The organism is Gilliamella sp. WF3-4, assembly GCF_001690275.1.
GTDB classification, from domain to species: domain Bacteria; phylum Pseudomonadota; class Gammaproteobacteria; order Enterobacterales; family Orbaceae; genus Gilliamella; species Gilliamella apicola_C.
In genome coordinates this window covers 57672-288357 of record NZ_LZGW01000045.1, presented here as the reverse complement: position 1 = coordinate 288357, position 230686 = coordinate 57672, and the positions used below count along the sequence as shown (strand labels likewise).

At 35.1% G+C, this 230686-nt stretch carries 202 protein-coding genes, 5 tRNA genes, 1 other RNA gene, 5 pseudogenes and 1 riboswitch (2 of these 214 only partly in view); of the genes and pseudogenes, 111 read left to right on the top strand and 102 right to left on the bottom strand.

The window, feature by feature from the left end:
• The 4 genes in view from A9G47_RS10530 to A9G47_RS10515 are tightly spaced (each overlapping or abutting the next) and all read left to right on the top strand, a layout consistent with a single transcriptional unit that may run on beyond the window.
• On the top strand, nucleotides 1–175 hold the 3' portion of the coding sequence (locus A9G47_RS10530) for an RnfH family protein (protein ID WP_065567609.1). Its footprint begins 128 nt before the window's first position; only the last 175 of its 303 coding nucleotides appear in the window; its start codon lies beyond the left edge, outside the window; the stop codon is at nucleotides 173–175.
• Nucleotides 168–602 (top strand): zinc uptake transcriptional repressor Zur, encoded by a 435-nt coding sequence (zur, locus tag A9G47_RS10525; protein ID WP_065567610.1) that lies wholly within the window; start codon nucleotides 168–170, stop codon nucleotides 600–602. Before A9G47_RS10530 ends, zur begins: the two co-directional genes overlap by 8 nt.
• Nucleotides 590–946 carry an EamA family transporter gene (locus A9G47_RS10520; protein WP_065567611.1) on the top strand — a complete coding sequence of 119 codons (357 nt, stop codon included), beginning with the start codon at nucleotides 590–592 and terminating at the stop codon, nucleotides 944–946. The genes zur and A9G47_RS10520 overlap by 13 nt, the downstream gene beginning before the upstream one ends.
• The gene (locus A9G47_RS10515; protein ID WP_065567612.1) at nucleotides 946–1329 is read left to right on the top strand and encodes a DMT family transporter; all 384 of its coding nucleotides are present in this window, start codon (nucleotides 946–948) and stop codon (nucleotides 1327–1329) included. The genes A9G47_RS10520 and A9G47_RS10515 overlap by 1 nt, the downstream gene beginning before the upstream one ends.
• 163 nt (nucleotides 1330–1492) lie before the next feature.
• On the opposite strand, the gene A9G47_RS10510 is transcribed toward A9G47_RS10515, so the two are convergent.
• From A9G47_RS10510 to A9G47_RS10495, 4 genes are all read right to left on the bottom strand, one after another.
• Nucleotides 1493–1708: a DUF4177 domain-containing protein gene (locus A9G47_RS10510; RefSeq protein WP_065567776.1), complete on the bottom strand. Its 216-nt coding sequence runs from the start codon at nucleotides 1706–1708 to the stop codon at nucleotides 1493–1495.
• Nucleotides 1709–2047: 339 nt separating this feature from the next.
• On the bottom strand, nucleotides 2048–2452 hold the full coding sequence (mutT, locus tag A9G47_RS10505; protein ID WP_065567613.1) for an 8-oxo-dGTP diphosphatase MutT: 405 nt from the start codon (nucleotides 2450–2452) through the stop codon (nucleotides 2048–2050).
• A gap of 116 nt (nucleotides 2453–2568) precedes the next feature.
• A complete protein-coding gene (gene secA / locus A9G47_RS10500) occupies nucleotides 2569–5289 on the bottom strand; it encodes a preprotein translocase subunit SecA (protein WP_065567614.1) in 2721 nt (906 codons plus the stop codon).
• Nucleotides 5290–5375: 86 nt separating this feature from the next.
• Nucleotides 5376–5720 carry a hypothetical protein gene (locus tag A9G47_RS10495; protein WP_065642838.1) on the bottom strand — a complete coding sequence of 115 codons (345 nt, stop codon included), beginning with the start codon at nucleotides 5718–5720 and terminating at the stop codon, nucleotides 5376–5378.
• A gap of 231 nt (nucleotides 5721–5951) precedes the next feature.
• Here A9G47_RS10495 and A9G47_RS10490 point away from each other — a divergent pair, with 231 nt between their 5' ends.
• Both A9G47_RS10490 and folA read left to right on the top strand, forming a co-directional pair.
• On the top strand, nucleotides 5952–7016 hold the full coding sequence (locus A9G47_RS10490; protein ID WP_065567616.1) for an MJ1255/VC2487 family glycosyltransferase: 1065 nt from the start codon (nucleotides 5952–5954) through the stop codon (nucleotides 7014–7016).
• 10 nt (nucleotides 7017–7026) lie between these two features.
• Nucleotides 7027–7527, top strand: coding sequence for a type 3 dihydrofolate reductase (gene folA / locus A9G47_RS10485; RefSeq protein WP_065567617.1), 501 nt, complete (start codon nucleotides 7027–7029; stop codon nucleotides 7525–7527).
• Nucleotides 7528–7587: 60 nt separating this feature from the next.
• On the opposite strand, the gene relA is transcribed toward folA, so the two are convergent.
• The 9 genes from relA to trmB form a co-directional block, all read right to left on the bottom strand.
• A complete protein-coding gene (gene relA, locus A9G47_RS10480; protein ID WP_065642837.1) occupies nucleotides 7588–9846 on the bottom strand; it encodes a GTP diphosphokinase in 2259 nt (752 codons plus the stop codon).
• Nucleotides 9847–9849: 3 nt separating this feature from the next.
• A complete protein-coding gene (gene rlmD, locus A9G47_RS10475; protein WP_065642836.1) occupies nucleotides 9850–11187 on the bottom strand; it encodes a 23S rRNA (uracil(1939)-C(5))-methyltransferase RlmD in 1338 nt (445 codons plus the stop codon).
• 15 nt (nucleotides 11188–11202) lie between these two features.
• Nucleotides 11203–11691 carry a pantetheine-phosphate adenylyltransferase gene (gene coaD, locus A9G47_RS10470; RefSeq protein WP_065567620.1) on the bottom strand — a complete coding sequence of 163 codons (489 nt, stop codon included), beginning with the start codon at nucleotides 11689–11691 and terminating at the stop codon, nucleotides 11203–11205.
• A gap of 653 nt (nucleotides 11692–12344) precedes the next feature.
• On the bottom strand, nucleotides 12345–12479 hold the full coding sequence (locus A9G47_RS15025; protein WP_081297805.1) for an aldose epimerase family protein: 135 nt from the start codon (nucleotides 12477–12479) through the stop codon (nucleotides 12345–12347).
• Nucleotides 12480–13689: 1210 nt separating this feature from the next.
• Nucleotides 13690–14706, bottom strand: a complete 1017-nt coding sequence (galE, locus tag A9G47_RS10460) for a UDP-glucose 4-epimerase GalE (RefSeq protein ID WP_065567622.1) — start codon at nucleotides 14704–14706, stop codon at nucleotides 13690–13692.
• Nucleotides 14707–14747: 41 nt separating this feature from the next.
• Nucleotides 14748–14936: an MFS transporter gene (locus tag A9G47_RS15020; RefSeq protein WP_442903031.1), complete on the bottom strand. Its 189-nt coding sequence runs from the start codon at nucleotides 14934–14936 to the stop codon at nucleotides 14748–14750.
• Between the two features lie 549 nt (nucleotides 14937–15485).
• On the bottom strand, nucleotides 15486–16649 hold the full coding sequence (locus A9G47_RS10455) for a histidine-type phosphatase (RefSeq protein WP_176700697.1): 1164 nt from the start codon (nucleotides 16647–16649) through the stop codon (nucleotides 15486–15488).
• The gene (nfsA, locus tag A9G47_RS10450; RefSeq protein WP_065642833.1) at nucleotides 16646–17371 is read right to left on the bottom strand and encodes an oxygen-insensitive NADPH nitroreductase; all 726 of its coding nucleotides are present in this window, start codon (nucleotides 17369–17371) and stop codon (nucleotides 16646–16648) included. The genes A9G47_RS10455 and nfsA overlap by 4 nt, the downstream gene beginning before the upstream one ends.
• Before the next feature lie 18 nt (nucleotides 17372–17389).
• Nucleotides 17390–18094: a tRNA (guanosine(46)-N7)-methyltransferase TrmB gene (gene trmB, locus A9G47_RS10445; RefSeq protein ID WP_065642832.1), complete on the bottom strand. Its 705-nt coding sequence runs from the start codon at nucleotides 18092–18094 to the stop codon at nucleotides 17390–17392.
• A 240-nt stretch (nucleotides 18095–18334) separates the two neighbouring features.
• Between trmB and A9G47_RS10440 the strand changes: the two genes are divergently transcribed.
• Together A9G47_RS10440 and pth are read left to right on the top strand one after the other, a co-directional pair.
• On the top strand, nucleotides 18335–19282 hold the full coding sequence (locus A9G47_RS10440) for a ribose-phosphate pyrophosphokinase (protein ID WP_065567626.1): 948 nt from the start codon (nucleotides 18335–18337) through the stop codon (nucleotides 19280–19282).
• A 72-nt stretch (nucleotides 19283–19354) separates the two neighbouring features.
• Nucleotides 19355–19945 carry an aminoacyl-tRNA hydrolase gene (pth, locus tag A9G47_RS10435; protein WP_065642859.1) on the top strand — a complete coding sequence of 197 codons (591 nt, stop codon included), beginning with the start codon at nucleotides 19355–19357 and terminating at the stop codon, nucleotides 19943–19945.
• An 89-nt stretch (nucleotides 19946–20034) separates the two neighbouring features.
• Here pth and A9G47_RS10430 read toward each other — a convergent pair whose 3' ends face one another.
• Both A9G47_RS10430 and uxuA read right to left on the bottom strand, forming a co-directional pair.
• The gene (locus A9G47_RS10430) at nucleotides 20035–20466 is read right to left on the bottom strand and encodes a DUF3597 domain-containing protein (protein WP_065567627.1); all 432 of its coding nucleotides are present in this window, start codon (nucleotides 20464–20466) and stop codon (nucleotides 20035–20037) included.
• A gap of 310 nt (nucleotides 20467–20776) precedes the next feature.
• Nucleotides 20777–21958, bottom strand: coding sequence for a mannonate dehydratase (uxuA, locus tag A9G47_RS10425; protein ID WP_065567628.1), 1182 nt, complete (start codon nucleotides 21956–21958; stop codon nucleotides 20777–20779).
• 578 nt (nucleotides 21959–22536) lie between these two features.
• Here uxuA and A9G47_RS15015 point away from each other — a divergent pair.
• Both A9G47_RS15015 and A9G47_RS15010 read left to right on the top strand, forming a co-directional pair.
• Nucleotides 22537–22710 (top strand): annotated as a pseudogene (locus A9G47_RS15015) (fructuronate reductase); the annotation flags it as partial.
• Between the two features lie 10 nt (nucleotides 22711–22720).
• Nucleotides 22721–22876, top strand: a pseudogene (locus A9G47_RS15010) (MFS transporter); the annotation flags it as partial.
• Between the two features lie 183 nt (nucleotides 22877–23059).
• Here A9G47_RS15010 and A9G47_RS10415 read toward each other — a convergent pair.
• A complete protein-coding gene (locus tag A9G47_RS10415) occupies nucleotides 23060–23821 on the bottom strand; it encodes an FCD domain-containing protein (protein WP_065567630.1) in 762 nt (253 codons plus the stop codon).
• A 481-nt stretch (nucleotides 23822–24302) separates the two neighbouring features.
• Here A9G47_RS10415 and gntP point away from each other — a divergent pair, with 481 nt between their 5' ends.
• From gntP to rpmE, 6 genes are all read left to right on the top strand, one after another.
• Nucleotides 24303–25646, top strand: a complete 1344-nt coding sequence (gene gntP, locus A9G47_RS10410; RefSeq protein ID WP_065642831.1) for a gluconate permease GntP — start codon at nucleotides 24303–24305, stop codon at nucleotides 25644–25646.
• A 272-nt stretch (nucleotides 25647–25918) separates the two neighbouring features.
• Nucleotides 25919–26380 carry a DUF721 domain-containing protein gene (locus A9G47_RS10405; RefSeq protein WP_065642830.1) on the top strand — a complete coding sequence of 154 codons (462 nt, stop codon included), beginning with the start codon at nucleotides 25919–25921 and terminating at the stop codon, nucleotides 26378–26380.
• 62 nt (nucleotides 26381–26442) lie between these two features.
• The gene (locus A9G47_RS10400) at nucleotides 26443–26847 is read left to right on the top strand and encodes a YhcB family protein (RefSeq protein ID WP_065567633.1); all 405 of its coding nucleotides are present in this window, start codon (nucleotides 26443–26445) and stop codon (nucleotides 26845–26847) included.
• 79 nt (nucleotides 26848–26926) lie between these two features.
• Entirely contained in the window at nucleotides 26927–28300 is a 1374-nt protein-coding gene (locus tag A9G47_RS10395) for a Do family serine endopeptidase (RefSeq protein WP_065642829.1), read from the top strand.
• Nucleotides 28301–28410: 110 nt separating this feature from the next.
• On the top strand, nucleotides 28411–29463 hold the full coding sequence (gene degS / locus A9G47_RS10390) for an outer membrane-stress sensor serine endopeptidase DegS (RefSeq protein ID WP_065567635.1): 1053 nt from the start codon (nucleotides 28411–28413) through the stop codon (nucleotides 29461–29463).
• 140 nt (nucleotides 29464–29603) lie between these two features.
• Nucleotides 29604–29819, top strand: coding sequence for a 50S ribosomal protein L31 (rpmE, locus tag A9G47_RS10385; RefSeq protein WP_065567636.1), 216 nt, complete (start codon nucleotides 29604–29606; stop codon nucleotides 29817–29819).
• Nucleotides 29820–29913: 94 nt separating this feature from the next.
• Here the strand turns inward: rpmE and metJ are convergent, their stop codons facing one another.
• Nucleotides 29914–30231: a met regulon transcriptional regulator MetJ gene (gene metJ / locus A9G47_RS10380; protein ID WP_065582397.1), complete on the bottom strand. Its 318-nt coding sequence runs from the start codon at nucleotides 30229–30231 to the stop codon at nucleotides 29914–29916.
• Nucleotides 30232–30408: 177 nt separating this feature from the next.
• Here metJ and metB point away from each other — a divergent pair, with 177 nt between their 5' ends.
• Nucleotides 30409–31575 (top strand): cystathionine gamma-synthase, encoded by a 1167-nt coding sequence (gene metB, locus A9G47_RS10375; protein WP_065642828.1) that lies wholly within the window; start codon nucleotides 30409–30411, stop codon nucleotides 31573–31575.
• 61 nt (nucleotides 31576–31636) lie between these two features.
• Here metB and citX read toward each other — a convergent pair whose 3' ends face one another.
• From citX to A9G47_RS10340, 7 genes and pseudogenes are all read right to left on the bottom strand, one after another.
• Nucleotides 31637–32203: a citrate lyase holo-[acyl-carrier protein] synthase gene (gene citX / locus A9G47_RS10370; protein WP_065642827.1), complete on the bottom strand. Its 567-nt coding sequence runs from the start codon at nucleotides 32201–32203 to the stop codon at nucleotides 31637–31639.
• Nucleotides 32204–32299: 96 nt separating this feature from the next.
• Complete coding sequence (citF, locus tag A9G47_RS10365; protein ID WP_065567639.1) at nucleotides 32300–33829, bottom strand: citrate lyase subunit alpha; 1530 nt, start codon at nucleotides 33827–33829, stop codon at nucleotides 32300–32302.
• Nucleotides 33830–33841: 12 nt separating this feature from the next.
• On the bottom strand, nucleotides 33842–34729 hold the full coding sequence (gene citE / locus A9G47_RS10360; RefSeq protein WP_065567640.1) for a citrate (pro-3S)-lyase subunit beta: 888 nt from the start codon (nucleotides 34727–34729) through the stop codon (nucleotides 33842–33844).
• Nucleotides 34726–35016, bottom strand: a complete 291-nt coding sequence (citD, locus tag A9G47_RS10355) for a citrate lyase acyl carrier protein (RefSeq protein ID WP_065567641.1) — start codon at nucleotides 35014–35016, stop codon at nucleotides 34726–34728. The genes citE and citD overlap by 4 nt, the downstream gene beginning before the upstream one ends.
• Nucleotides 35017–35037: 21 nt before the next feature.
• The gene (gene citC, locus A9G47_RS10350) at nucleotides 35038–36072 is read right to left on the bottom strand and encodes a [citrate (pro-3S)-lyase] ligase (protein WP_065567642.1); all 1035 of its coding nucleotides are present in this window, start codon (nucleotides 36070–36072) and stop codon (nucleotides 35038–35040) included.
• A gap of 4 nt (nucleotides 36073–36076) precedes the next feature.
• Nucleotides 36077–36922, bottom strand: coding sequence for a fumarylacetoacetate hydrolase family protein (locus A9G47_RS10345; protein ID WP_065642826.1), 846 nt, complete (start codon nucleotides 36920–36922; stop codon nucleotides 36077–36079).
• Nucleotides 36923–37017: 95 nt separating this feature from the next.
• Nucleotides 37018–38310 (bottom strand): annotated as a pseudogene (locus A9G47_RS10340) (2-hydroxycarboxylate transporter family protein); the annotation flags it as partial.
• Nucleotides 38311–38585: 275 nt separating this feature from the next.
• On the opposite strand from A9G47_RS10340, the gene A9G47_RS10335 reads away from it, so the two are divergent.
• The 9 genes from A9G47_RS10335 to A9G47_RS10295 all read left to right on the top strand — a co-directional run bounded on the left by A9G47_RS10335 (nucleotide 38586) and on the right by A9G47_RS10295 (nucleotide 47638).
• Nucleotides 38586–40175 carry an ATP-binding protein gene (locus A9G47_RS10335; protein ID WP_065642825.1) on the top strand — a complete coding sequence of 530 codons (1590 nt, stop codon included), beginning with the start codon at nucleotides 38586–38588 and terminating at the stop codon, nucleotides 40173–40175.
• Between the two features lie 14 nt (nucleotides 40176–40189).
• Entirely contained in the window at nucleotides 40190–40891 is a 702-nt protein-coding gene (locus A9G47_RS10330; RefSeq protein ID WP_065567645.1) for a response regulator, read from the top strand.
• Nucleotides 40892–41056: 165 nt separating this feature from the next.
• Nucleotides 41057–42028, top strand: a complete 972-nt coding sequence (locus tag A9G47_RS10325) for a glutathione S-transferase family protein (protein WP_065642824.1) — start codon at nucleotides 41057–41059, stop codon at nucleotides 42026–42028.
• A gap of 19 nt (nucleotides 42029–42047) precedes the next feature.
• A complete protein-coding gene (locus A9G47_RS10320) occupies nucleotides 42048–42788 on the top strand; it encodes an amino acid ABC transporter permease (protein ID WP_065642823.1) in 741 nt (246 codons plus the stop codon).
• Nucleotides 42785–43543, top strand: coding sequence for an amino acid ABC transporter ATP-binding protein (locus A9G47_RS10315; RefSeq protein ID WP_065642822.1), 759 nt, complete (start codon nucleotides 42785–42787; stop codon nucleotides 43541–43543). Before A9G47_RS10320 ends, A9G47_RS10315 begins: the two co-directional genes overlap by 4 nt.
• Before the next feature lie 14 nt (nucleotides 43544–43557).
• Complete coding sequence (locus A9G47_RS10310; RefSeq protein ID WP_065567649.1) at nucleotides 43558–43983, top strand: GNAT family N-acetyltransferase; 426 nt, start codon at nucleotides 43558–43560, stop codon at nucleotides 43981–43983.
• Nucleotides 43984–44049: 66 nt separating this feature from the next.
• On the top strand, nucleotides 44050–44886 hold the full coding sequence (locus A9G47_RS10305; RefSeq protein ID WP_065642821.1) for a transporter substrate-binding domain-containing protein: 837 nt from the start codon (nucleotides 44050–44052) through the stop codon (nucleotides 44884–44886).
• A gap of 749 nt (nucleotides 44887–45635) precedes the next feature.
• The gene (locus tag A9G47_RS10300) at nucleotides 45636–46499 is read left to right on the top strand and encodes an RNA ligase family protein (RefSeq protein WP_176700696.1); all 864 of its coding nucleotides are present in this window, start codon (nucleotides 45636–45638) and stop codon (nucleotides 46497–46499) included.
• The gene (locus A9G47_RS10295) at nucleotides 46496–47638 is read left to right on the top strand and encodes an AAA family ATPase (protein ID WP_065642820.1); all 1143 of its coding nucleotides are present in this window, start codon (nucleotides 46496–46498) and stop codon (nucleotides 47636–47638) included. The genes A9G47_RS10300 and A9G47_RS10295 overlap by 4 nt, the downstream gene beginning before the upstream one ends.
• A 161-nt stretch (nucleotides 47639–47799) precedes the next feature.
• Here the strand turns inward: A9G47_RS10295 and citG are convergent, their stop codons facing one another.
• The 15 genes from citG to pepN form a co-directional block, all read right to left on the bottom strand.
• Nucleotides 47800–48693, bottom strand: a complete 894-nt coding sequence (gene citG / locus A9G47_RS10290) for a triphosphoribosyl-dephospho-CoA synthase CitG (RefSeq protein WP_065567652.1) — start codon at nucleotides 48691–48693, stop codon at nucleotides 47800–47802.
• Between the two features lie 220 nt (nucleotides 48694–48913).
• Nucleotides 48914–51889, bottom strand: a complete 2976-nt coding sequence (locus A9G47_RS15005) for a DNA translocase FtsK 4TM domain-containing protein (RefSeq protein ID WP_065642819.1) — start codon at nucleotides 51887–51889, stop codon at nucleotides 48914–48916.
• Nucleotides 51890–51993: 104 nt separating this feature from the next.
• Entirely contained in the window at nucleotides 51994–52518 is a 525-nt protein-coding gene (locus tag A9G47_RS10280) for a gamma carbonic anhydrase family protein (protein WP_065579575.1), read from the bottom strand.
• Nucleotides 52499–53764 (bottom strand): Bcr/CflA family multidrug efflux MFS transporter, encoded by a 1266-nt coding sequence (locus A9G47_RS10275; protein WP_065642818.1) that lies wholly within the window; start codon nucleotides 53762–53764, stop codon nucleotides 52499–52501. The genes A9G47_RS10280 and A9G47_RS10275 overlap by 20 nt, the downstream gene beginning before the upstream one ends.
• A gap of 138 nt (nucleotides 53765–53902) precedes the next feature.
• Nucleotides 53903–54592 (bottom strand): 16S rRNA pseudouridine(516) synthase RsuA, encoded by a 690-nt coding sequence (gene rsuA / locus A9G47_RS10270; protein ID WP_065567656.1) that lies wholly within the window; start codon nucleotides 54590–54592, stop codon nucleotides 53903–53905.
• 19 nt (nucleotides 54593–54611) lie between these two features.
• Nucleotides 54612–55343, bottom strand: coding sequence for a class I SAM-dependent methyltransferase (locus tag A9G47_RS10265; RefSeq protein WP_218057462.1), 732 nt, complete (start codon nucleotides 55341–55343; stop codon nucleotides 54612–54614).
• Nucleotides 55330–57357, bottom strand: coding sequence for an oligopeptidase A (gene prlC / locus A9G47_RS10260; protein WP_065642816.1), 2028 nt, complete (start codon nucleotides 57355–57357; stop codon nucleotides 55330–55332). The genes A9G47_RS10265 and prlC overlap by 14 nt, the downstream gene beginning before the upstream one ends.
• A 96-nt stretch (nucleotides 57358–57453) precedes the next feature.
• Nucleotides 57454–57711, bottom strand: coding sequence for a BolA family protein (locus tag A9G47_RS10255; protein WP_065567659.1), 258 nt, complete (start codon nucleotides 57709–57711; stop codon nucleotides 57454–57456).
• Between the two features lie 91 nt (nucleotides 57712–57802).
• Nucleotides 57803–58075 carry an STAS domain-containing protein gene (locus tag A9G47_RS10250; protein WP_065642815.1) on the bottom strand — a complete coding sequence of 91 codons (273 nt, stop codon included), beginning with the start codon at nucleotides 58073–58075 and terminating at the stop codon, nucleotides 57803–57805.
• 6 nt (nucleotides 58076–58081) lie between these two features.
• Complete coding sequence (mlaC, locus tag A9G47_RS10245; protein WP_065642814.1) at nucleotides 58082–58723, bottom strand: phospholipid-binding protein MlaC; 642 nt, start codon at nucleotides 58721–58723, stop codon at nucleotides 58082–58084.
• Between the two features lie 9 nt (nucleotides 58724–58732).
• Entirely contained in the window at nucleotides 58733–59323 is a 591-nt protein-coding gene (gene mlaD / locus A9G47_RS10240) for an outer membrane lipid asymmetry maintenance protein MlaD (RefSeq protein WP_065567662.1), read from the bottom strand.
• 11 nt (nucleotides 59324–59334) lie between these two features.
• The gene (gene mlaE / locus A9G47_RS10235; RefSeq protein ID WP_218057461.1) at nucleotides 59335–60114 is read right to left on the bottom strand and encodes a lipid asymmetry maintenance ABC transporter permease subunit MlaE; all 780 of its coding nucleotides are present in this window, start codon (nucleotides 60112–60114) and stop codon (nucleotides 59335–59337) included.
• On the bottom strand, nucleotides 60114–60929 hold the full coding sequence (mlaF, locus tag A9G47_RS10230) for a phospholipid ABC transporter ATP-binding protein MlaF (protein WP_218057063.1): 816 nt from the start codon (nucleotides 60927–60929) through the stop codon (nucleotides 60114–60116). The genes mlaE and mlaF overlap by 1 nt, the downstream gene beginning before the upstream one ends.
• 155 nt (nucleotides 60930–61084) lie before the next feature.
• A complete protein-coding gene (locus A9G47_RS10225; RefSeq protein WP_065642812.1) occupies nucleotides 61085–61414 on the bottom strand; it encodes a rhodanese-like domain-containing protein in 330 nt (109 codons plus the stop codon).
• A 125-nt stretch (nucleotides 61415–61539) separates the two neighbouring features.
• A complete protein-coding gene (pepN, locus tag A9G47_RS10220) occupies nucleotides 61540–64173 on the bottom strand; it encodes an aminopeptidase N (protein ID WP_065642811.1) in 2634 nt (877 codons plus the stop codon).
• 157 nt (nucleotides 64174–64330) lie between these two features.
• On the opposite strand from pepN, the gene pncB reads away from it, so the two are divergent.
• The 5 genes from pncB (at nucleotide 64331) to A9G47_RS10195 (ending at nucleotide 70616) form a co-directional block, all read left to right on the top strand.
• On the top strand, nucleotides 64331–65524 hold the full coding sequence (pncB, locus tag A9G47_RS10215; RefSeq protein WP_065642810.1) for a nicotinate phosphoribosyltransferase: 1194 nt from the start codon (nucleotides 64331–64333) through the stop codon (nucleotides 65522–65524).
• Nucleotides 65525–65691: 167 nt separating this feature from the next.
• Nucleotides 65692–67095, top strand: a complete 1404-nt coding sequence (gene asnS / locus A9G47_RS10210; RefSeq protein ID WP_065589084.1) for an asparagine--tRNA ligase — start codon at nucleotides 65692–65694, stop codon at nucleotides 67093–67095.
• 284 nt (nucleotides 67096–67379) lie between these two features.
• Nucleotides 67380–68582 (top strand): porin, encoded by a 1203-nt coding sequence (locus A9G47_RS10205; RefSeq protein ID WP_065642809.1) that lies wholly within the window; start codon nucleotides 67380–67382, stop codon nucleotides 68580–68582.
• Between the two features lie 296 nt (nucleotides 68583–68878).
• Nucleotides 68879–70024 (top strand): porin, encoded by a 1146-nt coding sequence (locus A9G47_RS10200; RefSeq protein ID WP_065567669.1) that lies wholly within the window; start codon nucleotides 68879–68881, stop codon nucleotides 70022–70024.
• A 133-nt stretch (nucleotides 70025–70157) separates the two neighbouring features.
• The gene (locus A9G47_RS10195) at nucleotides 70158–70616 is read left to right on the top strand and encodes a methylglyoxal synthase (RefSeq protein WP_065567670.1); all 459 of its coding nucleotides are present in this window, start codon (nucleotides 70158–70160) and stop codon (nucleotides 70614–70616) included.
• A gap of 204 nt (nucleotides 70617–70820) precedes the next feature.
• Here A9G47_RS10195 and A9G47_RS10190 read toward each other — a convergent pair whose 3' ends face one another.
• The gene (locus tag A9G47_RS10190; RefSeq protein ID WP_065567671.1) at nucleotides 70821–71600 is read right to left on the bottom strand and encodes a class II glutamine amidotransferase; all 780 of its coding nucleotides are present in this window, start codon (nucleotides 71598–71600) and stop codon (nucleotides 70821–70823) included.
• A 1-nt stretch (nucleotide 71601) separates the two neighbouring features.
• Nucleotides 71602–72180, bottom strand: a complete 579-nt coding sequence (gene lpcA / locus A9G47_RS10185) for a D-sedoheptulose 7-phosphate isomerase (protein ID WP_065567672.1) — start codon at nucleotides 72178–72180, stop codon at nucleotides 71602–71604.
• 410 nt (nucleotides 72181–72590) lie between these two features.
• Here lpcA and ribH point away from each other — a divergent pair, with 410 nt between their 5' ends.
• The 11 genes and pseudogenes from ribH (at nucleotide 72591) to gorA (ending at nucleotide 82525) form a co-directional block, all read left to right on the top strand.
• Nucleotides 72591–73061: a 6,7-dimethyl-8-ribityllumazine synthase gene (ribH, locus tag A9G47_RS10180; RefSeq protein ID WP_065567673.1), complete on the top strand. Its 471-nt coding sequence runs from the start codon at nucleotides 72591–72593 to the stop codon at nucleotides 73059–73061.
• 4 nt (nucleotides 73062–73065) lie between these two features.
• Complete coding sequence (gene nusB, locus A9G47_RS10175; RefSeq protein ID WP_065567674.1) at nucleotides 73066–73485, top strand: transcription antitermination factor NusB; 420 nt, start codon at nucleotides 73066–73068, stop codon at nucleotides 73483–73485.
• A gap of 21 nt (nucleotides 73486–73506) precedes the next feature.
• Nucleotides 73507–74556, top strand: coding sequence for a TrmH family RNA methyltransferase (locus A9G47_RS10170; RefSeq protein ID WP_065642808.1), 1050 nt, complete (start codon nucleotides 73507–73509; stop codon nucleotides 74554–74556).
• Nucleotides 74557–74697: 141 nt separating this feature from the next.
• Nucleotides 74698–75633, top strand: a complete 936-nt coding sequence (nadR, locus tag A9G47_RS10165; RefSeq protein ID WP_065642807.1) for a multifunctional transcriptional regulator/nicotinamide-nucleotide adenylyltransferase/ribosylnicotinamide kinase NadR — start codon at nucleotides 74698–74700, stop codon at nucleotides 75631–75633.
• A gap of 61 nt (nucleotides 75634–75694) precedes the next feature.
• Nucleotides 75695–76471, top strand: coding sequence for a bifunctional demethylmenaquinone methyltransferase/2-methoxy-6-polyprenyl-1,4-benzoquinol methylase UbiE (ubiE, locus tag A9G47_RS10160; RefSeq protein ID WP_065567677.1), 777 nt, complete (start codon nucleotides 75695–75697; stop codon nucleotides 76469–76471).
• A gap of 14 nt (nucleotides 76472–76485) precedes the next feature.
• A pseudogene (ubiB, locus tag A9G47_RS10155) lies at nucleotides 76486–77997 on the top strand (ubiquinone biosynthesis regulatory protein kinase UbiB); the annotation flags it as partial.
• A 100-nt stretch (nucleotides 77998–78097) separates the two neighbouring features.
• A complete protein-coding gene (tatA, locus tag A9G47_RS10150; RefSeq protein ID WP_065579593.1) occupies nucleotides 78098–78316 on the top strand; it encodes a twin-arginine translocase TatA/TatE family subunit in 219 nt (72 codons plus the stop codon).
• A gap of 3 nt (nucleotides 78317–78319) precedes the next feature.
• A pseudogene (tatB, locus tag A9G47_RS10145) lies at nucleotides 78320–78601 on the top strand (Sec-independent protein translocase protein TatB); the annotation flags it as partial.
• Between the two features lie 56 nt (nucleotides 78602–78657).
• Entirely contained in the window at nucleotides 78658–79425 is a 768-nt protein-coding gene (gene tatC / locus A9G47_RS10140; protein WP_065642805.1) for a twin-arginine translocase subunit TatC, read from the top strand.
• A 49-nt stretch (nucleotides 79426–79474) separates the two neighbouring features.
• Entirely contained in the window at nucleotides 79475–80899 is a 1425-nt protein-coding gene (gene hldE, locus A9G47_RS10135; RefSeq protein WP_065642804.1) for a bifunctional D-glycero-beta-D-manno-heptose-7-phosphate kinase/D-glycero-beta-D-manno-heptose 1-phosphate adenylyltransferase HldE, read from the top strand.
• A gap of 273 nt (nucleotides 80900–81172) precedes the next feature.
• Nucleotides 81173–82525 carry a glutathione-disulfide reductase gene (gene gorA, locus A9G47_RS10130; RefSeq protein ID WP_065642803.1) on the top strand — a complete coding sequence of 451 codons (1353 nt, stop codon included), beginning with the start codon at nucleotides 81173–81175 and terminating at the stop codon, nucleotides 82523–82525.
• A gap of 79 nt (nucleotides 82526–82604) precedes the next feature.
• On the opposite strand, the gene A9G47_RS10125 is transcribed toward gorA, so the two are convergent.
• On the bottom strand, nucleotides 82605–83954 hold the full coding sequence (locus A9G47_RS10125; protein WP_065567684.1) for an MFS transporter: 1350 nt from the start codon (nucleotides 83952–83954) through the stop codon (nucleotides 82605–82607).
• A 233-nt stretch (nucleotides 83955–84187) separates the two neighbouring features.
• Between A9G47_RS10125 and A9G47_RS10120 the strand changes: the two genes are divergently transcribed.
• The 4 genes from A9G47_RS10120 to glyA all read left to right on the top strand — a co-directional run bounded on the left by A9G47_RS10120 (nucleotide 84188) and on the right by glyA (nucleotide 88459).
• Nucleotides 84188–84757 (top strand): DNA-3-methyladenine glycosylase I, encoded by a 570-nt coding sequence (locus tag A9G47_RS10120; RefSeq protein ID WP_065567685.1) that lies wholly within the window; start codon nucleotides 84188–84190, stop codon nucleotides 84755–84757.
• Between the two features lie 4 nt (nucleotides 84758–84761).
• Nucleotides 84762–85346: a YdcF family protein gene (locus A9G47_RS10115; RefSeq protein WP_176700695.1), complete on the top strand. Its 585-nt coding sequence runs from the start codon at nucleotides 84762–84764 to the stop codon at nucleotides 85344–85346.
• Nucleotides 85347–85512: 166 nt separating this feature from the next.
• On the top strand, nucleotides 85513–86874 hold the full coding sequence (gene mnmE, locus A9G47_RS10110; RefSeq protein ID WP_065567686.1) for a tRNA uridine-5-carboxymethylaminomethyl(34) synthesis GTPase MnmE: 1362 nt from the start codon (nucleotides 85513–85515) through the stop codon (nucleotides 86872–86874).
• Nucleotides 86875–87202: 328 nt separating this feature from the next.
• Nucleotides 87203–88459: a serine hydroxymethyltransferase gene (glyA, locus tag A9G47_RS10105; protein WP_065588920.1), complete on the top strand. Its 1257-nt coding sequence runs from the start codon at nucleotides 87203–87205 to the stop codon at nucleotides 88457–88459.
• 66 nt (nucleotides 88460–88525) lie between these two features.
• Here the strand turns inward: glyA and A9G47_RS10100 are convergent, their stop codons facing one another.
• Nucleotides 88526–90694: a MerC domain-containing protein gene (locus A9G47_RS10100; RefSeq protein ID WP_065642802.1), complete on the bottom strand. Its 2169-nt coding sequence runs from the start codon at nucleotides 90692–90694 to the stop codon at nucleotides 88526–88528.
• A 199-nt stretch (nucleotides 90695–90893) separates the two neighbouring features.
• Between A9G47_RS10100 and A9G47_RS10095 the strand changes: the two genes are divergently transcribed.
• Nucleotides 90894–92822: an ABC transporter ATP-binding protein gene (locus A9G47_RS10095; RefSeq protein WP_065642801.1), complete on the top strand. Its 1929-nt coding sequence runs from the start codon at nucleotides 90894–90896 to the stop codon at nucleotides 92820–92822.
• Between the two features lie 67 nt (nucleotides 92823–92889).
• Here the strand turns inward: A9G47_RS10095 and A9G47_RS10090 are convergent, their stop codons facing one another.
• Nucleotides 92890–94071: a sugar transporter gene (locus tag A9G47_RS10090; protein WP_065642800.1), complete on the bottom strand. Its 1182-nt coding sequence runs from the start codon at nucleotides 94069–94071 to the stop codon at nucleotides 92890–92892.
• A 430-nt stretch (nucleotides 94072–94501) separates the two neighbouring features.
• Nucleotides 94502–95575, bottom strand: a complete 1074-nt coding sequence (apbC, locus tag A9G47_RS10085; RefSeq protein WP_065642799.1) for an iron-sulfur cluster carrier protein ApbC — start codon at nucleotides 95573–95575, stop codon at nucleotides 94502–94504.
• A 289-nt stretch (nucleotides 95576–95864) separates the two neighbouring features.
• Between apbC and metG the strand changes: the two genes are divergently transcribed.
• A complete protein-coding gene (gene metG / locus A9G47_RS10080) occupies nucleotides 95865–97892 on the top strand; it encodes a methionine--tRNA ligase (protein WP_065642798.1) in 2028 nt (675 codons plus the stop codon).
• Nucleotides 97893–98032: 140 nt separating this feature from the next.
• On the opposite strand, the gene A9G47_RS10075 is transcribed toward metG, so the two are convergent.
• Both A9G47_RS10075 and A9G47_RS10070 read right to left on the bottom strand, forming a co-directional pair.
• Complete coding sequence (locus tag A9G47_RS10075; RefSeq protein WP_065580444.1) at nucleotides 98033–98608, bottom strand: hypothetical protein; 576 nt, start codon at nucleotides 98606–98608, stop codon at nucleotides 98033–98035.
• 103 nt (nucleotides 98609–98711) lie between these two features.
• Nucleotides 98712–99869 carry an MFS transporter gene (locus A9G47_RS10070; RefSeq protein WP_065642797.1) on the bottom strand — a complete coding sequence of 386 codons (1158 nt, stop codon included), beginning with the start codon at nucleotides 99867–99869 and terminating at the stop codon, nucleotides 98712–98714.
• Nucleotides 99870–100016: 147 nt separating this feature from the next.
• On the opposite strand from A9G47_RS10070, the gene A9G47_RS10065 reads away from it, so the two are divergent.
• Nucleotides 100017–100319: a MerR family transcriptional regulator gene (locus tag A9G47_RS10065; RefSeq protein WP_065567695.1), complete on the top strand. Its 303-nt coding sequence runs from the start codon at nucleotides 100017–100019 to the stop codon at nucleotides 100317–100319.
• A 172-nt stretch (nucleotides 100320–100491) separates the two neighbouring features.
• Nucleotides 100492–100983: a hypothetical protein gene (locus tag A9G47_RS10060; protein WP_065642796.1), complete on the top strand. Its 492-nt coding sequence runs from the start codon at nucleotides 100492–100494 to the stop codon at nucleotides 100981–100983.
• Between the two features lie 508 nt (nucleotides 100984–101491).
• Here A9G47_RS10060 and tolC read toward each other — a convergent pair.
• Complete coding sequence (tolC, locus tag A9G47_RS10055; RefSeq protein ID WP_065642795.1) at nucleotides 101492–102838, bottom strand: outer membrane channel protein TolC; 1347 nt, start codon at nucleotides 102836–102838, stop codon at nucleotides 101492–101494.
• A 138-nt stretch (nucleotides 102839–102976) separates the two neighbouring features.
• Here tolC and nudF point away from each other — a divergent pair, with 138 nt between their 5' ends.
• Complete coding sequence (gene nudF, locus A9G47_RS10050) at nucleotides 102977–103606, top strand: ADP-ribose diphosphatase (protein ID WP_065642794.1); 630 nt, start codon at nucleotides 102977–102979, stop codon at nucleotides 103604–103606.
• Between the two features lie 166 nt (nucleotides 103607–103772).
• Complete coding sequence (cpdA, locus tag A9G47_RS10045) at nucleotides 103773–104603, top strand: 3',5'-cyclic-AMP phosphodiesterase (protein WP_065588205.1); 831 nt, start codon at nucleotides 103773–103775, stop codon at nucleotides 104601–104603.
• A gap of 54 nt (nucleotides 104604–104657) precedes the next feature.
• Here the strand turns inward: cpdA and cls are convergent, their stop codons facing one another.
• The 5 genes from cls to fldA form a co-directional block, all read right to left on the bottom strand.
• Nucleotides 104658–106121: a cardiolipin synthase gene (cls, locus tag A9G47_RS10040; protein WP_065642793.1), complete on the bottom strand. Its 1464-nt coding sequence runs from the start codon at nucleotides 106119–106121 to the stop codon at nucleotides 104658–104660.
• Nucleotides 106122–106126: 5 nt separating this feature from the next.
• On the bottom strand, nucleotides 106127–106582 hold the full coding sequence (gene yciA / locus A9G47_RS10035; RefSeq protein WP_065567701.1) for an acyl-CoA thioester hydrolase YciA: 456 nt from the start codon (nucleotides 106580–106582) through the stop codon (nucleotides 106127–106129).
• Between the two features lie 26 nt (nucleotides 106583–106608).
• The gene (locus A9G47_RS10030) at nucleotides 106609–107151 is read right to left on the bottom strand and encodes an inner membrane-spanning protein YciB (RefSeq protein ID WP_065580438.1); all 543 of its coding nucleotides are present in this window, start codon (nucleotides 107149–107151) and stop codon (nucleotides 106609–106611) included.
• Between the two features lie 67 nt (nucleotides 107152–107218).
• Complete coding sequence (fur, locus tag A9G47_RS10025; protein WP_065567703.1) at nucleotides 107219–107677, bottom strand: ferric iron uptake transcriptional regulator; 459 nt, start codon at nucleotides 107675–107677, stop codon at nucleotides 107219–107221.
• Between the two features lie 78 nt (nucleotides 107678–107755).
• Nucleotides 107756–108268 (bottom strand): flavodoxin FldA, encoded by a 513-nt coding sequence (gene fldA, locus A9G47_RS10020; RefSeq protein ID WP_065642792.1) that lies wholly within the window; start codon nucleotides 108266–108268, stop codon nucleotides 107756–107758.
• 178 nt (nucleotides 108269–108446) lie between these two features.
• Between fldA and sucC the strand changes: the two genes are divergently transcribed.
• The 11 genes from sucC to hslU all read left to right on the top strand — a co-directional run bounded on the left by sucC (nucleotide 108447) and on the right by hslU (nucleotide 118346).
• Nucleotides 108447–109616 (top strand): ADP-forming succinate--CoA ligase subunit beta, encoded by a 1170-nt coding sequence (sucC, locus tag A9G47_RS10015; RefSeq protein ID WP_065567705.1) that lies wholly within the window; start codon nucleotides 108447–108449, stop codon nucleotides 109614–109616.
• Nucleotides 109617–109644: 28 nt separating this feature from the next.
• A complete protein-coding gene (gene sucD, locus A9G47_RS10010) occupies nucleotides 109645–110517 on the top strand; it encodes a succinate--CoA ligase subunit alpha (RefSeq protein WP_065642791.1) in 873 nt (290 codons plus the stop codon).
• Nucleotides 110518–110615: 98 nt separating this feature from the next.
• On the top strand, nucleotides 110616–112187 hold the full coding sequence (locus A9G47_RS10005) for a cytochrome ubiquinol oxidase subunit I (protein WP_065642790.1): 1572 nt from the start codon (nucleotides 110616–110618) through the stop codon (nucleotides 112185–112187).
• A gap of 19 nt (nucleotides 112188–112206) precedes the next feature.
• Nucleotides 112207–113343: a cytochrome d ubiquinol oxidase subunit II gene (gene cydB / locus A9G47_RS10000; protein ID WP_065588199.1), complete on the top strand. Its 1137-nt coding sequence runs from the start codon at nucleotides 112207–112209 to the stop codon at nucleotides 113341–113343.
• Between the two features lie 9 nt (nucleotides 113344–113352).
• Nucleotides 113353–113463, top strand: a complete 111-nt coding sequence (locus A9G47_RS14000; protein WP_141671992.1) for a cytochrome bd oxidase small subunit, CydX/CbdX family — start codon at nucleotides 113353–113355, stop codon at nucleotides 113461–113463.
• Nucleotides 113464–113655: 192 nt separating this feature from the next.
• A complete protein-coding gene (gene ybgC, locus A9G47_RS09995; RefSeq protein WP_065567709.1) occupies nucleotides 113656–114051 on the top strand; it encodes a tol-pal system-associated acyl-CoA thioesterase in 396 nt (131 codons plus the stop codon).
• Nucleotides 114052–114732, top strand: a complete 681-nt coding sequence (gene tolQ / locus A9G47_RS09990; protein ID WP_065567710.1) for a protein TolQ — start codon at nucleotides 114052–114054, stop codon at nucleotides 114730–114732.
• A 2-nt stretch (nucleotides 114733–114734) separates the two neighbouring features.
• Nucleotides 114735–115154 carry a colicin uptake protein TolR gene (gene tolR, locus A9G47_RS09985; protein ID WP_065567711.1) on the top strand — a complete coding sequence of 140 codons (420 nt, stop codon included), beginning with the start codon at nucleotides 114735–114737 and terminating at the stop codon, nucleotides 115152–115154.
• Nucleotides 115155–115182: 28 nt separating this feature from the next.
• Nucleotides 115183–116313 (top strand): cell envelope integrity protein TolA, encoded by a 1131-nt coding sequence (gene tolA, locus A9G47_RS09980; protein WP_176700694.1) that lies wholly within the window; start codon nucleotides 115183–115185, stop codon nucleotides 116311–116313.
• Nucleotides 116314–116463: 150 nt separating this feature from the next.
• Nucleotides 116464–116991 carry an ATP-dependent protease subunit HslV gene (gene hslV / locus A9G47_RS09975; protein ID WP_025316169.1) on the top strand — a complete coding sequence of 176 codons (528 nt, stop codon included), beginning with the start codon at nucleotides 116464–116466 and terminating at the stop codon, nucleotides 116989–116991.
• 26 nt (nucleotides 116992–117017) lie between these two features.
• Nucleotides 117018–118346, top strand: coding sequence for an HslU--HslV peptidase ATPase subunit (gene hslU, locus A9G47_RS09970; RefSeq protein ID WP_065567713.1), 1329 nt, complete (start codon nucleotides 117018–117020; stop codon nucleotides 118344–118346).
• A 56-nt stretch (nucleotides 118347–118402) separates the two neighbouring features.
• Here hslU and asmA read toward each other — a convergent pair whose 3' ends face one another.
• From asmA to mltA, 3 genes are all read right to left on the bottom strand, one after another.
• Entirely contained in the window at nucleotides 118403–120289 is a 1887-nt protein-coding gene (asmA, locus tag A9G47_RS09965; RefSeq protein WP_065642788.1) for an outer membrane assembly protein AsmA, read from the bottom strand.
• A 32-nt stretch (nucleotides 120290–120321) separates the two neighbouring features.
• The gene (gene dcd / locus A9G47_RS09960) at nucleotides 120322–120903 is read right to left on the bottom strand and encodes a dCTP deaminase (RefSeq protein WP_065567715.1); all 582 of its coding nucleotides are present in this window, start codon (nucleotides 120901–120903) and stop codon (nucleotides 120322–120324) included.
• A gap of 70 nt (nucleotides 120904–120973) precedes the next feature.
• Nucleotides 120974–122074: a murein transglycosylase A gene (gene mltA, locus A9G47_RS09955; protein WP_081297862.1), complete on the bottom strand. Its 1101-nt coding sequence runs from the start codon at nucleotides 122072–122074 to the stop codon at nucleotides 120974–120976.
• A 196-nt stretch (nucleotides 122075–122270) separates the two neighbouring features.
• Between mltA and cycA the strand changes: the two genes are divergently transcribed.
• On the top strand, nucleotides 122271–123641 hold the full coding sequence (cycA, locus tag A9G47_RS09950) for a D-serine/D-alanine/glycine transporter (RefSeq protein WP_065567716.1): 1371 nt from the start codon (nucleotides 122271–122273) through the stop codon (nucleotides 123639–123641).
• 46 nt (nucleotides 123642–123687) lie between these two features.
• Here cycA and A9G47_RS09945 read toward each other — a convergent pair whose 3' ends face one another.
• Nucleotides 123688–124713: a TerC/Alx family metal homeostasis membrane protein gene (locus A9G47_RS09945; RefSeq protein WP_065567717.1), complete on the bottom strand. Its 1026-nt coding sequence runs from the start codon at nucleotides 124711–124713 to the stop codon at nucleotides 123688–123690.
• A 181-nt stretch (nucleotides 124714–124894) separates the two neighbouring features.
• On the opposite strand from A9G47_RS09945, the gene dacB reads away from it, so the two are divergent.
• A complete protein-coding gene (dacB, locus tag A9G47_RS09940) occupies nucleotides 124895–126331 on the top strand; it encodes a serine-type D-Ala-D-Ala carboxypeptidase (protein WP_065567718.1) in 1437 nt (478 codons plus the stop codon).
• A 58-nt stretch (nucleotides 126332–126389) separates the two neighbouring features.
• On the opposite strand, the gene A9G47_RS09935 is transcribed toward dacB, so the two are convergent.
• Both A9G47_RS09935 and A9G47_RS09930 read right to left on the bottom strand, forming a co-directional pair.
• Nucleotides 126390–128225, bottom strand: coding sequence for an ABC transporter ATP-binding protein (locus A9G47_RS09935; protein WP_065579740.1), 1836 nt, complete (start codon nucleotides 128223–128225; stop codon nucleotides 126390–126392).
• A 254-nt stretch (nucleotides 128226–128479) separates the two neighbouring features.
• The gene (locus A9G47_RS09930; RefSeq protein WP_065579741.1) at nucleotides 128480–129172 is read right to left on the bottom strand and encodes a LexA family transcriptional regulator; all 693 of its coding nucleotides are present in this window, start codon (nucleotides 129170–129172) and stop codon (nucleotides 128480–128482) included.
• A gap of 616 nt (nucleotides 129173–129788) precedes the next feature.
• Between A9G47_RS09930 and A9G47_RS13630 the strand changes: the two genes are divergently transcribed.
• Nucleotides 129789–129965, top strand: coding sequence for a Sec-independent protein translocase subunit TatA (locus tag A9G47_RS13630; RefSeq protein WP_081295562.1), 177 nt, complete (start codon nucleotides 129789–129791; stop codon nucleotides 129963–129965).
• A 14-nt stretch (nucleotides 129966–129979) separates the two neighbouring features.
• The gene (locus tag A9G47_RS09925; RefSeq protein WP_065642787.1) at nucleotides 129980–131164 is read left to right on the top strand and encodes an FAD-dependent monooxygenase; all 1185 of its coding nucleotides are present in this window, start codon (nucleotides 129980–129982) and stop codon (nucleotides 131162–131164) included.
• Nucleotides 131165–131781: 617 nt separating this feature from the next.
• Here the strand turns inward: A9G47_RS09925 and A9G47_RS09920 are convergent.
• The 4 genes from A9G47_RS09920 to raiA all read right to left on the bottom strand — a co-directional run bounded on the left by A9G47_RS09920 (nucleotide 131782) and on the right by raiA (nucleotide 135661).
• Nucleotides 131782–132966 carry an MFS transporter gene (locus A9G47_RS09920; RefSeq protein WP_065579743.1) on the bottom strand — a complete coding sequence of 395 codons (1185 nt, stop codon included), beginning with the start codon at nucleotides 132964–132966 and terminating at the stop codon, nucleotides 131782–131784.
• A 68-nt stretch (nucleotides 132967–133034) separates the two neighbouring features.
• Entirely contained in the window at nucleotides 133035–134078 is a 1044-nt protein-coding gene (gene mutY, locus A9G47_RS09915; RefSeq protein WP_065567723.1) for an A/G-specific adenine glycosylase, read from the bottom strand.
• A 5-nt stretch (nucleotides 134079–134083) separates the two neighbouring features.
• Nucleotides 134084–135235 carry a bifunctional chorismate mutase/prephenate dehydratase gene (gene pheA / locus A9G47_RS09910; protein WP_065642786.1) on the bottom strand — a complete coding sequence of 384 codons (1152 nt, stop codon included), beginning with the start codon at nucleotides 135233–135235 and terminating at the stop codon, nucleotides 134084–134086.
• A gap of 96 nt (nucleotides 135236–135331) precedes the next feature.
• The gene (raiA, locus tag A9G47_RS09905; protein WP_065567725.1) at nucleotides 135332–135661 is read right to left on the bottom strand and encodes a ribosome-associated translation inhibitor RaiA; all 330 of its coding nucleotides are present in this window, start codon (nucleotides 135659–135661) and stop codon (nucleotides 135332–135334) included.
• 405 nt (nucleotides 135662–136066) lie between these two features.
• Between raiA and trmJ the strand changes: the two genes are divergently transcribed.
• Nucleotides 136067–136753 carry a tRNA (cytosine(32)/uridine(32)-2'-O)-methyltransferase TrmJ gene (trmJ, locus tag A9G47_RS09900; protein WP_065567783.1) on the top strand — a complete coding sequence of 229 codons (687 nt, stop codon included), beginning with the start codon at nucleotides 136067–136069 and terminating at the stop codon, nucleotides 136751–136753.
• A gap of 76 nt (nucleotides 136754–136829) precedes the next feature.
• On the opposite strand, the gene cysS is transcribed toward trmJ, so the two are convergent.
• The 5 genes from cysS to mog all read right to left on the bottom strand — a co-directional run bounded on the left by cysS (nucleotide 136830) and on the right by mog (nucleotide 142401).
• On the bottom strand, nucleotides 136830–138221 hold the full coding sequence (gene cysS / locus A9G47_RS09895) for a cysteine--tRNA ligase (RefSeq protein WP_065642785.1): 1392 nt from the start codon (nucleotides 138219–138221) through the stop codon (nucleotides 136830–136832).
• A 619-nt stretch (nucleotides 138222–138840) separates the two neighbouring features.
• Nucleotides 138841–139086 carry a GlsB/YeaQ/YmgE family stress response membrane protein gene (locus tag A9G47_RS09890; RefSeq protein WP_065567727.1) on the bottom strand — a complete coding sequence of 82 codons (246 nt, stop codon included), beginning with the start codon at nucleotides 139084–139086 and terminating at the stop codon, nucleotides 138841–138843.
• A gap of 357 nt (nucleotides 139087–139443) precedes the next feature.
• Nucleotides 139444–140808, bottom strand: a complete 1365-nt coding sequence (gene lysC / locus A9G47_RS09885; protein WP_065642784.1) for a lysine-sensitive aspartokinase 3 — start codon at nucleotides 140806–140808, stop codon at nucleotides 139444–139446.
• Nucleotides 140809–140882: 74 nt separating this feature from the next.
• Nucleotides 140883–141056, bottom strand: a riboswitch (Lysine riboswitch).
• 109 nt (nucleotides 141057–141165) lie between these two features.
• Nucleotides 141166–141624 carry a transcriptional regulator ArgR gene (argR, locus tag A9G47_RS09880; protein WP_065579746.1) on the bottom strand — a complete coding sequence of 153 codons (459 nt, stop codon included), beginning with the start codon at nucleotides 141622–141624 and terminating at the stop codon, nucleotides 141166–141168.
• Between the two features lie 198 nt (nucleotides 141625–141822).
• Nucleotides 141823–142401: a molybdopterin adenylyltransferase gene (gene mog, locus A9G47_RS09875; RefSeq protein ID WP_065587914.1), complete on the bottom strand. Its 579-nt coding sequence runs from the start codon at nucleotides 142399–142401 to the stop codon at nucleotides 141823–141825.
• Between the two features lie 221 nt (nucleotides 142402–142622).
• On the opposite strand from mog, the gene A9G47_RS09870 reads away from it, so the two are divergent.
• Together A9G47_RS09870 and A9G47_RS09865 are read left to right on the top strand one after the other, a co-directional pair.
• Nucleotides 142623–143567, top strand: a complete 945-nt coding sequence (locus tag A9G47_RS09870) for an ABC transporter ATP-binding protein (RefSeq protein WP_065567731.1) — start codon at nucleotides 142623–142625, stop codon at nucleotides 143565–143567.
• Nucleotides 143560–144330, top strand: coding sequence for an ABC transporter permease (locus tag A9G47_RS09865; RefSeq protein WP_065567732.1), 771 nt, complete (start codon nucleotides 143560–143562; stop codon nucleotides 144328–144330). Before A9G47_RS09870 ends, A9G47_RS09865 begins: the two co-directional genes overlap by 8 nt.
• 69 nt (nucleotides 144331–144399) lie before the next feature.
• Here the strand turns inward: A9G47_RS09865 and A9G47_RS09860 are convergent, their stop codons facing one another.
• The 3 genes from A9G47_RS09860 to accB form a co-directional block, all read right to left on the bottom strand.
• On the bottom strand, nucleotides 144400–145044 hold the full coding sequence (locus A9G47_RS09860) for a bifunctional 4-hydroxy-2-oxoglutarate aldolase/2-dehydro-3-deoxy-phosphogluconate aldolase (protein ID WP_065581628.1): 645 nt from the start codon (nucleotides 145042–145044) through the stop codon (nucleotides 144400–144402).
• Nucleotides 145045–145112: 68 nt separating this feature from the next.
• Nucleotides 145113–146459 carry an acetyl-CoA carboxylase biotin carboxylase subunit gene (gene accC / locus A9G47_RS09855; RefSeq protein ID WP_065642783.1) on the bottom strand — a complete coding sequence of 449 codons (1347 nt, stop codon included), beginning with the start codon at nucleotides 146457–146459 and terminating at the stop codon, nucleotides 145113–145115.
• Nucleotides 146460–146498: 39 nt separating this feature from the next.
• A complete protein-coding gene (accB, locus tag A9G47_RS09850) occupies nucleotides 146499–146954 on the bottom strand; it encodes an acetyl-CoA carboxylase biotin carboxyl carrier protein (RefSeq protein WP_065567735.1) in 456 nt (151 codons plus the stop codon).
• A 371-nt stretch (nucleotides 146955–147325) separates the two neighbouring features.
• On the opposite strand from accB, the gene A9G47_RS09845 reads away from it, so the two are divergent.
• The 6 genes from A9G47_RS09845 (at nucleotide 147326) to A9G47_RS09820 (ending at nucleotide 153620) form a co-directional block, all read left to right on the top strand.
• A complete protein-coding gene (locus A9G47_RS09845; protein ID WP_065567736.1) occupies nucleotides 147326–148372 on the top strand; it encodes a rod shape-determining protein in 1047 nt (348 codons plus the stop codon).
• Between the two features lie 131 nt (nucleotides 148373–148503).
• Nucleotides 148504–149346, top strand: coding sequence for a rod shape-determining protein MreC (gene mreC / locus A9G47_RS09840; protein ID WP_065579749.1), 843 nt, complete (start codon nucleotides 148504–148506; stop codon nucleotides 149344–149346).
• Entirely contained in the window at nucleotides 149333–149818 is a 486-nt protein-coding gene (gene mreD, locus A9G47_RS09835; RefSeq protein WP_065567738.1) for a rod shape-determining protein MreD, read from the top strand. The genes mreC and mreD overlap by 14 nt, the downstream gene beginning before the upstream one ends.
• An 11-nt stretch (nucleotides 149819–149829) precedes the next feature.
• On the top strand, nucleotides 149830–151305 hold the full coding sequence (gene rng, locus A9G47_RS09830; RefSeq protein ID WP_065567739.1) for a ribonuclease G: 1476 nt from the start codon (nucleotides 149830–149832) through the stop codon (nucleotides 151303–151305).
• Between the two features lie 140 nt (nucleotides 151306–151445).
• On the top strand, nucleotides 151446–152903 hold the full coding sequence (gene tldD / locus A9G47_RS09825) for a metalloprotease TldD (RefSeq protein WP_065642782.1): 1458 nt from the start codon (nucleotides 151446–151448) through the stop codon (nucleotides 152901–152903).
• A 30-nt stretch (nucleotides 152904–152933) separates the two neighbouring features.
• A complete protein-coding gene (locus A9G47_RS09820; protein ID WP_065642781.1) occupies nucleotides 152934–153620 on the top strand; it encodes a DedA family protein in 687 nt (228 codons plus the stop codon).
• Between the two features lie 23 nt (nucleotides 153621–153643).
• On the opposite strand, the gene rnpB is transcribed toward A9G47_RS09820, so the two are convergent.
• Together rnpB and A9G47_RS09810 are read right to left on the bottom strand one after the other, a co-directional pair.
• Nucleotides 153644–154031: RNase P RNA component class A (gene rnpB, locus A9G47_RS09815), an RNA gene on the bottom strand.
• 212 nt (nucleotides 154032–154243) lie between these two features.
• The gene (locus tag A9G47_RS09810) at nucleotides 154244–155170 is read right to left on the bottom strand and encodes a TIGR01212 family radical SAM protein (RefSeq protein ID WP_065567742.1); all 927 of its coding nucleotides are present in this window, start codon (nucleotides 155168–155170) and stop codon (nucleotides 154244–154246) included.
• A 379-nt stretch (nucleotides 155171–155549) separates the two neighbouring features.
• On the opposite strand from A9G47_RS09810, the gene A9G47_RS09805 reads away from it, so the two are divergent.
• The 3 genes from A9G47_RS09805 to A9G47_RS09795 are packed head-to-tail and all read left to right on the top strand — an operon-like array spanning nucleotide 155550 to nucleotide 159111.
• On the top strand, nucleotides 155550–156674 hold the full coding sequence (locus A9G47_RS09805; protein ID WP_065642780.1) for a glycosyltransferase family 4 protein: 1125 nt from the start codon (nucleotides 155550–155552) through the stop codon (nucleotides 156672–156674).
• Complete coding sequence (rfaP, locus tag A9G47_RS09800; RefSeq protein WP_176700700.1) at nucleotides 156667–157470, top strand: lipopolysaccharide core heptose(I) kinase RfaP; 804 nt, start codon at nucleotides 156667–156669, stop codon at nucleotides 157468–157470. The genes A9G47_RS09805 and rfaP overlap by 8 nt, the downstream gene beginning before the upstream one ends.
• A gap of 12 nt (nucleotides 157471–157482) precedes the next feature.
• Nucleotides 157483–159111 carry a DUF2813 domain-containing protein gene (locus A9G47_RS09795; RefSeq protein ID WP_065642778.1) on the top strand — a complete coding sequence of 543 codons (1629 nt, stop codon included), beginning with the start codon at nucleotides 157483–157485 and terminating at the stop codon, nucleotides 159109–159111.
• Between the two features lie 76 nt (nucleotides 159112–159187).
• On the opposite strand, the gene ettA is transcribed toward A9G47_RS09795, so the two are convergent.
• The 3 genes from ettA to nfsB form a co-directional block, all read right to left on the bottom strand.
• Nucleotides 159188–160855, bottom strand: a complete 1668-nt coding sequence (gene ettA, locus A9G47_RS09790; RefSeq protein ID WP_065567746.1) for an energy-dependent translational throttle protein EttA — start codon at nucleotides 160853–160855, stop codon at nucleotides 159188–159190.
• Between the two features lie 1143 nt (nucleotides 160856–161998).
• On the bottom strand, nucleotides 161999–163570 hold the full coding sequence (locus A9G47_RS09780) for a hypothetical protein (protein ID WP_065642777.1): 1572 nt from the start codon (nucleotides 163568–163570) through the stop codon (nucleotides 161999–162001).
• Nucleotides 163571–163910: 340 nt separating this feature from the next.
• Entirely contained in the window at nucleotides 163911–164555 is a 645-nt protein-coding gene (nfsB, locus tag A9G47_RS09775; protein WP_065642776.1) for an oxygen-insensitive NAD(P)H nitroreductase, read from the bottom strand.
• 413 nt (nucleotides 164556–164968) lie between these two features.
• On the opposite strand from nfsB, the gene leuA reads away from it, so the two are divergent.
• The 5 genes from leuA (at nucleotide 164969) to A9G47_RS09750 (ending at nucleotide 170657) form a co-directional block, all read left to right on the top strand.
• Nucleotides 164969–166516, top strand: a complete 1548-nt coding sequence (gene leuA, locus A9G47_RS09770) for a 2-isopropylmalate synthase (RefSeq protein ID WP_065567750.1) — start codon at nucleotides 164969–164971, stop codon at nucleotides 166514–166516.
• A gap of 67 nt (nucleotides 166517–166583) precedes the next feature.
• Entirely contained in the window at nucleotides 166584–167663 is a 1080-nt protein-coding gene (leuB, locus tag A9G47_RS09765) for a 3-isopropylmalate dehydrogenase (RefSeq protein WP_065567751.1), read from the top strand.
• A gap of 161 nt (nucleotides 167664–167824) precedes the next feature.
• Nucleotides 167825–169225, top strand: a complete 1401-nt coding sequence (gene leuC, locus A9G47_RS09760) for a 3-isopropylmalate dehydratase large subunit (protein WP_065567752.1) — start codon at nucleotides 167825–167827, stop codon at nucleotides 169223–169225.
• Between the two features lie 13 nt (nucleotides 169226–169238).
• Nucleotides 169239–169841 (top strand): 3-isopropylmalate dehydratase small subunit, encoded by a 603-nt coding sequence (leuD, locus tag A9G47_RS09755; protein WP_065567753.1) that lies wholly within the window; start codon nucleotides 169239–169241, stop codon nucleotides 169839–169841.
• A gap of 51 nt (nucleotides 169842–169892) precedes the next feature.
• On the top strand, nucleotides 169893–170657 hold the full coding sequence (locus tag A9G47_RS09750; RefSeq protein WP_065580905.1) for a class I SAM-dependent methyltransferase: 765 nt from the start codon (nucleotides 169893–169895) through the stop codon (nucleotides 170655–170657).
• A 30-nt stretch (nucleotides 170658–170687) separates the two neighbouring features.
• On the opposite strand, the gene A9G47_RS09745 is transcribed toward A9G47_RS09750, so the two are convergent.
• The 5 genes from A9G47_RS09745 to yccX form a co-directional block, all read right to left on the bottom strand.
• A complete protein-coding gene (locus A9G47_RS09745; RefSeq protein ID WP_065642775.1) occupies nucleotides 170688–172106 on the bottom strand; it encodes an RNA polymerase factor sigma-54 in 1419 nt (472 codons plus the stop codon).
• Nucleotides 172103–172828, bottom strand: coding sequence for an LPS export ABC transporter ATP-binding protein (gene lptB, locus A9G47_RS09740; RefSeq protein WP_065567756.1), 726 nt, complete (start codon nucleotides 172826–172828; stop codon nucleotides 172103–172105). The genes A9G47_RS09745 and lptB overlap by 4 nt, the downstream gene beginning before the upstream one ends.
• Nucleotide 172829: 1 nt before the next feature.
• Nucleotides 172830–173372: a lipopolysaccharide transport periplasmic protein LptA gene (lptA, locus tag A9G47_RS09735; RefSeq protein WP_081297864.1), complete on the bottom strand. Its 543-nt coding sequence runs from the start codon at nucleotides 173370–173372 to the stop codon at nucleotides 172830–172832.
• 3 nt (nucleotides 173373–173375) lie between these two features.
• On the bottom strand, nucleotides 173376–173939 hold the full coding sequence (gene lptC / locus A9G47_RS09730) for an LPS export ABC transporter periplasmic protein LptC (protein WP_065642774.1): 564 nt from the start codon (nucleotides 173937–173939) through the stop codon (nucleotides 173376–173378).
• Nucleotides 173940–174020: 81 nt separating this feature from the next.
• On the bottom strand, nucleotides 174021–174299 hold the full coding sequence (gene yccX / locus A9G47_RS09725) for an acylphosphatase (protein WP_141673640.1): 279 nt from the start codon (nucleotides 174297–174299) through the stop codon (nucleotides 174021–174023).
• Nucleotides 174300–174678: 379 nt separating this feature from the next.
• On the opposite strand from yccX, the gene A9G47_RS09720 reads away from it, so the two are divergent.
• Both A9G47_RS09720 and A9G47_RS09715 read left to right on the top strand, forming a co-directional pair.
• Nucleotides 174679–174921 carry a hypothetical protein gene (locus A9G47_RS09720; protein ID WP_065567758.1) on the top strand — a complete coding sequence of 81 codons (243 nt, stop codon included), beginning with the start codon at nucleotides 174679–174681 and terminating at the stop codon, nucleotides 174919–174921.
• 252 nt (nucleotides 174922–175173) lie between these two features.
• A complete protein-coding gene (locus A9G47_RS09715) occupies nucleotides 175174–175680 on the top strand; it encodes a CHAP domain-containing protein (RefSeq protein WP_218057016.1) in 507 nt (168 codons plus the stop codon).
• 91 nt (nucleotides 175681–175771) lie between these two features.
• Here the strand turns inward: A9G47_RS09715 and A9G47_RS09710 are convergent, their stop codons facing one another.
• The 5 genes from A9G47_RS09710 to manD all read right to left on the bottom strand — a co-directional run bounded on the left by A9G47_RS09710 (nucleotide 175772) and on the right by manD (nucleotide 181813).
• Nucleotides 175772–176455 carry a GntR family transcriptional regulator gene (locus tag A9G47_RS09710; protein ID WP_065567760.1) on the bottom strand — a complete coding sequence of 228 codons (684 nt, stop codon included), beginning with the start codon at nucleotides 176453–176455 and terminating at the stop codon, nucleotides 175772–175774.
• Nucleotides 176456–176648: 193 nt separating this feature from the next.
• The gene (locus A9G47_RS09705) at nucleotides 176649–178130 is read right to left on the bottom strand and encodes a mannitol dehydrogenase family protein (protein ID WP_065642773.1); all 1482 of its coding nucleotides are present in this window, start codon (nucleotides 178128–178130) and stop codon (nucleotides 176649–176651) included.
• Between the two features lie 26 nt (nucleotides 178131–178156).
• Nucleotides 178157–179503: an MFS transporter gene (locus tag A9G47_RS09700; protein ID WP_065580902.1), complete on the bottom strand. Its 1347-nt coding sequence runs from the start codon at nucleotides 179501–179503 to the stop codon at nucleotides 178157–178159.
• A 62-nt stretch (nucleotides 179504–179565) separates the two neighbouring features.
• Entirely contained in the window at nucleotides 179566–180582 is a 1017-nt protein-coding gene (locus A9G47_RS09695) for a Zn-dependent oxidoreductase (protein ID WP_065580901.1), read from the bottom strand.
• Nucleotides 180583–180598: 16 nt separating this feature from the next.
• Nucleotides 180599–181813: a D-mannonate dehydratase ManD gene (gene manD / locus A9G47_RS09690; RefSeq protein ID WP_065642772.1), complete on the bottom strand. Its 1215-nt coding sequence runs from the start codon at nucleotides 181811–181813 to the stop codon at nucleotides 180599–180601.
• A gap of 292 nt (nucleotides 181814–182105) precedes the next feature.
• Between manD and A9G47_RS09685 the strand changes: the two genes are divergently transcribed.
• Nucleotides 182106–182675, top strand: a complete 570-nt coding sequence (locus tag A9G47_RS09685; protein WP_065567786.1) for an anthranilate synthase component II — start codon at nucleotides 182106–182108, stop codon at nucleotides 182673–182675.
• 8 nt (nucleotides 182676–182683) lie between these two features.
• A complete protein-coding gene (gene pabB, locus A9G47_RS09680; protein WP_065642771.1) occupies nucleotides 182684–184438 on the top strand; it encodes an aminodeoxychorismate synthase component I in 1755 nt (584 codons plus the stop codon).
• A 43-nt stretch (nucleotides 184439–184481) separates the two neighbouring features.
• On the opposite strand, the gene A9G47_RS09675 is transcribed toward pabB, so the two are convergent.
• The 3 genes from A9G47_RS09675 to A9G47_RS09665 are packed head-to-tail and all read right to left on the bottom strand — an operon-like array spanning nucleotide 184482 to nucleotide 187964.
• Nucleotides 184482–185066 (bottom strand): PqiC family protein, encoded by a 585-nt coding sequence (locus A9G47_RS09675; RefSeq protein ID WP_065567766.1) that lies wholly within the window; start codon nucleotides 185064–185066, stop codon nucleotides 184482–184484.
• Nucleotides 185066–186703: an intermembrane transport protein PqiB gene (pqiB, locus tag A9G47_RS09670; protein ID WP_065567767.1), complete on the bottom strand. Its 1638-nt coding sequence runs from the start codon at nucleotides 186701–186703 to the stop codon at nucleotides 185066–185068. The genes A9G47_RS09675 and pqiB overlap by 1 nt, the downstream gene beginning before the upstream one ends.
• Before the next feature lie 10 nt (nucleotides 186704–186713).
• The gene (locus tag A9G47_RS09665) at nucleotides 186714–187964 is read right to left on the bottom strand and encodes a PqiA/YebS family transporter subunit (protein WP_081303627.1); all 1251 of its coding nucleotides are present in this window, start codon (nucleotides 187962–187964) and stop codon (nucleotides 186714–186716) included.
• Nucleotides 187965–188471: 507 nt separating this feature from the next.
• On the opposite strand from A9G47_RS09665, the gene recA reads away from it, so the two are divergent.
• The 10 genes from recA (at nucleotide 188472) to rarD (ending at nucleotide 196102) form a co-directional block, all read left to right on the top strand.
• Nucleotides 188472–189518 carry a recombinase RecA gene (gene recA, locus A9G47_RS09660; RefSeq protein WP_065567769.1) on the top strand — a complete coding sequence of 349 codons (1047 nt, stop codon included), beginning with the start codon at nucleotides 188472–188474 and terminating at the stop codon, nucleotides 189516–189518.
• Entirely contained in the window at nucleotides 189518–190018 is a 501-nt protein-coding gene (locus A9G47_RS09655) for a regulatory protein RecX (RefSeq protein WP_065642769.1), read from the top strand. Before recA ends, A9G47_RS09655 begins: the two co-directional genes overlap by 1 nt.
• Before the next feature lie 203 nt (nucleotides 190019–190221).
• Nucleotides 190222–192855, top strand: coding sequence for an alanine--tRNA ligase (alaS, locus tag A9G47_RS09650; protein WP_065642768.1), 2634 nt, complete (start codon nucleotides 190222–190224; stop codon nucleotides 192853–192855).
• 135 nt (nucleotides 192856–192990) lie between these two features.
• Complete coding sequence (csrA, locus tag A9G47_RS09645; protein WP_065567772.1) at nucleotides 192991–193191, top strand: carbon storage regulator CsrA; 201 nt, start codon at nucleotides 192991–192993, stop codon at nucleotides 193189–193191.
• A 124-nt stretch (nucleotides 193192–193315) separates the two neighbouring features.
• Nucleotides 193316–193408: transfer RNA gene (locus A9G47_RS09640), tRNA-Ser, on the top strand.
• Nucleotides 193409–193424: 16 nt separating this feature from the next.
• Nucleotides 193425–193501 (top strand) — tRNA-Arg (locus A9G47_RS09635).
• Nucleotides 193502–193519: 18 nt separating this feature from the next.
• A tRNA-Arg gene (locus A9G47_RS09630) sits at nucleotides 193520–193596 on the top strand.
• 19 nt (nucleotides 193597–193615) lie between these two features.
• Nucleotides 193616–193692, top strand: a tRNA-Arg gene (locus A9G47_RS09625).
• Between the two features lie 152 nt (nucleotides 193693–193844).
• Nucleotides 193845–195137 carry a serine--tRNA ligase gene (gene serS, locus A9G47_RS09620; RefSeq protein WP_065567773.1) on the top strand — a complete coding sequence of 431 codons (1293 nt, stop codon included), beginning with the start codon at nucleotides 193845–193847 and terminating at the stop codon, nucleotides 195135–195137.
• A gap of 68 nt (nucleotides 195138–195205) precedes the next feature.
• The gene (rarD, locus tag A9G47_RS09615; protein ID WP_065567774.1) at nucleotides 195206–196102 is read left to right on the top strand and encodes an EamA family transporter RarD; all 897 of its coding nucleotides are present in this window, start codon (nucleotides 195206–195208) and stop codon (nucleotides 196100–196102) included.
• Between the two features lie 44 nt (nucleotides 196103–196146).
• Here the strand turns inward: rarD and pflA are convergent, their stop codons facing one another.
• The 7 genes from pflA to thiI form a co-directional block, all read right to left on the bottom strand.
• Nucleotides 196147–196926 (bottom strand): pyruvate formate lyase 1-activating protein, encoded by a 780-nt coding sequence (gene pflA / locus A9G47_RS09610; protein WP_218057015.1) that lies wholly within the window; start codon nucleotides 196924–196926, stop codon nucleotides 196147–196149.
• Between the two features lie 248 nt (nucleotides 196927–197174).
• On the bottom strand, nucleotides 197175–199457 hold the full coding sequence (gene pflB / locus A9G47_RS09605; protein ID WP_065642767.1) for a formate C-acetyltransferase: 2283 nt from the start codon (nucleotides 199455–199457) through the stop codon (nucleotides 197175–197177).
• Between the two features lie 68 nt (nucleotides 199458–199525).
• A complete protein-coding gene (focA, locus tag A9G47_RS09600; protein ID WP_081303626.1) occupies nucleotides 199526–200374 on the bottom strand; it encodes a formate transporter FocA in 849 nt (282 codons plus the stop codon).
• Nucleotides 200375–201440: 1066 nt separating this feature from the next.
• On the bottom strand, nucleotides 201441–201926 hold the full coding sequence (trmL, locus tag A9G47_RS09595) for a tRNA (uridine(34)/cytosine(34)/5-carboxymethylaminomethyluridine(34)-2'-O)-methyltransferase TrmL (RefSeq protein ID WP_065567844.1): 486 nt from the start codon (nucleotides 201924–201926) through the stop codon (nucleotides 201441–201443).
• Nucleotides 201927–201941: 15 nt separating this feature from the next.
• A complete protein-coding gene (gene cpxA, locus A9G47_RS09590; protein WP_065642766.1) occupies nucleotides 201942–203324 on the bottom strand; it encodes an envelope stress sensor histidine kinase CpxA in 1383 nt (460 codons plus the stop codon).
• 28 nt (nucleotides 203325–203352) lie between these two features.
• On the bottom strand, nucleotides 203353–204075 hold the full coding sequence (locus tag A9G47_RS09585) for a response regulator (RefSeq protein ID WP_065567842.1): 723 nt from the start codon (nucleotides 204073–204075) through the stop codon (nucleotides 203353–203355).
• Between the two features lie 119 nt (nucleotides 204076–204194).
• Nucleotides 204195–205643, bottom strand: coding sequence for a tRNA uracil 4-sulfurtransferase ThiI (gene thiI / locus A9G47_RS09580; RefSeq protein WP_065567841.1), 1449 nt, complete (start codon nucleotides 205641–205643; stop codon nucleotides 204195–204197).
• 141 nt (nucleotides 205644–205784) lie between these two features.
• Here thiI and A9G47_RS09575 point away from each other — a divergent pair, with 141 nt between their 5' ends.
• The 5 genes from A9G47_RS09575 to A9G47_RS09560 all read left to right on the top strand — a co-directional run bounded on the left by A9G47_RS09575 (nucleotide 205785) and on the right by A9G47_RS09560 (nucleotide 208357).
• The gene (locus A9G47_RS09575) at nucleotides 205785–206003 is read left to right on the top strand and encodes a hypothetical protein (protein ID WP_065653462.1); all 219 of its coding nucleotides are present in this window, start codon (nucleotides 205785–205787) and stop codon (nucleotides 206001–206003) included.
• Nucleotides 206004–206188: 185 nt separating this feature from the next.
• Nucleotides 206189–206563: a preprotein translocase subunit SecG gene (gene secG / locus A9G47_RS09570; RefSeq protein WP_065642765.1), complete on the top strand. Its 375-nt coding sequence runs from the start codon at nucleotides 206189–206191 to the stop codon at nucleotides 206561–206563.
• A gap of 7 nt (nucleotides 206564–206570) precedes the next feature.
• Nucleotides 206571–206656, top strand: a tRNA-Leu gene (locus A9G47_RS09565).
• A gap of 220 nt (nucleotides 206657–206876) precedes the next feature.
• The gene (locus A9G47_RS15000) at nucleotides 206877–207047 is read left to right on the top strand and encodes an integrase arm-type DNA-binding domain-containing protein (protein WP_442903247.1); all 171 of its coding nucleotides are present in this window, start codon (nucleotides 206877–206879) and stop codon (nucleotides 207045–207047) included.
• A 671-nt stretch (nucleotides 207048–207718) separates the two neighbouring features.
• Nucleotides 207719–208357 carry a LemA family protein gene (locus tag A9G47_RS09560; protein ID WP_065642764.1) on the top strand — a complete coding sequence of 213 codons (639 nt, stop codon included), beginning with the start codon at nucleotides 207719–207721 and terminating at the stop codon, nucleotides 208355–208357.
• 131 nt (nucleotides 208358–208488) lie between these two features.
• Here A9G47_RS09560 and mukB read toward each other — a convergent pair whose 3' ends face one another.
• From mukB to mukF, 3 genes are all read right to left on the bottom strand, one after another.
• Nucleotides 208489–212907, bottom strand: a complete 4419-nt coding sequence (gene mukB, locus A9G47_RS09555) for a chromosome partition protein MukB (protein ID WP_065642763.1) — start codon at nucleotides 212905–212907, stop codon at nucleotides 208489–208491.
• Between the two features lie 2 nt (nucleotides 212908–212909).
• Nucleotides 212910–213596 (bottom strand): chromosome partition protein MukE, encoded by a 687-nt coding sequence (gene mukE, locus A9G47_RS09550; RefSeq protein ID WP_065566904.1) that lies wholly within the window; start codon nucleotides 213594–213596, stop codon nucleotides 212910–212912.
• An 88-nt stretch (nucleotides 213597–213684) separates the two neighbouring features.
• Nucleotides 213685–215007 carry a chromosome partition protein MukF gene (gene mukF, locus A9G47_RS09545; RefSeq protein ID WP_065566845.1) on the bottom strand — a complete coding sequence of 441 codons (1323 nt, stop codon included), beginning with the start codon at nucleotides 215005–215007 and terminating at the stop codon, nucleotides 213685–213687.
• A gap of 316 nt (nucleotides 215008–215323) precedes the next feature.
• On the opposite strand from mukF, the gene pntA reads away from it, so the two are divergent.
• Together pntA and pntB are read left to right on the top strand one after the other, a co-directional pair.
• Nucleotides 215324–216856 (top strand): Re/Si-specific NAD(P)(+) transhydrogenase subunit alpha, encoded by a 1533-nt coding sequence (gene pntA, locus A9G47_RS09540; RefSeq protein WP_065580163.1) that lies wholly within the window; start codon nucleotides 215324–215326, stop codon nucleotides 216854–216856.
• A gap of 15 nt (nucleotides 216857–216871) precedes the next feature.
• On the top strand, nucleotides 216872–218263 hold the full coding sequence (pntB, locus tag A9G47_RS09535; RefSeq protein WP_065580162.1) for a Re/Si-specific NAD(P)(+) transhydrogenase subunit beta: 1392 nt from the start codon (nucleotides 216872–216874) through the stop codon (nucleotides 218261–218263).
• A 240-nt stretch (nucleotides 218264–218503) separates the two neighbouring features.
• On the opposite strand, the gene fabR is transcribed toward pntB, so the two are convergent.
• Entirely contained in the window at nucleotides 218504–219148 is a 645-nt protein-coding gene (gene fabR / locus A9G47_RS09530; protein ID WP_065566848.1) for an HTH-type transcriptional repressor FabR, read from the bottom strand.
• Nucleotides 219149–219186: 38 nt separating this feature from the next.
• A complete protein-coding gene (gene oxyR / locus A9G47_RS09525; RefSeq protein ID WP_065566849.1) occupies nucleotides 219187–220113 on the bottom strand; it encodes a DNA-binding transcriptional regulator OxyR in 927 nt (308 codons plus the stop codon).
• A gap of 491 nt (nucleotides 220114–220604) precedes the next feature.
• Here oxyR and pcnB point away from each other — a divergent pair, with 491 nt between their 5' ends.
• The 6 genes from pcnB (at nucleotide 220605) to sppA (ending at nucleotide 229178) form a co-directional block, all read left to right on the top strand.
• Nucleotides 220605–221879, top strand: coding sequence for a polynucleotide adenylyltransferase PcnB (pcnB, locus tag A9G47_RS09520; RefSeq protein ID WP_065566850.1), 1275 nt, complete (start codon nucleotides 220605–220607; stop codon nucleotides 221877–221879).
• A gap of 75 nt (nucleotides 221880–221954) precedes the next feature.
• Complete coding sequence (lptD, locus tag A9G47_RS09515) at nucleotides 221955–224318, top strand: LPS assembly protein LptD (RefSeq protein ID WP_065580161.1); 2364 nt, start codon at nucleotides 221955–221957, stop codon at nucleotides 224316–224318.
• Between the two features lie 82 nt (nucleotides 224319–224400).
• On the top strand, nucleotides 224401–225714 hold the full coding sequence (gene surA / locus A9G47_RS09510; protein ID WP_065580160.1) for a peptidylprolyl isomerase SurA: 1314 nt from the start codon (nucleotides 224401–224403) through the stop codon (nucleotides 225712–225714).
• The gene (rsmA, locus tag A9G47_RS09505) at nucleotides 225707–226504 is read left to right on the top strand and encodes a 16S rRNA (adenine(1518)-N(6)/adenine(1519)-N(6))-dimethyltransferase RsmA (protein ID WP_065580159.1); all 798 of its coding nucleotides are present in this window, start codon (nucleotides 225707–225709) and stop codon (nucleotides 226502–226504) included. Before surA ends, rsmA begins: the two co-directional genes overlap by 8 nt.
• A 4-nt stretch (nucleotides 226505–226508) precedes the next feature.
• Entirely contained in the window at nucleotides 226509–227327 is an 819-nt protein-coding gene (apaH, locus tag A9G47_RS09500) for a bis(5'-nucleosyl)-tetraphosphatase (symmetrical) ApaH (protein ID WP_065566854.1), read from the top strand.
• Nucleotides 227328–227354: 27 nt separating this feature from the next.
• A complete protein-coding gene (gene sppA / locus A9G47_RS09495) occupies nucleotides 227355–229178 on the top strand; it encodes a signal peptide peptidase SppA (protein WP_065642762.1) in 1824 nt (607 codons plus the stop codon).
• Nucleotides 229179–229217: 39 nt separating this feature from the next.
• On the opposite strand, the gene A9G47_RS09490 is transcribed toward sppA, so the two are convergent.
• Nucleotides 229218–230686: the 3' portion of a DUF3413 domain-containing protein gene (locus tag A9G47_RS09490; RefSeq protein ID WP_065642761.1), read on the bottom strand. 376 nt of this gene lie beyond the right edge of the window; 1469 of the gene's 1845 nt are visible here — the last part of the coding sequence; its start codon lies off the right edge, out of view; the stop codon is at nucleotides 229218–229220.

Here is a 230686-nt window from a genome sequence, read left to right as displayed (position 1 = left end):
ATTAGATGAAAATTTAGTTGGCATCTACGGAAAACGTTGCGATGTTAATGAACTGGTTAAAAATGGGGATCGGATTGAAATCTACCGAACATTAATCAATGATCCAAAAGAAATAAGACGAAGAAAAGCCGCTCAAAAAAGCAATGACGAAAGGCAAAGGAAACCGAATGCATAACCTGCTAATTGAAAAGATCGAAACTTTATGCAAAAATCGAGGTACGAAACTGACGACACAACGTCGAACTGTTTTAGATATAATGCTGACAGCAAATAAAGCAATGAGTGCCTACGATCTTTTAGATCTGCTCAAAGTCAGTGAACCACAGGCTAAACCACCGACAATTTATCGTGCACTTGAATTTTTACTTGAACAAGGTTTTATTCATAAAGTGGAGTCCACCAATAGCTATATTATTTGTCCACATTTCCAAGATCCCGAACATATTTCAATTTTATTTATTTGCGATAAATGCCAACAGATCATCGAAAAACATTCACAAGATATCGAATATCAATTCAAAAATTTAGCACAGCAATCTGATTTTTTAATCAAACATAGTGTGCTAGAAATACATGGGTTTTGTCAACAGTGTCAATCTTGATCATTACTCTTTGGTTAATTAATATTGCCTGCGATACTGTCGGGCAAATTGCATTTAAATATGCAGCGATTAATTCCAAAGATACGCAAGGCCTGCGTTATTGGCAAAAACTTTTTGGTAATTATTGGTTATGGCTAGGTTTTGCTGCTTACTTTATTGGCTGTATTTTTTGGCTAGCTTTTTTAAGCTCAGTGCCATTATCTCAAGGAATATTACTGGGATCATTTAATATGATTACTGTTATGCTAGCTGGTCGGATTTTATTTAAGGAACATCTGACGAGCTTTCGTCTTATTGGTATCCTTTTTATTACGATAGGCGTAGTTTTGGTTGGACTTACGTAATGAAAAAATTTTATATTATTGGGTTTATCTTACTATTGTTTTTTGATACGTTTGGTCAAACAAGCTTTAAGTTAACCGCATTATCGGCGATGCCCCTTGAAATGAGCATTGATTGGTTTATCCGTATTTTTACTCATAGGTGGGTTTATTTGGTAATTATTGGGTATACTGGAGCATTTGTCACATGGATGATATTATTAAAAAAAGCACCTGTAGGCCCCGCTTTTGCCGTTTCTCATTTACAGTTAGTTACGGTAATGTTGGTTTCGGCTATTGCATTTGATGAGCCAATTGCATTTATACGTATGCTTGGTGGGCTATTCATTATTATTGGTATTGTTTTTTTAGCTCTGGCAGAACAAAAATTAAATCGTAATACTTAAAATTTTTTATACTGAAGCGTAGTACTTTCTTAAGCTTTTTGACAATAGGTAATATAGTAATTGATTAGGCTTAACTAAGCATATTTAGTGGGAGATACAATATAATTAATAGATATATTGTGTCTCCCAATCTGGTATCAGCTTATCCCCTATAGAGGTAAGCTTAGTTGCGTTCACGTTCCATTACAATTAAATAGGCTTCCCTTTTCCAAAATAAAAATAAACGACGCATATCTTTTTCCATCGTCACTACACGCCAGCCATCTTTAGCATTTTGATTTAAAAATTCGGAAAATTTAACCTCGTTAGCATTCGCTGAGCCTAAAAGTAATGAAGACAATGCGCCTTCTTGGAAAACAACTACCTTATATTCTTTCATAACAATTAAAACCTTAATATTATTTTTAACAATGTAATTTTTAATGATAAGTAACATTAAAAATTCTCGGCATTATATATTATGTAAATTTTGTTTCCTAGCACATAATTAATCTTCCATAAAAATATATGATTAGTATGTTTTTGTTCAGTTTGTTGCTTAAGACTTTCGGTTTATGGTTAAAAGTTTAATTTGATAGTAATGTGCACAGTATAACTCTCTTGTTATGTAGTTCTATATGGCATATTAATTTATAATGAAAAATTAAAAATACCCTCACATTAAAACATAAGATTGCATAATGAGAAAGGCAATTAAAACTAAATCATTATAAATGGGCTAAATTTGTTTATCCAAATTTTTAAGCATTTCGATAATTGGTCGATTAGCATCAGGGAACTCATCAGCATTTAAATCTTGCTGATCTACCCAACGGCTGGGTTGCCCTTCTTTTGCAAAAGGAACACCATCCCATTCTTCTACTAAATAAGCATAGATAGTAATATCGCGATCATCATAACTGTGTTCGACTGTTTTTAAGAATTGGGCTTGGTGGATATGAATGTCAACTTCTTCAGCAATTTCACGTTGTAGGGTTTGATAGGGTATTTCTCCTGCTTCTATTTTCCCTCCAGGAAACTCCCAAAATCCCGCTAGATGGGAATCTTCACCGCGTTGGGTAATAAAAATTTGACAATTTTGTGAACGAATAATACCTACAGCAATTTCAGTATGTTTTTTCATAATTGTGTTTGTCTATAATTTAGGTTAGGGAAAGCTTAACCTTTCCCTTTTAGTTCTTGTCGATCTTAATCGACGATTTAAGCATCAATTTTGCTCAATCATACTAAATTATTATCTTATTGAACAGATCCATGGCAGTGTTTATATTTTTTACCTGAACCACAAGGGCATGGATCATTGCGCCCAACTTTAGCTTGTGTACGCATTATCGGTTGAGCTACTGATTGGCTTTCATTTTCACCACTCATGCTCACTACTGACTCATGATTAGCTTGTTGCTTAGCCATTAGTTTTTCCATTTCAGCTAGACGTTGGCGTTCTGCTTCATCAACTTCTTCTTGTGAACGAATTTGCACACGGCTCAAAATACCAATAACATCATATTTTAACGATTCTAACATGCTAGCAAACATATTAAATGATTCGCGTTTATATTCTTGCTTTGGATCTTTTTGCGCGTAGCCACGTAAATGAATACCTTGACGCAAATAATCCATGGCGGCTAAATGTTCTTTCCAAAGAGTATCAAGTGTTTGTAACATAACACTTTTCTCAAACTGCCTAAATGCGTCAGCACCAGCAATATTTTCTTTCTCTAAGTACCTGTCTTTTGCCATTTGTAAGATGCGTTCACGCAATGTTTCTTCATGTAAATTTTGCTCTTCATCTAGCCATTTTGCCACTGGTAGATCCAAATCAAAATCTGTTTTTAGCGCTACTTCAAGCCCTGAAATGTCCCACATTTCTTCAATTGATTGCGGTGGAATATATTGGTCAATTAGGGTATTGAATACATCTCCTCGGATTGAATCAATAGTATCTTTGATATCGGTATTATCAAGTAAGTCGTTTCGTTCACGATAAATTACTTTACGTTGTTCATTGGCGACATCATCATACTCAAGAAGTTGTTTACGGATATCAAAATTGCGGTTTTCAACTTTCTTTTGCGCATTGGCTATTGCTTTTGTTACCCATGGGTGTTCAATAGCTTCATCTGTCATACCTAGTTTACGCATCATGTTACCCACACGCTCAGATGCAAAAATTCTCATTAATGGATCTTCAAGTGATAGGTAAAAACGAGAAGCACCTGGATCGCCTTGACGGCCAGCACGACCACGTAGTTGGTTGTCAATACGGCGCGATTCGTGACGCTCTGTACCCAAAATATATAATCCACCTAGTGCTAAAATTTCTTCATGTTTTGTTTGCCACGCTTGTTTTGCCTTTTCGATATCTTCAGGTGTTGGGTTTTCAATTTTTGCTATATCATTTTGCCAGTTACCGCCAAGCATAATATCGGTACCTCGCCCCGCCATGTTAGTTGCAATAGTAACTGCTCCTTTACTCCCAGCATTAGCAATGATTTCGGCTTCTTGAGCATGGAACTTAGCATTTAGCACATTGTGTTTAATTCCTGCTTTTTTAAATGCTTGTGAGACTAGTTCAGATTTTTCGATTGAAGCTGTTCCAACTAAAACAGGTTGTCCTGTTTTTACACATTTTTGTACATCAGCTACAATTGCATTGATCTTTTCTATTTCAGTTATGTAAACAAGATCAGGGTGATCTTTTCTTTGCATAGGACGATTAGTTGGGATAACAATTGTATCTAAACCGTAAATCTGATTAAATTCAAATGCTTCAGTGTCCGCTGTGCCTGTCATACCAGCTAATTTTTCATATAATCGGAAATAGTTTTGGAATGTAATTGAAGCAAGTGTTTGGTTCTCATTTTGGATTTTAACATGTTCTTTCGCTTCAACTGCTTGATGCAATCCATCAGACCAACGACGTCCCTCCATTGTTCGACCTGTGTGTTCGTCAACAATGATGATTTCGTTATCTTTAACAATATAATCAACATCGCGGTGAAATAGATGATGGGCACGTAGAGCAGCATTAACATGATGCATTAAAACAATATTATTTGGTGCATAAAGTGATTCATTACTCTTCATAATGCCTTGTTTAATCAATAACTCTTCGACTTTTATTAATCCTCGTTCAGTTAAGTTAACTTGGCGTGATTTTTCATCAATTGAAAAGTCTCCATCGCCTTGAAACTGATCAGAGTCTTCCTTTTCTTGACGAATTAAATAAGGGATAATCTTATCAATACTGATATATCTATCGGAACTATCTTCAGCTTGTCCTGAAATAATTAGCGGTGTTCTTGCTTCGTCAATTAATATTGAGTCAACTTCATCAACTAAAGCATAATAAAGTGGTCGTTGTACACGAGCATCTTTGCTAAACACCATATTGTCACGTAAATAATCAAACCCATATTCATTATTCGTGCCGTAAGTGATATCTGCATTGTAAGCTTCTCGCTTTATTTGTGGCGGCATATTGGGTAGGTTAATACCAACAGTTAAGCCTAAAAATTCGAATAAAGGGCGATTATTTTCTGCATCGCGTTGCGCTAAGTAATCATTAACCGTAATGATGTGCACACCTTTGCCAGTTAACGCATTTAAATAGGCTGGTAATGTCGCTGTTAAGGTTTTACCTTCACCAGTACGCATTTCTGCAATGCATCGTTCATTTAATACCATACCACCAATTAACTGAACATCGAAATGGCGCATGCCAAATACGCGCTTACTTGCTTCACGAACTACAGCAAAAGCTTCTTCTAAAATATTATCTAATTTGGTCCCTGCTGCAACTTTTTGTTTAAACTCTGCCGTTTTTGCTTTTAGTTCTGCATCTGACAATGCTTCCATTGCTGGTTCAAGTGCATTAATTTTTTCAACTCGCTGGCGCATACTTTTTAATACACGATCATTACGGCTACCGAATACTTTTGTTAATAATTTTAATAACATAACTTCTCTCTTATTCTTTTTATACAAATAATAAAGGCTTATAGCCTTATAATAGGGCAAATTCATTTAATTGAGTGATAAACTCTTTATATGGCAACGTGAGGACCAGCTCTTATTCCATTATTTGGTGATAATCTAATGGTTGTATTTAGACAAAGAGCATCATTATTTTGTAAAAGAATTTGCTTATCAAAATACTGTTTTTGTGATGAGACGAATGTTTGAGGTTTAATTTTTAATTGGGGTTGATGCTCTTGTACTATTGCAGTAATAGCAATAATATCAACCTGAGAAATCAGCTGTTGAGCAGGCAATGCATTTTCTTGGTGAAACCCAAATCCAGTAGCAATCACACCTAATAATAAGTGCGATAAAGCGGTTTTGATAATTAAGCGTTTGCTAATTTTTTGCCAATAATTAATTACAGTCATAACAATGATATATTAGCATTTTTTGCCAAAATGAAAAACAATTATTAGTATTTGTCAAAATCTATATATAAGCTCAACAAAAGATATAAAATGATAGCTTAGCCACAATCAATGCAGAATTATGATAACTATTAATGCTATAATTTTATTTAATCATGCAAAATAATTTTCATAATAATAAGCTGTTCTGCTATTATATTTATATAGTTAAAATTGACGAATAATAAAGATATGAAAATTCTCTTTGGTGTTCAAGGAACAGGTAATGGTCATGTTAGTCGTTGTAGAACACTAGCTAAAGCATTGAAAAAAGCTGGTGCTGATGTTGATTATATTTTCAGTGGACGTGATCCTAAAGATTATTTTGATATGGAAGTTTTTGGGAATTATAGAACTTTCCGTGGAGTAACTTTTGCAACACAGAATGGAAAAATTAATTTTCGTAAAACCGTGCAACGAATCCGAGCTTTCAGGCTTATAAAAGATGTGTATGAGCTTGATTTATCAAAGTATGACTGTATTATCAGCGATTTTGAACCAGTGAGCGCTTGGGCTGCACATCATCAGGATCGTGACTGTTTAGGAATAAGCAATCAGGCCGTATGCGAATATCTTAAGCCTAAAGAATATGGGCTAGTTGCAAATGTGATTATGAAGTATTATGCTCCGGTAACTGAACCTATTGGCCTACATTGGTTTCATTTTGGGCATAAGTTACTACCACCAATGATAGACTCATTCCAAGCTATACCATCAGAAGATGGCAAGATCGTAGTCTACTTGCCTTTTGAAAGCATAGATGAAGTGATTAATATGTTAAAACCATTTAATAATTATCAATTTATCTGTTTCCATCCAGAGATAAAACAAGTTACTAGCTATGGCAATGTATCTTTGAAACCACTAGGTAGAGATAGTTTTACAAATGAGCTGATTAGTTGTTCAGGAATTATTTCAAATACAGGATTTGCGTTGATTTCCGAAGCATTAGCGCTTGGTAAAAAAATTCTTACTAAGCCAGTTTCAGGACAATTTGAACAAATCTATAATGCTCAATGTTTACAATCACTTGATATGGCAACAGTTATGGAAAACTTAAACGGTATTAAGCTAAAGTATTGGCTTGATTTACCCTCGCCAAAGCCGATAATTTATCCTGATGTGGCTACAGCGCTAGCTAATTGGATTGTTGCTGGGCAAAAGGAGCCGTTACGTTCTTTGAGTGAGCGACTTTGGAGCCAGACGGTGTTTCCTGAGAATGTAAATAAACATATTAAATCTTTGGGTTATGTATAAAAAGGAAAAAATGATTTTAAGTATTATTGTTGCGATGGCACATAATCGTGTTATTGGCTTAAATAATCAGATGCCTTGGCATTTGCCTGCAGATCTGGCATGGTTTAAAAAAAACACACTTAATAAACCTGTTATTATGGGACGGAAAACCTTTGAGTCTATAGGTCGACCTTTGCCCAATCGACACAATATTATTATTAGTCGCCAAACTGAAAAATTGGTTATTAACCATGAGCATATTAGCTGGACGAAGTCGATTGATGAAGCATTATTAGTGGCTAAAAGCCAAGTGGCAGATGAGGCGTTTATTATCGGTGGTGGCAATATTTATCACCAAGTGCTATCTATGGTGGATCGGCTCTATTTAACACATATCAATGCTAATGTACAAGGCGATACTTTTTTCCCAGATTACAGATTTGATTCATGGCGACAAGCTTATTGTGAGAATCATCAAGCCGACGATAAAAACGCTTACGATTACCAATTTGAAATTTTAGAAAGAATATAATTATCAATATGTTGCCACAGATCAGATTGTGGCAATTTTGCTAATTAACCGCCAGCCGTTTTACCCATGAAAACGTTTGGCTTCAATAACATCAGATAGCTGTTTTATTTTATTGAGTATTCGACTTAACGATTCTTGATGAGAAATTTCCATGTCTACATCAATAGTCGCTAATTGTTGTTTTATATCTGAGCGGCTAATTAAACCAAGAACGTTTGCCTTTTCATTAGCTAAAATAGTGGTAATATCTCTCAACAAACCACTCCTATCGTTAGCAATAATTTGTACCGCTATTGTGTAGCTTGAATTGATAGTATTATTCCAAGTCGCTTGAGTGATACGATCTGGTGCATGATTTTTTAGTTCTTGTAATTGCTCGCAATCAGCCCGATGAATTGAGATCCCTCGTCCTTGAGTAACAAAGCCTGTAATTGGATCGTTAGGAATGGGGCGACAACAGTTTGCAATGGTATACATTAGGTTACCCACACCTTCAATAATAATTGCACCGCCTTTTTTATTACTAGCTTTATTCGTATTTTTTGTTTGTGCATTAAATTTTTGGGCAATCTGTTTTAATGCTGCTTCGTCTTCTTCTTTCGCTGTTGGTTTGTTAAATTGTGCATTGATGAAATTGACTAATTGATTTATTTTTACATCACCACTACCAATACCTGCTAATACCTCTTCAAAAGAGTGAGCATTATATTTATTGATTAAGATTTTTTCGACACTTTTTAAACTAATATTTAGCGGTTCAAGTTCATTTGCTAGTATTTGTTCACCAGCAACAATATTTTTATCACGATCTTGTTTTTTAAACCATGCTTGAATTTTGGCTCTTGCTTGGCTACTGTTAACAAATCCTGTATTAGAATTTAGCCAATCACGGCTTGGGTTAGGTTGTTTTTGAGTGATAACTTCAACTTGATCGCCCATTTTTAAATTATAGGTAAAAGGCACAATTCGACCACCAACTTTGGCACCGATACAACGATGACCAACATCACTATGTATATGATAAGCAAAATCAAGTGGTGTGGATCGTGCTGGCAAGTCGACAACATCGCCTTTCGGTGTAAAAACATAAACCCGGTCATCAAAAATCTGACTACGAACGGCTTCTTGAATTTCGCCACGTTCAGACATTTCTTGTTGCCATGTTAATAATTTTCTTAACCAAGAAATTCTCTGGTCATAAGCTGTCATTTTGTCGGTACTACCTTCTTTATACTTCCAATGAGCAGCAACGCCTAGTTCTGCATCGTTGTGCATTTGTTCAGTACGGATTTGAATTTCAATGGCCCTATCTTGTGGGCCATAAACGACAGTATGAATTGATTGATAACCATTTGGTTTGGGATTAGCAACATAATCATCAAATTCTTTAGCGATATGTTTGTAATGGCTGTGGACGATGCCCAAGGCATTATAACAATCTTCAATTCGATCGCAGATAATACGCACAGCTCGGATATCATATAGATCTTCGAATTCAAGATGTTTACGTTCCATTTTCCGCCATATACTATAAATATGTTTAGGACGACCATAAACCTCTGCGCGAATATGATCTTTGTTCATCAGTTTTTGTAGATGTTTAACAAATTGATGGATATATAATTCACGATCTAATCGCTTTTCTTGCAATTTTTTAGCAATAAGCCGATACTCGTCTGGGAATAAATAGCGGAAACAGAAATCTTCTAACTCCCATTTTAATTGCCCTATTCCTAAGCGATTGGCTAATGGTGCATAAATATTAAAACACTCTTTAGCTACCAAAACTTGTTCTTCTTGGGGAGATTTGATTAAATTACGTAAATAGGTAATACGCTCAGCCAATTTGATGACTACACTTCGGAAATCATTAACCATCGCCAATAGCATGCGACGAATACTATCAATTTGTTCTGTTGTGGCACTACCGTTGCGGATTGCACGCAATTGACGAATTTCTTTCATTTTAACAATGTTAGAGATGATGTGAGAAATTTCACGATCAAAATCTTCAGGGATATCCTCACGGCGAATAATTTTGGCATCAACAAAAGGAAGCAATAAAGCAGCACATAAACTATTGATGTCCATATTTAGAGTCGATAGGATCTCAACCATTTCGATAGCATTTTGGAAACAGAAAAATTGCTCAGAGGCTCCAGCGCTGTTTTCAAAACAAAAATCCCAAACTTCTCTAAACTTTTTATAAGATGCTGGGTTAGCTAATAATAGTTCTTGTTTTGCCCATTGCTCAACTTCAAATTGAGCAAGCGAATAATGTTCTTCTCGATGTTGGTGCGCGCCTCTGATAGTTACCATAAATTATGTTCCTGATTTTATTAACAACAACATTGATTCAATATGTTTGGTTTGTGGAAACATATCTAAAATAGCAACTTGAGCAATTTTGTATCCTGCATCTATAAGTTGTTTGCTATCGCGAGCTAGAGTAGCAGGGTTACATGATATATAAACAATTTTAGATGGAGCTAATTTTGCAATTTCTATTACTGCATTTAATGCCCCCGCTCTTGCTGGATCTAATAATACCTTGTTAAATTGTGATTGGCTCCATATCGAAAATTGTTGAGTATCGTCTAAGTTGCTAGCTAAAAAATTGGTTTCAGCACAAATCCTATTACTATTTAATATAGTGTTAAATTTTGCTTTTTCAACCAGTGCATCAATACCTTCAATACCTGTTACTGTTTTACTTAATGTTGCTATAGGTAATGAAAAATTACCCATACCACAAAAGAGATCTAAGACTTGGTCAGTTGGTTGTAATGTTAACCAATCAAGAGCTTGATTGATCATTTTTTTATTTATTTTACAATTTACTTGGATAAAATCTAGAGGGCTAAAAGTTAATTTTAAATGATTAATTAAATAAAAATGCTCTGTATTACCTGTAATATGTACTAAATCTTTACCATGAAAATAAAGTGAAAGGTTGTGATTTTCTGCGAACTCTTTCAATAAGTTAGCATCATAATCAAGTAAAGGCATAGTATGCCTTAAAACAATAATAATACCACTGTCGACTGAAATTAATTCAATATGACCAAGTGCTTTTTTCTGTTTAAAATTGCTAAATATACTTTGCAATGGTATTAGCAGTGTATCTAATTCATTAACTAATATGGGACAACGTTTAATATTGATTATTTTGTTTGACTCAGCTTGGCGAAACCCAATAACTAATTCGCCTTTAACTATATTAATTGAAAGCCTTGCTCGCCGCCGATAATGGTAAGGCTGATCGGCAATAATTATGGGAGAATTTTGAGTAATATTTGCTAAAGATTGTCCCGTTTCTTTTTGTAGCAGGTTAATTAATGCATTATATTTTGCTTGTTGTTGCAAATGAGGTGCAATATGTTGCAATTCACAACCACCACATTGCTGATAATATTGACATTGTGGTTTAACGCGATTTTGGCTTTGGTTATGATATCTAATGACTTTGGCTTTAGCATAATTTTTTTTGTCTTCAGTTAGTTCAATATCAACGGTTTCATCAGGCAAAGCTGATTTCACAAAAACTGTTTTACCTTTATAACTAGCAACCCCTTGCCCAAAAGCATCTAAGGATGCAATTGTTACTGTCAATTTTTGTTTAATAAGTTTTTTTTTCTGTTGGGTATAAAAATTAGCCATAGACGTTTTTTTAATTTATATTAAGCGTTTGAGTAATTCTGTTTTGACATGCTTTGGCACTAAATTTGTGATATTACCACCATGATAGGCGACATCTTTTACGATTGTTGATGAAATAAACCCCATCGCAATTGATGGCATTAAAAAAATGGTGTCTAAATCGGATTTTAACGCACGATTCATTTCAGCAAGTTGCCTTTCGTATTCAAAATCGTGTGTTGTTCGGACTCCACGAACAATGACTGTAGCATTATGAGTTTGAGCAAAATTTGCCATTAAATTATCAAATCCTATCACTTCGACATTAAGCAAATGCTCGACCGAAGTTGATGCTAAATTTACCCGTTCTTCTAGAGTAAACAGTGTTTGTTTATTAGGATTTTCAGCAATAGCAACGATTAATCGAGGAAATAGTAGCGAGGCTCGTGTCACAAGGTCAATATGACCATTGGTGATAGGGTCAAAAGTGCCCGGAAAAATAGCTGTTAAGGCTTTGCTTGTCATATTTTATATTTATCCATTGGGTATGATAACCGTATCATACCCAATTTTGATTAGGATTGTTAGTTTAAACATACAAATTCTTTTATTCAATTTACAGATACGGGGGAATACTTACAGAAAAAAGCTAGTTTCTATCAATATATGTCCATAAATGAGTCAAATGATTTAATTTATACAAATTAAGTCGTTAGGTGATCATGAATTTGTTAAGTCTGTAAAAGCCTACTTGGTTGTGACCATTCAATATGACGAGAACTATCAGGTAAAAACAGTGCTTCTAGTGCTACACCTGCAAAATTCCCATATTTACCATTGTATCAGTTTGGCTTATTCTGAAAAAACAACCTGTATATATTTGTAATGAAGGTTGAGTTGTTATTACATTCATTATTACTTTTTGCGCAAGTAAAATAAGTTGAGTTGAGTTGAGTTGAGTAGTCAGTGTTTTATCTAATAAGTAAATATGCCCATAACCGCCATTTATTTACCGCTCAACGCTTTCATCTTTCATGTAGTTTGCCTAAATAAAAGTTCGGGTTATTACAAACCCATATCGTACTTGATGGTTTTCACCAAATAATTATTGTGAATGACGTTAGCACCACAGGTAGAGCATAATTGACATTTGCTTTTAAACTGTGATTAAGGATATTCTAACTTGTTTCTCCATTAAGATTAAAATAAGCATAATTAGTTAAATTAACTGATGTGGCTTTTGTTGAGATTGCGTGGAACGCAATAATAACTTTGTTATAATCGGCAAGTATATAAGTGACTTTTACACTCAGCTAGCCAGCCACCCTACTCTTTATCAGGAGAAATTAATCAAAATGTTACCTGTTGCTCGAATTGGGCTTAAATTTGCTATCGTTTTTTGTCAAAACCTAATTTTCCACCATATAACAGATTGGCACATTGGTTAGTGTTAATTAGATAATGTTTATTGTTAATATCAATTGTAACACCTAAATAGGCATCTTATTGTTGGTATTGTTCTAGTGATTGGCATTCAAGTAAGGCTTCGCAATTTTGCCCGTTAACAGGTAATATACAAGAGAATCATGTCGCCTCCTCAGTTTGGAAATTTGATATGCATTGCTTGCCTATTTAAAAGTGTAATAATTTGTTTTATAAGAATATCGCACTACTCTATTCACTTTATTTACAGTTGTAAAAACCTTCTTTAATACCAATTTGTTAGCTTAATTATTGCTAATAACCGCTCTAACCGCATTGACTTTATCTTTTGGCACTAATACCACAACATATCCGCCAAAGCTACCACTAACCATCCGTACACCATCTAGTTTACCAATTACGCCGTGAATTATTTCAATAATCATCACGTGTTAAGTTGTGGCTATTGATCATAAGTATTGATAATAATTTATAATTACCACTAAAGCTTGCGTCACTTTTAGCGTGCGTTCGTTTTCAGTGATTACATAATGAGACCATTTGAATACAATGGGAGCAAGCAAGTTTTAAATATATTGTGATTCGGTTAATGAAGCATCTCTTAGTTATTTTACTTTAAGGGCTTTGACTGCTACCTCACATAGTTTACATCGAACATTATATTCATTGTTAATTAAACTTCTTTTGATATTTGAATTAATGATAATCACAGAAAAATCTCTAGGAATAGAAACAAGTTTAGCTTTTAATGATCGGCAATCGATCAGTAATGCATGTTGACTTTGTTCAAGTGCAGATATTAATTTAACTATTATGCCACAATTGGTTTTCGGCATCTTGACCAATTAATGCTAACTTGGTGCCATCTAAGGTACAAAAAACAAGTTGAATAATAACTAGGATTCTATTCTTGAGTAAATGTTTCTTGTTGCATTGACCAAGGGCGTTTCACTCTATGTGGCGAAACGCGCACCTATTGGTTGATTAATAAATTATAGCGACAAAGGGTGAGCAATCGGATTAAAATTAGCTATTTTTACTTCTATTTTAATTTTGCTTATTTTATCGATGCCATACAACTTAATCAGGATAGCCTTGAGGGTTATTTGATTGCCAATTCCACGAGTCTTTTACCATGTCATCTAGTGTTAATTTGGTTTTCCAACCTAATTTATGTTCTGCTTTTTTGACATCAGCCCAAAATGCGGGTAAATCGCCAGATCGCCTTGGCGCAAAGTGCCAGTTAAGCGCTTTTCCTGATACTTTTTCAAAAGCTTTGATCACTTGTAATACGCTGTAACCAATACCAGAACCCAAATTATAAATATGAACACCAGCTTTGTTGTGATCGGCTTTTAGTGCAGCAATGTGTCCATCAGCTAAATCAACGACATGTATAAAATCACGAATACAAGTCCCATCTGTTGTTGGGTAATCATTACCAAAAACAGCTAATGATTCTCGCTTACCTACAGCAACCTGAGTAATATATGGCATAAGATTATTAGGAATGCCTAGAGGATCTTCGCCCATCAATCCACTTGAATGGGCCCCAACAGGATTAAAGTACCGTAGTATAGTCAGTGACCAATCAGATTCGGCAACAGCTAAATCCATGATACATTGTTCTACCATTAATTTACTTTTGCCATATGGGCTGGTTGGTAGCCCTTGTGGCAAGGTTTCAACATAAGGTACAGGAGCGAGTTCGCCATAGACGGTGGCCGACGAGCTAAACACTAGCTGCTTAACACCTGCCTTTCGCATTGCTTTCATTAGAGTGATACTGCCGTAAACGTTATTTTCATAATATTCGAGAGGTTTGTGTACTGATTCACCAACTGCTTTTAGCCCAGCAAAATGAATCACTGCTTTGATATCATGTTCTGTAAAGATCTTAGCTAATAATTTTTCATCACACACATCACCTTGATAAAAATCGACCGATTGACCTGTGATTTTTTGTATTCTATCTAATACTGATACTTTACTGTTGAACAAATTATCAATAATAATTGGTGTATAACCGGATTTAATAAGTTGGACACACGTATGGCTTCCTATATATCCGCATCCACCAGTAACTAATATTTTCATAATATACCCTAATCTAATGTAATTATTACAGAGAGTATCTGTCAGAGCTCAGATTGTTCGCTGTTTTTCTGCTTCCATAGATCCCATGGACCACGGACTGATAGTGTGAAAGAAGATATTCGCGTAAAACTAAATGCGATAAAACCAAAAACTAGGTATGATCTTTCAAATCCTATTTTAACATACATAAAACCTATATAAACATAACATATAGTTGTTTTGCAAAACAAAACCTACTAGCAATTGCACCTAAGGTTACATTAAATTGAAGCAACGATCCTAAAACAAAGATAAAAATGAGGCAAACAACACAGAAAGCTGTATGACAATCCAAAGAAGATGTTTTGTTAACCCTGATTTACACAAAATTAGGCTAATTAAAAGTCAAAAAAAAGGGCAAATAATGGAATGAACGAGGAAAAAGTGATCGGGATAACACTTGGTAAAATCGATTGTATTTCATTACTAATTTTATTTTGTATTTTATATAACTTTACCCATCTAGATTTATGTTTAGAATTTAGAAAAATAAGATTAAAATAATTGGTTGGAATTGCTAGATGGCAATTGGTTTTGAAATAAATTACATTATTGTACTAATTTAGCTTACTTGAATATTATACCTACCTAATATTCAAGTAAGCCCAATAATGAATATTTATACTTAAATATAATTCTACCTGAAACGTTTTGATAATTAACCTGTTGCTAAATAGAATTAGCCTAACTTTTATAATTATTAGCTATTTATGGTGTCAGTCGGATAATTAAATCGTGTATTATTCCGTTCTAAAAGGTTTCATTCGTTTTTCAAAGTCTAACCAATCGTAATAACCATCACTATTAACAGAAGCATTGTTCAAATGTAGCTGATAATGTTGTGGTGGATTATTGGCATCAAGCGCTTGCCCGCTATGTAGTTGTTCAAAGCTTTGATAAATATATTCGGCTTTAAAAAAGTATTTATCTGTAGGTAGGTGACGAAAACGCTGTAAAGTGACCTTGCCACCAATAGGCGTTGTTTCAAATTGATTTGGTAGTTGATAGTCTTTAAAGTCTAATGCACCAAATAATGCGGCAATAGTGCTATCATGGCCAACAAGTAGGTTTACTTTATTATCTCGTTGCATTAGATCATTTATCATATTGATAATGAGCGTAGCAGAATGTTTAGCAAGCGTTTTAGATTGGAAAACTAAACGAATATATTGATTACGAATAGCGATAATTTGTTGCCACTGTTCTTGGCTAGTTAGCCTTCCCCATGCAATTTGTTCTTTGGGAAAGGCTGAATAGTATTGTAATAAAAACGCATCAACGGCCGAAGTTCCTATTGCAAGAGGCCCAAGTAGCGCTGGTTCTTCATGTTTTTTGAAATAGAGTTGTGATGGGATTTTAGCTAAATTACATTGATATTCGGCATATAATTTTGAATGTTTATAATCTAAAATATCGGAAAGGATTTGATAAGCAGGTGCTAGATTTTCAAAAATGTTGGTGTCTTTGTTGGCTTCTTTAATATCATGCAATACTGCATATTTAAATTCTGGTGAATCATCTTGCAAACTAGGATCGAAAATCGGATCCATATTTTCAATAGGATATTTGTGATGAATAGGAATATCATACCCAGCAAAAGCGCCAATTGTCAGAAATTGAGCGGTTGCAACTGTTCTTTGCAAACTGTTAGCATACACAAATAATTTGGTATCGGTTGTTGATAATTTTATATTGTGTTTTTCAAGCCAAGTTGATAGATAGTGACCAAAATAGGCTTCTAACACGCCACCTCGTGTTGTTAAATAACCATATGGATGGTTCCATTTTGGCCATTTAAAAGGCGTTGCTTTTTCTAAAAACTGTAAAGTATTGTGTAATGGAGTACGAATACCGTGGCGACTAATTATAACGACTTTATCTAGCTGATAATGATTATTTTTCATTTGATGATCCATCCTTGTTTATGCAAATAATTTAAAACAAAATCGCGTTGCCCGTTGTTTATTGTATTCACAATTTTATTGCTCCAACCGCCAGCTTTTTGATTAGTACTACGAGTTTTATAGTAATCATCCATTTGAGCATCATATTTTGCCAAAATTTCCTTATCAATAGGGCGATAATGGTTCTCAAAAAAGACCAGATCTTGTGGTAATCTTGGTTTTATTTCTGGATTATCATCTGGATAGCCAAGGCAAAGTCCAAAAAGTGGAAGGACGTATTTGGGTAAGTCAAGTAATTGAGTAACTTTATCAAGGCTGTTGCGCAATCCGCCAATGTATACCGCACCTAATCCTAAGGATTCAGCAGCAATCACTGCATTTTGTGCCATAATAGCAGTATCAATACAGCCCAATAATAGCTGTTCAGCTTTTCCTAGGCTTATTTGTGGATCAATTTGATAATGGCGATTAAAATCGGCACAAAACACCCAAAACTCAGGGGCTTGGTTAACATATTTTTGACCGCCAGCATAATAAGCTAGTTCTTCACGCTTATTGGGGTCAGTAATACGAATAATTGTCGAGCATTGAATAAAATTAGAGCTAGAAGCCAACTGAGCTGACCTAACAATTGACGTTATTTGCTCTTGAGTTAAATCAATTGATTTATAAGCACGAATAGAGCGATGCTGACAAAGTAGGTTGATCGTTTCATTTTGCATAGTGGCTCCTTTACATAATTATTTGTTTACAAATTGGAGATCCCAAACGCCGTGACCTAAATTTTGGCCTCGTTTTTCGAATTTAGTAATCGGTCTATCATCAGGCCTCGGAATGTAGTTGCTGCTTGGTGATAAGTTTTCAAAACCTTCTGCCTGATTTAAAACATCTAACATATGTTCTGCATAATTTTGCCAATCCGTTGCTAAGTGCAAAATACCGCCCAATTTTAATTTTTGGCGAATTAATTGTACAAATTTAGGCTGAATAATACGACGTTTATTATGTCTTGCTTTATGCCATGGATCAGGGAAAAAGATTTGTACTTTATCTAGTGAATGATTAGGGATCATATTTTCTAACACTTCAACAGCATCATGGCACATCACTTTTAAGTTTGATAATTGGTTTTCTTCAATAGCCATTAAACAAGCGCCTACCCCAGGTTTGTGCACTTCGATGCCTAAAAAATTTTTATTAGGTGCATTTTTGGCCATTTCAATTAATGAAGCCCCCATACCAAATCCAATTTCCAAAACGGCTGGTTTGCCAGTAGCAAAATAAATGGGTGAATTTGCATCATACTCAATCCCAAAAACAGGCCATAAATTGTTTAGTGCTTGTTCTTGCCCTTTCGTTAGACGACCTTGTCGTAAAACAAAACTACGAATGGTTCTTTTAGATTTGATATTTTCGTTATCTGAGTTTAATTGTTCGTTCATCACAGTATCTACTTAGGTTATGAAATTTATTAAAGCTAATTGATAGCTTGCTTGCTAGTTTACTCGATTTTTTCCTCACAGCAAAAGTATCTTACAGTTGAATTTTTTAATGAATGATTTATAAAAACTTATTAAATATTTTTATATTGTGGTTGAGCATGATAGATAAATGATTATATAATTATAGCCCCGATTTAACCGATTACAATTAAGTAATCATCAATACATGCTTGAGGATTTCTCGTGCCTGATATGAAGCTTTTTGCTGGTAATGCCACACCCGAACTAGCAAAGCGTATAGCTAATCGCCTTTATACTTCACTTGGTGACATTGTGGTAAGCCGTTTTAGTGATGGTGAAGTTAATGTCCAAATCAATGAAAATGTCCGTGGTGAAGATGTTTTTATTATTCAATCAACTTGTGCTCCTACCAATGACAATTTAATGGAATTACTGGTCATGATCGACGCTATGCGACGTGCATCAGCGGGTCGCATTACTGCTGTTATTCCTTATTTTGGTTATGCAAGACAAGATCGCCGAGTTCGTTCGGCTCGTGTACCTATTACCGCTAAAGTCGTTGCTGATTTTTTATCCACTGTTGGTGTTGATAGGGTTTTAACCGTTGATCTTCATGCAGAACAAATTCAGGGTTTTTTTGATGTACCTGTCGATAACGTATTTGGTAGCCCTGTTATTTTAGAAGATATGTTGCAGCGTGAGTTTGAGCGTCCAATCGTAGTTTCACCTGATATTGGCGGTGTTGTTCGAGCTCGAGCTATTGCAAAACTCCTTAATGATACTGATATGGCAATTATTGATAAGCGTCGTCAGCGTGCAAATGAAGCTGAAGTGATGAATATCATTGGTGATGTTGCGGATAGAGACTGTATCTTAGTGGATGATATGATTGATACAGCAGGAACACTTTGTAAAGCAGCCGATGCTTTAAAAGCGCGGGGTGCCAAAAGAGTGTTTGCCTATGCAACACACCCAATTTTTTCAGGAAAAGCAGTAAGTAACATTAAAAACAGTGCTATTGATGAAATTGTTGTTTGTGACACAATTCCACTAACAGCTGAAGTAAAAGCACTGAAAAATGTTCGCCAGTTAACACTATCAGGTATGCTTGCTGAAGCAATTCGTCGGATCAGTAACGAAGAATCAATTTCAGCTATGTTCCATCAATAATCTATTTTACCATTAATTAAAATGCCCCATTTGGGGCTTTTTTCACAAGAAAACCAACAAATAATAAACATTATGACAACGATAAAACTGATTGTAGGGCTAGCCAATCCAGGAAATGAATATACTGCAACAAGACATAATGCTGGTGCGTGGTTTATTGAACAATTGGTTCAGCGTTATAATCAATCATTAAAAAACGAGCCAAAATTTTTTGGCTACACATCACGAGTCAATATTTCTAACCATGATGTGCGTTTGTTAGTACCAACTACATTCATGAACCTAAGTGGTAAAGCGGTGCAAGCTATGGCAAAATTTTACCAAATAACCCCAGAAGAAATATTAGTTGTACATGATGAACTAGATCTGAATCCTGGTATTGCTAAACTTAAATTTGGTGGTAGTCATGGTGGGCATAATGGGCTGAAAGATATCGCTAGTAAATTGGGTAATAATTTAAATTTCTATCGATTAAGAATTGGTATTGGTCACCCAGGCGATAAGAATAAAGTTGTCGGTTACGTTCTTACCCCCCCATCTAAACCAGAGCAGGCGTTAATTGATCAAGCTATTGATGAATCAGTGCGCTGTACTGATATTATATTATCTCAGGGGATTGATGCTGCAATGAACCAATTACACGCTTTTAAGGCAATTTGTTGATTTAGCGCGAAAGGGTACAATAGCTAATTGGCTATTATAAAAAATCCACCCAATATTGGGTGGATTGCTATTATTTTAAGATAGGAAAATCAAGAAAATAAATGAGTAATATTGCCGCCTTTCTCTGCAATTTTCTTCATAACTTCTTTAATTAACCAAGTATTCATTGCCGCTGTATCATCAGTGCTACCGGTATAATTCAGCTCTTGCGCCAATTTTTTACGCGCATCTAAACTACTATCTATGCCTAACAATTTCAACAAGTCAACAATAGATGTTTTCCAGTTAAGCGCTTCAGGATGTTTTTTAGCTAAATTATCAAGAATAGACGTAACATCAACATTTGATGCTGATGTGCTCTGCTCTGTCTTTTCCTTAACCTGTTCAGTACCTTTTGATACTGTATCTTTAACCGAGCCAGTAATATCTCCGACTTTATCTTTTACTGCCTCAACAGCATGATCTACTGTTGCTTGAGCACTAGGAAACACTTTAGAAAAAATATTATTTAAGATACCCATATTACACCTCTTAATTTTAAACTGCTTATAAAAAACTGCTTAATGATATAGATGTAGAAAATATCATAATTAATATAACGCTTAAAGGGATAGAATGTCAAAATAGTTATGCTTTAATAGCATTTTATGTATTACGATACTATTTTTATCGGAATGCTAATCTATTATTGTTAAATGCTCTTATAATATTTTATGATTTAATTGAAGATTATCAATAACTCTTATTCATTTTTCAAATCAATTATTATTTTTATATAAAATAAAAAATGCCCTTAAAAGGGCATCGAAATTGTTAGGATTTACGCATTTATTAATTAAAAAAAGTTCGTAGTATTGCATACTCAACACCTCGAATTTCAGCTAAACCACGTAAACGACCTATCGCTGAATACCCAGGATTTGTTTTTTTCTTCAGATCATCCAACATTTGATGCCCGTGATCTGGGCGAACAGGAATAGATCGTTTAATTCCCGCTTTTTTACGACGTTGCTCTTCTGTTATAAGTGCCTTCATTACCGAATACATGTCTACGTCACCAGCTAAATGATCGCCTTCATGAAAAGATAGGGGGTTATCTTCACGAACAGTAGCTCGTAAATGAATAAAATGAACACGGTCAGCAAATTTTTCAGCCATTGTTGCTAAATCATTATCACTACGAACTCCATAAGAACCTGTGCAAAAACAAAAACCATTATGTATGCTGTCAACAGTTTCTTTTATCCACTGCATATCTTCAATTGTTGATACTATTCGCGGTAATCCTAAAATTGGGCGAGGGGGATCATCAGGGTGAACAGTTAAGACAATACCAACTTCTTCTGCAACGGGTACAATAGCTTTTAAAAAAAAGGCATAATTTTCACGTAACTTAACTTTATCAATCCCATCATAAGTTGCAAGATGCACCCTAAACTGATCAAGTGAATAGCCTTCTTCTGCGCCAGGTAAACCGGCAATGATGTTTGCAATAAGTTTATCTTTATCGGCTTGAGTCATTTTTTCAAAATAAGATTTAGCTAAAACAGTATCTTCTTTTGAGTAATCTTTTTCTGCATTAGGTCTTTGTAGTATATAGATATCGAATGCTGCAAATGCCACTTGGTCAAAACGCAAGGCCTTTGAGCCATCAGGTAACTCGTATGCAAGATCTGTACGGGTCCAATCTAAAACGGGCATAAAATTATAACAAACAGTATCAATACCACACGTAGCTAAATTCCGAATAGATTGTTGATAATTAGCAATATATTTTTCGACGTCACCACTATGAGTTTTAATGTCTTCATGAACGGGTATACTTTCAACCACTGACCAAACAAGCCCTTTATTTTCAATGATTTTTTTTCTTTTTTCGATCTCTTCAATTGTCCAAATTTCACCATTTGGGATATGGTGAAGTGCTGTTACAATTCCAGTTGCTCCTGATTGTTTTATGTCATCTAGTGATACTGGATCACTTGGACCAAACCAACGCATTGTTTGTTCCATTTAAATCTCCTCAGTAATTTTTACTTAACTTATTTAAAGAAAAAATACAAAAACAATATTGAGATGTTTATTTATTACTAGCTAACAATGAAGCTGAAATAGCATCAAATAAGTAATCATCAAAGCTTAGTTTTTCACTATTTCAAATAGCTATTGTTTGTTTTTTATATTTTCCATATTGCCACAAAAACTGGTGTATAGCTTTTGCATCTTTTATTTGTAATGTTTATAACATTTTCTTGCAGTTATTAGACCACTTTTTGTAACTTGTATTTAATCTGCTTGGTTCGTAAAAGGTAGATAGCTAGATGCTCCCTTAATTTCTAAATATTATTAATTATGGCATTTAGTCAGGCTATATTAATATTTTAACCTTATTAAACACACCATCAAATTGGCACACCAATATTAATATTAGAGTATTTCTATTGTCAATATTAAATAAAAATAAACTCAACATAGTGGTATTGATCGCAATTCCATCAAAATAGTAGTGGAATTTAATTTTATAAATGAAAATATGTCTAGCCAATAAATAAATGCTGTCATTAAACTTAAAACTAAATGGTGATATAAATATGCTAAAAATTTCGACTTTACCTCAATTTATAAAAAACCATCCAATATATGATAGGAAAGCGATAGCATCTAGAATTGTTCATTTGGGTTTTGGTGCTTTTCACCGAGCTCATCAAGCTTTGTTTATAGATCGATTATTAAATACAGGAAAAAGCGACTGGGCAATTTGTGATAGTATGACAAGGTGCATATGCATGGTCAGGACAGATGATTTTTAATTTATTTATTGGAGCCTTTGTAAGTGTTATTGGTTATGGCCCATTTTTTATCGCGTTAGCTTTTTTTGATGTGATAGGCGCTGTTGTTTTATGGACATTTATTAGAGAAAATAAAAGTTAGCATAGTATATCCTAATTAAAGGCCAATCAATGATCGTTTATTACTCTTAACTGACAAATACAATGCTTTCGACTTTATTTGTCAGTTTTTGTCAATTTTTTATTGCTTTTTTGCTAATGCTTTTTAATTCTAAATTTTAGTCAACTGTCTAAAAAGAAAATCTACGTACTATAATGATATTTACTATTGGTTAACAATGGTAACTGGAATAGAGTCAAATAAATAGCCATCAAAATTAGGATCTTCACTATCTGACACCGTCATTAATGTTTGTTTAACATTTTCTAAATGCTGCCACATAGCTTGCCGTGCTGCTTTTGCATCTTTAACTTGCAATGCTTGCAAAATTTTTTCGTGATCATCAAGCCATTTTTTTCGGTAACTATTATCGGTAATACGATTATGAAGTTGATCCCACATTTTACTCGCATTCCGTTTTTTCCATAGATCGTTGAGTAAATCTTCTAATACAGCGTTTTTCGTTGCTTTTGCAATTGTAATATGAAACATTTCATCTGCACTATAATCATCAAGTATGTTATTTTGTAAAATTTGTCGCTCTTGCTCCAAAATAGCTCTAAGCTTTACTACATCAGCTTTCACTATTTGAGATGCTGCAAATGCTGCAATATTACTCTCAATTAATTGCCTTGCTTGTAATAATTCAAATGGTCCAAAATCATTTTCTTCTATTTGTTTATTCTGCTCAGATAACGTTGCATCAGGTAAACCAATTACATAAACACCAGATCCTTTTTTTACTGTAATCAAATTCTCAAGTTCTAGCATGATTAATGCTTCACGCACTACTGTGCGACTTACACTAAATGTTTCAGCAATATCTCTTTCTGGTGGTAATCGATCGCCAATTTTATATGTGCCATTTTTCAACAAAAACTTTAGCTCATTACCAATTGCTTGATAAAGACGACTAGATGATTGCATTTTATTGCCCTTTTTTAGTAACTATATTAATTAGCGCAATAAATTATACGCTAGTTATCCCATTTAGCAGAATATTTAATATTTTTCATTGTTAATTATGTCATGAAACTAGAATACCAACTATTAACGACACATTATTTATATTATCAATACGACACAAACTAAACCAATTATAGTGATCCAGATCACAATCTAATCCAAACAATAGTGCAAATTAATTTTATAAATGGAAATATGTCTAACCAATAAAATAAGTACTGTCATTAAACTTTAAAATTACATAGAGATATCGGCGAACTAGTGATCTCAGTTTTACCTCAATTTGGTTCAGATCTTTTTAAAAATACAAAGTTTAAAGACTAAGTTACTAAATATTACCTATCAATCATAAGATTTAGTACTAAGTAAATTATTAATAATTATTTTTTGTCAAATTAGTGTTTCACCAATAACAATAAAATTTAAATAGGGGTTATGATTTATGGAGTTTCTAAATATTCTTTGGGTTATTCTTGGCATAGGATTAATGTTACTTTTAAATATTCGTTTTAAAATCAACTCAATGATTGCATTATTAGCTGCTGCAATATTTGTAGGATTGATGGCTAAAATGGATTTACTAAGCATTCTTAAAACAATCAAGTTAGGATTTGGGCATACGCTTGGTGAGCTTGCTATTATTGTTGTATTTGGTGCTGTTATTGGAAAATTAATGGTTGATTCTGGTGCTGCTCATCAAATTGCACAAACACTATTAAAACAGCTAGGCATAAAATATGTAAAATTAGCTATTATTATCATGGGGCTTATATTTGGCCTAGCGATGTTCTATGAAGCAGCATTTATCATATTGGCTCCATTAGTAATTGCTTTAGCTAAAGAAGCTAAAATTCCATTTTTAAAATTGGCTATTCCAGGTGTCGCTGCGGCAACTACTGCTCATTCGTTGTTTCCACCACAACCAGGACCAGTTGCACTAGTTGATGCCTATGGTGCGGATATGGGAATGGTTTATATTTATGGATTGATTGTTGCTATTCCATCTGTAATTTGTGCAGGTCTGATTCTTCCTAAATTTTTAGGTAATTTAGAAAGACCGACACCTGAATTTTTACAATCTGAAAATCCCATAGATGAAAATAATCTTCCATCGTTTTTTACATCAATTTCTGTTCCTTTGATTCCTGCTTATATTATGATTGCAACAACAATCGCAAATATATGGTTGGATAAGAAAACGATCACCTATTCTATTCTCAATTTTCTCGGATCATCTCAAATTGCGATGTTTATCGCCATGATTACTGCATTTATATTATTTGGAAAAAAACTTAATCATTCAATGGAATGGATTATGCGTTCTTTTGATAATGCCGTTAAGGGCATTGCAATGGTTGTATTAATTATTGGTGCTGGTGGTGCACTAAAACAAATTATAATAGATACAGGTATTGGTGATACTATTGGTCAATTAATGTCAGCTGGAGGTATATCTCCTTATATTATGGCATGGTTAATTACTATATTAATTCGTTTAACCACAGGGCAAGGTGTTGTCTCAGCAATGACTGCTGCAGGGATTATCGGAGCAGCAGTTATTGATTCTGCTACAGGGACTATGCATGGAGTTAATCCTGCATTACTTGTGCTTGCAACGGCTGCCGGCTCTAATACATTAACTCACATTAATGATGCATCTTTCTGGCTATTCAAAGGCTACTTTGATTTATCAATTAAAGATACTTTAAAAACATGGGGGCTATTAGAGCTAATTAATTCGATTATTGGGTTAATTGTTGTGCTTATAATAAGTATCTTTGCTTAATTGTAACTATTTTCAAAAGGTTAATAACCATGCTTTGTTGTTAACCTTTTTATTTTTCTTAATAATATATAATTAGAAATTACATGAATTTTATCTATTATTTATAATTACTAATTATTGTTTTCTTTTCGTAAAGTTATGCAGAAACTGTAAATAAATTATTTTCAATAAGACTTTTGATTATAAATAAGGTAAATTATTAGGCTAATTCTTTTTTTGGTTTTTAGAAGAAATTTATTTTTATTGATTGAGAAAAGAGAGGATGCCAAGATATGCGTTTTAACCAACCAGAAAAATTAACGTCAATTTTGACAAAAACCTCTTGTTTGTCTAAGATTCAAGATAGAACTAATGCATTAAGAACCTTGAATAAGGCTATCAACGATTTATTGCCATCACCATTGAATCAACAATGCAAAGTTGCTAATTATCGGAATGGAGTGTTGATTTTAGAAGTAAGTTCAGCTAGTTGGTTGACGAGATTGAAATATGAACAAAGTAATTTAATATCGAGCATACGAACAAGTATCTTACCTTCTTTATCTTCTATCCAATATCAGATTAATCCGAATATTTTTGTAAAATTGGCGGAGTGTAATTTTCAGAAATCTAAATCGTCTTTGACTTCGAGTGTAATAACGCCCGCAAGTGCAAAACTTTTATATGCATTAGCTGAAAATGCCCCAGAAAAGCTAAAAAAACAATTGATAAAACTTGCCAACCATGCAAAATAAGTGCTGGCAATTGATTTTCAATTTTATAAAATTATATATATTAAAAATACAGGGAGTGAATTATGGATAGAGATATGCTGACTTATCTTATAATTGGATTAGTAATCGGCTTTATTATTGGTTTTATTTTTATAAGCGTCATTAGCCCTAAAGCTCGTAAATATGCCAAAGTAAAACAAGAGTTAGATCAAACAAAAGATGAATTAATAGCACAAAAACAAATGATTGCTAAACATTTTTCTCATAGTGCAGAAATATTGGATAATATGGCTAAAGATTTTCGCCGTCTTTATCAACATATGGCTGAAAGCTCTGGTCAATTTATTGATAGTGATAACGTTGCATCTTTGGATTTTGACTCTAGCTCTAATCCCGATGAAACAAAAGAAATTACGCTTGATAAGCAACCTAGAGACTATTCGGATAATTCTTCTGGTTTATTTAAAACAGATGAAAATAAATCTTAACAATTATAGTTTAATACGCCGTTAACCAATGGCAAAGCATTTTTATAGAGATTAATTTTGTAAAAGCGAGAGTTATAAGATGATTAATTCATTAAAAGATCGAAAAAAATTGCTAAGTATTTTAGCTTTAAGTTTAGGAATAAGTTTATCTACACTTCCGAATGCTTATGCTTCTTTTCCTTCTATGACAACTGAGAACAGTGCTCAGCTTCCCAGTTTAGCACCTATGCTAGAAACGGTATTGCCTTCCGTTGTTAGTATTAAAGTTGAAGGCACTACTCAAATGCAAAATAATATGCCAGAGGAATTTAGACGATTTTTTGGTTATCCTGATAGCCAATCGAGATCTTTTACAGGGTTAGGATCAGGTGTGATTATTGATGCTGAAAAAGGTTATGTTGTTACCAATAACCATGTTATTGATGGTGCCGATAAAATTACGGTTGCTCTAAATGATGGGCATGAATTTAAAGCGAAATTAATCGGCAAAGATCCACAAAGTGATATTGCATTACTTAAAATCGATGATGCAAAAAAATTAACGGCAATTAAATTGGCGGATTCGGATAATTTACGTGTTGGCGATTATGCTGTTGCGATTGGTAATCCATTTGGCATTGGTCAAACGGTTACTTCGGGGATCATTTCTGCTTTGGCTCGCAGTGGGCTTAATATGAATGGTTTCGAAAATTTTATCCAAACAGATGCTTCAATTAACCAAGGGAATTCTGGAGGCGCACTTATTAATTTAAATGGTGAACTTGTTGGTATTAATACAGCGATTATTGCACCAAACGGTGGGAATATAGGTATCGGGTTTGCTATTCCTAGTAATATGGTGAAAAGCTTAACTTCGCAACTTATTGAGTTTGGTGAAGTTAAACGTGGCGTGTTAGGAATCAAAGGGAATGAGCTAACATCAGATATAGCAAAAGCATTTGATGTTGATGTTCAAAAGGGCGCTTTTGTTAGTGAGGTGATAGAAAACTCAGCTGCGCAGGCTGCAGGAATTAAATCTGGCGATATCATTATTTCGATGGACAGTAAACCTATTGATAGTTTTGCTCAATTACGTGCAAAGATTGCAACAACAGGCGCAGGGCGAACTGTAACATTAGGCTTAATTCGAGATGGTAAAAAAATGTCTGTTGAGGTAAAACTCAAAAACAGTGATGAGGCAGTAACCGAAGCAAAATCACTTCATACAGCTCTTGATGGTGCAACACTTAGTAATGGGGAAATTAAAGGGCAAAAAGGCGTTTTAATAGAAAAACTCATTAAAAACTCGCCAGCATCTCGACTTAGCTTGCAAGAAGGAGATCTTATTACTGGGGTTAATAAAGAAAGAATAACTAATATTGCAGATCTTCGCAAAATTATTGATAGTAGCCCATCTGTAATTGCATTGAATATTATTCGTGGCAATAGCCGCTTATATTTGATTTTACGGTAATTATTTTGCTTTATTTCATCGATGTTTAGGCATCGATGAAAACATCATTTTAACCCTTATATAGATGTGTTAAAATTCTAACCATTGTTCCCTCTATCATTCTGATTCCAATGCTCAAGAAAATTCTATGGTCAATATTAATTGGAACTATTTTCGCTATTATCTTATTGATTGTTTTTCCTACGTTACGAAATGGAAATCAAGTAAATTTTTCAGGATCAATTTTTAGCGATGGTCCACTAAGCTATTCTAGAGCTGTCAACGTTGCTGCTCCAGCTGTCGTTAACATTTATAGTCGTTCGATTAATTCTGTTTCCCAAACATCTCAAGATAGCCCAATTACTCCGCTTGGCTCTGGAGTAATTATGAGTAAACAGGGATATATTATTACTAACTATCACGTTGTTGAGGATGCAGAACAAATTATTGTTGCACTACAAGATGGTCGAATTTTCGAGGCTTTATCAGTAGGCTCTGATAAGCTTGTTGATATTGCTGTATTAAAAATAGATGCCTCTAATATTCCAACTATACTCATTAATCCCCAGCGTGAGCCCAAAATTGGAGATGTTGTGTTAGCTATAGGCAATCCTTACAATATAGGGCAAACTATAACACAAGGTATTATTAGCGCTACAGGTCGTGATGGGTTAAGTCCGTATAGAAGACAGAATTTTATACAAACTGACGCATCAATTAATCATGGTAATTCTGGAGGAGCGCTAGTTAATACCAAAGGTGAATTAATGGGAATTAATACCCTCACCTTTGCAAAAAACCTAGGTAATGATATTCCTGAGGGTATTGGATTTGCAATTCCAGCTTCTTTAGCTGTAAAGATCATGAATAAATTGATTCAGGATGGCAAAATTATTCGAGGTTATATAGGTATTGATGGATTAGAATTTGCTCCAACGCAAAATCCAAGTGAGATACCAATAGTATTAGGTATTTTAGTTACCAATACAGAAGGTCCTTCGTTACAAGCAGGTGTTCTGGCTAATGATATCTTAATTATGGTAAATAATAAGCCAGTTAAATCTATTGTGGAAACAATGGATCAAATCGCTGAGTTGAAACCAGGAACGATTGTCCCCATTATAGTTTTGCGAAATGGTGAAAAAATTGAACTGCAAGTCACAATTGGCCAGCTATCAGTCTGATTGTTTTTTTATGGCTTGATTATAACAGCCATTGGTCGTATAATTCGCAACCTTATCATGTTTTTTAACACTTGTGTGGTGTATAAATTTTGCTTTATAGCCATTTATATAGCGACACAAACAGACTACAGAGGTTTATTATGAAAGAAGGTATCCATCCAGAATATACTGCAATTAGCGCAACTTGCTCTTGTGGGAATGTTATTAAAACTCATTCGACTATTGGTCATGATATTCATCTTGACGTATGTGGTGAGTGCCACCCATTCTATACTGGTAAACAACGTGATGTTGCAACTGGCGGTCGTGTAGATAAATTCAAGCAACGTTTTGCTATGGTTGGCGGTAAAAAATAATTTTTAACGCTTAATAAATAAAAGGCGCATAATGCGCCTTTTGTTGTTTTTGAATATTGATTATTTTAAGTGTTGTTGATTATTTAGTCGGCACTTACTCATCAAGTAAGTTAGGATCAATACCTAAATCTCGCATCATTTTCTGAGCTTGTTCAGGAATACCGTCTTCACGATCTTTTTGTAAATCATCATCGCAAGGTAATGGTTGACCAGTATAAGCATGAAGAAAAGCTTCACATAATAATTCGCTATTTGTTGCATGACGTAAATTATTAACTTGTCGGCGAGTGCGCTCATCAGTCAATATTTTTAATACTTTTAACGGAATTGACACTGTGATTTTTTTTACTTGCTCGCTTTTTTTGCCATGCTCTGCATAGGGGCTGATATACTCGCCATTCCATTCCATAATATTTTCACCAAATTACATCATAAATAATGTGGGTAATTTTAACGTTTTTTTGATTTTGCTGCAATCTACACACCAAGATAGTTAGACGTCTAGACATGTTGACGTCTTTTTGTAATGTGTTATTCTTATACAATCTATTCTTGAGCTAAACAAAGTACTATTTAGAGGAAGGTTATTATGGCTAATCAATTTAACAAATTAAGCCAAGGAACCATTGCTGTTCGTGGTGGACTCAATACTGATGAGCAATATGGCAGTGTTGTACCAGTTATCACTCCATCTACTTGTTATCGTTATGAAGAATTTGCTAAGCCAAGAGAGTTTGACTATGCAAGAAAAGCAAATCCAAGCCGCCGCTTAGTCGAGCAAACAGTTGCAAAATTAGAAGGTGGTGTAGATGCTATTTTAACTAACTGCGGTATGTCTGCCATCCACCTTATTAGTGTTGCCTTATTAGCACCAAACGATGTAGTTGTTGCTCCTCATGATTGTTATGGTGGCAGCTATCGGCTTTTTAATAGTTTAAGCCAAAAAGGCTACTTTAAGGTAAAATTCGTTGATCAATCTGATCCTGCCGCATTGCAAGAAACATTGAGTTTATATCCTAAATTAGTATTAATTGAAACACCAAGCAACCCCTTGCTCCGAGTTGTAGATATTAAAGAAATTGCGCAGCAAGCACATAACGTTGGCGCTTTGGTTTTAGTCGATAATACCTTTATGACGCCTATTTTGCAAAAACCATTAGAACTTGGTGCTGATATTGTTACCCATTCTTGTACCAAATTTTTAAACGGGCATTCGGATTTACTCGCTGGCATTTTAGTTTTTAAAGATCAACAACTCGCTACAGAAGTATTATGGTGGGCAAATAATATTGGTACGCTTACTTCATCATTTGATAGTTATCTATTATTGCGTGGATTACGGACCCTTGCTGCTAGAGTAACAGTACAGCAGGATAACGCCCAAAAAGTTGTAGATTTTTTAGTTAATCACCCTAAAATAGCAAAAGTTTACCATCCATCGTTATCTTCAAACCTTGGGCATGATATAGCTAAAAAGCAACAAAAAGGTTTTGGTTCTTTGCTAAGTTTTGAATTAGCTGGCGATGATGATGTAATGCCGAAATTTTTAAAGGCACTTAATATTTTTACCTTAGCTCAATCGCTCGGCGGTGTTGAAAGCCTTGTATGCCATCCTGCAACTATGACACATTCAGGGATTAGTGCTGAAGCACGAAAAACAGCAGGTATATCAGATCAATTATTGCGAATTTCCGTTGGTTTGGAAGATATTGCTGACTTACTGAAAGATTTACAGCAAGCGCTTGAGAACATTTAATTTAAGTCTAAAATATGAATAAGGTTGATGGCTATCGTTGTTATATGATTTCATCAACCCTTTATTTATGACTTGTTTTTGCGTACTCTATATTTTTTCTGAAATTTTCAATCTTTTCTTCAATTACCTTAAAAATTTCGCTAGCAGAATGCCGTTTAGCTCGAGCACATACTTTTGCTACTTCATGACAAACTAAACATTGCCTTGGTTGATCTTCAAATTGCGAACGTGAAAGACTTTTTTTTGTAATAGGGTCAATAACATCAATATCCCACAAACGGCCTAATGGGTGATTATCTTCAATATCCATACAATATTGTTTGAGCATATTAGCTGAACACTTTATAGCCATAATAGCCTCTGAACCAGTATTATGATGATAATGCTGTTCATTGATTATCAGGATACCATTTTGTAAAAAGCAGCGATGGAGAGCCTTAATTGCTTCATCAAAAAGATAACGTGCGCCACTACTGTTTTTTATAGTACCAGGAATGACTAAGCTTAACGATATGATGGGTTGTTCATAACATGTCATCGCCTGTTTTTGATTGTTTACACGCTGTTCCTTGGCTAATAACATTTGTTCAAGGCTAATTGGTGTACCATCAGAAAATTTAATCAACATTTTTTTCATTGAATAAAAAGTAATATAGAATAGAAATTAGTATAGCCTGATACTTTTACATATCAGGCTATGGTCATATTGGCAGGTTAGCGAAAATTAATCTTTAACTTCACGAACGACATCAATAACAGAGCCATCGCGGAAATGGACAATACCAACGATTTTATCTTTGAATTCAATTGGTTTTGGTTCGCCAGTTAAAGAAACAGCGCGTTGATAGAGCTCTTCAATACTCATGACTGGTAAATTTGCTGCTTTTAAACGCTCTGCAATTTCAGGACGAGCAGGATTAACAGCTATACCATGGTCAGTAACAAGAACATCGACACTCTCCCCTGGCGTTACAACTGTTGTTACTTTTTTAATCACAGTAGGGATACGACTACGAATTAATGGTGCAACAATAATTGTTAAGTTTGCACCAGCAGCTGTGTCACAGTGACCACCTGACGCACCACGCATAACACCATCAGAACCAGTTAAAACATTAACATTAAAATCGAGGTCAATTTCTAGCGCACTTAGAATCACAATATCTAACTCGTCGACGCTAGCCCCTTTAGATGCCGGGTTTGCATAAACATTAGTTGATACTTCAATATGATCTTTATTACGCCCTAAAGATTGCCCGGCAGCGCCATCAAAGCTTTGCGTATCTAATAAACGTTTAACCAATCCTTTTTCATGCAAATCAACAATGCTTGCTGTAATACCACCTAATGCAAACGATGCAGTAATGTTTTGTGCGCGCATACGGTTCTCAAGGAAACGAGTGGCAGCAGTTGAAGAGGCACCTGAACCTGTTTGAATTGAAAAGCCATCTTTGAAATACCCAGAATGTTCAATAACATCTGCGGCATAACGAGCAATCATTAACTCTCGAGGGTTACTTGTAATTCGTGCGGCACCTACGCTAATTTTTGTTGGATCACCCACTTCATCCACTTTAACGATATAGTCGACTTGATCCTGACGAATGCTTGCTGGATGATTAGGATACCCAACAATATCTTCAGTCAATAAAACCACTTTTTTAGCAAATTGTGCATCAACCATCGCATAACCAAGAGCACCACATTGTGATTTGCCTGATACACCATTAGCATTACCTTGCTCATCCGCTGTCGATACAGCTAAAAATGCGATATCAATATTAATTTCACCGCTTTGGATAAGTTTTACACGCCCGCCATGAGAATGGATATGGACAGGATTTTCCATTAAACCATGAGAAATCGCATCGGCTAATTTACCGCGTAAACCAGAGGTATAAATTTTAGTAACCACACCTGATTCTATATGAGGAATCAGTGCAGCATTACAGCTTAATAGTGAGCTTGATGCTAATGTTAAATTTTTAATCCCTAATTTGCTAATAGTTTCAACTACTTTGTTGATAACTTTATCGCCTTCACGAAATGCATGATGGAAAGAAATAGTCATACCATCACGTAATTCACATTTTTTGATTGCTTGTTCAATAGAGTCACACAATTTACGCGTATATTTAGACTCATCTTTTAAATATGGAGTCGTGGCATTAGCGTCAATAAATGGCGTGATATTCTTGAGATCAGGATGCTGTTTAAGCAAATCATCAATTTTTTTATTTATGGAAGTAGTCATTTTTCAATCCTATCAAATTTCTTTACGTACACCAGAATACTTGGCTAGCTCAATAACTTTTCTAGCACGAGCAATAATCGGTGCATCAATCATTTTGCCGTTTAGAGAGATAACGCCAAGACCTTTTCTTTCACCTTCTTCTGCTGCTTCAACCACTTTTTGGGCGTGTTCAACTTCAGCCGCTGTTGGTGCATATGCGTTATGTAGTAACTCAATTTGTCTTGGATTAATCAGTGATTTACCGTTATAACCTAATTTTTTAATTAAGCTGACTTCTTTTAAGAAACCTTCATCATCATTAACATTAGAATAAACCACATCAAAAGCATCAATTTTGGCTACACGCGCTGCATGTAGTACTGCACAACGAGCATAGAATAACTCTGTGCCATCACCTCGCTCAGTTTGCATATCAACAAGATAATCAAATGCTGCTAACGCAATACCAATTAAACGTGGAGAAGCTTTAGCAATAGAAACAGCATTAACTACACCTTGTGCCGATTCAATTGCAGCCATTAATTTGGTGCTACCAACTTCACGTCCACACTCTTTTTCGATTCTTTCAACGTGCGCTTCTAACTCATGGATATCTTCGGCACAGTTAGTCATTGGTAAGCGCACAACGTCAACGCCAGCTCTTACTACTGCCTCAAGGTCTTTTAAGCCAAATGGAGTATCAAGTGCATTGATTCGAACTACTGTTTCAATTCCGTGTTCTTTATACACAGGAAGCAGTAATGTTTGGGCAACTAATAAACGAGCTGAATCTTTTTCTTTAATTGAAACGGCGTCTTCAAGATCAAACATAATTGAATCAGGTTTATAAACAAACGAAGTCGACAACATGGCAGCGTTTGCACCTGGAAGAAATAGCATACTTCGACGTAATTTTTTCATAGTAATTTACTCCAATCTAAGTTTTCTTCTTCTGCGCCACGTAATACCGCACATTGAATTCTTGCTTTAATAGCACAATCCAGTGCACCTTTATCATCGATAATGATTAAACCATCAGTGACATTAAGCTCATTTAAAGTTTGTTCAACAACCGCGCGGATTTGATCGCCAAATTGTTTATTAACATCACTATTAATGACAATTTCGATCCCCGTGTTTGGCATGACTTTGACTAACAAATCGCTAGATTCAAGAGTCCCTGCCATGGCTTCTTTTTGTATTTTCATTTTGCTACCTTTTAAAATGTATTAAATTTTAAATTTATCCAAATTAGCTGAAAGGTAATCCCATGTTGTCGATGGAACTAACTTTTTTACCTGTTCATATTGCTCAGATGCCAATAATTCTCTCACGACTGAGGCAGATATGATAGTATCGCCTTCAGTTATTCGCTGAACTTCAACAACAGTAATAGCAGGGCAATTACTAATCGTTTTATCTTCTAACCAATAACACATCGCTTCATTATAAGCTTTGGTGACTTCATCATAGGGTTCAGTTCCAACAAATCGATAGTTAATATTAAGCGTTGGAGCAATATAATTTCGGAATATAAGTAAATCGATGCCCATATAAGCTCGATCAATTTTTGCCTTATCTTTTAGAAAGTAAGTTGGGAATGTTGCTCTTGATATAATATAAGGTGAGCTTGCATGCACAGTAACATTTTTTATTTGTTGAGTGCCATCTTTAACTAACTTTAAGCGTGTATCAAATGAAAATAATGAAGCATTTTCATTGACGACAAAAACATGCAACCAATCACATTGGCTTGCTGCATATTGGATAAGATATTGATGCCCTTTAGTAAAAGGGTTGGCATTCATTACAATACTACCAATTTTTTTCCCTGCTTTTTGTTGTGCATTTAGCTTTTTACAATACTGCTTAATTCCAACAGGATTGTTTTCCATTAGAACAACTAGCCCTGTAATTTCAACAATAGGGTAAAAACCACATCCTTTAAAAAAATCTATATTTTCAGGCTTGGTATATAAAAAAAGGTGAAAATAGCCATTTTCATTGGCATATTTTATTGTGTAATCCATTAAAGTTAGATTTAGTTGATTGCCACGGTAATCTGGATCAATAGCAACACATTTTATAATATCACGATCAATACCAGCACAAGCTATAATTTTAGCGCTAATTTTCGCTACAACAAAAAGAGTAACTTGTGGATCTAGCTTGAGATCAGATCGCAGTAATAACTGCTCAATTTCTTGATAATCTTGCTCTGACTTAGAAATATCAATAACCGTGTAATCAACCAAATCGTACATGAGTTTACCTTTTTTCAGCTACTACATAATTGGTTAAACGACCAATACCCGTGATTTCAACTTCTATTTTATCACCATCTTGCATAAATACAGGTGGATTGCGTTTTTTACCAACACCACCTGGTGAGCCAGTAAGAATCACATCTCCCGAAGATAAATGGGTAAAAGTACTAATATAAGAAATTAATTCAGGTACAGTATGCACAAGATTCTTAATTGAATCATGTTGCATTTCTTTCCCATTTAAATAGGTGGTTAAAGAAAGCGCTTTTGGATCTGGAATTTCATCGCGCGTTGTAATACATGGGCCAAATGCACCAGTATTTGGCCAGTTCTTACCTGCGGTAAACCAGGTATATTGCCAATCACGAATAGAACCATCCATATAACAACTATAACCAGCTACATAAGATAACGCATCTTCTTGTTTAATGCGAAAACCAGTTTTACCAATAATAATAGCTAATTCGCCTTCATAATCCAATTCATTAGTAATGGCTGGTTTAATAATGTTGGTTTTATGACCGGTTTGTGAATCTGGAAAACGAACAAAAAGCGTAGGAGCAGAGCTGGTTTCATTAAATTCTGCACGTTTTTCAGCATAATTCATACCAACACATAAAATTTTGTTTGGGTTTGGAATAACAGGTAAATAAGTAATGTCTTGCTCTTCAATGTCACTTGGGGCATCTAGGTAGGTTTTGGCAATAGATAGCCCTTCCTCATCAGCAAGTAGCGATTTTAAGTCAACGTATTTATCGCCCAATTTTTCTTTTAAATCAATAATGCCATTTTGAGTGAGAAGACCAAAACTTGCTCTACCAGAGACAAGATAACTGACAAGCTTCATGAAAACTCCTTAAAAGCTGTTGGTGTTGATAGTAAATATGAAATAAAAATAAACAACCTTAGTATAAACCAAGGCTGTTCGTTAATATGTAAATTCTATACTAAGAAATTGCCGAGAATGAGTAATGATACAGATACATTGATTGCACCACCAATACGAGTTGCAATTTGTGCAAATGGCATAAGTTCCATACGTTCTGCAGCTGTTAAGATTGCCACATCACCTGTTCCACCTTGACCACTTTGGCAACATGAGATAACTGCTGCATCAACTGGGTACATACCAAGTTTTTTAGCAACAAAGAAACCAGTGGTAACTAGGCTAACTACAGTACAAACAATAACAATTAAGTTTGTAATAGTGAAAGCTGCAACAATTTTATCCCATGGTGTAATTGCCACACCTACCGCAAATAAAATTGGATAGGTAACTGAGGTTTGGAAAAATTTGTAAACAACTTGTGAACCACTTAATACTTTAGGCGAAACACCAGAAATTAGTTTAACAAAAACTGCAGCAAATAACATTCCTACTGGTGCTGGAATACCCGTTACTTTATGCCCAATCATACCAACCATATAAAGAATAGCGGCTAACAATACACCTGAAGCAAAGGTTGTTACATCAATAATAGATTCAGTTTTAGCAGCTTTTTTATCCATAACTTCATCATCTGCAGATGCAGGCAATAATCGACCGTTACCTGTTAAGTGTGGATAAACTTTACCGATGCGATTTAAAATGCCACCACAGATAATACCCGTTAAACCACCTAACATAACAATTGGTAATACGCGCCCAAGTGCTTCACCTTGCTCCATACCTAAAATTGATGCATATCCAATTGAAAGTGGGATCGCCCCCTCACCAACACCACCAGCCATAATAGGTAATACTAAGAAGAAGAATGTTTCAAATGGCGTTAAACCAAGTAAATAACCAACACCAACACCAACAATCATACCAACAATTTCACCACAAACCATTGGACCGAAGATTTTTAAGAAGCCTTGAATAAGGGTTTTCTTATCCATATTCATAATGCTGCCCACAATGATACAACAAATATATAAATACAGAATATGCGTATCTTTATAGAATTTTGTTGTAGCTTCAACAACTGGTTTAGGAAGAATACCATAATAAACTAATGCTGATGGAATAAAGGTTGCACAAATTGCTGCAGCACCCATTTTCCCAATGATAGGTAAACGTTTACCGATTTCACCACATAAAAAACCAAAAAAAGCACAAGTCACTACCATGACAACAATTTCACTAGGCAGTTTACCCGTTACTAATACTTCACTAAAGATAAGGATGCCGGCAATAATAAATAATGGTAATGGAATGACACCAATTTTATAATTGTCCATTAGGCGCCACCAATTATATGGCCAACCGGTTAGCCTTTCTTCAAAGGGCTTACTCGTTGATTCTTTTTGATTACGTTTATTTTCAAGTGACTTGAAATCCGCCATTTATTTTTTTCTCCAAAATGATTTTACTTATTCAAATTCAATAAGCATATCTTTACAAAAAATTAATAAAATTTTTGTGATGTAAATCATAAATTAACTGTGGTTTTTATGGTTTTAACGGCTATATGTTTTTTAATGCTATGTTAGAATTATTTTAATTTAATTTGAGAAGTAAATGTAAAATGCGAAAAAAAATTCAGTTATCGTTTACAACAAAGCTTTTTTTATCGCTGCTGTTTTTTTCGTTGATTGTGCTTGCGTTATTACAGAGCTATATTTGGAATACGATAGAAACTAATTTATATCGTAGCCTAGGCGAAAAAGCTCAAATCCAAGCAAAAGAGCTATCTGTTTTACCAAGTTTAATCCAATATGTCAAAGATAAAGATACATCAAAAATAGCCGACCTCATCGTAGATATATTTGAACAAAGTGATGCTAGCTATATTGTTATTGGTGATGCAAAAGCTAATCGTCTATTCCATACGGCTAATAGCCCTTTACACTCGCCTATGATTGGTGGCGATAACAAAGAGGTTCTTAATGGTAATAGTAGCATCACAATTAGTGAGGGTTCTCTTGGTTTAGCATTAAGAGGTAAAGCGCCGATCGTTGATAACGGTAAAATTATAGGTATTGTTTCAGTCGGTTATATGATTGATGATATTAATGCACTGCATATACAACAAGTTATACCATTTATTATTTGTTGTTCATTATTGTTTTTAGCGTTATTTATTTTTTCTTATTTTTTTTCAAAAGCAATAAAACAACAGATGTTTAATTTAGAGCCTAAAGCAATTGCATTACTGGTAAAAAGCCAAAAATCGATTATGGAATCTATTTTTGAAGGTGTTATTGCAATCGATCTGAGTTATAACATTATCAATATTAATCAATCAGCTCGCACTATGTTGAATATTAAAATAAGTGATGATGAGCTACATAAACATAATTTAAGCGAGTTTATTCAATCAACCGATTTTATTTTTAGAAATGAAAGTCAAACAGAAGACATACACGATCATATTTGTTATTTCAATAATATTATCGTGATTGCAAACAAAGTTCGCGTGGTGATCGATGATAAAATTCAAGGTTGGGTTATTACTTTCCGTAACTTTGACGATATTAATATATTAAGTATGCAATTAACACAAGTGAACCAGTATGTTGATAATTTACGTGCATTAAGGCATGAGCATCTTAATTGGTTGGCAACGTTATCTGGTTTAATTTATATGAAACGGTATGAAGAAGCTCAATCTTTTATTGCATTACACTCTGCAGATAATCAAAGCAATCTAGATTTTATTACGGAACATTTTAAGGTTCCAGCTGTATGTGGTTTATTAATCGGTAAATATTCAAAAGCGCATGAGCTAGGCTTAAATTTAATATTTGATCCTGCCTGCCAATTAAGTGAATTACCCTTACTTATGGCTGAAACAGAATTTATGTCAATTTTAGGTAACTTGCTTGATAATGCTTTTAATGCGAGTTTGAAAAATGATCTTGGAGATAAAACAATTTATTTATATCTTAGTGATGCAACAAACGAAATTGTATTAGAAGTGACTGATCAAGGTTGTGGTGTTGATAAAAGTATTCGTAATTCAATTTTTGAACCCGGCGTCACATCACAAGAGGGTAAAGAACATGGTATTGGTTTACACCTTGTTTCGACTTACATAAAAAAAGCCAATGGTTATATTACATTTGAAGATAATATCCCCTATGGAACCATTTTTTCTGTATTTATCCCTAAATAATAAAAGGTAATTATATGAACGAGTTTCAAGAAGATATCATTAAAGTGCTTATTATCGAAGATGAGCCAATACTAGCTGAGTTAAATGCAGAATTTATTCAAAAAGATACAAGAGTTAAAGTCATAGGTATCGCTTCCAATCTAGAAGAAGCTAAAATCATGGTTGAAAGACTCAAACCAACATTGATTTTACTGGATAATTATTTACCTGATGGCAAAGGAATTGAATTATTTGAATATATTATTAATAATCATTTAGATTGTTATGTAATTTTTATTACCGCAGCAAGTGATATGGAAACGTGTAGTAAAGCCATTCGTTACGGTGCTTTTGATTATTTGATTAAACCAGTTTCTTACCAACGTTTAAAACATTCACTTGAACGTTTTGAACTCTTTTTGTATCGACAAAGCCTACAAAAACATGTCAACCAACGAAAAATTGATGAGCTTTTCAATTTACAAACAAAAGACTTTGTGAACATGAATCGACACTCAAAAGGTATTGAAGAAATCACTTTACAGAAAGTGAAAGACATTTTTATGCAGACCGATAGCGTACTAACCGTTGATGAAATAGTTGAAAAAGCCAATATTAGTAAAACAACAGCCAGGCGATACTTAGAGTATTGTGTTCAAATAAAATTATTAACGGTCGAGCTTAATCACGGCAAAATTGGCCGCCCTGAAAGGCTATATAAACGTTTAGGAAAATAGTTAACTTAATTAAGGCAATTTTTATACCGTAACTTATCTTCTATATAATTGATAATTATATAAATATGCTTATTTGTTATTTTATCTGCGAAATATTTGATGTTAGATTGAACTAAGTTGTCAGATAGTTGCATTTTGCAGTACCAAATAATAAGAGGTAAGCATATGTCTTTAGCTATAGAAAAAATTGCTACTAATGAAAATAATGAGATTGACAAAAATGGAGCATTTGTTCGCCAAGCAAACCGCTTTGACACACCATTTGGCGATAAACCCGGACAGTTACCTGTTGAAGCTGGTCGTTACCGTTTAATTTGGGCCGCGATATGCCCTTGGGCACATCGCTCAATGATTGCTATCAAATTATTGGGATTAGACACTGTCATCAGCGTAGGTAAAGTAAACCCAATTAGAACTAATAAGGGCTGGGAATTTTCACTGGATGCTGGCGGTGTTGATCCTGTGCTTGGTATCCGCTATTTACCTGAAATCTATGCTTCAACCGATCCACTATATGAAGGAAGAGCAACAGTGCCAACGGTGGTTGATATTAAGACAGGCAAAGTTGTCAATAATGATTATTTTAAGCTTACTTATTATTGGGAAACAGCATTTAAATCTTTTCATAAAACTGGCGCTCCAGACCTTTATCCTGAAAAATTACGTGCTGATATTGACGCACTAAATGATGTAATATTCCATGAAGTGAATAATGGTGTGTATAAAGCGGGTTTTGCACGCACGCAAAAAGCCTATGAAGATGCATATCATCTTGTTTTTAATCAATTAGATAAATTAGAACAGCGTTTGAGTCAATCACGTTATCTATTTGGTGATCAAATTACGGATTCTGATATTCGCCTTTATGTTACTTTGGCTCGATTTGATGTTGCCTACTATTGCGCTTTTAAAACCAATCGTAATCGGATTATCGACTATCCTAACTTATGGGCCTATGCTCGAGATCTTTATCAAATACCTGCTTTTGGCGAAACAACGGATTTTCAGGCAATCAAAAAAGGCTACTTTTTAGGAGATAGCGCGCATAATCCCTATGACATTTTGCCTTTGGGGCCTGATGTCAATAATTGGCATACACCACACAACAGGGGCAAACAGATTAGTTCAAGTCAATAATTTTAATGGGATAATTATAATGCCAAATATATTGAATGTCGGATTGATTTTTACCCAAATTCCAACGTTACTTGCTTACTTGCCTGTAACACTTTTTATTACCTTTTTCTCGATGCTACTTGGCATCATTTTAGGGTTAATGATTGCTATCGCCAAAATGAATAAAATACCAATATTATCACCGATAGCGACGGTTTTTGTCTCTTTTATCAGAGGCACGCCATTATTGGTGCAACTCTATTTAAGTTTTTATGGCATCCCCATTCTATTACGTTATATCAATTATTTTTATGGCACTGATTATAATATCAATGGCATACCCCCAATGCTTTTTGTATTAATTGCATTTTCTTTCAACGAGGCGGCTTATAATTCAGAAACAATACGTGCGGCATTGCAGTCTGTTAATAAAGGACAGATTGAAGCAGCACAATCATTAGGCATGACCTATAGTCAGTTGTTACGTCGAATTGTCATTCCTGAAGCTTTTATTGTGGCATTACCCAATTTAGGTAACGCAATGATTGGTTTGCTAAAAGGCACATCGTTAGCGTTTGTCTGCTCAGTCACAGAAATGACTGGCAGAGGCAAAACCTTAGCAGGACATAGTTACCGTTATTTTGAAGTTTATATTTCATTGGCATTAATTTATTGGGTCTTAACCATTATCATTGAACTAATTGTCAAATATTTGGAAAAGCGCTTAACCATTTCTGATTGTGCTAACACCCCAAGTTATCGCCGAGGAAAATTATTATGATTAATGTGCAAAATTTAACCTTGTCTTTTCATCATAATCTTATATTAAATCACCTTAGCTTTCATATTCACCCCGCTGAAATTGTGGCGATTATTGGGGCTTCTGGTGCGGGTAAGTCAACGCTTTTGAGATGTTTAAATTTATTAGAAAAGCCAAAGCAAGGTAAGATTCGCATTGATAATTTTCAACTTGATGTGAGTTGTATAAAAAGACATGAAATTGTTACATTTCGCCAACAATCGGCAATGGTATTTCAACAATTCAATCTATTTCAACAAAAAAATGCCTTAGAAAATGTGATGGAAGGGCTAATTGTTGTCAAAAAATACTCAAAGGATAAAGCACAACAGATAGCACACGAAAAACTAGTGCAAGTAGGACTCGGCGAACGAATCTATCACTATCCCAAACAATTATCTGGTGGGCAACAGCAACGAGTTGCCATTGCTCGAGCATTAGCTATGGAGCCCAAAGTCTTATTACTTGATGAGCCAACCTCAGCGCTTGATCCCGAGTTAGTGGGTGAAGTATTAGCAACAATAAAAATAGCTGCTAAATCAGGAGTTACTATGATTTTAGTTTCTCATGAAATGAGTTTTGTGCATGATATTGCAACTAGAGTGCTATTTTTAGATAAAGGCAAAATCATTGAAGATGGTTCACCACAGCAGATATTTGCAAATCCGACGCAACAAAGAACAAAAGATTTTTTAGCGAGATATTATTCAACAGGGCAAATTGATTACGAAATTTAATAAATGGAGCATGAATGAAAATTGTTATTCAACAACATTGTGAAGATATTAATTGGCAAGATGTTGCTGATTTGCTGACTTTTTATGGATTAAGCTCATTTGACGCAAAGACACAAGAACAGGTGTTTCGAAATAGTTATGCTGTGGTATTTTTACTGGAAAAAGATCGAGTTGTTGGCGTAGGGCGTGCATTATCTGATGGTATTTGCCAAGCTGCAATATATAACATTGCATTGGTAAAACGCCTCCATGGGCAACAATATGGAAGGTTGATTGTTGATAAACTCGTTGAGCGAGTACAACACTGTAATATCATCCTTTATACTCACCCACAAACTGTCGAGTTTTATAAAAATTTAGGTTTTGATTTAATGAAAACGGGCATGGCTCGTTATCAACCCGAGCACCTAACTGAAATGAAGAATATGGGGTTTATTTAAAATATAGTTAAAAAACCACTCAAAATAAGCGAAACATTGATCCAAACCAAAGGGAGGTATTGCATTATGAACGGCAAAAAATGGTATTTTTTTCTAATATTAGGTGCTTTGTTTTTAACGAGTTGCGACAATCAAAATAAAGGTACTAAAACTATAGGTACTCAAACTACAGGGAAAGAAAAAATTGTTATTGCAACGTCAGGGGCACCTAGTCCTTTTTCTACAGTAGATGGACAAGGCGAGTTAATGGGATATGACATTGATGTTGCAAAAGCAATATTTGCACAGTTACCGCAATATGAGGTTCGTTTTGAAATTACTGAATTTCCATCAATTTTAGCTGGGCTTGACTCACAACGTTATCACGTGGGCGCTAATAATTTCGCCATGAATGAAAAACGGAAAGAAAAGTATTTTCATTCTGCCCCTATTTTTCAAAACCAATACGCCATTGCGGTGGCAAAAAACAATAATGATATAAAACAATTTAGTGATCTTAATGGGAAATCGACAGAAGTTTATCCAGGTCTTAACTATGCAACCGCATTAGAGTTATATAATCAACAGTACCCTAATAACCCCGTCAAAATTACCTATAGTGAAGCGGATTTATTGCCTGTGCTACAGCATGTTGAAACAGGGCAATATGATTTTCAATTAATCGATAAAGTGATGCTATCACAATTAATTAATGAACATAATCTTAACTTGAAAACAATAGAATTAAGTAACGATGATGCCGATCGAATTGCCTTACCATACAGCTATTTATTAATCAGCAAAGGGAATAAAGGCGAACAGTTAACTAAAGATATTAATGATGGCATAAAAAAGATTATCAGTAATGGTGAATTAACGAAAATAAGTGTTCACTATTTTGGCGCTGATTATTCACCTAAATAAGCAATTTTCTATTCTTTTTAATTGATTTTTTATGGTAACCGCTATGCGAAAATACAAAACTACCTGAAAGTTTTTGATAAGTATTTTTTGCAAAAGTTTTCAAGTTTTTTTACCCAATGTTTTATTGGGAAAACCTTTGGTTATCCGCTCAAATTTTGCCGAGAGATAAAATAGGCATAAGGTATTATACAACCGAAACTGCTCAATTACGCTAGATCAAACCATCTCTGATAAAATTGGGAGGATTTCTGTAATAATATTGATTAAGAATAAACAATCAAAGAAGAGCTAATACAGCGTAAAACTTAATTTCGAACCAGCAAAGCTAGCGAGCTAAGCGCTTTTCAATAGCACAATGCTAACAACAAAAATCATTCAGAAAAGTCATTGATTTTATTGAATTTTTATTTCACTAAAATTTACTTTATATCTATTTTAAGTGAAAAATCGTAACAAAAAGTTTGTTTATTAACAATAATTTTCTAGTTTATTATTAGCGTACATAACTATTTATTATAATGACGCTTGACAATTAGTCTGTAACCGCTGATAATTGCGCCGTTTTTTAACCTTATATTTTAATTTTAGTGAGGTGGCAAAATGCCTGTAGTTAACACTTTATCTTAATGCCGACACGGTATTCTCTATTATATTGTCTTTTGCTAGGTATTACCTAAGCGCTTTTATTGCAATTCAATCTATAGATTTTTTGCCTTGTCGGTTTTCCCTTATTTTTTGGAGAAAACGTGATGACAATGGAATCTTATATTCAAAATTTAGAATTAATTAAATACCCACGAACACCACACCTAGAAGGCTCTCGCTTACAATTTGGTGATAGTGAACATGGACAACGCCCTTATAATCAATTAGTTGGTCAACATATCGTTGTTGAAGAAAAGTTAGACGGCGCTAATTGTGCTATTAGCTTTTCAGCCAGCGGAGAACTATTGCTGCAATCTAGAGGGCATTATTTAATGGGGGGGTCACGAGAACGCCAGTTTAATCTATTAAGGCGCTGGGCTTGCGTGCATGAATATTGGCTATTAGAACGATTAGAAGATCGCTATATTCTTTATGGTGAATGGCTACATAAAAAACATGCAATTTTTTATGACGCACTGCCTCATTATTTTTGCGAGTTTGATATTTGGGATAGGCAACAAAACTGTTTTTTATCTACGATAAAACGGCATCAATTACTAGCAGATGGTCCTGTTTTATCGGTGCCAGTTTTATTTGCAGGATCGGCACCAGCTAAATTAAGTGAATTATTGAATTTGGTTAAGGAATCTTTGGCTAAAACAGCTAATTGGCGAACTTGTTTTGAAAAAATTATAACTCGCGAAAAACTTGATTTAACCAAAGCATGGCAGCAATGTGATAATTCTGATTTTATGGAAGGATTATATCTAAAAATCGAATCGGAAGAACAAACAGTTGATCGTCTTAAATGGGTTAGACACGATTTTGTGCAAGCGATTTTAGATGCAGGGCAACACCATTCTGAACAACCCTTTATTCCTAATCAACTAGCCAACGGTGTTGAACTTTATACACCACAATTAACCGTGAATTGGAACAGCAGATTGATAAATGGAGGAAAGGTATGAATTATCCAGCATTAAAACAGCAAATAACACACACCATAGCAATGGATGATTTTAGCCCATGGTTAAGCTGTATTCCTGAATTAAACCGTTTGTTAACTACACCTCAAGATGCTATGTACCATGGCGAAGGGAATGTATGGATTCACACTCAAATGGTTATCCGAGCATTATTGGGGCAGAGTGAATTTGCTAATGCAACAGAAGATGAACAATTTGTGTTATTTATGACGGCCTTATTGCATGATATAGCTAAGCCTGAAACGACTATGATTGATAAAATCACAGGTAAAATTACCCAACCTCGGCACTCAAAAAAAGGCGAGATTTATAGTCGCATATTATTATGGCGAATGGGCGTACCGTTTGATTTAAGAGAGCAAATTTGCCGAATCATTAGCGTACATCAAGTCCCTTTTTTTGCTTTAAGTGAAGAGCGAAAAAATAGAACACCTGAATATTTAATTCATCATTTATCGTGGCAGCTACCTATTTGGATGTTATGTCTACAAGCTAAAGCGGATATGCAAGGTCGCATTTGTGCCGATAAAAAAAGAGCACTTGATGAAGTTGAGCTATTTAAACAGTTGGCACTTGAAGAAGGGTGTTTATATCACCCTCGCCAATTTGTGGATGATTATACTCGGGTTCAATATTTTCGGGGAAGTAATGTCTTACCTGATTATGCGTTATATCCCCAAAAAGGATCGGAAGTAATTATGCTAGCAGGTTTACCTGCTTCAGGTAAAAATAGTTGGGTAAGCAAACATTATCCAACATGGCCTGTTGCGTCTTATGATGATGCCAGATCTGAACTAAAACTGAAGCATGGCGAAAACGAAGGGCAGGTTATACAGTTTGTCTTAGCCAAGGTAAAACAGTGGTTAAGAGTAAAACAACCTTTTATTTGGAATGCGACCCATTTATCGCAAGAAATGCGACAAAAAGCGCTCGATTTACTCTACGCTTATCATGCCAACGTGAAAATTGTTTATATTGAACAACCAGAAAAAGAGTTATATCGCCGAAATGCTGCGCGTGATACGACTTTGCCCAATAAAACCATTCAGCGGTTATTAAATAAATGGGAGGTTCCGCTACCAACCGAAGCACATAAGGTAAGCTATGTAATTAACCAATAATTGCATAATATCTTATAAGGTAAATTGGGGCTGATATCAAAGCCCCGAATTTGCTTAAATAGCTGTTTACTTAAATAGCCGTTTGCTTCAATAGTTGTGTACAATATTAAATACCTTTATTTTAATACCCATAAATAAAGGTTATTTCTTATTGATTTATCTTATTTGTTATACTCAGACAAAAACCAAGTAATAGCAATTAAATCCGCCGAACCGCCAGGACTTAAATTACGTTTAATGAATTCGGTATCAAGTTGATATAATTTTTTTCGACCGTCAGAATGAATAATACCACCTTGATCAATAAGATTTTTCGCCTCTTGCTGGACAAAATACAATCCGTCTAATCCTCCTCTTGAAACGACATTAGTATCTTGATTAAAAGCAAGCAAGTACAACATGGCTTGTAGCAAGCAAGTTTCTTCATCATAGCCACTGTTTTGCATTTTTTGAAAAATCGGAAGAGAGATATTTCTAACTATTGCGTAGCCTGATTCAGCTTCCCCTCTTGCACCAGTCAGATTGTGGCGTTTAAATAACCTCTCGCCTACAGAATTTGCTTGTATATTTTGCTTTAGCTCGCTTTGGACAATACCTTGGCAAATTGCTGAGACCTCATCGCAAATACTTTGCGTGTTGACTGGTAATCCTAGTTGTTCTAATTTGCCAATAGCCCCCATTAATAGCCCAAAGGCAAATATACCGCCCTTATGTGTATTGACTTGATTAGTTGCTCGAAACATGGCTTGTTCACACTCAATGCCAATTGGTCTAATGCCTGCTAAAAAATGTTGATTATCATAGTTGGCGGAATTTTTACCGTACTTATAAAAACGCTCAAACCAAATACAAATAGCTTTAATACTTTGGACAAAGGTTTGAAAATCCATATCACGATGTGCACCGCTATTATTCATATCAACCAATCCAGGTTTAGGCGATAAGCAAATTTCTTTTATTAATGCTTTGGTTGCTAATTGTGCAGGTAAACATCGATTAGGATCATTATTAAGTTTTAATTCTAATAATGCGATTTGCTGTGAATAATCACTCATTATTGATCGGTACCTATTAAAGTGTTTTTGAAGTATGATACGAGTTTTTGATAATAATAATTAATATTATCAATATGATAGTTGAGTATTTTTTACTATTTATTCACACGATAGTTATTATCCTCAATTTATTTAGCTACAATCTAGCAATAACGTTATAATGATGTTTTGTGAAAGCGCTAATTCATTGATAAAAATAAATTAGCATCTTAAATAAAGATCAATATTCACTGGTTTTAACTGCTAATACTTCTCGATTACCGTTATGCGCTGGAGCACTAATAATGCCTTCAATCTCCATTTGCTCAACAATTCTTGCTGCTCGATTATAACCAATTCTGAATTTTCGTTGCACGCTAGATATAGAGGCTCGGCGAGTTTCGATAACAAATTCGACCACTTGGTCAAAAATAGGGTCGAGTTCTTCATCGATACTCTCTGAATTATTGCCATCGTTATCACCACTTGAAACGGTTACATTTTCAATATATTTTGGTGCACCTCGTGCTTTCCAGTCTTGAACTACAGCATGAACTTCTTCATCACGGACGAAGGCTCCATGTACTCGTATTGGAATTGAGCTATTAGGGGCTAAATAAAGCATATCTCCCATACCAAGCAGCGATTCCGCACCCATTTGATCTAAGATCGTTCGAGAGTCGATCTTGCTTGATACCGTAAATGCAATACGTGTAGGAATATTAGCTTTAATTAAACCAGTAATCACATCAACCGACGGGCGTTGTGTCGCTAAGACAAGATGGATACCCGCCGCTCTGGCTTTTTGTGCAAGCCTTGCGATTAACTCTTCTACCTTTTTACCCACTGCCATGATAAGGTCGGCAAACTCATCAACCATCACGACAATATAGGGTAATTTATCGAGTGTTGGCATATTAAGATCCATACTATCGGTTGGCTTCCAAAGAGGATCAGGAATTGGTCTACCCATTTCATCAGCTTGTTTAATTTTTTCATTGTAACCAGCAATATTTCGCACTCCTAACGCTGACATTAGACGATAACGACGTTCCATTTCATTTACACACCAATTAAGTGCATTGGTAGCGTCTTTCATGTCAGTAACGACTTGAGTTAATAAGTGTGGTATTCCTTCATAAATAGAGAGCTCAAGCATTTTGGGATCGATCATAATAAACCGCACATCTTCAGGTTGCGATTTATATAAAATACTTAAAATCATTGCATTAACACCAACTGATTTACCCGAACCAGTAGTACCGGCAACTAATAAGTGCGGCATCTTAGCTAAATCAGCAACCACTGATTGCCCAGAGATATCTTTACCTAATACGATTGTTAATGGTGATTGAGCATCTTTGAATTGAGGACTGTCTAATACTTCCCTAAAATAAACTGTTTGACGATTCTTATTGGGTAATTCAATGCCAACATACGGTTTGCCTGGAATAACTTCAACTACACGAACCGATGGCATGGATAATGATCGTGCTAAGTCACGATCTAGTGTTGAAATCCTAGCAGCTTTAATGCCTGGTGCAAGCTCAATTTCGAAACGAGTAATCACAGGCCCAGGCATATAATCAACAACTTTAGCTTTTACTCGGTAATCAGACAAACTTTTTTCAATCAATTCTGACATAGCGTTTAAGGCCACATGATCCACCTCAATTCTTGCCGTTGGAGGCGCTGTTAATAAGTTTAGCGAAGGTAGTGGCGTAGTTGGTTTTGGCAATGGTTTATCATTACGTCTCAATAATGGATGAATTAAACTAGCCTCATCATTTTCTGAGGAATGATAATCTTGATCATCTTGAGCTATCTCTTCAGGATAAATATCATCAATGATTGGATTCGCTTTTTTTAATGCTTCAGTATCAACATATTCAAGTTGTTCTACTTCTAATTTCACGCCTGTTTGCGTTTCAGTTTTTGCATCTGCTATCTCTTGTATGGTAGCTGTGTTTATAATAGCCTCAGGCTCTTGCATCAATGGCTGCTCAGTTTCAATGGTTTTCATTATTGAAATATCTAGAGCGGGTTCAAATGAACCCTTTTCATTATTGAATTTAATTTCATGTTTATTGTCTACCGAAGTAAATAAAGGTTTACTTGGTGCATCTGATATTGTGTACTTATCTGATTGTTCAAATGATAGTTTTTCTTCAGATTTTTGCGTTTGGATCACCTGCTTTATTTGCGCCATTGAAGAAGATAAAGCCTGTTCTTGATCTGGAGTTGCTTTATCTCCATTTATGTTTTGAATAATTGATTCAAGACGAGACAAAATTTCCTCTGGGTCGAGTTCTTTCCTAGGTGGATTATCAACGGCTTGGGGTGTTGTTACCTGTGATAATTGCAAAGAATCTTTGGTTTTAATTAATTCTTCGGTCGTTTTGATTAAAATCTTTTCATTTTCATCAGCTGAAATAAGAGTATTTGATGCCTGCTCTTGAGGTATTTCATTATTAACAGAATAACTTGGTGAAATAATTTCGGTGTTATCACCTTTGTTATCACAAGGTATTGTAAATTGAGGTTCTTTTGTTACATCATCAGATCGTATAATATTTTTTTCTTGTTTTAACGCAGTCTGTTCAATGTTATTTGTTGTACAAGCCTTGATTAACCATCTAATAGGTAACAGTAAAATCATGACAAAAGCACCTAATTTTTCCATTAGATTCAACCACGAAAATCCAGTTAATAATGTTATACAGGCTAAGCAAGTTCCAAGAAGAGTTAATGATAAAGTTAAGTTATTTATAATGGGTAGAAGGCTTTCAATGACTATTGCCCCAAGATAACCACCTGCTTCAAATTGTTCTGCATCACGAATATTTAAAGCAAAAAAACCCGTCGAACTGAAGATAAATGCCAAAACACCAATAATTCTAAATGAAAGGCTAAAATAATTAATGGGATCATTGGCATGTTTATAAAAATGAACTATGAGTTGTAAACAAATAAAAATAGTAATAAAAGGGATGCTATAAGCGATAAACCCTAAAAATTGGAAAAAAATGTCGCTGGCATATGCGCCAAGATAACCGCCAAAATTGCTAATAGGATAGTGCCAAGCAGTACGAGACCAGCCAGGGTCAGCGGGATCGTAAGTAAACAGAGATAAAAATAAACAAACAGATAAACCTAGTATTGCAAGCAAAATGAATTGAGTAATAATCTGCTTTCTTGTCATTTTGGGCTTTTTCAAACAAGTACCTAAAAAACTATCGCTATTAAAATTGCTGGCATTTTACCATAAATTGCGCTATGTCACAGAGCGAATGAAATATAAAACATCATTTATTGTAGTTACTATCGATTTATAGGAAATAGATTTTCACTAAATCGTTTGCTATTTTGCACGTAACTTTTTGCATTGTTTATATTGCCTTCAATTTCATTTTCAGTCAGTTTACGAATAATTTTTGCTGGCGAACCGATAATTAAACAACCTTCACTATAAGGAAGCGTGCGTGTGACTAATGAGTTAGCGCCCACTATGCAATTTTTAGCTATTTTCGCATCATTTAAAATAGTACTTCCCATACCAATTAATACATTATCTTCAATAATACAGCTATGAAGAATAACATTGTGACCAATTGTTACATTTTCACCAACAATACAAGGGGTACCTGTTTCAACATGTACAGTGCAATTATCTTGCACATTACTATTTTGACCAATATGAATAGGCGCGATATCGCCACGTAAAACAGTATTAAACCAGATCGAAACACCTTGCTCTAAAGTTACATTACCAATTATTTCAGCTGATTTTGCAATAAAACAATGTTGATGAATTTGCGGATGTAAATCACCTAATTGGTAAATCATGATTTTTCCTTTTTTGGTTTTTGGCACACAAAAATAAGCTAACAGCAAGAAAATTACATAACACCATAGAGCCAACCATTAACCATTCGGTCGAGTTATTTACCGTTTCTCTTACAGTCGAATGCGTTGATGCTAACATTGATAATGATAAACCCATTGCGCCAGCCACTGCAAAGCGAATTGTACCTGCTAAAGAAGAAGCTGTACCGGCAATATGCTGATGAAGATCTAAAATAATCGCCATGCTATTGCCTCCAATGGTTGACATACAACCAATATAACCAGCAATACAAATAACTAGGCAGGTAAACCCTAGATTAAATAGACTGACAACAAGAAGGCTTGTTGCCATAGTAAATTGGATAAAAAGCCCTAACTGCATCATTTTAATCGAACCAACACGTTTAACAAAACGGCTATTTACGGTATTCATCAATATCATAACAATAATATTGAGTGCAAAGTAATAACCAAAATTAGTGGATGCAACGCCATGTAAATTCATATAAACAAAGGGACCTAAGCTTAAAAAAGAGAATAACCCCGCCCCTGAAAATGCGCCTATCATCATATAAGTGAGTGCTTGGCGGTGTCGAAACAGCATAATAAAATTGCTTAAAATACGAACTAAGCTAAACCGATCTCGTTTGGCTTTTGCGAGTGTTTCAGGGATATTGGTGACAACTAAACCAAAGCAAGCGAGAGCAATTAAGCAGATAGTGTAAAAATTGGCTCGCCAATTAAACCAATATAAAATAAATCCACCGATAATCGGCGCCAGTAATGGAGCAACATTGGATATCAGCATGACAAAGGACATCATTTTAGAAAATTCATCACGATCACGATAAATATCTTTCATTAACGCATTAATGACTATTGTGGTTGCCGCAGCCGCAATACCATGAAAAAAGCGAGCGGTAATTAATTGATTAATATTGGTAGCAATTGCACAGCTTAATGCCGCGCCTATAAACATAATTAGGCCAAAAATTAAAACGTTGCGTCGCCCATAACTATCAGTAAGCGGCCCAAATAAAAGTTGCCCAACGGAGAAGCCTAGTAAATAGCAGCTAATAGTGAGTTGTACAGCTGTATCGGCTACATTAAAGTTGTGCGCAATAGTTGGCATACTTGATAAATACATATCTATAGATAATGGCATAAGCATAGAGAGTAAACCAAGGATAAAAATCAGCGCTTTTTTAGATATTTTTATTTCTACCTGTGTGTTTTGGTTTTGCACAAATTGTTCCTTTTTACGGCTTTTATATAAAATTTAATTAAGGACAAGCTTAATTTTTGCGGTGTGGCTAACTTTAAAGTATCTATAAATATAAATAGAATGCCTCATCTTAACGACTTATCATTGCGACAATTGATATTAGCTAAAAGAATGAATTTCATCTTGAGTCAATGGTCGATATTCTCCCTCCGGTATATCAAGGATCACGTTACCGATTTGTTTTCGATGCAACGCAATTACGTGATTATTAACCGCTGCAAACATCCGTTTTACTTGATGATAGCGACCTTCGCTAATGATTAATTCAGCATGAAAATCATCAATAATGGTTAGTTTTGCAGGTTTAGTGAGTGACTTTTCACTTTTCAATTGAATGCCTTTTTTAAATATATCAATGAGCTCAACTTTTAATGGTTGTTCAACGGTGACTACATAAATTTTTTCACAATGATGTTTAGGGGATGTAATTCGGTGTGACCACTTACCATCATCTGTAAGCAAAACAAGCCCAGTAGTATCAAGATCAAGCCTTCCTGCTGCATGTAATTTTTCAGGCATCGGCTCATCAATAAAATAAAGAATTGTTGGATGATCGGGATCATTGGTCGAACAAACATAGCCTTGCGGTTTATTGAGCATAAAATAGCGTTGGTTGGTCACTTGTTCAATTTGATAACCATCATATTCAACTAATTGATCTGGCGATAATTGATACGCACCTGATTTGATAATCTCACCATCGACAGTCACTTTTTTAGCTTTGAGTTCTTTGTTTACAATAGTACGACTGGCGCCTAAATGATGAGCAAGAAATTTATCTAATCGCATAATTTAAAAATATTCCCTATTACTTTAAAGGTGTATAGATATCAAAGCGGTGATTTTTAGTTTTAATTTCAGCTGTTGGCTTTTGGTTAGCTAAAAATGGCGCATAATCAGGTCGTTTTACCACAACTCGTTTCCGGGCTAATTGCCTTGCTGGTGTTAATAAACTATCAGCATCACTATCACTACCAACTAGCTGTTGAAAAATGCGCATCTCTTTTTTGACAAGCGCACTTTTTTGCCGATGTGGAAACATCGGATCAAGATAAACAACATCTGGTTTTTCAGGGTAAGCCCTCAATCCCTCAATGCTTGAATCATAAATTAAGTGTAAATGTTGCTCAATCCAGTGACCTATATCGAGATCTTGGTAGGCACGTTGTAAACCATCGCTTAATAATGCGGCAACGACAGGATGCCGCTCAAACATAGTGACATGACAACCAATAGATGCTAAAACAAAGGCATCACGACCAAGTCCCGCAGTTGCATCAATAACTGAGGGTAAATACTCACCTTTTACACCTACTGCTTTAGCGATTGCCTCGCCACGACCACCGCCAAATTGGCGACGATGAGCCATCGCGCCAGAAACAAAATTAACACAGATAGAGCCTAATTTTGGTTCGTCTGTTTTTTGTAACTCAAGTCGATTATTTTGGGTAACTAGCGTAAACGGAAGATCGGCATGGGCTAATAACCATTGCTCAGCTAATTGTGTTAACTGAGCTAAGTTAGAACTACTTGATACCATAGTGACGAAGTAGCGCATCAAGTTGAGGTTCGCGACCTCGGAAGCTTTTAAATAGCATCATTGGTTCATCGCTACCGCCTTGTGACAATATATTGTCAAGAAATGCATTACCTGTTTTCGCATTGAAGATACCTTCTTCTTCAAAACGTGAAAATGCATCAGCAGATAAAACTTCTGCCCATAAGTAACTGTAATAACCTGCCGCATACCCCCCAGCAAAAATATGGCTAAAAGCATGAGGAAAGCGTCCCCATTCAACAGTAGGAACAACAGCAACTTGTTTTCTGACTTCAGCTAATGTGTTTAAAATATCGGGATCTTTTTGTGTATGTAATTTAAAATCAAAAAGACCGAATTCCAATTGCCGTAAAATAAATAACGCAGCTTGATAATTTTTAGCTTCTAGCATCTTTTCTAGCATTTCTGCGGGTAATGGTTCACCTGTTTGATAATGACCGGATATAAATGCAAGCGCTTCGGGTTGCCAGCACCAGTTTTCTAAAAATTGGCTTGGCAACTCAACAGCATCCCACGGCACGCCATTAATACCAGCGACTGATGAAACATCAATTTCGGTTAACATATGGTGTAATCCGTGACCGAATTCATGGAATAATGTGGTGACTTCGTCATGAGTAAACAGTGCTGGTTTATCTCCAATTGGGCGATTGAAGTTACAAGTTAAATAAGCAACAGGTTTTTGTATATGACCATCAGCAAAACGCATGCGACCAATACAATCATCCATCCAAGCACCACCTCGCTTGTGTTCACGTGCATATAAATCAAGATAGAAGCTACCTTTTAATTCGCCATTAGCAGCATAAAGATCATAAAATTTGACTTCTGGATCCCAAACTTCAATGCCTTTTCGCTCTTTGGCTGTAATACCGAAAATACGATGTACTACTTCAAATAAACCATTAATTACTCGTTGCTGCGGAAAATAAGGCCGTAACTCTTCATCATTAATAGCATATAAATACTGTTTTTGCTTTTCACTATAATAAGCAATATCCCATGGTTTAATATCACTGGCACCAAAAAATTCATACGCATAGCGTTTTAGTTCAGCTAGCTCTTTTTCACCTTGTGGCTTGGCCTTAGTTGCTAAATCGCTTAAAAACTCGATGACTTGCGTTGTGGATTTAGCCATTTTTGTTGCCAGTGATTTGTCTGCATAAGTCTTGAAACCTAATAATTGTGCTAGCTCGTAACGTAGGTCCAGAATTTGCTTAATGATCTCTGTATTATCCCATTTACCCGCATTTGGTCCTTGGTCGGATGCACGCGTGTTATAAGCTTGGTAAAGCTCAAACCGTAAATCACGATTATCACAATAAGTCATCACAGGAAGATAACTTGGTATATCCAATGTCAGCAACCACCCCTCTTTGCCTTTAATTTTAGCTTGTTCTTGTGCTGCTGCAAGCGCACTTTCAGGCATACCAGACAGCTCTTTGATATCAGTAATCAGTTTTGACCAACCCATAGTCGCATCTAGTACATTATTACTATATTTTGATGATAATTCTGATAATTTTGCGACAATTTCACCGTAGCGTTTTTGTTTATCATCAGGTAAACCAATTCCGGATAATTCAAAATCACGTAATGCATTATCAATAACTTTTTTCTGTGCTTTGCTTAACGTTGCGTATTGTTCGCTTTCTTTGAGTTGTTTATAGGCCTGATATAAAGGCTTATGTTGCCCAACCCATGTACCGTACTCAGAAAGTAAGGGTAGACAAGCTTCATAGGCTTCACGTAATTCTGAGCTATTTTTAACTGAATTAAGATGGCTAACAGGAGACCAAGCTCGACTAAATTTTTCGTCTACTTCATCAATGGGCTGGATCAAATTATCCCAAGTATATTTACTATTTTGTTTAAGTACGGTTTCAATAGTATTTCGACAATTTTTTAGCGCCTCTTGTGTGGCAGGTAAGACATGTTCAGGTTTAATTTGAGAAAAAAGCGGTAATGGTACATCTGTTAGTAATGGATTAGTCATGTTGAGATACCTTTATACAAATGGTGTTGTCTATTAATAGAACATAATATGATGGCAAAGGTGAATAATTCAAGAGAATTTCATGCAAGGGAATACTTATAATCCCATAAGCTTACGTTCACGTTGCCACTCAGTGGGAGTATAGGTTTTTATAGAAAGTGCATGAATGCGGTTATCATTAATAAATTCTGCCAAAGGGGCATAAATAGCTTGTTGTTTTTTTACTCGATTTAAATCAGCAAATAATTCACCTACTGCAATAACTTGAAAATGACTACCATCATCGGTCAGCACATGTACATCATCAAGCTCAAGTGAACTTTTTAATTTATCTATAATTTCTTGTTTATCCATTCTTCATTCTCATCACTAATATAAATTATGGGGATTATTTTTTGTCAAAAAACTTTCAGGTGATTAGGCGTTCTGTATAAAAGCTAATGTGTTAGCTGTTAATTACCTGTTGTAGATCATACAGCGTCAATAATGTTTGTAACTGAGGATTAATGCCTTTAAGCTCTACGTTATATTTATTGCAAAAATAAACTAAAGTCGCGAGTCCTGAAGAATCAACACGAGTAAGTTGCCCTACATCAATGTGTTTTACACCATTTAATATGGTATTTTGTGTAGACCACAGATCGTTTAATGAGTGAACATCTAGCTCACCAAATAAACACAATACATCTTGTTGTTTTTCTGTTGTGATTCGCGACATTTTAAACTAGCCTTTTGGTTTCGTATTTGGATCAATCTTGCGATTTGAAAGCTCGGTTAATTGTTTCGTCAATGCATCAATACCACCTTGACGTAAAATTGATGACCATTCATTTTGTTTAGTGCTGATCATGCTTACACCTTCGGCAACTAAATCATAGGCTTTCCATTCGCCAGTTACAGTGTTTTTACGCCATTGAAAATCAATGCGTAAAGGTTGACCTTGGTTTGGTTGGATTAAGAGTACACGAATAGAAATAAGATTTTTCCCCGTTAAATCTTTTGCTGCCTCAACTTGATATTGTTGACCATTATACATTGAAAGCGCTTGTGCAAAAGTTTGTACTAAATAGTTTTCAAAAGCATCAAAATAGGCTGTTCGCTGCGCTTCGCTTGCACTTTTGTAGTAGTTCCCTAAAATTAACGCACCAGCGTATTTTACTTGTACATAAGGTAATAAATCTTGTCTAACAATGTCTTTAAGTCTGTTTGGATTTGATTTAATCACCGATGATTGCGACTGCATTGTGGTAAAAATTTTATCGGCGGCTACTTGCATCTCTTTATAGGGATCATTTTCCGCGAATGTATTAGCACTAAACAATAAAGCTAATGCTAAAAAAAGGGTTGTTTTAAATTTGTTTAACATGTTAACTCCTTAGTTTTCATTTATATCTTGTTTTTTATCTTTATCATCTTTGTCTTTATCTGATGAACCACCTATGCTGTAAAGAAATTTACCAATAAGATCTTCTAAAACAATTGCAGGCGTTGTGTTGTGCACAACAAAACCTTCAACTAAGTACGGTGGAGTTTTATTTTTTTCTGCCTTAGCCAAAATATCTGGATCAACATCTAGTGAGTCAATACTTAATTCCGTTTCTCTATCAACACCTATATTGATATCAATATACTGTTCGCCAAGTATTCCAGATGTCTTAATTGCAAGAGAACTTGAACTTGGAATTTTGTTATACTGAGTATCTATATCCATAGCTACATACGGCTTGTACTCATCGTTATTTGGTGAACTTAACGAAATATCACTAACTCGCCCAATCACTACACCACCGATCTTGATAGGCGATCGAGCTTTTAACCCACCAATGTTATCAAATACAGCATAAACCCGAAAGGAATTATGGCTAGCAAATGATGTTGGATCAGCGACTCTAAAGCATAAAAATAGCACTGAACAAATGACCAGCACCATGAATAATCCTACTGTAATTTCAATTTTACGACTCATGTTTAATGACCTCAATGACTAAACATTAATGCGGTTAAAATAAAATCTAACCCCAAAATAATTAATGATGAATAAACAACGGTGTTCGTTGTTGCTCGGCTAATTCCTTCTGATGTTGGTACACAATCATAACCATTAAAAAGTGCAATCCAAGTGCTAGCGATAGCAAATACAAAGCTTTTTACAAAACAATTGCCCAAATCATGCCACCAATTAACACTACTTTGAATGGATGACCAAAAAAAGCCTGAATCAATCCCTTTCCAATCAACACCAACAAGTGCACCACCTAAAATGCCGACTGTGACAAAAATTGCTGTTAAAAACGGCATACTAAAAAAACCAGCCCAAAAACGTGGAGCAATAATACGTCGTAATGGATCAATCGCCATCATTTCCATGCTTGATAACTGTTCAGTTGCTTTCATTAAACCTATTTCAGCCGTTAATGCTGAACCCGCACGGCCTGCAAACAGCAAGCCTGCAACAACAGGGCCGAGTTCACGAAGTAAGGCAAGTGCGACCATCATTCCAAGGCTTGCTTCGGCACCAAACGTAGTTAATATAAAGTAGCCTTGTAAGGCAAGTACCATGCCAATAAAAAGGCCAGAAACCATAATAATCGTTAGTGATTGAACGCCAACAAAGTAAAATTGTTTGACTAATAATGGAAATTGTTTATTAAATTGTGGTTTACCAATTAATGCACCAAAAAGCATAACGCCAGAACGGCCAATCATCGAAATAATATTGATAAAACATCGCCCTAATTTTGCTAATAAATTCAACATTATTTTATACCTCTGCTTAGGTCTAATTTATAATCATCAGCAGGATAATGAAAAGGCACAGGACCATCTGCCAATCCATCAAGGAATTGTTTAACTCGTAAATCGTCATTATCACGTAATTGTTGTGATGTGCCACCGGCAATAATATGTTGTTCAGCAACAATATAAGCGTAATCAGCAATACTGAGCACTTCGTTTACATCGTGGCTAACAACAATGCAGGTTAATCCTAATGATTGGTTAATTTCAGCGATAAGTTTAACTATAACACCCATTGATATAGGATCTTGTCCAGCAAAAGGTTCATCAAACATAATTAAATCCGGATCAAGTGCAATAGCACGCGCCAAAGCTGCACGCCTTGCCATTCCTCCAGATAATTCCGATGGCATCATATGTGCAGCACCACGCAATCCAACAGCTTGTAGCTTCATTAAAACTAAATTATGCAACACAGGCTCAGGTAAGTTAAGGTGTTCACGTAACGGATAAGCCACATTATCAAATACAGATAAATCAGTAAATAATGCACCTGATTGAAATAACATACTCATACGTTTACGGACTTCATAAAGTCTAGATCGAGACATGCAAGGGATGTCTTCACCATCAAATAAAATTTGTCCTGACTGAGGTTTTAATTGCCCCCCAATAAGCCGTAGTAGTGTGGTTTTACCAATTCCTGAAGGTCCCATTATTGCTGTCACTTTGCCTTTAGGGACATTCAAACTCATATTTTTATAAATAGGTCGCGTTCCACGATAAAAAGACATGTCATGAATTTCGACCAGATTTTTCGGTAATTCGCTCGCCACAGTGACTTCCTAGACTACTAAATTAGTATAATTTCGCTTATTTTACTTGATATTTGTGAATAAAGAAATCTATTAAACGCATAATCAAATAGTTATTAGAATTATGCATCAATAATAAACGATAACTAAATCAAGCTCGTTTGATAACGGGGGCTTTAATATCTTGGCATTTGTTTATCAATCATTACAGCCCAAGCATCAATCCCACCTGCAAGGTTATATAGCCTGTTAGGATCGAAGCCATTTTCTACTAAAAAATGGACAACAGCTAAACTACGCCTGCCGTGATGGCAATAAATTACAATATCAATTTCATCTGGAATTTTATCTAGATATAATGGGATAGTATTCATTGGGATATGAATTGCGTTGTGAATACCGCAAATAGCCACTTCATTGGCTTCACGCACATCAAGCAAAAATAGTTTATCTTGCTGGTTTAATTTGTTTATAAGCTCAATTGGCGTGATTTCTTGTATAGTCATTATTTAAAACTCATTAAAATAGTTGTAAAAAAGTTTCAGGAAACTATGCATTTTAGTATAACAATTTGATTTAGCATTAGCTTTATATCATCCTGAAACACTGTAACAGGATGATATTTTGCAACTTATTCCTCTAAAGCTTTGCTAATTTTTTCATATAGATCTTTAGATAAATTTTCAATTTTAAGCAATGTTTCAAGCGCTTTTCGCATTTGTAGTTGGCGTTTTTCGTCATAACGTTTAAATCGAATAAGGGGATCGATTAATCGCGCCGATACTTGTGGATTTTTCTGATTTAATTCAGTGAGTATTTCAACTAGAAATTGATAACCACTACCATCTTGCGCATGAAATGCGACAGGATTGTTATTGACAAAGGCACCAATTAATGCACGAATTCGGTTTGGATTACTCAGTGAAAATGAGCGGTGGGTAAGCAACTTTTTCACTGTAACAAGGACGTTTTTGTCTGGGCTTGTTGCGTTTAACGCTAACCACTTATCCATAACTAGTCCATCTTGGTGCCATTTGTTATCAAAGTCAGCTAATAATTCAATTCGACAATTAAGTTCCGCTTTTACCGCCACATTTAAGGCAGCTAAACAATCAGTCATATTATTTGCTTGATGATATTGCTGTCTAACTAGTGTATTAGCGCGCGAATTATCATCCGCATAGGCTAATAAAGTTAAACAACAGTTTTTAAGTGACCGTTTAGCAATATCGTTATGTTCGATCTGATATTGTGGGGTTTTATTGTTGTTATAGATTGCACCTAATTCATCGTTAAGCTCATTAGCAAAACGTGTTAATAAAAAGTGGCGAACTTGGTAAATAGCAATAGGATCAACCACAGTAAATAAATTAGCCAACTCGTTTTCAGATGGTAAGGTTAATATTAAGGCAATAAGGAAAGGATCGGTATTTTCTGATAATAATACAGCTCTAAAGGCATCTAATACAGTATCAGGTAGGGTTAGATTTTGATTTTCCTGATAATTTTTTACATTTAAACGAACATATTTTGCTAATAGCATTTGAGCAGCATCATAACGGCTAAAAGCATTAGTCGCATGTTGCATTAGGAATATAAGATCATTATCTTGATAATCATAAGCTAACTTAACAGGCGCAGAAAAATCACGTAATAATGAAATAATTGGTTTTTCAGCCACATTATCAAAAATAAATTGTTGTTTGCTCTGCGTTAAATTTAAAATGTGGTGAATAGGTTTGCCTTGGTATTGTAATGCAATTATATCACCATTATGCCGATATAATTCGATATTAAGTGGAATATGCAGTGCTTGTTTTTGTGCCTGATCTTGAGTTGCAGGTGTACATTGTTCTACTGTCAGGGAATATTGTTGTTTTGTTTCATCATAATTATCGGTGACGGTTAGCTCTGGTGTACCAGATTGACTGTACCATAATTTAAACTGGGTTAAATCAATACCCGAGGCATCTTGCATGGCAGCCACAAAATCATCACAAGTTGCAGCACAACCATCATGGCGTTTAAAATAGAGTTTCATTCCCGCTTGGAATTTGTCCTCCCCTAGTAAGGTGTGCATCATACGGATAACTTCGGCCCCTTTTTCATATACAGTTACTGTATAAAAGTTATTCATTTCAATAACTTGATCTGGGCGAATCGGATGAGACATTGGGCTGGCATCTTCAGCAAATTGCACGGTACGTAAAAGTTTGACATCTTCAATACGTTTTATTGCACGTGATCCCATATCAGCGCTAAATTCCTGATCCCGAAAGACGGTTAATCCTTCTTTTAAGCTGAGTTGGAACCAATCACGACAAGTAACTCGATTGCCTGTCCAATTGTGAAAATACTCATGACCAATCACACCTTCAATGCCTAGGTAGTCATCATCTGTTGCCGTTTGAGGTTTGGCAAGCACATATTTTGAGTTAAAGATATTTAAACCTTTGTTTTCCATTGCTCCCATATTGAAAAAATCAACAGCAACAATCATAAAAATATCTAGATCATATTCAAGCCCAAAACGCGTTTCGTCCCAACGCATGGCATTTTTTAAGCTTGTCATCGCCCAGTGCGAACGATCTAAGTTACCTTTATCAACATAAATTTCTAAATCCACTTTCCGTTTTGATTGTGTGATAAATTGGTCTTTTAAAATATCAAAATCACCAGCAACGAGCGCAAATAAGTAGGCAGGTTTAGGAAAAGGATCTTGCCACTGAACCCAATGGCGTCCATCGGCAAGTTCGCCTTGTGCAATACGGTTACCGTTAGAAAGTAGGAAAGGGTAGCATTGTTTATTCGCTGTAATACGCGTTGAAAAACGTGCAAGCACATCAGGCCGGTCAAGATAATAGGTTATATGGCAAAATCCTTCCGCTTCGCATTGGGTACAAAGCGCATCGCCTGATACATATAAACCTTCCAGTGCAGTATTAACAATTGGTTTGATTTCATTAACAATAGTTAAAGTAAATTCTGTAGGAACATTTTGAATAACTAATCCTGTTTTAGTGAGTTGATAATCATGCCATGGTTGCTCATTAATATTCACCGATATCAACTTAAGATCTTCACCGTCTAAAATTAAATCATTCGCTTGATTATTTTTTTGAAGCACACGGCTACGAGCGGTTACTGTTGTTATTTCTGGTGCTAAATCAAAATCAAGATCAATATCGGTAATGGTAAAATCGGGCACTTTATAATCAAGCCGATTTTTGGCAATAGGTTGCAATTCAGGTGTTTTTGTATTCATGTTATGATGACCTTTTGGTTTGTACTCAAATTATATGCTGTGCTAATTAGCATTATAGCGGATTAAAAACAATCTTATTACATAATTAATCTATATCTTCATTATTATTCTGCTATAATCTTAAGAATTTTCTTTAAAGTAATAGCAGTCAATTTACATGTTACCAGCGATAATTACATCAATACTAGATACTGATGCTTATAAGTTGCATATGCAACAAGCTGTCTTTCATCACTACCCAAATGCAACAGTTGTTGCCGAGTTTCGCTGCCGTAGCGATGATTTATTAGGACAATATGTTAATGAGATAAAGAATCAAGTCAAATTGATGGAATCATTATCAGTAAATGATAACGAGTTTGATTATTTATCTCGCATTTCGTTTTTTAAATCGGACTACTTAAATTGGTTAAAAAACTGGCGTTTTAACAGTGAATTACTAACAATTAAAAATGACAATGGGTTGCTGGTTATTCGAATCGAAGGTAAATGGTTAGATGTTATTTTATGGGAAGTGCCATTACTTGCGATCATTAGTGAAATAGTTCACAAAGATCGTTCGCCCAATATTGGTGTTCCTGAAGCCTTAGTAAGGCTAAAAGATAAATTGGCGTTGTTTGATAAAAAAACAGCTAATATAGATATGTCAGGCTTTAACTTAATGGATTTTGGCACACGTAGGCGTTATTCGTTTGCAGTGCAAGAGGCGGTTGTTAGTTATTTAAAAAATAATTTTAATAATTTTCATAGTACTAGCAATTATTTACTTGCTTATCGTTTAGGCCTAACTCCTGTTGGAACGCAAGCACACGAGTGGTTTCAAGCTCATCAGCGCCTAAGCTCAAATCTGGAAGATTGCCAAAAAAATGCACTGCAAGTTTGGCTAGACGAGTATACCAAGGATTTAGGTGTTGCTTTAACTGATTGTATTACTATGGATGCGTTTTTACAGGACTTCGATTCCCATTTTGCCTCTTGTTATCAAGGATTACGGCATGACTCAGGTGATCCAATAAAATGGGGTGAAAAAGCGATTGCGCATTACCAACAATTAGGCATTGATCCTAAAACAAAATTGCTAGTATTTTCAGACAGCTTAAATTTTGATAAAGCGATTAGCATTTATCAACACTTTAATCATCGTGTAAAATTATCTTTTGGTATAGGTGGTTTTTTAGCTTGCGATATTCCATCGCCAGATTTTAATACTAAAGCTTTGAATATTGTAATTAAATTGACAGAATGTAATAATCAGTCAGTCGCTAAATTATCCGATAGTCCTGGAAAGACTATCTCTCAAGATTTAGCTTTCGTTAATGAATTAAAACGGACGTTCAGTGTTAAGTATTAATCAATAATCTCACTTAACATAAAAATAAACAACTAGAAATAATTTATAAAAGCACGTCCTAACAAAAACTTTTGATATTTTGTGTGTAGTAAGTGGCATTAAAAAGGCTAGAAATGCCAGTATTAGTTTAGATATAACATTAAATAATGTAGAGATGGAAAATTAAAATGAATTCAGTTTCACCTATTGTTGATGTGTTACAAGGCAGAATTGCTGTTGGTAGCACTATTTCTGTTCAAGGCTGGGTAAGAACTCGGCGTGATTCTAAAGCCGGTATTTCATTTTTAGCTGTTTATGATGGTTCTTGCTTTGATCCTATTCAAGCTGTTATTGAAAATAATTTGCCTAATTATGAACAAGATATCTTACGCTTAACTGCCGGATGTTCAGTTAAGGTGACAGGTAAAGTCGTGGAATCACCAGGCCAAGGTCAAAAATATGAATTACAAGCCATACAAGTTGAAGTTTACGGCTTTGTTGATGATCCTGAAACTTACCCAATGGCAGCTAAACGTCATTCAATTGAGTATCTTCGTGAAGTCGCACACTTACGAGCAAGAACGAATATTGTTGGTGCGATAACACGTGTACGCCATACACTTGCACAAGCAATTCATCAATTTTTTGATGAGCGTGGCTTTTATTGGTTATCAACCCCAATTATTACCGCGTCGGATACTGAAGGGGCTGGCGAAATGTTCCGAGTTTCAACACTCGATATGTTAAATCTGCCTAAATCAGATAATGGTAACATTGATTTTGATAAAGACTTTTTTGGCAAAGAAGCTTTTTTAACCGTTTCTGGACAGTTAAATGCTGAAACTTATGCTTGTGCGCTTTCTAAAGTTTACACATTTGGCCCAACATTTCGAGCTGAAAACTCAAACACAACTCGTCATTTAGCTGAGTTTTGGATGATGGAACCTGAAGTGGCATTCGCCGATCTAAATGACAATGCTAAGCTTGCCGAAGACATGCTGAAATATGTGTTTAAATCAGTATTAGAAAAACGTGCTGACGACATGCAATTTTTCGCGCAGCACGTAGATAAAGAAGCAATAACACGCCTTGAAAACTTTATTAACGCTGATTTTGCCCAAGTTAACTATACTGATGCTATAACCATTTTGCAAAATTGCGATGCTAAGTTTGAAAATCCAGTCAGTTGGGGAATCGACTTAGCCTCAGAACACGAGCGTTATTTAGCCGAACAACATTTTAAAGCACCAGTAGTTGTAAAAAACTATCCGAAAGATATTAAAGCATTCTATATGCGCATGAACGATGACGGTAAAACCGTTGCGGCCATGGATGTATTAGCGCCTGGTATTGGTGAAATTATCGGAGGTTCACAGCGTGAAGAGCGTTTAGATATGTTAGATAAACGTATGGAAGAATTGGGACTTAAGAAAGAAGATTATTGGTGGTATCGTGATTTGCGCCGTTATGGTACCGTACCACATTCTGGCTTTGGACTTGGTTTCGAACGATTAATTGCTTATGTAACAGGTGTGCAAAATGTGCGTGATGTGATCCCATTTCCAAGAACACCACGTAATGCAAATTTTTAAACTAGTTGAGTTATAACCAATTCATTAGAGCTAAAGATTAACTAATTTTAGCTTTAATGCGCTCAAAAAACAAACAAACAGGCTTAATTTTGTGCTTAGACATCACCTTTTATGAAAAGTTCGCTTGATTTTAAAAAAAATTTATACATAATTTACACTACTGTAAAAAGTAGATAAAAATAATAGATAAAAATATTATTTTTTGGATGAATAATTATTTGTACAAAATTGACACTAAACTTATGGACAGTGTCTTTTTAAGAAAATAACCATGAGGGTAAAAAATGAAACGTAATCTATTAGCAATCGCTATCCCTGCGCTTTTAGTAGCAGCTAGCGCAAATGCATCTATTGAAGTATGGAACAAAGATGGTAATAAAGTTGACTTTTATGGTCGAGTAAAAGCAGCTAACAATATTACTGATCGTGGTCAAGCTGGCGAAGGTGATGATACTTCTGCTCGTTTAGGTATGTCTGGCCAAACTCAAATCACTGATAGCGTAACTGGCTACGGTCGCTGGGAATATGAAGCGAAAGCAGGTAAGAATTCTGATAACGAAGTACGTTATGCTTTTGCTGGTTTAAACTTTGGTGATTTTGGATCATTCGATTATGGTCGTAACGATGGTGTGCTAAAAGCAATCACAGCTTATACTGACGTATTACCGCAATTTGGTGGTGAAGCAGCAAACAATAGTTGGAACGTGCTTTCAGCTCGTACTAAAGCTGTTGCAACTTACCGTAACAATAACTTCTTTGGTCTATTTGATGACTTAAGTTTTGCATTACAATATGCAGATAATGGTGATAATGCAACTACTTTTGATAGTAAACTTGCTAAAGTAAAACTTGATAGCGATGGTGACTTCGATGGATTTAGTGGCGAAAGCCGTGAGGCCTATGGTGCAAATGTTCAATGGAGAATTTTTGACACAGGTTTAACTGCTGGTGCAGGTTATGCTCAAACAGCTGGTAAGAGTGCGAAATATCAGGACGAAGATGGTTACGTTGATGGCATTAAGAGAGTTAAAACTTGGTCAGCTGGTATCAAATACGATAACTATAATCTATACTTAGCGGCTAACTATTTCCAAACTAAATTCAATACTTACTATGATGCTTTTGAAGAGCACCACAGAGATCCAAAAATTAAAGGTGTTGAATTAGTTGCTCAATATGGTATTGATTTAGAAGTAGGTCGTTTAACACCTTCTTTGGCTTATGTGCAACATAAGGTTAGCAGTGATGAAGTTGGTTATTATGATGAAGATCATAAAGAGGGGCGTAATTTAGTTAAATATGTTTCACTTGGTGCAACATATGATCTAAATAAAAACTTTAGCGCTATCGTAGAATATAAATTTAATCTACTTAAGAAACAAGATATTGGTGCTGAGTTAAACACTGTTCGTGAAAGCAACGGTCGCCACCCATACAAACCAGGTACTAAAGACGTGTTAGGTGTTGGTTTAATTTACCAATTCTAATTGCTTCTTGATATCTTATAAAAAGGCACTTATTGTGCCTTTTTTTTCGCCTTATAAATACCTTTCTAGTTAAAAAAACATTTTATGTTTAAAAAAAATAATAACAAACATTAAAATATTCGAAAATTCGCAGAATTAATCTAACTTCCAGTGTTAAATAGGTAATAAAATCTGTTCTGTCACAAGGAAATCGATATCACAATAATAATATAATTGCTAATTATTAGCAGTTATTTGTTAAACCAAAGCAAAGTAATTTGCATCTTTAATAATATAAAATACCTAAGAGGGTAAAAATGAAACGTAATCTATTGGCAATCGCTATTCCTGCGCTCTTAATTGCAGGCACAGCTAACGCTTCTATTGAAGTGTGGAATAAAGACAGTAATAAAGTTGACTTTTATGGTCGAGTTTATGCTTTAAACTATATTACTGATCGTAATAACCAAACGGGCGAAGGTGACAAAACCACAGCTCGTTTAGGTATGTCTGGTCAAACTCAAGTGACTGACAGTGTAACTGGGTATGGTCGTTGGGAATATGAAGCTAAAACTGGCGAAGATGCCGATAACGAAACTCGCTATGCTTTTGCTGGTTTAAACTTTGGTGATTTTGGGTCATTCGATTACGGTCGTAATGATGGTGTGCTAAAAACATTAACGTCTTATACGGATGTTTTACCGGAATTTGGTGGTGATGCTTCGGATAATGATCTTTATGCATTAACAGCGCGCACCAAAGCTGTTGCGACTTATCGTAACTCAGACTTTTTTGGCTTAGTAAACGGTCTGAATTTTGCTGTTCAATATGCGGATAATGGTGATAATAGCTCTACTCGTCATTTCACCAAACATGATCGTAATGGTGAAAAACGCGATAGCGCTGAAGCTTGGGGTTCAGTAGTTGATTGGAATGTGCTTGATACAGGTTTATCTGTTGGAGCAGGTTATGCTCAAACTGGTGGACATAAGGATGCTAAAGCATGGTCAACAGGTGTTAAATATGATAATAACAACCTTTATTTAGCCGCATTATATATTCAAGGTAAACAAAAATATGGTTGGGATAATGCATTAACGACACACAGTGCGAATGACTTAAAAACCAAAGGTTATGAATTTGTTGCGCAATATGGTATTGACTTTGAAGTGGGTCGTTTAACACCATCTGTTGCATATATTCAACATAAAGTTAAAGGTGCATCTAGTTATTCAAGTGATGCAGGACTTAAAGGTAATGATTTAGCGAAGTATGTTGATGTTGGGTTAACTTATGATTTTAACAAAAACTTACAAGCTATTATCGATTATAAGATCAATTTATTAGATAAAGATGATATTGGCGCACGTCGTGCTTTATATGAAGATGGCGCATTTACTAAATCACAAATCAATGGCACAACAAAAGACACCGTAGCTCTTGGTTTAATTTACCAATTCTAATTGATTGTCTCTTAATATAAAAAAGGCACTTTGGTGCCTTTTTTATTATTTTTTACCGATTAAATATCTGTTGCACTTTAATTAAGACTCTGTTAAAAACAAACAAAGATAATAATAAATTAGGATGTTAATGATGCTAAATACCACGCGCAAATTACTAACTAAAAAAAACATTGCTTTAGTTGCCCACGATCATTTGAAAGAGTCTTTATTAGCTTGGTGTAAAAAAAATCGTGAAGAGCTTTCTCATCATAATTTATGTGGAACAGGTACGACAGGCACATTAATCAAGAAAGAAACAGGATTAAATATTACGCCAATGCTTAGCGGACCAATGGGGGGCGATCAGCAAATTGGGGCGTTAATTGCAGAAGGTAAAATCGATATTCTCGTATTCTTTTGGGATCCACTTAATGCTGTACCGCATGATCCCGATGTTAAAGCGCTTTTACGTTTATCAACAGTTTGGAATATTCCGGTTGCTACAAATCAAGCTACCGCTAACGCATTAATACAATCGCCAATATTTACACAAGAAGTGGATATTGAAATTCCTGATTACCAAAGTTATTTGAAAGAACGAGTAAGGTAGATGCTAATTTCTTCTGTAAAGTTTTAGCATAGCTTGTGGTGCAATTGCTAAATATTTTGACGCAAAAACAATAATAATAACTAGTATACTTTTACGATCTGATGGCATAGCTATTTCAAATCGACTTACCATAACCCCCTTTGGATTGCCTTAACGCTAGTAGATTTTTTGACGTCAGGATAATTATAAAAATGCCCCCCGTGATTAAGATAAGAAAGATTGGCTGATTTTTCCATTTCTAAATAAAATAGCTTCATTAACATCTAATTTAGCCCAGACTTCGTTTGAAGTTAAAGGCATTGTTGAAATAATAGTTACTACATCATTAGATGTGGTATGTTTTTGAAAGTCAATTTCAACATCTTCATCAATTAATTTTGCTTTACCAAATGGCGCTTTACGGGTTATCCAATGTAAATTAGTTGCACAATAAGCAAATACATATTGCCCATCAGAAAGCAACATATTAAATATACCAAGTTGACTTAACTGATTGGCACATTGTTTAATATATTTAAACAGTTCAAGATCATCGGTCGGTTGTTGCGAATATTTTTGGTGTAATTGATTTATTAAGTAGCAAAAAGCATATTCACTATCAGTTTCGCCGACAGGTTGAAATAGTCCTGTATCTAAATTTTGGTAATCAGTTAATTGCCCATTATGGGCAAAAGTCCAGTTCTTACCCCAAAGCTCACGAGTAAACGGATGGGTATTTTCCAGTGCGACACCACCGCGATTAGCTTGTCGAATATGGGCAATCACGGCTTTAGATTTAATGGGATATTCTTTTACCATTTTAGCAATAGGTGAATAGCTACAAGGCTCAGGATCTTTAAATGTTCGGCAACCTTTTCCTTCATAAAAGGTAATCCCCCAACCATCTTTGTGAGGACCTGTGTCCCCACCTCGTTTAATTAGGCTACTAAAACTAAAACAAATATCGGTTGGCACATTAGCGCTCATACCCAATAATTCACACATATTATTTTGACATTTCCTTTTCAATAAGAAGAATAAGAATATGAATTACTTTAATGTGGATTTCTTGTACACGATCGGCATAGCCAAAATGCGGAACACGAATATCAACATCGGCAAGCCCATTCATCTTACCACCATCTTTACCGGTTAATGTAATGATTTTCATCCCTTTTTGTTTTGCTGCCTCAATGGCTTTAAGCACATTGGTTGAGTTCCCAGAGGTTGAAATACCTAAAAGTACATCACCTTTTTGACCTACACCTTCAATATAACGTGAAAAAATAAAATCAAACCCAAAATCATTACCCACACAGGAAATGTGACTTACATCAGATATAGCAATTGCAGGGTAAGCAGGGCGATTATCGCGAAAGCGGCCTGTTAACTCTTCAGCAAAATGCATCGCATCACAATGAGAACCGCCATTACCACATGATAAAACTTTACCGCCTTGTTTAAAGGAATCGGCAATTAAGATAGCCGCTTTTTGAATCTGCTCAAGATTTTTATCATCGGAAACGAAACTAGTTAAGACCTCAATGGCTTGGTTTAACTCATTACGAATATTGTCAATGTACACTAATACTTCCCCATCATTAAATAAATTTATTGTACTATTGTAATTTTTTCAAAATAGCTTGCAAGCGATAAAAATAAAATTACTTTTCTTGGCAAAAACTTTCAGGTAGACATATACATTAAGTACATATGTTTAAATATAAATGTTAAAGCCCAAATAAGTTAAAATAATGACTAACAGTTAAAGAGTGAAATAACAACAAAATTTAGATTAATTTTAAAATTAATAAATAATACATTTACAATAGCTAAATTTTTTCATTTATTTTAAATAATATCTTGGATAAAACTCAGTCGTAACGCTATTTGCCAATAGGATAAGTCTTTAATTCGTGATACAATTTAACAATTATTTTTTCGCTTAACAAAAGAGTGAAAAGGCATTTAAAATAGAATCAATAAGGAATGAATATGCAAACAATTGAAGGTAAAGTTGCTGCACCAAAAGCTACGGTTGCAATTGTAGTAGCACGATTTAATCATTTTATTAATGATAGCCTTGTCAATGGTGCAATTGATGCGTTAACACGCATTGGACAAGTTGATGATAAAAATATTACTGTTATTTGGGTTCCAGGTGCTTATGAAATTCCACTGGCTACTAAAGTTGCTGCACAGTCAAAGAAATATGATGCAATTGTAGCGCTAGGTACGGTTATTCGTGGCAGTACGGCACATTTTGATTTTGTTGCTGGTGAATCAAGTTCAGGATTATTAAGTGCAAGTTTAGATAACACTATTCCAGTTGGATTCGGTATTTTAACTACCGAAAGTATAGAACAAGCTATTGAACGTGCAGGCACAAAAGCTGGCAACAAAGGTGCTGAAGCGGCATTAACTGCACTGGAAATGCTAAATATTATTAAAGCAATTAAGGAGTAATTTAGTGGCATTAGTTAATCCTCGTCGTCGAGCAAGAGAATGCGCAGTGCAAGCCATTTACTCTTGGCAAGTTTCTAGAAACGATCTTGCTGATGTTGAGACAAGTTTTATTGCGGAACAAGATATGAAAGGCGTTGATGCTAAGTATTTTCGTGAGCTATTAAATGGTGTAGCCAAAAATACCAGCGAATTAGATGACAAAATGACGCCTTATCTCACTGAACGTTCGATTAATGAGTTAGGCCAAGTAGAATTAGCCATACTTAGAATCGCACTGTATGAATTAATAAAACGTCAAGATGTACCTTATAAAGTTGTGATTAATGAAGCTATCGATTTAACTAAAACATTTGGTGCTGCAGATAGCCATAAATTTGTTAATGGTGTATTAGATAAAATAGCCCCAACCATTCGTACTCGATAACCAATTAATTATGAGATTGATATGAACAATAATACCGAAAAAAGCAAACCTACTATTTTTTATGCCAAAAATAGCGAATCTAAAAAGCCTTTTCGTTCAGCGACTAAAAAAACGACTGGCTGGAAAAGTAAAGATGACTCATTTCAAGTAAAACCTAAACGCGATCGTCATGATCGTATTGAAACATTCAAACCTAGAAATGATAAATCTGCATTTGCAAAAAAGAGTTTTATTGTTGATCTTAATCAATCTAAATTGCCTATTGAGAATGAATCACCATGGCAAAAAAAGCTTCGTACAAATGAACAAACTCCAACTTTTGGTTATGATGGATATCGCCAACGTAAAGAAGAAACGTTAGTTTATAGCGAAAATAGTTGTAAGGCAGTATTCAAACATCGTCGCACAGCAATTGTTAAATTATTTATTACTCAAGAGATGACTTATCAATTTAAAGAGTTAATTGAGTGGCTCGTTAAACAACGCTTAGGTTATGATGTAGTCTCTAGCGAACAGATTGGTAAAATAACCCAAACGCAACATCATGGTGGCGTATGTTTAATTGTTAAAAAACGTATACCACTTACGTTATTGGATTATCTAGAAAACAATAGCGATAAAGATCATGATTGTGTTTTAGCGATTGATGATGTCAATAATCCCCATAATCTTGGTGGGTTAATTCGTAGTGCCGCTTTTTATGGCGTTAATGGTGTCATGTTACGCCAAACAAATTTACTTGATAGCGGTGCTGCTATGCGTGTGGCTGAAGGTGGCGTTGAAGCTGTTGAGTCAATTAAAAGTGATGATTTTGTGGCCTCAATAGATATGCTTAAGCAACATGGCTATCAAGTTATTGCCCTATTACCTTGTCAAGTAAAGTCAATTACATCCAGCGAATTGCACCAAATCCATTTTAATAAAAAAGTTGCGGTAGTCATATTTCAACAAATTAATATGAAACTAATTAACAGCGCTAATATTGTTGTACATCTAAAAGGCAATGATAACATGTCCTCATTAAATATTTCGGTTGCAACGGGTGTTTTATTATCGAACTTACATAAGTAAATTAATATTTTTACTATCAATGAGTTATTGATAAAAAACTATTTTACTCATTGATAAAATATATCAAATAGCATCATTTGGTTAGAAATTGCTTTTTTTTTCTGTAAATTGTACTAGTTTTTATATATTTTGGTATGCGTCATGACTTTTAAGCATAAAGTTGGTTTAATTTTTGGGAAGTTTTATCCTTTACATTGTGGTCATATTTATCTAATTGAAAAAGCGATGAACCAAGTTGATGTATTACATATCTTTTTGGGATGTGAAGCATCGCGTGATAAGCAACTATTTAATCAAAGCCGTTTACCAAAACAACCACAAATAAGTGACCGCTTTTCATGGTTAAAAGAAACATTTAAAGATCGCCATAATATTCATATCCATGTACTTGATGAGGCTGGCATCGAGTTTTACCCAAATGGTTGGCAAGATTGGAGCGATCGGGTAAAACAAATTCTTGCTGAGCATAAAATTAAGCCCAATGTGGTATTTACTAGCGAGCCACAAGATGTTAATAACCATAAGTTCTATTTTGATTGCCCAGCCGTTATTGTTGATGCTAATCGAGAATTTATTAACATTAGTGCAACACAAATCCGCCAAAATCCATATAAAAACTGGAATTTTATTGCACAAGCAGCAAAACCTTTTTTTGTAAAAAAAGTGGCTATTATTGGCCAAGGTCGTTTTTGTGACTTACCACTCCAATTTGCTAATATTTATAATACTCAATACGTGCCCAATGGCTATATTAATTATATTGAACGAGAAATTTCAATCCAACATAATAAACGTTATTTGAGCGAATCCGATTATATGAAAATTGCAATGTTACACGTTGAACGAATTGCAAAAGCCGTTGAAACATCAAATAAACTTGTTTTTACTTCAATCGATTTTGAAACACTTGTACAATATTACAGTCAAATTTTCAAAAAAGATAATGATGTTTTAAGAGCCTTAAAAGAAAGTTGTCATTTTGATTTAGTCATTCATGAAAAAGATTTAAATCCTCAATCCTCGCAACTTGAATATTTTGAAACTGTTTCAAAGAAGATTGAAGCATTATTGATTTAGTTCATCACATTTATTATGGCTTATGCTAAAATAAGCCAATTATTTGTGATAGGTAAATTTTATGTCTCAATCTTCTGACAAACAAGACAATACAAATCAAGAAAAAATTGATTTTGGTTACACTCAAGTTCCAAAACAAGAAAAAGTAAAACGTGTTGCTGAAGTATTTCACTCTGTTGCCGATAAATATGATGTTATGAATGATCTTATGTCATTTGGCATTCACCGAATTTGGAAAAAAATCACCATTGAGTATAGCAGTGTGCGTAAAGGTCAAAAAGTTTTAGATCTAGCAGGTGGCACAGGTGATTTAACGGCAAAATTCTCGCAACTTGTTGGTGATAGCGGATTAGTTGTCTTAGCTGATATAAACGAATCAATGTTAAAAGTTGGGCGAGATAAACTACGAGACAAAGGCTTATTTAAAAATATCGAATATGTACAAGCTAATGCCGAGGAGTTACCCTTTGCGGATAACTATTTTGATTGTATAACCATCTCATTTGGCTTACGCAATGTCACTGATAAAGAAAAGGCTTTACGCTCTATATGGCGAGTATTAAAACCCGGTGGGCGCTTATTAATCCTTGAGTTTTCTAAACCGCAATATCAGATCCTAAATAAAGCTTACGACTTATATTCATTTACTATGTTACCGTTAATGGGCAAAATTGTGGCAAATGATTCTGAAAGTTATCGCTATTTAGCCGAATCAATTCGAATGCATCCTGATCAAAATACACTGAAAAGAATGATGGAAGATGCAGGATTTGTTGATGTGAAATACCACAACATGACAGGTGGCATTGTAGCTTTACATATTGGCTTTAAATTTTGATGCGATAAAAAATAATGACCTTTTTTCGACTTTATAAAATACTTTCGATATTTCGTGCTTATCGATTAGATGAATTGTTACCAAAACACCATTTAGTAAGGTGGCCACGGTTGGTTTTAAAGTGTTTATTTTGGATTAGACCCAAAGCTAAACATCAAGAAATTGGTGAGCGATTACGTCAAGCGCTACAGGAGCTCGGCCCCGTATGGGTAAAGTTTGGGCAGATGGTTTCAACTCGACGCGATATTTTACCTAAACACATTGCAGATTCGCTGACCAAATTGCAAGATCACGTTGCTCCTTTTGATGGACAAATTGCTAAACAGCTTATTGAATCGGCATTAGGTCAAACAATAGATTATTATTTTTCCCATTTTGATGAAAAACCATTAGCATCAGCATCGATTGCCCAAGTCCATACAGCAATATTAAAGCGTAGCCAAGCTGAAGTTATTATTAAAGTATTACGCCCTAATATTTTACCTATTATTGAAGCTGATATACGTTTAATGTATTGGGTAGCTAAACAATTTACCAAGCGCATAAAATCAGGCGAAAAATTGCGAGCTGTTGAAATAGTGCGTGATTATGAAATCACGCTATTAAAAGAGTTAGATTTACAAAAAGAAGCTTACAACACGATTAGATTGCGCGATAATTTTATTAATAGTGATATCTTATATATTCCTTATGTATATCATGACCTTTGTCGAAAAAATGTGTTAGTTGAAGAACGAATTAAAGGTATACCTATCTCAAATATTGAGCAGCTTAAGCAAAATAACGTCAATATGAAATTACTAGCAGAACGAGGTGTTCAGGCATTTTTTACCCAATTATTTCGTGATAACTTTTTCCATGCAGATATGCATCCCGGTAATATTTTTGTCGATATTACCGAACCACAAAACCCCCGTTATATTGGCATTGATTGTGCCATTATTGGTATATTGACTGAGGATGATCAACGTTATCTTGCTGAAAACTTTTTAGCCTTTTTTAATCGAGATTATCGCAAAATAGCCCAAATCTATATCACATCAGGCTGGGTGCCAGAAACAACTGATGTTGTAGCACTTGAAATGGCAATGCGTAACGTCTGTGAACCTGCATTTGCAAAACCCCTTGCCCAAATTTCATTTTCACAAATTTTGTTACAATTATTTCAAGTTGCTCGCCAATTTGACATGGATATTCAACCCCAATTAACTCTGCTTGAAAAAACGTTATTTTATATTGAAGGGCTAGGTCGCCAGCTTTATCCTGAACTAGATTTATGGAAAACAGCAAAACCATTTTTAGAAAAATGGTATCAAGATAAATATAGCGCAAAAAAAATACTACAACAAACTTGGCAATCATTACCCGCGTGGCAAACTATGTTGCCAAAGTTACCCGAAAAATTAAATAACTATGAACGAATCAGTAAACAAATGAGTGCCCAACTAACACAAATTACTCAAGAATTACAGCTTAGTAAAAAGCGTGAACGGAATCTATATAAAATGATGGGGTTAGTGTGTGCATTATGTATTATTATATTGGTTTCACATTAAGCTGATTGTCTTGGGAATATTATAATTTGCGTGTATAATTTGGTTATTTACCTCATCGGAGATAATTATCATGATGCCAAGTTTACCTCAACTTTTAATATTAATTGCGGTTGTTGTATTGTTATTTGGAACAAAAAAATTACGTTCATTGGGCTCCGATCTTGGCGAATCAATTAAAGGCTTTAAGAAAGCAATGAATGATGATGACGATAAAAAAGATGCTGATAATTCACAAAAATCTGAAAATATCGATTCATCTGATGCTAATAATCAGAGCAAAAAAGAGTAAACCGTGTTTGATATTAGTTTTGGTCAATTATTATTAGTTTTAATTATTGGTCTGGTAGTTTTAGGGCCAGAACGGCTACCCATTGCGATAAAAACAGTTACAGGGTGGATAAAAGTGCTACGCCGAATGTCTGCTACGGTACAATTAGAGCTGAATAAAGAGCTCAAACTGCAAGAGTTGCAAGCCAGCTTAAAAAAGGCCGAACAAAGTGGTTTAAAAACACTTACACCAGAAATTCAAGAATCTATTGATGATTTAAAACGTGTAACCGAATCCTTACAAAAAGAAATCGATTCCGCCACAAAAATTGATACAGAAACTCGTACAGATAAAAATACACCATGACAGACAACGCTACTCAACCATTAATTGGACATCTTGTTGAACTTAGAACACGGCTTTTACGGTGTATTATCTGTATTTTGCTGGTATTAATTGGCTTGCTTTATTTTTCCAATGATATTTATCATATTGTGGCAAATCCGCTTATGAGTCAATTGCCACAAGGCAGTAATATGATAGCAACGGATATTGCAGCACCATTTTTTACACCAATTAAGTTAACAGTTGTAGTGGCGATCTTTATTTCAATTCCTTATGTGCTATATCAAATTTGGGGATTTATTGCCCCAGCGTTATATCAACATGAGAAACGTCTGGTTATGCCGTTAATTGTATCAAGCACGATTCTTTTTTATCTTGGTATAGCATTTGCTTACTTCGCTGTGTTTCCATTAGCGTTTTACTTCTTTATCCATACCGCACCGATCGATGTGGCGATTAATACTGATATTACCAAGTATCTTGATTTTGTCATGACACTCTTTATTGTCTTTGGATTTGCTTTCGAAGTGCCAGTTGCTATTATTTTGCTTTGTTGGACAGGAATAACTACACCAAAAAGTTTACGAAACAAGCGACCATATATTATTGTTGGGGTATTTGCTGTTGCTATGTTTGTTACCCCTCCAGACGTATTTTCACAAATACTATTAGCTGTACCCATTTGTTTACTATTTGAAATTGGCACTTTTTTTGCCCGTTTTTATCAACCGCGCAAAAATGACGAAATGGAAGATGACAACAGCCATGATTTTGATGAGACATAAACAAATATAGAATGAGTAAACTGAAAATAACTAAGGATAACGAGTCATAATGAAAGTATCATTACCTGATTTTAATTGCGCCAATGTATTAGTGGTGGGCGATATTATGTTGGATCGCTATTGGTATGGGGGAACGAATCGTATATCGCCCGAAGCGCCAGTACCGGTAGTTAAAATTGACTCGTTAGAAGAACGACCTGGTGGTGCTGCCAATGTGGCTATGAATATTACTTCTCTTTGCGGTAATGTACGCCTAATTGGCCTAACAGGCATAGATGAACCAGCAAAAATTCTTAATGAACAATTAAGTGGACATAAAGTCCAATGCGATTTTGTTTCTGTATCAACACATCCAACCATAACAAAGTTACGCGTTCTATCACGTAATCAACAATTGATTCGTATTGATTTTGAAGAAGGATTTAACAATATTGATGCAACGCCTCTTCTAGAGCGTATTCAAACAGCATTAACGACCCATAAAGTTTTGGTACTATCGGATTATGCCAAAGGTGCGTTATCTGCTGTTCAATCAATGATTAAGCTTGCTAATCATGCCAATGTGCCTATCTTAGTCGATCCAAAAGGAACCGATTTTGAGCGTTACCGCGGGGCGACATTGTTAACCCCAAACATGTCAGAATTTGAAGCAGTAGTCGGACATTGTAAAACTGAAGAAGAGATTGTTGAAAAAGGTTATCAACTCATCAAACAATATGATCTAAAAGCCTTACTAGTAACACGTAGCGAAAAAGGCATGACATTATTACAGTTAGATAAACCAATTTACCACTTACCAACTCAAGCAAAAGAAGTCTTTGACGTAACAGGAGCTGGCGATACAGTAATCGCTACATTAGCTGCAGCATTAGCTGCTGGTCAATCTTTAGAAGAAAGTTGTTTCTTAGCAAATGTCGCAGCGGGTGTGGTTGTTGGTAAACTAGGTACTTCAACTGTTTCACAAGTTGAATTGAGTAATGCCATTCGAGCCCGTGCCAATGACGGTTTTGGAGTAATGACAGAAGAAGAGCTTAAAGAAGAAATCAAAAAAGCGCGTATGCGTGGCGAAAAAATTGTTATGACCAATGGTTGTTTTGATATTTTACACGCAGGGCATGTTTCTTACCTTGCTAATGCGCGTAGACTAGGTGACCGTTTAATTGTAGCAGTGAATAGTGATGCTTCGGTTAAACAATTAAAAGGGGAATCCAGACCTATTAATCCGCTAATGCAACGTATGATTGTACTTGGTGCACTTAATTCAGTTGACTGGGTTGTACCGTTTGAAGAAGAAACACCACAACGTTTAATTGCAAGTATCTTACCTGATGTCTTAGTCAAAGGCGGTGATTATAAACCCGAAAATATTGCCGGCGGTAAAGAGGTCATTGAAGCAGGCGGCACAGTTAAAGTCCTCAATTTTGAAGATGGCTGTTCAACCACCAATATTATTAATGCAATAAAAAATCGCTAAATTAACAAATCTTATCGGTTGCTTCAGTGTGCCGCTGATAAGATTTATAATCCGATATTAATACACTTGCTTATTATTCTATTTTACGCATTTCTTGGAAAAACGTGTTAACGCTAAGCACCATTTTTAGTAACTGACTAATAAAATATTAACAATTATTAGTATGATCAATCGTTAATAACTATTATTAAATTTTAGAATGAATACTTTTTTTATCTTGCGATTTATGTAAAGCTAATAGCTAACTAATGAAAATTGTATTAAGGATATTTAATGACCAAACATTATGATTATATAGCTATCGGTGGTGGTAGTGGAGGGATTGCATCTGTTAACCGAGCGGCATCCTATGGAAAAAAGTGTGCACTAATTGAAGCAAAATTATTGGGTGGAACCTGTGTTAATGTTGGTTGTGTGCCCAAAAAAGTCATGTGGTATGGTGCACAAATTGCTGAAGCCATTAACCATTATGGCCCTGACTATGGTTTTAATACTACCATTAATCAATTCAGCTGGGACAAATTAATTGCAAGTCGAAATGCTTATATTGATAGAATCCATCAATCTTATGATCGTGTCCTTAATAACAATAACGTTGATGTTATTCATGGTTATGCTAAGTTCGTTGATGCTCATACAGTTGAAGTCAATGGTGAACATTATAGTGCTGAACATATTTTGATTGCTGTTGGTGGTAAACCAAGTATTCCGAATATTCCCGGTGCTCAATATGGTATTACATCAGATGGCTTTTTTTCTCTAAAAACCTTACCCAAACGTGTAGCCGTTGTTGGAGCAGGATATATTGCTTGTGAAATTGCAAGCGTATTACATTCGCTGGGTGCACAAACACACCAATTTATTCGTAACGCTACGCCATTACGATCGTTTGACCCACTTATTATTGATACCTTAATGGAAGTGATCGCAACAGAAGGTCAACAATTGCATACTTTTGCCATTCCAAAATCAGTCACTAAAAATAGCGATAACTCATTAACATTAACTCTTGAAAATGGCGAAAGCTATATCGTCGATTGCTTAATTTGGGCCATTGGCCGTGAACCTGCGACCCATGATATGAATTTACAAGCAGCAGGCATTGCTGTTGATAGTAAAGGTTTTGTGATCGTTGATAAATACCAAAATACTAATATATCAGGAGTTTATTCAGTCGGTGATGATACAGGCGCAACAGCATTAACCCCTGTTGCGGTTGCTGCTGGACGTCGTTTATCAGAAAGGCTATTTAACAATAAACCTGATGAACATTTAGATTACAGTAATATTCCAACCGTAGTATTTACTCATCCGGCAATTGGTACCATAGGCTTAACAGAACCAGGCGCAATAAAACAATATGGTTCTGAAAATGTAAAAGTTTATCAATCAACATTTACAGCAATGTATACCGCAGTTACTCAACATCGCCAAGCATGTCGCATGAAGCTAGTTTGTGTAGGTAAAGATGAAAAAATCGTCGGTATTCATGGCATTGGTTATGGTATGGACGAAATACTACAAGGTTTTGCAGTAGCATTAAAAATGGGCGCTACTAAAAAAGACTTTGATAATACCGTGGCAATTCACCCAACCGCAGCTGAAGAGTTTGTCACAATGCGTTAATAGTATCAGTTATTGTGTAGTACACATTAAAATAAAAAGCAGGGTAAAAGCCCTGCTTTTTATTGGTTGTAGCTACTGATTAATGACCCGAGTTACTATTCCATCCCTGTTTTGCAAGTGGGTAGAAACCGACAGCAATCGCAATTAATGCCACAAAAGAGATATAAAGGCCTGCACCAAGATAACTATACTGACCTAATAAATGTTCAGGGCTTAATAGATAAATTGTTAAAGTCGGTGTAAAGGCACTAAATAGTGCATAAGCTAAATTGTAAGAAAACGATAAGCCAGAATAGCGAATAGCTGGAGGAAAAGTTCTCGTTCCAATAATTGGTGTCATGGCGATAGCCCCAATGAAAAGACCAAACGCAGCCCATGTCCAATAAAGTTGAGTTAACGATATTTCTGGGCTTAAGGAGCTATAAAAGTAGATGCTTGTAATAGCCAATCCACCCCAAGTAATGACAACGGTTTTAGTGGTACCTAACTTGTCTTCTAGCCAACCGGAAATAACACAGCCGATGGTTAATGTTAATGCTGCAATACAACCGCCAACACGCCAATCAAGGTTAGTAAAATGATACATTCCACCGACAATACGTCCGGGAGTAATTAAAATCCCCACCATAATTGCTGTTGATAACGACCAAGTTAGTAATGCAACAATCACACATGCTGTTTTGTGTTTCTGTAGCACTGTAACTACAGGAATATTTTTTTCGATAGCTTTACGGACGGCTAATTCTTTAAAAATAGGTGTTTCAGAGAGAAAACGTCTTAAATAAACTGAAATAATGCCAAAAATACCACCAATAATAAATGGAATACGCCAAGCATAATCTAAAATATTTTGTTTAGTAAAACAAAGATCAATAATAATAGTTACAATAAACCCAAGCAAAATACCACCAGTGATGCCAGAAGTTAATGTCCCTACACCAAGTCCATAACGTTGCTTTGGCACATGTTCAGCAATAAACACCCACGCGCCTGGCATTTCGCCACCTATAGCAGCGCCTTGTAGCATTCGCATTACTAACAATAATAGTGGTGCAAAAATGCCAATCATATCGTAAGTTGGCAATATACCAATGATAAATGTTGGTAGGGCCATCATAGCAACACTTAAGGTAAACATTTTTTTACGCCCAACTTTATCACCAAAGTGAGCCATAATAATGCCGCCAACAGGGCGAACTAAATAACCCGCAGCAAAAATACCCCAAGCAAACAAATCTAATGTTAATGGTGAAAGTGTATGCGGTAAAAAGAGTGGCTTGACGATGGTATCAATGTAAAGTGCATAGATAACAAAATCATAAAATTCTAATGTACCACCTAAAGAGGATAAAACTAACGTTTTAAAATCCTGACAAGTTAATGGTCGAGCACTAGGCTGCCATTCGGTGTTAATCTCAGACTGACTCATGGAAAACCTTATTATTAAGTTAAGTTAGAAAATAAAAAAATCTGTCTTTTATTGATTTAAGATAAAAATGAAAGTTTCATTCTGCCATAAAAAAAAGTCCTTTTTTTCATCATAAAAAAATTTAATGTATATAACAAATCAACTTATTTGATTTATAATTCAACCAATTTATGCTTAAAAAACATAAAGCGACATAAAACATAATTAATAATAGATAAGCTAGGTAAAATTTGATGCAAAATAACGAGAAAGTACGTTGTGATTGGGTTTTGAATGATCCCATATATATTCATTACCACGATAACGAATGGGGCATTGTTCAACATAATAGCCTTAAATTATTTGAAATGATTTGCCTTGAAGGGCAACAAGCAGGGTTATCATGGATTACTGTTTTGAAAAAGCGTGATGAATATCGCCGTTGCTTTTTCAATTTTGACCCAAAAAAAATCATAAGATTGTCAACTGAAGATATTGAGCAATTACTTAAAAATAAAGGACTGATCCGTAATCGTTTAAAGTTAAATAGCATTGTCAAAAATGCCCATGCTTATTTAAATATGCAAAAAAAAGGGGAAGATTTCTCGCAATTTATCTGGTCTTTTGTAAACGGCAAGCCCATTATTAACCACTTTAAAGATAAAAGTGAAGTGCCTGTAAGCACCGAAGTATCTGACAACATGTCAAAGGAGTTAAAAAAAAGAGGCTTTAGTTTTGTTGGCTCCACAATTTGTTATGCTTTTATGCAATCAATGGGACTGGTTGATGATCATTTTCAGAATTGCTTTAAAAAAGGATGTTAATTTAATGAATATATTTAATTTATTAAAGTATTCCGTAATCACTATTTTAAGTTATTTTATTGTCTGTAATATTATTATTTTTATTTATGCACAACAAAAACCCGTTGATAATGCTGAAACTATGGTTGTGTTAGGATCTCAAGTTGTCGGCACGCCAGCTACAGCGCCTTTAACTTTACAAATTCGTTTAGATATTGCTGCTACTTACTTACAAAATAATCTTCAAACTAAAGTCGTTGTTTGTGGTGGACAAGGTAAAGATGAATCAGCAAGTGAAGCCAGTGTGATGTTTAATTACTTAGTGAATAAAGGAATAGATGCTTCACGAATCTATATTGAAGATAAATCAACCCGAACTGCGCAACAATTCGTGTATGCTAATCGCATTTTACCATTAGGGAAAACGATAGTTGTAACTAATGATTTTCATTTATTACGTTCAGTCATGCTGGCTAAACGCTCAGGATTTAATGATGTATCTGGATTGTCAGCGCCCTTGAGCTTTTCTAATTTTGATAAATATATTGCGATGATAAGAGAACCACTTGCTTTGGCTAATTCTTGGTTATTTGATCACCCTAAAAATTAAATTAGGTATGGTAGTTTTTAACAACTTATCAAATCTTTTGATTCTTTTATATATTTTTTGAATATAGCTTATTCTTATCATCACTAGATAAGTAAGCAGTAGCTGTTTTTGGCATCTTGTCCATGATATTATGGCACATTGCTATTTAATTTAGAAATTAATACATATGAATTTAGATACTATTGTTGCACAGGCAACCCCACCTGGCCGTGGAGGTGTTGGGATTTTACGTATTTCGGGATCTCAAGCCCGAGCAGTAGCTCAATCTATATTAGGTAAATTACCTAAACCACGCCACGCTGATTATTTACCTTTTTTAGCATCAGATGGTTCAACTTTAGATGAAGGTATCGCTTTATTTTTCCCAAATCCACATTCATTCACTGGCGAAGATGTGCTTGAGCTACAAGGGCATGGTGGGCCAGTTATTCTCGATTTATTGTTAAAACGAGTTCTGGAAGTGCCTAATGTCCGTATTGCACGCCCTGGTGAATTTTCAGAGCGCGCATTTTTAAATGATAAGCTAGATCTTGCCCAAGCAGAAGCCATTGCTGATTTAATTGATGCAAGTTCGGAACAAGCAGCAAAATCTGCAATATCATCTTTGCAAGGTGTATTTTCTAAAAAAGTAAATACACTGGTTGAATCATTAATCCATTTACGCATTTTTACCGAAGCAGCAATTGATTTTCCTGAAGAAGAAATAGACTTTTTATCGGATGGTAAAATTGAGGCTCAGCTAAATGAAGTAATTACTCGCTTAGCTGAAGTTCGCCAAGAAGCTAAGCAAGGAACACTGTTACGAGAAGGAATGAAGGTAGTCATTGCTGGGCGCCCTAATGCAGGTAAATCCAGTTTGCTTAATGCACTAGCAGGGCGTGATGCCGCCATAGTGACTGATATAGCAGGAACGACCCGAGATGTACTACGTGAACATATTCATATCGATGGTATGCCGTTACATATTATTGACACCGCAGGTCTACGTGAAGCCAGTGATGAAGTGGAGCGAATTGGTATTGAGCGAGCTTGGCAAGAAATTGAACAAGCAGATAGAGTATTGTTTATGGTCGACAGCACAACAACGACCGAATCCAATCCCGAAAAATTATGGCCAGAATTTATTGAACGCTTACCTAAAAATTTGCCTGTTACTGTTATTCGCAATAAAGCAGATTTAACTGGCGAATCGCTAGGTTATAGCGAAGCAAATGGTTACTCGCAGATCCAACTATCTGCACGAACAGGTGAGGGAATAGAACTGCTACGTGATCATCTAAAACAAGCCATGGGCTATACCAGTAGTACCGAGGGAGGATTTTTAGCACGCCGCCGCCACCTACAAGCACTCGAAAAGGCAGCTCAGCACTTAAACAATGGCAAACATCAACTCGTTGTTTTTCATGCTGGTGAATTGTTAGCTGAAGAACTAAGGTTAGCTCAAGAAGCTTTAAGCGAAATCACGGGAGAATTTACCTCCAATGACTTATTAGGCCGTATATTTAGTTCGTTTTGTATTGGTAAATAAATGCAATAAAAAAATGAATAAAATCAATAGGTTTTCTGAACAACTTTTAGAGATGAAAATACACTCTTTTTTGGCGTTTTTTTATTCACAGTATGCAAATACTTCCTTGTTTTTGAAAATATTAAATATATCCACATTAAACCACTATTTTAATGGTGATTTGTAAATGCGTTATTCTTGATATCGATTTGTCATAAATTTTTTTTATAACCTTAAAAAAAGATTGAAATCGCACGTTAATTAAGTAAGGATAACTGACAGTAATATTTTTATACACTATGTATAGCAAAGCCTTTAAGACTAATGCAATGAACAATAAGGAGTCAACATGTTTAGTAAAGATATGACTATTGCCGATTATGATAAGGAATTGTGGAATGCCATTAAAGGCGAAGAACAGCGTCAAGAAGATCATCTTGAACTGATCGCATCAGAGAACTATACCAGCCCACGAGTAATGCAAGCGCAAGGCTCACAACTTACCAATAAATATGCTGAAGGTTATCCTGGCAAACGCTATTATGGTGGTTGTGAATATGTTGATATTGTTGAAAAATTAGCAATAGAGCGTGCTAAGGAGTTATTTGGTGCGGACTATGCCAATGTGCAACCGCATTCGGGTTCACAAGCTAATTTTGCGGTTTATATGGCACTGTTAAAAACAGGGGATACCGTTTTAGGTATGAATTTATCCGAGGGAGGTCATTTAACGCATGGTTCGCCAGTGAGCTTTTCAGGCAAACTTTATCATGTTGTTTCTTATGGTGTTGATGATTCTGGTCATATTGATTATCAACAGCTGGCTAACATTGCTCAAGCCTCAAAACCTAAAATGATTATTGGCGGATTTTCGGCTTACTCGGGCATAGTTGATTGGAAGCGTATGCGCGAAATTGCCGATAGTGTAGGCGCTTACTTATTTGTGGATATGGCGCATGTAGCTGGTTTAGTTGCAGCGGGCGTTTATCCAAATCCTGTTCCTTATGCGCATGTTGTTACCACTACAACACATAAAACCCTAGGAGGCCCACGAGGGGGATTAATTTTAGCTAAAGGTGGTAGTGAGGACTTATATAAAAAACTAAATTCAGCGGTTTTCCCAGGGGCACAAGGCGGTCCTTTAATGCATGTGATTGCAGCTAAAGCTGTTGCATTAAAAGAAGCCATGGAACCTGCGTATAAACAATATCAACATCAAGTAGTTAACAATGCTAAAGCTATGGTGGAAGTGATTTTAAATCGTGGTTATAAAGTGGTATCTGGTGAAACAAACAATCACCTATTCTTAATTGATTTAGTCGACAAAAATATTACAGGTAAAGAAGCTGATGCCGCTTTGGGTAGTGCTAATATTACTGTTAATAAAAATAGCGTACCTAAAGATCCGCAAAGCCCATTTGTTACATCGGGTGTGCGTATTGGTACACCAGCTATTACTCGTCGAGGCTTTAAAGAAGCCGAATCACGTGATTTGGCCAATTGGATTTGTGACGTGTTAGACAATATTGATGATGAACAAACCATTCAAACAGTGAAAGAAAAAGTGTTAACTATTTGCCGTCGATTACCAGTTTATCAGCATTAATTATTGATAAAAAATCGCCGACTATTGTCGGCGATTTTTTTGATAGCTTGTTTTATAAAATGATTTTTATTTATCATTCGTTATATTATCTTGGGTTTTTTCTTGCTTTTGTAGTTCGATATAGTGTTCTAAATAACCTTTGTGCCATAACCAACCTCCCGTTGCGCCAACACCAAGTAAAATAGCTAACCCAAAAGCGGCAATTAAAACTTTGTTGCTGTTGTTTTTCATTGGGTCACGCAAATTGCGTTTTGCGTTTGATGGCAGTTCAGCTTTGCTGGTGAGCAAACTACCCAACATTAAGTTGATTTTAACTTGGCCATTAATTGCCCAACCTGATGCTTCAAGTAGTGGACCTAGAGTTCTACGTCGTAATTTTAACCATGCCAAAATAACAGACGGTCCTGAAATAATTAAGAATAATCCAATAAAGAATAAAGGAAATTGCCACCAAGTTAGCGAAAAAATTGCTTGAAAAATAGAGGCTAATGCCGTACCTATTGCACCTACAGCTAAACCAATTGCGGCAAAAATACCAACGCTTTTACCAATATCAAATTTATTTGCTGGGTTTTGCAAAGCTTGTTCACTTGATTTTTCAATATTGGCATCTTTACTGCTAGCCCATTTGTTAATTTGTTCAGTAATACAGCGACCAATACGTTGATAAGGAGCTAAAATTGCTTGTTGAATGCTAATTGGCTTAGTGATTATTTTAACCACATTAGCATCCCAATCATTTCCTTTATTATCGATAAATACACCATTGCGACCTTCAAGTAATAAATCGCCTTGCCCTGCTGTCATTGCCGCGGCAATGAGTTGCTTTTGCCCATGCCTTGTGCATTCACAATAAAGTAAACAAAGTTCGGAATAATTTGCCATTGTTACGTGCTTAGCAATATTATCAACCGCAACGCAAAGGGTTGCACAGCGACCATCAATATAAAGCTTACCAAGCTGAAATGCAGCTCGTGTATTTGGTGAGAAGAAATCAGCAAAAGACGCAAAGTTAACCAATAAACGATATAAATGTTTATGAAATAAGACTAATTTTTCTAATATGAGAATGTCTGACGCCGATATTGGCGTTTTATTATCTTGTTCAACCATTTGCTGAAATTCGGTTAACAAATCGTCGTTAGCTAGGCTAATCATGAGATTGTTTGGTATATCTTCTATGCTAGCAGCGGGTTCAATTGCCACAGTTAATTGTGCTAATTCGGGCTTAGAACTAATCAGTTTAGCGTAAGCTTGCAAGCTTTGTTGAATATGTTGCCATTCTTGCTGTGTTAGCTGGTCTGAATTGGATAAGGATGTTTCTACTAATGTTTTAAACCGACTAATTTTAGTTTTCCAAAGAGGGTTTATTCCATTGACTAAATCAAGCACCTCAACTGTGTCGATTTTTGATAGAGGTAATTCGGCTAAAGCCTCATCAGACAATAATCCATTTTGTGTCGGTACGATATACTTTTCGTCTACGTTAAGCGCTGTTTGTGCTTGCGGGGCATATTGCGCCAATTCAACACGTAAAAAATAATCATCAATTTTGGGTTTTAATAGTTGAATTAGCTTCCATATTTCAGCGCTATTTTCACCAAATGGTGTATCGGTGTTATTTATTTTTGCTTGCCATTGCAACCAAGTTTTTAAGTTTTCAACAAATGTGGTGGCAATGTTTAAATCAATCCCCTCTTGTCCACTCATATCTTTTTGTGCACCAGTGGTTTTGATTGCTGTTTGAATAAAGGTTTGCATGTCGCTTGATAATTCGCTTGATGCAGGGAAGATTAAATCACCATTGTAAAGTTTATCAGCATTGGTTTTAATTGATTGCCATATATCATCTTGTGTCAAATAATCCACATTACTTTTATTCAAACTAGCCAAAATACTCCGTGCCGTAGTAGAGAGTTTTTCCCCTTGTGGGGTAGACGTTTTAATTTGCGATAAAGGCAGTGTTTCGCTCATTGTTAAAAGGCTATCAAATGACACGATTTTATCTTGTGTCCAACTAATAGCATCTAAAATATCAGGAATGCGAATACGTCCATCTTGATCTGAATCAAGTAATGCTAAAGTTCGCTCGTCAAAATCTAACCCTATTGTTGGGCAACTTAATGCTACCCATAATTTAGGGTCTAAATCTGGTAAATTGATAATGTCATCAGCACTTTTAAATACAACTTGATCCAACCCACCAACTCGCTGGAATGTCCACATATGGCTCATAATAATCTCCACACCGAAACTCATTAATATTTTTATTCATTAATATAACAGTATTTATTTTTTTTTATAGGATAGAACAGTGATTTCTAATATTTGTGAGACCTATTAGTGCTTCTTTATTTTTTTGATTTATTTGCCTTGGCTAACTTTATGATAGAATAATGCCTTATTACTTAATATCCAAATAAAAATCACCATTATGTCATTAATTAATCTTACCAATGCTTACCTTTCATTTAGTGATGCGCCACTGCTCGATCATATTGATATGTCTATTGAACCAAACGAGCGAGTTTGCCTTGTTGGTCGTAATGGTGCGGGCAAATCAACGTTACTGAAAGTATTAAACAAAGAAATACCATTAGATGAAGGTCAAATTATTTATGAAAATAATGTGATAGTTTCACGTTTGCAACAAGATCCCCCTCGCGATGTACAAGGCAATGTATTTGACTTTGTGGCCGAAGGGTTGCATGAACAAGCGCAATTATTACGTGATTATTACGATTTGGCACATCAAGTAGAGCAAGATCCTTGCGAAAGCAATTTAACCAAATTAGCCAAAATGCAAGAGCAATTAGATCACCAAAATGGCTGGCAATTAGATAGCCGTATTCGTAATGTTATTTCGTCGCTATCGCTTGATGGCGATGCTTTGCTATCTTCGCTATCTGGTGGCTGGCTTCGTAAAGCCGCATTAGCTAGAGCATTGGTTTGTCAACCGTCGGTTTTATTGCTTGATGAACCAACTAACCATTTAGATATTCAAACCATAAAATGGTTAGAAGAGTTTTTAAAAAGCTTTAATGGCAGTATTGTATTTATTTCTCATGATCGCTCTTTTATTCGCCAAATGGCAACGCGCATTATTGATTTAGATCGCGGCAAAATTGCCTCTTGGAGTGGTAATTACGATAACTATTTAATTGGCAAAGAAGAAGCACTACGTGTTGAAGAGTTGCAAAATGCCGAATTTGATAAGAAATTAGCCCAAGAAGAGGTCTGGATTCGCCAAGGTATTAAAGCACGCCGTACACGTAATGAAGGGCGAGTACGTGCATTAAAAGCAATGCGCCAAGAGTATAGCGCACGTCGGCAAGTAATGGGTAGTGCCAAAATGCAAATTGAAGAAGCACTGCGTTCAGGCAAAATTGTTTTTGAGCTTGAAAATGTAACCTATCAGATTGGGGATAAGTTGCTCGTTAATGATTTTTCTGTACAAGTATTACGAGGTGATAAGATTGCTTTAATTGGTCCTAATGGTATTGGTAAAACGACTTTGTTAAAACTGATGTTGGGTAATTTAGCGCCAACATCAGGTAGTGTGCATTGCGGTACCAAGCTTGAAGTTGCCTATTTTGACCAATATCGACTTGAGCTCGATCCTGAAAAAACAGTAATGGATAATTTGGCTGAAGGCAAACAAGAAGTGATGGTTAATGGCAGATCTCGCCATGTTCTTGGTTATTTACAGGACTTTTTATTTCCACCAAAACGAGCGAGAACACCTGTACGAGCTTTGTCGGGTGGAGAGCGTAATCGCTTATTGCTTGCTAAACTTTTTTTAAAACCTAGCAATTTATTAATCCTTGACGAACCAACCAATGATCTTGATATTGAAACGCTTGAATTATTAGAAGAGCTAGTTAACGATTATCAAGGTACGGTCTTATTGGTTAGCCATGATAGGCAATTTGTTGATAATGTAGTGACACAGTGCTGGTTTTTTGAAGAACAAGGTCATATTGGTGTTTATGCCGGCGGTTATGCTGATGCATTTCAACAACAACAGCAGGCAAAACCAGCCAAGGCCACGATAAACAATAATAAAGAGAATAATCAATTAGAAAAAAACAATAATATTAATACTCAGAACAATAAGCAAACCAGTAAAAAGAAAGCAAAGCTGAGTTATAATGAGCAACGTGAGCTAGCACAACTTCCCAATAAGATAGAACAATTAGAAAATGAAATTGCTGATTTACAAAAACAAATCAGCAATAGTGATTTTTTCAATCAACCTCATGAGGTGACAAATCCCGTACTACAAATGTTAGCCACTAAAGAATCAGATCTAGAAGCTATATTTGAACGATGGGAACAGTTAGAGTCTTTAAGTAAATCATAAGATAAGACAGCCATTTTCAGCATTATTTATAAGTTATAAATAATGCTGTTATTTAATCGATATGAGCTTATAAAATTGTTTTACTATTCCACAATTTTCTTGAAAAAAAGCAGAATAATAACAGAGCAATAACGACAAAAATTGCGCCTACAAAGCCAATATCGCCTATTGATAGCAGTATAAGAACTTTACTTCCGATAAAAGCGCCACCGCCAATACCAATGTTGTAAATACCAGAGTAAACGGATGTCGCGATATCTGTTGCGTCGGGTGCGGCATCAATCACTTTGCTTTGCATGACCATGCCTATAATCGTAATTGAAATACCCCATAACAGGCATTGAATAAAGATAGTATAAATACTAACTGAGCAGATATAGAGTGATAATAGACAAGCAGCTAATGATAACAAAGGAACCAATAGAATGGCGATTGGATTTTTTTCAGAATACTTTGCAAATAGAACACTACCCACCATGCCAGAAAAACCAACTACCAGTAATAGCGTGACTACGGTAGTTTGGTCAAATCCACCAACCTGTTTCATAAAAGGTGTGATATAGGTATAAGCAGTAAAATGACCAGCAATAATAATAACCGTTAATAAGTAGATATTAAGTAATATTGGGCGTTTTAATACGTGCGGAATATCTTTTGCTGAAATAATATTTGAACTAGGCACAGTCGGCAGTAAATAAAGCAGTAATAGCATTACGATAAAAGCAATACCAGCAATACATAAAAATGTAATTCGCCAGCCAACATGTTGCCCTATTATGGTGCCAATGGGAATACCAAGTATAGTCGCCATTGAAACACCAATAACAATAAAGCCCATTGCTTTAGCTTTTTTACCATTCGGCGCCAACCGAACCGCCAGTGGCGTTGTAATTGCCCAAAAAACGGCATGAGCGCAAGCAATGCCAATTCTTGCTACAACTAAGCTACCAAAATTCCATGCAACCCCTGCTAAAATATGACTACCAATAAAAAGGAAAAATAAAAAAATGAGTAACTTCCTACGCTCCAATTTTGACGTTAATACAGTTAATGGTAACGATAATAACGAAACGGCCCAAGCATAAATAGTAAGCAATAACCCAGCATGCGCAACATCCATTGAAAAACTTTCAGCAATATTGGGCAATAATCCAATCGGTACAAATTCTGTGGTATTAAAAATAAATGCTGCAAATGCAAGACAAAGAATCGATGACCATATACGAGATCGGGTAATATTATTGTTCATGATTAAGATTATGGGGGGATGATTAGGTTACTTTCGATTATAACTGAACATTTTTGGTTATTAAATGATTATATGAATAAATCATAAAGTAAATTGCAAATCTTAGCATTTTTTAGCGAGAATCGTTTGGTTAGCCTATTCTAACGTCAGTAAAGGCAGTATTTATAGGTTGTTATTGGATAAACAGGGATTATTTTTAGAAAAAAACACAAATAAAAAACTTCAATAAAATCAATAGCTTTTCTGAACGATTTTTAAAGTGAAATATGTTTAACTTTAAGCGTGTATTTTTTTACTGAGGTACATGTTTTTTTAAAAGTAGCTATGCTTCATTTTTACCAAATTGATACAATGATACAATGATACAATGCCAGATAATAATATTGACTACTTTTTATAGCCAATATTACATAACACGGTAATTTTTAAATTATAACGTTTTAAAAGCAATATCTGGTAAAATGACTTCAGTTTGCCAATAAAGTTCAGCTGCAATACGCTCAGCAATTTGATAATAAATTTGAGTAAATTCACTGTTAGGATGGCTTGCGACAGTTGGTTGCCCAACATCAAGATCTTGGCGTAACATTTTATGCAGTGGAATTTGCCCAAGCAATTTTGTTTGATATTGCTCAGCTAAACGCTGTACGCCACCTTCACCAAAGATAGCTTCATTATGCCCACAATTTTCACAAATGTGATAGCTCATATTTTCAACAATACCAAGCACTGGGATATTGACTTTATTAAACATTGTTATGCCTTTTTTAGCATCAATTAATGCAATATCTTGTGGTGTACTGACAATGATTGCAGCTGTAACTGGAATACTTTGCGCTAAGGTTAATTGAATATCTCCTGTGCCGGGTGGCATATCGACAACAAGATAGTCTAATTCTGGCCAAAGCGTATCTTGTAATATTTGTAATAGCGCTTTACTCGCCATAGGTCCACGCCATACCATGGCGTCATCAGAATCAACCAAATAACCAATTGAGTTACTGGCTAGCCCGTATGCCATTATTGGCGTCATATGTTTATTGTCGGGTGTAAAAAGTTGCGCTTTTTCTGTACCTAGCATGGTAGGAATCGATGGCCCATAGATATCAGCATCTAAAATGCCTACTTTGACGCCTTGTTTTTGTAAGGCAAGCGCAAGATTAACTGCCGTTGATGATTTGCCTACGCCTCCTTTCCCTGAGCTTATTGCAATGATATTCTTTATATTGTTAATAGCATGTTGACCATTAGCGCGCCTTAATGTCGCTATTGGGTATTCAATATGCCAGTCAACTTCGTTAATGTCGTTAAGCTTAAGTAATTCAGGAGTGGATTTTTTTTTCAATTCCTCAAAAGCGGTTTGCCAAACAAAGGGCATAGCTAAAGTGATAGATAAACAATGATTAACTATTTCACATTTTTTTAGTGCGTTAAGTTCAAGTAAATTTTTTTGTAAAGTTGGATGCGTAAAATTTTCAAGAATTTTTTTGACTTCAATGTTCATTATGGTTATCTCTTTATGTATCGATATTTAGGCTCGTTTCACTTTCAATCAATTCTTCTTAAGAGGGTAAAACACCGTAAATGGTGGGACACCATCAAATACATTATTTTCATCCTCAAAAAAATAATTGCTTACTTACTTGCTTACTTGCTTACTTGCTTACTTGCTTACTTGCTTACAAAGCGCAATCGAGTATAGAAATTTAATCAAATTATGGCATAAATCTAGCGATAATCCCACGTTTGATGTACTATTTCTGCCATTATATAAAAAGGGACAATAAATTAATATGACAACTCAACGCAAAATATTGGTGACTTGTGCACTTCCTTATGCCAATGGTTCAATTCATTTAGGGCACATGCTTGAACATATTCAAGCTGATGTGTGGGTACGCTATCAACGCATGCGTGATAATGAAATTTATTTTATTTGTGCTGATGATGCGCATGGTACGCCAATTATGCTTAAGGCTCAACAATTAGGTATCACGCCAGAGCAAATGATCAGTGAAGTAAAAACTGAACATCAACATGATTTTGCGGGGTTCCATATTAGTTATGATAATTACCACTCAACACATAGTCCTGAAAACCGCGAAATATCAGAGCAGATTTATCAGCGTTTAAAGGCTAATGGTTACATTAAAACTAAAATCATTTCACAGTTGTTCGATCCTGAAAAACAGATGTTTTTGCCCGATCGTTTTGTAAAAGGCACTTGTCCACGTTGCAAAGCACCAGATCAGTATGGTGATAACTGTGAAGTTTGTAGTGCAACTTATAACCCGATTGATTTAATTAACCCTAAGTCTGTTGTTTCAGGAGCCACCCCCATTATGAAAGAATCAGAGCACTTCTTTTTTGATCTGCCTGCTTTCTCAAATATGTTGCAAGCGTGGATCCGTTCTGGGACGTTGCAAGATCAAGTTGCGAATAAAATGCAAGAATGGTTTGAAGCAGGCTTGCAACCGTGGGATATTAGCCGTGACGCGCCTTATTTTGGTTTTGAAATCCCAGATGCGCCAGGTAAATATTTTTATGTTTGGTTAGATGCACCCATTGGTTATATGGGATCTTTTTTAAATTACTGCAATAAACAAAATAAACCCATTTTTGACGAATTTTGGAATAAAGATTCAAGTACAGAGCTTTACCATTTTATTGGTAAAGATATTGTTTACTTCCACAGCTTATTTTGGCCTGCAATGCTTGAAGGTAGCCAATATCGCAAACCATCGAATATTTTTGTTCATGGCTATGTGACCGTTGATGGCGCTAAAATGTCTAAATCACGCGGTACATTTATTCAAGCAAGCACCTATTTAAAACATTTAGATCCCGATTGTTTACGTTACTATTACGCCGCTAAATTATCACCGCATATTGATGATATTGATTTAAACCTTGAAGATTTTGTGCAACGTGTGAATAGTGATTTAGTTAATAAAGTGGTCAACATTGCTTCACGTTCGGCTGGATTTATTTATAAACGTTTTGAGGGCAAATTATCGGATAAAGTGGCAGAGCCAGCGCTTTATGGATTATTTGTGGAAAAAGCGAAAGTGATTGCCGATTTCTTTGAACAACGCGAATCAGGTAAAGCCATTCGTGAGATCATGGCGCTTGCCGATGAAGCGAATCGTTATATTGACGAAAAAGCACCATGGGTTGTTGCTAAGCAAGAAGGACAAGATCAAGCATTGCAAGATATTTGCTCAATGGGGATTCACTTATTCCGCATTTTAATGACCTATTTAAAACCGATTGTACCGTCATTAGCTGAACGAACTGAGGCATTTTTAAATAGTAAATTAGAATGGAATACCATTGGGGATGCGTTAACAAACCACAAGATTAATCAATTTAAAGCTTTATTTAACCGTATTGATATGGACAAAGTCACAGCCATGATTGAAGAAACTAAACAACAAGCTGCCTTAGCAACACCAGCTAAAACCCAAGTTGCCGAACCTATCGCTGAAACAATTAATTTTGACGATTTTGCTAAAGTCGACATGCGAGTTGCTTTAATTAAACACGCCAGTTTTGTTGACGGATCAGATAAATTACTTCAACTAACGCTTGATATTGGTGATGAAACGCGTAATGTGTTTTCTGGCATTAAGCAATTCTATCCAGATCCTGAAGTACTGATAGGTCGTTTAACTATTATGATTGCAAACTTAGCACCTCGCAAAATGCGTTTTGGTGTTTCAGAAGGTATGGTGCTTTGTGCAAGTGGTAAAGATGATGGCGAAGGTGTGTACCTACTATCACCAGATAGTGGCGCTAAACCAGGAATGCGAATTTCGTAATTGATATCTTTATTATAAATAACTGCATCTTAACAAGTTAATATACTTGTTAAGATGTTTCAGGAAATTATGCGTTTCAGTATAAAATTTGCTTATTTGATAAATAATTGTAGCGTTTGTTTTTTAGAGTTGTTTTTCTATTATAAGTGTTTAGCTAACCAACTATCATGTAACCATTTTTGAGTTTGCCTTCCTGCTCGAATAAAATCCCAGTCAATATCTCTTTCAAAAACCATTACTGTTTGATCAGGTCCTATAATAGTCCAAAAATAGAGGCCAGTATTTAAATCACGGCATTTGACTTTCATTCCAGTTAGTGTGTTTTTTTTGCCATCAACAATAATAGTTTCGTTATGGGTATTGATCCAATTATTATTATAGTTTTCTAATAAATCTGGTGCATAGTCTTTAAGAAAATTTAGAGTAATTTGTAATGCGATTTCTTTGGAAACTTGTTGGCTAGAAGACTGATATTTAGGTAGTAATCTTACTAATCCTTGTAAATTTTTAGTAGTATCATTTATTAATAATGAAACATGTTGTTGTTCAAGATGTATGCTTTCATTGGGTTCAAAACGATAAAGAGTGACAGGCTGTTTATTGTGGAGTCCTTGTTTAGTTAATACAAAATTAAAATCGCGTTCTGCATTTTGTAATAACTTTTGAAAATTTGGTTCAAGTATGTTTTTTGCTTGTTGTATTTGCGTTGAGTTCATAGTGGGTTCCTTTATTGTACTCATTTCTTCGGCGTAACAAGTTGAATTTAAAAAACTTGTTATAATTATTAAGCTAATAAATATTTTTTTCATTATAAAAACCTTAATGGTAATTTCTTTTATTTAACATTAGTTGCAATGCACAAATAAATAGGAAAAGGGTGACGAGTAAAATTAAAGTATTTGTTTCAAAAATGGTTGGTAAAAAGGCGCCTACACTCGCACCAATAAATAAAACACAGGTGTATAGCGATATGGCAATGCCACGACTTTCAGCTTCAGATTCGATTGTAATACATGTAATCATTGATGGAATGGCATAGGCTAGTCCAAAAATAAATATAAAATGGATAATAAATAAAAAACTAACAAAATTTAATTGGTCATTAATATAAAAACAGTGAATTAATAACGAAATGCTCATTAGGCATAATGCCATGAATAATACGTATAATGGTTTGATTAGCTTAAATATATAACCAGCTGTTAGACTAAATAATATAGCAATAATGCTTATGTTACGTAGTGTTGGTACATAAATGATTAATGAGCTATGGTGTAATATTGAATAAAGACTAACGAAACTAAGTAAAACAAAGAGCGAACAACAATAGATAGGAAATAATTTTTTATTAAACAAAATATTGGGAAGTTTACTAAAAATTGAAGTTATTGTTGTTTTTTGGGGTGTTGGTTTTTTTCTATTGCTTTTTGAACTGTTGAAATAAAAGCATACAGCGCCTAATGCGTAAATAATACCTAAAAACCACATAGACTTATGCAGTGTATCAACAATCATTATTGAACCAAACCATTGCCCAATGGTTGTTGCGAGTAGAAACGCACAACTAATAATTGAGATTGCTTTAGATTTTGTTGCATCAGCAAGGTTGACCGAAATCCACGCTAATGCAACAGGTGGAAATGAGGCTGCACAAAAGCCTTGGATGGAACGTGCTAGCAATAATAAATAATAACCACTTATCAATGGAATAATAAAAGTGATTAATGCTAAAAGTAGTAAGCCTATTGCTAAAGTAAAATCTTTGCCTATTTTATCCGATAAAATTCCCCAAATAATTAGTCCAATCGCGTAAAAAATACCAAACACACTTGTCAATAAGCTGACATTACTTGGTGTGCTACCTTTGATAAAAATTAGTAAATTTTCTGGAATGGGTAAAAAAATGTATAGAAGGGTAACAACAGCAAGTGCTATAAAAGGAATTAATGTTGTTCCTACGATTAACTTATATTTCATTGATGAGTCCTTTAAGTTTTATTGTTGTATTTAAACTACAACAATTGGAGTATATATCCATTATGGTTTTTAAATCAACATAATTTGTTGTACAATATAATTTAATCGATAAAATATAAAAAAATAAACGATGAAAAAGGTTTTATTATGGAAGATATCTCTGCTAAAAATGCATATGATGACTTTTTATCAACCGTGATTGTTGGTATTGGAGAGGTTTCTGAGATGACAAAAATTCCAGTTAGAAAATTACGATATTGGGAAGAAAAAGGCATCATTAAAACGGTTGATCCACAATCTAAGTCTCGTCAATTTGATTTAGCGAATATAAAAAAAATTGTTTTAATTCAAGAATTGATGGAAGATGGATATTCATTGGATGGTGCAGCCAAAAAAGTTGAAGATAGAATTGCAAAAATAGAATCGTTAATGAATCTAATTCAAATGTAATTGTGTGTATATTGGTTTTTATATTGTAATAATATTAATTCAAGTTCTATTCATTAATTAGTTTTATAATTTATTTTCAATATGGATATTTTATTATTTTGCTTATTAATTGTTGACTTTATTAAGTTTCTTATTGATAGGTTTTTATTAATAAGCATTTTTTGGGATAAACATGATAAAACCGATATCTAATATTACATTAAAACCGCTACCTAAAAGCAAAAGAGGTAAAATTAGCTCGCTTGTTGAAGTTGATGGTGTTTGCTATGATGAAAAACTAGAAGGTCGCTATTTAGAAATGGCTTTTAGCTATGATGACTGTTACGTTTTAATTTTTGTGACGGAAGATGGTGGTCCTTGGGAAGAAGTTTTATTCATCTATCTATTTGATTCAAAAAACTACCATATCGTTGATCGTGCCAAAATTGGCGGTGGAGCATATGCTTGGCTTAGCGCTTGTGGGCTTTGGAATATTAAAATTTTATCGGATCATACATTAAGTTTTGAATTTATGTCGTTTGAGGGAACTGATGGTTGGTTACTTAAACTTTTTAAAAAACCTATAAAAACCTTTCCGTTTACACTTAGAAACCTATTTCATGTCTGGCGTCCAATTTCATTTAAACGCCATTTTTTAATCGAAATAAATAAAAAGCTACTTTAAATCGATATACTATATTTCTCTTTCTTTATACTGAAATTGGTAATCAAAATAACGATTGCCAAAACTCATTTTTGTTAAAATTAATATTTTCGATTGAATATTGCTAGTAAATTCATTATTTTCTTACTTTTGGTTTTCTGACGGATTTCCTGAATAAGAAAATAGGCTATCTTTTAGTGAAAAAGAGAAATCTTTAGTATTAATCTCACCAATAACTTTGTTGCTATCGTATAAAGCCAGTAAAAAATTGGCGATTTGCTTTGCTTTATGGTGCTAGGTAAAACTCGCATCATTATTGTATTGACTGATATTATTGGCTTTTCACCAAATTCGGTTTTCGTTACAGCCCAACAAATCCCTTTGTTATTAATTGACGCTAGCTTGTTTTAATTCCTACGCAAGCCCTTCAGTAAAGACTAGGTCTGAAGTGGTAGATATTTTTTTAGTGACATAATAAAAAAAGGCGGTTTATTCGCCTTTTAAACAGTTGTCATAACAGAATTAATGATTATTTTATCGTAGCTAAAGTACTAACTTCTTTACCTAGCATATTGTTTAAATAAACTAAATCATTAGCTGTTAAGGTTCCCACAGCATATTTTAATTGTAGCAAGCTAGTTAAATAATTATATTTTGCATCAGATAGGTTTCGTTTTGCACTATATAGCTGTGTTGTCGCATTTAATACATCAACAATTGTTCGTGTTCCAACTTGATAGCCAGAATTAGTTGCTTCTAATGAACTTTGAGCAGAAACGACAGCTTGTTGATAAGCTTTGATTGCACTAATTGATGATGAAATATTATTGTATGATGAACGTACTTGATTAATCACGTTTCTGTTGGTGCTTTCTAATTTTTCGCTAAAGCTGACGTAATTTTGTTGTGCTTGTTCGACCTTAGACATTGTTGCACCACCTGAAAAGATAGGCAGATTAACACTAACACCAACATAATTATTCCCAGAATAAGATTTACCACCACGCCCACCAACTGCTACATTATTACCATATCGGTCAGTTTTATTAAGATTTGTTGATGCATCTAAATTTGCTGTAGGTAAATGACCTGATTGAGAAAGTTTGATCTGTTCACGTGCAATATCTTGATTTAACTTCATGGTGAGTAAATTAAGATTAGACGTTTCAGATTGTTTTAACAATGTGCTGATTTGCGTTGGATTTTCTGTTCTAAAGGTATTGGTGTTAACGCTTGCTAAACTAGAATAAAAACGACCGCTCACTTGACGTAAATCTTCTATTGCATTGTTTAGATCATTTAAAGCATTAACTTGTTGCGCAACGGTTAGATCATAGTTTGCTTGAGCATTTTGTACATCAGTAATTGCAACTAAACCGACTTGGTGTTGTTGGCGAGTTTGTTCTAACTGACGCCCAATTGCTTTTTTTTGTGCATCAATAAAGCTCAATGCATCCAGTGTTTTTAAAACATTAAAGTAGGCAACAGAAGTATTTAATATTAGTGTTTGCCCTTGATATTGATAAGCGATATCAGCAACGCTTGCTTGCTTTTTAGTAATATCTAAGCCTTTCCAATTTGAAAAATTAAAAATGCTTTGCGATACAGCTACTTGATATAAATTTCCGCTTTTAGATTTTACGCCACTTGTATCTCGCCGACCATGCGTTACACCATAAGAAGCACTCAAACCTATTTGTGGCAACAAACTTGCCCGAGAACCAGAAATGGCTGCATATGCTTTATTTTTTTCCGCTAATGAGCTGCGTAGATCTGGATTGGTTTCTTTAGCTTGTTCATAAACTTGTATTAAATTTTCAGCGAAAGCAGATTGGCTTAGCAATAATCCAATTAAAAAAGTTAAGGTTTTTTTCATTAATCTTCTCTTTGAAATCATTAAAATATAGTATCATTTCTAATAGCGTAATTTTAACAGATAATTAGCATATAGTAAGCATTGTTTGTATGCTATTCGCACTTTTTATTCAAATTCAGTTTACAATCGAGAATTTATATGAAAATTAAACATAATCCGGTAAATTTTAACAAAAATGATATCGTTAATTTAACTAAACGAATTTTGTATAAAGGTTTTTTTTCTTTATTTGAATACCGTTTTCAATATCGCAAGTTTGACGGCTCAATGAGCGAGGTTGTCACTCGTGAAATTTTAGAGCGTGGAAATGCGGTCGTACTTTTAGCTTATGATGCAAAGCGTGATAAGGTGGTGCTAATAGAACAAGTTAGGATTGCTGCTATTGAAACTCAAGACAGCCCTTGGATGTTAGAGCTAATAGCTGGTATGATGGATCACGAGAATGAATCCTTAGAAGATGTAGCAAGGCGTGAGGCAATGGAAGAGGCGGGAATCACTATAGGTCGATGTAAACCTATTATTAGTTATTTAGCCTCACCCGGCGGTTTAACTGAACAATTGCATATATTGGCTGGTGAAGTTGACTCATCAACAGCTAAGGGGATTCATGGCCTTGCCGAAGAGAGTGAAGATATTAAAGCCCATGTCGTAAGCCGCTCTCAAGCTTATCAGTGGATTGAAGATGGAATAATTAACAATGCAGCATCAATTATTGCCCTTCAATGGTTGGAGCTTAATCATCAGCTATTACAAAATGAATGGAAATAACTTTTTATAATTATGTTTAATTATTCCTTTCATAGACGGGTGATTTATTTCACAGTTTAATATAATAATATGATTTATAAGGGTATTTTACTTTCAATCACAATACCTATTTTATTGCTGACATTATTAACCATAATTATAGATTAATAAATAATTGAGGTAAATTTTGGGGTCATTTTTAGAGCTTCAGACCCGTAATAAAAATTACGGCAAAATATTACATATAACTGATACCCATCTTTTTGCAGAAGATAGTGGCTCGTTGCTTGGTATTAATTCTAATGCAAGTTTTTTAGCTGTTATCGATGACATAAAGAAAGGCAATAGGCAATATGATTTAATTGTGGCAACAGGTGATTTTGTGCAAGATGGCTCTAAAAAAGCTTATGCTCGTTTTGCTGAACAAATAAATAAATTTAACACTCCATGTGTATGGTTGGCTGGCAATCATGATAATTATGCTCATATGCAAGAAATGTTTGCAAACTATCAACTTGCTGATAATAAAATCGTACTGTTGGGTGATAACTGGCTGACAATTCTATTAAATAGTCAAGTTGTTGGTCAGGCTTATGGCTTCTTACACGAATCTGAACTCGAATTTTTGCACAACACCTTAACTGAACATTCTCATAGATATGCGTTAATTTTTTTACACCATCATCCCATTTATTCAGGTTGCCATTGGTTAGATCATCATATTTTAAAAAATTATGAGCAATTAGAAAAAGTTATCCAAAAACATCCAAATGTAAGAGGACTAGGTTGGGGACATATTCATCAGAAACAAGATTATGTTTGGCATAAATGTAAGGCATTCTCAACGCCTTCAACTTGTTTCCAATTTAAACCCGAATGTTATGATTTTCAATTATCAAGTGATGATGCACCTGGTTGGCGAGAAATTACGCTTAATACCAATGGGACCATTGATAGTGAGGTTTATAGATTAAAGAACAACCGCTTTTTACCTGATATCTCTCAAAATGGTTATTAGTCAGTAGCAATATTGCTAGCAATCATAGATGTAGGCTTAACACTAGCCCAATAGTTATAGTAAAGGGGCAAAAAAGTAAAACAGTCTCTCAGTTACACGTTGCCATATAGGCCGTTGGTTCCATGTTTCGGCCTTTATTTGATCTGAATTAGATAAATATTTCTGTAAAAGATCGGCTAGTGAATTAGCAAACTCTGCATCATCAATTACAGTGGTAATTTCAAAATTAAGCCATAAGCTACGCATATCTAAATTAACAGTACCAACAAGGCTGAGCTGGTTGTCAATTAAAACACTTTTAGTATGTAATAAGTTATCATTGAATTGATAGAGTTTTACCCCGCCATTTAATAATTCAGAAAAAAAGGCTCGACTTGCCCATTTGACCATTAATGAATCATTATTTTTGGGAATGATGATAATCACTTCGACCCCTCGCTGTGCTGCGGTGCATACAGCATGTAAAATATCATCACTTGGTACTAAATAAGGTGTAGTAAAAATAATTTGCTCTTGTGCTGAATAAATTGCTGTTAATAGCACTTGATGGATCATATTTTCTGTATAGCCTGGGCCAGATGGGATCAATTGCATAATGTGTTTTTTATCTTCTGGTGGCTCGGCAAAATCAGTAATTTGTGGTAATGCTAAATGTTTACCTGTTTCTAGCTCCCAATCACAAGCATATATGGCTCCCATAAGTGTTGTAACCGGCCCACTCATTCTTACCATAATATCAACCCATTCGCCAACATGCTTATTTTGTTTAAAAAAGCGCGGATCAACTATATTCATGCTTCCAGTATAAGATATATAGTTATCAATAATAGCGACTTTTCGGTGTTGGCGTAAATCTAACCGTCTAAACATAAAGCGAAGCAAGTTTACTTGCAAAGCTTCGACAATGATAATGCCAGCATCGCGCATTCTTTTACTCGCGTTTGTTTGGATAAAATGCCGGCTACCAGCAGAATCAACCATTAATCGGCAAATTACGCCTCGTTTACTTGCTTGAATGAGCGCCTGCTCAACATCATCAGCTCGACCACCTTCATTCCAGATATAAAATACCATTTCAATATTCGATGTCGCTTGGTTTATATCATCAATTAAACGGTCAAAAATGACATTGGTTTCACTCAACAATTCAATGTGATTACCATTAATACCATCAAGACCCGTCTGGTGCTTACAAAGTTGGAAAATGGGTTTGCTAACTTGGCTTACGTTACCAGTGAAGATATCAGAAAAGTCACCTATTCGGTGAATAAACTTGGAAATAGTTGGGCGCATTTTTTGAGCTCGTTTAACGCGTTGTTGCCCTAAGTGAGCTTCGCCTAGCGCAAAATATAAGATCACACCCACAAGTGGTAAGATATAAATAACTAACATCCATGCAATAACGTAAGTTGTTGGTCTTCGTTTAAAGACAATACGTAACGTCGTTGAAACAATGATCAACCAATAAACAAGGAAGATCAAAGAACTGACTAAAGCATGAAATGAGGTAAATTGCATACTTATTAGTTATTATTTAGGTTTAATTTAGTTATCGGATCCTTAGTTGAATCATAATGCTGGAATACCTCTGGTAATGGTTTGGGATTATTATGTTTGTCCACTGAAACATAAGTAAATACAGCATCTGTTATGCAAAATCGTTGTGTTGTATCAGATGTATCAATGACTTTTTTAACCCAAACTTCAATACCTATTGTGATAGATGTTTTTCCAGTTTTAATGCAATGTGCATAACAACAAACCACATCGCCCACCATGGCTGGTTTATAAAATGTAATACTACTAGCATTAACCGTTACAACTCGGTTTCTTGCGATCTCTTTTGATAAAATACCGCCTGCAAGATCCATCTGAGACATGATCCAACCACCAAAAATGTGCCCATGAGGATTGGTGTCTGCTGGCATTGCAAGCGTTCTAAGCACTAGTTGACCTTTAGGATTTGTATCTTGTGTCATGCTAAAATACCCTTTTTTATTATTTATTATTTGTTCTCTAAATCATTATTCATATTTTTATAGATATAAATACCTGATATCAACGATAACAGTAATGATGCGCTCGGCAAAATAAATACTTTAAATATCCAAAAGAAATCATCTGTAGTGTAATAGGTTGCCACTAAACTTGTTATGCCACATAGTATAAAAAAGATAACCCATAATAAATTTAATTTATTCCAAATAGTTATATCTAGCTGGATTTCTTTGCCAAGCATTTTTTGCAACAGATTTTTTTTGAAAATAAATTGACTAACTAACAAGGCTGCGGCAAATAAAAAGTTAATAATAGTGACTTTCCATTTAATTATATTAGGATCACGCATATAAAGTGTAAATCCACCAAAAACCATAACCATTAAATAAGATATCAACTCTACTTTATCTATTTTCCTATATAAGGCAAGGATTAGAAGAAAGCAGATTGTTGCAGTGATCATCAATGCTTGAACACCGACAAAGACATCATACATAGAAAGAAAAACAAAAAAGAACGCAAGCGGAACGAAGTTTAAAAGTTGTTTCATTGATTATTAGCCTAGCACAAGGTAAGTTATCATATTTTAAATGAATAAAAAGCCTATTGGAATAGGCTTATTTTTTGCGATGAAGTTCAGGGTGTGCCTTACAATTACCCGATTGACAATGCCCATAAAGATATAAACTATGAAAAGTTAGTTCAACACCATATTGCTCAGCAATTTCTTTTTGCCTTGTGTTGATAATGTCATCTCGAAATTCAAATACTTCGCCACAATCTAAGCAAATTAAATGATCATGATGTTGTTGTGTCGCCAACTCGAAAACTGCTTTGCCACCCTCAAAGTTATGACGAGTAACAATTCCTGCATCGTCAAATTGGTTTAAAACGCGATAAACGGTTGCAAGCCCGATTTCCTCTCCCATATCAATTAATTTCTTATACAGATCTTCCACGGTGATATGTTGACATGAAGGATTCCGTAATAATTCTAAAATCTTTAATCTTGGTAACGTAACTTTTAAGCCTGCACTTTTGAGCGCCGCATTATTATCATTATCATGATTTGTCATATTACTTCCCATTAATTTGTTAATATGTTTCCATTATAGGAACTATATAAGGTAAATAAAAGAAATCATTTTAATAGATTAAATTTTCATTTCAGCTCGGACTTGATTTACCCAACTGTTGATGCGCTCTTCTGTTAATTCTGGTTGGCGATCTTCGTCAATAGCTAAACCAACGAAATGTGTATCATCAACTAAGCTTTTTGACGATTCAAAACTGTACCCTTCAATAGACCAGTTTCCAACAATTTTAGCGCCTTTAGGTTCGATAATATCGCGAAGTGTTCCCATAGCATCACAGAAATACTCTGCGTAATCTTCTTGATCACCACAACCAAAAATAGCCACTGTTTTACCATTAAAATCAATTTTTTCTAAATTAGGAAAAAAATCATCCCAGTCAGCTTGTGATTCACCATAGTACCAAGTTGGAATACCAAAAAATAGGTAATTATATTGTTCAATGTTTTCTTTAGTGGCTTTTGCAATATCGAAAACTTCAGCTTTATCACTACCTAAAATGAGTTGGATTTGCTTTGCTACATTTTCTGTATTGCCGGTGTCACTACCAAAAAAAATACCAACTTGTTTCATATTTGTACCTTTGTTATTTACGATATATAAATTTCTCTTAGAAGTATATCATTGTCATTTATTATCAGCAATGATTCTAAATCACATCAAACATAAGTTATTATTTGCTATACAATTTATTTATCTTGCATTAAAATTATCATCATTTTTATATTAACTTAGGCTGTGGAATTTCGTTATGAACCTGCACGAATATCAATCTAAATACCTTTTTAAGCAATATAATTTACCCGTACCGCAAGGATACGTTTGTAATTCGATTGATGAAATACAAGATACATTAGCCGAATTATCGTCAGAAACAGTCTCAAACCCTTTAGTCGCTAAATGTCAGGTTCATGCAGGAGGGCGAGGTAAAGCTGGTGGTGTTATTTGTACTGAAAACTATGATGAAATAAAGCAATTTGCTGAAAAATGGTTTGGGCAACACCTTGTTACTTATCAAACTACTGGTAAAGGTCAGCCTGTTAATAAGATTTTAATTGAAAAAGCATCTAATATTTATAAAGAGCTTTATTTGGGGGCAGTGGTTGATCGTAGTTCTAAGCGTGTAGTGATTATGGCTTCAACAGAAGGTGGTGTTGATATAGAAAGTGTTGCCGAAAAATCACCACACTTAATTTATAAAACTTTGCTTGATCCTTTAACGGGACCTTGTGCTTACCAAGGCCGTGAGCTTGCATTTAAATTAGGATTAACAGGCAAATTAGTTAATCAGTTTACAAAATTATTTGTTAATTTCGCTAAATTATTTTTAGAGAATGATGTTTCATTAGCCGAAGTTAACCCATTAGTGATTACTAATTCAGAAGAATTAGTTTGTTTAGATGCAAAAATTGTTTTAGATGATAATGCCCTTTTTAGGCATCCTAGCTTAAATATTTTAAGAGATACAACTCAAGAAGATGAGCGTGAATCAATCGCAGCAAAACAAGGCATTAGTTATGTATCATTAAGTGGCAATATTGGCTGTATGGTTAATGGTGCAGGTCTTGCGATGGCAACTATGGATATTATTAAACTGCATGGCGGTGAACCAGCTAACTTTTTAGATGTTGGTGGTGGCACAACGAAAGAACGTGTTGCTGAAGCATTTAAGTTAATATTATCTGACAAAAACGTAAAAGCGATTTTAGTGAATATTTTTGGCGGTATTGTTCGTTGTGATTTAATTGCCGATGGTATTATTAGTGCAATAAAAGAAATAAGCCTTACCGTTCCTGTTGTCGTACGCCTGGAAGGTAATAATGCACAACTTGCCCGAGAAATTTTATCTAAAAGTAAATTAAATGTTATTACTGCAGAAAGTTTAATAGATGCGGCTCAAAAAATTGTTGCTGTTGCCTAGTATATAGGATGTATGGAGAATAGTTATCATGTCAATTTTAGTTAATAAAGAAACCAAAGTTATCTGCCAAGGCTTTACGGGTAGCCAAGGAACTTTCCATTCACAGCAAGCGCTTGCATATGGTACCAAGTTAGTTGGTGGTGTGACACCAGGCAAAGGCGGTACAACTCACTTAGGTTTGCCTGTTTTTAACACTGTAAAAGAAGCGGTTGCAACAACCGGCGCAACTGCAAGTGTTATTTATGTGCCAGCAGCATTCGGTAAAGACTCTATTTTAGAGGCAATTGATGCAGGAATTAAATTAATTGTTTGTATTACTGAAGGCATCCCAACTTTAGATATGCTGATTGTTAAAGAAAAATTACAACTTAACAATGTAGTAATGATAGGGCCAAACTGCCCAGGTATTATTGTTCCTGACGAGTGTAAAATAGGTATTATGCCAGGACATATTCACCGTGTAGGCTCGGTAGGGATAGTTTCTCGCTCTGGTACATTAACTTATGAAGCGGTCAAACAAACAACAGATATTGGTATAGGCCAATCTGTATGCGTTGGTATCGGTGGTGATCCTATCCCAGGTAGTGATTTTATTTCTATTTTAGCATTACTTGAACAAGATCCTAAAACTGAAGTTATTGTTATGATCGGTGAAATTGGCGGTAGCGCAGAAGAAGAAGCAGCTGAATATGTTAAAAAACACGTAACTAAACCTGTTATTGCTTACATCGCTGGTGTTTCAGCTCCATCAGGAAAACGAATGGGGCATGCCGGTGCAATTATTTCAGGAAATAAAGGTACAGCAGAAGAAAAAACAAAAGCATTACAATCAGCAGGCATTATAGTCGTAAAGAGCCTTACCGATATTGGTGATGCAGTAAAAAAACAAGCTAAGATATAGTTTTTTGATGTATATCAATTTTTATTCTGTAATTATCGGTGTATAATAACCGCCAATAACATAGAAATTTGTGAGCATTTAAGAATTAGGGAGCGTTTATGTTAGATATAGTAGAACTTTCACGCCTCCAGTTTGCACTCACGGCAATGTATCATTTTATTTTTGTACCATTAACGCTAGGTTTGGCGTTTTTGCTAGCAATTATGGAAACAGTGTATGTTGTTAGTAGTAAGCAAATCTGGAAAGATATGACAAAATTCTGGGGTAAACTGTTTGGTATCAATTTTGCCGTTGGTGTCGCAACAGGTTTGACCATGGAATTTCAATTCGGTACTAACTGGTCTTATTATTCACACTACGTGGGAGACATTTTTGGTGCGCCGTTAGCGATTGAAGGTTTAATGGCATTTTTCTTAGAATCAACCATGGTTGGTTTATTCTTTTTTGGCTGGGATAGATTAAGCCGTGGTAAACATTTAATGGTGACTTGGTGCGTAGCGTTTGGTTCAAATTTATCAGCGCTTTGGATTTTAGTTGCTAATGGCTGGATGCAATTCCCTGTAGGGTCTGAATTTAATCCTATCAATTCCCGTATGGAAATGGCTAACTTTTTTGAGTTGATTACTAACACTGTTGCTCAATATAAATTTGTTCATACTGTTACTGCTGGCTATTTAACAGGCGCAATTTTTGTTTTAAGTATTAGCTCTTATTATTTGCTAAAAAAACGCGATGTTGCTTTTGCAAAACGTTCTTTTGCTGTGGCTGCTATGTTTGGTTTTATTATGTCAATTGCAGTTGCCATTATGGGCGATGAAGCAGGCCATGAACTCACAACCGTGCAACCAGTTAAATTAGCAGCAATTGAAGCTGAATGGGAAACTCACCCTGCCCCAGCACCATTTAACGTTATTGCATTTCCATCTCAAAAAAATAAAGAGAACTCATTTGCAATTGAAATTCCTTATGCAATGGGAATAATCGCTACTCGTTCGCTTGACACTCCAGTAAAAGGTTTAAAAGATATTTTAGCCAATAATGAAACTCGAATTAGAAATGGTATTTTAGCTTACAGTAACTTAGAAAAAATCCAACAAGGTAATCAAGATCCTACTGTACTTGAAGCTTTTGAAGCTAATAAAGCTGATTTAGGTTATGGTTATTTAGTTAAACGTTTTACTGATCGTGATAATTTAACTATACCTGAAGCAACAGAAGAACATATTAAAGCGGCAACAGAAGATTCAATTCCAACTGTGTGGCCACTATTTTGGGCTTTTAGAATCATGGTTGGTCTTGGCGGGTTAATGATCCTTGGCACTGGTTTTGCTTTATGGACAACTTATAAAAATAAAATTGGTGAAAAACGTTGGTTACATCGTTTATTGGTTCTATTTTTACCGTTTCCTTGGTTGGCCTGTGAATCAGGTTGGTTTGTTGCAGAATATGGTCGTCAACCTTGGGCGATCCAAGATATCTTGCCAACAGGTGTTGCTAATTCATCATTAACACCAGGGGAAGTATTATTCACAATGGTGCTTATTTGTGGACTTTATACCCTGTTCTTAGTTACTGAATTATTCTTAATGTTTAAGTTTACTCGCTTAGGGCCAAGTTCTTTAGGAACAGGAAACTACCATTATGAAAAAACACAACCAGTAACAGAATAGGACATAAGGAGTATACACAATGATTGATTACGAAATTATACGCGTCATCTGGTGGGTGCTGATTAGTGTTGTTTTAATCGGTTTTGTTATCACAGATGGTTTTGATATGGGTGTGGGTATTTTATTACCTTTTATCGGTAAAACAGATACAGAACGCCGTATTATGATTAATGCAATTGCTCCTCATTGGGATGGAAACCAAGTTTGGTTAATCACTGCTGGTGCAGGTATTTTTGCTGCTTGGCCAATGGCATATGCAGCATCATTTTCTGGATTTTATATTGCGATGATTTTAGTGCTTTGCGCACTATTTTTTAGACCAATTGGTTTTGATTATCGCAGTAAATTAGAAAATTCAAAATGGCGTAATCTATGGGATATCGGCATTTTTGCAGGTAGCTTTGTACCTGCATTGGTTTTTGGTGTCGCTTTTGGTAACTTATTAGAAGGCGTTCCTTTTAGATTCGATAATGCTTATCGTGTGTTTTATGATGGTAACTTTTTTGGCTTACTTAATCCTTTTGCATTATTAACGGGAATTGTGAGTTTAATGTTATTTGTTTCTCATGGTGGAACATGGTTACAAATGAAAACGTCAGGAGAGCTTTATTTAAGAGCTAGAACAGCGACGCAAATTGCTAGTTTAGTAATGTTAATTGCATTTGTTTTAGCTGGAGTTTGGGTTGCATTTGGTATTAATGGGTATGAAATTACGAGTGTAATTGATTATAAGGCAGCATCTAATCCATTAGCTAAAACAGTATCGACAGATGCAACGTGGTTAGCCAACTATATAAATTATCCTATTTTATGGATAGTACCTGTTTTAGGCGTAATGTTACCACTATTAACTATTCTCTTTTCTAGCCTAAATAAAAATGGATCCGCATTCCTTTCATCGATATTAACAATTGTTTGCGTTCTATTTACATATGGTATTGCAACTTTCCCATTTATTATGCCATCAAGCATTATGCCAAATGCAAGTTTAACGATATGGGATGCATCATCAAGTCAATTAACACTTAATATTATGTTTATTGTGGTTCTTATATTTTTGCCTATTGTTCTTTTTTATACAATTTGGTCATATATCAAAATGTTTGGAAGACTGGATAAAAATCATATCGAAAATAATAAACATTCTCTTTATTAAGGAACTAATATGTATTACGTTTTATGGTGTATAGGACTTATTGCTGCATGTATGTTATCAGCTATAGTCGGTTTATGGGTTGAACGAGATAGTGGTGAAAAAGAATCAAGCAACAAATAAACCAACAGTAAATAATATAAATTAAACAACAATAAAAAGGTGACCATAGCCACCTTTTCTTAATTTTCTGATAGGGTTGTTGAAAATAAGTAACAAATGATAATTGTTTTCATTTGTGTTTTTTTATATCATGGTGCAGCGAATTTCATATTCAGTTATAATAATGTCAAATTCAGTTAGTGCTATTTAGATATGAAACAATTTAATTGGAATGCAAGAGTTTATTATGAAGACACTGATGCTGGTGGCGTAGTTTATCATGCTAGATATCTAGCTTTTTTTGAACGGGCTAGAACCGAAATACTAAGGCAATTAGGAATTAGCCAACAGACGTTATTGCAAGAAAGTATTGCTTTTGTTGTAAAAAAGATGGATATTAGCTACCATGCTCCAGCCCATTTAGATGATATGTTGACTATTAGTACTCAAGTTGAGCAAGTTCGCAAGGCGTCTATTATTTTTAAACAGACTATTTTTAATCAAAATAAACGCGTTATCAGCACAGCAGATGTTCTTATTGCTTGTGTTGATATCACTAAAATGAAGCCGTGCGCGCTTCCCAAGTTATTAGTTTTGGAGTTTATATAAGTGGAAAATCTGAATATTATTGATCTGTTTTTGCAAGCAGGCCTCTTAGTACAATGTGTTATGTTGTTATTACTTACTTTTTCTGTTATGTCATGGGCTATTATATTTCAACGAACTAAAATTTTAGGTAAAGCTAAAAAACAAATCGAGCAATTTGATAATAGCTTTTGGGTTGCAGATGATTTAAATGTTTTATTTGATAAAGCAAAATTCAATAAAGAAGAGATCAGCGGCACTGAGCATATCTTTTATTCAGGCTTTAAAGAGTTTTCACGATTATATCAAATTAATCCCAATATGGCTCAATCTGCATTAGATGGTGCATCACGTTCTATGCGTTTAGCAATGAATCGTGAGCTTGACAACTTGGAATTACATATTCCTTTTTTAGGCACAGTAGGTTCTATTAGCCCATATATTGGTTTATTTGGTACAGTTTGGGGGATTATGCATGCGTTTATTTCTTTAGGTGCAGTTAAACAAGCGACACTGCAAATGGTTGCCCCAGGGATTGCTGAAGCATTAATTGCAACTGCAATTGGCTTATTTGCTGCCATCCCCGCGGTAATTGCATATAATCGCTTATCATTGAGTGTAAGCCGAATTGAGCAAAGTTACCTCAATTTTATTGATGAATTTTCTGCAATTTTACAACGTCAAGCAGTTGCCGTTAGGAATTAATTATGCGTAGACGCTCACGTTATTCAACTAAAACTGAAATCAATATAGTCCCTTTATTGGATGTATTATTAGTTTTAGTACTTATTTTTATGGCTACAGCCCCAATTATTAGTCAAAGTGTTGAAGTTGATCTTCCTGAAGCATCGGAATCAAAAACGGTTTCACCTTCAGAAAATAAGCCAATCATTATTGAAGTTTCTGGAGTTGGTATATATGCAATGATTATTGATCAAGATCGTCAAACTAATTTACCAAAAGAACAAATTGTAGCAGAAGTAAAACAACAGATGTCGCTTAATGAAAAGGCTGTTTTTTTAGTTGGTGGTGCAAAAGATGTTCCCTATGAAGAAATTATAAAAGCATTGAATTTATTACAATCTGCAGGCGTTAAATCTGTAGGATTAATGACTCAACCGATTTAAATAAAAATAATATAGTAAAATGTCAGTAATGTCTTATAAACCAAATTCAAAATTAAGTATAGCTATTGCCCTATCCATTATATTACATGTCATTTTAATTGTTATTTTAGGATACCGAGTTATATCTGATAATAATGTAAACTATGGCCGTGTCGATGGAAATTCTATTGATGCTATTATGGTTGATCCTTCTGTCATGACCGAACAATATCAAAGGCAACTAAAGACACAAGTTAGCCAAAAGCAAGCTGAGAAACAAAGGCAGCAACAAATTGATGATCAGGCTCGAATATTGCAGGAACAACAGCTTGCCCAAGAACAGCGGCTTAAAGAGCTAGAAAGAGAGCGCCTAAAAGTAGAACAACAGCAGAAGAAAGAGGCAGAGGCTGCACAAGCTGCGCGGATAGCAAGACAAAAAGAAGAAGATGCTAGAAAAGCTAAAGAGCAGTTAGAAGAACAACAAAGGCAGGCTGAAAGACAGCGCTTAGAACAACAGCAAGCTGAGCTAGCAAAACAAAAAGCAGAGCAAGAAGCTAAATTAAAAGCTGAGCGAGAATTATTAGATAAACAACGTGAAGAAACTTTACGTAAGCAAGAAGAACTTGCCAAGCAGAAAGAAGAACAAGAGGCTAAAGTAAAAGCTGAACAAGAACTTATTGAAAAGCAACGAATTGAAAATGAACGCAAACAAGCAGAGTTAACTAAACAAAAAGAAGAACAAGAAAAAAAGCAAGCTGCTGAAAAAGCGGCGGCAGATAAAGCTGCTATCGAAAAAGCAAAAAAAGCAGCACAAGCAAAAAAAGATAAAGAGCTTGATAACTTGCTGGGTGGACTTACATCAAATATACCCAGCCCAGCAGGTGGTGCTGCTAGTCGGAAAGGTGTTTCAAATGGGGAGCTAGATAAGTATAAATCTCTAGTTCAAAATGCTATCAGTAATAAATTTATTAATCCTAACAAATTATATAGTGGGCGAAATTGTGTATTAGAAATTCAAATTGCACCTGATGGTTTATTACTTAATGTTAGTGCGAAAGGTGGCGATGAGGCATTATGCCGAGAAGCACTTTCAGCAACGAAACAAGCTATAATTCCAAAGCCTGCAAGTACGTTTTATAATCAAGTAAAAATAATGAAAATTGACTTCCAACCAAACTAATTTTTTATATTGTAAACGCAATATTCCCTAGAATTATTTACTATAAATGATCAATATCTATAAATTAGAATATTGAAATTACATTAATTACCCCAATATATCATCTATTCATTTCGAATTAAGTTATTTAAGTAAAATAAGGAGCAAAACATGACAACAATTGTTAGTGTCCGTCGTGAGGGGCAAGTTGTTATCGGTGGTGATGGTCAAGTCACGTTAGGCGAACGTATTATTATGAAAGGTAATGCACGTAAAGTTCGTCGCTTATATAATAACAAAGTGATTGCGGGTTTTGCTGGTGGTACGGCTGATGCATTTACATTATTCGAACTATTTGAGCGAAAATTAGAGATGCACCAAGGTCATTTAACCAAAGCTGCTGTTGAGCTAGCTAAAGATTGGCGAACGGATAGGATGTTACGCAAATTAGAGGCATTGCTTGCTGTTGCTGATGAAAGTGCATCATTAATTATTACCGGTACTGGTGATGTTATCCAACCCGAAGACGATTTAATTGCCATTGGTTCTGGCGGTCCTTATGCACAAGCAGCTGCACGAGCATTACTTGATAATACCTCACTTTCTGCACACGATATTGTGCAAAAATCATTATCAATAGCGGGAGACATTTGTGTGTATACAAATAACTTCCAAACCATTGAAGAGCTCAATTACTAATCAACTGAATTAAAGAGAATATTATTATGTCTGAAATGACTCCTCGCGAAATTGTAAGCGAATTAAACCAACATATCATTGGCCAAGATAAAGCGAAACGTTCTGTAGCTATAGCACTACGTAATCGCTGGCGTCGTATGCAACTTGATGAAACATTACGTCATGAAGTTACACCTAAAAATATACTGATGATTGGACCAACAGGTGTTGGTAAAACTGAAATTGCAAGACGCCTTGCAAAATTGGCTCACGCACCTTTTATTAAAGTAGAGGCGACTAAATTTACAGAAGTTGGTTATGTGGGAAAAGAAGTTGATTCAATTATTCGAGATCTAACAGATTCTGCAGTAAAAATGATACGCCAAGAAGCAATTGAACGCAATCGTCATAGAGCGGAAGAATTAGCCGAAGAGCGCATTTTAGATGTGCTAGTGCCACCAGCTAAAGATGGTTGGGGACAAGTTGAAGATAATAATGCTTCAACAGCAAGGCAAGCTTTTCGCAAAAAATTACGTGAAGGCACACTTGACGATAAAGAAATTGAAATTGAAGTAGCTGGTGTTAATATTGGTGTTGAAATTATGGCACCTCCTGGCATGGAAGAAATGACAAACCAATTACAGTCGATGTTTCAAAATTTAGGTGGGCAAAAAACTAAACCGCGCAAAATGAAAATAAAAGATGCCTTTAAACAGCTTATTGATGAAGAAGCCGCTAAGTTGGTTAATCCAGATGATCTTAAGCATGAAGCGATTGAAGCGGTTGAGCAGAACGGAATTGTCTTTATTGATGAAATAGATAAAGTGTGTAAGCGCGGTAACTCATCAGGGCCAGATGTTTCGCGTGAAGGCGTACAGCGTGATCTTTTACCATTAGTTGAAGGTTGTACAGTATCAACTAAACATGGCTCTGTTAAAACGGATCATATCTTATTTATTGCATCGGGCGCGTTTCAAACAGCAAATCCATCAGATTTAATTCCTGAATTACAAGGTAGATTGCCAATTCGAGTCGAATTACAAGCACTAACAAGCGAAGATTTTGAACGGATTTTAACTGAACCAAATGCTTCACTTACGGTTCAATATAAAGCGCTAATGGCAACCGAAGGTGTTAATATCGATTTTACGCCAGATGGTATTCGTAAAATTGCAGAATCAGCATGGCAAGTGAATGAGCAAAATGAAAATATTGGCGCACGTAGATTACATACTGTATTAGAGCGTTTGATGGAAGAAGTTTCATTCGAGGCTAGTGAACTTGGCGGACAAACAGTTACAATTGATGCTAAATATGTAAGCGATCATTTAGATAAACTGGTTGCAGATGAAGATCTGAGCAAGTTTATTTTATAAGTAGTTCGGCTTGAGTATCGAGTATAAAAAAGGTGAGCTTTGCTCACCTTTTTTTATTACTGCCTTTTTAGTAGTTCGCCTAAGATATTAGAAGTTTTTGATTTAGACTTTGAATTATCTTTAGAATGATGATTTTCTAATTTATCTCGAAGTTTTTCTAAACGATCTTGTAATTTGTCACTAAATACATCATTGATTAATTTAGCAATATCAATTTGATAACGAAGCTTAGCAAATTCACCATAAATACGTAGTGGTATTGTTAACTTTTGTAGCTTTGCAATTACTTCATTTTTAGTATTCCAGCCACCTAACATTTTTAAGTTCAAATTAATATCTAAATCACGGTTTAAGAGCCCGACTCTTCCTGAACCTTCAACGATCTCAAGTATTGCTGAATTCGCTGTTAATGTTGAAAACTCCAAGTTACCTTGCTTCAAATAGGCATTAGCTGAAATTGTTTGAAATTCGGTGTATTTTTTCTGATTTTCAGGTGTTGTATCATTTTTTGAATAGCGAGCTACCGCATTTTGGATAATACTTTCAATATTTAAATTATTGAGCTTTGCATTTGTTACAACAATGGCCACATTGCCTTGTAAGTTTGCTAACAATTTAGAACCTGATAAGGTGTTACTTTGTAAATCCCCGCTAGCATTAAATAAACCATCTAGATCATGTGCCGTATCTATTTGCTTAAAAAATGTATTTAAATCAACATCAGTTATTTTGGTATTTAGTTTTATTAATGTGTTTTTTTGTTTGCCATTTGCAACACCTGTTGCCAATATATGACCTTTAGCAAAATCTAAACTCATATTTCTGAATATAGCAATACCGTCATTATTAGTTATATCAACATTAATATTGTTAAACGTCATTTTATTGGCGTTAAGTTGCTTGATAGTTAACTTAGCCTTAGCATTGAAAGCATTTAAAAAATTTAATTCATTATTGCTCTTTGTAACATTTGACACCACAGGAGGGGTTTGTTGACTATTAGCCTTTCCGTTTGTTTTTTCACCAATTTTCAGTAATGAAGAGAGATCAATTTTATCAGAATTTAACTGCAAATTTATTTCTGGTTTACTTGTTAAATCTGCATTGATAACACCAATGAAATTATTACCATTAACTGAGAAAGATAAATTTTGGCTTTTTAAAATCTGAGGATTATGTTGGTAATTAAAAACGCCACTTATGTTTCCTTTTAATTCTTTTGCTGAATTAGCGATGCCTTTATAAGTAAAATTTAACTTATTTAAATCGATAATTGCTTGTCTTGGAAATTCATTTAAATCGACATTAGCATGTATTAGGTATGACATATCTTGTTGATTTTTATCTACGTTACCGTTTAAATCAATAGCGATATTTTTATCTTTAACTTGTTCTACAATAAGATTAGTATTTCTAAAGTTAATAAGATCATCTTTATATTGTAATACCACTGTACTGTCAGTAACTTCAAATTTATTTAAGCTAAACTGCCAACTAGATGTATTTTTTTTATCTTTAGAATCCGTTGACTCATTAGTGGTCGTATCCATAGGTGTTTTTTTAGCACCATTTTTTGCAATATTACCTTTACTTTCATCAGTGACGTTGATGATTGCTGATTTTATAAATACATTTTTGATAGATAATTTTTTTGAGAAAAGAGGCAATAGTTCAACATCAAGTCGCATATTATCCGCAGTTAATATAGGTTTTTTTACATCGACATCAGATAATTTTACCGAATCTGTTAATATACTCACTTGTGGCCATATATGCCAACGCAAATCGCCATCAATAGTTAATTCATAACCGGTTTTATCTTTTACTGTATCAGAAATAAATCCACGAAAGTTGTTAGGATCTACAAAAACAATAAGTGAAATAATACCGATAGTAATAGCTAAAATTAAGGCAAATAAAAAAACCAATATTTTTTTTACCATATTAATGTTCCTTTGTTAATATTATAAGTTGTTTAGTCTTTATCAATACGACTGGCGACAGCGCCATGTTGGTCTTTATATTTTGCATCTTGCCTTCGATTGTATGGTCTTGCAGCCGCTCCAGTTAATGTTTCAAAACTAAGCGCTCCGATTGTCATTCCTGGTCTAAGTGCTAATGGAATTTTCCCTGAGTTATAGAATTCCAAAACAATTTGCCCTTGCCAACCAGGATCAATTCGATGTGCTGTAACGTGAACCATCAGCCCTAGCCTAGCAAGCGATGAACGCCCATCTAACCAGCCAACCAGATCATCGGGAATAGTGACTGATTCTAAGGTTACGGCTAATGCTAATTCTCCTGGATGCAAATAGAAAGCATCGCTTTCAGCTAATACAATTTCCTCGCTCATCACTCGTTCCAATACCGCAGCAACTTCTTCTTTAGGACCACTTAAATCGATATAAGGTGTGGTATGCTCTCGGAAAGTTCGAAACTGGTTACCTAATCTAATATCAACAGTTGCACCATTAATACAACTTGCTGCTGGTTGTGGTGTGATTTTTAATTTACCGTTTTGTAAATATGCTTCGATATCTCGGTCGCATAATCTCATAAGTAATCCTTAATTCAGCTTGTATTTCTTTATTCTAACAGGAACTTTGAATGTCGTCGATGTTAGTTGTTTAAGGTTTTAGCAACCATGCGCGGCCATAGTGATTATAGTATCCCGCTAATTTGCCAGGTTGATCACCTACCCCTAGATAAAGGTCAAAATGCTGCCCTTTAATTGCACCACCTACATCAAGAGCAACCATTAAACGATTTTCTCGCCTACCACGATATTGCCCATCGCTATCAAGCAGAGGCACGTCAACCAGTACTACAGAACCCATTGGTATTAATGATTTATCAGAGGCGATAGAAGCATTGGCAATTAAGGGAACATTAGCGGCCCCTTTTACTTCGGTATTATATTTGGGTTCAAAAAAAACGAATGAATGGTTTTGAACCAATAATTCTTTAATTTTTTCCTCACTTTTATTCTTAGCCCAATCTTTGATAGCCTGTATCGACATTCTTTCTTTTTCGATTTCACCTTGTTCTACTAGCAATCGGCCAATACTTGAATAACCATGTCCATTTTTACCGCCATAACTAAAGAAAACTAAAGGTAAATCATCTTCAAAATCAACATAGGCACTACCTTGCACTTCCATAATGAAATTATCTATCAAAGAATTACTGTATGCTATTTCAAGACCTTTATTGGCAAGAATACCATTATAAATTTGCTCTCGATTTGGTAATTGTTTTCCTTCACTAACGGGCATTTTATAAATAGGATATTTAAAATCTGTAGTTAGCTCATGTCTTGCTTTAATGATTGGAGTATAATAACCTGTCATATGGACATTTCCATACCCATCTTGCCCCGACATTTCATAACTTTTAAGCCCAACTTTGCTAAATTCGTCAGTTCCTAAGGAACGATTAATCCAATCATCTATCGCTTTATAGATATGTTCATTTTTAAGATACAAAGAGGGCGATGACGACTTGATTTTGGCAATTTGAATCATGTAGTCTGAAATATTTACTGGAATAGCTAATTGTGGATAGCTTACGTTAAACGGAAAAAGGAGGTTGCCATCTTTATATTGTTGACCTTGTTTGACAGGTTTATTTACATTGCTTTGGCTACTAGTTAGAAGAGATAAAATAAATAAAGAGCATAAAGTACATAAAACATAAAAACGATAATAGCGACGTTTCTTTTCTTTCATCTTGATAGATTATTATAATAAGTTAAGTATCATTGTTAGTTATGCTACACAATTCTATTATAAGAAACTACCAATAATTATGGTGTAGTCATAAAAAGTTTTCATAAAAATTCAACTTGCGATTTTATTCTATAGACTTTATAGTCCTATATTCTTTATTAAATTAAGAAATTGAGCAAATAAAAGGAAAATAGCGATGAGCGCTTCCTCAAAGCATGATCTAAAACGGAACCTTTCTAACCGCCATATTCAATTAATTGCAATTAGTGGTGCTATCGGTACCGGCTTATTTATGGGCTCAGGAAAGACAATTAGCCTTGCAGGGCCGTCTATTATTTTTGTCTATATGGTTATTGGATTTGTTCTATTTTTTGTTATGCGAGCGATGGGAGAAATTCTGCTTTCTAATTTAAAGTATAAATCTTTTAGTGATTTCTCTAACGACCTTTTAGGGCCTTGGGCAGGATTTTTCACTGGTTGGACTTATTGGTTTTGTTGGGTAGTTACAGGAATTGCAGATGTTATTGCAATTGCTGGTTATGCTCAATATTGGTTTCCCGAACTGCAATCTTGGATACCAATGTTATTAACAGTTACCTTACTATTAACCTTAAACCTATTAACAGTAAAAATGTTTGGTGAGACAGAATTCTGGTTTTCAATGATCAAAATTATTGCTATTTTAGCCTTGATTGGTATTGGAATAGTGCTTATTTTAACCTCTTTCCATTCTGAACAAACTAATAGCATAGCTACATTTTCAAATTTATGGGAATATGGTGGATTTTTCCCAAATGGAATTATGGGTTTTTTTGCTGGTTTTCAAATTGCAATCTTTGCTTTTGTAGGGATCGAGTTAGTGGGTACAACAGCAGCAGAAACAGTTGACCCAAACAAGAATTTGCCACGAGCTATTAACTCTGTACCTGTCCGAATCATATTTTTCTATGTTTTTGCTTTAATCATCATTATGAGCGTTACACCATGGACGTTAATTTCTCCAAATAAAAGTCCATTTGTTGAGTTATTTACATTAATTGGTTTACCAGCAGCTGCAAGTATCATTAATTTTGTCGTATTAACATCAGCAGCATCTTCCGCTAATAGCGGTATTTACTCTACAAGCAGAATGCTATTTGGGCTAGCTAAAAAACAAGATGCTCCTGAGCCTTTTGGTAAATTATCAACTCGCTCGGTACCCGCTAATGGTTTACTGTTTTCATGTGCTTGCTTATTTGGTGGCGTAGTTTTGATTTATTTAGTACCTAATGTCATGGAAGCTTTTACTATAGTAACCACCATTTCAGCTATTTTATTTATGTTTATTTGGTCAATGATTCTTATTTCTTATATTGCTTATCGTCGTAAAAAAATAAAATTGCATGAACAATCTAAATTTAAAATGCCTGGTGGTATTTTTATGAGTGGTGTTTGTTTAGCTTTTTTTGTTTTTATGATTGTATTGCTTACTTTTGAAGCCGATACTCGCCAAGCACTCGTGGCCACTCCTATTTGGTTTATTATTTTAGCTGTGAGTTATTACATTCGCTCTTTAAAACGCAGATAAATCTAAAAATAAAAAGGCAGGTGATCCTGCCTTTTTATTTTTGTAATTATTGATCTTTATTTTTTACCGGCCAAATAATACTAGCAATAATACCCAAAGTTAAGATGCCTAAAATGACATAAAGACTTGTGGTTGGATCTATATCTATACCACACCCAAATAAATGATTACTAGCATTTAAAGCTAATTTCCCTGCAATAAAAAAAAGTAAGCAAATCACAGCCTTACTAAGATGGACTAAATACTGTTGCATGGCTTGTAAAATAAAGTACATCGTTCTAAGACCTAAAATAGCGAAGATCATGGCGCTATAGACAATTAATGGTTCTTGGCTCACGGCAATTACTGCAGGAACTGAATCAAAAGCAAACATAACGTCACTTAATTCAATTACAACAATACATAAAAATAGTGGTGTAGCATAAAAAAGACTTTTAGGTATTTTATCAACTAAGTTATTGTTTTCAGCTTTTGCAAGCTCTATATCAAGCTGTTTTTGTGACAATAAAAAACTGTGGCCGACAATTTTTGGGTAAGTTGGAAAAATACGTTTGGCAATGCGAAAAGCAAAGTGATTTGAATAATCTTTAATATTTTCGGCATTATCTTGATTTTTCAACATCATTATTCCCGTGCAAGCAACCAATATTGAAAACACCAACTCCATCCAAGGACCTAAATACAACAAACCTGTGCCAATTACGACAAATATGGCGCGAAATATAATAGCACCAATAACCCCCCAATAAAGTAAGCGATGGCGATAGTTATTTGGTACAGCAAACCATGAAAAAATAGCCATAATGACAAACAGATTATCGACCGATAAGGCTTTTTCAAGAACATAACCTGTAATAAATAAGCTGGCTATAGTGCTGCCATGGTGAATGTATAAAAATAGTGCAAATCCTAATGCAACCGCTATCCAAAATAGCGACCAAATAATAGCATTTTTTAAGCTGATTGGTTTATCGTTATGGTGAGCGTATAAATCAATAATAATTGCAGTCACGGCTAGCCCAACAAATACTAATATTGTTTCTATTGGAAAACCTAATGAATTTTGAATCATAGTTATATTACCTAGTATTAAAAGCTATATGAAGTTAACTTTTCTTTTGGCTATGTTAAATTATTCGATAGCACATAATTATAAAAGTGGTTGAGTATATATTGCTAGCTAAATCAAAAAAAGTTATATTTGCAAGTCCCATTTAACTGTTTTAATTTAATAACATTTTGAGCAAGCATTCATGACAAAATTCAGGGTAATAATTTTCTTTCTTCTTCCTTTTTTTTCAGGACTATTACATGCGCAACCAGTAGAGCCTTATATATCATCTTTACCTAAAGGAAGCGATTTGTCTATTTTGGTTCAATCTGTAGGAAGAAGCCCTAAGACATTAGCAAAATATAAAAGCGATCAATTCAAACACCCAGCCAGCACTCAAAAAGTGATAACCGCATTAGCTGCTGAGTTGGAATTAGGTCGAAATTTCCGATTTACAACACGCCTGCAAACTAATGGCGTTATTAGTAATAAACAATTAAATGGTGATCTTATTATTCAACTTAGCGGAGATCCCACTTTTACGCGAGCCAAATTAAAAACAATGATTGCTGAAATGCGCCAAAAAGGTATTGAAAAAATAGCAGGAAATATAATTTTAGATACTTCGATATTTACAAGCCATGACAAAGCTGCGGGGTGGTCATGGAATAATTTAACGGCTTGCTATAATGCCCCACCATCTGCAGCAATTATTGATGATAATTGTTTTTATGCAACTGTGACACCAAATAAAGTAGGTGAAAAAGCCTCAATATCTAAACCTACTAATATTCCAGTTACTGTAACAGCTGATGTCAAAACCATTGCAAAAAACAGTAAAGATCCCAATGATAGGTATTGTGAGTTGGATGTTAGCTATTTAGACAAAAATCGTTATCATTTATCAGGATGTATTGCTGCAAGCTCAGATAAAACACCATTAAAATTTGCAGTAATTGATGGGGTTGAATATTTTTCATCTATTTTAAAAAATGAACTTAAGCAACAAAAGATAACTTATACAGGATCGCTACTTCAACGCAAAGAAAAGAATAATGCTCAATTGACCTTACTCGCCTCTAGCCAATCAGCACCACTTTCAGAACTATTAACTGTCATGCTTAAAAAGTCAAATAATCTATATGCAGATGCTATTTTTAGAACCTTAGGCGCACATTACTATAATGTACAAGGCACATGGCGTAATGGTGGCGATGCAGTTAGACAAATTTTACGCAAAAAAGCAGGTATAAATTTAGAAAATTTAGTGATTGCTGATGGTTCGGGTTTGTCTAGGTTAAACTTGGTAAGCGCTGATAAATTAATGGAAATTTTACAATATATTTCAGCTAATGATTCTCAGCTAAAAATTATTGAAATGTTACCTATTGCAGGTATTGATGGTACATTAAAAAACCGTAAAAGCTTTAATCAGACACCTTTTAAAGAGACAATACGTGCTAAAACTGGTTATATTCAAGGTTGCTATAATTTAGCTGGATTTATCCAAAAACCTGATGGTAAATATGTAGCTTTTGTACAATTATTATCTGGTTATCAAGCGGATAATAAAAACGAATCAAAAAATAGTGCAATTATGCGTTTTGAATCAGAATTTTACAAAAATTTTATTAATTAAGCAGTGATAAGGACATTATAAGTTTAATGTCCTTATTTACTAATAAAAATGTATAAAATTAAATATTATCCCCTAAAAATCCACCGCTTTGATGTTTCCACAGCTGTGCATATAATCCATTTTTTATGAGTAATTCTTGGTGTGTGCCTTGCTCAATAATTTTACCTTGATCAAGTACAACTAACCTATCCATTGCAGCAATGGTTGATAAACGGTGGGCAATGGCAATAACGGTCTTACCTTCCATTAACGTATATAAGCTTTCCTGAATTGCTTGCTCAATTTCGGAATCCAGTGCGCTTGTTGCTTCATCTAACAATAAAATAGGCGCATTTTTAAGAATGACCCGGGCAATTGCAATGCGTTGTCTTTGACCACCAGATAATTTTATACCTCGTTCACCTACAAATGCGTCATATCCTGTTTTACCTTTTGCATCAACTAATGTTTGAATAAAGTTATCTGCATGAGCTCTTTGTGCGGCTTTTATCATTTCTTCTTCTGAAGCATTATTGTTACCATAAAGTAAGTTTTCTCGTACTGAGCGATGTAACAACGAGGTATCTTGTGTTACCATGCCAATTTGAGCGCGCAGGCTTTCTTGAGTAACAGTGGTAATATCCTGGCCGTCAATAACAATTTCACCACTTTGTAAATCATAAAAACGGAGTAATAAATTAATAAGCGTTGACTTTCCTGCTCCTGATCGGCCAACTAAACCAATTTTTTCGCCTGGTTTTATCGTTAGGTCTAAATTCTCAATTACTGAGCTACGTTTTTTCTCATCATAACTAAAATAAATATGTTTAAACTCAATTTTACCTTGAGTTACATTAAGCTTAGGCGCATTTGGTTGATCAATCACTGCTTTAGCGACAGAAAACGTATTAATGCCATCTTTTACTACACCAATATTTTCAAATAGCGCTGCTATTTCCCACATAATCCAGTGTGAAAAACCATTTAATCGAAGTGCTACTGCTGTTGCTGTGGCAATTGCGCCAATACCAATTAATTGATTTGTCCATAGCCACAAGGCAACACCTGTTGTGCTTAGCACTAAGGAAATGGACAATAAATGATTTACTATTTCAAAACTACTGACTAGCCGCATTTGTTTATTAACAGTAACTAAAAACTCATTCATCGATTCTTGAGCGTATTTTGCCTCATTACCTGCATGAGAAAATAGTTTTACTGTTATAATGTTGGTATAAGCATCGGTGACTCGCCCAGTCATTGTCGAACGAGCGTCCGCTTGTGCACTTGCTACTTTACTTAAACGAGGAATAAAATAATACATAGCAATGCCATAAATTAGACACCAGATCATAAATGGCACTAATAACAAAAGATCTAATTGCCCGATGATTGTAGCCATAGTAATAAACGAAATAAGAACATAGATAAAAATATCTGCCACTAAAAAACAAGTATCACGAACTGCGAGTGCCGTTTGCATGACTTTTGCCGATATTCTTCCAGCAAATTCATCTTGAAAAAAACGCATACTTTGATTAAGCACTAACCGATGCAGGTTCCACCGCAATCGCATTGGAAAATTTCCAGCTAGGCACTGATGTTTAATAATCGTTTGTAGCCCAATAATAATGGTACTTCCTATAATGATTAGGGCTAACAGCGCTAATGTTGTTTTTTCTTGTTGCCAAAATTTGCTAGGTTCAACAACTGAAAGCCAATCAATAACTTTACCAAGGGCAGCATATAAAAAAGCTTCAAAAGCACCGCCTAATGCGCTAAAAATAATTAATAGCAACAAAAATAAGCGAGTCCCTTTCGCTGATTGCCATATGAAACTAAAAAAGTTTCTAGCCATAGGTTGAGGTTCATCTTTTGGATAAGATGACACCAATTTTTCAAAAAATTGATACATATTAGACCTGATTCATCATAGCGTTTTTTATTAATACTACTATTAATAATATAAAAAAATAGAGGTAGTGCAAATAGGCATATGTTGCCTTTGAATCTCAATTTATCTGGAATTTCCAATTAATATCATTTAGCTATCTGGTTGCTATTAATGGGTTTATCAATATAGAAGAAATCAATGAGGGAACAAAATATCTAATATTCCCTCTAACTTTCAATTATATATTGAAAGTTAATATATAGCTATTAAAGGTATTAAAATATGTCTTTAATAAGAAGAACAACACGGCCTACAATATGATATTTATGAAAATCTGACTTGGGAACTTCAATGGTTGGATTCTGGCTATTATTACAAATTAATAACCAACCATTAAGTGTTAAACGAACCTTTCTTAAAAAGGTAATATCTTCGTATTCAATTAGATAAATTGCACCATCAACAATACCTGTTATTTCAGTGTTAAGAATTAGTCCATTATTGTTTTCGATTTCTGGTGACATTAAATCGCCTTTGGCCCAGTATATAATTAATTTTTTAGCATCTAAGCCACGGTGCTTAGCCCAACCCTCAATGATAGGATAATTCATCAATGGAGGGGTTTCTCTTACAAAACGTTCTTTTTGTGCTTCCTCTTTTGTTGGTAGTTGTTTATTATAAACAGGAATGCGATAAATATTTTCGCTGTAGATATCTTCATCGCTATTTTTAGAATCTACAAACTCTAGTTTATGACCAGTAGCAAGCCAATTAAAAGAAACATTACATTTTTCAGCGATGACTTCCAAACGTGTCAGTGAAGGGTAAGTTTTGCCAGATAAGTAGTCTCGAATTACCGTTTCGGACATATCGCATTTTTTAGCGAAGGCTGAAACAGATAAACCTTGCATAGAGCTGAGCAATCTATCTTTAAAAGTTTTAACATTATTATTTTTAATTGTATTCATCTTTAATCCATTATATCTATCACTAGTTTATTAATTATAGTGCATTTTTTTATAGTTTTGTATATACCTATTATTTGGAAAACCGATTAAATTAATTTTATTTTTTCACTTTTTCGTTTTTTTAAAATTTATATTTTTGTATTTCTCGTTTTTTAATGTATTGGTAAAAACAGTTGAAGAAAATAATTATTCTTTGTTTTTTGTTTGTTTATTTGTTTTTTTCTGCGAGAAAAATATTTTTTTATGATTGTTTATGCATTTTTTACTTAAAATTGACATTAATCAAAATTTAATAGCAGCGATCAAAATCATTAACTAATTGTTTTTTAAAGATTTAAATCACAACTCACATAATAACCAAACAAGCCAATAACAAATAAAAACGATTGACTAAAGCGAAAAAAAATGGATAATAAGCAGGGTAAGGATTTTTCATTGTTTTCTTTCCTTATATTCCTTATATTTCATGTTGGCCTGTATAGTTTTATACAGGTCTTTTTTTATTCTTGAACTATTTATGAAATCCCTTCATAAAAAGAGTATAATGATCACTCCATAAAATATGTTCTAAAGTCTACCCTAAATAGAGCGTTATATTTATTAAGAGGATTTGATTATGTCTTTTAGTATTCCACACCTTTTAGTGTTTCTTGCTGTCGTTATTTTATTATTTGGCACTAAAAAGTTGCGTAATTTAGGTTCTGATCTTGGTTCAGCATTAAAAGGCTTCAAGAAAGCAATGAATGACGATGATATTGAACCCCAAAATGATGATAAGTTAGATAATAAATAGTTTTGCTTCTAGGTATGAATATTCAATTTGATGTAGCAATTGTAGGGGGCGGATTAGTTGGTTTAGCAACTGCTTGCGCACTTAGCCAATACGCGCTAAAAATAGCGATTATAGATACTAAAATTCACCAGCACCAATCTTTCTCACAGAATGAAATAGGCATTAGAGCCTCAGCTATTAATGGCGCAAGTCAACATTACTTTTCGCAAATAGGTATATGGAATGATTTATGTGCAAGTAAACGTGTACAAGAATTTACTGAAATAGGTGTATGGGAAAAAAATGGCCAAGCTCATTTATCTGCTCATGCCAAAGATTATGGGTATTCCAATCTTGGCTATATAATCGAAAATAATATTATTTCTCATTACCTTTACCAATATGCTTTAAATTGTAGCAATATTAATATTTATAATTGCGAGGCAATTGACTGTGCATTTAATGATGATTTTGCTTTTTTGACACTTGCTAATAAAGCTATCTTACAGACTAAATTACTAATTGGTGCAGATGGTGCTCATTCCTGGGTACGTCAACGCAAAAATATTTCTGTTTTTGAACGCGATTATCTGCATCATGCTGTTATTACAACGGTTGAAACCGAGTACCCTCACCAATCTTGTGCGAGGCAGATTTTTTATCCAAATGGTATTGTGGCTTTTCTGCCCTTGTGGCAGGCCAACAAAAGTTGTTTGGTTTGGTCAACAAAACCAGATAATGCGACTAATTTAGCTTCTCTATCTGAATCAGAGTTTTCTGATGAGTTATTTCGGTTAACTGGCGATAAAGTCGGTCAATGTCAGTTAATTAACCCTCGTATGGTATTTCCATTAAAAGCCCGCATTGCAAGACAATTTATTCAACATCGGCTTGTCTTAATTGGTGATGCGGCTCATACCATTCATCCTTTAGCTGGGCAAGGTGTAAATTTAGGTTTTCAAGATTCTGCATTATTAGTCTCAACAATTAAAACATTAATCGATGAACAAAAAGATATTGGTTTAGTTTGCAATTTAAAACCATTTCAGTTTACTCGTCGTAAAGATACTTTAGTGATGTTAGCAGCAATGCAAACAATTCAAGATATGTTTAATGGTGATAATTTGCTTAAAAAGATGATAAGAACAGTAGGAATGAATACTATTGATTGTTGTTCTCCAATAAAAAAACAAATTATCAAATATGCTATGCGTATTTAACCGCCATCTTTTAACAATACTCTTGTGGTTTTGCTACAAGAGTTAATCATATTATTTTAAAACAGCTTGATAACATCTTAATATAAAATAGGATACAGGAACAGATGAAACCTAATAAGACGCACATTATGCAGATGTTAACTAAATATAGCTCAACTACATCGTCAACGATTAGCTCATGCTTGAGCTAAATAAACCATTGCACATTAAGCGATGATAATTAGTTACGATATTGTTGTTCAAATATAGTCATTTTTATATCCTTATCTAAAATTACGATTTGCTTTTATGTATATCTTGTTTTTTATTTAAGGCTTAGATTTTTTCAATAATTTTTCTAACTGTCATTTCATCAAATATTTTTGGTAAATAGCCACACAGACCTTTGTTCTGGAAAGCAAATCAGCCATGTTTTTTATTATTCGCAACATCGATGTTATGTAACAAGCCATTTTTATGATTAACCGCTATAGGCTTCTGGATATCTTTTACAAAGTATTAAACATAACACCCATTGAATATAAAACACTAAAATAAGCCACATGATTTTTATATGAATTAAATATTAACCCTCGGGGCTAACACAGATAATAAATCATTTACGTTTGTTAATAACTTTAAGATTTTTGATGAGTTTTAATATAAAAAAACCAACTAGTAATGCCTAATATTGCCAAGGAAGTACTTGCAATAATTATCGCTTTCCATCCGTAATGGCTAAACAAATAAGTCGATCCAGCAGAGCCTAGCATTCCACCAATAAAATAACATACCATATAACCCGTGTTCATTCGGCTACGTGCTTCTGGTCTGATTTGATAAATAGCATTCATATTAGAAACATGAGTAACTTGTACAGCAAAATCTAATAAAACCACCCCTAGAATTAAAGCAGTAATTGAATATTGAGCGAATGAAAGTGGTAGCCAAGATAATAGTAATAAGCTTAATCCAATGGTTGTTGCAATATAACCTTTGCCTTTGTCTGACAATTTTCCAACTATTGGCGATCCCATCGCGCCTGCAGCTCCCGCTAATCCAAATAAACCAATCATAAAATCAGAATAGTGATATGGTGCATTAGTTAACAAAAAGGCAAGTGGTGTCCATAATAATGAAAATAGCGAAAATGAGATAATAGCTAATAATGAGCGAATTCTTAATATCGGTTCTTGTCTATATAATGAACCAATTGAGCATAAAAGTTGAAAATAATTAATATTAATGGTATTACTATATTTTGGTAGTGAAATCGAAAGCAGTAGTGTCACAATAATCATAACACCTGTTGCAATCCAATATACACCATGCCAATCCGCAATTGAGGATATAGCGCCAGCAAAAGTTCTTCCCAATAAAATACCTAGTAACATACCGCTCATTAAAGTACCAACAACTTTACCTCGATGATCTGGCCTTGAGAGTGTTGCCGCAAAAGGTATTAAGACTTGAGCAACCGTTGAAAATAAACCTGTCATTGCGGTACCGATGATAAGCATCCATATATTTTGAGATAATGCGCTTACCATAAGTCCACAAGTGGATAATATCATTAAAATAATAATTAACCGCTTACGCTCTACCTTATCACCAAGAGGTGTAATAAATAGCAAGCCTATGGCATAACTAAATTGTGCAGCCATAATGATTGCTCCAGCATGTTCTACTTTTATATGTAGATTATTTGTAATTGAATGTAATAGCGGTTGAGCGTAATAATTGCTAGCAATTGTAATACCAATAGCAAATGCCATTAAAAAGACTAAGTAGCCAGATAAGCCTTGATGTTGTTTGTTTTGCATAATTAAATAGAATTAAAAATAATCAGTGATTATATCCTAAAAATAGCATGAGTATTGATAAACAAACGTTAACAAGACGTTTGTTTTAATAAGTTATAAACAGGTGTTGCAAGCCCTATTTTTGCATTGTCGGATTTTAGGTTATACCAATAACCGCAAGGTTGTTCCCAACATTTTGTATGTTTAGTAATTACACAATAAATTGGAACAATATCTAAGTGAAAGTGGCTAAATGTATGGCGAAATGCAATAAGTTGCTTGGGTTTTGTGGTTTCAATACCTTGTTTTTTTAACCAGTCAGTTAATGCTTGTTGGCTTGCAAACTGAGGCAAACAGTATAATCCTCCCCATATGCCAGACGGAGGTCTTTTTTCAAGCCAAATCGTATTATTATATTCCAGCATTAAAAAATAGGCTGTCTTTGCAGGAATGGTACTTTTAGTTTTTTTGGTTGGGTATTGTTGCCAACTTTCTGTCTTATAAGCTAAGCAGTTACCATGCAAAGGGCATAAAGTGCACTTAGGTTTACTGCGAGTACAAACCGTTGCACCTATATCCATCATGGCTTGATTAAACTTTGCAACATCTTGCTTAGGTGTCACTCGCTTGCTTAATTCCCAGAGCTTATTTTCAATCTTTTTAATACCTGGCCAGCCTTCAACAGCAAAATATCGAGTGAGCACACGTTTTACATTGCCATCTAAAATGGGATAATGCTGATTTTGCGAAAGAGATAAAATAGCGCCAGCAGTTGAACGCCCCACACCAGGCAGCGCCACCACATCATCAAATTGTGTTGGAAATGAGCCATTAAATTTTTCCGCAATTGTTTGTGCTGCCTTATGTAAATTGCGCGCTCTTGCATAGTAACCCAGTCCAGTCCAAAGATGTAATACATCATCAAGTGGTGCTTGTGCTAGGTCTGTTATCTTAGGAAATTGCTCAATAAATCGGTTAAAGTAAGGAATCACCGTTGCAACTTGTGTTTGTTGCAACATCACTTCTGATAACCAAACATGATAGGCGCTTTTTTCGAGTTGCCATGGTAATGATTTTCTACCATACTTCTCATACCAGTTAAGTACCGCTTGTGAAAAATGTTGCATTGTCATAATGGTTACATTATAGAAACAATAGAATCACTTGGATAGCACCCAAGCACTTTGGTATATAACGTCATTGACGCTAACTCTTTAAGCGCTGTTTGTATTTCATAAGAATGAATGTTGCCATGTAAATCAATATAAAACATTTCTTCCCATGGTGTACCATGAATTGGACGTGATTCAAGCTTAGTCATGATGATATTATGATTGCGTAATACTAATAACGCATCAACTAAAGCACCAGCTTGTTGGCCTGTTTTCATTAAAATAGTGGTTTTAGCAGGAATTTGATCTGAAACCGCAATTGGTTGCCTTGCAAGCACGATAAAACGCGTTATGTTCTCTTTTTGATTAGCAAAGTTATGTTCAAGAACTTGTAATCCATATAATTCGCCACCATCCTTATTCCCCATTGCAGCAACATTCGGCTTATTCAATTTAGCAACGGTTTCCATTGCTGATGAAGTGCTATCACAATATACAATCTTCCAATGAGGGTGACTTTCTAAGAAATTACTACATTGCTGGAAAGGTTGTGGGTGGCTATAAATAGTGTCGATTTGCGCTAATTGCGAATTCGGCATGGCAAGCACACAATGATCAATAGGTAATGAAAGCTCGCCAATAATATGCAAGTTGGTTTTTTGTAATAAGTCATAAACTTCGTTAATTGAACCAGAGCTAGAGTTTTCTATCGGCAAAATTCCATAGTCGACTTCGCCCCTTTCAACCTGCTCAAATACATCTTTGAATGAAGTACAACTAGATTCGATCATCTGATCTAAGTGAGCACTTGCATAACGGCGTGTTGCTGAATGTGAATAAGAACCCTTAGGTCCTAAAAAAGCAACTTTGGCTGTGGCGATAATATCGTCATTCAGTTTTTCTTGTAAAATTTTTTGTTGTAATAGGACTGAGTCTTCAATAATTAATTGATATAAACGTTTAATAAACACATCATCAAGATGATAGTTTTTCCCTTGATTAATTAATGAAATAATAAGTGAACGCTCACGCTCCATATCGCGAACAGGAATATTTGCTCCAATTTTTGTGTGAATAACTTGTGTTGAAAGATTACGCCGTTTAGCAATAAGCTCTAACAACATCTTATCAAGTTCATTAATTTTATCGCGTAAAGGTAACAAAGGATTTGTAGTCATTTTTATAATGATATTAAAAAAAGATAGGTTGTATTATAACAAGCAAAAAAATAAAGGCACTATCGAAGTGCCTTTTTATTGCATCGAAAAAATAAATCAAATTTCTTCTAATACAGTATCTTTTATACTGCTTGTCGCTCGGCGTGCTTCACCTTTATGTTGCAGTTTATTAAGCTGTTTTTCAAGCTTTTCAATAAGGTCATTAATCGCTGCATACATATCAATATGTTTAGCTGACGCCACTAATGGTGTGCCTTTTGTGATAATGGTTGCATCAACGACAAAGCCGTCTGGCTCTTTGCATAAAATAAAATGAGGATTTATTAATTGTGCTCGCCATTTGTCCAATTTAGTATATTTTTCTTCTAAATAGCTACGCATAGCAGGAGTAATATCCATTTGTTTACTGGTAATATTTAACGCCATAATTAATCTCCTTGTTTTTTCAGACGATGGTTAATGCCGTTATTGATTTGAGCCATTTTCATGATTATACAGTGCCAAATTATATTTGGCTCGTCAATATAATCTTTATTATTAATCCTATTTTGTGATTGTTGTCTAAAAAATTCAATTTTACATTTTATGCTAATTTACTATTAATAGCAGTTAATCACATGTTTGTTTTTTTATTATTTTTATAATGGAAAACAATTTTATTAATATCTAATCGTATCAGTAATCACCTATATTCTGCACCTTAATGCCATTTTAGTATATACTTATTTTATGCATTTTTTAGTTATGATTGATTAATATTTTAATGAGGATGATGTGAATTATTTAGATAATGTAAAAATTGTTTTAGTCGAAACATCGCATACAGGCAACATGGGTTCTGCGGCAAGAGCAATGAAAACAATGGGATTAACTAACCTTTGTTTAGTCAACCCAATCATCAAACCTGATTCTCAATCGATTTCGTTAGCGGCAGGAGCTAGTGATATTATTAAAAATGCACAACTCTTTGCATCGCTTGAGCAAGCAATTGCCGATTGTACTTTAGTAATTGGCACTAGTGCACGTTCTCGTAGTTTACAATGGCCTCATTTAACACCGAAAGAGTGTAGTGATAAAATTATTCAAGAAACGACCAATACTCGTTCTAAAGTTGCTTTAGTGTTTGGGCGTGAGCGAGTTGGTTTAACCAATGAAGAATTGCAAAAGTGCCATTACCATGTCGAAATTCCTGCTAATCCTGATTATAGTTCTCTAAATTTGGCAATGTCAGTACAAGTTTTGTGCTACGAAATTCGCATGTCAATGCTAAATCTTGACGAGCAGCGTTCTGAATTAAAAAGCAACGGCAATATAAACTCAGAGTTTCCGGTAGATGCTGATATAGAGCGTTTTTACCAGCATTTAGAACAAACTTTATTACAGACAGGTTTTATCAATGCCAATCATCCAGGGCAAATTATGGGACGTTTACGTCGATTATTTACTCGAGCTCGTATTGAACAACAAGAGTTAAATATTTTACGCGGCATTTTAACGTCGATAGATAAAAAGTTGTGATAACTGATAAAAAACACCCACTAATATGTGGGTGTTTTTTAAGAACGGCTGATTGTAATAACCAAAAATTAGCCGATTAATTTTTTTTGCGCCAAGTAGTACCATTTGCACCATCTTCAAGAACAATGTTCATCGCATTTAATTTGTCTCGGGCTTCATCTGCTTGCACCCAATTCTTGCTCGCTCTTGCTTCGTTGCGTTGTTTAATTAATGCTTCAATTAATGCACTATCAGCATCCTCTTGATTGTCACCTTGTAAAAACTTTACAGGATCTTGTTCCAATAGCCCCAGCACTGATGATAAATAACGTAATTCAGCAGCTAATTCATTAGCGAGTGGCATATTATTATCTGCTTTAGCTTTATTGATTTCGCGGGCAAGGTCAAAAAGAGTTGAATAGGCTTCAGGTGTATTAAAATCATCATTCATTGCGTCACAAAATTGGCGGTAATAGTTACTATCAGGTGTTGTGCGCGAATGAGCAGGATCGGTGTCTCGTAATGCAGTATATAGCCGCTCTAGCGCTACTCTTGCTTGTTTTAGATTTTCTTCACTATAGTTTAATTGGCTTCGATAATGACCAGATAGTAAAAAATAACGTACTGTTTCGGCATCATAATGCGCTAATACATCACGAATAGTGAAAAAGTTATTGAGTGATTTTGACATTTTTTCTTGGTCTATCATGACCATGCCTGAATGCATCCAATAATTGACGTATTGCCCATCGTGTGCGCAAGTTGATTGGGCAATTTCATTTTCATGATGTGGGAACATTAAATCAGAACCACCACCATGAATATCAAAATGATTGCCTAATTGGTAACTGTTCATCGCAGAACATTCAATATGCCAACCAGGACGACCTTTTCCCCATGGTGAGTCCCAACTTGGTTCGTTAGGCTTTGACATCTTCCATAATACAAAATCCATTGGATTACGTTTAACATCCACCACATCAACTCGGGCTCCTGCTTGAAGCTGTTCTAAATTTTGGCGAGATAAAATACCATAATTTGGATCACTATCTACCGAAAACATAACATCGCCGTTATCGGCAATATAAGCATGATTTTTTAAAATTAATTCTTCAACTAATTGAATGATTTGTGGCATATGATGCGTCGCACGAGGTTCAAAATCAGGGCGTTTTATATTAAGTGCATCAAAATCTGCATACATTTCTTGTAGCATTCGATTAGTAAGTTGATCACAGGTTTCGCCGTTTTCGAGCGCACGTTTAATAATCTTGTCATCAACATCAGTAATATTGCGCACATAAGTTAAATCATAACCTAAAAAACGTAAATATCGCGTGATAACATCGAATGCCACAAACGTGCGTCCATGACCAATATGACAAAGATCATAAATAGTGACGCCACAGACATAGAGCCCGACTTTATTTGGAGTAATTGGTTGAAAGGTTTCTTTTTTTCTAGTTAATGTGTTGAATATTTTTAACATTATAATCTACAAGTTAAATTTAATGGATTTTGTTAAATAATATAACAAAAATCGAGATATGGCGAAATTACTTATTATGAACTTTGTAAGGAAAAATAGACAAATTTAAAATAGTAAGCAATTTTTACCCTTAAATAAATCATTAATTAGTTACACTGAGCATGTTCATTTATTGAAAAATACACTAAAGGATCAATGAATCTATTTCCATAACCTGAAAAATATTATGGTAAATCGTTTTTTTATGTGATTAGAAGACTTATTTGAATCGTGTAAGTAAACATGCATATTTAAGTTATTCATCATCCATTTAACTCAAATATACGTTAAAAGATTTTATTTAATAAAAATGACAATTAAAATGAAGACTGGTTAATGATAGCCTAAATTAGGTGATAAAAAATAATCCTTACGCGCATTATTTAGTTATTATTTCAAACAAAGGATAAAATAGTTAATCTATAAAAGTGGAATTAAGAACGGCTGTTGTTTCTATTTAGAAACGTTAAATTTCTTTTCAAGTTATTCGGTATTAGAATAAGAGGGAGAAAGTGTCTGATAGTTTAAATTATATGGTTATCTAAATTGGCGGTTTCCCGCCAATTTAGCATAAAAACAACTATTGTTTTAAATGGCGATAAATAAAAATAACCACAATCGCCCCAAGCACTGAAATTAACAAACTAGGGAAGTTAAATCCTGTCACACTACCCCAACCAAAGAAGGTGCTAATATATCCACCTACTAAGGCACCCGCAATGCCTAATAAAATCGTTTTTATCACCCCTACACTTCCTAAGGGCATAAAAAACTTCGCAATCCAGCCGGCAATTAATCCTAGAATTATCCAACTTATAATACCCATGATAATTTCCTTTTGTTATTGAACTTAGTTTTAGTTTACTCAGATTAAATAAAAAATCTAACAGGTGTTGATATTTAATGTAATAGCTTTAATCAATTAATTAAAAGTAAAAAACAATATTCAAAATAGATTAATAACTAATGTTAAGCAATTTAACAATAGATGATTAACCTAAAAAATTACCTATATATGAGTGCAGTAGATAAAATATTATTAATTCATTAATAATTTATCTTTATATAATTCGTTATAATTAAAATTGATGGTATTTTGGCCTTATTTTTAACATAAATTATTTATTGAAACAAGAAAATAATTATGAATAAGTAAAAAGGAGATTAAATCTCCCTTTTAATATTACTGTTCAAAAATTGTTTTATGCAGAATTTTAATAATTGCTTCTGCATCATTGCTTTTTGCCAAAAGGCAAAGATTGTGGGTGCTTGCTCCATAACAGCAAAGTCTAATAATGAAATCATCTAGTACACCAAAAACTTCTTTGGCTATACCTTGTGTTGAAGTTAAATTATTTCCAATAATAGCAATTAAAGCCAAGTCTTCTTCAACTGTTACATGGCAAACAGTTGACAGTTCATCAAATAGTTCTTTCGTTAACAAACTGCTACCGTTGGTATTAGTACCTGTGGTATCAATAGTTAATGCGATACTTACTTCAGATGTTGTCACTAAATCAACCGAAATATTATGTTTAGCTAATATTGTAAACACATTTGCTAGAAAGCCTTGTGCATGAAGCATATTTAGGCTAGTTAGCGTCAGCAAAGTTTGTTTGCGACGTAACGCCAACGCTCTAAATACAGGCAATTTAGATGTAATGCTATTAGTGTTGTAAACAATAGTTCCCCCTTCTTGCGGAGCTTTACTGGAACCGACAAAAACAGGAATATTACTACGTACGGCTGGAACCAGTGTTGCTGGGTGTAGCACTTTTGCGCCAAATGTTGCCATTTCTGTAGCTTCAGCAAACGATATCTCATCAATGCGCTTAGCAGCAGGGGTAATACGAGGATCGTTGGTATAAATCCCTGCAACATCTGTCCAAATATCAATTTGACTTGCATTTAATGCTTCACCTAATAAAGCTGCTGTATAATCGCTTCCACCACGACCTAACGTAGTGGTTTTACCAGAACTTTCACTACCAATAAAACCTTGTGTCACAATAACACTGCTATTATTTAGTGATTTTAAATGAGCACAACAAAGCTGTTTAATATCCTCAATTTTAGGCGTGGCTTTACCAAATTTTTCATCGGTGCGCATCACTTTACGTACATCAAACCACATAGCATTTGTTTGCTTTTCTTTTAATATTTCGACAAACAGTTTTGATGACATAATTTCGCCATGACTTACAAGCTCATCTGTTAATGCCGGTGAAGTTGCTAAACTAGCTGCCTCAGACAAAGAAGCTATGTTAGCAATGATTTGGTCGATTTCGCTTCGTAGTTTAGGGTTTTCTGGCAATTGTTCTAAGATGCCGTATTGGATTGATTGAATTTTAGCAATATGTTGAGTGCGCACCTCAGCGTCACGTCCTTCAGCTAATGCAACTAGTAAATTTGTCACGCCAGCAGAAGCCGATAATACAACAACTTTTACGTTGGGATTAGCGATTACAATATTGGCACTATTTACCATTGCTGAATAATCGGCAACACTAGTACCGCCAAATTTAGCAATTACAAATGATGTTTCCATGAATTCCTCATATTAAAAATTTTTATTTTTAACAGAGTTAGAGCGGGAATGTCCTATTTACAATTAAAAAGCACAAACCGTGAAGCGCTCCACCTGTTAAGGTGACAACCCAAGGGATTCAGCCCTTGCAGTCGATTTGATTGCTTCTGGATTGGCAATCAAACCTCGGCATTACATCCCCTCAATCATTTATTAGTGGCTCCAGTTCCTAAAATGATTTACCTGAGTAATGCGCCTCTTCGTTTTTGCAACTTCTGTTACGAAATCAGCGTTGTATAGCATTAACGATTTTATTAATTGTGTCAATAGGTTAAACTTTAAAATTTATTCGACCTGAATATAACGAAATTAAAAGCGCTATAATTCTCGCTCAAATAGTTCAATAATGGTTTGGTACAATTTTTTTACAGTATATTCTTTGGTTGGTGTACTAAAAATTGTATCATCGCCAGCAATTGAGCCCAAAATCCCCTCTGACTTACCGATAGAATCTAACAAACGAGCAATTAGTTGAGCAGCGCCTGGACTGGTTTTTATGACCACCATTGAACTATTGAAATCAATATCGAGGACTAAATTTTTTAATGGACTACTAGTTGTTGGTACACTTATTTCTGCAGGCAAACAATAGACCATTTCGGATTTTGCATTACGGGTTCTCACTGCGCCAAATTTGGTAAGCATGCGTGAGACTTTGGATTGATTGATATTATCAAAACCTTGTTCTTGCAACGCTTGGACGATTTCTACTTGCGAACTAAACTTCTCTTGGCGAAGCATCTCTTTAAATGTCTTAGTGAGATCGGTTGATTTCATAATGTTCCTTGTTTCTTTACTTGTTACTTTTTCTACTAATACATGCAGTTATAATACCGAGAATAAAACTGCGTACTATTCACGCTAGCTTACTCCACGATTTTTTAGATAGTATTAATAACCGTTATTTATATTGATAAATTATACATCTAACGCATAATTATCATATACATAATTATGCGTTAAATTTGCATAAAATTAAAGATTTGACTGAATTGCATCTTTAGGGCGAAAAGACTTGACTATATGATCATGGGTTTCGATATAAGGCCCGTCTAATAGTTGTATACAATAGGGGATACTAGCAAATATACCGTTAATAATGACATTGCCTTGATTATCTTTAACCCCCTCAAGCGTTTCTTTGATTGATTTTGGTCTGCCTGGTAGGTTTATAATTAAGCATTTTTTACGAATAACACCAACTTGCCTAGATAAAATCGCAGTTGGCACAAAATGTAAACTGATTTGCCGCATTTGCTCACCATAACCAGGCATCACCCGATCGGCGATCGCTAATGTTGCATCAGGCGTTACATCTCTCATGGCAGGGCCAGTTCCACCCGTAGTTAAAATTAAATGGCAATGTAAATTATCAACCAGCTCGCATAATGTTTGTTCGATGATAGTTTGCTCATCAGGAATAATATAATTTTCGGTAATAAAAGGCGTTTTTAGTGTTGTTTGCAACCATGATATTAATGATGGAATACCTTCATCTTGGTAAACACCTCTTGAAGCTCTGTCAGATACTGAAATTAAGCCAATTTTAAACATAACACTTATTCCTTAAGCAATAATTAGATATACAGACACAATTGAATTCACTGTGTTAGTGACCACATTCAATAATATGCACCATAATATCGAAATGATAATTTATTTCTTTGGTATAAATAAAATTAAACCGTTCTTTACAATAAATTGATTATATTGTCGATTCATTTAACATGATATTATATCACTTAAATAGTAATTGATTCATTTAGGACATATTTATGCCATCAACTCCTGCACTTGAGTTAATCTCGCTGAAAAAAGTTTACAAAAATGGTATAGAAGCATTAAAAGGTATCGATTTAACTGTACAGGCGGGTGATTTTTATGCCTTATTAGGACCAAATGGTGCTGGTAAATCGACAACTATCGGTATTATCAGTTCATTAGTAACTAAAACATCGGGAAAAGTGAAAATTTTTGGTTACGACTTAGATAACGACATAGTAAACGCCAAAAGGCAATTAGGGCTTGTGCCACAAGAGTTTAACTTTAATCCATTTGAAGAAGTTCTACAAATAGTCACTAATCAAGGTGGTTATTATGGATTACCCCGAAAACTTGCATTAGAGCACGCTGAAAAATATTTACGAATTTTAGATTTATGGGATAAACGCCATAGCCGAGCCAATATGTTATCAGGCGGTATGAAAAGACGATTAATGATAGCAAGAGCGCTTGTGCATGAACCCAAATTGTTGATTCTTGATGAACCAACCGCAGGCGTTGATATTGAACTACGTCGCTCTATGTGGGATTTTTTGCGCGTTATCAATCGTCAAGGTATCACAATTATTTTAACTACTCATTATTTAGAAGAAGCTGAAATGCTATGCCGTAATATTGGTATTATTCAACGAGGCCAATTGATAGCAAACTCGTCAATGCGCGATCTACTGGCAAAAAGCCAATCTGAAACAATTATTATTGATTACGTGCCAACCTCTAAACCGATTGAATTACATGGCTATAATTATTCTGATATTGAGATGGGCATGTTAGAAGTGAAAGTCGATAAACAACTTGGATTAAACCAATTGTTTGAGCAACTCAATCAGCAAAATATTAAAGTGATCAGCGTACGAAATAAAGCGAATCGTTTAGAAGAGCTATTTGTTGATCTGTTACATAATGATACAAAACAAAAAGGTAGCATTGATGAATAATTTATATTGGATTGCCTTAAAAAGTATTTGGCGTAAAGAAGTGACGCGTTTTTTGAGAATTTGGATCCAAACACTCATCCCCCCAGTTATTACGATGTCACTTTATTTTATTATTTTTGGAAATTTAATTGGCTCTCGCGTTGGTGATATGGGGGGCTTTAGCTATATGGCATTTATTGTACCTGGATTGATAATGATGTCAGTAATTACCAATTCTTATACTAATGTTTGCTCATCGTTTTTTAGTGCTAAATTTCAACGTAACATTGAAGAATTATTGGTAGCACCTGTGCCAACACATATTCTTATTTTGGGATATGTGGGAGGGGGTGTGATGCGAGGTATTTTAACTGGTATTTTAGTTACTATAGTGTCACTATTTTTTGTTCGTTATGAGGTGCATTCTTGGTTATTTGTTGTTTGCACATTACTATTAACTTCAATTTTGTTTTCATTAGCCGGTTTATTAAATGCAGTGTTTGCCAAAACTTTTGACGATATAAGCATTATTCCTACATTCGTATTAACACCATTAACATACCTTGGTGGCGTTTTTTATTCGATTACTATGTTGCCAACCTTTTGGCAATGGATATCCAAAGTTAACCCAATAGTTTATATGATTAACGGTTTTCGTTATGGATTTTTAGGAGTGACAGACGTATCGTTATCAATTACCTTCTCGATGCTAATTTTGTTTGTTACTGTGCTTTATGTAATTGCATGGAAGCTTATTGAAAGTGGTCGTGGACTAAGAAGCTAATAAGAGTTAGAAGGTTAGGTTTTGAGTAGTCGCCGATATTTTATCGGCGGAATCAATCATTATTGTGCATCAGCAACATTGTGCATCAGCAACGGCTTGTTTAGCCATCTCGGTAATTTTAGCAAAATCACCTTTTGCAATTGCATCAGTTGGAATAAACCAAGTACCGCCCACGCAAAGCACATTATCAAGAGCAAGATAATCACGGTAGTTTTTCGGATTTACTCCTCCTGTTGGGCAAAATTTCATATATCCGCAGGGACCAGCAAAAGCTTTTAATGCAGCAACACCACCATTGACTTCAGCAGGGAAAAATTTTAATGCAGTGAGACCATATTCTTGTGCAGTTAACAACTCAGAAATAGTTGCAATACCAGGAATAACAGGTACTGAACCTTCAACCGCCGCTTTTAAAATAGCATCAGTAATACCTGGTGTTATCACAAATTGAACGCCAGCTTCGGTAACCTGTTTTAGTTGCGCAACACTTGTTACTGTTCCTGCACCAACCACCGCTTCAGGCACTTCTTGAATAATTTTCTTTATTGCATCAATTGCACAAGCAGTTCTTAATGTAACTTCAAGTACTTTTACTCCGCCAGCAATTAGCGCTTTAGCTAGTGGTACCGCATCTTCTAAACGCTCAATAACAATAACGGGAATAACAGGACCTAATGTTAAAATTTCTTCAGCACTTCTTTTCCAATTTTTCATTTATTTTTACCCATACCTTATTGATTCTTTTATATAGAAATAATCCCTAATAAATAGGGATTATTTTGTTACTCATAAATGCCTAATTTCTTTTCTAAATAATGAATGTTTGTGCCGCCTTTTTGGAAACCTTTATCATTCATAATATCAATATGAAGATCAATATTGGTTTTAATGCCATCAATAACCAGTTCAGCTAATGCATTTTTCATACGGGCAATAGCAACTTCACGGGTTTCACCATAAGCAATTAATTTACCAATCATTGAATCATAATAAGGAGGAACAGTATAACCAGCATAAATATGCGATTCCCAACGAATACCAAAACCGCCAGGAGCATGAAAACGGGTTATTTTCCCTGGTGAAGGCATAAACGTTTTTGGATCCTCGGCATTAATTCGGCATTCAATTGCGTGGCCTTTAATTTCAATATCACTTTGTTTAATTGATAGAGGATTGCCTGCGGCGATTGAAATTTGCTCTCTGATTAAGTCAACGCCGGTTACCATTTCAGTAACAGGATGTTCTACTTGAATACGGGTGTTCATTTCAATGAAATAAAATTCGCCATTCTCAAACAAGAATTCAAATGTACCAGCACCACGGTAACCGATCTCAATACATGCATTAACGCAACGCTCACCAATAAATTGACGCATTTTAGGGGTAATACCAAGCGCAGGGGCTTCTTCCACAACCTTTTGATGGCGTCTTTGCATTGAGCAATCACGCTCACCTAAATAAACGGCATGGCCTTGGCCATCAGAAAGAACTTGGATTTCGATATGGCGTGGATTTTCTAAAAATTTTTCCATGTAAACCATATCATTATTAAACGTTGTTTTGGCTTCTAGCTTGGTCATATTAATTGATTGTTCAAGATCCTTCTCTTCACGAACAATACGCATACCACGACCACCGCCTCCACCAGAGGCTTTAATAATAACAGGATAGCCGATTTGTTTAGCGATTTGTTTATTGGTTTCAATATCGCCACCTAACGGACCATCTGAACCAGGAACACAAGGTACACCAGCTTTTTTCATCGCATGAATTGCAGAGACTTTATCCCCCATTAGTCGAATAGTATCAGGTTTTGGACCAATAAAAATAAAGCCTGAACGTTCAACTTGTTCAGCAAAATCTGCATTCTCAGATAAAAAACCATATCCAGGATGGATAGCTGCTGCGCAAGTGACTTCTGCAGCTGAAATTAATGCGGGAACATTAAGATAGCTTTTTGCTGAAGCAGCTGAACCAATACAGACTGTTTCATCTGCTAGTAATACATGTTTTAAATCTTTATCTGCCGTCGAATGAACAGCGACAGTTTTAATTCCAAGTTCTTTACATGCTCGTAATATACGTAGAGCTATTTCTCCACGGTTCGCAATAAGAATTTTATCAAGCATATTCAATCTCTTAATCGTATAGTCAATAATAAATTCAGATTATTCAATAATGAATAGTGGCTGATCAAATTCAACTGGTTGACCATTTTCAACCAAGATGGCTTTTATTGTACCAGCTTTTTCTGATTCAATCTGGTTCATCATTTTCATCGCTTCGACGATGCAAAGCACATCACCAACATTTACTGTTTGACCAACTTCAACAAAAGCTTTTGATTCTGGACTTGGTGTACGATAAAAAGTTCCAACCATAGGGGATTTAATTGTTGTACCATCAGTTGCAACAGCATCTGTTACAACTTCGGCTTGAACTGTTGGAGCCACAACGACAGGAGCTGGTTGAGGAATTTGAATATTTTGTACTGGCGCCGAATAGTTTGTGGTAGGAGCAGAACGACTAATTCGAACCGACTCTTCACCTTCAGAAATTTCAAGTTCAGAAATACCTGACTCTTCAACTAATTCAATTAATTTTTTAATTTTGCGTATATCCATGAATTACACCGTGTTTATTTGATATAAGTAACAATTATTTTTACTGCATCCTCGCCATTGACAAAAAGAGTCTTTCGCCAATAACAAGGTTGTAACTCAACATTAACGCGGAAGAATACACTGTAAAACAGAATTTGTCATTATATATCTCCTTTACAAACACATGTTATACTATTTTCTAGGTATTATTTTATAATTGCGATACAATAGCCAACGTTAGTTATTATTGGGGTTAGCCGTGGTTTAGAAGAATTAAATGGCACTCTATTTAGCTTGGATAAAGCTGAAAATAGATATTTTTTGATTCCATGGTTTGCTTTTAAACACGAAAATATACTTAAACAAGATTCATTCTAGGAAGAGTTTTTATTATGTTCAAAAAAGTTCGCGGCTTGTTTTCAAATGATTTATCCATCGATTTAGGTACAGCAAACACACTTATTTATGTAAAAGGGCAAGGCATTGTATTAAACGAACCTTCAGTGGTAGCGATACGCCAAGATCATCGCACAGGCACACCGAAAAGCGTTGCCGCTGTTGGACAAGCTGCGAAACAGATGTTAGGGCGAACGCCTGGTAATATTGCAGCTATAAGACCAATGAAAGATGGTGTTATTGCCGATTTTTCAGTCACTGAAAAAATGTTGCAGTATTTTATTCGCCAAGTACATAGCCATAGTTTTTTAAGACCAAGCCCACGAGTCCTTGTTTGTGTTCCTGTCGGCGCGACACAAGTTGAGCGCCGTGCAATTCGTGAGTCAGCACTAGGTGCGGGGGCCCGTGAAGTATATTTAATTGAAGAGCCAATGGCTGCGGCTATTGGTGCAGATTTACCAGTCTCTGCACCAACAGGTTCAATGGTCGTTGATATTGGTGGTGGAACTACTGAAGTAGCAGTCATTTCATTAAATGGTGTGGTTTATTCGGCATCGGCGCGCATCGGTGGCGACCGATTTGATGAGGCGATTATTAACTATGTTCGCCGTAATTATGGTGCATTAATTGGTGAAGCTACTGCCGAAAAAATCAAACATTTTATAGGTAGTGCCTACCCTGGTGATGAAGTACTTGAAATTGAAGTACGTGGACGTAACCTTGCTGAAGGTGTACCACGTAGCTTTACTTTAAACTCTAATGAAATTTTAGAGGCATTACAAGAACCATTAAGTGGTATTGTAAGTGCCGTTAAAGTTGCATTAGAGCAGTGTCCTCCTGAGCTTGCTTCTGACATTTCAGAACATGGCATGGTTTTAACCGGTGGAGGTGCTTTATTGCGTAACATCGATAAATTATTATCAGCAGAAACTGGTATTCATGTTGTTGTAGCAGAAGATCCACTAACATGTGTTGCTAGAGGGGGCGGCAGAGCATTAGATATGGTAGACATGCATGGTGGAGATCTCTTTAGTGAAGAGTAATAGTTAATTATCTTCATGTTAATGAAATAATTAGTCAGTAAACAACTCATATTTTCTACCGCCGACATTGTCGGCGGAACCATTTCTTAACATAAGTAGATCTCAAGTATAAAACAGGTAAGTACTGAACAATGAAATTACTTTTTTCTAAACGTTCGCCTCTCAGTGTACAATTATTTACTTCTCTGGCGCTTGCATTGATCCTAATTGTATTAGATATCAATTATCGCCCATTTAAAGAGATTCGCTACTATTTAGATACCATTATTTCGCCCTTATATTATGTTTCAGATGCACCAAAGTCGTCGTTTGATTCGCTTTATGAAATGTCTAAAACGCGAGAAGCCTTAATAGATGAAAATGCAAAATTGCATGAAACCTTATTACAACAAAAAAATGATCTATTATTACTTGACCATTTAAAACATGAAAATGCAAGACTTCGTGAATTGCTAGGCTCTCCTTTAAGGCATGATGAACATAAGATGGCTGCGCAAGTATTACTTACAGATACCAATCCTTATGTTTATCAATTTGTTGTCAATAAAGGCAAACAAGATGGTGTTTATGTTGGGCAGCCTGTTGTAGATGAAAAAGGCATTATTGGACAAATTTATGAAACGGCTCAATCAACCAGCCGTGCAATTTTAGTGTGCGATTATCAACATGCAATACCTGTTCAGGTGCAAAGAAATGATATTGGTATGATCGCTGTGGGTAACGGATGTAGTAATGATTTAATATTAGAATTTATGCCTAATAACGTGGACATAAAAGTAGGTGATGTTTTAGTTACTTCTGGGCTGGATGGACGATTCCCTGAAGGTTATCCTGTTGCGATAGTCAGCTCAGTAAAACTAGATCTTACAGATTCAACGCCTATTATTTCAGCAACACCAACAGCTGATTTAAAACGCTTACGTTATTTATTGTTATTAGGGGAAAATCAAGGAGTGAAACATGAGGGAACGTAATCGAATATTGATTATTTGGATAACGTTATTTATTGGCTTATGTTTGCAAATTATACCGTGGTCACCAGAATATAATATATTTAAACCACATTTACTGCTCCTTATTTTTGCTTATTGGTTAATTGCACTTCCACATCGAGTTGGGATTGGAACCGCTTTTGTATTTGGAGCATTGATAGATCTATGCACAGGCTCGATTTTGGGAAGCCATGCTTTTATTTATTCATGTATTGCTTATTTACTTGTTTTTAAATTCCAATTGATACGCAATTTAGCTTTGTGGCAACAATCGTTTATTATTTTTGGGGTATCAGTATGTTATAATTTACTGGTATTTTTACTCCAAGTCAGTATCTATCATACTATAACGATATCACCATTAATTTTGCTATCAAGTTGTATTGATGGCTTATTATGGATTGTCATCTATCTATTTTTGCGGCTAATAAGACGAAACTTTGCTATCAATTAAAAAGGAATCTTATGTCTGTTGAATTATTAATGAATATAACACCGTCTGAAACTCGCGTCGCTTATATTGAAGATGGCGTACTACAAGAAATTCATGTTGATCGTGAATCTAGACGAGGTATTGTTGGCAACATCTATAAAGGTAAAGTAATCCGTATATTACCTGGAATGCAGGCGGCTTTTGTGGACATTGGGCTTGAAAAAGCGGCTTTTTTACATGCATCAGATATTATGCCTCATACTGAGTGTGTATCTGATACTGAACAAGAACAATTTCAAGTAAAAGATATCTCTGAACTTGTCCGCCAAGGGCAAGATTTAATGGTACAAGTAGTTAAAGATCCTCTAGGCACTAAAGGCGCTAGGCTGACAACCGATATAACTTTACCATCGCGTTATTTAGTATTAATGCCTGGGCCAAATTCTGCACATGTGGCCACTTCACAACGCATAGAAAGCGAACAAGAGCGCGAAAGGCTAAAAAGTATTGTCGAGCAATATGTCACTAACGAAGGCGGATTTATTGTTAGAACCGCAGCAGAAGGCGCAAATGCCTATGAATTAGAACAAGATGCCAATTTTCTAAAACGACTTTGGGCTAAAATTCAACAGCGTATGGCGCGCCCAGTAAGTAAAAATCTAATATATGGTGAATTAGCATTATCACAACGTGTGTTGCGTGATTTTGTTGGCGCGCCAATTGAACGGATTTTGGTGGATTCAAAGTTAACATATGATTTATTAATTGAATTCACACAAGAATTTATGCCCGAAGTGACCAGTAAATTATCGCATTATCGTGGTAATATTCCCATTTTCGATCTTTATGATACCGAAAACGAGATCCAAAGAGCATTAGATCGTAAAGTCAAATTGAAATCTGGCGGGTATTTGATTATTGATCAAACTGAAGCTATGACAACCATTGATATCAATACTGGCGCATTTGTAGGTCATCGAAATTTAGAAGAAACGATTTTTAATACCAATATTGAGGCAACAATTGCGATTGCTCGCCAATTGCGTTTACGTAATTTAGGTGGCATTATTATTATTGATTTTATTGATATGCAAGAAGACCTGCATCGTGAACGGGTGTTACAATCACTCCATGATTCTTTATCTAAAGATCGAGCAAGAACTACCGTTAATTTATTTTCGAGTTTAGGTTTAGTCGAAATGACACGCAAGCGAACACGCGAAAGTATCGGGCATATTTTGTGCGAACAGTGCCCTGCTTGCAAAGGACGAGGCATGGTCAAATCAGTAGAAACTATTTGTAACGAAATTTTGCGTGAAATCGTTCGTGTGTATAAAGCGCACCACTCGGAGTATTTTTTAGTTTATGCTTCAGCTGCCGTAGCTAATGCGTTAACTAATGATGAATCGCACGCTTTAGCTGAAGTTGAAATCTTTGTGGGTAAACGCGTCGAAGTGAAAGTTGAACCGCTTTATATTCAAGAACAATACGATGTTGTATTAATGTAATCAAAACTATTTTGTAAAAAAGAGTTTCAGAAAACGATACGTTAAGAATAAAAGTGATGAAAGCTAAAAAGCCATTATAATTGGATATCTATAATCAATTATAAACAAGCTCGCATCCACATTTAAAAATTAAGGAATTTATGATACTAAATCAAGTGAGTGAACGATTACTCAATCCAAATAATCTAAACCAACAAGATCTTTTACATCTGCTTGATATGCTTAGCGCAAGGCAAATTGATTTTGGTGATTTGTATTTCTTATCGGGTTACTATGAAAGTTGGTTACTTGAAGATGGTATTATAAAAAATGCCTCATTTCACCGTGATCAAGGTGTTGGCGTTAGGGCTATTGCCGGTGAAAAAACGGGGTTTGCATATACAGATCAACTTTCGTTAGCACGTTTAGAACAAAGTGTATTAGCAGCAAATTCAATAACTAAATTACAAACACCTATAGTAGTAACTCCGTTTAAGTCTACGCAAACAGTGCCAATATACCCTTCAATCAACCCAATCAATTCGTTTTCTCAAGAGCAGAAAATTGCATTGTTGCAAAAAGTTGACAAATTGGCACGCTCAATTGACCCAAGAGTTATCGAAGTATCATGCAGTTTAACAGGGAGCTACGAAGATATTTTAATCGCAACGACTGATGGTACATTACGTGCCGACATTCGGCCTTTGGCTCGATTATCTGTTTCTGTGCTAGTTGAACAATCAGGTAAACGCGAACGAGGAAGTAGCGGTGGTGGTGGAAGATTTGGTTATGAATATTTTTTAACCACTAATCCTAAAACGACAGAAAGTTATGTTGATAGCTATACTCGAGAAGCGGTACGCCTAGCACTTGTTGCTCTTTCAGCTAAAGCAGCGCCAGCAGGAACAATGCCCGTTGTTTTAGGTGCTGGTTGGCCTGGTGTATTGTTACATGAGGCGGTAGGGCATGGCTTGGAAGGTGACTTTAACCGCAAAAACACCTCGGTTTTTTCAGGAAAAATAGGTGAACAAGTTACCTCAGAATTGTGTACTATTGTTGATGATGGCACTATCGAAAATCGACGCGGGTCACTCTCTATTGATGATGAAGGAACGCCTAGCCAAAAAACAGTGCTTATTGAAAATGGCATTTTAAAGGGCTATATGTTCGATAAACTCAACGCAAAATTGATGAATACATATTCAACTGGTAATGGGCGTCGTGAAGGGTATGCGTGTTTACCAATGCCAAGAATGACAAATACCTATATGTTAGCTGGCAATTCTTCCTTTGACGATATTATTAGCAGTGTTGATTATGGGCTATATGCCCCTAATTTTGCGGGAGGACAGGTAGATATTACCTCTGGTAAGTTTGTCTTTTCAACCTCAGAAGCCTATTTGATTGAAAAAGGCAAAATAACAACACCAGTAAAAGGTGCAACACTAATTGGTTCTGGCATTGAAACGATGCAACAGGTGTCAATGGTTGGTAATGACCTTGAATTAGATTCTGGTGTTGGCGTTTGTGGTAAAGCAGGACAGAGCATTCCTGTTGGAGTCGGACAACCTACATTAAAAGTGAATAATTTAACCGTTGGTGGTACCATTAGCCAATAAAAATAATATGAGGATGGGATATTAAAATAAATGGAAACCATAATTACACTTTACCAAGCGTTTGTTAACATGGATATAGCAACACTTTCAAATCCTAATGTGCTATGGACGCTATATGGTATGTTATTTGTTATTATTCTTTTAGAAAATGGCGTATTACCCGCAGCTTTTTTACCCGGTGATAGCTTATTATTTCTAACTGGTGTGTTAATTAGTCAAAATGTATTCCATTTTGGTTTAATCAACCTTATTTTAATTTCTGGCGCAGCATTTGGAACGTGGTTAGGTTATGCGCAAGGACTGTGGCTTGGCAATACTAAACTAGTGCAAAATTGGATGGCACATATTCCTGAAAAATACCATCATAAATCTGAAGTATTATTCCATAAGTACGGATTACAGGCTCTATTTATTGGACGATTTATTGCTTTCGTACGTACATTGTTACCGATGATGGCAGGGTTGTCAGGGCTACATAGTCGAAAATTCCATATTTATAATTGGATTAGTGCAACATTATGGATTGCCTTAATTGTGACATTAGGCTATCTATTTGGGTTATCGCCTATTTTCAAAACTTATGAAAAGCAAATTATGTCGCTATTAATGCTGATCCCAGTGTTCTTATTAGTAATCGGCTTGCTTTTTTCGATTTGGCTAGTATTAAAACGTTGGTTAGCCCAGAAGAATAAATTAAAAAATTCGACCAAAAAATAGTATTAATGAGCAAAGTTAAGAAAAATTGAAATTAACCGATAAGCCGGGTTCTGTCGTGGACAATCATTCCTCTAGGCTAATACTCACGTATTAGCTCAAGCAGTCTACCCGGATTCAACGCGGGCCGCGCCAAAGAATCCCTATTTGACCTTGCTCCGAGTGGAGTTTACCATGCCACAACTGTTACCAATTGCGCGGTGTGCTCTTACCACACCCTTTCACCCTTACCTGATCTTATTAATAAGCCATCGGCGGTTTGCTCTCTGTTGCACTTGTCGTAAACTTTTGCTCTCGCAAAAGCCCCCCAGGCGTTACCTGGCACTCTGCCCTATGGAGCCCGGACTTTCCTCCCCTTTGTTCGTCTCCTTTAATAAAGGACTACAACAAAGCAGCGATTGTCTGGTTAATTTCGTTAACAAGTATAACGTAATGTAAAGTTTTGTCCAGCATTGCATGTTTTGTAAGTTATTTATCGAGGTAAACACAACCAATATTTTGGCAAGGATCAAGAAATATCGTCAATAATATTTCCATATCCATAAAATCCATTTCTACTTTAACTCGCCGTTATTAATGATGTTAATATTATTATAGATTATAGTTGTTAGCCACTTCTAGAACGGCTAAAGCTTAAAACTGTAGCAATCCCCAATGGCGCTACCTTGAGCACCAAACTGGCGTAAATTCTGATCGACAGCGTTCATCGATTGCCAATGATTTTCACACCAATCTGGCGCAAGCAGGGTTGGTTTTCTCGCATTAGCTGAAATACGATGATATAAAATATTTGCTGGTGTTTGACGAATAATATCGCCAGCAATATCGACATATTGTGCTAAAGACAAAACCTCAAGGCGACCTGCCCGCCACGATTTTGCCATAATGCTACCATCCACAATATGCAAAGGGTGTAACTTTAAGCCGTCAACACCACTATTTAACACTTGTTCTAAAGTTATTAAGTTATCTTGTTTGGTTTCTTTAGGTAACCCAATAATTAAGTGAGTGCACACTTTAATGCCAAGTTTACGCGCTTTTTGTACGGTTTGATGATAATCGTGAAAAGTATGCCCACGATTTATATCATGTAAGGTTTTATCGTGAGCAGTTTGTAAGCCCAACTCTAACCAAACTTCAAAACCTTGAGCTTGATAACTAGCAAGCAAATCAAGCGCTTCACTGGGTACACAATCTGGGCGAGTACCAACACAAAGCCCAACAATATCAGTACTATTTAGCGCTTGCTCGTACATATTTTTTAGTATGGCAACTTCGGCATAAGTGCTAGTATAAGCTTGAAAATAAGCAAGATAGCGCTTGGATTTTTTCATTTGATGAGCTTGTGATACCAATTGATCAGCAATTGATTTCACTTGAATAGATTCATCAATAATTGAAGCCACATTACAAAAAGTGCATCCACCCATGCCAATAGTGCCATCACGATTTGGACAACTAAACCCACCATGCAAGGTGAGTTTATAGATTTTTTCCCCATATCGGCGCTGAAGATCGGAACCAAAGGTATTAACGACTAGATGAAGTTGCATAATAGACCAGAAATAAAATTTTGCTTATTTTACGAAGTTAGTTACTTTACTTCAAGCAACGTTATGTTTGAGGATGATAGTTTTAAAATAAAAAAATCATATACTTTAATAACGTAATAATATTAACTAAATAATTCGACAATTAAAATACTTTTTTAATTTAGACTAAGGCGTAGCTTGAATGTTATTAATAGGGTTTGTTAAGAATTTTTTGTTGGTTAAACCAAAGTAAGTAATTGATTTTATTAAAAATAAAAACTTCAATAAAATCAATAGCTTTTCTGACTGATTTTTGTTCTTCTTTTATTAAAATCAGCTATTTTTGCACCTTGCTTATCAACAAGTATATAATACCCCTTTCAAACTTGAGGCAACCTGCATGCAACTAGCATTTTGTATCTATAAATATTTTCCTTTTGGTGGCTTACAACGTGATTTTTTGCAAATAGCTAGGGCTTGTCAAGCTCGTGGCCACCACGTCCGGATCTATGTAATGGCATGGCAAGGTGATAAGCCTGCTGGATTTGATATTATCTTGGTTCCAAAAAAAGGCTTATCTAACCATAATCGTAATCAATCTTATTACCATTGGGTAAAAGCTCATTTGCAAGTAAACCCCGTCGATTGTGTAGTTGGGTTTAATAAAATGCCTGACTTAGATGTCTATTTTGCGGGCGATACCTGTTATGCAGATAAAGTGGCCCATAAAGGCTTTTTATATAAGTTATCAAAACGCTGTAAACACTATTTAGCCTTTGAAGATGCGGTGTTTAATCAACATAGCCAAACTAAAGTGATGCTTTTAACTAAGCAGCAAATCGCTGACTTTGTTAAATATTATCATACTGATCTATCAAGGTTTTATCTGTTACCGCCTGGCATTGCTCAAGATCGCCAATATAATGCTGAGTCGATCGCTAAAGGCAAGCAATTTAGACAAACCAATCAAATTGATGAACACAGTTTTGTGATTGTGCAAATTGGCTCGGATTTTAAACGCAAAGGCGTTGATCGTTCACTAACCGCCATTGCGACTTTACCCTATGAACTAAAGCAAAAAGTTACTTTTTTAGTGGTAGGGCAAGACAAACCAGAAGCCTATCAAAAACAAGCAAAACAACTGGGGATTGATCAGCAAGTCCGTTTTTTAGCGGGCCGTGATGACATTGCCGATATTTTATTTTCAGCTAATTTACTATTGCATCCAGCAAGGCAAGAAGCTGCTGGTATGGTTTTAGTCGAAGGATTAGCTGCTGGTGTCCCCGTTATTGTATCGGGTGTTTCGGGATATGCTTATCACATACACGATGCCAAGGCTGGTGTGGTTCTTGCTGAGCCTTTTGTACAATCGGATCTCAATCAGGCCGTTAAAAATGCTATCACTAATCACGATCAATTATTAACATGGCATCATAATGCGATTAACTACGGGAAAACGGCTGATCTATACGATTTAGCCACGCGCGCCACCGATATTATTTTAGGTTGTAACGATGATGAATGAAATAAAACTCAAATCGCCTTTTCAGCAATTATGGACAGGTAAAGATCCCTTTGCAGAAATCGAGTTAATCTCGGGTAAAGTATATCGTGCTGTTAAGCAACGTAAAACGCTAAATTTTGAGCTTGAGGGTGAATCTTATTTTATTAAAATTCATCGGGGTACAACGGTTAAAGAGATTATTAAAAACCTCATATCGTTACGTCTACCCGTGTTAGATGCCAAGCAAGAATGGGATGCCATTCATCGTTTAGCGCAAGCTGGCGTTAATACTATGGATGGGCGAGCATTTGGCCGTAAAGGTTTAAATCCACTAACACGCCATTCGTTTATTATTACCAAAGATCTTAATCCAACAATTAGTTTAGAAGATTTTACCAAGCCATGGCTCACTCAGCCACCTAGCTATCATTTAAAGCGTTCTTTAATTATTTATTTAGCGAAAATGGTGGCAAAAATGCACGCTTCGGGGGTTAATCATCGTGATTGTTATTTGTGTCATTTTTTGTTGGATTTACCCTTATTTGAAAATAAACAACAAATTAAATTATCGGTTATTGATTTGCACCGAGCACAAACTCGCAATAAAGTACCAACCCGTTGGCGAGATAAAGATCTTATTGGGCTGTATTTTTCGTCGACTAAAATTGGCTTGACTAACCGCGATATTCTTTTATTTTTAAAAGTTTATTTTGATAAATCGTTAAAAACCATTTTGCAAGAACAACAACCACTAATTAACAGTGCACACAAAAAATCGGAGCGAATTCGTAAGCGAACCGAAAAATACCATCTTTAAATAAGGATTGCTATGTTTATTGAACAAATTGATATTTGTGGGTTTAAAGGTATCAGCCAGCTATCGTTAAAATTCAATGCAAGTTCTAGCGTACTAATAGGCGAAAACCGTTGGGGGCGATCAAGTTTAATTAGCGCTTTACAACTGTTATCACTCAATAATAAGTTTTATCAATTTGTTGATTCTGATTTTTATCATGACCAACACGACGGTAATGTCGATAAGATCACCATTACCGTCACTTATTGCCAATCGCATTTAAATGAGTTAAACCATAAAGATTATCAGCCATTACGCGCTGTTGCCTATCTATCAACACAAGATAACCTGCATCGCATTACTTATCAAATTTCGGCTAATAAACAAAACAATCAAATTATCACACAACATAAATTGCTCAATTTACAAGGCAAACCATGTAATATTGAAAATGAAAGATCGTTAATTGCACTTTTAATCAGCTTAAATCCAGTTATGGCGCTTAAAAATGCTATGGATCAAGCCCAATTACCTATTACTAATCAGCCACAATCTGAAAAAAACATTGAGCAACTTTCCTGCCAATTAAAAGCACATTGCGCCAAATTAACGCAAGATGAATTAGCTCGGGGTCTGCAAGCTGCACGCTCATTATTAGAATATTACTTTGCCGATCAAACGCACCGCTATCATTATAAGCAATCCCCCCTAAAAAGCTCGCCAAGCGCAGAGGATTGGAACGTTTTAGAACAAATTAATGATATATTAGACAATTTTGATAATGATTATTTACGGACGGTATTTTTAGGCATTTTTGGATCGATTATTGATGCTAAAGGCGATTATTCACTTTTACAAAGTTCAATGCCGATTTTAATTTTACAAGAGCCTGAAAGTTCGCTACACCCCATCATTTTATCTGTCGCATTTCGGTTACTAAAAAACTTCCCTACACAAAAAATTATTACCTCAAACTCAAGTGATTTAGTCTCATTATTTCCATTAGAAAGTCTTTACCGATTAATTCGCTTGCCTGATAAAATTGTCGCAAAACATATTACTGCTACATCATTAAGTATGAGTGATAGTCGCCGTATTGTGTTTCATATTCTTTATCGACGCTCTAGTGCATTATTTGCTCGTTGTTGGCTATTAGTTGAAGGTGAAACCGAAGTTTGGTTATTACGTGAATTAGCAAAGCAAAGTGGTTATCATTTGAGCTCTGAAGGCGTTCAGCTAATTGAGTTTGCACAATGTGGGTTAAAACCACTGATAAAATATGCCAATAAAATGGGAATTCATTGGTATGTTATTACTGATGGCGATATGGCGGGTAAAAAATATGAAGATACCGTCAAATCACTGGGAGGTGAAGATAAAGATCCTAATGACTACTTAACCGTTTTACCCGCTCGTGATATTGAAAATTTTTTATTTAAACATGGATTTAGTCATGTTTATAAACTTGCTGCTTACAACACAACACAGCATATCGATCTACCTGTACATCAAATTATTCAAAAAGCCATCCATAAAAGCTCAAAGCCAGATCTCGCTATTGCTATTTGTGATGATGCAAAAGCACGGGGAATAACTGCCATCCCACGCTTGCTCACTGACACCTTTGCCAAAATCATTAAAGCATCTAAAAATGGGCTTTAAACTATCTGAAAAACGATATCAGGAAAGTAACGCTATTCCGCCAACAGACATTGGCGGAATGAAATGAAAATTAAACCTATTTAGTGATTCGCTTATATTTAGCACGTTTAGGCTCTAATGCCTCAGCGCCGAGTGTACGTTTTTTCCATTCTTCGTATTCAGTAAAATTACCTTCAAAGAATTCAACATGTCCTTCGTCCTGATAATCCAAAATGTGAGTCGCAATGCGATCAAGGAACCAGCGATCGTGTGAAATAACTAATGCACACCCCGGAAATTCTAACAGAGCATTTTCAAGTGCACGCAATGTTTCAACATCTAAATCATTGGTCGGCTCATCAAGCAGCAAAACATTGCCACCCACTTGCAATAATTTGGCTAAATGTACGCGCCCTCTTTCACCACCTGAAAGTTCACCAACACGTTTTTGCTGATCAACCCCCTTAAAGTTAAAACGACCAACATAAGCCCGACTAGGAATTTCAAAATTGCCGATACGCATAATATCTTGACCGTTTGAGATTTCATCCCAAACCGTTTTTTTATCATCCATATTATCGCGGAACTGATCAACCGAAGCTAACTGCACGGTTTCACCTAAAGTAATGGTTCCTGAATCAGGTTGTTCTTTACCTGATAGCATTCTAAATAGTGTTGATTTCCCAGCTCCATTTGGACCTATAATACCAACAATTGCCCCCTTGGGAATGCTAAAAGACAGATTATCAATCAGTACCCGATCGCCATACGATTTAGTTAAATTATTAACCTCGATCACTTTATCCCCTAAACGTTGCCCAGGTGGAATAAACAATTCATTCGTTTCATTACGTTTTTGGTAATCGTTGCTATTAAGTTCTTCAAACCTTGCTAAACGAGCTTTACTTTTGGCTTGACGGCCTTTTGGATTTTGTCTAACCCACTCAAGCTCTTTTTCAATCGATTTTCGGCGAGCCGATTCCGTTGAGGCTTCTTGTGCTAAACGCTGATCTTTCTGTTCAAGCCAAGATGAGTAGTTACCTTCCCATGGAATACCCTCACCACGGTCAAGTTCTAAAATCCAACCTGCCACATTATCTAAAAAGTAACGGTCATGAGTAACGGCCACAACAGTACCTTCGTAATCATGTAAAAATCGCTCTAGCCATGCAACCGATTCAGCATCTAAATGGTTGGTTGGTTCGTCAATTAATAACATATCAGGTCTTTCAAGTAACAACTGACAAATTGCCACTCGACGGCGTTCACCACCAGATAATGTTTCAATTTTGGCATCCCAAGCAGGTAAGCGTAATGCATCGGCTGCCCGCTCTAATTGATTATCAAGGTTATGGGCATCTTGCGCTTGGATAATTGCTTCAAGCTCCGCTTGCTCTTTGGCTAATTTATCAAAATCGGCATCAGGATCAGCATAAGCGGCGTATACCTCATCTAGTCGAGCAAGTGCTTTTTTAGCATCACCAACGGCTTGCTCAACCGCTTCGCGCACGGTTTGCTTAGGATCAAGCTTAGGCTCTTGCGGTAAATAGCCAATCTTAATATCAGGTTGTGGTCGGGCTTCGCCTTCAATTTCAGTATCAACACCCGCCATAATGCGTAATAATGTTGATTTACCTGCCCCATTTAAACCCAGCACCCCAATTTTAGCTCCTGGGAAAAAACTTAAAGAAATATCTTTTAAAATATAGCGTTTAGGGGGAACAATCTTCCCTACTCGATTCATGGTATAAACATATTGCGCCATAAAATATCGTCCGTTTATTTTGTTAAAAGATGGTAAACTAAATGTCTACTACATAATTGATAGCGTATATTGTAACGATTCTACTTCTTGGGTCTAGGCTTATTTGTAATAATCTGACTAATTGCTTATACATCAATAAATTAAAAATAATAACCGTTTAAATTATCAACACCACAAAAAATGACGAATTAATGCACAAACACCACGCAGCTCTCTTTATGCGCAAAATAATAGTATTAACATTATCTTGTTTTGAAAAAACAGTGTAATTTTGTACACTAGCCCAATAAGGCTTGGTACTCCAGTTGTCAAAAGAGATATCATCACAGACAAAATCACTATTTGGTTGGTTGAGCAAAACATGCCTAAGAAACAACAGCTTTGGCTGTTAGATAGTAAGCACCGCTGCCACCTAAAAAAACCAATTGCTCTAGGCTCTCCATCTTAAATAGATAAAATGCCATTATCACTGGTTAAGATGATTTTATAAGATACATAACAGAGATCTGATTCTGTACTTACATTAACTGTTTTCCATCAATATTTTATACGTCCAAGGTAAGATCACTTGTTACAGAGATTGAGTTATCTCCATCATCTTCTTGCCAAAATCTGTTGATTGAAATTAAATCCTTTAATGGAATCATAGAATTTATTGGGGAAATAAATTTCTCTATCTCTTTTACTTTTTGACCTACAACAGGAGCCAGTGGGGTTATCTTCCGATGAAAAATTATTACCAATGCTATATATTACCTATCATCTGACAATTTAATATTTAATAGCGCATCAGTCGAGTTAGCTATAATTTCCCTCTTCAAAAGTTAAGTAAGAAGCGTTGCCGTGGATCGTTTTTGTTGTAGTTACTATTTTGTTGTAGTTACTATTTTATTATAGTTACTAATAATGCAGTCGCTTGAAAGGATGCCATTAAAATATCAATATGGTTCCAAACACATAACACTTCACTTTCAAGATAATAAGTTATAATTGATAAATATATTTTAGATACCAAGACACCATGAGCATTCTCCAACTAGAGGTAATGCTCACCATCAGCAGAAAAGCTATCAAATAATAGGGTTATAAAATAAATAACCCAATAATATAACCTAAACAAATAACTATTCTAGTATTAATTTTCTAGGGGATATTCTCGCCTCGACAAAATGTTTGAGCGGACTGACTACCATCAAGAGTATATCGATCACCTATAATATAACCTGCTAGAGGCCGTCCACTAATAGAAAAAGGCTTATCGGCTCGGTACATTTCAGATGTCCAAATAAATGACCCGAGGCTATAATTCTTATATCCCGAGACGGCTCCCCATTCTCCTAGAAATGTACCTAAATCACGGGAAGGTCTATATGTCCCTTGTGTAGGAAGTGTAGCAGTACCTTCTGGTAAATCAGCATCAAGTGAATTAATTAATTCATTCCTTCTATACAGATATTTTTGCCGCCAAGCTTTTCCTGCGTCAGAAAAATCATTAACTTGATCTCGTGTTGTTGCTGGTATTGCATGACCATCAATAATTTTACGACATTCATCAAACGCCGGGTACTTATCCTTTTCAATAAAACCTTTACTTTCACTAGAATTATTATGATCAACAAGAATTGCCCATTTCTCAGGTATCGGAAGAGTCACTTTACCAATATTTATCCAACTATTACCATTATCTTCTGTGTACTCCATATTAATGGATAATGGGGTCTTCGGTTTAAGACGACTATTATAAGTAATATTACAACCTGCACCCAATGCTTTATTTCCGTTTCCTGACAAAGTTACCCAATTAGTGATATTGCTCTCATCAAGTATACAACGGTATTTTGACTGATTACCCCCTGAACCGATTAAGTTAAACTTAACCCCTTCGAAACCAGTAATAGGTCGAAATGACTCGGCTATAAATCCTACACGAGATCGATTAGCCTCATTATAACCAGCACCATTCCAGATTGCAGAGTTATAACCTTTAGGATATTTAGTTACATCTCCAGCCTCTAAATAAACATCAATACGATCTGGTTGAGCGTAGCATAATTTTGGACCACCTAAAAGCATAACTTGGTAAGCAATTTGAGGTTTGCTACCATAATCATTAGTATTGGGAATACCATACTTGGTGGTTGCAGCGACATCTTTTATACTTAATTCTAAGGTATAAGGCCCTCCGCATTGTGTTAATTCCTGATTTAAATCGCTCACAACTTCTTCATAGCCATCTTTCCAAGTTGCCTTTAACGAACCAAGAACAGTTGCGTTCTCAGCTATAGAGGCATCACCATCATCGTCTACTACTTGTAGTAATGTAGCGATGTCATGTTCTTTGCTGTCCGCGGCAACCAGAGCAATAATATCTGATAATTTTGTACCCTCTGGAACTCTTAACGGTTTTCCACCGTACGAGATTGAATCCATAATACCAATTTGTTTTAATTCACCATTATTTGTTTCACTTGGTATCTTCAAGCCAAGTAGCTCATTTAAGCTGTTCAGCTTATTGCCAACTTGGTTATCCTGATTTGCCTTAAAGTGCAAATAAGGCTTGTTGCCCTGAATCTCTTTTGTTGTGGTTGCGGTTAGTGCAATGACATTATCTGATATCGTTATCCCTAACAATAAAGTAGCAATTGCTTGTAACGCATAACGCTTTTTTTGCAATTGTGGTAGTGTTGTTTGTAAGGCTAGTTGAGCTATTTTCATTATTTTTCTTCGCTGACTAAATTATTTGACTTTGTTTGATGCTTTAAACGTAGTAGTTTAACTAAATTCAATAGCAGATTTAAAAAACTTTTTAAAAAACCAAATTAATCTATAACTATTTATACGATATAGGCGATTAAGTATAATCAAAATATAGTGATAATTTAAAGCAAAAAATAATTTTTTTTGTTAAGATTTGTAAAGAAGCTCAAAATAATAACAATTTTTATATCGCAGGTATATTAATTCTAATTAAGTAGAATAAAAACAAAGAAATGGCAAAAGAACCTCCGCCTTATTACAGCTTTAAGCGGAGGGTACAATTTGTGATCTTATTATTTTACAAAAAAGTAAAAAGTTGCTCTTTGGGTAGGCGTGATTTTGGTCGGTGAGCATTTCCGTCATTTTTGGCTCGATAACCTAATGTTGCTACCACGACACTTTTAAGCCCTTTACTTTTAAGCTCTAAAATTTCATCCATTTTAGTAGCATCATACCCTTCAATAGCGGTTGTATCCACGCCAATTGCCGCTGCGGCAAAAAGTAATTGCCCTAAGGCAAGATAGATTTGTTTACTTTCCCAACATTGTTGTGATTCAATGGTCGCGCTATTGAGTGTGACAAAGTGCCGACGACCTTGATCTTGTGCTTGTTTAAGATCCGCCGATGGATATCGACCATCTTTATCTTCTTGATTCAACAAATTGACCAAATAGGTTTCATCTAATGGCGTTTTAATGCAAAAAACAATAGTATGGGAAGCGCCTGTTATTCTTGGCTGATTAAATTCAGCAATAGCAGGTAAGATTTTGTTCTTGGCTGCATCGTTATCAATAACATAAAAATGCCATGGCTGTGAATTAACCGATGATGGGCTGTTTCTTAAAACGGTTAACAATTGGTCAAATTGGTCAGTTGGAATTTTTTTAGTTTGATCATAGTGTTTGGTCGTATAACGTTTTTGAGAAATATCAACTATATTCATAATATTCATCCTCAATAAAAGAAAGATAGCACTATTATAAGCTTAGCCATAAATTGCTCAACTTATTTATGCAATAGATAAATTGATTGTAGTTGTTAAGCCTTTTTCTATTCCGTTTGATAACACGTCTTATTTTAAATAATTATTGACACAACTTATATCATTTGGTAAAAATATAATCAATTCACTTTTTAATTAGTTAAATTTAGGAATTCGTGTGTTGATTAAATTATACTCTCTCCTCCTCAGCCTTCTTCTCGCATCATTTTGCGCGGATGGCTTGTGTGTGGAGTAAAAAAGATAGTTTATTAAACAACTCGACAGATTAACAAGAACCCGCGCTAAAGTGCGGGTTTTTTGTTTTTTAACTTGAAATACCGAGATAGCGCTAAAATATATAATAAGGAAAAACAATGAGCGATCATGTCATTATTTTTGATACCACACTACGTGATGGTGAACAAGCATTACAAGCAAGTTTGAGTGTTAAAGAAAAACTACAAATTGCGCTAGCGTTAGAAAGAATGCGAGTTGATGTAATGGAAGTTGGTTTTCCCATTTCATCACCAGGTGATTTTGAATCAGTACAGACGATTGCTAAAACAATAAAAGATAGCCGAGTTTGTGCTTTATCTCGATGTGTCGATAAAGATATTGATGTTGCAGCAGAAGCCTTAAAGGTTGCTGATGAGTTTCGTATTCATACCTTTATGGCAACATCAACTTTACACGTCAAAGATAAATTAAAAATGACATTTGATGATGTCATTGAACGAGCAGTGCACTGTATTAAGCGTGCACGTAATTATACTAATGATGTGGAGTTTTCTTGTGAAGATGCAGGCCGTACCCCAATTGATAACTTATGTAGGATCGTTGAAGCAGCAATTAAAGCGGGGGCAAAAACGATCAATATTCCAGATACTGTCGGTTATACTGTCCCTTATCAATTTGGTGGCATTATTCATACCTTATTTGAACGTGTCCCAAACATTGATCAGGCGATTATCTCTGTTCATTGCCATGATGACTTGGGCATGTCGGTGGCTAACTCGATTAGCGCGATTCAAGAAGGTGCTAGGCAGATTGAAGGGGCGATGAATGGCTTAGGCGAACGTGCGGGTAACACCGCACTTGAAGAAGTCATCATGGCCATTAAAATCCGTCAAAATATATTAAATGTTCATACCAATATTAATCATCAAGAGATTTATCGTACCAGTCAAATAGTAAGCCAAATAACCAATACACCAATTCCAGCTAACAAAGCTGTTATTGGTAGTAATGCTTTTGCCCACTCCTCAGGGATCCACCAAGATGGTGTGCTAAAAAATCGAGAAACATACGAAATTATGACACCTGAATCAATCGGGTTAAATCAAATTCAATTAAATTTAACATCTCGATCAGGGCGAGCTGCTGTTAAACATCGCCTTGAAGAATTAGGTTATCACGATAAAGATTATAATTTAGATCAACTCTATGAAGCATTTTTAGAACTTGCCGATAAAAAAGGTCAAGTTTTTGATTATGATCTAGAAGCATTAATATTTATCAATCAACTAAAAGATGAAAAAGAGCATTATGTTTTGGATTACTTCAATGTTCAATCTGGCTCAACCGTTGTATCTACAGCATCGGTTAGTTTGATCATTGGAGATAACAAATTTTCCGATGCCGCAACGGGTAATGGACCTGTTGATGCTGTTTACCAAGCCATAAATCGCATTACTGGTGAACCTATTTCAATAGTCAAATATCAATTAGCGTCTAAAGGACAAGGCGAAAATGCCTTAGGACAAGTTGATATTGTTGCCGATTATAAAGGGCGTAAATTCCATGGTGTTGGACTTGCAACCGATATTGTTCACTCATCAGCGCTCGCATTAATTAATGTATTAAATAATGTGTATAGAGCAAATCAAGTTGCACAAGAAAAACAAAAATTACACCATGATTAATATTATATTATTTTGTTAATTGTTGAACAAAATAATCAGATTAAATGAGATTATAAAGGAATAAAATATGTCACAAAACTACCATATTGCAGTGCTTCCTGGTGATGGTATTGGTCCAGAAGTAATGAAACAAGCTTATAAAGTGCTTGAAGTTATCCGTAAAAAATATCAACTTGCCATTACGACCAGTGAATATGATGTTGGTGGTGCAGCAATTGATATTCATGGCTGCCCATTACCGAAAGAAACACTAGAAGGATGCGAAAAAGCTGATGCGATTTTATTTGGATCTGTTGGCGGGCCTAAATGGACTAACTTACCACCAGACCAACAACCTGAACGCGGTGCATTATTACCACTACGCAAACATTTCAAATTATTTGCTAATATGCGCCCTGCTCGTTTATATCAAGGTTTAGAAGATCTTTGCCCATTACGCACCGATATTGCTGAGCGTGGTTTTGATATTTTATGCATGCGCGAATTAACTGGTGGTATCTATTTTGGTTTGCCAAAAGGTCGCGAAGGTAGCGGTGCTCAAGAAAAGGCTTTTGATACTGAAGTGTATCACCGATTTGAAATTGAACGAATCGCTAAAATGGGTTTTGAAGCAGCTCGCTTACGCCGAAAAAAAGTGACGTCAATTGATAAAGCCAATGTACTACAAACCTCAATTTTATGGCGTGAAGTGGTTAGCGAAGTCGCTAAAAACTATCCCGATGTTACACTTGAGCATATGTATATCGATAATGCTACGATGCAATTAGTTAAAGATCCTTCACAATTTGACGTAATTTTATGTTCAAATTTATTTGGTGATATTTTGTCTGATGAATGCGCTATGATAACTGGCTCAATGGGTATGTTACCGTCGGCTAGCTTAAACGAGCAAGGTTTTGGACTATATGAGCCAGCAGGTGGTAGTGCGCCAGATATTGCGGGTAAAAACATAGCCAATCCAGCTGCACAAATCTTGTCATTGGCATTATTAGTTCGTTACAGTTTCAAACGTGATGATATTGCATCAGCTATCGAAACCGCAGTAAATAAAGCATTAGAGCAAGGCTACCGTACTATTGATTTAGCCCAAAAAGAACAACCGATTTCAACTGACGAAATGGGAGACATAATTTGTAAGCTCATTTAATCAGATTGATGTTATTTATTGTATCACTTAGGGATAAGCCAAGTAGGCAGAATAAACAACTACTTGTATCCCTCTTAAATGCGACTAATTAAGCTTAGTATTCATAAAATTATGTCTAAAACCCAACGCAGTTAAGTTGTAAAAATAATAAGGAATATGCAATGTCAAAAACACTGTATCAAAAATTATATGATGCACACGTCGTTTATGAAGCACCAAACGAAACACCCATATTATATATTGATCGTCATTTAGTTCATGAAGTCACCTCTCCACAAGCCTTTGATGGTTTGCGTGCCATGAATCGTAAAGTTCGTCAGCCTCATAAAACTTTTGCGACGATGGATCATAATACTTCAACCAAAAGTAATGATTTAAATGCTTGTAGCGAAATGGCGCGCATTCAATTAACTGAACTGGCAAAAAACGCCAAAGAGTTTGGTGTTTCGTTATATGATTTACAAAGCCCATTACGTGGTATTGTCCATGTAGTTGGACCAGAACAAGGAATGACATTACCGGGTATGACAATCGTTTGTGGCGATTCACATACCGCAACCCATGGTGCCTTTGGTGCATTAGCTTTTGGCATTGGTACTTCCGAAGTTGAACATGTGTTAGCCACTCAAACCTTAAAACAAGGCAGAGCTAAAACCATGAAAATCGAAGTCAAAGGTCAAGTTGCTGACGGAATCACCGCCAAAGATATTATCTTAGCGATTATTGGCAAAACCACTAGCGCGGGTGGTACAGGGCATGTGGTTGAATTTTGTGGAGATGCAATTAAAGCATTATCAATGGAAGGCCGCATGACATTATGCAATATGGCAATCGAAATGGGTGCTAAAGCTGGCATAATTGCACCAGATGAAGTCACGTTTGAGTACTTAAAAGATCGTCAATTTTCACCAAAAGGTGAAGACTTCAACAAAGCGGTTGCTTATTGGAAAACACTAAAAACCGACGAAGGTGCACATTTTGATACCGTTGTGACGTTAGAAGGCAAAGATATCGCACCACAAGTTACTTGGGGAACTAATCCGGGTCAAGTAACTTCAATTGACGCAACCGTGCCGAACCCTGATCATTTTGCTGATCCTATTGAAAAACATTCTGCCGAGCGTGCATTAACTTATATGGGATTAACTGCTGGCACCAAAATGACAGATATTAAAATCAATAAAGTGTTTATTGGTTCTTGTACAAACTCACGTATAGAAGATTTACGAGCTGCTGCACAAATTGCTAAAGGCCGTAAAGTCGCTGAAGGTGTACAAGCATTAGTTGTACCCGGTTCAGGACCAGTAAAAGAACAAGCTGAAGCCGAAGGGTTAGATAAAATCTTTATTGATGCAGGATTTGAATGGCGCTTACCGGGTTGCTCTATGTGTCTTGCAATGAACGATGATAAATTAGCACCAGAAGATCGCTGTGCATCAACCAGCAACCGTAATTTTGAAGGTCGCCAAGGGCGTGATGCTAGAACACATTTGGTTAGCCCAGCAATGGCAGCTGCCGCAGCGATTACTGGTCATTTTACAGATATTCGCAAACCATTTTAAGGAGAGAGCTGTCATGGCAAAATTTACAAAACATACTGGGCTAGTCGTTCCTTTGGATGCGGCTAATGTTGATACAGATGCAATCATTCCAAAACAGTTTTTACAGAAAGTAACACGCACTGGATTTGGTAAACATGCCTTTCATGAATGGCGCTTTTTAGATGATGCTGGCGAGCAGCCTAACCCTGAATTTGTCTTGAATAAACCCCGCTATAAAGGCGCCAGCATTTTATTGGCGCGAGAAAATTTCGGTTGTGGCTCTTCTCGTGAACATGCGCCATGGGCGCTTGCCGATTATGGATTTAAAGCCATTATAGGCTCAAGCTTTGCCGATATCTTTTATAATAACTCATTTAACAATCAGTTATTATTGGTTAATTTATCCGAAGCCGATGTCGATGAACTATTTAAAATTGTTGAAGCGAATGAAGGTATTGAATTTACCATTGACTTAGTTAATGAGATCGTCACGGCTGGAGACAAGCAATATCCATTTAAAATTGATGCCTTTAAACGTCACTGTTTACTAAATGGTTTAGATAATATTGGTTTAACCTTACAACATGAAGAAGCGATTAGCGACTTTGAACAGAAAATCCCGTCATTTTTAGCTTAATTTCAACTTTTGGGCGTTTATTTGCGCCCAATCCAATAATGAGAATCACCAATGGCAACACATCATGATAATGTAAAACAGCAGTTTGGCGAACAAGCCAATGCTTATTTAACCAGTAAAGTACATGCGCAAGGACCTGATCTTGAATATTTATCTAACCTACTTATCCCACATTCCGAGGCAAATCTACTTGATATGGGATGTGGCGCAGGTCATGTCAGTTTTATTGCAGCAAAATATGTTAAACATGTTACTGCCTATGATCTTTCAAATGAAATGTTATCGGTTGTCGCGCAAACAGCAAAAGAGCGCGGTTTACAAAATATAACCGTTAAGCAAGGTTATGCTGAATATCCCCCTTTTGCTGATAATCAATTTGATATTGTTGTCAGCCGTTATTCAGCACATCACTGGCATGATGTAGGTAAAAGCATTCGACAGCTCCATCGAATAACTAAACCTGGTGGTAAATTAATTATTATGGATGTTGTTTCACCTGGTCATCCTGTATTAGATGTTTGGCTACAAACTGTTGAAGCCTTGCGTGACACATCACACGTTCGTGACTATACCCCCGGTGAATGGTTAACCTTTTTAACTGAAGCGGGTTTCATCATTAATAATATAGCTCGCCACCGTTTAACACTCTCTTTTGATACATGGGTTAAACGAATGCGTACTCCTGAACAGTTAATTGAGGCAATACGAATTTACCAAGAAACCGCAGCTGACGATACAAAAAGTTATTTTGAACTTCAAGCTGATGGTTCTTTTACTACGGATATGATGATTATTGAAACTAAAAAAGTCATTTAAAATAATCCGTTGCCGTAAACAGTTTTAAATTTAAAGCTGTTTACGTTGACTTGATGGTGGAATTGATAAAGCTTCACGGTATTTTGCTACGGTTCGGCGAGCAATAATAATACCTTGTTCTTCAAGTAACGAAACTAATTTGCTATCACTCAGTGGCTTTTTACTATCTTCTGCTGATATATATTTTTTAATTAAAGCACGAATAGCCGTCGACGAGGCTTCACCGCCTGACTGTGTGTTTACATGGCTAGAAAAAAAGAATTTTAATTCAAATATGCCCGTCGGGCATTGTAAATATTTTTGAGTTGTTACTCGAGAAACCGTTGACTCATGCATTTCAATTGCGCTTGCAACATCAGATAAAATCATTGGCCTCATATATTCTGTGCCCAGTTCGAAAAACTCCCGCTGATGTTCTACAATAAATTGACTTACTTTAAGTAAAGTTTCATTGCGATTTTCAATACTTTTAATAAACCAATTCGCATTTTGCAAATGTGATCGGATATATTGGCTATCGCTTTCGCTTACTGTCTTTTCCATCGCCGCATATTGCTGATTTATGCGTAGGGTCGGCATTATGTCATTATTCAAATCAACAACCCAGCTTCCATTCACTTTTTTTACTAAAACATCAGGTATCACATAATCTGGCGCAGACATATTAATAAAATCACCGGGATAGGGCTGTAAGTGTTGTATAAAATCGACGGCCTCTTTTAACTGCTCATCGTTAGCATTTAATACTTTTTTTAACGTTCTATAATCACGATTTGCTAATAAATCTAAATAATTATCAATAATTAATTTAACAAGTGGTGGCGACACTAAATGTTGAGTTTGAATAGACAAACACTCCTGCAATGTTCTTGCACCAACACCAATGGGATCAAAATTCCATATTCTTTTTAATACGGCTTCAACTTCAGCTAATTCAATTTCATCATTACCTTGTTCTTCAAGTATTTCTTCAGTTGAAACAGTTAAATAGCCTCGTTCATCTATAGCTTCAATAAGAGAAACGGCAATCGCCCGATCAATTTCACTAAAAGGAGTTAGCTCAAGTTGCCACTCTAAATAATCATGTAGCGTTTCGTGGGTTTCGCCCTGATAAATAGGCAATTCATCATTGCGATAATCGGAATTAGTACCAGATGGGGTCCCTGCGGTATAAATATCATCTAAAGATGCATCAAGTGGAATATTGTCAGGAATTTCTTGGCTATCTAAGGCATCACGCGTATCAATATGTTCAATTTCATCATTTTGTTTAACGCTAATTTCATCATATTGATCGGCAATTTCCAGTAATGGGTTATTTTCAAGTTCAGTTTGAATTTCTTGCTGTAATTCTAAAGTTGACAACTGCAATAATCGGATCGCCAATTGTAATTGTGGCGTCATAGATAATTGTTGAGAGACATTCAGTTGTAAACTGGGTTTGCTCATAATCTGAACTCATTTCCTAAGTAAACACGTTTTACATCTTCGTTACTTAAAATGCTACTCGGTGTACCTTCTGCAATTAAATGACCTTTACTAACAATATAAGCTCGCTCACAAACATCTAATGTTTCACGAACATTATGGTCAGTTATTAAAACGCCCAGCCCACGATCACGTAAATGCTTGATGATATTTTTAATATCTATTACCGAAATCGGATCCACTCCAGCAAAAGGTTCATCAAGCAAAATAAATTTAGGATTAGCGGCTAATGCCCTTGCTATTTCAACTCGTCGCCTTTCACCTCCAGATAGCGATTGCCCTATGCTGTCACGGATATGGGTAATATGAAACTCTTCAAGTAATTCTTCAGCACGGTCTATTTTTTCTTTTTTATCAATATCTTTCCGTGTTTCTAAAATTGCCATAATGTTATCAATTACAGACAATTTTCTAAAAATTGAGGCTTCTTGCGGTAAATAGCCAATCCCTTTTTGTGCTCGTTCGTGTAACGGTAAAATGCTAATATCATGATCATCAAGATAGATTTTTCCTGCATTTAAGGTCACAATACCAACCACCATATAGAACGTCGTCGTTTTACCGGCACCATTTGGTCCTAATAGCCCAACAATCTCGCCAGAATTAACAGTTAAGCTCACATCTTCAACTACACGTCGTTTTTTGTATACTTTAGCTAAATTTTCCGCTTTTAAAATTGACATTTTATTTGTTCATCTCTTTAACTTGGCTTGGGATGATAGTGCTTTTTACCCGTCTATTTTTACCTGGTTGAGCAAATATTTGCTGTTTTTTAATATCATAAGTAATCAGATCACTAACAATATGATTATCTTGTTGAAATAATTCGGCATGACCTTGTAGCACAATATTATTTTGTTTTACATTATAAATTACTTGCGCTGACTGTCCTGTTACGATCTTATTTTTTTTCGGTAAAATTTGCTTATAACTTACAGGATTACCATAAGCCGTGATTTTTTGTTTTTCTGCGTTTTGCATATCAGTGATTACAACTTTATCAGCTTTTATCGTTAACCCATCTTGAACAATAACAACGTTACCAATAAATGTAATCGTATTATTTTCAATGTCAATCTGCTGATTATCTGCATCAATCGCAACAGGTTTGTTATCGGCAAAAATTTTTGAATTTTCTGATTGCGTAATGGATTCATTTGCAAAACTACTTAAAGAGATAGGTAGCAATAAAATTAATGAAAAAACAACTTGTTTTAGCGAACTCATATTTTATTTTGCCTCAGTATTATAATATGTTTTTACATTTTCAAGTATATTAGCTGTTTTTGCATGTAAATCCCCAGCTAATCCAACACCTGTTGAATAAAACCCCACTCCATTAATAATGACAGGATCTTTTGATGTCACTATCTGTGAAGTTAAATCAACCACTGCATTATCTGTTTTTACTTGTTTTAATTGGGCTTCTTGTGTCAAATTATCTAACTGCACATCAGTATAAAGGTAAAGAAGTTTATCATTAGTCAGCTCTGCTTTCTTCGCTTTTATATGCCATGTAGCGACATGATTTTGATCATAAAGAGTCAAATTAGGCAAATCAAATGCTGTCTTACCGGCATCATCAAAATATCTAACATTGCTTGATTCGATTTTATATACAAGTTCGCCAGATAAATCGTAAATATCTGTTAACATGTCATCACTTTGATAAATCGGCTTATCTGATGTATTTTTAGCTAATTGACTTATTGCCTCATCTCCTTTTTGATAATTGTAATAAACACCAATAACAATGACGAGAAGTAAAAAACAGATCAGATTTTTTTTATTCATAACATATGTTAATCACATTAATAAGAAATTATTATTTCAAATGCCCAAAATTTTATTTATTTTACTTTATTTTTTATTAAATTAATATCGCACATTGAAAGAAGTTAAATCGTTTTGTGGCTTTAACTCAACTATATTGACAAGTGAAATGCTTGCTGATGCAGGACCGCCATTTTCAATCCATTTTATTAATTTGCTTATTTGTAAATTATCACCTTGAGCTATAATCTCAACATCACCATTATCTAAATTTTGAACATAACCAACTAAATTCAGTTTTTGGGCTTGCTGATAAGTAAAAAAACGAAATCCTACACCTTGCACACGACCGTTAACATTTATTTTAACTTTCTTAATCATTTTGCAACCCCATTTTATTATAATTCAAATATATTTATCTTAATGATGAAATACTAATTTAGATTGAAAATACAGAACATAATTTTTTATCATGGTTAAATAGCTTATATAAAAATAAATACTATAGTTAAATGTTAGATTAATTAATAATCTAACAATTATTAAGTTTTTACTTATCGACTAAATTTTAGTTTTTTAACAAAATAAACAATAATAAATAATTAAAACAATGGAAATAAATATGTTATTAAAATATAAAAAAGTTTTTTTACTTTAACTATTATCAGTATTAAGCTACTATACACTTAATTCATGTGCTTTTGCTAATGTTGAAATTGATAAACAGAAAATTAGCAAAGTTTTTGATGAATTTAATAGTGTGAAAGTCTATTATAATGGTAGCATCAATAATGTAAGTGGAAGAAATATTGCTAAAGACGGCTATAACTTAGGTCTGAAATATCAATGTGTTGAATTTATCAAACGTTATTATTATCAACGCTTCAATCACAAAATGCCCAATAGCTATGGGCATGCAAAAGAGTTCTTTGACCCTTCGATCGTTGATGGAAAATGGATAATAGAAGGTTTTGGCGTTTTAGGTTATTTACATAAAATGTAATATATTAATATTATATAAAATAACATCATTTTCAAATACATGACTTAATAACAATACGTTAATAAGCCTGTCACAATCGATGGGTATTACTTTATTTTTTAATAAAAAAGAAAGATAGTTATAAAAACATAATAGGAAAAATAAATTCTTATAATGAGAAATATAATATTATTCAAATACAAAAAAACATTATTCTTTGTCATTTTATCAATACTTACTTATTACGTTTTTTACACATATGTTTACCCTGATATGCAAGTTGATAAAGAAAAAATAGGCAAAGTTGTTGATCAATTCAATGGTGTTGATGTTTATTATAATGGTAGTACTGGTAATGTTAGTGGTCGTAATCTAACTAAAGACGGCTATAACTTAGGCCAAAAGTACCAATGCGTTGAATTTATTAAACGTTATTATTATCAACGTTTTAATCACAAAATGCCAGATAGTTATGGTCATGCTAAAAATTACTTCGATGAATCAATTCCTGATGGTCAGCTTAATCCTAAACGTAATTTATTACAATTTCATAATGGTTCGCCAACTAAACCACAAGTTGAAGATATTATTGTTTTTGGTTGGTCAAGATATGGTCATGTTGCCATTATTAGCAAAGTTAGCGATAACGAAATTGAAATTATTCAACAAAACCCTGGTCCCAACAAAAGCAGTCGTGCAACTTATCCATTAATTTTTAATAAGGGATTATGGAAAGTAGATAGTTTCCGTATTTTAGGTTATTTACGTAAAAATAAATAATTGCCTGCACCAGAGTAAACTACAACAAAAAAAAACAAATGGCATAGTTACAGAAAATATTCAAAATAATAATTCAGATTTTTAATCAAGATTAATCAACAAACCATTCATTCTTCTGTTTTGATACTATTTTTATAGTCTCCAAAATAGCCGATAAATGTTCATGTAGAGCAATTGCGGCAAGTTCTGGATCATGCTTTTTCAAAGCCATCAGAATTTTTTCATGTTGTTTAACCAGATCATCGGGTGACGAAATTTCTTCCAACGAGAGAAATCTAACTCTATCCATCATTGCCTTAATATTTTCAACACTTTCCCATGCTAACTGGCAATCTATCACATTCATTAGAATTTGATGAAATTCATCGTCTTTTTCAAGAAAATAATGAAAGTTTTTTTGTTTATTCGCCTCTTTTTGCTCCTCAAGATTTTTTTGCAACAATAAAATATGCAAATCGTTAATTTCTATCGCCGCTCGCCTGATAATTGCACATTCAATCGCATCTCGAATAAATTGTCCATCAATGACTTTCTTAATAGAGATTTTAGTTACAAATGTTCCTCGCTGAGGTAAAATTTGAACCAATCCTGCTTCTGCTAGCTTAATAAATGCTTCTCGAACTGGCTGTCTAGAAACATTAAACTGGCTAGAAATTTCTTTTTCTGAGAGTAAAACACCAGGTAATATCTGACAGGTAATAATAGCTTTTCTTAATTTGCGGTAGATTTGCTGATTAACGGGTTCAGAAGTATTTAAGTCGATAGGTGTAAACATATACCATTCTTATGTTAAGAAAAATAAAAACAAGAATAGTAGGTGATTTTTAAATAGAAGAAAAGCTTTTTTGATAGACAATTACCAATAATCACCAATAAAAAGTTATCTGGGCTAAATGAAAAGTGTAATTGCTCTTACGAGCAATTACACTTTTTTTCTTATTAATTATGTTAGTTGTGTTAGTAATGATTTAGTAAATTCTTTCTAATTGTTTAACCGACTGTTTAGCGCCAATATCCCGTAAAGACAAATAAGCTTTAATGACCTTTTCAACAAAACATGGATTGTTAGGCAAATCATCACCAAATACTTGTGATAATGACAATAATGATTTTACTCGCTCTTGATTATCATTGCTATTTGCCACTAATTCTTTCAACTTATCAGCCATTGGATCACTTACCTCAATTGCCTTACCTGCATCGTCTACGCCACTGACATATCGCATCCAAGCAGCTACACCTAATGCTAAACAATCAAACTGTGTACCATTTTTTAAATGGAAACGAATGGAATCAAGCATCCGTTGCGATAATTTTAATGTACCATCCATGGCGATTTGCCAAGTCCGATGTTTTAAACCCGTGTTACGATAACGATCAAGTAAACAATCAGCATAAGCTTGTAAATCCACACCTTTGACACGTAGCGTTGTTGCTTGTTCATTAATCATCAAATGCCTTGCAGCTTTAACATAACTAGGATCTTGCATACATTCATCAATATGTAAATAACCCGCTAAATATCCTAAATAAGCAAGAAACGAGTGGCTACCATTTAACATTCTTAATTTCATTTCTTCATATGGTAATACATCAGTTACTAGCTCAGCGCCAGCTTTTTGCCAATCAGGGCGGCCTGCAACAAAATTATCTTCAATCACCCATTGCTTAAAAGGCTCGCCAGCCACACCAGCTGGATCTTCGATACCTCCTAGTTGTTTTTTTATTTTTTCCATGGTTTCTGGTGTCACTGCTGGCACAATGCGATCAACCATAGTTGATGGAAAGGTAACATTATCATCGATCCAACTAGCTAAATTTCGATCACGCTGTTTGGCTAGCGCTAAAACAACGTTTCGTGTCACATGGCCGTTTTCTGGCATATTATCACAAGACATAACGGTAAACGGTTTTAGACCTTTTTCTTTACGCATTCGCAATGCTTCAACAATCACTCCTGGTAATGTTTTTGGGGTAGCCGGATTGTCAATATCGTGCTTAATAAGCGGGTTATTTAGATCAATTGATGCTGTTGAAGGTAAATAACAATACCCCTTTTCAGTGACTGTTATTGAAACAATTGCTATTTCTGGGCGTGTCATTACTTCTAATACTTTGGCAATGCCATCTATATCTGCATGTAATGCTTCTTTAACAACACCAACAACACGAGTAGACCAGTTGTCATATGACATTTCACAAACACTAAATAGATAATCTTGTTCTTTTAAATCGGCTATTTGTTTTTCACCACCAATTAAATTAACTTCACAATATCCCCAATTACAACCATGTTTAGTTGCTACAATATCGGTAAACACAGCTTGGTGAGCACGGTGAAATGCGCCAAATCCAAGATGAACCATTTTGGTTTTAAGATTGTTTCTATCATAACTTGGTATAACTACTTTTTCAGGTAGTTGTGATAAAGTTTGGTTTGATAATCTCATTATTTTTCCTTCAATATCTTAAATTATTATGCGGCATCATTTAAATCAGATAAATTACGATCTTTTACTTCTGGCATAAAAATCGCAGATACCAAGCCGATACAAGAGTAAACAATAATCATAACTACAATTGGCCACCAATCGTTTACAACCTGACAGAAAATACCCGCCAACATAGGTCCAAAACCAACAGCGATAAGACCTCCTGCTTCTTTAGATATAGCCATTTGAGTAAAGCGATTACGAGCGCCAAACATTTCAGCCATGGTGATATTTTCTAGTGCAAATAATCCTAATACTGCAACATTGTGAATAACAATTAAACATAACATTATGGTACTGACCGAATAATTTTTATCAACAATAATAGATAACATTGGATAAGCAAGAATAATTGCAGATACTGTCAAAAAAATATAAGGAATTCGTCGTCCAATTTTGTCAGATAACCATCCTAAAAAAGGAATAGAAGCAAATCCCACAATAGAACTAATCATTAATGCATCTGTCGGTATACTTTTTTCAAATAATAAAGCCTGCACTAAATAACCAGCTAAAAAAGTTTGAATTAGCCCCGAATTTCCCGCCTGTCCAAAACGTAACCCTGTTGCAAGCCAAAATGATCTACTTTTTATCATTTCAACTAATGAAATAGGTTTAATTAGTTGTTTATCATTAACTGAGTGAGTGTTTGCATCATTAACATTATCAAATACAGGGCTTTCTTTTAAATTCATTCGAAGCCATATAGCAAAGATCATAACAAGTGCACTAGCAAGAAAAGGAACTCGCCATCCCCATAAAATTAATTGTTCTTTATCTAAAAAGAAAAACATAATAGCCCAAATCGCAGTAGCGCTGAGTGTTCCGCAGTTTGTGCCCATTGCCACTAAAGAAGAAATGATTCCTCTTTTTCCCTTAGGAGCATATTCTGCAAGCATAGTGCCTGCACCAGAGATTTCAGCACCTGCACCCAAACCTTGAACAATACGCAAAATCACCAACATTAAAGGAGCCAAAATACCGACTTGAGTATAAGTCGGTAATACGCCAATTAATGTTGTGCAAATTCCCATCATAGTGATGGTTATAAATAAAACTTTTTTTCTCCCAATGGTATCTCCCAATCGCCCAAAAATAAAGGCACCAACGATACGGGCAATATATCCTGCACCATAGGTTCCCATTGCTAAGATTAGAGCCATAATTGCCGATTGCTCGGGAAAAAATATTTCATGAAATACGAGTGCAGCACCTAAAGAATACAATTGAAAATCCATAAATTCTAATGCTGTTCCAAGCCATCCTGAAACAGCTGCTTTAACTAAATCCGAAGCATTTCTTTCACATTTATTATTTCCTATATTACCCATATTTTACTCGCTTTATAATTTTGTATATAAAAAGGTCATTTATAAAACCGTTTTAAAAATCACTAACTAAAGGTTAGTAATACCTTGCAACACTGTTTTTGATCTTTTTCAAAAGTTTCAATAGCCTGAATAACTTTTATATAATCAAATCTGTGAGTAATTAATTTTTGCGGATCAATTAATTTTTCTTTTAGCCAATCAATTACAACTGGAAATTTTTTAGCATTTAATCGAGAAGAAAAAATAGATAACTCTTTACTTGTAATACTTTGCTGAGTTATCGGGCAGGCTTCACTTGAAAATCCCATAATCAAGATTCTTGCGGCTGGTGATGCAATAGTAATTGCTTCTTGTAAAATAGATGGATGACAGGCAGCATCAATAATAACTGTTGGTTTAATACTAAGCCTATCAAGTTCGTCTTTTAAAGATAAAGAGGTGTTGTTTATTACTCTATCAGCACCACTAATTTTTGCCATATTTAAACGCTCGTCAATCCGATCTACAACAATGACTTCTTTAACGTTATACACCCCTTTAAGGGCTTGAACTGATGTTAACCCCATCGGCCCTGCACCATAAATTAAAGCCACGTCATTTTCTGTTGGTTTTAAATGAGCGGTTACATTTGCTGCAATAGTAAATGGCTCAATCATCACAGCTGATTCATCACTGATTTCATCAGGTATAGTGTAAGCATTTTGACTTGGCACAACAGCATATTGGCTAAAGCCTCCATCACGATGCACACCCAATACAGTTAAAGATTCACACACATTAGGGCGACCTACTGAGCATGGATAACAATGCCCACAGCTAATAACGGGATCAACAGAGACCCTCTCCCCAATCCTTGCAATATCGACATTTTCACCGACATCATCAATAATTCCAAAAAATTCATGTCCTATGACTCTTGGGTATTTAGCAAACGGGTTATGTCCCCTATATATGTGGCTATCAGAACCACAAATTCCTGCCAATTTTACTTTTACTCTAACTTCACCTTTTGCTGGTTGAGGAACTTCTCGTTCCTCTATTATCAAGTCATTAGGTTGTTTGACTACAATGCTTTTCATATAAACTCCTATTAATTTACCAATTCCACAAAGTACCATCTTCTAAACGTGCAATTGGTAAATAAGCTGGGTTGTAAGGGTATTTTTTGGCAAGTTTTTCATCAAAATCAATGCCCAATCCTGGTTTGTCACTTGGGTGCATATAGCCATCATTAAAGGTCCAATTTGGTGAAAATACCTCTAACATTTGCTCTGAATAGCCCATAAATTCTTGTACTCCAAAGTTAGGTACCCACAGATCAAAATGTAGTGCTGCCGCATGACAAATTGGTGATAAATCAGACGGTCCGTGAGATCCTGTTCTTACTTGATAAAGCGCAGCAAAATCAGCAATACGGCGCATATGAGTAATACCGCCTGCATGAGTAATTGTGGTTCGAATGTAATCAATTAATTGTTCTTGTATAAGTTGCTTACAATCCCATATGCTGTTAAATACTTCACCGACCGCAATGGGGGTGACAGTATGTTGACGAATTAAACGGAAGCATTCTTGGTTTTCGGCAGGGGTTGGATCTTCCATCCAAAATAGGCGGTAATCTTCTATACTTTTTCCAAAACGAGCTGCTTCAATAGGAGTTAGGCGATGATGCATGTCATGTAGTAAATGCTCATTAAAACCAAATTTACTCCGTACGGCTTCAAACAGTTTAGGCATAAAATCAAGATATTTTTCTGTTGCCCAGCACTGTTCTTCTGGGTAGTTTCCACGTGTTGCGGGTTCGTAAGCTAGGTTTTTTCCTTTACTTTGACCATAAGTCGTTTTCATACCCGGTATACCACATTGAACACGAATCGCTTTGAAACCCATTTCTTGATGTTTAGCATAATCATCTAATGCTTCATCAATACTTGCGCCTGTAGTATGGCAATAAACCATTACACCAGTACGAGATGCGCCACCTAATAATTGGTAAAGTGGCATATTGGCCAATTTACCTTTAATATCCCAAAGCGCCATATCTATTGCCGAAATAGCGGACATCGTTACTGGCCCACGGCGCCAATAAGCACCTTTATAAAAATATTGAAAGATATCTTCGATTTGATGTGGATCTCGCCCAATAAGTTGTGGGCAAAGGTGATCTTTAAGATAAGATGCTACGGCTAATTCACGTCCATTAAGTGTGGCATCACCAACACCATAAACGCCTTCATCGGTTGTTATTTTTAATGTAACAAAATTTCTTCCTGGGCTGCATACAAAAACTTCTGCTTTAACAATTTTCATTTAAGACCTCGTTTATAATTCTATGACATAAAAATATCACCATAAATACTACCATACAAGTAGATTTGTACATTTTTTGTGAAATTTATCACAAAAAAATGGCTTTTTGTTAAAACATTTCAGGAAATATTATGTTTATGTATAAAACACCGAAAGATAAAGGTGGTAAAATTAGTAATCGTCTCTTCTTTTAAGTACGTTAGCGATATAATAGGATCTTTTATGACTGGATTTTAACGGCTACCCGTTCCAGTTTTTAAACCAATATGCTTTATAATTAGTGGGTTATATTTTGATATTATTAATAGATAATTATGATTCTTTTACATTTAATATTCACAATTATCTGTGCCAAGTTGGCGCAAAAGTTAAAGTCATTAAAAATGATGAAATGACAATTGAACAAGTAAAAGCGCTTACCATTTCTAAAATTATTATTTCCCCGGGTCCTGGCGCACCAATTAATGCAGGAATATCACTTGCAGTTATTGCTGAGTTTTCTCATATTTGCCCGATACTGGGAATTTGTTTGGGACATCAAGCGATAGCTCAATATTATGGTCACCACATTATTAAAGCGCCAATACCTATGCATGGTAAAATTGATGAAATAACTCATGATGGCCTAGGCATATTCAAAGGAATTCAATCCCCGCTTTCGGTTGTTCGCTATCATTCATTGATTGTTTGTGATAGTTTTTTACCAGAAGATCCGCAGTTAGTTGTAACGGCGAGAAATCATGATGGGTTGATTATGGGATTGCGCCACAAAACATTACCCATTGAATCCGTCCAATTTCATCCTGAAGCCATTAAAACCGAATCCGGTTTACAAATGATTAATAATTTTGTCCATAAGTAATATTTAAAATGAAAATTTATATCGATTTTGAAGGTGAGCGTAAATATTTTTGTAATCCTATCAAAGTGTTAGTATCACATGATTGTTCTTCAATTAAGCAACAACTTGATGAGGTTGAAAAGTTTACTCAACAAGGTTATTTTGCTGTTGGTTACCTTGCCTATGAAAGTGCAATGGGATTAAATAGTGCAAACCAAACCAAAAATAGTCATAATTTTAATCAAGATTTACCCCTTCTTTTATTTGGAATTTTTGATGATGTTACTGTCCTTAAGCAACCAGAAATCAGTGATTATACGCCCCCAAATTTTGATTTGATCAGTGACACCGCATTTGATGAATATCAGCAAAAAATAGCTTATATTAAATCACAAATTGAATTAGGCAATACTTACCAGACTAATTACACTATTCAATTTACTGCACCCTTTAATGAAAGCGCTATTGATTATTACCATTTTCTACAAAAAAATAATCAGGCAGATTATTGTGCTTATCTTGAGTTTGACGATTATTATATTTTATCAATTTCGCCAGAATTATTTTTCAAGTTAGACAATAGAGTTATTACCACTAAACCAATGAAAGGAACAACAGGGCGTGGCTTAAATAACCAGCAAGATAAACAGCAATTAGATTTATTATTTTCAGAAAAAAATCAAGCAGAAAATATGATGATTGTTGATTTATTGCGTAATGATTTAAGTAAAATTGCAAAGCCTGGCTCTGTCACAGTGCCTCAATTGTTTGAGGCTGAAAAATATCCCACTGTTTGGCAGTTGACGTCAACGATTCAAGGTGAATTGCAAGACGATGCCAATTTATATCAAATTTTTCAGGCGCTATTCCCTTGTGGTTCAATTACTGGCGCACCAAAAACCAGTACTATGCAAATTATTGCAGACAGTGAAAACACACCTCGTGGCATTTACTGCGGAACAATTGGTTATATTGAGCCGTATATGAATAAAGCCATATTTAATATTCCAATTCGTACCTTAACTGTGCATAATCAACAGATGTGCTATGGCGTTGGTGGGGGTATCACGTGGGATTCAACATCACAAGACGAATATAACGAGATCTTAGCAAAAACAGCCATTTTAAATCGTACTACTGCTATCCCCAAATATATTATTGAATCGTTGTTGCTTGAAAAAGGACAATTGTTATTATTAGATGAACATTTAAGCAGGCTTGCTCAATCAGCTGATTATTTTGATTTTAACTGTGATATTCATGCAATTAAGTTGCAACTGATTAAGTTAGCAAACTCATCACCAAAAGCATGTTATAAAGTGAGAATCTTACAACAAAAAGATGGGCATTACACGATTAGTAAAGATATCATTAACACGCCGATGAGCATTAATGAAATCCGATTAGCGCCACAGTGTGTTCATACGCAAAATGTGTATTTGTATCATAAGACATCAAATCGTGAGCACTTTCCTGATTTAGCGGTTGGGAAAGAGTATATTAATTTTAATCAACACAATGAAGTAACTGAATTTGTCAATGGAAATTTGGCATTGCGACTTAATGGTCAATGGTTTACGCCTAAAAAAGAATCGGGGTTACTTGCTGGTACCATGCGGCAATTTTACTTAAATCACAATCGGTTGTTAGAAAAAACAATTGTAAAAGCTGATCTTTTAAATGCTGATAAAATTGCTTTTATCAATAGTGTTCGTAAATGGGTAGAAATTGATGATGTTGTGTTTAGCCAGTTTAAGTTGCGATTAAGAAAAAATCATATTTAAGTGTAGAGATTCCGCCAGCTTGCTGACGGAATTTGAATAAACACTATTGTTTTATTGAGTTTGCAAAGTCTAGCTCTTCATCATGCCATCCTTTTGATAGTGCTTTAACTAAAGCGTCATACCCATTGGTTGCTAAAGGGACATGGCGCTCAAATGGTTTAGTTTCAATATTATTTTTACTGTCAGTAACAACCCATCGCCCTTTTATTACCGCATCGCCCGTATAGCTACCATGGAAGCCATCAATAAATAATTTTATCGTTAATATTGGCGTTGTAATTGATCGGCTGGATACAACATAATTAGGCAACAAAGCGGTTAAATCTTGCGTTAATCGCTCTTCAAGTTGTTGAGATAAAGTTGATGCCCATAGATGATTCGCTGCCGTTTCATATTTGATATCGTCTGTTTGCAATACAATACCTGGGTTATTTAAAAAGCTTGCCACATCAACCGATTCAATCCAAATAAAATGATTAGTGATTTTCATATTTTTTGACACTGGGCTGAGTGGATTACTTGTTAGCTGAAAATAACTTTTACTTGGGCTACCAGCCGAGCAACCCACTAATATAGCAAACAATGGCATAAATATGACTATAAGTAACTTTTTATCTATTTTGTTCATTATTTTTTACCTTTTGCTTTAGGTTCTTGATCCTTTTTCGTCGGAGCAGAAAAAATCAGTGCATTACTTTTATTATTGAGCGTATTAAGTAACGGGGTAAGTTCATCCATCATGTGTTGAACTTTTTGTAAGCTTTCTTTCATTTGATTATTTAGTTCAGATCCTGGTTGTAGCCCTTTCATTGTTTCATTTAGTGAACGTAATGTTTTTTGCAGATCTTTTGGCATATTCTGCATTTCTTTACTCGCCATAATTCGATTTAATGAATTCATTAGTTTTTCACTGGTAGCCAATGATTTATTAAACTGTGATACGGTGTTGTTCAGTGGTAAGTTATTAAAATTATCTAATAGCTGAATAATTTTTGCTTGAATTTGTGCAATTCCTGTCGACGTTGTTTCAATGGTATCGTAACCAAACTGTTGCGCTAATTTTGGATCATATTTATTTTTTAAGTCAGGGTAAAAATCAAGATCTATATATAATGCGCCTGTGAACATGTTAGAAGTTTTTAATGAAGCTCTTAAGCCATTTTGTTGTTCTCTGATGATCAATGCCGCAATGTCAATTTTTTCATCAACAAGTTCTGATAAACGATCGGGTTCAATTCTAATTAATATTGGAACTCTTTTATTTAAAATCGATGATTGTTTTAACATTTCAGCGGTATAAAATGGCACTTTCGAAACTGTTCCTAGCCTAATTCCGTGATATTCAACGGGTACCCCTTCTGATAAGCCTGAAATGGAATCGGAAAGCATAATAAGAAATTCTTTGTATTCAGTATATTGTGAATCTTGGATAGATTTTTTGTCTTCGTATAATGTATAAACTGAATTTTGTTCAGCTGGCGCACCTAATTTTGAACCTTCAGGCAAATCAAAACTGATTCCACCAGACATTAAGACATCTAAAGAAGGGACATCTAAGCTGGCGCCTCGAGATGAGAGAGTTAAGTTAATTCCGCCTTCTTTCCAGAACCGCACATTTTGTGTTACTAATACATCGTAAGGTTTGGTAATAAAAATTTGGTACTTCATTTTACGTGATTCAACATCAAATTCTGACGTTTCAACATTACCTACACGATAACCATGAAACATGACAGATGCGCCTCTAGGAATTACCCCATTTTGATCGCTTTCTAAATTTAGACGAATTCCTTTAATGCTTGGATCGGACAACGGAGGGGCATCAGACAGGACAAAAGGTTTATGTTGAAAACTGTGGGTATCATTTCCAGCAACGAGTTCTATATAAACACCCGATAAAATCGTGCCAAGTCCAGTTACGCCATCTCGACCAATTTCTGGCTTCACAACCCAAAAAATAGAGTCATTTTTTAGTAGCGGATCCATATCATTATAAATACGCCCTTTTATTACTACTTGCGTGTAGTCGTCAGATAGAGTTACTTCATCGACGATACCGACATCAACGCTACGGTTTTTAATAACCGTTTTCCCAGCAACAATGCCATTGGCGTCTTTTGCAAGCAATGTAAACGATGTTCCTCTATCGGCAAAATGCGCATAGATTATCCAAAGACCAACAATTGCAGTAACAATGGGGATGATCCATATTGCTGAAATAGCTCTAATTTTAATTATTTTTGCTAATTTACTTGATGTTGTCATATTGTTCCTATTAATCTATTTTTTTATTTTGCGGTAGATCCCAAATTAAACGAGGATCAAATTTTTGTGATGCAATCATTGTAATAATCACAACAGTTGCAAAAAATGTAACGCCAATATCAGGATAAACACCCATCATTTGTTGATTTCTAACTAAAGAACAAATAACAGAAACCACAAATATATCTATCATTGACCATTTACCAATAAATTCAACTGCTGTATATAATTTTTTCATTTTCAAGCAATTATGATTATTTTTTCGTTTTACAGCCAGTGCAAAATAACAAAGCCAGCTTAGCGAAATAATTTTTAAGATGGGAATAGCGACACTGGCAATAAAAATAACAAGTGCAACAGGCACATCGCCTGCTTGCCACATATAAATGACACCATCCATAATGGTTGAACTTGATGGCGAACCAAATACAACAGTTATCATTATGCCGAATAAATTAGCGGGAATGTAAAGAATCAATGAAGTAACCAATAAAGCAATAGTCCATTGTATCTTATCGCGTTCTCTGATTTTGCTTTTTTGTTTGCATCGAGGACATTTTATATAATGCTTAGGTAATATCGCCTCACAGCAACTGCATAATTTCAAATTTTGACAAATTCCCGTTTTACCAGCTTGTAATATACCTTGAGCAAAATTATTACGGTGAATTTCACTCCAAATGGTTTCCGGAGAAAAAATTACTAAAGACTTTATATAAAAAAAGACAAACAGGCAAAATGCCCAAAATGTACTTGTGACGCCAATACTGCCATAACTCATGAGTTTAACAAAACTCACTAAAATTCCAGTAAGAAATATTTCAGGCATACACCAGTGTTGAAACTTTTCATAAACAATAAGTAGATCGCGTTTACGATATTTTGTTAAGGGTAATTTTGAACAAAGCAAAATAATAATTAATAAATTTAATATAGGAAAGAGTAAAACAAATAAGATAAAAAGTGCTGAAATATAACGATATTTATCAAAAAAAAGGGTTTTAGGAATATCTAATAGGCTAATACCAATAAAATTACCCACAATACGAATATCAATAAAAAGAAAGCCACATCCTACAATAATCATAATTAATGAACAGGCTGCATACATAGCTGCATTAAATTTCATATTGCTATTATTTTTAGCTAACGTGGTATTACAACGAGGACAAACAGCTTTATGCCCTACCGCTATATTAGATAATTCTATGACCAAATCACAGTGTGAGCATAAAACATAATGTTGTTTATCAATGGTCATTATTTCCCTTTATTCGATATTTATTTTTTAACCTGTAAAATATGTTAAATCGATATAACCTTTAAGTATAAAAGCCAATGAATTATTTTAAATTATTGGCGGTGGAATAATTACTTTCGTAAATAAAGAGGATTAAACCCTCTGCACCGCTAATGATATCAAATGGTATTTTGTTATGAAAGCATTAGCAAATTAAATTAATCAAATTCAATGATGAAATAATTTACGCCTTTTATGTGCATTTAAGCAACCACTATGCGTTTAAAATTGTTCAAATAGTATATATCGTAAAATTAACCGCCTAATTCAATAAATTTAATCTTGAATCTCAATATTTCATCACCATTTGTTAGTTTCAATTATGACATCAAATGAATTATTTATAAAAAAATTGTGAAGCAGTTCTCATGATTAACTAAATAATTTCTATATATAAAAAAAACTTGATACTGTATAACAATACAGTATAATGTATAACCATATCCTAACTCATTGGAATTTTATAATATGAACGAAAACAAACAACGCGCACTTTCAGCAGCATTAAGTCAAATCGAAAAACAATTTGGTAAAGGTTCAATTATGCGTTTAGGTGATACCCAAACGTTGGATGTGGATGCGGTATCTACTGGTTCTTTAGGGCTCGATATTGCATTAGGTATCGGTGGCCTACCAATGGGTAGAATTGTTGAAATTTTTGGCCCTGAATCATCTGGTAAAACAACGCTAACTTTATCTGTGATAGCTCAAGCACAAAAAGAGGGTAAAACCTGTGCATTTATTGATGCTGAACATGCGCTGGATCCTATTTATGCTGCAAAATTAGGGGTGCAAGTCGACGATTTACTCGTTTCGCAACCCGATACAGGAGAGCAAGCACTTGAAATTTGTGATGCTTTAGTTCGTTCTGGTGCGGTTGATGTTATTATCGTTGACTCAGTAGCTGCATTAACACCAAAAGCAGAAATTGAAGGTGAAATGGGCGATTCTCATATGGGATTACAAGCTCGTTTAATGTCACAAGCATTGCGAAAACTAACTGCGAATATTAAAAATGCCAATTGTTTAGTTGTCTTTATTAACCAGATCCGTATGAAAATTGGTGTTATGTTTGGTAGTCCAGAAACGACAACTGGCGGTAATGCACTGAAATTCTATGCATCAGTACGTTTAGATATCCGCCGTACTGGTTCTGTAAAAGAAGGTGAAGATGTTATTGGTAGTGATACTCGAGTAAAAGTGGTTAAAAACAAAGTGGCAGCCCCTTTTAGACAAGCTGAATTCCAAATTCTTTATGGTTGTGGTATTTCGAAAGAAGGCGAGTTAATTGATTTAGGCGTTAAGCATAAGTTAGTCGATAAAGCAGGAGCGTGGTATAGCTACAATGGCGAGAAAGTGGGTCAAGGTAAAGCTAATTCAATTAAGTTTTTACAAGAACACCCTGAGATCGCTTCAGAACTTGAAGCTAAAATACGCGAATTATTATTAAATAGCCCTGCTGTTTTTACAGCTGATGACCAAGCTATATCATCAGAAAGCGAAAGCGTTGAATAATGGAAACAAAACTGAACAAATCAATGCTCAATAAAGCTGTGCAATTACTTGCACAGCGCAACCATTCTTCTTATGAGCTAAGCCAAAAAATAGCCTCTTTTTTCATAAAAAAACTGCAATACACCGATGAAGAATACCATGACCAGTTAGCCAAACTAAAAATTGAAATACAATATGTTATTGAATATTGTATAAAACAAAATTGGATTAATGACGAACAATATATTGAAAATTATATTGTTATGCGAGCCAAAAAAGGTTATGGAAAATATAAAATAGCCATGGAACTTAAACAACGAGGTTTACCTGTTGATTTGAGCCGGCAACTTTTGCAAATTGCCGATATCAATTGGGAAAATATGGCATACGAGCAATTACTAAAAAAGCTAAAACAAATTGATTGTAAAAATAATAATAATAAACAAAAATGTATGCAATTTTTAATGGCGAGAGGTTATACACAAGATGATATTAAAACTGCTTACGATTTATTGACTTAAATAATTATAATATCTACAATACTAAGTATATAGCTTAATAAAAGCAATTATAAATAAAGCTCGCAAATTCTTTTTTAGTTTTCCCTTATTTACTTGTAATATTAGTTAGATCCGTTTCGATATGAGAATATTTACTTTTCAACTTTAGTTGTAGCGGGTATATTACTATGTTTAAAAATCTATCGTTTTATATGGAAGCATAAATGAAAAGCACTGCAGAAATTCGTCAAAGTTTTCTTGACTTTTTCCGTGGCAAAGGACATGAAGTTGTCACAAGTAGTTCCCTTGTCCCGCATAATGATCCAACACTATTATTTACTAATGCTGGAATGAATCAATTTAAAGATGTCTTTCTTGGTATTGATAAACGCTCTTATACTAGAGCAACAACATCACAACGTTGTGTCCGCGCTGGCGGTAAACATAATGATTTAGACAATGTTGGTTATACAGCTCGCCATCATACTTTTTTTGAAATGCTAGGAAACTTTAGTTTTGGCGATTATTTTAAGCATGATGCAATACATTTTGCTTGGGAGCTATTAACCAGTAAAGAATGGTTTAACCTACCAAAAGATAGGTTAACGGTTACTGTCTATGAGACAGATGATGAAGCATATGCTATTTGGGAGAAAGAAATCGGTATCCCTAAAGAACGAATAATTCGTATTGGCGATAATAAAGGCGCGCCATATGCTTCAGATAACTTTTGGCAAATGGGCGATACAGGTCCTTGTGGTCCTTGTACTGAAATTTTCTATGATCATGGCGATCATCTTTGGGGTGGCCCTCCTGGTAGCGCTGAAGAAGATGGTGACCGATATATAGAAATTTGGAATATTGTCTTTATGCAATTTAACCGACGCCCTGACGGTACAATGGAACCATTGCCTAAGCCATCAGTTGATACAGGTATGGGGCTTGAGCGTATTGCCGCGGTGCTTCAGCATGTTAATTCTAATTATGAAATTGATTTATTTAAAAAATTAATTCACGATGCGGCTGAGATTATTCAAACTAAAGATTTGGAAAGCAAATCATTACGAGTCATTGCCGATCATATTCGATCTTGTGCATTTTTAATTTCTGATGGTGTACTGCCATCTAATGAAGGCCGTGGTTATGTATTACGCCGTATTATTCGACGTGCTGTACGCCATGGGCATATGTTAGGCGCCAAAGATATTTTCTTCTATAAACTTGTTAAACCATTAATTGATGTAATGGGAAGTGCTGCGATTGAATTAGGACAAAACCAGAAGTTGGTCGAAGACGCACTCAAAATTGAGGAAGAGCAATTTTTAAAGACACTAGAACGAGGGTTGTTTTTACTTGATCAAGAATTAACTAAAATAACGGGTAACATTTTACCTGGAGATATTGCATTTAAACTTTACGATACTTACGGTTTTCCTTTAGATTTAACTGCTGATGTTTGTCGTGAAAAAAATATTACTGTTGATGAAATTGGCTTTAATTTATGCATGGAAGAGCAACGTAAGCGAGCCCGTGAATCAAGCGCTTTTAATGTTGATTATAGTAATGTTATCAAACTTGATGATAAAACAGAGTTTTTAGGCTACCAAGAAGCAGAATCATCAGGAAAAGTAATCGCGATATTTAAAGATGGTCAAAAAGTTGAAAATGTTAATTGTGGCGATGATGCTATTGTCATTTTAGATAAGACACCATTTTATGGCGAGTCTGGCGGTCAAATTGGCGATAAAGGGTTATTAACAGCAGCAAATGTTGAATTTACTGTTTTAGATAGTCAAAAATACGGCAAAAGTATTGGTCATATAGGTAAAATAATTAAAGGTTCTTTAAAAGTTGGCGATAATGTTACTGCTGCAATTGATGTGGAGTTACGTGAGCGTATTCGTCGTAATCATTCAGCTACACATTTGTTACAAGCTGCGTTGCAACGTGTTTTAGGTAATCATGTTCATCAAAAAGGGTCTTTAGTTAATGATAGCTATCTGCGTTTTGACTTTTCGCATAATCAAGCTATTACGCCTGAACAAATTATTGAGATAGAGAATTTGGTTAATCAACAGATTCGCCACAATTTACCTGTAGAGATTGAACTAATGCCAATTGATAAAGCCAAAGATAAAGGCGCTATGGCTTTATTTGGTGAAAAATACGAAGATATTGTTAGAGTTCTTACAATGGGTGATTTTTCAATTGAGCTTTGTGGTGGTACTCATGTAGATAGAACGGGTGATATTGGTTTATTTAAAATAATATCCGAATCAAGTATCGCATCTGGTGTGCGCCGTATTGAGGCAACTTCAGGGCAGAACGCAATGGATCTTATCCATCATGAGTCTAATTTATTAAGTCAGATTGGGCAAGTAGTTAAAAGCGATAAGTCTGCTGTTTTAAATCGTATTGAGCAACTGTTTGAACAAACTAAACAGCTTGAAAAAACAATTGAGCAATTAAAAGCACAAAAAGCGAGCCAAGATAGTGCGCAATTGCTTAATCAATGCGAAAAAATCAATAGTACAAATTTGCTAATTGCTAAACTTGATAATGTCGAGGCAAAATTATTGCGCACTATGATTGACGATCTAAAAAATCAATTGAAAACAGGCGTAATTGTTTTAGCGGCCGTTAATGATGGCAAAATCAATTTAGCTGCTGGAGTCACCAATGATTTAATCGGTGTAGTTAAAGCTGGTGAATTAGTTTCTCAATTAGCGTTAAAAGTAGGTGGTAAAGGTGGTGGGCGACCTGATTTTGCTCAGGCAGGTGGAATGGATCTTTCAGCGTTACCAGAAGCGTTATCTTCTGTAAAAAAGGAAATCAGTAATAAATTACAAGCAAGTTAGTCCAGATATGCTCGATTATTTATTAGTTAAATATTAGAGTTTTTTCTGCAAAATTTTATCTTACTGATAGAAGGCTAGCGAAGCTATATCTTAAAAATTGTTTAGATATATACTTAACTGATATTAGGAGATCGAATGTTAATTTTAACTAGGAGAGTAGGTGAAACACTAATTATTGGTGATGATGTAGTCATTACTATTTTAGGTGTTAAAGGTAATCAAGTCAGAATTGGTATCAATGCCCCTAAAGAAGTTTCAATTCATAGGGAAGAGATATATAACAAGATTCATCAGTCAAAAGAGACAAATGATGAATTATCCAAGCCAATGGGGTGATATTGGGTAGGAAATAAACAATTAAGCGCACATAAACAAAAAAATGTTTGACTTATTTTTTGTAAACCGTAATATGTGCGCCACACATTATGATTTTGTTGCTAAAGCGAAATCATAATGTTTCGGTGAGATGGCCGAGAGGCTGAAGGCGCTCCCCTGCTAAGGGAGTATGCGGTCAAAAGCTGCATCGAGGGTTCGAATCCCTCTCTCACCGCCATTTAAAATTAAAATATGCATCCGTAGCTCAGCTGGATAGAGTACCCGGCTACGAACCGGGCGGTCAGGGGTTCGAATCCCTTCGGATGCACCATTTTAATAAATTCAAAATGCATCCGTAGCTCAGCTGGATAGAGTACCCGGCTACGAACCGGGCGGTCAGGGGTTCGAATCCCTTCGGATGCACCACTTTTTCATGAGTTTACACGCATCCGTAGCTCAGCTGGATAGAGCACTCGGCTTCGAACCGAGCGGTCAGGGGTTCGAATCCCTTCGGGTGCGCCATTTTGGTTGAATACCAATATAATTCTAGTATACTAAGTTCACAAATTTTAATATATGTAATTACCCACTTTTTGATTTATATGTTCTGTTATCTATATTAGAATAATAATGAAGTGAAAATATTACTTAATTAATAATAATGGACATTATTTATGTTGGATCCGAATTTACTCCGAAATGAACTTGATCTTGTTGCTAATAAATTAGCACGCCGTGGATTTAAATTAGATGTTGATACTATCCGTCAACTAGAAGAAAAACGCAAAGTATTACAAGTTGAAACAGAGAATTTGCAAGCTGAGCGTAATGCTCGCTCAAAAGCAATTGGTGCAGCTAAAGCACGAGGCGAGGATATCTCAGCTGTACGTGAAGAAGTGAATAAACTTGGTGAAAAACTTAATAGCGCTAAAGCTGAACTTGATATCTTACTTAACCAAATTAAAGATATAGCTTCGACTATTCCTAATATTCCTGATGACTCGGTTCCTGATGGCAAAGATGAAAATGACAATGTAGAAGTTTCTCGCTTTGGAACTCCAAGAACGTTTGATTTTCCGATTCAAGATCATGTTGCATTGGGTGAGCGCTTTGGTGGACTAGATTTCGCAGCAGGAGTAAAGCTAACCGGTGCACGTTTTGTCGTGATGAAATCACAAATAGCACGCTTACATCGAGCTATAACTCAATTTATGTTAGATTTGCACACTGAACAACATGGTTATGCCGAGATTTATGTGCCGTATTTGGTAAATCAGACAACGCTTTTTGGCACAGGACAATTGCCGAAGTTTGCGGGTGATTTATTTCATACTAAACCGCTAGATGAAGAAACAGAAAGCAGCAATTATGCATTAATTCCAACTGCTGAAGTGCCTGTAACCAATCTTGTGCGTGATGAAATTCTTGATGAAAGCGTATTACCATTAAAAATGACAGCACATACGCCGTGCTTCCGCTCTGAAGCAGGATCTTATGGTAAAGATACTCGTGGATTAATTCGTATGCATCAATTTGATAAAGTCGAATTGGTGCAAATTGTTAAGCCTGAAGAATCTATGCAAGCATTAGAAGAACTTACTGCCCATGCGGAAAAAGTTCTACAATTACTTGAATTACCATATCGAAAAATTGTGTTATGTACTGGCGATATGGGCTTTGGTTCATGTAAAACTTACGATCTTGAAGTTTGGGTTCCAGCGCAAAATACTTATCGTGAGATCTCTTCTTGCTCTAATATGTGGGATTTCCAAGCACGTCGCATGCAAGCTCGTTACCGTAATAAGGCCGATAATAAAACTTATTTAGTTCATACTTTAAATGGTTCAGGATTAGCGGTTGGTCGCACACTGGTTGCCATTATGGAAAACTACCAACAGGCAGATGGAACAATTAAAATCCCATCAGTCTTAATTCCTTATATGAATGGCGTTGAGTTTATCGGATAAAACTGGACATTACACATAACAATAGCGCTAATAATTAGCGCTATTTTTTTATTAATTAAGGTGGAAAAATGATAAAAGGCATTACACTTTCGATACTGGCGTCATGCCTTTTTGGTTTACTTTATTACTATCCTGTTTTATTACAACCGTTATCCGTTATTGATGTTTTCTGTTGGCGATTGTTAACTTCTTTTCCTGCCATTATTGTTCTTATTTCTATAGAAAAACAGTGGTCTGAAATTGCAATGCTATTAGCACGAATTAAGCAGCAACCATCGTTGCTTATTGGGCTGTTATTCTCTTCATTACTGCTAACAATACAAATGTTGATTTTTATTTGGGCTCCCCTTAATGGGCACGGGTTATCGGCATCACTAGGGTATTTTTTATTACCATTAACCATGGTAATTATTGGGCAGCTCATCTACCAAGAAAAGTTAAGTTTTTTACAAAAAATATCAGTTGGACTGGCGGTATTAGGCGTTATTATTGAAATCTATATGACCCAAGCATTTTCATGGGAAACTGCCGTTATTGCATTAGGTTACCCTATTTACTTCATGGTTCGGCGTAAGTTGCAAATAGAAGGTATTGCAGGTACATTTTCTGACTTCTTTTTTATTTTCTTAGGTTGCTTAGGCTACTTTTTTATAAGTCATCGTGTTAACAAGATACTTGATGATCTTATCCATTTCCATCTATATATTCCAATGTTGGGAATAATAACCGCACTAGCATTTGCGATGTATTTTATGGCAAGGCGACTATTACCAATGGGTTTGTTTGGTTTACTTGGTTATGTAGAGCCAGTATTACTTACTATTGTTTCTGTCTTATTTTTACATGAATCAATTTCGTCTGAACACATTGTTTCATATGGGCTTATTTGGTCGTCAGTTTGTGTTCTTGCTTTAGAAGGTTGCCTTTTTGTTTTACGAGCAATAAAGCGAAAAATAATATGGTGAAAACCGCAGATGGAAGGCATATGATCATTCATATGCCTTTTATTTTATTTACTGAAAGTGACATAATGGCCATAAGATTCTAAAATACCTTGGATCCTGTCCATGGTTTCTCTTGGCGGTGCCTCAACGCCAGCTAACTTATATTCGTCACCAAGCGTGTCCCATTTATAAGCGCCCAATTTGTGATAAGCTAATAATTCTACGCGCTCAATATTATCCATTCCTTGAATGAATTTACCGAGTAAATGAGCGGAATCATCATCATCAGTCCATCCCGGTACAACCACATAACGTATCCAAGTTCTTTTGTTAATTTTTTGTAGATGTTTAGCAAATTCTAGAACACGTTTATTAGGCACACCCACTAGTTTTTGATGAATTTCATCATTGACCTGTTTTAAATCGAGCATCACTAAATCAGTGACTTCTAAAAGTTCATCCATTATATGATCGAGTTGTCTAGCATACCCATTAGTATCTAAGCAGGTACTGATACCCTCTTGATGGCAAGCTCTAAACCATTGAGTAACAAATTCAGCTTGTAAAGTTGCTTCACCACCAGAGGCCGTTACACCGCCACCATTTGGCATAATGAAGCTTTTGTAAGAAACAATCTCTTTCATCAACTCATCAACGGTAACTTCTCGACCTGCTTTTAAATCCCACGTATCGCGATTATGGCAATACAAGCAGCGCATTAAGCACCCCTGAAAAAAGACAATAAAACGAATCCCAGGACCATCTACAGTACCGAAAGATTCGAAAGAGTGAATACGACCTATAATAGGCGACTTTGTTGTCATAATTATGTTTTGTTGTTCCATAGATAATCTCTAATCATTGCTCATATTGCTTTTTTAATCATTTTAACCCTGATAATGACCAAATTACACCCATTGTATTAATCAATACGAATTATATTTCCGTTTAATTATATCGAATAATGACCCATAATATTTAATTATTATCATCGTATTCATATTTAATTACAGTGGCACAAATAGTATTTTAGCGTTGATAAAAAAATAGCGCCTTAAGGGCGCTATTTTAATTAAGTTAATCAATGACTAAACTACATAGATTGCGTAAATGTACGGCTAATTACGTCTTTTTGTTGTTCTTTAGTTAATGAGTTGAAACGTACTGCATACCCAGAAACACGAATTGTTAATTGTGGGTATTTTTCAGGGTGTTCCATCGCATCTAATAATGTTTCACGGTTTAATACGTTAACATTTAGATGTTGTCCACCTTCAATTGTTGCTTCATGGTGGAAGTAACCATCCATTAAGCCAGCAAGGTTGCGTTTACGTACATCATCATCTTTACCTAATGCATTTGGAACGATAGAGAAAGTATAAGAAATACCGTCTTTAGCGTAAGCAAATGGTAGTTTAGCAACAGAAGTTAATGAAGCCACAGCACCTTTTTGGTCACGTCCGTGCATTGGGTTAGCACCTGGTCCAAACGGTGCTCCTGCACGACGTCCATCTGGTGTGTTACCTGTTTTCTTACCATATACAACATTTGATGTAATTGTAAGTACAGATTGTGTTGGAATTGCATTACGATAAGTTTTAAGTTTTTGAATTTTCTTCATGAAACGTTCAACTAAATCAACAGCAATGTCATCAACTCGTGGGTCATTGTTACCAAATTGTGGGTATTCACCTTCAATTTCGAAGTCAGTCGCTAAACCATCTTCATCACGAACTGTTTTTACTTTAGCGTATTTAATCGCAGAAAGTGAGTCAGCAGCAACAGAAAGACCCGCAATACCACATGCCATAGTACGAATAACATCACGATCATGTAATGCCATTAATGATGCTTCGTAGCTGTATTTATCGTGCATGTAGTGAATTGCATTTAATGCTGTTACGTATTGTTTTGCTAACCAATCCATGAAGTGGTCTAAACGAGCAAATACTGTATCGAAATCTAAATATTCATCCATAATTGGATCTTCTTTAGGACCGACTTGCATTTTTAATTTTTCATCCACACCGCCGTTGATTGCGTATAGAAGTGTTTTAGCAAGGTTTGCACGCGCACCAAAGAATTGCATTTGTTTACCGACGATCATTGGGCTTACACAACATGCAATCGCGTAGTCATCGTTATTAAAGTCAGGACGCATCAAGTCATCGTTTTCATATTGTAATGATGATGTGTCAATTGATACTTTTGATGCAAATTCTTTGAATCCACTTGGTAATTGTTCAGACCAAAGGATTGTCATGTTAGGTTCAGGCGATGGACCCATTGTGTATAAAGTATTTAAGAAACGGAAAGAAGTCTTAGTTACTAAAGTACGACCATCAACCCCCATACCAGCGATAGATTCGGTTGCCCAAATTGGGTCACCTGAGAATAATTCATCATATTCAGGCGTACGTAAGAAACGAACCATACGTAATTTCATTACAAAATGGTCAACAATTTCTTGCGCATCTTTTTCAGTAATTAATCCAGCAGCAAGATCACGTTGGAAGTAAATATCAAAGAAAGTCGATGTACGACCTAATGACATTGCCGCACCATTTTGTGATTTAACCGCAGCTAAATAACCAAAATAAGTCCATTGAACAGCTTCTTGTGCTGTTTTAGCAGGTTCAGAAATATCGAAACCATATTTAGCCGCCATTTCTTTGATTTGACCAAGTGCACGATGTTGTTCTGCGATTTCTTCACGACGTTGCATTGTCATGGCTAAATCAACACCATTTTCAAAATCAGCTTGTAGTGAATTGAATTGTGCAAATTTGTCTTTCATTAAATAGTCGATACCGTAAAGTGCTACACGACGGTAATCCCCAATGATACGACCACGACCATAAGCATCAGGAAGACCAGTGATAACACCTGATTTACGACAACGAAGGATATCTGGCGTATAGATATCGAAAACACCTTGGTTGTGGGTTTTGCGGTATTCAGTGAAGATTTTTTTGACTAATGGATCTAGCGTTCTGTTATAAGCTTTACAAGAATTCTCGATCATTTTGATACCACCAAACGGGATAATCGCACGTTTTAGTGGTTTTTCAGTTTGTAAGCCAACAATTTTTTCTAAATCTTTTTCAATATAACCTGCGTCATGAGCAGTAATTGTCGAAATAACACTGGTATCAAAATCCACAGGGGCATGGGTAGCATTTTCAACTTTGATGCCTTCCATTACTTTAGCCCATAACTTAGTTGTAGCTTCTGTCGCGCCAGCTAAGAAAGACTCATCACCCTCGTATGGCGTGTAGTTCTTTTGAATAAAATCGCGGACATTAACATTATTTTGCCAATCACCATCTTTAAATCCTTTCCAAGCAACAGCTTGTACTTCGTTTAAATTACTCATAGTTTTTCACCTCAGGTTTACAAAAATATCTATTCATCCTTTTTTATATGAGGATAAATATCATAAAATCAATGTGGCTTACGTAAATATAAAGCCCAATAAGGTAGTGCAACCGCTAAACCACCTAAAATATTCCCAATTGTTACAGGAATTAAATTATTTAAAACAAAATGCGTTACCGTTAGTTCTTTAAATGCATCAGGAGACACGCCAATTGCTTGCCAAAATTCGGGTGACGCAAAGTTATTAATCACAATACCCATTGGGATCATAAACATATTGGCAATGCTATGCTCAAAACCACTGGCAACAAACATTGCAACAGGAAGGACCATGATTAACATCTTATCAAGTAAACTACGACCTGCATAACTTAGCCATGCAGCTAAACAAACCATTAGATTAGCTAAAAAACCAAGGCATACGGCCTCAATAAAGGTATGATGTAACTTGTGATCTGCCGTTTGAAGAACATTTAGCCCCCATAAGCCATTAGCAACCATATACTGGCCAGAAAACCAAATTACTGTGACAAACAGTATAGCACCAATAAAGTTACCGATATAGACAAAAATCCAATTACGGAGCATTTTTATCCAGCTCACTTTGTGCGTCATTTTAGGCAAAATCGTTAATACTGTTGAAGTAAATAAGTCTGAGCCACAGCAAACAACCAGCATAAGACCTAATGAGAAACAAATGCCCCCCACCAATTTTGCTAAGCCAAACGCAACCGTTGCAGTGCCTGTGGTTACAGTAATGTAAAATACGAAAGCAATTGAGATAAAAACACCTGCAAGAATTGCAGATAAAATCGTGCTAGCTGGGTGTTTGTTTACTTTATAATGGCCAATGTCTTCGGCAATTTGGGTCATTTGTGCGGGAGAATATGAATCAACAAGTTTATCTGTGCTCAAACTAACATCCTTAAAAAAACTAGGGTTTTATGAGAGGCATAGTATACTCAAAATTTGACGCAGATCACGTTTTTTTTTATTAAAAATAATTTAAAGCTCAAAAAACGTTGTTTATTAAAGATATTGACTATAGTAAAAAAAGAGTAAGCTCTATTTTATAAAAAAGACATACTATTATCTTTAATAAACCACTTTAGTAACGTGAATTTGTGTACGATGCTGGCTTACTTTGCTTGATACTCAGTATGGTATCTAATTCAATTTATTAGAGAAATTTTAACAAAAAAACTGATTAATTTTTTAAACAAAAGTTAATGTGCTTTTTTGTTACTCTTATCATAGAATAGCGCCTTTTGAGGCTATCTTGGCAATGTTTTGATATTTAAATGTTGTGGTATTCAAAGTTTTCCAGAAAAATTCGTTCCTCTTTTGTCACTCGGTTTTACGCAATCACGCTGATTTATTGCTGATAAAACAGTATCTCACTAAACATCTTTGTTTGATGTGCTAATCTGACTCCGTCGGTGGTATCTTCTGCCACCGGATAACACTGTGCTATTATTCAGTTAGCGAATTAAAAAGGAAGCCTTTTTATTAAAAAAACACTTCAGAAAAGCCATTGATTTTATTGAAGTTTTTATTTTGTGTAAAATCATATAGTTATAAGATATTACGTTTTTGGGCTTGATATCCAAGCTTAAAATTTTTAAGCGTTTTATTTGCTTACGCAACCATGCTGATTTATTGCTGATAAAACAGTATCTCTCTAGCTATCTTTGTTTGGCGGGCTAATTTGGCTCTATCGGTGGCATATTCTGCCACCGAATAGCACTGTGCGATTATTCAGTTAGCGGATTAAAAATAAAGCCTTTTTATTAAAAAATACTTCAGAAAAGCTATTGATTTTATTTAAGTTTTTATTTTGTGTAAAATCATATAGTTATAAAGTATTACGTTTTTTGGCTTGGCTTCTTAGCCTAAAATTTTGTAAGCGTTTTAGGTAGCTATGCAATTATGGTAATGATACGTAAGCCGTTTGTCAGTTTATTCTTTCTAAAACAATAATCTATTTTGCTCCCATGTAACCTAGCTGGCGCCATGATTCGTAAACGACAACAGCTACCGAGTTAGATAAGTTCATACTACGGCTTGTGGCTAACATAGGAATACGTATTTTTTTATCCTGAGGCAGTGCATCTAATATTGTGTTAGGTAAACCGCGGGTTTCTGGGCCAAACATTAAAAAGTCATTTTGTTGATAATTAACTTCACTATGCGGTTTTTGTCCTTTTGTGGTTAAAGCATACACTTGTGTTAACCAGTCTATTTGATTGGTATCTACAAAATGGTCCAAATTTTTGTAACGTTTTACATCGACAAATTCTTGATAATCAAGCCCTGCTCGTTTTAGCTTTTTGTCATCCCAATAAAAGCCCATGGGTTCAATAATATGTAAGTTAAAGCCAGTGTTAGCGCAAAGGCGAATAATGTTGCCTGTATTGGCAGGAATTTCCGGTTCAAATAAAACGATGTTTAATGCAGTATTTGACACAATAGTTCTCTTTTATTATTTATATTTATGAATGGGTAATATTATCACAATTCGAAGTCCACCAAGGTGGCTTTTTTCTGCGGTAACCGTGCCGTGATCGCGTATGATTGCATTAGCGACTATTGCGAGCCCGAGTCCTGTTCCACCAGATTGTCGATCACGCGCTTCGCTTGTGCGATAAAATGGCCTAAATATTTGCGCTAATTCACTTTCAGCTACACCTATGCCATCATCATCTATGGTAATTGTTACCTTTTGTTTTTTTACTTCAAAATTGATAATAATTTGTTTATTTGAATAGCGAAATGCGTTTCGTATAACATTTTCAAGTGCACTGCATAACGCTACGGGATAACATAAAATAGTGTGGTTAGTTGGTTGATTAACCACTGAAAAATTTTTTCCTATTTGTTCGGCTTCAAACGCCGCATTATCCAACACGGGTTTAAATAGAAGATCAATTTGATTAAATTCACGAATTTCATTATTGTCATATTGCTGCCTTGCCAATAATAGTAAGTCACCAATCATAGCATCTAGCTTTATTGCTTCATTATTGATACGTATAACTTCACTGCTTTCGCCTTGTTTTCGACGTAATAAGGAAGTAGCAAGTTGTAAGCGTGTTAGTGGTGTGCGTAATTCGTGAGAGATATCCGAAAACAGACGTTGTTGCAACGTTTGCATTCGTTTTAGCTCTCTTAACATAAGGTTAAAACTAGCGCCCGTTGCTTTATATTCAGACGATCCTATTTTTTCAAGATCTGGCCACTCTTGCAAATTACCTTTAGCAACCTGATCTGCCGCTTGTTTTAGCTTTCTTGCCGGTTTTGCTATGCTCCAAGATAACCAAAGTAAAAAAGGGGAACTTGCAAGCATAGTCAGCGTTAGTAATAAAAAAGGGTGATCAAAAATAAAATTAACAAATTGGGATTGGCTATCTGTTGCGGGTTGTAAAATATATAATTGATATTGCGCATTTGTATAATGAATCAAAAAAGGGCCGATAATTTCTTGGGTATCATAAATTTGCTTTGCTGGATCATCAACATTATGAGATTTTTGACTAAAGTTTTTTATCAAATCAATATTTTCAGTTTCAGCTGTTATAATTTGCTCATTGGGAGTAACTATAAATAAAGATTGAGCTGGTTTTTGGTGCGTATTCATTACCACAATAAAGCGCATCCACCAGCGAAAACTATCTTTGGGTACATTGGCAAGATCATTTTCAATTTGCCGAGCAAGTTTATTACCGATTTCTTTATCTTTATTTGCTAAATACGTTAAATTTCGCGAATCAAGATTGGGTAACACCATAATTAACATTAAGAAAGAAGCTATCGTTAATAAAAATATAGTGAAAATTTTGATAGCTAGCCTGTCAAAAAACCACATGTTATCTGGCCTTTATTATCATATTATTCTAGTCTTGTAATAAATCATCATGTGGGTCAATGACAAATAAGTAGCCTTTAGAACGTAATGTTTTAATCCAAGGTAAACCATCACTTCTTGGCGGAAGCTTTTTGCGCAAATTAGACACATGAACATCAATTGAGCGAGCTAGTGGGACAAACTTTTTCCCTAAAACCGATGCAGTTAGCATGTCTCGTGAAATTATTTTGCCCCCTTGCTCAATAAATTTTAGCAATACTTGAAACTCTGTCCCAGTTAATTCAATGTACTTATTATCAAAAAAAACAGCTTGTTGTTTTCGATTTACGTTAAGTTTATCAATAATATATTGAATTGGCTTATCAGAATCATCATTTGAGATATTATCCCAACGCGCTCTTCGTAACTGCGCATTAATTCGAGCGATAAGTTCTCTGTCATTGAATGGTTTTAGAATGTAATCATCCGCTCCAAGCTCAAGCCCATTAACTTTATCATGTTCACTATCTTTGGCTGTTAAAAAAATAATCGGAACGGTAAATTTAGCTCTGAGTTGAGATAATACATTAAACCCGTTCATTTCAGGCATCATAATATCAAGTAGCACAAGATCGATAGTATCATCAAATTTTTCTAAAGCTTCAATGCCCGTATTAGCGATTTCAATTTGATACCCTTCTAATTCGAGCAATTCACGTAATAATAAAGCAATCTCAACATCATCATCAACTATAAGTAATTTGCTATTCATTACACTCCTCTTTATAGCATTTATTTTTGATATTTATTTTAAATAACAAGCATAATTTATGCACAAAATCCATTATATAGGTAAAAAATACAAATAATATAGTAATGTATTGTTAAGTTTTATAAAGTAAATATTTTTACGTTATTAAATCCTTGATCAATTAAATAAAGCGCTTGTAACTTGCTCATAACACCACGATCGCAATATAGTAAATATTGTTTTGACTGATCCAAATTGCCAAATTGTGTTGCTAATTTATAAAATGGAATAAGTTTGATTTCAACGTCATTCAATACAAGTGGATTATCCTCTTGCTCGTCTGGCGAACGAATGTCAATGACCACGTGATCAGCATTAAGTGTTGTGATTGTTTCAACATGAGTAATCTTGGTGTCAGCTTGTTTAGCTATCTCACGAATATCAATATTTTCAGCTTCAGCAACAGCTTTATCCAAAATCGTGAAATCAAAATTCAGCTCTTCCGCTTCAATTTTTTCTTTTACCGCTTTAACTGTTGGGCTTTTAGAAATCACACCACAAAATTCTGGCATGGTTTTAGCTATATCCTCAGTACCAATTTGGCGCGCAAGATTGATAATTGTTTCTTTATCATGTGTGATTAGAGGTCGTAAGATTAGTGTGTCACTAACATTATCAATTAATCGTAAATTGGTCAGCGTTTGGCTCGATACTTGCCCTAATGCCTCTCCAGTAACAAGTGCTTCTACTTTATAACGCTGTGCAATTTTTGATGCAGCACGAACCATCATCCGTTTTAAAACAACGCCCATTTGTCCATCATCGATCTTCTCAAGAATTTCACCAACAACATCAGAAAAATTAATCGCAATAAAACGCACTTTATGCGAACTACCATAACGTTCCCAAAGATAATGAGCCATTTGTTTAACACCAATCTCGTGAGTTTTTCCACCAAGATTAAAGAAACAATAATGTACACGGCTTCCACGTCGCATTAACATATAACTTGACACGCCTGAATCAAAACCACCCGATATAAGTGAAATGACATCTTCTTGTGTACCCGTTGGAAAACCACCAATGCCAGCATGTCGACCTTTAACAAGTAGTAATTTGTCGTTATCAATTTCAAGGTTAACCGTAATTTCTGGATGATTTAATTTAACCTTAGCCGAAGAAACATATTGATTGAGCCCACCACCAACATAACGTTCAACATCAATTGAAGAAAATTCATGCTTGCCACGACGTTTTACACGTACACAAAATGTTTTATCTTCAATTAATGGCGCATAATAAACCACTGCCTTTTCAAAAATATCATGCATATCAACGAAAGTGATTTCATCAACGGCTAAAATATGATGAATACCGGGGATCCTTGTTAATAATTCGAGTATCTTGGCTTCACTATTTTCAATTTTTGGGCGAACTTCAATAAAATCCCAATGACGAATCACGGCAACATCTTCAATATGATGTTTTAAAATATTACGAATATTGCTGGTGAGTATTTTAATAAAACGTAAACGAACAGAATCACTTTTGATGGTTATTTCAGGAAAAAGTTTAACAATAAATTTCATAAATAGAGCTTACCATAATAAAAATGGCGACATTATACTGCTTTTTAGACAAGAACGCACAATTGATTATTATACTCTCACTATTAGAGTGAGCTGGCTAATATTGCATATTTTTCTATTAATGCTAACCCTGTAAATAGTGTGATTGTAGATAAATATGGCATGGTTGTACTTACTTGGTCCCACTATTATTACTGGTTTTTTTCATCTGATGAATTTCCACTGACAGAACAATATCCAGAATATTTTAACAAATATGCAATTGATGCTTGGATAGGACAAATTCAAGTATGGGGGAAAAGAACAGTTATTACATGCTGTATGCAAGGCATAATGACGCCAATTCAAGTTGAAAAATAGTTTTGGTTGCAATAATGGTAATATTGATTTTAGTTTAAAAATTAGTAACTTTTTATTAATTAAAAAGGACATTTTATACAACAAGCCAACAATTCTTGAAATTTTACTTGCTTGTTGGCTTGTCTTTCGCTAATATTTCGCACCAATAGATTCTGTTGTAGAACACATAAAATTGACAGGTTGAAATGTACGAATTTTTGATTGTGAGTTATTTGATTATCGCTTTAGCGATTATCGCTTTAGTTTTGATTCAACGAGGCAAAGGGGCTGATATGGGTTCTTCTTTTGGCTCGGGTGCGTCAGCAACTTTGTTTGGTTCTTCTGGTAGTGGAAATTTTTTAACTCGCGCTACAACTTTGTTAGGTATTTTGTTTTTTATCATAAGCATTTTACTATCGAATTTGGGTAGCAAACCGCACGTAACTAGAACAGGCGAGTTTGATAGCCTTGAAGATACTATACCAACAACAACGCAACAAAACGAAAGCAAAACGGAACAAATAACCGCTCCAGTTGCTCAACCAACACAACAGAATTCAACATCAGATATTCCTGAATAAAAACGGCGCCGTGGTGGTGAAATTGGTAGACACGCTATCTTGAGGGGGTAGTGCTCTAAGAGCATGCGGGTTCAAGTCCCGCCCACGGCACCAAATCAATAAACATCAGCATTCTTTTAAACCCTACAAAGCACATCAAACCCAGTAATAACAAGCCTTAAAGTCTATTTTATTGCCCATTAAGTATCAGTAAAGTACATTTACAACCAAAATTTTTAGGTATATGCCTAGGTATAAGAAGAAAATATACCTATATATCGTATACCTAAAATAATTATGGCTAGAAAAACACATCCATTAACAGCCCCCCTAAATAAAAACCGCCAAGCAAAGAGGGAAAGATTATTCGTTATTTGATGATGGTGGTATGTATCTCTTGGTTAAATCGAATAATTCTAAAATATGGTGTTTTAAGTATATGCGTCCGTATATCAAAAAAGGCGCATTAATTAGCTTTGGTAGTTATCCAGAAGTTTCATTATGACACGCTAGAAAGCAAATAGATGAATTACGCATCAATAACATATCAATGCAAATCAGTCAAAGCCAACAAAATCTTTGTATATAAACAGATTTTAGATATTGATCTATTGAAACTATGCAATAAACAAGCACTGTAAGAAAGCAGAAAAGAATCTAAAATACAAGAATATAAATTTAATTATAATGAATAAATCGGTAGTTAATGCAGGTGTATCATTATAAAAAATAGTATAAATAATTTATATCTATTCTATTTGCGAACAAATTCTTTAACTTATTAAATAAAATTTATTCTGAAAGAGATTCATTCACACTATTTCAAACCAATGAACAGTGTTAGGTTTAAAACACCATCATTTATCTCTTCTGCTATCTACAGACCTTATTTACTGAATAAATAAAATAAGTTATTGTTTTAACATAAGTTGAAAGTAACAAGAATGTGTGATAACGTGCCTATTAATTAGCAAGGTTTACGATAACGGGCTTGATGCGAACCATATTTACTGAATATCTAATATCAATAAGCCAGCTGTAATATATGCTCAATTCTCTATATTTATTCAAACCCGTTTCATATTGGCTTGCTTTTATCATATCTTTACAATGAAATATAAAGAAATATTAATTATCTAAATTATAGAAATTTAATTACAACAAAGAGGCAATAATATGTTTTTCTTATTTTTTATTTTGGTCATTGGTGTTTTAGTTTGGCTATTTCTTGCATACAATAAGCTTAGGAGCTTAGCTGAAAATGTAAAACAAAAACAATCAAATATTTATGTAACGATAAAGAAAAGGCACGATATAGCGCAAAGGTTGTCTGATATCGCGTCTAGTTATGGCGATCATGAAAAGTTAACTCACTTTACCGTGACTGAGAGTAATAATATTGCTACCGCAAATAATGTTGCATCTGAAGCATCTCGAGTTATCGGTAATGTTCAAATGCTAGCAAATCGTTTTCCTGATTTAAAAGCAAACTCGACTTATCAGCAATTAATGGTGCAACTTGATGAGATTGAAAACACGATTTTAAAAAGAAGAGAAGATTATAATGCGGCAGTTCAAATCTATAATTCAACTCGTGGTAGTATTCCTCATCTATTCTATGCAAGTAAATTGGGGTTTGTTGAAGCAACCTATTTTGAAGTCGATGAAAATGGTATAGAACAGCTTGCTTCATTTAAAACCGATGATGGAAAAATTCTTAGAGATACCATGGGAAGAATGGCCTCGGTAGCAACTGAAAATGTCAAAAAAATAAAAGCGAAAAGAGATAATAATACTGAAGAAGTCGAGCCGTAAAATTAACAAAGATCTAGTGATAACATTAGCGCTTCTTTGGTTTGGTTGGAAGAAAGTATATTTTTATCACTTATCATTAAAAATTCGCCGACAATGTCGGCGAAAAAATAAGTAAATATAATTAAAAATTATTACGCAAAACCTTTCAACCCAACCACATGGACATGTTCTTGGTTATTGATAACTTTACGCACAAGTTTATACGTTGTACCTTTTTCAGGACTGATATTTTCTGGGGCAGCTATAATTAATTGCATCTCCAAACGTTCACATAACTCAAATAATGTTGCAATGGATTTTGCATCTAATCGAGCCGCTTCATCTAAGAATAACAAACGACATGGTAAGATATCTTTATTACGTAGTCGCTTGGATTCTTCTTCCCAACTTTGAATCACCATGAGTAAAATTGACATACCTGTACCGATGGCCTCGCCCGTTGATAATGCGCCACTTTCAGCACGTAACCAACCATCAGCCCCCCGATTGACTTCAACATCCATTTCAAGATAATTTCGATAATCAAGTAGCTCTTCACCAATATTTTGAGCGGTTCGTTGTCCCATATCAATATGTGGATTTAAGCGCTGATAAAGTTTAGCTAAAGCCTCTGAGAAAGTAATACGATTGTTACTAAACAGATCTTGATGTTCATTTTTTTCATCAGCAAGTGCGGCTAAAAGCGAGGAATGCGCCTCTCGAACATTAACATTTAAGCGTACCCCATTAACTTGACCAAATGCCACTGCTTGTAATCCTTGGTTAAGTAGTCGGATACGGTTTTGCTCACGTTGAATAGTTTTACGGATAATATTTGACACACTTTTGGAGCTTATCGCTAACTGCTGTTCTCGAGATGTTAATTCTTCGGTCAAACGCGATAACTCAATTTCCATTTGTTCAATAGCTTCAATTGGATCATCAGTTTTTACAATATCTTGGCGAATTCGTTCGCGTAAATGCGCATAAACTGCAATATAAAATTGAATTTTGCGTTCTGGGCGTTTTGGATCTTCAGATAATCTTAAGATATCCCGTAAATGTTCATTATCGTTAACTGCTAAACGTAATGAGCCTAATGCTTTATCTGACATTGAACGCAGCTCATCGGCACTTAAATAAGCAAGCTCACGACGATGTAAACGGCGTTCAACGCTATTGTCTTTAACTAGTCTTAGTACTAAACACCAACCCACTTTCGCTTGCACTACTTGTTCTCGAAGTTGTTTATAATCACGCAACGTTTGAGTTAAGCGTTTTTGCATTTGCGTCATTTCGCTTTCACACATAATCAATTGTTTTTCAAGCGATGTACAATGTTGGCGATTACTATTTAATTTGTGATGGATTTCATCACGGCGAGCGCGTGCCCGCTCTTCAGTAATCGCATCGGCTTTTACACCGATTTGCTCAATTTCTTTATGTAGTTCATTTAGCATATCGCGCTTAGTTTCAAAAGCACTTTTTAGCGATGCAAGCGTTTGATTATATTGATTGTATTTATCTTGATACTGTTGCATTTGGCTGCGTGCTGCAACTTTTTGAGCTTCAACGATTTCTAAGCGAGAACGTAATTGTTCATTTAAGTCGCTATTTTCATTTAACATGCCCGCTGAATCTTCATAACTAAAATGAGCACGGCGTTGTATCACTTCAGTTAATGCAAAGACTTGTTGTCGAATGGTTTGTTGCTGTGCTTTGACTAGATTGTAATGCTCTCGCAATGCTTCATTTTGCTCTGGATCGCTTTGTAATACCGTCACAATCGGTTCAAGTTCAGAAACTGTGTTACGATTACGGCTAACATATTGCACTGATTCTTGCGCTTCAGCTAATTGTTCACGCAATTCATCAACACGATCAGCTAAATCATCATCAGCAAGTAGATGCATCTGGGCAACAAGTTTATTAATAGTTGCTAATTGCTCTTTATAATTAGCGACTTGTTGTTGGTTTTGTTGATCGATACTTTCTTGAGATGCGAGTTGACGTTCAATTTCATTACGTCTCATTGTTAATTTTTGAACTTCAGCTTCAGGATCAATATCAAAAGCTACAGCAAGATATTGACCGATAAATTGTCCAACATTTTGCTCAATGCGTTGTAACTTTTGTAAATCAAATGAAATAGTTGCATAACGTTCATGCAATTCATCTCGTTCAGCAGATAATTTTTCGAGGTGGATTTCACGTGCTGCACGACCAAATAATGGCACATGAGGAAAACTTGAGAATCGCCATTGGCGCTCACCGGTTTTAACTAACACCGCTTTATTCATCTCTTCACAATCAAAAACACTATCATCAAATGATGATGGATCTCCTTCGATAAAATAAATATCTTCTGGATAATCCTCATCACTTGCTGTCAGGCTTTCTAACTGCTGTTTAACCAGCGATAAGTCAGGTACAACAATCGCTTGCCTTGCTGGGCCGTAAAGCGCTGAAAAGTAAGGGGCATCATCTATGGTTACATCTTCATAAATTTCAGAGAGTAAGACACCATTAAATCGCTCTGAAAGCACAGATAGGCGACCATCATCAACGCCACTAGGTTGATTCAGTTGTTCAATTTGAACATCTAATTGATTACGTCTAAAACTAATTTGATCTCGCTCAGCAACAAGCACACGCTCTTTTTCAAGTAACTTTTGCATATGTTGTGTAACATCTTGGCTGTTACTAAAAGTTTCGCCTGTTTGTTCTTGCAAAGCAATTAGGGAATCTTGAGCTTTTAACCATAATGGTGCTTTTTGGCGATAATCAGCAATTTTCGATTGAATCTGTTCAAACTCTTGTCTAGATTCAATTCTTTTTTCACTCGATTTGTTAGCAAGCTCTGCGACTTCGTCTAATTGCATTTCAAGCTCTTGCTTTAAATCATCAAGTTCATCGTAATTAACTTGACGATTAATGCGTTTACAAAATTGTGTTAATAATGATTCCGCCTCTTTCTGCTCAAAAAAACGTTGTTCAAGCTCATCTAGTTGTAACTGTAAATGTTCGGCTTGTTCGGCTTGGTAACATTGTGATGGCCATTTTCTTAACGATTCTTTTGCTGCAACAAACGCATCACTACGAGTCACATCACCAACTAATTTAACCACCAATTGATAAGCACGATCAAACTGATTAATTGCCGCATCAGATACACTTAATTTTTGTTCTAGCTCAAGCACTTGTTCGGTAATTTCTTTTTGCTTTTCATCAAATACAGCAAAATGATCTTCAATATTGCTAATGCTTAGTTTTGGTAGTTGGCATAATGATTGCGCATTTTTTAGTGCTTGCAACGCTTGTTGATATTGAATTGCACGTGTTTGTTGAACATCAAGTGCTTGCTGGTAATCTGCTAGCTGGGTTTTGATTTCATCAACTTCTTGTTCAGTTTGTTGAACTTGATCACGATAAATTTGATATTGTTCATTTGCTTCAAGCACCACTTCATTTTGCTCTTCAAGCTTTAAATTTAGATCATCTAAATCAGCTTGATAGCGATCGATCTTCTCTTGTTGACGCAATGCGGCTTGCGCTAAATTCAGGTGATCATTAGCAGCTTGTAAATCCGTTTCTAAATCGCTTTGCGCTGCTTGATGTTCTTTAAGCTCTTTCGCCATTTCAACTTGACGATATTGATTGCTAATAAGCAAATCTTGTGTTTTAAACATATCACGGCGCAAACCAAGTACTGATTCAATATGCACTCGGCGTTCGTTAGCATGGCGCATATAATCAGCGGCGACATAATTAGTCGATTCACTAATAAGATGTTTGAATAAATCGCGATCCGATTGCGTGACTCGAATAGCCTCTAAAGTCATTCGGTTTTCACGTAATGCCGCTTCCATATCTTGAAAGGCTTTACGTACACCGCTATTTTCAGGTAATAAATAGTCACGCAGTGAGCGGGTAATAGCACTTGAGATACCACCATAAAGGGAAGCTTCGATCAAACGATAATACTTGCTTCTATCAGATGGAGAACGTAATCGTTTTGGTAAAAGACCAAAATCAAACATAACTGAATGATAATCAGTAATAGAGTTAAATTGTTTAAAGATAATGCCTTCCATCAATTCAACTTTTTCTTTTAACTCTGGCAACGACAAAATACGTGCCTGTTTATCATTTAATCTTTCTGTTACTAGTTCAGTTGGGCTTATATTTACCGATAAGCCTTGCAATAAAAATGGTTTGATATCAACTTTTTTGTCACGCCCTGCTACTTGCTGTAATCGTACACCACAAATAATTCGTTGGTTACGAGAGTTAATTACATCAAGCATAGAATAGCAAACGCCTGGTTTTAATTTACCATGCAAACCTTTATCTCGCGATCCTGATGTTGCCCCTGCTTCGGTTGTGTTTCTAAAATGTAATAAGGTTAAGTCGGGAATTAATGCTGTAACAAATGCTGCCATCGTGGTGGATTTACCCGCGCCATTACCACCCGATAGCGTTGTGACTAATTGATCAAGCTCAAAAGTTCGCGCAAAAAAACCATTCCAGTTAATTAGCGTTAATGAGTGAAATTTACCGTGGCCAATCATGTTTATTCTGTCTCCTCATTAACGTCTTCATATTGCTCTTCATTATTATCATTATCTAAGGTAAGTGATGATTCAATTTTAATTGCTTCTCCATCTCTAATTAAGCGTAATTGGGCTTCTTGTACATCATCACCACTACGTACATCTGCCCCAAAGCGGAAAATAGCTTCGTTGATACGAAAACGATTACTATCGTTACCAACAATAAAAAAGATCATACCCAGCCGGCGTAAACGATTTAACGCTGTTTTCACTTTATCAAAGAGTTTTTGGCGGTCCAAATCAGATCCTGTTGAACGTTGGTTCACTAATTTAAGTAATTTACTTTCATCAGCTAACGAAACTAATTCATCAAACAATTCTTGTAGGGTAAAAATACCTTCATGAGCCAATCGTTCTGGGCTTAAGTATAAATAGCAAAGTACCTTGCCAACAAGCATATCAAGTTCAGAAAGAACTGAGCGAGGAATTAATGTTGTAGAACGAGGGCGTAGGTAAAAAAAGCCTTCTGGCGCTCGAATTAATTCAACATTATAACGTTGATAAAATTGTTCAAGCTCAAGTTGGAAATCCATTAGAAAGGCATGATGATCAAGCTCATCAATGCCAATATGGCGCCCAGAACGCAGTAAACTATCAAGCTCAGGGAAGATGGGATTAGCAATTGCTTGCGCCAATTTAACTGGCATATATTTATCAATAGACGCTTGAGAGCTTGCGGCTATACGCTCCTTAACTTCATCAAGATGATGTGCGGTTCGTTGTGTTTCAAAATCGTTAATATCTGTTGATGACATGTGCTTGCACCTTAGCTCCATAATCGTTAATAGGCTTCCACTCAGCAGGAATTCCAAGCAAGTCATCTTCGGCAATACCTAGACGAATAGCTTGCTCAATAAATAACCTTGCAATATCAAAGTGTTGTTCGCGTGGGAACTGTTCCAAATAGCTATAAATGGCAAGACCTATATCAAGTGGTTTATGTTCTTGCTTAAAGACCAATAAATTTTGCTCAATATGAGCAATTATATGTTCTTGAATCTCTTCAATCATTTCAAATTCAAGTTCTGACGGTAATTCTCCTGTTACTTCTGCTTCATGTAAAGCTAGTTCTTCATCACGCATATCAAGTAAGCGATCGGCATTAGCGAATGTCAGTGCCCAAGGCAACTCAAAATATCCTTGTATCGATTTGCGTAAACGCTGTGAAAACACACGATTTTTATCTAAGTCAATAGCAGTACGAATAAATTTATGAACATGGCGATCATAACCGATCCAAAGGTCTATCGCTTTTTGCCCCCAACCAATAATTCGATCTAGTTTACCTTGTAAATCCATAACAACATTGTTAATTTTATCAAGATCAGGATTATCAAGCGTCGCATCTTGTATTAAAAGCAAACTGGCTTGCAATTTATCCCCAGCCGCTGCTAAAGTGTCTTGTAATTCGCGCAATGTTTGCGATGTTTCGGTGAGCAAACCTTCACAACTACTAATCGCCGCTTGCCAATCTTGGCTTAATAATGCCGAAATATTTTGCTTCACATCAGCTTGTTGCTCATCCATTACGCGTTGTGTGATATCGATACTATCAAAAATCTCAGCAACTGAATATTTTAACGGTGCAAAAACATTGCGATGCCAATGTAAGTCATCGCCACCTTCAAGTGCTGCGTCAGCAGCTCGTTTTAACTCTTGTGCAACAATAGAAAGCTGAAGAGATAAACGTAACGTGGAAAACTCCCTCTGACGGATATAATAGTCGGTAATACCTATTCCTAAAGGTGTTAAACGATAGATAGAAAACCCATCGGTCATTTCACTGGTAAATCGAGTAATAAACCGCTGTCGGACTAAATCATTAATTGCATTATTGGCACGCACAGTAATGGTATCTTCACTTTGCTCAAAAATTTGTGAAACATGCCTAAAAGCGTCAATTAATTCCGATTCTGTCATCTCTCCATCAAAACGCTCGCTGTTTAATACAGCAATAGCTAATAAAAAAGCTAACCTTTCAACAGGCAAGACGATCGAAAAATCATTCTTTTTTGCCCAAGAGACCAGTTCTGGCACTGATTGGGAAAAATCAATCATAAAAAAATCCTTAATTTAAGGAGAATAAAATCAAAAACACCACATAGTTTTTTATCTTGCGGTATAAACGAAAATATTGCCGATTATATAACAATATAGAGTAAATTTGTAATGATATTCAATGAAAGCGTCAAAACCATACCATTAAAATTATAGCTATTTAGTAATGACTTCATAATAATATTAATTAATAAATATCACTAAAATAATTTAAAATCTTATTTCTTGAATAAAAAATGGATTCCCTACTCGCACACAAAACTATTTATGCTAAAATCAATACACATTCAATAAACTAACATAAGGACGTAACGAAATGCATATCGGTATACCTAAAGAACGGTTAGCCAATGAAGCTAGAGTTGCCGCTACCCCTCAAACAATTGAGCAACTGTTAAAGCTTGGTTTTACAGTTTCTGTAGAGCAAGGCGCTGGACATGCTGCTCATTTTGAAGACCAAGCTTTTATTGATGCTGGAGCCACAATTCAAAATACGCAAGATATTTGGCAAAATGATCTCATTTTAAAATTTCATGCACCAACAGATGATGAAATTGCTTTAATGAAAGATGGATTAACACTCATCAGTTATATTTATCCAGCACAACACAAGGAACTATTAGAAAAATTAGCAACTAAAAATATTACTGTGATGGCAATGGACTGTGTGCCTCGTATTTCACGCGCACAATCTTTAGATGCATTAAGTTCAATGTCTAATATTGCTGGTTATCGTTCTGTTATTGAAGCGGCTAACCAATTTGGTCGATTCTTTACAGGTCAAGTTACTGCTGCTGGTAAAGTACCACCAGCAAAAGTATTAGTTATTGGCGCAGGGGTTGCTGGTCTTGCCGCAATTGGTGCAGCAGTGAGCTTAGGTGCAATTGTCCGTGCTTTTGATACCCGCCCAGAAGTTGCTGAACAAATTAACAGTATGGGCGCCGATTTTTTAGAGCTAGACTTTGAAGAAGAAGCTGGAACTGGTGATGGTTATGCAAAACAGATGTCAGCAGCTTTTATAGAAGCAGAAATGGCTTTATTTGCAGAACAAGCCAAAGATGTGGATATCATTATTACCACAGCACTCATTCCAGGTAAACCAGCACCGAAACTTATTTCTAAAGAAATGGTTGAATCAATGAAACCAGGAAGTGTTATTGTTGATTTAGCTGCGTTAACTGGCGGTAACTGTGAATTAACTAAACCCGGCGAAGTTTTCGAAACAGATAATAATGTAAAAATTGTTGGTTATACTGATTTAGCTAATCGTATGCCAGCTCAAGCATCTCAACTTTATGGGACTAACATTGTTAACCTATTGAAGCTGCTAGCTAAAGAAAAAGACGGAAACATTGATATTAACTTTGAAGATGTTGTTATCCGCGGTGTTACCGTTGTTAAAGATAAAGAAATTACTTGGCCAGCGCCACCAATTCAAGTATCAGCTCAACCACAGAAAAAAGTAGCTGAACCAATAGCCAAGCCAGAACCAAAACCAATGGATGTTCGTAAAAAATACGGTATTTTAGCTTTGGCTATTATTGCTTTCTTCTGGCTTGCTCATTCCGTTCCTGAAAGCTTTTTAGGTCACTTTACTGTGTTTGCGTTATCTTGTGTAGTTGGCTACTACGTAGTGTGGAATGTCACACATTCTTTACATACACCACTAATGTCGGTAACAAATGCCATTTCCGGTATTATATTAGTCGGTGCAATATTACAAGTCAGCGATGATAATGGCTTAACAACGGCAATTGCCTTTGTAGCTATTTTGATTGCTAGTATCAATATTTTTGGTGGATTCTTTGTTACCCAAAGAATGCTGAAAATGTTCCAACGTGATAAGTAAAGGAGAGCATAAATTATGAGTAATGGAATAATTCAAGCAGCCTATGTTATTGCTGCATTACTTTTTATTTTTAGCTTACGAGGTCTTTCTAACCAAGAGTCGGCCAAATCAGGAAATATCTACGGTATGATTGGCATGGCAATCGCCCTTATCGCAGCGGTTGCTAGTATCACTGGTGGGCTACACTGGATAGTTATCGCTATGGTTATTGGTGCGGCAATTGGTTTATATTTAGCTCAAAAAGTTGAAATGACACAAATGCCAGAACTGGTTGCCTTACTTCACAGCTTTGTCGGCATGGCCGCCGTGCTTGTTGGTTTCAACAGCTTCTTAGATCCTCACATCCAAAATTTTAGCGGCGGTGAACTTAGTGTTCACTTAGTTGAAATATTTGTAGGTGTCTTTATCGGTGCAGTTACTTTCTCTGGCTCTGTTGTCGCCTTTGGCAAATTAAATGGTCGCATTAGTTCTAAACCGCTATCCATTCCAAACAAACATTATTGGAACCTAGCGGCAATTGTTGTTTCTATCATTTTAATGTTTAGCTTTGTTGAACTGAAAAGTGGTGCAGGTGCAACAATTAGCTTATTAGTTATGGCAATTATCGCTTTTGCTTTTGGCTTCCATCTTGTTGCCTCAATTGGTGGTGCTGACATGCCTGTTGTTATTTCAATGCTAAACTCTTATTCGGGTTGGGCTGCTGCTGCTGCAGGCTTTATGTTAGGTAATGATCTTCTTATTGTAACTGGTGCATTAGTTGGTTCATCAGGCGCAATTCTTTCATATATTATGTGTAAAGCAATGAACCGTTCATTTATTAGCGTTATCGCAGGTGGATTTGGTAGTGATGGTAATATAGCAAATTCATCTGATGAAGAACAAGGTGAGTACCGTGAAATGCAACCCGCTGAAGTTGCACAAACATTAAAAGATGCCCGCTCTGTTATTATTGTTCCTGGCTATGGTATGGCTGTTGCGCAAGCACAAGGTGCTGTAAGTAATATTACAGAAAAACTACGAGCAATGAATATTGAAGTGAGATTTGGTATTCACCCTGTTGCAGGACGCTTGCCTGGACATATGAATGTGTTACTTGCGGAAGCCAAAGTCCCTTATGATATCGTCCTTGAAATGGATGAAATCAATGATGACTTCCCTGACACCGATGTCGTTTGGGTTATTGGTGCAAATGATACTGTTAACCCAGCAGCAGAAGAAGATCCAAATAGTCCAATTGCTGGCATGCCAGTTCTTGAGGTTTGGAAAGCAAAAACGGTAATTATTTCTAAACGATCAATGAATACCGGTTATGCAGGTGTGCAAAACCCACTCTTCTTTAAAGAAAATAGTTATATGCTATTTGGCGATGCGAAAGATAGCGTTGAGAAGGTGCTACAAAACCTTTAATGAATTACGGCAAATATTACTGTGGCGCTTGCCACAGTAATAACCGAAAAATAAGCTTTTGCCGCCTATCTACAAACTTAAATGCTAGAAATTCATACCATTAATATTAACTAAATTAAATAGTAACTAAATTAGCAAAATAATATTAACCTTTTCTGTTAGTGCCAACTGAGCAAATGATTTATTTAGTTAAAATAATTTTAGAAAAATACAGGTTTCATGTATGAAATAGCCTTTCTGCTAACAGTTATCTTTTTTAATTTGTTCTTTATGATAAAGATAATACGCTCCACGGGACACCATTCGAAGCTGAAAAATAAGATCTTCAATTAGTTTTTGACGCTGGACTATGTCAAAATCAATGGCTTCAGCACCAGCATTAAATGCAATAGTGACCATCGCTTCGGCTTGCGCTTCGTTATAATGGTGAGGCATTTGGTTGGCATTATCAAGATAATCAACAAGCTCAACAATAAAGTGTTGAATTTCGCGCGCAATAGCAGAGCGAAAAGCAGACGATGTCCCTGCCTTTTCACGAAGAAGCAATAAAAATACTTTCGGATTTCTATCAATAAATTCAATAAAAGTGGTTACTGATGTCTGTAATACACTACCACCTTTTTCGATACGTTTACGTGCTTGGCGCAACAATTGACGAAGCGTTAAGCCACTTTCATCAACCATGGCTAAACCAAGCTCATCCATATCACGGAAATGCCGATAAAATGAAGTAGCGGCTATTCCTGCTTCACGCGCTACTTCTCGTAAACTTAAACTAGCAAAACCTTGCTCTGCATTAAGTTGATTAAATGCGGCTTCGATTAAAGTACGGCGAGTTCTTTCTTTCTGTTGAGCTCGAACACCACCAGTCTTGATATTTTTCATCTAATAGCTCAATTCTGATATTCCTACATCCTCGAACATTAATTTGCTGATTTTAATAATTGCTCTTTTTCAGCAAGTACTTTTGGCATATGCTCACGGATAGTCTTAGCTATTGTTTCATAGCGAGAGCGTAATGGTGAACCAGGGCGATAAATCAAAGTAATACTACGTGATGGTACTGGGTCTGTACAAGGAATATAACAAATATTATCACGAATTCGCTCATTAGGCGCAGCAAGTTCTGGAAATAAAGTGATACCACGACCCGCAGAAATCATACTCCTTAGCGTTTCAAGACTAGTCGCTTTGAACTGTTTATCTTCATCAATGCCAACTTGAAAACAATACCCCATTGCGTGATCACGCAAGCAGTGGCCATCTTCTAACATTAAAAATTTATGTCCTTTTAAGCCAGATAATTTAATGGTCTTTTTATTTGCTAGCTCGTTATCAGATCGAACAGCTAAAAACATCGGTTCCTCAAATAAAGGCAATTCAATAAATTGAGATGTCTCTTTAACTTGCGCAACAATAGCGCAATCAAGCTTACCACTTTCTAACTGGGCAACAATACTAGCCGTTTGTGCTTCATGTAAGTAAAGTTCTAATTTTGGAAAAGATTCATGTAAAACGGTAATAACATGAGGTAAAAGATAAGGCGCTATAGTAGGAATTAATCCGATATGCATCGGTCCTGACATTTCTTCACCTTGACGGCTTGCCATTTCTTTTAGAATTTGAATATTACGCAAAATCTCTTTAGCCTGTTCAACTAGCATCATACCTGTTTGTGTAAATAATACTTTGCGGCTCGTACGTTCTAATAACATTACGCCTAATTCATCTTCTAATTTTCTAATTTGGCCACTAAGAGTTGGTTGACTCACATTGCAAGCATCTGCTGCTTTACGAAAATGGCGAAATTCAGCTAACGAAACAAAATATTCCAAATCACGAATATTCATAATATCCCCAATAAGTTATTAGTTAATGGTATATACTCAAATAGCTTCCATATGTAAGATTAATAGCATTAAAAATGCGCTTTATAATTTCTTAAATTATAATGCTTTATAAATAATATCCTACGAAACAAATAAACAAGAAGAAGTTCTGAGTATAGTTTTATTTCATCTTAATCAGTTAGTAAAAAAACACTAACCAATGCAAAACGAAATTTGTCGTTTTTAATTAGGTATTACTAATATTACTATATTAAGTACTATTGTTGATAATTATGTTCAAAAAATCAAATATAATATTTAAATCATTTTGGAAAAATCATTTTATTGAGAGAAAAACATCAATTTTAAGAAACATGGAAACTTATTAGCAATTACGATATAATCACACACAATAACTATTTTTAAGCCAAGATACTTTTTTGAGGTGTGCTATTTTTAAACAAGTTTCACGTTTTTATCAAAAGTTTTTCCGTCATGAAGATAAACAGAAAATGGGCTATGTGTCCATTCCACGTAATGAACATAATATATCCCGCAAAGAAATTAGTGAAAATGCATTAAAAGTCCTTCATCGATTAAATAAACAAGGGTATGAAGCTTATTTAGTAGGTGGATGTATTAGAGATCTCATTTTAGGCAAAACACCAAAAGATTTTGATATCACGACTAATGCAACACCCGAGCAAATTCAGAAGCTTTTCCGTAACTGTCGTCTAGTGGGAAGACGATTTCGCCTCGCTCACATTATGTTTGGCAAAGAAATCATTGAAGTTGCGACTTTTCGTGGAGATCATGCGTCTCAAGAAGGACAAACTAATATATCTAAACGTTCACAATCAGGTATGCTGTTACGAGATAATGTGTACGGAACTATTGAACAAGATGCAATTCGCCGCGATTTTACCATGAATGCCCTTTATTATAGTATTAATGATTTCACTTTACGTGATTATTGCGGAGGATTGAAAGATTTACAAAAAGGTATTATTCGATTAATCGGCGATCCACAGACTCGTTATCGAGAAGATCCTGTTAGAATGTTAAGAACTGTTCGTTTTGCTGCTAAATTAAATATGGCAATTGAACCAGCTACTGCTGAACCAATTAAACACCTTGCACCTTTATTAAAAAATATTCCGTCTGCTCGGCTTTTTGATGAGTCTCTTAAACTATTACAAGCAGGCAATGGCTACAAAACTTATGAGCTACTGAGAGAATATTGTCTTTTTGAGCAATTATTTCCGATTATTGGGCGGTTTTTTACCAATAATCAAAATGGTTACCTAGAAAAAATCATTGCGCAGGCTCTAAAAAATACCGATTATCGTATTGCCAACAATAAACGGGTCAACCCTGCATTTTTATTCGCTGCATTTTTCTGGTACCCAATTATTGAGCAAACACAAGCAACCTGCGTTGAAAGTGGCTTACCATTCCATGATTCATTTTCGATGACAATTAACGAAGTGCTAAGTGAGCAATGCAAAAATATTGCCATACCTCGACGTTTTACCTCTACAATGGGAGATATTTGGCGCTTGCAGCTACGTATGAAAAAACGAGAAGGTAAACGAGCATTTGTTATATTAGAACATCCTAAATTTCGAGCAGCTTATGATCTGTTAGAAATGCGAGCCTCAATCGAAAAAGGAGAACTCTTAGAACTGGCTAAATGGTGGGATGAATTCCAATACTCTTCGGTAGAAAAAAGAATATTGATGGTAAAACAACTTAATAAAATCAATAAACGCAAAGTGAAACGTTAATTTTTAATTCGCACTTTTATAAATAATCGTTATAATGTTGAAATTAAAATAATCATAATAATTTTATAATCATTGATGAAAAAATTAACGCCTTCTCTTATTGCACTAACCATCACTATTTCTTTGTATAACAACGCTAGTTATGCTATAGATTTACCGAAAGCTGTTAGCAATAATCCTCAATGCCTTGTAGACGTACCTAGGTTTGATCGCCCTTTAGTCAATGGAAATATAAATACCTTACCAGTCAATGCTGAAGCTAATCAATTCGAAGCGATTTATCCAAATATTGCCATATATCAAGGTGAAGTATTTATTGAGCAAGGTAACCGCACTGTTCAAGCAGACAAAGTAACCATTGACACCAATGATGATAATAATCGAACTGTAACATTAGAAGGAAATATTAATTATCAAGATAATTTGATAAAAATGAAAGGCGAGAATGCATCAATGAATCTCAATAACAATGATGCCAATATGAGCCCAAGCCAATATCACCTTGTTAATCGACTTGGTCGCGGTAATGCTGATCAGATGAATTTTGAAAAGAACCGCTATGTTATTTTAAAAAATGGTAGTTTTACATCTTGTCCTGTTAATGATAGTACATGGAATATTAAGGGAACAACGGTTATTCATGACAATGAAGAACAGCTACTAGAAGTTTGGAATGCGGTATTTAGTGTTGGTAAAGTCCCTGTTCTATATTCACCTTATTTACAATTACCAACTGGCGATAAACGTCGCTCTGGATTATTGATGCCTAATTTTGGCTATGACAGTACTGATGGCATTGATTTTTCAATACCAATCTATTGGAATATTGCACCAAATTATGATGCAACTTTTACGCCGAGAATTTTACAAAAACGAGGTGTACAATTACAAACAGAATTTCGTTATTTAAATGAAATAGGTTTAGGCACACTTGCATTTTCTTGGTTGCAACATGATAGACAATATGACGCAGATAGAAAAAATCATTTTAATGGCAACAATTATGATGATAATAAACATCGTTGGTTATTCCATTGGAAAAATGAAGAATTAATTAACTATAATTGGCGTTTTTATACTGATACAACGCGTGTTAGCGACAATCAGTATCTTACCAATCTAAACTCTAAATATGCATCCCAAACTGCTGGCTACTTAACACAGTTCTATAAAATTGCTTATAATGACGAGAATTGGGATCTTACGCTAGGCTATAAGCATTTTCAGCCATTTCACTCTGAATTAAAAAATTCACTTTACCAAACCGAGCCACAATTAGATATTAGTTATTATAATAATGATTTGGGACCTTTCAAGTTTAGAGCATTTTCTCAACTATCCCGCTTCTTGACATCGGGTCAAAAGAAACCTAAAGCATGGCGAGCACATCTGGAACCAACGCTTAATTATACCTTAACCAATTCTTGGTCATCATTAGCCACCGAAGCGGGTTTTATGGCTACTCACTATAAACAAGATAATATTAAAAATTATATTGATCAATATAAATACTTAGACAAAAACGTAAATCGTTTTTTACCTAAATTTAGTATTGACGGTAAAGTCATCTTTGAACGGGATATGCCTTATCTCCATAACTATACTCAAACCTTAGAACCACGAGTAAAATACATCTATATTCCATATCGAAAACAATCAAATATTTGGGCATATGATTCCACTATACTGCAATCAGATTATATTGGCTTATTCAGAGATCAGCCTTATAGTGGCCTAGATAGAATTGCTTCAACTAATAAAATATCAACGGGTGTAACAACACGAATTTATAATCAGAATAAAGTTGAAAAATTCAACTTATCAATTGGGCAAATTACTTATTTTACCAAATCGAAAACGAGTGAACACAATAATGATTTAGACGAAAACTCTGACACTGGCAGTATTACTTGGGCATCAGATAATTTTTGGCGCATAAATGATGACATGATCTTTAGAAGTGGGGTCCAGTATGATACTCGAATTGATACAATTTCATTAGCTAATGCGACATTTGAATATCGACCTTCTGCAGATAAGTTGGCACAATTATCTTATCGCTACGCAAATCGTAACTATATTGATACTGTTGATAAAAATTCTGCTTATAGAGGTTACAAACAAGACATCTCCCAAGCAGGAGTGATGACAGCGTGGCCATTATCACAAACAGTCAGCGCTGTTGGATCGTATTATTATGATGTAAAATTAGGGCAATCCGCAGATGGTTTTGTCGGATTACATTATAGTGATTGTTGTTGGGGAACAACAATACAGTATGGTAGAAAATTAACAGATTGGAACAATACTTCTCGTAGAAGCAAATATGAAAATAAATTGTCTATTAATTTCGAATTGCAAGGATTAGGCAACAATCGAGACACCAAAGCCAAAATGCTAAATTTCGGAAAACTACCATATACAACAACATTTGAATAAGATATTTCTGTAAAAATGATAGATAACCAATAAATTTATTGCAAGCAGTGAATGCTGCAACAACAAAATGAGTTGAGTGAAGATGAAATTATTAAAACTATTTATCGCTTTAAACCTAAGCGTAAGTTTAGGTGTTTTAACACCATTATCTGCCAATGCTGCACCTAAAGTTGTAGAGCAAGTTGCTGCAATTGTAAATAATAACGTTATTTTAGAAAGTGACGTTAATGACATGTTAAAAACAATTAAAGCTAGTACCGATTCTAGAAACTTACCCAATGATAAGGTGCTCAGACAACAAATCATTGATCGTCTAATTATTGAAAACCTAATTTTACAAAAAGCAGCTAAAGCTAAAATCACTGTTAGCGATGACGAGGTAACTAGTGCTATTAACAGAATCGCTGCCCAAAATGGCATGACTATCGATCAGCTTCGAAGCAAGTTGTCAACAATGGGGATCAGCTATGGAGCGTATCGTGAAAGAATCCATAATGACATGTTGATTGAAGAAACACGAATGCATGAAGTAAGACCAAGAATCAAAGTTTCAGAAAAAGAAGTTGATAACTTAGCTAAAAACATTGCTCGTCAACCAACTAATAATATTGATGTAAAAATTAGCCATATTTTGATTTCTATTCCAGAAAGAGCATCAAAACAACAAATAGATAATGCAACAAATAAAGCACGGGATATTATTAATCGAGCTCAAAAAGGGGAAAATTTTGCTAAATTAGCCACTTCATATTCAAACGATGATCTTGCTTTAAAGGGTGGTAGTATGGGTTGGCGTAAACTTAATGAGTTACCGACTATTTTTGAAGAACGCTTAATACGTGCAGCAAAAGGCAGTATTATTGGCCCTATCCGCTCTGGCGTGGGTCTGCATATTTTAAAAGTTGATGATACACGTTCAGAAGCACCAAAAACAATTACAGTCCAAGAAGTAAATGCTCGTCATATTTTGATTAAAACAAATGTGTTAGTCACAGACCAAAATGCAAAACAAAAACTTGCTGATATTCGTAAATCAATTACTAGTGGTGCAACAACTTTTGAAGCAGCTGCTAAAGCTAATTCTGAGGATACAGGTACAGCGAGTAAAGGGGGAAACTTAGGTTGGAACCGTCCTGAGATTTATGATAGCGGTTTTAGAAATGCACTAGCTCAATTAAAAAAAGGGGAAATAAGTCAACCAATAAAATCATCTTATGGTTGGCATTTAATCGAATTAATCGATACAAGGCGGATTGATGGGAAGAATGCCATGGAAAAGGCACAAGCTTATCAACTTATTTTTAATCGTAAATTTGTTGAAGAGGCCCAAGTGTGGATTCAAGAAATAAAAGGTGATGCCTATATTAAAATTACAGGTGAAGATAAACATGAATAGCCGTGTTCATCAAGGGCATTTTGCCCGCAAGCGATTTGGGCAAAACTTTTTACATGATAATTATATTATCGAAAATATAGTTGCAGCTATACAGCCCAAAAAAGAGCAGGCTCTAGTCGAAATAGGCCCTGGCCTTGCAGCATTAACTGTACCGATAAGTCAATGTGTTGATCATTTGACCGTTATAGAGATCGACAGAGATTTAGCCAACAGATTAGTGGAAAACCCACTATTGAAAAAAAAACTAACTGTCATTGAACAAGATGCACTGACCTTTGACTTTAATCAACTAGCTGAGCAATTAGACAAACCATTAAGAGTATTTGGAAACTTACCTTATAATATTTCAACACCTTTAATGTTTCATTTATTCGAATATGCAAATATCATTACTGATATGCATTTTATGCTACAAAAAGAAGTAGTAACTCGCTTAGTTGCTGCTCCTAATAGTAAAGATTATGGTAGATTGAGCGTCATGGCTCAATATTATTGTCAGATCATACCTGTTCTCGAAGTTCCACCAACATCATTTAAGCCAGCACCAAAGGTTGATTCAGCTGTTGTTAAATTAATTCCTTATAAAGAAAAGCCTTATATTGTTAATGATATAAAAATACTTTCTCGTATTACGATGGAAGCATTTAATCAACGACGTAAAACTATTCGTAACAGTTTAAGCAACATGTTTACTGCTGAACAGCTAGAGGATTTAAATATTGATCCAAGTTTACGTGCAGAAAACTTAACAGTACAGCAATACTGCCAACTTGCAAACTCATGGTGTTAACTATATGGCAAACTTACTTATTGGCGATATTCATGGGTGTTATGATGAATTTATGCGAGTACTTGAAAAAGCAAAATTTTCATCATCAGACACGCTATGGCTAACCGGTGATCTAGTTGCCAGAGGGCCAAAATCATTAGATGTCCTAAGGTTTGTTAAACATAATGCCAATCAAATTCGATTAGTATTAGGTAATCATGACTTACATTTATTATCAATTTATGCAGGTGTTACTGTTTCTAAAAAGAAAGATAATCTTGAATGCGTAATCAATGCGCCTGATTTTGATGAATTAATGAATTGGCTACGTAAACAACCATTGGTTCAAATTGACGAGTCACTAAAACTAATTATGACCCATGCTGGTATTTCACCACAATGGGATCTTGAAACACTAAAAAAATGTGCCAATGACTTGAACATTATGTTATCTAGTGACTCTTATGCCTTATTCCTTGATAAAATGTATGGTAACTTTCCTGATGAATGGTCGCCTGAACTAAAAGGTTTAGATAGACTGCGCTATATTGCTAACGCATTAACTCGCATGCGTTTTTGCTATGAGGATGGTCGCTTAGATTTTTATTGTAAAAAGTCGCCCGAGCAAGCACCGTCAAAACTTAAACCTTGGTTTTTATTATCAAGTAAAATTCCAAAAGAATATAGTATTGTTTTTGGGCATTGGGCAGCGTTAAACGGAAAAGGCACACCTGAAACCATTTACGCACTTGATACAGGGTGTTGTTGGGGTGGAAAGTTAACATGCTTACGATTTGAAGATAAAAAATATTTCAAGAAACGTAATATTGAAACAAAAAGCTAAAGTTACTATTAAAAAGGACCAATTATTATGTCTACTTTATCTGTCATTAAATCAATATGGAAAATAATTAACTTTATTAGAGAAATATTTCTTAATCTAATATTTCTAATAATTATTATTTTAATTTTTAGTGTTATCACATTAATCAAAGAAACACAAAAACAAGAAATTGTTCCACAATATGGAACTTTGGTTTTGGATATTGAAGGGATTATTGTTGATAACACCCTCTATAGTGATGAAATTTATGCCTTACAAAATAAAATTTACGGCAAAAAAATAAATACCTCCCGTGAAAATAGTTTATTCGAATTGACGCAAAAAATAGCTCAAGCGGCCAATGACCCAAAGATTACTAGTATGGTCCTAAAATTAGATAATTTTGTTGGCGCAGACATGAGCGCTCTTCAATATATGGGTAAATATTTGGCTAAATTTAGCGAAGCTAATAAACCAATTTACGCTTTTGGTTCGAGCTTTAATCAAAGCCAATATTATTTAGCAAGCTATGCAGATAAAATCTATTTGACACCTATTGGAGCCGTTAATGTATATGGATTAGCAGCCAACAACCTATACTATAAAACCCTACTTGATAATTTAAAAATCAACACACACGTTTTTAGAGTGGGTACTTATAAGTCTGCTATCGAGCCATTCATTCGTAATGATATGTCTGAAGAAGCAAAAAGCAATACGACTCGTTGGCTAACACTTATGTGGAATAACTATCTTGACGATATATCAACCCAACGAAAAAAAGCTAACACACAATTGGTTCCGGCACCAGATACTATGTTAGCTAATTTAAAAGTAGCGAATGGAAACATGGCTCAATATGCTATATCTAATGGATTAGTTGATGTCATTGCATCTAACTACCAGTTTGAGTCCGAATTGACTCAGAAACATCAATTAAGCATTTATGATTATCAACTTAAATCAAAAGATAAAGAGTTAGATAATGATAACAAGCCACTTATTGCAGTTGTTTTTGTCAACGGTACTATTAGCAATGGAGAAAACAGTAGTAATATTGCTGGTAGTCAAGACATTGTAGAACAATTAAGAAATATTCGTAAAAACTTAACTAAACATAACATACAAGCAGTAGTATTGCGAGTAAATAGCCCTGGAGGCAGCGTAGATGCATCAGAAGCAATCCGTAGTGAATTGGATGCATTACGTAGCTATAAAATTCCTGTTGTCGTCTCTATGGGCGGAATGGCTGCATCAGGTGGATATTGGATATCAACCGCATCTGATTACATTATTGCAAGCCCAAATACCATTACAGGCTCTATTGGTATCTTCGGTATTATTCCAACATTTGAAAAGTCATTATCTCATATTGGTGTTTACAGTGATGGAGTAGCTACCTCACCGTTAGCGGGAAATAGCTCAACGCAAGAACTACCTACCGAAATGAATCAACTAATTCAAATGAATATCGACAATGGCTATCAAACATTTATTTCTTTAGTAGCAAAAGCAAGGAATATGACGACTGAGCAAGTTGATAAAATAGGACAAGGCCAAGTTTGGTTAGGCTCAGAGGCAAACAAAATTGGGCTTGTTGATAAATTAGGTGACTTCGATGACGCCATTGAAACGGCTGCAACATTGGCTCATATAACCGATTACGAAATTGACTGGCAAAAACCAAATGGAAATTGGTTTAATGCATTTTATTCAAATATGATAGCAATGTTGCCTCAATCAACTGCTGAAATAGTTTTTGAACAACTACCTGAAGCAAAACAACTTAAACAGCAGGTTTCTTTATGGAGTAAGTTTCACGACTCTCAAAATCGATATATTTACTGCTTGAATTGCGCCGATGTGCGTTAGTAATAATTTATCCGCCTAATGGCGGATATTTCCTCTAATTTAATCTAATTTATTGCTTAAACTATTTTTCTCTGGTTGAAAAAAATAGCGCATATGATTCATAGCCTCATAAATGTATTGATAATTCGGTGTTTCATTAATTTCACGATTATGTAAATCCATATGATGACTAATACCTAATCGATTCACAAGATAGATATTACTAGATGTCTTTACCGCATAAGAACTATAATTTGACATTAAAAGCCAGTTACGATCGACGATGGAGCTAAATAAATCATAACCTGTCGAATAATCACTTATATCATTTTTCACATATAAATAGTGTTTCATTAAGGTTGGAACAACATCTTCATGACTAGTTAGTTTTCTGCTATTACCTTTGATTTTTTCTAACTCTTTTCCTCCAATGATAATAAAAGGGACTTTTGTTTGCGCATCCGTATAATTACCATTATGCCCCCAAAATCCTAATTTATTATCATTCATCTCTTGAGAATGATCGCCAGTAATGACTACTATTGTGTCTTCTAATGAGTTTGATTTAACTAGTTCATCGTAGACATTTTGCAATAAAGAATCGTCATAATAAACACTTTGCTTATAGCGATTAAAAATTGGCAAAGGATCGGTGTCATTATTCAATGTCATATAATTTAAATCACCAATAGGTTTAAATTTTACCAATGAATCGGCAGGGAAATCATAAGCGTGAGGAGCATCATAAAATAAAAATGAAAATGTTGGTTTAGAAGCATCTCGTGTTTTATACCATGCCAGCCAATCGTCTGTGATTTGCTTATCTCGACTTGATGCCGAACCATCTTTACTACTGATTCTTAAATTTTTGATAGTGACAAATACGGTTCGATCAAACTCAGGAGCAGAAACTTTAGCTGACGTAAAGATGCCAATATTATAATTTTCTTTCTGTAATGTAGTAATAAATAGTGAAGGAATACTATTTCGTAAAAACGCATCCCAATAGGTACCAGGAATACCATAAAACAATCCAAAAATACCAGTACGTGTTGCATTACCCGTTGAATAATGGTTATCAAAAACTACACCATTATTTTGCTTAACAAAACGAAATGTATTAGGAGAAATTTCTTCACTAAATGTATCATATCGCCAAGAATCTAAAACAATAAACATAATATTTTTAGGTTTATTATTATCTGGATTAATCACCAGTGGATTTTTTGGATAATAAACACTGGCATTACTATTGTCCTTATTATACACAACTTTTCTTTGCCCTTTTTCATCAAAAAAACTCATAATTTTTTTTGATGTAAATGGGCGATAAAGTGGAATATATTCTTTTACTGCCATAATAGGCGAATAAGCATAATAAAATGCGATCATATGCACTACATGACTAATCAAAAATGAACTAAAAAGAAATATTGTTGATAGTAAGATAATTCTTGATTTTTTTTGCGATAAAACCAATTTATTATTAACAAAATAAAGAATGAAATACTCTGCACAAAATGAAATAA

Bases quoted from the DNA above. Each gene is read 5' to 3' on its own strand.
- zur (WP_065567610.1), top strand. From the start codon at position 168: ATGCATAACCTGCTAATTGAAAAGATCGAAACTTTATGCAAAAATCGA.
- A9G47_RS10515 (WP_065567612.1), top strand. From the start codon at position 946: ATGAAAAAATTTTATATTATTGGGTTTATCTTACTATTGTTTTTTGAT.
- A9G47_RS10510 (WP_065567776.1), bottom strand. From the start codon at position 1,708: ATGAAAGAATATAAGGTAGTTGTTTTCCAAGAAGGCGCATTGTCTTCA.
- mutT (WP_065567613.1), bottom strand. From the start codon at position 2,452: ATGAAAAAACATACTGAAATTGCTGTAGGTATTATTCGTTCACAAAAT.
- secA (WP_065567614.1), bottom strand. From the start codon at position 5,289: ATGTTATTAAAATTATTAACAAAAGTATTCGGTAGCCGTAATGATCGT.
- A9G47_RS10495 (WP_065642838.1), bottom strand. From the start codon at position 5,720: ATGACTGTAATTAATTATTGGCAAAAAATTAGCAAACGCTTAATTATC.
- A9G47_RS10490 (WP_065567616.1), top strand. From the start codon at position 5,952: ATGAAAATTCTCTTTGGTGTTCAAGGAACAGGTAATGGTCATGTTAGT.
- folA (WP_065567617.1), top strand. From the start codon at position 7,027: ATGATTTTAAGTATTATTGTTGCGATGGCACATAATCGTGTTATTGGC.
- relA (WP_065642837.1), bottom strand. From the start codon at position 9,846: ATGGTAACTATCAGAGGCGCGCACCAACATCGAGAAGAACATTATTCG.
- rlmD (WP_065642836.1), bottom strand. From the start codon at position 11,187: ATGGCTAATTTTTATACCCAACAGAAAAAAAAACTTATTAAACAAAAA.
- coaD (WP_065567620.1), bottom strand. From the start codon at position 11,691: ATGACAAGCAAAGCCTTAACAGCTATTTTTCCGGGCACTTTTGACCCT.
- galE (WP_065567622.1), bottom strand. From the start codon at position 14,706: ATGAAAATATTAGTTACTGGTGGATGCGGATATATAGGAAGCCATACG.
- A9G47_RS10455 (WP_176700697.1), bottom strand. From the start codon at position 16,649: ATGAAAAATAATCATTATCAGCTAGATAAAGTCGTTATAATTAGTCGC.
- nfsA (WP_065642833.1), bottom strand. From the start codon at position 17,371: ATGCAAAATGAAACGATCAACCTACTTTGTCAGCATCGCTCTATTCGT.
- pth (WP_065642859.1), top strand. From the start codon at position 19,355: ATGACAACGATAAAACTGATTGTAGGGCTAGCCAATCCAGGAAATGAA.
- A9G47_RS10430 (WP_065567627.1), bottom strand. From the start codon at position 20,466: ATGGGTATCTTAAATAATATTTTTTCTAAAGTGTTTCCTAGTGCTCAA.
- uxuA (WP_065567628.1), bottom strand. From the start codon at position 21,958: ATGGAACAAACAATGCGTTGGTTTGGTCCAAGTGATCCAGTATCACTA.
- A9G47_RS10415 (WP_065567630.1), bottom strand. From the start codon at position 23,821: ATGCAATCATCTAGTCGTCTTTATCAAGCAATTGGTAATGAGCTAAAG.
- gntP (WP_065642831.1), top strand. From the start codon at position 24,303: ATGGAGTTTCTAAATATTCTTTGGGTTATTCTTGGCATAGGATTAATG.
- A9G47_RS10405 (WP_065642830.1), top strand. From the start codon at position 25,919: ATGCGTTTTAACCAACCAGAAAAATTAACGTCAATTTTGACAAAAACC.
- A9G47_RS10400 (WP_065567633.1), top strand. From the start codon at position 26,443: ATGGATAGAGATATGCTGACTTATCTTATAATTGGATTAGTAATCGGC.
- A9G47_RS10395 (WP_065642829.1), top strand. From the start codon at position 26,927: ATGATTAATTCATTAAAAGATCGAAAAAAATTGCTAAGTATTTTAGCT.
- degS (WP_065567635.1), top strand. From the start codon at position 28,411: ATGCTCAAGAAAATTCTATGGTCAATATTAATTGGAACTATTTTCGCT.
- rpmE (WP_065567636.1), top strand. From the start codon at position 29,604: ATGAAAGAAGGTATCCATCCAGAATATACTGCAATTAGCGCAACTTGC.
- metB (WP_065642828.1), top strand. From the start codon at position 30,409: ATGGCTAATCAATTTAACAAATTAAGCCAAGGAACCATTGCTGTTCGT.
- citX (WP_065642827.1), bottom strand. From the start codon at position 32,203: ATGTTGATTAAATTTTCTGATGGTACACCAATTAGCCTTGAACAAATG.
- citF (WP_065567639.1), bottom strand. From the start codon at position 33,829: ATGACTACTTCCATAAATAAAAAAATTGATGATTTGCTTAAACAGCAT.
- citE (WP_065567640.1), bottom strand. From the start codon at position 34,729: ATGAAAAAATTACGTCGAAGTATGCTATTTCTTCCAGGTGCAAACGCT.
- citD (WP_065567641.1), bottom strand. From the start codon at position 35,016: ATGAAAATACAAAAAGAAGCCATGGCAGGGACTCTTGAATCTAGCGAT.
- citC (WP_065567642.1), bottom strand. From the start codon at position 36,072: ATGTACGATTTGGTTGATTACACGGTTATTGATATTTCTAAGTCAGAG.
- A9G47_RS10345 (WP_065642826.1), bottom strand. From the start codon at position 36,922: ATGAAGCTTGTCAGTTATCTTGTCTCTGGTAGAGCAAGTTTTGGTCTT.
- A9G47_RS10335 (WP_065642825.1), top strand. From the start codon at position 38,586: ATGCGAAAAAAAATTCAGTTATCGTTTACAACAAAGCTTTTTTTATCG.
- A9G47_RS10330 (WP_065567645.1), top strand. From the start codon at position 40,190: ATGAACGAGTTTCAAGAAGATATCATTAAAGTGCTTATTATCGAAGAT.
- A9G47_RS10325 (WP_065642824.1), top strand. From the start codon at position 41,057: ATGTCTTTAGCTATAGAAAAAATTGCTACTAATGAAAATAATGAGATT.
- A9G47_RS10320 (WP_065642823.1), top strand. From the start codon at position 42,048: ATGCCAAATATATTGAATGTCGGATTGATTTTTACCCAAATTCCAACG.
- A9G47_RS10315 (WP_065642822.1), top strand. From the start codon at position 42,785: ATGATTAATGTGCAAAATTTAACCTTGTCTTTTCATCATAATCTTATA.
- A9G47_RS10310 (WP_065567649.1), top strand. From the start codon at position 43,558: ATGAAAATTGTTATTCAACAACATTGTGAAGATATTAATTGGCAAGAT.
- A9G47_RS10305 (WP_065642821.1), top strand. From the start codon at position 44,050: ATGAACGGCAAAAAATGGTATTTTTTTCTAATATTAGGTGCTTTGTTT.
- A9G47_RS10300 (WP_176700696.1), top strand. From the start codon at position 45,636: ATGACAATGGAATCTTATATTCAAAATTTAGAATTAATTAAATACCCA.
- A9G47_RS10295 (WP_065642820.1), top strand. From the start codon at position 46,496: ATGAATTATCCAGCATTAAAACAGCAAATAACACACACCATAGCAATG.
- citG (WP_065567652.1), bottom strand. From the start codon at position 48,693: ATGAGTGATTATTCACAGCAAATCGCATTATTAGAATTAAAACTTAAT.
- A9G47_RS10280 (WP_065579575.1), bottom strand. From the start codon at position 52,518: ATGATTTACCAATTAGGTGATTTACATCCGCAAATTCATCAACATTGT.
- rsuA (WP_065567656.1), bottom strand. From the start codon at position 54,592: ATGCGATTAGATAAATTTCTTGCTCATCATTTAGGCGCCAGTCGTACT.
- A9G47_RS10265 (WP_218057462.1), bottom strand. From the start codon at position 55,343: ATGGTATCAAGTAGTTCTAACTTAGCTCAGTTAACACAATTAGCTGAG.
- prlC (WP_065642816.1), bottom strand. From the start codon at position 57,357: ATGACTAATCCATTACTAACAGATGTACCATTACCGCTTTTTTCTCAA.
- A9G47_RS10255 (WP_065567659.1), bottom strand. From the start codon at position 57,711: ATGGATAAACAAGAAATTATAGATAAATTAAAAAGTTCACTTGAGCTT.
- A9G47_RS10250 (WP_065642815.1), bottom strand. From the start codon at position 58,075: ATGTCGCGAATCACAACAGAAAAACAACAAGATGTATTGTGTTTATTT.
- mlaC (WP_065642814.1), bottom strand. From the start codon at position 58,723: ATGTTAAACAAATTTAAAACAACCCTTTTTTTAGCATTAGCTTTATTG.
- mlaD (WP_065567662.1), bottom strand. From the start codon at position 59,323: ATGAGTCGTAAAATTGAAATTACAGTAGGATTATTCATGGTGCTGGTC.
- mlaE (WP_218057461.1), bottom strand. From the start codon at position 60,114: ATGTTGAATTTATTAGCAAAATTAGGGCGATGTTTTATCAATATTATT.
- A9G47_RS10225 (WP_065642812.1), bottom strand. From the start codon at position 61,414: ATGACTATACAAGAAATCACGCCAATTGAGCTTATAAACAAATTAAAC.
- pepN (WP_065642811.1), bottom strand. From the start codon at position 64,173: ATGAATACAAAAACACCTGAATTGCAACCTATTGCCAAAAATCGGCTT.
- pncB (WP_065642810.1), top strand. From the start codon at position 64,331: ATGTTACCAGCGATAATTACATCAATACTAGATACTGATGCTTATAAG.
- asnS (WP_065589084.1), top strand. From the start codon at position 65,692: ATGAATTCAGTTTCACCTATTGTTGATGTGTTACAAGGCAGAATTGCT.
- A9G47_RS10205 (WP_065642809.1), top strand. From the start codon at position 67,380: ATGAAACGTAATCTATTAGCAATCGCTATCCCTGCGCTTTTAGTAGCA.
- A9G47_RS10200 (WP_065567669.1), top strand. From the start codon at position 68,879: ATGAAACGTAATCTATTGGCAATCGCTATTCCTGCGCTCTTAATTGCA.
- A9G47_RS10195 (WP_065567670.1), top strand. From the start codon at position 70,158: ATGCTAAATACCACGCGCAAATTACTAACTAAAAAAAACATTGCTTTA.
- A9G47_RS10190 (WP_065567671.1), bottom strand. From the start codon at position 71,600: ATGTGTGAATTATTGGGTATGAGCGCTAATGTGCCAACCGATATTTGT.
- ribH (WP_065567673.1), top strand. From the start codon at position 72,591: ATGCAAACAATTGAAGGTAAAGTTGCTGCACCAAAAGCTACGGTTGCA.
- A9G47_RS10170 (WP_065642808.1), top strand. From the start codon at position 73,507: ATGAACAATAATACCGAAAAAAGCAAACCTACTATTTTTTATGCCAAA.
- nadR (WP_065642807.1), top strand. From the start codon at position 74,698: ATGACTTTTAAGCATAAAGTTGGTTTAATTTTTGGGAAGTTTTATCCT.
- ubiE (WP_065567677.1), top strand. From the start codon at position 75,695: ATGTCTCAATCTTCTGACAAACAAGACAATACAAATCAAGAAAAAATT.
- tatA (WP_065579593.1), top strand. From the start codon at position 78,098: ATGATGCCAAGTTTACCTCAACTTTTAATATTAATTGCGGTTGTTGTA.
- tatC (WP_065642805.1), top strand. From the start codon at position 78,658: ATGACAGACAACGCTACTCAACCATTAATTGGACATCTTGTTGAACTT.
- hldE (WP_065642804.1), top strand. From the start codon at position 79,475: ATGAAAGTATCATTACCTGATTTTAATTGCGCCAATGTATTAGTGGTG.
- gorA (WP_065642803.1), top strand. From the start codon at position 81,173: ATGACCAAACATTATGATTATATAGCTATCGGTGGTGGTAGTGGAGGG.
- A9G47_RS10125 (WP_065567684.1), bottom strand. From the start codon at position 83,954: ATGAGTCAGTCTGAGATTAACACCGAATGGCAGCCTAGTGCTCGACCA.
- A9G47_RS10120 (WP_065567685.1), top strand. From the start codon at position 84,188: ATGCAAAATAACGAGAAAGTACGTTGTGATTGGGTTTTGAATGATCCC.
- A9G47_RS10115 (WP_176700695.1), top strand. From the start codon at position 84,762: ATGAATATATTTAATTTATTAAAGTATTCCGTAATCACTATTTTAAGT.
- mnmE (WP_065567686.1), top strand. From the start codon at position 85,513: ATGAATTTAGATACTATTGTTGCACAGGCAACCCCACCTGGCCGTGGA.
- glyA (WP_065588920.1), top strand. From the start codon at position 87,203: ATGTTTAGTAAAGATATGACTATTGCCGATTATGATAAGGAATTGTGG.
- A9G47_RS10100 (WP_065642802.1), bottom strand. From the start codon at position 90,694: ATGAGCCATATGTGGACATTCCAGCGAGTTGGTGGGTTGGATCAAGTT.
- A9G47_RS10095 (WP_065642801.1), top strand. From the start codon at position 90,894: ATGTCATTAATTAATCTTACCAATGCTTACCTTTCATTTAGTGATGCG.
- A9G47_RS10090 (WP_065642800.1), bottom strand. From the start codon at position 94,071: ATGAACAATAATATTACCCGATCTCGTATATGGTCATCGATTCTTTGT.
- apbC (WP_065642799.1), bottom strand. From the start codon at position 95,575: ATGAACATTGAAGTCAAAAAAATTCTTGAAAATTTTACGCATCCAACT.
- metG (WP_065642798.1), top strand. From the start codon at position 95,865: ATGACAACTCAACGCAAAATATTGGTGACTTGTGCACTTCCTTATGCC.
- A9G47_RS10075 (WP_065580444.1), bottom strand. From the start codon at position 98,608: ATGAACTCAACGCAAATACAACAAGCAAAAAACATACTTGAACCAAAT.
- A9G47_RS10070 (WP_065642797.1), bottom strand. From the start codon at position 99,869: ATGAAATATAAGTTAATCGTAGGAACAACATTAATTCCTTTTATAGCA.
- A9G47_RS10065 (WP_065567695.1), top strand. From the start codon at position 100,017: ATGGAAGATATCTCTGCTAAAAATGCATATGATGACTTTTTATCAACC.
- A9G47_RS10060 (WP_065642796.1), top strand. From the start codon at position 100,492: ATGATAAAACCGATATCTAATATTACATTAAAACCGCTACCTAAAAGC.
- tolC (WP_065642795.1), bottom strand. From the start codon at position 102,838: ATGAAAAAAACCTTAACTTTTTTAATTGGATTATTGCTAAGCCAATCT.
- nudF (WP_065642794.1), top strand. From the start codon at position 102,977: ATGAAAATTAAACATAATCCGGTAAATTTTAACAAAAATGATATCGTT.
- cls (WP_065642793.1), bottom strand. From the start codon at position 106,121: ATGCAATTTACCTCATTTCATGCTTTAGTCAGTTCTTTGATCTTCCTT.
- yciA (WP_065567701.1), bottom strand. From the start codon at position 106,582: ATGACACAAGATACAAATCCTAAAGGTCAACTAGTGCTTAGAACGCTT.
- A9G47_RS10030 (WP_065580438.1), bottom strand. From the start codon at position 107,151: ATGAAACAACTTTTAAACTTCGTTCCGCTTGCGTTCTTTTTTGTTTTT.
- fur (WP_065567703.1), bottom strand. From the start codon at position 107,677: ATGACAAATCATGATAATGATAATAATGCGGCGCTCAAAAGTGCAGGC.
- fldA (WP_065642792.1), bottom strand. From the start codon at position 108,268: ATGAAACAAGTTGGTATTTTTTTTGGTAGTGACACCGGCAATACAGAA.
- sucC (WP_065567705.1), top strand. From the start codon at position 108,447: ATGAACCTGCACGAATATCAATCTAAATACCTTTTTAAGCAATATAAT.
- sucD (WP_065642791.1), top strand. From the start codon at position 109,645: ATGTCAATTTTAGTTAATAAAGAAACCAAAGTTATCTGCCAAGGCTTT.
- A9G47_RS10005 (WP_065642790.1), top strand. From the start codon at position 110,616: ATGTTAGATATAGTAGAACTTTCACGCCTCCAGTTTGCACTCACGGCA.
- cydB (WP_065588199.1), top strand. From the start codon at position 112,207: ATGATTGATTACGAAATTATACGCGTCATCTGGTGGGTGCTGATTAGT.
- A9G47_RS14000 (WP_141671992.1), top strand. From the start codon at position 113,353: ATGTATTACGTTTTATGGTGTATAGGACTTATTGCTGCATGTATGTTA.
- ybgC (WP_065567709.1), top strand. From the start codon at position 113,656: ATGAAACAATTTAATTGGAATGCAAGAGTTTATTATGAAGACACTGAT.
- tolR (WP_065567711.1), top strand. From the start codon at position 114,735: ATGCGTAGACGCTCACGTTATTCAACTAAAACTGAAATCAATATAGTC.
- tolA (WP_176700694.1), top strand. From the start codon at position 115,183: ATGTCTTATAAACCAAATTCAAAATTAAGTATAGCTATTGCCCTATCC.
- hslV (WP_025316169.1), top strand. From the start codon at position 116,464: ATGACAACAATTGTTAGTGTCCGTCGTGAGGGGCAAGTTGTTATCGGT.
- hslU (WP_065567713.1), top strand. From the start codon at position 117,018: ATGTCTGAAATGACTCCTCGCGAAATTGTAAGCGAATTAAACCAACAT.
- asmA (WP_065642788.1), bottom strand. From the start codon at position 120,289: ATGGTAAAAAAAATATTGGTTTTTTTATTTGCCTTAATTTTAGCTATT.
- dcd (WP_065567715.1), bottom strand. From the start codon at position 120,903: ATGAGATTATGCGACCGAGATATCGAAGCATATTTACAAAACGGTAAA.
- mltA (WP_081297862.1), bottom strand. From the start codon at position 122,074: ATGAAAGAAAAGAAACGTCGCTATTATCGTTTTTATGTTTTATGTACT.
- cycA (WP_065567716.1), top strand. From the start codon at position 122,271: ATGAGCGCTTCCTCAAAGCATGATCTAAAACGGAACCTTTCTAACCGC.
- A9G47_RS09945 (WP_065567717.1), bottom strand. From the start codon at position 124,713: ATGATTCAAAATTCATTAGGTTTTCCAATAGAAACAATATTAGTATTT.
- dacB (WP_065567718.1), top strand. From the start codon at position 124,895: ATGACAAAATTCAGGGTAATAATTTTCTTTCTTCTTCCTTTTTTTTCA.
- A9G47_RS09935 (WP_065579740.1), bottom strand. From the start codon at position 128,225: ATGTATCAATTTTTTGAAAAATTGGTGTCATCTTATCCAAAAGATGAA.
- A9G47_RS09930 (WP_065579741.1), bottom strand. From the start codon at position 129,172: ATGAATACAATTAAAAATAATAATGTTAAAACTTTTAAAGATAGATTG.
- A9G47_RS13630 (WP_081295562.1), top strand. From the start codon at position 129,789: ATGTCTTTTAGTATTCCACACCTTTTAGTGTTTCTTGCTGTCGTTATT.
- A9G47_RS09925 (WP_065642787.1), top strand. From the start codon at position 129,980: ATGAATATTCAATTTGATGTAGCAATTGTAGGGGGCGGATTAGTTGGT.
- A9G47_RS09920 (WP_065579743.1), bottom strand. From the start codon at position 132,966: ATGCAAAACAAACAACATCAAGGCTTATCTGGCTACTTAGTCTTTTTA.
- mutY (WP_065567723.1), bottom strand. From the start codon at position 134,078: ATGACAATGCAACATTTTTCACAAGCGGTACTTAACTGGTATGAGAAG.
- pheA (WP_065642786.1), bottom strand. From the start codon at position 135,235: ATGACTACAAATCCTTTGTTACCTTTACGCGATAAAATTAATGAACTT.
- raiA (WP_065567725.1), bottom strand. From the start codon at position 135,661: ATGGCGTTAAATATTACCAGTAAACAAATGGATATTACTCCTGCTATG.
- trmJ (WP_065567783.1), top strand. From the start codon at position 136,067: ATGGGTTCTGCGGCAAGAGCAATGAAAACAATGGGATTAACTAACCTT.
- cysS (WP_065642785.1), bottom strand. From the start codon at position 138,221: ATGTTAAAAATATTCAACACATTAACTAGAAAAAAAGAAACCTTTCAA.
- A9G47_RS09890 (WP_065567727.1), bottom strand. From the start codon at position 139,086: ATGGGTATTATAAGTTGGATAATTCTAGGATTAATTGCCGGCTGGATT.
- lysC (WP_065642784.1), bottom strand. From the start codon at position 140,808: ATGGAAACATCATTTGTAATTGCTAAATTTGGCGGTACTAGTGTTGCC.
- argR (WP_065579746.1), bottom strand. From the start codon at position 141,624: ATGAAATCAACCGATCTCACTAAGACATTTAAAGAGATGCTTCGCCAA.
- mog (WP_065587914.1), bottom strand. From the start codon at position 142,401: ATGTTTAAAATTGGCTTAATTTCAGTATCTGACAGAGCTTCAAGAGGT.
- A9G47_RS09870 (WP_065567731.1), top strand. From the start codon at position 142,623: ATGCCATCAACTCCTGCACTTGAGTTAATCTCGCTGAAAAAAGTTTAC.
- A9G47_RS09865 (WP_065567732.1), top strand. From the start codon at position 143,560: ATGAATAATTTATATTGGATTGCCTTAAAAAGTATTTGGCGTAAAGAA.
- A9G47_RS09860 (WP_065581628.1), bottom strand. From the start codon at position 145,044: ATGAAAAATTGGAAAAGAAGTGCTGAAGAAATTTTAACATTAGGTCCT.
- accC (WP_065642783.1), bottom strand. From the start codon at position 146,459: ATGCTTGATAAAATTCTTATTGCGAACCGTGGAGAAATAGCTCTACGT.
- accB (WP_065567735.1), bottom strand. From the start codon at position 146,954: ATGGATATACGCAAAATTAAAAAATTAATTGAATTAGTTGAAGAGTCA.
- A9G47_RS09845 (WP_065567736.1), top strand. From the start codon at position 147,326: ATGTTCAAAAAAGTTCGCGGCTTGTTTTCAAATGATTTATCCATCGAT.
- mreC (WP_065579749.1), top strand. From the start codon at position 148,504: ATGAAATTACTTTTTTCTAAACGTTCGCCTCTCAGTGTACAATTATTT.
- mreD (WP_065567738.1), top strand. From the start codon at position 149,333: ATGAGGGAACGTAATCGAATATTGATTATTTGGATAACGTTATTTATT.
- rng (WP_065567739.1), top strand. From the start codon at position 149,830: ATGTCTGTTGAATTATTAATGAATATAACACCGTCTGAAACTCGCGTC.
- tldD (WP_065642782.1), top strand. From the start codon at position 151,446: ATGATACTAAATCAAGTGAGTGAACGATTACTCAATCCAAATAATCTA.
- A9G47_RS09820 (WP_065642781.1), top strand. From the start codon at position 152,934: ATGGAAACCATAATTACACTTTACCAAGCGTTTGTTAACATGGATATA.
- A9G47_RS09810 (WP_065567742.1), bottom strand. From the start codon at position 155,170: ATGCAACTTCATCTAGTCGTTAATACCTTTGGTTCCGATCTTCAGCGC.
- A9G47_RS09805 (WP_065642780.1), top strand. From the start codon at position 155,550: ATGCAACTAGCATTTTGTATCTATAAATATTTTCCTTTTGGTGGCTTA.
- rfaP (WP_176700700.1), top strand. From the start codon at position 156,667: ATGAATGAAATAAAACTCAAATCGCCTTTTCAGCAATTATGGACAGGT.
- A9G47_RS09795 (WP_065642778.1), top strand. From the start codon at position 157,483: ATGTTTATTGAACAAATTGATATTTGTGGGTTTAAAGGTATCAGCCAG.
- ettA (WP_065567746.1), bottom strand. From the start codon at position 160,855: ATGGCGCAATATGTTTATACCATGAATCGAGTAGGGAAGATTGTTCCC.
- A9G47_RS09780 (WP_065642777.1), bottom strand. From the start codon at position 163,570: ATGAAAATAGCTCAACTAGCCTTACAAACAACACTACCACAATTGCAA.
- nfsB (WP_065642776.1), bottom strand. From the start codon at position 164,555: ATGAATATAGTTGATATTTCTCAAAAACGTTATACGACCAAACACTAT.
- leuA (WP_065567750.1), top strand. From the start codon at position 164,969: ATGAGCGATCATGTCATTATTTTTGATACCACACTACGTGATGGTGAA.
- leuB (WP_065567751.1), top strand. From the start codon at position 166,584: ATGTCACAAAACTACCATATTGCAGTGCTTCCTGGTGATGGTATTGGT.
- leuC (WP_065567752.1), top strand. From the start codon at position 167,825: ATGTCAAAAACACTGTATCAAAAATTATATGATGCACACGTCGTTTAT.
- leuD (WP_065567753.1), top strand. From the start codon at position 169,239: ATGGCAAAATTTACAAAACATACTGGGCTAGTCGTTCCTTTGGATGCG.
- A9G47_RS09750 (WP_065580905.1), top strand. From the start codon at position 169,893: ATGGCAACACATCATGATAATGTAAAACAGCAGTTTGGCGAACAAGCC.
- A9G47_RS09745 (WP_065642775.1), bottom strand. From the start codon at position 172,106: ATGAGCAAACCCAGTTTACAACTGAATGTCTCTCAACAATTATCTATG.
- lptB (WP_065567756.1), bottom strand. From the start codon at position 172,828: ATGTCAATTTTAAAAGCGGAAAATTTAGCTAAAGTATACAAAAAACGA.
- lptA (WP_081297864.1), bottom strand. From the start codon at position 173,372: ATGAGTTCGCTAAAACAAGTTGTTTTTTCATTAATTTTATTGCTACCT.
- lptC (WP_065642774.1), bottom strand. From the start codon at position 173,939: ATGAATAAAAAAAATCTGATCTGTTTTTTACTTCTCGTCATTGTTATT.
- yccX (WP_141673640.1), bottom strand. From the start codon at position 174,299: ATGATTAAGAAAGTTAAAATAAATGTTAACGGTCGTGTGCAAGGTGTA.
- A9G47_RS09715 (WP_218057016.1), top strand. From the start codon at position 175,174: ATGCAAGTTGATAAAGAAAAAATAGGCAAAGTTGTTGATCAATTCAAT.
- A9G47_RS09710 (WP_065567760.1), bottom strand. From the start codon at position 176,455: ATGTTTACACCTATCGACTTAAATACTTCTGAACCCGTTAATCAGCAA.
- A9G47_RS09705 (WP_065642773.1), bottom strand. From the start codon at position 178,130: ATGAGATTATCAAACCAAACTTTATCACAACTACCTGAAAAAGTAGTT.
- A9G47_RS09700 (WP_065580902.1), bottom strand. From the start codon at position 179,503: ATGGGTAATATAGGAAATAATAAATGTGAAAGAAATGCTTCGGATTTA.
- A9G47_RS09695 (WP_065580901.1), bottom strand. From the start codon at position 180,582: ATGAAAAGCATTGTAGTCAAACAACCTAATGACTTGATAATAGAGGAA.
- manD (WP_065642772.1), bottom strand. From the start codon at position 181,813: ATGAAAATTGTTAAAGCAGAAGTTTTTGTATGCAGCCCAGGAAGAAAT.
- pabB (WP_065642771.1), top strand. From the start codon at position 182,684: ATGAAAATTTATATCGATTTTGAAGGTGAGCGTAAATATTTTTGTAAT.
- A9G47_RS09675 (WP_065567766.1), bottom strand. From the start codon at position 185,066: ATGAACAAAATAGATAAAAAGTTACTTATAGTCATATTTATGCCATTG.
- pqiB (WP_065567767.1), bottom strand. From the start codon at position 186,703: ATGACAACATCAAGTAAATTAGCAAAAATAATTAAAATTAGAGCTATT.
- A9G47_RS09665 (WP_081303627.1), bottom strand. From the start codon at position 187,964: ATGACCATTGATAAACAACATTATGTTTTATGCTCACACTGTGATTTG.
- recA (WP_065567769.1), top strand. From the start codon at position 188,472: ATGAACGAAAACAAACAACGCGCACTTTCAGCAGCATTAAGTCAAATC.
- A9G47_RS09655 (WP_065642769.1), top strand. From the start codon at position 189,518: ATGGAAACAAAACTGAACAAATCAATGCTCAATAAAGCTGTGCAATTA.
- alaS (WP_065642768.1), top strand. From the start codon at position 190,222: ATGAAAAGCACTGCAGAAATTCGTCAAAGTTTTCTTGACTTTTTCCGT.
- csrA (WP_065567772.1), top strand. From the start codon at position 192,991: ATGTTAATTTTAACTAGGAGAGTAGGTGAAACACTAATTATTGGTGAT.
- serS (WP_065567773.1), top strand. From the start codon at position 193,845: ATGTTGGATCCGAATTTACTCCGAAATGAACTTGATCTTGTTGCTAAT.
- rarD (WP_065567774.1), top strand. From the start codon at position 195,206: ATGATAAAAGGCATTACACTTTCGATACTGGCGTCATGCCTTTTTGGT.
- pflA (WP_218057015.1), bottom strand. From the start codon at position 196,926: ATGGAACAACAAAACATAATTATGACAACAAAGTCGCCTATTATAGGT.
- pflB (WP_065642767.1), bottom strand. From the start codon at position 199,457: ATGAGTAATTTAAACGAAGTACAAGCTGTTGCTTGGAAAGGATTTAAA.
- cpxA (WP_065642766.1), bottom strand. From the start codon at position 203,324: ATGTGGTTTTTTGACAGGCTAGCTATCAAAATTTTCACTATATTTTTA.
- A9G47_RS09585 (WP_065567842.1), bottom strand. From the start codon at position 204,075: ATGAATAGCAAATTACTTATAGTTGATGATGATGTTGAGATTGCTTTA.
- thiI (WP_065567841.1), bottom strand. From the start codon at position 205,643: ATGAAATTTATTGTTAAACTTTTTCCTGAAATAACCATCAAAAGTGAT.
- secG (WP_065642765.1), top strand. From the start codon at position 206,189: ATGTACGAATTTTTGATTGTGAGTTATTTGATTATCGCTTTAGCGATT.
- A9G47_RS09560 (WP_065642764.1), top strand. From the start codon at position 207,719: ATGTTTTTCTTATTTTTTATTTTGGTCATTGGTGTTTTAGTTTGGCTA.
- mukB (WP_065642763.1), bottom strand. From the start codon at position 212,907: ATGATTGGCCACGGTAAATTTCACTCATTAACGCTAATTAACTGGAAT.
- mukE (WP_065566904.1), bottom strand. From the start codon at position 213,596: ATGCCAGTTAAATTGGCGCAAGCAATTGCTAATCCCATCTTCCCTGAG.
- mukF (WP_065566845.1), bottom strand. From the start codon at position 215,007: ATGATTGATTTTTCCCAATCAGTGCCAGAACTGGTCTCTTGGGCAAAA.
- pntA (WP_065580163.1), top strand. From the start codon at position 215,324: ATGCATATCGGTATACCTAAAGAACGGTTAGCCAATGAAGCTAGAGTT.
- pntB (WP_065580162.1), top strand. From the start codon at position 216,872: ATGAGTAATGGAATAATTCAAGCAGCCTATGTTATTGCTGCATTACTT.
- fabR (WP_065566848.1), bottom strand. From the start codon at position 219,148: ATGAAAAATATCAAGACTGGTGGTGTTCGAGCTCAACAGAAAGAAAGA.
- oxyR (WP_065566849.1), bottom strand. From the start codon at position 220,113: ATGAATATTCGTGATTTGGAATATTTTGTTTCGTTAGCTGAATTTCGC.
- pcnB (WP_065566850.1), top strand. From the start codon at position 220,605: ATGGGCTATGTGTCCATTCCACGTAATGAACATAATATATCCCGCAAA.
- lptD (WP_065580161.1), top strand. From the start codon at position 221,955: ATGAAAAAATTAACGCCTTCTCTTATTGCACTAACCATCACTATTTCT.
- surA (WP_065580160.1), top strand. From the start codon at position 224,401: ATGAAATTATTAAAACTATTTATCGCTTTAAACCTAAGCGTAAGTTTA.
- rsmA (WP_065580159.1), top strand. From the start codon at position 225,707: ATGAATAGCCGTGTTCATCAAGGGCATTTTGCCCGCAAGCGATTTGGG.
- apaH (WP_065566854.1), top strand. From the start codon at position 226,509: ATGGCAAACTTACTTATTGGCGATATTCATGGGTGTTATGATGAATTT.
- sppA (WP_065642762.1), top strand. From the start codon at position 227,355: ATGTCTACTTTATCTGTCATTAAATCAATATGGAAAATAATTAACTTT.